This is a genomic window from Paenibacillus sp. 05T425 (assembly GCF_056396205.1).
Map to the genome: position 1 here is coordinate 634,385 of NZ_JBFTLA010000001.1, position 230,686 is coordinate 865,070.

Annotated in this window: 179 protein-coding genes, 1 tRNA gene, 1 pseudogene and 1 riboswitch (2 of these 182 cut by a window edge); of the genes and pseudogenes, 37 read left to right on the forward strand and 144 right to left on the reverse strand. The window is 49.6% G+C overall.

All coding sequences use genetic code 11. From position 1 onward, the window contains the following. The 7 genes from AC1DF0_RS02685 to AC1DF0_RS02715 form a co-directional block, all read right to left on the reverse strand. Positions 1-2,429: the 5' portion of an alpha-L-rhamnosidase-related protein gene (locus AC1DF0_RS02685; protein WP_477572991.1), read on the reverse strand. It extends 22 nt beyond the left edge of the window; the window shows 2,429 of its 2,451 coding nt (coding positions 1-2,429); its start codon is at positions 2,427-2,429; the stop codon falls past the left edge of the window. 17 nt (positions 2,430-2,446) lie between these two features. Beyond that, positions 2,447-4,048: a response regulator gene (locus tag AC1DF0_RS02690; protein WP_477572992.1), complete on the reverse strand. Its 1,602-nt coding sequence runs from the start codon at positions 4,046-4,048 to the stop codon at positions 2,447-2,449. 1 nt (position 4,049) lies between these two features. Beyond that, positions 4,050-5,879: a cache domain-containing sensor histidine kinase gene (locus tag AC1DF0_RS02695; RefSeq protein ID WP_477572993.1), complete on the reverse strand. Its 1,830-nt coding sequence runs from the start codon at positions 5,877-5,879 to the stop codon at positions 4,050-4,052. Positions 5,880-5,941: 62 nt separating this feature from the next. Next, on the reverse strand, positions 5,942-7,672 hold the full coding sequence (locus AC1DF0_RS02700; protein ID WP_477572994.1) for an extracellular solute-binding protein: 1,731 nt from the start codon (positions 7,670-7,672) through the stop codon (positions 5,942-5,944). Positions 7,673-7,761: 89 nt separating this feature from the next. Beyond that, positions 7,762-8,649, reverse strand: a complete 888-nt coding sequence (locus AC1DF0_RS02705) for a carbohydrate ABC transporter permease (protein ID WP_442049543.1) — start codon at positions 8,647-8,649, stop codon at positions 7,762-7,764. A 34-nt stretch (positions 8,650-8,683) separates the two neighbouring features. Beyond that, a complete protein-coding gene (locus AC1DF0_RS02710; protein ID WP_442049544.1) occupies positions 8,684-9,658 on the reverse strand; it encodes an ABC transporter permease in 975 nt (324 codons plus the stop codon). 140 nt (positions 9,659-9,798) lie between these two features. Further along, complete coding sequence (locus AC1DF0_RS02715; RefSeq protein ID WP_477572995.1) at positions 9,799-11,844, reverse strand: beta-galactosidase; 2,046 nt, start codon at positions 11,842-11,844, stop codon at positions 9,799-9,801. Between the two features lie 81 nt (positions 11,845-11,925). On the opposite strand from AC1DF0_RS02715, the gene AC1DF0_RS02720 reads away from it, so the two are divergent. Both AC1DF0_RS02720 and AC1DF0_RS02725 read left to right on the forward strand, forming a co-directional pair. Further along, the gene (locus tag AC1DF0_RS02720) at positions 11,926-12,048 is read left to right on the forward strand and encodes a hypothetical protein (RefSeq protein WP_442049546.1); all 123 of its coding nucleotides are present in this window, start codon (positions 11,926-11,928) and stop codon (positions 12,046-12,048) included. A 109-nt stretch (positions 12,049-12,157) separates the two neighbouring features. Continuing rightward, complete coding sequence (locus AC1DF0_RS02725) at positions 12,158-13,042, forward strand: pentapeptide repeat-containing protein (RefSeq protein WP_477572996.1); 885 nt, start codon at positions 12,158-12,160, stop codon at positions 13,040-13,042. Here the strand turns inward: AC1DF0_RS02725 and AC1DF0_RS02730 are convergent. Continuing rightward, complete coding sequence (locus AC1DF0_RS02730) at positions 13,034-13,384, reverse strand: MmcQ/YjbR family DNA-binding protein (RefSeq protein WP_442049548.1); 351 nt, start codon at positions 13,382-13,384, stop codon at positions 13,034-13,036. The genes AC1DF0_RS02725 and AC1DF0_RS02730 overlap by 9 nt on opposite strands. Before the next feature lie 85 nt (positions 13,385-13,469). Beyond that, positions 13,470-14,504 (reverse strand): alpha/beta fold hydrolase, encoded by a 1,035-nt coding sequence (locus AC1DF0_RS02735; protein WP_477572997.1) that lies wholly within the window; start codon positions 14,502-14,504, stop codon positions 13,470-13,472. Positions 14,505-14,679: 175 nt separating this feature from the next. Between AC1DF0_RS02735 and AC1DF0_RS02740 the strand changes: the two genes are divergently transcribed. Then, a complete protein-coding gene (locus AC1DF0_RS02740) occupies positions 14,680-15,759 on the forward strand; it encodes an AI-2E family transporter (RefSeq protein ID WP_477572998.1) in 1,080 nt (359 codons plus the stop codon). A 27-nt stretch (positions 15,760-15,786) separates the two neighbouring features. Here AC1DF0_RS02740 and AC1DF0_RS02745 read toward each other — a convergent pair whose 3' ends face one another. The 14 genes from AC1DF0_RS02745 to AC1DF0_RS02810 all read right to left on the reverse strand — a co-directional run bounded on the left by AC1DF0_RS02745 (position 15,787) and on the right by AC1DF0_RS02810 (position 30,478). After that, entirely contained in the window at positions 15,787-18,180 is a 2,394-nt protein-coding gene (locus AC1DF0_RS02745; protein WP_477572999.1) for a transglutaminase domain-containing protein, read from the reverse strand. Between the two features lie 230 nt (positions 18,181-18,410). Then, positions 18,411-19,367 carry a tRNA glutamyl-Q(34) synthetase GluQRS gene (gene gluQRS, locus AC1DF0_RS02750; RefSeq protein ID WP_477573000.1) on the reverse strand — a complete coding sequence of 319 codons (957 nt, stop codon included), beginning with the start codon at positions 19,365-19,367 and terminating at the stop codon, positions 18,411-18,413. Positions 19,368-19,445: 78 nt separating this feature from the next. Then, positions 19,446-19,522, reverse strand: a tRNA-Asp gene (locus AC1DF0_RS02755). A gap of 349 nt (positions 19,523-19,871) precedes the next feature. Continuing rightward, entirely contained in the window at positions 19,872-20,561 is a 690-nt protein-coding gene (locus AC1DF0_RS02760; protein WP_477573001.1) for an LrgB family protein, read from the reverse strand. Further along, entirely contained in the window at positions 20,536-20,931 is a 396-nt protein-coding gene (locus tag AC1DF0_RS02765) for a CidA/LrgA family protein (protein WP_477573002.1), read from the reverse strand. Before AC1DF0_RS02765 ends, AC1DF0_RS02760 begins: the two co-directional genes overlap by 26 nt. After that, positions 20,918-21,397, reverse strand: coding sequence for a NanQ anomerase/TabA/YiaL family protein (locus AC1DF0_RS02770; RefSeq protein WP_477573003.1), 480 nt, complete (start codon positions 21,395-21,397; stop codon positions 20,918-20,920). The genes AC1DF0_RS02765 and AC1DF0_RS02770 overlap by 14 nt, the downstream gene beginning before the upstream one ends. Positions 21,398-21,600: 203 nt before the next feature. Then, entirely contained in the window at positions 21,601-22,455 is an 855-nt protein-coding gene (locus AC1DF0_RS02775; RefSeq protein ID WP_477573004.1) for a MurR/RpiR family transcriptional regulator, read from the reverse strand. A 17-nt stretch (positions 22,456-22,472) separates the two neighbouring features. Then, positions 22,473-23,357 carry an ROK family protein gene (locus tag AC1DF0_RS02780; protein ID WP_477573005.1) on the reverse strand — a complete coding sequence of 295 codons (885 nt, stop codon included), beginning with the start codon at positions 23,355-23,357 and terminating at the stop codon, positions 22,473-22,475. 6 nt (positions 23,358-23,363) lie between these two features. Beyond that, positions 23,364-24,059, reverse strand: a complete 696-nt coding sequence (locus AC1DF0_RS02785) for an N-acetylmannosamine-6-phosphate 2-epimerase (RefSeq protein WP_477573006.1) — start codon at positions 24,057-24,059, stop codon at positions 23,364-23,366. Between the two features lie 24 nt (positions 24,060-24,083). Beyond that, positions 24,084-24,929: a carbohydrate ABC transporter permease gene (locus AC1DF0_RS02790; RefSeq protein ID WP_442049558.1), complete on the reverse strand. Its 846-nt coding sequence runs from the start codon at positions 24,927-24,929 to the stop codon at positions 24,084-24,086. A 17-nt stretch (positions 24,930-24,946) separates the two neighbouring features. Next, complete coding sequence (locus AC1DF0_RS02795) at positions 24,947-25,801, reverse strand: carbohydrate ABC transporter permease (RefSeq protein WP_477573007.1); 855 nt, start codon at positions 25,799-25,801, stop codon at positions 24,947-24,949. A 127-nt stretch (positions 25,802-25,928) separates the two neighbouring features. Further along, the gene (locus AC1DF0_RS02800) at positions 25,929-27,341 is read right to left on the reverse strand and encodes an ABC transporter substrate-binding protein (RefSeq protein ID WP_477573008.1); all 1,413 of its coding nucleotides are present in this window, start codon (positions 27,339-27,341) and stop codon (positions 25,929-25,931) included. A gap of 48 nt (positions 27,342-27,389) precedes the next feature. After that, positions 27,390-28,301 (reverse strand): dihydrodipicolinate synthase family protein, encoded by a 912-nt coding sequence (locus AC1DF0_RS02805; protein ID WP_442049561.1) that lies wholly within the window; start codon positions 28,299-28,301, stop codon positions 27,390-27,392. Positions 28,302-28,639: 338 nt separating this feature from the next. Then, positions 28,640-30,478, reverse strand: coding sequence for a cache domain-containing sensor histidine kinase (locus tag AC1DF0_RS02810; RefSeq protein WP_442049562.1), 1,839 nt, complete (start codon positions 30,476-30,478; stop codon positions 28,640-28,642). Between the two features lie 223 nt (positions 30,479-30,701). Between AC1DF0_RS02810 and AC1DF0_RS02815 the strand changes: the two genes are divergently transcribed. From AC1DF0_RS02815 to AC1DF0_RS02825, 3 genes are all read left to right on the forward strand, one after another. Then, on the forward strand, positions 30,702-32,099 hold the full coding sequence (locus AC1DF0_RS02815) for an ABC transporter substrate-binding protein (RefSeq protein WP_477573009.1): 1,398 nt from the start codon (positions 30,702-30,704) through the stop codon (positions 32,097-32,099). A gap of 77 nt (positions 32,100-32,176) precedes the next feature. Further along, the gene (locus AC1DF0_RS02820; RefSeq protein ID WP_442049564.1) at positions 32,177-33,073 is read left to right on the forward strand and encodes a carbohydrate ABC transporter permease; all 897 of its coding nucleotides are present in this window, start codon (positions 32,177-32,179) and stop codon (positions 33,071-33,073) included. Between the two features lie 14 nt (positions 33,074-33,087). Continuing rightward, positions 33,088-33,975: a carbohydrate ABC transporter permease gene (locus AC1DF0_RS02825; protein WP_442049565.1), complete on the forward strand. Its 888-nt coding sequence runs from the start codon at positions 33,088-33,090 to the stop codon at positions 33,973-33,975. A 90-nt stretch (positions 33,976-34,065) separates the two neighbouring features. Here AC1DF0_RS02825 and AC1DF0_RS02830 read toward each other — a convergent pair whose 3' ends face one another. Then, complete coding sequence (locus AC1DF0_RS02830) at positions 34,066-35,715, reverse strand: response regulator transcription factor (RefSeq protein ID WP_477573010.1); 1,650 nt, start codon at positions 35,713-35,715, stop codon at positions 34,066-34,068. A gap of 250 nt (positions 35,716-35,965) precedes the next feature. Here AC1DF0_RS02830 and AC1DF0_RS02835 point away from each other — a divergent pair, with 250 nt between their 5' ends. Then, positions 35,966-36,961: an ABC transporter substrate-binding protein gene (locus AC1DF0_RS02835; protein ID WP_477573011.1), complete on the forward strand. Its 996-nt coding sequence runs from the start codon at positions 35,966-35,968 to the stop codon at positions 36,959-36,961. Between the two features lie 437 nt (positions 36,962-37,398). Here the strand turns inward: AC1DF0_RS02835 and AC1DF0_RS02840 are convergent, their stop codons facing one another. Both AC1DF0_RS02840 and AC1DF0_RS02845 read right to left on the reverse strand, forming a co-directional pair. Next, complete coding sequence (locus AC1DF0_RS02840; protein ID WP_442049569.1) at positions 37,399-38,421, reverse strand: Gfo/Idh/MocA family protein; 1,023 nt, start codon at positions 38,419-38,421, stop codon at positions 37,399-37,401. Beyond that, positions 38,421-39,269, reverse strand: a complete 849-nt coding sequence (locus AC1DF0_RS02845) for a sugar phosphate isomerase/epimerase family protein (protein WP_442049570.1) — start codon at positions 39,267-39,269, stop codon at positions 38,421-38,423. Before AC1DF0_RS02845 ends, AC1DF0_RS02840 begins: the two co-directional genes overlap by 1 nt. A 157-nt stretch (positions 39,270-39,426) precedes the next feature. On the opposite strand from AC1DF0_RS02845, the gene AC1DF0_RS02850 reads away from it, so the two are divergent. After that, a complete protein-coding gene (locus AC1DF0_RS02850; protein WP_442049571.1) occupies positions 39,427-40,365 on the forward strand; it encodes an AraC family transcriptional regulator in 939 nt (312 codons plus the stop codon). A gap of 50 nt (positions 40,366-40,415) precedes the next feature. Here the strand turns inward: AC1DF0_RS02850 and AC1DF0_RS02855 are convergent, their stop codons facing one another. The 6 genes from AC1DF0_RS02855 to AC1DF0_RS02880 form a co-directional block, all read right to left on the reverse strand. After that, positions 40,416-41,453, reverse strand: a complete 1,038-nt coding sequence (locus AC1DF0_RS02855; RefSeq protein ID WP_442049572.1) for a LacI family DNA-binding transcriptional regulator — start codon at positions 41,451-41,453, stop codon at positions 40,416-40,418. Positions 41,454-41,657: 204 nt separating this feature from the next. Then, positions 41,658-43,034, reverse strand: coding sequence for an ABC transporter substrate-binding protein (locus tag AC1DF0_RS02860; RefSeq protein WP_477573012.1), 1,377 nt, complete (start codon positions 43,032-43,034; stop codon positions 41,658-41,660). Between the two features lie 64 nt (positions 43,035-43,098). Beyond that, on the reverse strand, positions 43,099-43,938 hold the full coding sequence (locus AC1DF0_RS02865) for a carbohydrate ABC transporter permease (RefSeq protein WP_442049574.1): 840 nt from the start codon (positions 43,936-43,938) through the stop codon (positions 43,099-43,101). A gap of 13 nt (positions 43,939-43,951) precedes the next feature. Continuing rightward, positions 43,952-44,845, reverse strand: a complete 894-nt coding sequence (locus AC1DF0_RS02870; RefSeq protein WP_442049575.1) for a carbohydrate ABC transporter permease — start codon at positions 44,843-44,845, stop codon at positions 43,952-43,954. A 12-nt stretch (positions 44,846-44,857) separates the two neighbouring features. Further along, positions 44,858-45,958: a Gfo/Idh/MocA family protein gene (locus tag AC1DF0_RS02875; protein WP_442049576.1), complete on the reverse strand. Its 1,101-nt coding sequence runs from the start codon at positions 45,956-45,958 to the stop codon at positions 44,858-44,860. Between the two features lie 382 nt (positions 45,959-46,340). Continuing rightward, a complete protein-coding gene (locus AC1DF0_RS02880; protein WP_477573013.1) occupies positions 46,341-50,930 on the reverse strand; it encodes an S-layer homology domain-containing protein in 4,590 nt (1,529 codons plus the stop codon). A 387-nt stretch (positions 50,931-51,317) separates the two neighbouring features. Here AC1DF0_RS02880 and AC1DF0_RS02885 point away from each other — a divergent pair, with 387 nt between their 5' ends. Beyond that, complete coding sequence (locus AC1DF0_RS02885) at positions 51,318-51,587, forward strand: hypothetical protein (RefSeq protein ID WP_442049578.1); 270 nt, start codon at positions 51,318-51,320, stop codon at positions 51,585-51,587. On the opposite strand, the gene AC1DF0_RS02890 is transcribed toward AC1DF0_RS02885, so the two are convergent. The 4 genes from AC1DF0_RS02890 to AC1DF0_RS02905 form a co-directional block, all read right to left on the reverse strand. Next, positions 51,588-52,238 carry an SGNH/GDSL hydrolase family protein gene (locus tag AC1DF0_RS02890; RefSeq protein ID WP_442049579.1) on the reverse strand — a complete coding sequence of 217 codons (651 nt, stop codon included), beginning with the start codon at positions 52,236-52,238 and terminating at the stop codon, positions 51,588-51,590. A 137-nt stretch (positions 52,239-52,375) separates the two neighbouring features. Next, positions 52,376-53,188, reverse strand: a complete 813-nt coding sequence (locus tag AC1DF0_RS02895; protein ID WP_477573014.1) for an alpha/beta fold hydrolase — start codon at positions 53,186-53,188, stop codon at positions 52,376-52,378. A 159-nt stretch (positions 53,189-53,347) separates the two neighbouring features. Continuing rightward, positions 53,348-53,689, reverse strand: coding sequence for a zinc ribbon domain-containing protein YjdM (locus AC1DF0_RS02900; protein WP_477573015.1), 342 nt, complete (start codon positions 53,687-53,689; stop codon positions 53,348-53,350). A gap of 89 nt (positions 53,690-53,778) precedes the next feature. After that, a complete protein-coding gene (locus tag AC1DF0_RS02905) occupies positions 53,779-54,990 on the reverse strand; it encodes a glycoside hydrolase family 99 protein (RefSeq protein WP_477573016.1) in 1,212 nt (403 codons plus the stop codon). Between the two features lie 207 nt (positions 54,991-55,197). On the opposite strand from AC1DF0_RS02905, the gene AC1DF0_RS02910 reads away from it, so the two are divergent. Continuing rightward, a complete protein-coding gene (locus tag AC1DF0_RS02910; RefSeq protein WP_477573017.1) occupies positions 55,198-56,445 on the forward strand; it encodes a copper amine oxidase N-terminal domain-containing protein in 1,248 nt (415 codons plus the stop codon). Between the two features lie 54 nt (positions 56,446-56,499). Here the strand turns inward: AC1DF0_RS02910 and AC1DF0_RS02915 are convergent, their stop codons facing one another. Further along, entirely contained in the window at positions 56,500-57,150 is a 651-nt protein-coding gene (locus tag AC1DF0_RS02915; RefSeq protein WP_442049584.1) for a M48 family metallopeptidase, read from the reverse strand. Positions 57,151-57,268: 118 nt separating this feature from the next. Between AC1DF0_RS02915 and AC1DF0_RS02920 the strand changes: the two genes are divergently transcribed. Next, positions 57,269-58,420, forward strand: coding sequence for a hypothetical protein (locus AC1DF0_RS02920; protein WP_442049585.1), 1,152 nt, complete (start codon positions 57,269-57,271; stop codon positions 58,418-58,420). A 17-nt stretch (positions 58,421-58,437) separates the two neighbouring features. On the opposite strand, the gene AC1DF0_RS02925 is transcribed toward AC1DF0_RS02920, so the two are convergent. Together AC1DF0_RS02925 and AC1DF0_RS02930 are read right to left on the reverse strand one after the other, a co-directional pair. Beyond that, the gene (locus tag AC1DF0_RS02925; protein WP_442049586.1) at positions 58,438-59,280 is read right to left on the reverse strand and encodes an HAD family hydrolase; all 843 of its coding nucleotides are present in this window, start codon (positions 59,278-59,280) and stop codon (positions 58,438-58,440) included. Then, on the reverse strand, positions 59,270-60,046 hold the full coding sequence (locus tag AC1DF0_RS02930; protein WP_477573018.1) for a DeoR/GlpR family DNA-binding transcription regulator: 777 nt from the start codon (positions 60,044-60,046) through the stop codon (positions 59,270-59,272). Before AC1DF0_RS02930 ends, AC1DF0_RS02925 begins: the two co-directional genes overlap by 11 nt. 252 nt (positions 60,047-60,298) lie before the next feature. Here AC1DF0_RS02930 and AC1DF0_RS02935 point away from each other — a divergent pair. Beyond that, positions 60,299-60,403: pseudogene (locus tag AC1DF0_RS02935) on the forward strand (AraC family transcriptional regulator); the annotation flags it as partial. 60 nt (positions 60,404-60,463) lie between these two features. Here the strand turns inward: AC1DF0_RS02935 and AC1DF0_RS02940 are convergent. The 10 genes from AC1DF0_RS02940 to AC1DF0_RS02985 all read right to left on the reverse strand — a co-directional run bounded on the left by AC1DF0_RS02940 (position 60,464) and on the right by AC1DF0_RS02985 (position 70,760). Next, a complete protein-coding gene (locus AC1DF0_RS02940; RefSeq protein WP_442049610.1) occupies positions 60,464-61,921 on the reverse strand; it encodes a DHA2 family efflux MFS transporter permease subunit in 1,458 nt (485 codons plus the stop codon). Between the two features lie 141 nt (positions 61,922-62,062). After that, positions 62,063-63,469, reverse strand: coding sequence for a glucuronate isomerase (uxaC, locus tag AC1DF0_RS02945; protein ID WP_442049588.1), 1,407 nt, complete (start codon positions 63,467-63,469; stop codon positions 62,063-62,065). A 52-nt stretch (positions 63,470-63,521) separates the two neighbouring features. Beyond that, complete coding sequence (locus AC1DF0_RS02950) at positions 63,522-64,169, reverse strand: urease accessory protein UreH (RefSeq protein ID WP_442049589.1); 648 nt, start codon at positions 64,167-64,169, stop codon at positions 63,522-63,524. Positions 64,170-64,206: 37 nt separating this feature from the next. Next, positions 64,207-64,674, reverse strand: coding sequence for a nickel pincer cofactor biosynthesis protein LarC2 (larC2, locus tag AC1DF0_RS02955; RefSeq protein ID WP_442049590.1), 468 nt, complete (start codon positions 64,672-64,674; stop codon positions 64,207-64,209). Between the two features lie 22 nt (positions 64,675-64,696). Next, on the reverse strand, positions 64,697-65,581 hold the full coding sequence (gene larC, locus AC1DF0_RS02960; protein WP_442049591.1) for a nickel pincer cofactor biosynthesis protein LarC: 885 nt from the start codon (positions 65,579-65,581) through the stop codon (positions 64,697-64,699). After that, positions 65,578-66,336: a nickel pincer cofactor biosynthesis protein LarB gene (gene larB / locus AC1DF0_RS02965; RefSeq protein WP_442049592.1), complete on the reverse strand. Its 759-nt coding sequence runs from the start codon at positions 66,334-66,336 to the stop codon at positions 65,578-65,580. Before larB ends, larC begins: the two co-directional genes overlap by 4 nt. Positions 66,337-66,365: 29 nt before the next feature. After that, positions 66,366-67,835: a gluconokinase gene (locus tag AC1DF0_RS02970; RefSeq protein WP_477573019.1), complete on the reverse strand. Its 1,470-nt coding sequence runs from the start codon at positions 67,833-67,835 to the stop codon at positions 66,366-66,368. 45 nt (positions 67,836-67,880) lie between these two features. After that, positions 67,881-68,684, reverse strand: a complete 804-nt coding sequence (gene larE, locus AC1DF0_RS02975) for an ATP-dependent sacrificial sulfur transferase LarE (RefSeq protein ID WP_442049594.1) — start codon at positions 68,682-68,684, stop codon at positions 67,881-67,883. A 15-nt stretch (positions 68,685-68,699) separates the two neighbouring features. Then, complete coding sequence (locus tag AC1DF0_RS02980) at positions 68,700-69,470, reverse strand: SDR family oxidoreductase (protein ID WP_442049595.1); 771 nt, start codon at positions 69,468-69,470, stop codon at positions 68,700-68,702. 21 nt (positions 69,471-69,491) lie between these two features. Next, on the reverse strand, positions 69,492-70,760 hold the full coding sequence (locus tag AC1DF0_RS02985; protein ID WP_475823970.1) for a nickel pincer cofactor-dependent isomerase, group 22: 1,269 nt from the start codon (positions 70,758-70,760) through the stop codon (positions 69,492-69,494). A gap of 240 nt (positions 70,761-71,000) precedes the next feature. Here AC1DF0_RS02985 and AC1DF0_RS02990 point away from each other — a divergent pair, with 240 nt between their 5' ends. Then, positions 71,001-72,161, forward strand: coding sequence for an ROK family protein (locus AC1DF0_RS02990; RefSeq protein ID WP_442049611.1), 1,161 nt, complete (start codon positions 71,001-71,003; stop codon positions 72,159-72,161). Positions 72,162-72,248: 87 nt separating this feature from the next. Here AC1DF0_RS02990 and AC1DF0_RS02995 read toward each other — a convergent pair whose 3' ends face one another. From AC1DF0_RS02995 to AC1DF0_RS03050, 12 genes are all read right to left on the reverse strand, one after another. Next, the gene (locus AC1DF0_RS02995) at positions 72,249-74,558 is read right to left on the reverse strand and encodes a glycoside hydrolase family 2 protein (protein ID WP_477573020.1); all 2,310 of its coding nucleotides are present in this window, start codon (positions 74,556-74,558) and stop codon (positions 72,249-72,251) included. A gap of 115 nt (positions 74,559-74,673) precedes the next feature. Beyond that, positions 74,674-75,432, reverse strand: coding sequence for an SDR family oxidoreductase (locus AC1DF0_RS03000; RefSeq protein WP_442049598.1), 759 nt, complete (start codon positions 75,430-75,432; stop codon positions 74,674-74,676). Positions 75,433-75,483: 51 nt separating this feature from the next. Further along, the gene (locus AC1DF0_RS03005) at positions 75,484-75,699 is read right to left on the reverse strand and encodes a hypothetical protein (RefSeq protein ID WP_442049599.1); all 216 of its coding nucleotides are present in this window, start codon (positions 75,697-75,699) and stop codon (positions 75,484-75,486) included. A gap of 127 nt (positions 75,700-75,826) precedes the next feature. Beyond that, positions 75,827-77,422 (reverse strand): GH35 family beta-galactosidase, encoded by a 1,596-nt coding sequence (locus AC1DF0_RS03010; protein ID WP_477573021.1) that lies wholly within the window; start codon positions 77,420-77,422, stop codon positions 75,827-75,829. 204 nt (positions 77,423-77,626) lie between these two features. Then, a complete protein-coding gene (locus AC1DF0_RS03015; protein ID WP_442049601.1) occupies positions 77,627-79,222 on the reverse strand; it encodes a response regulator transcription factor in 1,596 nt (531 codons plus the stop codon). After that, complete coding sequence (locus AC1DF0_RS03020; protein ID WP_442049602.1) at positions 79,219-80,973, reverse strand: sensor histidine kinase; 1,755 nt, start codon at positions 80,971-80,973, stop codon at positions 79,219-79,221. Before AC1DF0_RS03020 ends, AC1DF0_RS03015 begins: the two co-directional genes overlap by 4 nt. 101 nt (positions 80,974-81,074) lie before the next feature. Next, positions 81,075-81,959, reverse strand: a complete 885-nt coding sequence (locus AC1DF0_RS03025) for a carbohydrate ABC transporter permease (RefSeq protein ID WP_442049603.1) — start codon at positions 81,957-81,959, stop codon at positions 81,075-81,077. Between the two features lie 12 nt (positions 81,960-81,971). Continuing rightward, positions 81,972-82,889: an ABC transporter permease gene (locus tag AC1DF0_RS03030; RefSeq protein ID WP_442049604.1), complete on the reverse strand. Its 918-nt coding sequence runs from the start codon at positions 82,887-82,889 to the stop codon at positions 81,972-81,974. Positions 82,890-83,107: 218 nt separating this feature from the next. Further along, positions 83,108-84,379, reverse strand: coding sequence for a glycoside hydrolase family 1 protein (locus AC1DF0_RS03035; RefSeq protein ID WP_442049605.1), 1,272 nt, complete (start codon positions 84,377-84,379; stop codon positions 83,108-83,110). Between the two features lie 183 nt (positions 84,380-84,562). Continuing rightward, complete coding sequence (locus tag AC1DF0_RS03040; RefSeq protein WP_477573022.1) at positions 84,563-86,137, reverse strand: glycoside hydrolase family 43 protein; 1,575 nt, start codon at positions 86,135-86,137, stop codon at positions 84,563-84,565. 107 nt (positions 86,138-86,244) lie between these two features. Beyond that, entirely contained in the window at positions 86,245-87,789 is a 1,545-nt protein-coding gene (locus AC1DF0_RS03045) for an ABC transporter substrate-binding protein (RefSeq protein WP_477573023.1), read from the reverse strand. A 128-nt stretch (positions 87,790-87,917) separates the two neighbouring features. Beyond that, on the reverse strand, positions 87,918-90,719 hold the full coding sequence (locus AC1DF0_RS03050; RefSeq protein WP_477573024.1) for a family 78 glycoside hydrolase catalytic domain: 2,802 nt from the start codon (positions 90,717-90,719) through the stop codon (positions 87,918-87,920). A gap of 235 nt (positions 90,720-90,954) precedes the next feature. Between AC1DF0_RS03050 and AC1DF0_RS03055 the strand changes: the two genes are divergently transcribed. After that, complete coding sequence (locus AC1DF0_RS03055) at positions 90,955-91,764, forward strand: SDR family NAD(P)-dependent oxidoreductase (protein WP_477573025.1); 810 nt, start codon at positions 90,955-90,957, stop codon at positions 91,762-91,764. Positions 91,765-91,827: 63 nt separating this feature from the next. On the opposite strand, the gene AC1DF0_RS03060 is transcribed toward AC1DF0_RS03055, so the two are convergent. The 8 genes from AC1DF0_RS03060 to AC1DF0_RS03095 all read right to left on the reverse strand — a co-directional run bounded on the left by AC1DF0_RS03060 (position 91,828) and on the right by AC1DF0_RS03095 (position 101,645). Further along, a complete protein-coding gene (locus tag AC1DF0_RS03060; protein WP_477573026.1) occupies positions 91,828-94,068 on the reverse strand; it encodes a glycoside hydrolase family 2 protein in 2,241 nt (746 codons plus the stop codon). Further along, complete coding sequence (locus AC1DF0_RS03065; RefSeq protein WP_477573027.1) at positions 94,068-95,864, reverse strand: family 43 glycosylhydrolase; 1,797 nt, start codon at positions 95,862-95,864, stop codon at positions 94,068-94,070. Before AC1DF0_RS03065 ends, AC1DF0_RS03060 begins: the two co-directional genes overlap by 1 nt. 16 nt (positions 95,865-95,880) lie before the next feature. Next, positions 95,881-96,330 (reverse strand): MarR family winged helix-turn-helix transcriptional regulator, encoded by a 450-nt coding sequence (locus AC1DF0_RS03070; RefSeq protein WP_477573028.1) that lies wholly within the window; start codon positions 96,328-96,330, stop codon positions 95,881-95,883. 220 nt (positions 96,331-96,550) lie between these two features. Further along, on the reverse strand, positions 96,551-96,865 hold the full coding sequence (locus tag AC1DF0_RS03075; RefSeq protein ID WP_475823989.1) for an SMR family transporter: 315 nt from the start codon (positions 96,863-96,865) through the stop codon (positions 96,551-96,553). Then, complete coding sequence (locus AC1DF0_RS03080; RefSeq protein ID WP_442052710.1) at positions 96,862-97,203, reverse strand: DMT family transporter; 342 nt, start codon at positions 97,201-97,203, stop codon at positions 96,862-96,864. The genes AC1DF0_RS03075 and AC1DF0_RS03080 overlap by 4 nt, the downstream gene beginning before the upstream one ends. Before the next feature lie 89 nt (positions 97,204-97,292). Then, a riboswitch (guanidine-I (ykkC/yxkD leader) is annotated at positions 97,293-97,399 on the reverse strand. A 61-nt stretch (positions 97,400-97,460) separates the two neighbouring features. Beyond that, positions 97,461-99,197 carry an ABC transporter ATP-binding protein gene (locus AC1DF0_RS03085; RefSeq protein ID WP_442052709.1) on the reverse strand — a complete coding sequence of 579 codons (1,737 nt, stop codon included), beginning with the start codon at positions 99,195-99,197 and terminating at the stop codon, positions 97,461-97,463. A 46-nt stretch (positions 99,198-99,243) separates the two neighbouring features. Next, entirely contained in the window at positions 99,244-101,007 is a 1,764-nt protein-coding gene (locus tag AC1DF0_RS03090) for an ABC transporter ATP-binding protein (RefSeq protein ID WP_442052701.1), read from the reverse strand. A 203-nt stretch (positions 101,008-101,210) separates the two neighbouring features. After that, a complete protein-coding gene (locus AC1DF0_RS03095; RefSeq protein ID WP_442052700.1) occupies positions 101,211-101,645 on the reverse strand; it encodes a MarR family winged helix-turn-helix transcriptional regulator in 435 nt (144 codons plus the stop codon). Positions 101,646-101,844: 199 nt separating this feature from the next. Here AC1DF0_RS03095 and AC1DF0_RS03100 point away from each other — a divergent pair, with 199 nt between their 5' ends. Beyond that, positions 101,845-102,462, forward strand: coding sequence for a TetR/AcrR family transcriptional regulator (locus AC1DF0_RS03100; protein ID WP_442052699.1), 618 nt, complete (start codon positions 101,845-101,847; stop codon positions 102,460-102,462). 46 nt (positions 102,463-102,508) lie between these two features. Continuing rightward, entirely contained in the window at positions 102,509-104,866 is a 2,358-nt protein-coding gene (locus AC1DF0_RS03105) for an MMPL family transporter (protein WP_477573029.1), read from the forward strand. A 308-nt stretch (positions 104,867-105,174) separates the two neighbouring features. On the opposite strand, the gene AC1DF0_RS03110 is transcribed toward AC1DF0_RS03105, so the two are convergent. The 6 genes from AC1DF0_RS03110 to AC1DF0_RS03135 all read right to left on the reverse strand — a co-directional run bounded on the left by AC1DF0_RS03110 (position 105,175) and on the right by AC1DF0_RS03135 (position 112,820). Further along, the gene (locus AC1DF0_RS03110) at positions 105,175-106,815 is read right to left on the reverse strand and encodes a cellulase family glycosylhydrolase (protein WP_477573030.1); all 1,641 of its coding nucleotides are present in this window, start codon (positions 106,813-106,815) and stop codon (positions 105,175-105,177) included. Between the two features lie 26 nt (positions 106,816-106,841). Continuing rightward, positions 106,842-107,681, reverse strand: a complete 840-nt coding sequence (locus tag AC1DF0_RS03115; protein ID WP_477573031.1) for a carbohydrate ABC transporter permease — start codon at positions 107,679-107,681, stop codon at positions 106,842-106,844. Further along, positions 107,678-108,565 (reverse strand): carbohydrate ABC transporter permease, encoded by an 888-nt coding sequence (locus AC1DF0_RS03120; protein ID WP_442052695.1) that lies wholly within the window; start codon positions 108,563-108,565, stop codon positions 107,678-107,680. Before AC1DF0_RS03120 ends, AC1DF0_RS03115 begins: the two co-directional genes overlap by 4 nt. Before the next feature lie 28 nt (positions 108,566-108,593). Then, positions 108,594-109,883 carry an ABC transporter substrate-binding protein gene (locus AC1DF0_RS03125; RefSeq protein ID WP_477573032.1) on the reverse strand — a complete coding sequence of 430 codons (1,290 nt, stop codon included), beginning with the start codon at positions 109,881-109,883 and terminating at the stop codon, positions 108,594-108,596. Between the two features lie 101 nt (positions 109,884-109,984). Continuing rightward, positions 109,985-111,046 (reverse strand): response regulator transcription factor, encoded by a 1,062-nt coding sequence (locus AC1DF0_RS03130; RefSeq protein WP_477573033.1) that lies wholly within the window; start codon positions 111,044-111,046, stop codon positions 109,985-109,987. Further along, entirely contained in the window at positions 111,021-112,820 is a 1,800-nt protein-coding gene (locus AC1DF0_RS03135; RefSeq protein WP_477573034.1) for a sensor histidine kinase, read from the reverse strand. The genes AC1DF0_RS03130 and AC1DF0_RS03135 overlap by 26 nt, the downstream gene beginning before the upstream one ends. 106 nt (positions 112,821-112,926) lie before the next feature. Between AC1DF0_RS03135 and AC1DF0_RS03140 the strand changes: the two genes are divergently transcribed. Together AC1DF0_RS03140 and AC1DF0_RS03145 are read left to right on the forward strand one after the other, a co-directional pair. Continuing rightward, complete coding sequence (locus AC1DF0_RS03140) at positions 112,927-113,640, forward strand: VOC family protein (RefSeq protein WP_477573035.1); 714 nt, start codon at positions 112,927-112,929, stop codon at positions 113,638-113,640. A gap of 61 nt (positions 113,641-113,701) precedes the next feature. Continuing rightward, a complete protein-coding gene (locus AC1DF0_RS03145; protein WP_477573036.1) occupies positions 113,702-114,100 on the forward strand; it encodes a VOC family protein in 399 nt (132 codons plus the stop codon). A gap of 73 nt (positions 114,101-114,173) precedes the next feature. Here the strand turns inward: AC1DF0_RS03145 and AC1DF0_RS03150 are convergent, their stop codons facing one another. Further along, a complete protein-coding gene (locus tag AC1DF0_RS03150; protein ID WP_477573037.1) occupies positions 114,174-116,198 on the reverse strand; it encodes a hypothetical protein in 2,025 nt (674 codons plus the stop codon). Positions 116,199-116,215: 17 nt separating this feature from the next. Beyond that, positions 116,216-117,631: an MFS transporter gene (locus AC1DF0_RS03155; RefSeq protein WP_477573038.1), complete on the reverse strand. Its 1,416-nt coding sequence runs from the start codon at positions 117,629-117,631 to the stop codon at positions 116,216-116,218. 216 nt (positions 117,632-117,847) lie between these two features. Between AC1DF0_RS03155 and AC1DF0_RS03160 the strand changes: the two genes are divergently transcribed. After that, positions 117,848-118,990 (forward strand): helix-turn-helix domain-containing protein, encoded by a 1,143-nt coding sequence (locus AC1DF0_RS03160; RefSeq protein ID WP_477573039.1) that lies wholly within the window; start codon positions 117,848-117,850, stop codon positions 118,988-118,990. A 70-nt stretch (positions 118,991-119,060) separates the two neighbouring features. Here the strand turns inward: AC1DF0_RS03160 and AC1DF0_RS03165 are convergent, their stop codons facing one another. From AC1DF0_RS03165 to AC1DF0_RS03210, 10 genes are all read right to left on the reverse strand, one after another. After that, entirely contained in the window at positions 119,061-119,306 is a 246-nt protein-coding gene (locus AC1DF0_RS03165) for a DinB family protein (RefSeq protein WP_442050662.1), read from the reverse strand. Positions 119,307-119,342: 36 nt separating this feature from the next. Further along, on the reverse strand, positions 119,343-120,176 hold the full coding sequence (locus tag AC1DF0_RS03170; protein ID WP_442050663.1) for a sugar phosphate isomerase/epimerase family protein: 834 nt from the start codon (positions 120,174-120,176) through the stop codon (positions 119,343-119,345). Positions 120,177-120,193: 17 nt separating this feature from the next. Next, positions 120,194-121,030, reverse strand: a complete 837-nt coding sequence (locus AC1DF0_RS03175) for a sugar phosphate isomerase/epimerase family protein (protein ID WP_477573040.1) — start codon at positions 121,028-121,030, stop codon at positions 120,194-120,196. Positions 121,031-121,046: 16 nt separating this feature from the next. Next, positions 121,047-122,054 carry a zinc-dependent alcohol dehydrogenase gene (locus tag AC1DF0_RS03180; protein ID WP_477573041.1) on the reverse strand — a complete coding sequence of 336 codons (1,008 nt, stop codon included), beginning with the start codon at positions 122,052-122,054 and terminating at the stop codon, positions 121,047-121,049. Between the two features lie 183 nt (positions 122,055-122,237). Next, positions 122,238-123,131 carry an AraC family transcriptional regulator gene (locus AC1DF0_RS03185; protein WP_477573042.1) on the reverse strand — a complete coding sequence of 298 codons (894 nt, stop codon included), beginning with the start codon at positions 123,129-123,131 and terminating at the stop codon, positions 122,238-122,240. A 184-nt stretch (positions 123,132-123,315) separates the two neighbouring features. Then, positions 123,316-125,400 (reverse strand): glycosyl hydrolase 115 family protein, encoded by a 2,085-nt coding sequence (locus AC1DF0_RS03190; RefSeq protein WP_477573043.1) that lies wholly within the window; start codon positions 125,398-125,400, stop codon positions 123,316-123,318. Between the two features lie 27 nt (positions 125,401-125,427). Next, positions 125,428-127,656 (reverse strand): helix-turn-helix domain-containing protein, encoded by a 2,229-nt coding sequence (locus AC1DF0_RS03195; protein WP_477573044.1) that lies wholly within the window; start codon positions 127,654-127,656, stop codon positions 125,428-125,430. 74 nt (positions 127,657-127,730) lie between these two features. Further along, a complete protein-coding gene (locus tag AC1DF0_RS03200; protein WP_477573045.1) occupies positions 127,731-129,344 on the reverse strand; it encodes an extracellular solute-binding protein in 1,614 nt (537 codons plus the stop codon). A 91-nt stretch (positions 129,345-129,435) separates the two neighbouring features. Continuing rightward, positions 129,436-130,329: a carbohydrate ABC transporter permease gene (locus AC1DF0_RS03205; protein ID WP_477573046.1), complete on the reverse strand. Its 894-nt coding sequence runs from the start codon at positions 130,327-130,329 to the stop codon at positions 129,436-129,438. Positions 130,330-130,339: 10 nt separating this feature from the next. Beyond that, the gene (locus AC1DF0_RS03210) at positions 130,340-131,296 is read right to left on the reverse strand and encodes an ABC transporter permease (RefSeq protein WP_442050671.1); all 957 of its coding nucleotides are present in this window, start codon (positions 131,294-131,296) and stop codon (positions 130,340-130,342) included. Between the two features lie 345 nt (positions 131,297-131,641). On the opposite strand from AC1DF0_RS03210, the gene AC1DF0_RS03215 reads away from it, so the two are divergent. Continuing rightward, positions 131,642-131,860 (forward strand): hypothetical protein, encoded by a 219-nt coding sequence (locus AC1DF0_RS03215; protein ID WP_477573047.1) that lies wholly within the window; start codon positions 131,642-131,644, stop codon positions 131,858-131,860. Positions 131,861-131,916: 56 nt separating this feature from the next. Here AC1DF0_RS03215 and AC1DF0_RS03220 read toward each other — a convergent pair whose 3' ends face one another. The 14 genes from AC1DF0_RS03220 to AC1DF0_RS03285 all read right to left on the reverse strand — a co-directional run bounded on the left by AC1DF0_RS03220 (position 131,917) and on the right by AC1DF0_RS03285 (position 157,340). Beyond that, the gene (locus AC1DF0_RS03220; RefSeq protein ID WP_477573048.1) at positions 131,917-135,813 is read right to left on the reverse strand and encodes a discoidin domain-containing protein; all 3,897 of its coding nucleotides are present in this window, start codon (positions 135,811-135,813) and stop codon (positions 131,917-131,919) included. 186 nt (positions 135,814-135,999) lie between these two features. Then, the gene (locus AC1DF0_RS03225) at positions 136,000-138,693 is read right to left on the reverse strand and encodes a glycoside hydrolase (RefSeq protein WP_477573049.1); all 2,694 of its coding nucleotides are present in this window, start codon (positions 138,691-138,693) and stop codon (positions 136,000-136,002) included. Between the two features lie 9 nt (positions 138,694-138,702). Then, a complete protein-coding gene (locus tag AC1DF0_RS03230) occupies positions 138,703-139,719 on the reverse strand; it encodes a carbohydrate ABC transporter permease (protein WP_442050675.1) in 1,017 nt (338 codons plus the stop codon). A gap of 59 nt (positions 139,720-139,778) precedes the next feature. Next, complete coding sequence (locus tag AC1DF0_RS03235) at positions 139,779-140,678, reverse strand: carbohydrate ABC transporter permease (RefSeq protein WP_337104411.1); 900 nt, start codon at positions 140,676-140,678, stop codon at positions 139,779-139,781. Next, entirely contained in the window at positions 140,675-143,266 is a 2,592-nt protein-coding gene (locus AC1DF0_RS03240) for a DUF5696 domain-containing protein (RefSeq protein WP_477573050.1), read from the reverse strand. The genes AC1DF0_RS03235 and AC1DF0_RS03240 overlap by 4 nt, the downstream gene beginning before the upstream one ends. Positions 143,267-143,285: 19 nt before the next feature. After that, positions 143,286-143,909: a YIP1 family protein gene (locus AC1DF0_RS03245; RefSeq protein WP_442050677.1), complete on the reverse strand. Its 624-nt coding sequence runs from the start codon at positions 143,907-143,909 to the stop codon at positions 143,286-143,288. Continuing rightward, positions 143,887-145,335: a gluconolactonase gene (locus tag AC1DF0_RS03250; RefSeq protein ID WP_442050678.1), complete on the reverse strand. Its 1,449-nt coding sequence runs from the start codon at positions 145,333-145,335 to the stop codon at positions 143,887-143,889. The genes AC1DF0_RS03245 and AC1DF0_RS03250 overlap by 23 nt, the downstream gene beginning before the upstream one ends. A 20-nt stretch (positions 145,336-145,355) precedes the next feature. Then, on the reverse strand, positions 145,356-146,219 hold the full coding sequence (locus AC1DF0_RS03255; RefSeq protein ID WP_337104415.1) for a carbohydrate ABC transporter permease: 864 nt from the start codon (positions 146,217-146,219) through the stop codon (positions 145,356-145,358). A gap of 5 nt (positions 146,220-146,224) precedes the next feature. After that, a complete protein-coding gene (locus AC1DF0_RS03260; protein ID WP_337104418.1) occupies positions 146,225-147,157 on the reverse strand; it encodes a carbohydrate ABC transporter permease in 933 nt (310 codons plus the stop codon). A 45-nt stretch (positions 147,158-147,202) separates the two neighbouring features. Further along, complete coding sequence (locus AC1DF0_RS03265) at positions 147,203-150,109, reverse strand: extracellular solute-binding protein (protein WP_477573128.1); 2,907 nt, start codon at positions 150,107-150,109, stop codon at positions 147,203-147,205. A 135-nt stretch (positions 150,110-150,244) separates the two neighbouring features. After that, positions 150,245-151,645, reverse strand: coding sequence for an ABC transporter substrate-binding protein (locus AC1DF0_RS03270; protein WP_442050679.1), 1,401 nt, complete (start codon positions 151,643-151,645; stop codon positions 150,245-150,247). Positions 151,646-152,455: 810 nt separating this feature from the next. Continuing rightward, positions 152,456-153,484 (reverse strand): LacI family DNA-binding transcriptional regulator, encoded by a 1,029-nt coding sequence (locus AC1DF0_RS03275; RefSeq protein ID WP_442050680.1) that lies wholly within the window; start codon positions 153,482-153,484, stop codon positions 152,456-152,458. A 152-nt stretch (positions 153,485-153,636) separates the two neighbouring features. Continuing rightward, the gene (locus tag AC1DF0_RS03280; protein WP_477573051.1) at positions 153,637-156,396 is read right to left on the reverse strand and encodes a beta-galactosidase; all 2,760 of its coding nucleotides are present in this window, start codon (positions 156,394-156,396) and stop codon (positions 153,637-153,639) included. 338 nt (positions 156,397-156,734) lie between these two features. Continuing rightward, entirely contained in the window at positions 156,735-157,340 is a 606-nt protein-coding gene (locus tag AC1DF0_RS03285; protein ID WP_477573052.1) for an LOG family protein, read from the reverse strand. Between the two features lie 278 nt (positions 157,341-157,618). Here AC1DF0_RS03285 and AC1DF0_RS03290 point away from each other — a divergent pair, with 278 nt between their 5' ends. Next, on the forward strand, positions 157,619-161,125 hold the full coding sequence (locus AC1DF0_RS03290) for an RCC1 domain-containing protein (RefSeq protein WP_477573053.1): 3,507 nt from the start codon (positions 157,619-157,621) through the stop codon (positions 161,123-161,125). Between the two features lie 124 nt (positions 161,126-161,249). On the opposite strand, the gene AC1DF0_RS03295 is transcribed toward AC1DF0_RS03290, so the two are convergent. The 4 genes from AC1DF0_RS03295 to AC1DF0_RS03310 form a co-directional block, all read right to left on the reverse strand. Further along, the gene (locus AC1DF0_RS03295; protein ID WP_477573129.1) at positions 161,250-162,446 is read right to left on the reverse strand and encodes a multidrug effflux MFS transporter; all 1,197 of its coding nucleotides are present in this window, start codon (positions 162,444-162,446) and stop codon (positions 161,250-161,252) included. A gap of 543 nt (positions 162,447-162,989) precedes the next feature. Beyond that, positions 162,990-164,399 (reverse strand): ABC transporter substrate-binding protein, encoded by a 1,410-nt coding sequence (locus AC1DF0_RS03300; protein WP_477573054.1) that lies wholly within the window; start codon positions 164,397-164,399, stop codon positions 162,990-162,992. A gap of 78 nt (positions 164,400-164,477) precedes the next feature. After that, positions 164,478-165,305: a carbohydrate ABC transporter permease gene (locus tag AC1DF0_RS03305; protein WP_477573055.1), complete on the reverse strand. Its 828-nt coding sequence runs from the start codon at positions 165,303-165,305 to the stop codon at positions 164,478-164,480. Further along, entirely contained in the window at positions 165,302-166,255 is a 954-nt protein-coding gene (locus AC1DF0_RS03310) for a carbohydrate ABC transporter permease (protein ID WP_477573056.1), read from the reverse strand. The genes AC1DF0_RS03305 and AC1DF0_RS03310 overlap by 4 nt, the downstream gene beginning before the upstream one ends. 273 nt (positions 166,256-166,528) lie before the next feature. Here AC1DF0_RS03310 and AC1DF0_RS03315 point away from each other — a divergent pair, with 273 nt between their 5' ends. Together AC1DF0_RS03315 and AC1DF0_RS03320 are read left to right on the forward strand one after the other, a co-directional pair. Continuing rightward, on the forward strand, positions 166,529-167,008 hold the full coding sequence (locus AC1DF0_RS03315; protein WP_477573057.1) for an RNA polymerase sigma factor: 480 nt from the start codon (positions 166,529-166,531) through the stop codon (positions 167,006-167,008). A gap of 2 nt (positions 167,009-167,010) precedes the next feature. Then, positions 167,011-167,592: a hypothetical protein gene (locus AC1DF0_RS03320; protein WP_442050688.1), complete on the forward strand. Its 582-nt coding sequence runs from the start codon at positions 167,011-167,013 to the stop codon at positions 167,590-167,592. A gap of 88 nt (positions 167,593-167,680) precedes the next feature. On the opposite strand, the gene AC1DF0_RS03325 is transcribed toward AC1DF0_RS03320, so the two are convergent. Together AC1DF0_RS03325 and AC1DF0_RS03330 are read right to left on the reverse strand one after the other, a co-directional pair. Next, positions 167,681-169,063 carry a hypothetical protein gene (locus AC1DF0_RS03325; protein ID WP_477573058.1) on the reverse strand — a complete coding sequence of 461 codons (1,383 nt, stop codon included), beginning with the start codon at positions 169,061-169,063 and terminating at the stop codon, positions 167,681-167,683. Between the two features lie 150 nt (positions 169,064-169,213). Further along, positions 169,214-169,648 carry an SRPBCC family protein gene (locus AC1DF0_RS03330; protein WP_477573059.1) on the reverse strand — a complete coding sequence of 145 codons (435 nt, stop codon included), beginning with the start codon at positions 169,646-169,648 and terminating at the stop codon, positions 169,214-169,216. Between the two features lie 255 nt (positions 169,649-169,903). On the opposite strand from AC1DF0_RS03330, the gene AC1DF0_RS03335 reads away from it, so the two are divergent. Continuing rightward, positions 169,904-172,120: a carbohydrate-binding domain-containing protein gene (locus tag AC1DF0_RS03335; protein ID WP_477573060.1), complete on the forward strand. Its 2,217-nt coding sequence runs from the start codon at positions 169,904-169,906 to the stop codon at positions 172,118-172,120. A gap of 404 nt (positions 172,121-172,524) precedes the next feature. Continuing rightward, on the forward strand, positions 172,525-173,451 hold the full coding sequence (gene trhO / locus AC1DF0_RS03340) for an oxygen-dependent tRNA uridine(34) hydroxylase TrhO (RefSeq protein WP_442050692.1): 927 nt from the start codon (positions 172,525-172,527) through the stop codon (positions 173,449-173,451). A 110-nt stretch (positions 173,452-173,561) separates the two neighbouring features. On the opposite strand, the gene AC1DF0_RS03345 is transcribed toward trhO, so the two are convergent. Continuing rightward, the gene (locus AC1DF0_RS03345) at positions 173,562-174,014 is read right to left on the reverse strand and encodes a hypothetical protein (protein WP_442050693.1); all 453 of its coding nucleotides are present in this window, start codon (positions 174,012-174,014) and stop codon (positions 173,562-173,564) included. Between the two features lie 265 nt (positions 174,015-174,279). Here AC1DF0_RS03345 and AC1DF0_RS03350 point away from each other — a divergent pair, with 265 nt between their 5' ends. The 5 genes from AC1DF0_RS03350 (at position 174,280) to AC1DF0_RS03370 (ending at position 181,092) form a co-directional block, all read left to right on the forward strand. Continuing rightward, positions 174,280-175,236 carry an ABC transporter permease gene (locus tag AC1DF0_RS03350; RefSeq protein ID WP_442050694.1) on the forward strand — a complete coding sequence of 319 codons (957 nt, stop codon included), beginning with the start codon at positions 174,280-174,282 and terminating at the stop codon, positions 175,234-175,236. A gap of 52 nt (positions 175,237-175,288) precedes the next feature. After that, positions 175,289-176,218 (forward strand): carbohydrate ABC transporter permease, encoded by a 930-nt coding sequence (locus AC1DF0_RS03355; protein ID WP_442050695.1) that lies wholly within the window; start codon positions 175,289-175,291, stop codon positions 176,216-176,218. 95 nt (positions 176,219-176,313) lie between these two features. After that, positions 176,314-177,828 carry an ABC transporter substrate-binding protein gene (locus tag AC1DF0_RS03360; protein WP_477573061.1) on the forward strand — a complete coding sequence of 505 codons (1,515 nt, stop codon included), beginning with the start codon at positions 176,314-176,316 and terminating at the stop codon, positions 177,826-177,828. 273 nt (positions 177,829-178,101) lie between these two features. After that, positions 178,102-178,458, forward strand: a complete 357-nt coding sequence (locus AC1DF0_RS03365) for a helix-turn-helix domain-containing protein (protein WP_442050697.1) — start codon at positions 178,102-178,104, stop codon at positions 178,456-178,458. A 294-nt stretch (positions 178,459-178,752) separates the two neighbouring features. Then, complete coding sequence (locus AC1DF0_RS03370; protein ID WP_477573062.1) at positions 178,753-181,092, forward strand: golvesin C-terminal-like domain-containing protein; 2,340 nt, start codon at positions 178,753-178,755, stop codon at positions 181,090-181,092. A gap of 78 nt (positions 181,093-181,170) precedes the next feature. Here AC1DF0_RS03370 and AC1DF0_RS03375 read toward each other — a convergent pair whose 3' ends face one another. The 6 genes from AC1DF0_RS03375 to AC1DF0_RS03400 all read right to left on the reverse strand — a co-directional run bounded on the left by AC1DF0_RS03375 (position 181,171) and on the right by AC1DF0_RS03400 (position 190,321). After that, the gene (locus tag AC1DF0_RS03375) at positions 181,171-183,249 is read right to left on the reverse strand and encodes a hypothetical protein (protein WP_477573063.1); all 2,079 of its coding nucleotides are present in this window, start codon (positions 183,247-183,249) and stop codon (positions 181,171-181,173) included. Between the two features lie 13 nt (positions 183,250-183,262). After that, positions 183,263-184,138 carry a carbohydrate ABC transporter permease gene (locus tag AC1DF0_RS03380; protein ID WP_477573064.1) on the reverse strand — a complete coding sequence of 292 codons (876 nt, stop codon included), beginning with the start codon at positions 184,136-184,138 and terminating at the stop codon, positions 183,263-183,265. Then, on the reverse strand, positions 184,135-185,061 hold the full coding sequence (locus tag AC1DF0_RS03385; protein ID WP_477573130.1) for an ABC transporter permease: 927 nt from the start codon (positions 185,059-185,061) through the stop codon (positions 184,135-184,137). Before AC1DF0_RS03385 ends, AC1DF0_RS03380 begins: the two co-directional genes overlap by 4 nt. A gap of 222 nt (positions 185,062-185,283) precedes the next feature. Next, entirely contained in the window at positions 185,284-186,804 is a 1,521-nt protein-coding gene (locus AC1DF0_RS03390) for an ABC transporter substrate-binding protein (protein WP_477573065.1), read from the reverse strand. 188 nt (positions 186,805-186,992) lie between these two features. Continuing rightward, positions 186,993-189,269, reverse strand: coding sequence for an AraC family transcriptional regulator (locus tag AC1DF0_RS03395; RefSeq protein ID WP_477573066.1), 2,277 nt, complete (start codon positions 189,267-189,269; stop codon positions 186,993-186,995). A gap of 431 nt (positions 189,270-189,700) precedes the next feature. Then, positions 189,701-190,321: an NAD(P)-dependent oxidoreductase gene (locus tag AC1DF0_RS03400; protein ID WP_477573067.1), complete on the reverse strand. Its 621-nt coding sequence runs from the start codon at positions 190,319-190,321 to the stop codon at positions 189,701-189,703. Between the two features lie 128 nt (positions 190,322-190,449). Between AC1DF0_RS03400 and AC1DF0_RS03405 the strand changes: the two genes are divergently transcribed. Beyond that, entirely contained in the window at positions 190,450-191,181 is a 732-nt protein-coding gene (locus tag AC1DF0_RS03405) for a barstar family protein (RefSeq protein ID WP_477573068.1), read from the forward strand. A 107-nt stretch (positions 191,182-191,288) separates the two neighbouring features. Continuing rightward, positions 191,289-191,546 carry a DUF1871 family protein gene (locus tag AC1DF0_RS03410; RefSeq protein ID WP_477573069.1) on the forward strand — a complete coding sequence of 86 codons (258 nt, stop codon included), beginning with the start codon at positions 191,289-191,291 and terminating at the stop codon, positions 191,544-191,546. A 419-nt stretch (positions 191,547-191,965) separates the two neighbouring features. On the opposite strand, the gene AC1DF0_RS03415 is transcribed toward AC1DF0_RS03410, so the two are convergent. After that, complete coding sequence (locus AC1DF0_RS03415) at positions 191,966-192,520, reverse strand: hypothetical protein (RefSeq protein WP_477573070.1); 555 nt, start codon at positions 192,518-192,520, stop codon at positions 191,966-191,968. 366 nt (positions 192,521-192,886) lie between these two features. On the opposite strand from AC1DF0_RS03415, the gene AC1DF0_RS03420 reads away from it, so the two are divergent. After that, entirely contained in the window at positions 192,887-194,080 is a 1,194-nt protein-coding gene (locus AC1DF0_RS03420; protein WP_477573071.1) for a winged helix-turn-helix domain-containing protein, read from the forward strand. Between the two features lie 141 nt (positions 194,081-194,221). Beyond that, the gene (locus tag AC1DF0_RS03425) at positions 194,222-194,572 is read left to right on the forward strand and encodes an MmcQ/YjbR family DNA-binding protein (RefSeq protein ID WP_477573072.1); all 351 of its coding nucleotides are present in this window, start codon (positions 194,222-194,224) and stop codon (positions 194,570-194,572) included. A 139-nt stretch (positions 194,573-194,711) separates the two neighbouring features. On the opposite strand, the gene AC1DF0_RS03430 is transcribed toward AC1DF0_RS03425, so the two are convergent. From AC1DF0_RS03430 to AC1DF0_RS03550, 25 genes are all read right to left on the reverse strand, one after another. Then, a complete protein-coding gene (locus tag AC1DF0_RS03430; RefSeq protein WP_442052558.1) occupies positions 194,712-194,849 on the reverse strand; it encodes a paeninodin family lasso peptide in 138 nt (45 codons plus the stop codon). A 121-nt stretch (positions 194,850-194,970) separates the two neighbouring features. Next, the gene (locus tag AC1DF0_RS03435) at positions 194,971-195,108 is read right to left on the reverse strand and encodes a paeninodin family lasso peptide (RefSeq protein WP_475824064.1); all 138 of its coding nucleotides are present in this window, start codon (positions 195,106-195,108) and stop codon (positions 194,971-194,973) included. A 33-nt stretch (positions 195,109-195,141) separates the two neighbouring features. Further along, a complete protein-coding gene (locus tag AC1DF0_RS03440; protein WP_477573073.1) occupies positions 195,142-197,064 on the reverse strand; it encodes an asparagine synthase-related protein in 1,923 nt (640 codons plus the stop codon). Between the two features lie 168 nt (positions 197,065-197,232). Continuing rightward, positions 197,233-197,379, reverse strand: a complete 147-nt coding sequence (locus tag AC1DF0_RS03445) for a paeninodin family lasso peptide (protein ID WP_477573074.1) — start codon at positions 197,377-197,379, stop codon at positions 197,233-197,235. A 27-nt stretch (positions 197,380-197,406) separates the two neighbouring features. After that, entirely contained in the window at positions 197,407-199,338 is a 1,932-nt protein-coding gene (locus tag AC1DF0_RS03450; RefSeq protein ID WP_477573075.1) for an asparagine synthase-related protein, read from the reverse strand. Between the two features lie 52 nt (positions 199,339-199,390). Further along, positions 199,391-201,196 (reverse strand): ABC transporter ATP-binding protein, encoded by a 1,806-nt coding sequence (locus AC1DF0_RS03455; protein WP_477573076.1) that lies wholly within the window; start codon positions 201,194-201,196, stop codon positions 199,391-199,393. A gap of 21 nt (positions 201,197-201,217) precedes the next feature. Then, positions 201,218-201,640 (reverse strand): lasso peptide biosynthesis B2 protein, encoded by a 423-nt coding sequence (locus AC1DF0_RS03460; RefSeq protein ID WP_477573131.1) that lies wholly within the window; start codon positions 201,638-201,640, stop codon positions 201,218-201,220. 68 nt (positions 201,641-201,708) lie between these two features. Next, positions 201,709-202,002 carry a lasso peptide biosynthesis PqqD family chaperone gene (locus tag AC1DF0_RS03465; RefSeq protein ID WP_442052552.1) on the reverse strand — a complete coding sequence of 98 codons (294 nt, stop codon included), beginning with the start codon at positions 202,000-202,002 and terminating at the stop codon, positions 201,709-201,711. Continuing rightward, complete coding sequence (locus AC1DF0_RS03470; protein ID WP_477573133.1) at positions 201,999-202,940, reverse strand: aldolase; 942 nt, start codon at positions 202,938-202,940, stop codon at positions 201,999-202,001. Before AC1DF0_RS03470 ends, AC1DF0_RS03465 begins: the two co-directional genes overlap by 4 nt. A 75-nt stretch (positions 202,941-203,015) precedes the next feature. Next, positions 203,016-204,182 (reverse strand): nucleotidyltransferase domain-containing protein, encoded by a 1,167-nt coding sequence (locus AC1DF0_RS03475; protein WP_442052551.1) that lies wholly within the window; start codon positions 204,180-204,182, stop codon positions 203,016-203,018. Between the two features lie 24 nt (positions 204,183-204,206). After that, complete coding sequence (locus AC1DF0_RS03480) at positions 204,207-205,547, reverse strand: UDP-glucose dehydrogenase family protein (RefSeq protein WP_477573077.1); 1,341 nt, start codon at positions 205,545-205,547, stop codon at positions 204,207-204,209. 31 nt (positions 205,548-205,578) lie between these two features. Beyond that, a complete protein-coding gene (locus AC1DF0_RS03485; protein ID WP_442052549.1) occupies positions 205,579-206,949 on the reverse strand; it encodes a sugar phosphate nucleotidyltransferase in 1,371 nt (456 codons plus the stop codon). Positions 206,950-206,973: 24 nt separating this feature from the next. Then, positions 206,974-207,957, reverse strand: coding sequence for a polysaccharide pyruvyl transferase family protein (locus AC1DF0_RS03490; protein ID WP_477573078.1), 984 nt, complete (start codon positions 207,955-207,957; stop codon positions 206,974-206,976). A gap of 30 nt (positions 207,958-207,987) precedes the next feature. After that, on the reverse strand, positions 207,988-210,702 hold the full coding sequence (locus AC1DF0_RS03495) for a chitobiase/beta-hexosaminidase C-terminal domain-containing protein (protein ID WP_477573079.1): 2,715 nt from the start codon (positions 210,700-210,702) through the stop codon (positions 207,988-207,990). Between the two features lie 263 nt (positions 210,703-210,965). Then, positions 210,966-211,853 carry a glycosyltransferase gene (locus tag AC1DF0_RS03500; RefSeq protein ID WP_477573080.1) on the reverse strand — a complete coding sequence of 296 codons (888 nt, stop codon included), beginning with the start codon at positions 211,851-211,853 and terminating at the stop codon, positions 210,966-210,968. Then, positions 211,850-212,896, reverse strand: a complete 1,047-nt coding sequence (locus AC1DF0_RS03505) for a glycosyltransferase family 4 protein (protein ID WP_477573081.1) — start codon at positions 212,894-212,896, stop codon at positions 211,850-211,852. The genes AC1DF0_RS03500 and AC1DF0_RS03505 overlap by 4 nt, the downstream gene beginning before the upstream one ends. Continuing rightward, a complete protein-coding gene (locus tag AC1DF0_RS03510; RefSeq protein WP_442052544.1) occupies positions 212,889-214,262 on the reverse strand; it encodes a lipopolysaccharide biosynthesis protein in 1,374 nt (457 codons plus the stop codon). The genes AC1DF0_RS03505 and AC1DF0_RS03510 overlap by 8 nt, the downstream gene beginning before the upstream one ends. Then, on the reverse strand, positions 214,240-215,460 hold the full coding sequence (locus tag AC1DF0_RS03515; RefSeq protein WP_477573082.1) for a glycosyltransferase family 4 protein: 1,221 nt from the start codon (positions 215,458-215,460) through the stop codon (positions 214,240-214,242). Before AC1DF0_RS03515 ends, AC1DF0_RS03510 begins: the two co-directional genes overlap by 23 nt. Next, positions 215,457-216,761, reverse strand: a complete 1,305-nt coding sequence (locus AC1DF0_RS03520; protein WP_477573083.1) for an O-antigen ligase family protein — start codon at positions 216,759-216,761, stop codon at positions 215,457-215,459. Before AC1DF0_RS03520 ends, AC1DF0_RS03515 begins: the two co-directional genes overlap by 4 nt. A 68-nt stretch (positions 216,762-216,829) precedes the next feature. Next, positions 216,830-218,086, reverse strand: coding sequence for a glycosyltransferase family 4 protein (locus AC1DF0_RS03525; protein ID WP_477573084.1), 1,257 nt, complete (start codon positions 218,084-218,086; stop codon positions 216,830-216,832). Positions 218,087-218,098: 12 nt separating this feature from the next. Further along, a complete protein-coding gene (locus tag AC1DF0_RS03530; protein WP_477573085.1) occupies positions 218,099-218,764 on the reverse strand; it encodes a sugar transferase in 666 nt (221 codons plus the stop codon). Then, positions 218,764-219,666, reverse strand: a complete 903-nt coding sequence (gene galU, locus AC1DF0_RS03535) for a UTP--glucose-1-phosphate uridylyltransferase GalU (protein WP_442052539.1) — start codon at positions 219,664-219,666, stop codon at positions 218,764-218,766. The genes AC1DF0_RS03530 and galU overlap by 1 nt, the downstream gene beginning before the upstream one ends. 265 nt (positions 219,667-219,931) lie before the next feature. Beyond that, positions 219,932-220,612: a CpsD/CapB family tyrosine-protein kinase gene (locus tag AC1DF0_RS03540; protein WP_477573086.1), complete on the reverse strand. Its 681-nt coding sequence runs from the start codon at positions 220,610-220,612 to the stop codon at positions 219,932-219,934. Next, positions 220,593-221,348 carry a YveK family protein gene (locus tag AC1DF0_RS03545; protein ID WP_477573087.1) on the reverse strand — a complete coding sequence of 252 codons (756 nt, stop codon included), beginning with the start codon at positions 221,346-221,348 and terminating at the stop codon, positions 220,593-220,595. The genes AC1DF0_RS03540 and AC1DF0_RS03545 overlap by 20 nt, the downstream gene beginning before the upstream one ends. Positions 221,349-221,501: 153 nt before the next feature. Next, positions 221,502-221,786, reverse strand: coding sequence for a hypothetical protein (locus AC1DF0_RS03550; protein ID WP_442051308.1), 285 nt, complete (start codon positions 221,784-221,786; stop codon positions 221,502-221,504). Positions 221,787-222,573: 787 nt separating this feature from the next. Between AC1DF0_RS03550 and AC1DF0_RS03555 the strand changes: the two genes are divergently transcribed. From AC1DF0_RS03555 to AC1DF0_RS03565, 3 genes are read left to right on the forward strand one after another with little or no spacing between them, the layout of a single operon-like run. Next, on the forward strand, positions 222,574-224,343 hold the full coding sequence (locus tag AC1DF0_RS03555) for a sensor histidine kinase (RefSeq protein WP_477573088.1): 1,770 nt from the start codon (positions 222,574-222,576) through the stop codon (positions 224,341-224,343). After that, on the forward strand, positions 224,318-225,079 hold the full coding sequence (locus AC1DF0_RS03560) for a response regulator transcription factor (RefSeq protein WP_477573089.1): 762 nt from the start codon (positions 224,318-224,320) through the stop codon (positions 225,077-225,079). Before AC1DF0_RS03555 ends, AC1DF0_RS03560 begins: the two co-directional genes overlap by 26 nt. A gap of 29 nt (positions 225,080-225,108) precedes the next feature. Beyond that, positions 225,109-226,644, forward strand: a complete 1,536-nt coding sequence (locus AC1DF0_RS03565) for an ABC transporter substrate-binding protein (protein ID WP_477573090.1) — start codon at positions 225,109-225,111, stop codon at positions 226,642-226,644. Positions 226,645-226,699: 55 nt separating this feature from the next. Here the strand turns inward: AC1DF0_RS03565 and AC1DF0_RS03570 are convergent, their stop codons facing one another. The 4 genes from AC1DF0_RS03570 to AC1DF0_RS03585 all read right to left on the reverse strand — a co-directional run. Then, positions 226,700-228,334, reverse strand: a complete 1,635-nt coding sequence (locus AC1DF0_RS03570; protein WP_477573091.1) for a response regulator transcription factor — start codon at positions 228,332-228,334, stop codon at positions 226,700-226,702. Between the two features lie 7 nt (positions 228,335-228,341). After that, positions 228,342-230,087 carry a histidine kinase gene (locus AC1DF0_RS03575; RefSeq protein WP_477573092.1) on the reverse strand — a complete coding sequence of 582 codons (1,746 nt, stop codon included), beginning with the start codon at positions 230,085-230,087 and terminating at the stop codon, positions 228,342-228,344. Between the two features lie 106 nt (positions 230,088-230,193). Then, positions 230,194-230,349 carry a DUF6903 family protein gene (locus AC1DF0_RS03580; protein WP_442051314.1) on the reverse strand — a complete coding sequence of 52 codons (156 nt, stop codon included), beginning with the start codon at positions 230,347-230,349 and terminating at the stop codon, positions 230,194-230,196. A 9-nt stretch (positions 230,350-230,358) separates the two neighbouring features. Continuing rightward, a protein-coding gene (locus tag AC1DF0_RS03585; RefSeq protein WP_477573093.1) for a carbohydrate ABC transporter permease crosses the window boundary here: on the reverse strand, positions 230,359-230,686 show its final stretch. It continues 542 nt past the right edge of the window; 328 of the gene's 870 nt are visible here — the last part of the coding sequence; the start codon falls outside the window, past its right edge — the gene reads right to left on this strand; the stop codon is at positions 230,359-230,361.

Here is a 230,686-nt window from a genome sequence, read left to right on the forward strand (position 1 = left end):
ATATTATCGTTGTCTGTATAATTGGCTGTCATTATTATGCATTCACATTCAATTGGGCCTTCCTCCGTAAATAGGAGCTTCTCGCCGCTTGGCAATTCAACATGAACCGGCGTATCCCCCGCACGGTTAATCGTTAGACGGAAGCGGCCAGCTTCGATGGCCCACTTCACGGCCACTTCTCCCTTCGGCGTCATACAGCTGCCGGAAGCCCACCGCAGCGTACCCGTATGCGGTGCGATGCTGATTGCTGCATACCCCGGCAATAACGGCTTAACGCCAAGCACGGAGACAGGCAGATCGTAAAGCGGCAGCGCTCCCCAAGCGTGGCAATCGCTGCGCACAGAGACCGGATCTTCGACCCAGGACGTCAGGTTAAGATCAGCTTGCTCGCGCCATGCATCCCATAGCCGGAAGGTATGATCGTATAACCCCGTCCGCTCAAGCGCGCGGAACAAATAATAAGACATCGCGAGCGTAACTTTCGGCAAGCAATCGTCGCGCAGCATCCGCTGCATCAACCCTTGAGCCTCTCCGTCTGAAGCCGTTCCCGTCAGCACCGCCCATATTTGCGCATGCTGGCTATAGTCCTCAGAGGATGGGCTATCGCGATACAATTCGCGCTCCGGCGACCAGCAATGCGCTCTTACCGCCATACGAATGCGATCCGCGCGCTCGCGATATTCGCTTGCCGTGTCTCTTCTGCCCGTCACTTCATTCAGCTCCGCAGCTTTCTCAAGCGCGTCCGCGTACATCAGGTTATACACCGTCAGCGGGCCGGACTTGCCCGAAGGAGGAGCTCCGGCATTATCCCGCCACGCTTCCGTCCAATCTACGAACGACCAATACGCCTCGGGCATGATGCCCACAAGTCCGGTCGAATCAAGACGGTTCTCGAACCAGCCAAGTACGGCATCGATTGTCGAGCGGTATTGGCGAACGAGTGCATAGTCTGCAAAATGGGCGTAATGATCATGGACCATCATGACCCAGAACAGCGCGAAGCCCGGTATAATCTGCCGCGAAACTGACGGATAACGGCTCTGAAGCATGCCGCTTGGCGTAATGGAGCTATGGAAATCGTAGATCGCTTTTCTCGCCAGCCTGTCATCGCCGCTAACCTGATACGTGAACAACGCTTGCAGGCGCGTATCCATCTCATATTGCATCTGCTCGTAAAAAGGAGTGTCCTCGTACGACTCATGCATGCAGTTACGCAGCGTGTTCAGACTGATGTTCCATAACGGCTTTAACGTTGCATCGGATGCGTCAAAATGTCCGATTTGCTCCATCGGATATCCCGTTCGGCGTATGGAGATTCGCTCCAGCACAAGCGCTTCGTCCGAAGCTTTCACCTGAAGTCTGATGTAGCGGAAAGCACGTCTATGAAAAGGCTCGTAAATCTCGGCACCATCCCGATTCCCATAGCCTGCAGCTGTATATTCATCTGTAAAGCCGTACAGCGCCTTGCCATCCGGCTCATCGCGCACGCCTTTATTTCGTTGTCCATTCGGCTCCGGCGGATACTCGTAGCACTCGGAATACAACAGCGTAACCCGTGCACCTCTCCCGCCCGACAGCGCTAAGCGCGGATAACCGGCCATTAACTCCGGGGCTTCCAGTTCAAGCCATAGCTCCTCTCCCGCAGCCACCGTTAAGCTTCCGAGATCGCTCCCGCTCAGCGTGGTGCGAGACCATATACGACCCGATCCTTCTCCCTGAACGATAGCCGTGAAATCGCACTCCGCCTCCCGCATGAGCGGAATCGGCCTAGGCGTCAGCTGCCACTTGCTTAAGCTGCCGTACATCTTATCATGCGTAGGTGCAATGACGGCTGCCTGCTTCCAGCCTGCATCATCATACGGAGCAGATTCCCAGCCGAAGGGCCACTTTGCACCGTCAACCTGTTCGCCCCCGCCGATAAACAAAGTGTACGTTTCCGGCTGAAGCTGAAGGGCCTCATACGGCAAAGGAAGCGCTTTCCAATTATCGCTCGAATCCAGCGATTCCAAGCGCTCGCCGTCGACATCCTCCAAGCTGCCCTCCAGAAGAAAACTGCCGGTCCCGGAACGCCACGCCGATGCCGGTCCCCATTCTGCCCCGTTATCTCTAGCCGATGCCGGATAGCGCATAACCCGCGCGGCTAGCACGTTAAAACCTGCGTTTAAGCGGTCTGTCAGATCGAGCGTCTCGTAATAATACGTATTGGCATCGCCTTTGCATGGACCTTGCGCAACCGATTCGCCATTCAAGTACAATCGATAACGGCTGTCCGCCGATACGCGAACAATAAGCCGGTAGCCCTCTCCTTGCTCGGGAACCTCGAAGCTCCTCCGGAACAACACCGTTTCAGGACGATCCCCGCCGGCTATTGCCGAATGATCATGCTCAGCCCATATCCAGTTGGCCGTCCATGCTCTGTTCTCTTCCATCTCCTGCTCCTCCTTCGTCAGCGCGCAGAGCGGTATTCGCTCGTACTAACACCTGTATAAGCTTTGAACCGTTTATAGAACCAATCGAGCTCGTTATAACCGACCGTCTCCGCGATCTCGTATACTTTCAAGTCGCTCTGTAGAAGCAACTCCTTCGCTTTTTCCATCCGTATTTGCAGCAAATAATCGTTGAAGGACATAGCCGTCGTCGCTTTGAACAACTTGCCGAGATAGTTCGGGTTCATGTAAATTTGCTGCGCTACGCTCTTCAAGCTCACGTTGCCGCCATACTGCTCTTGGATGAGACGCTTCACTTCGTCCACGATTTTGTTCGGACGCAGCTCCTTGCCTCTCATGAGCAACGCGCATACATCTATGCATTTGCGTTCGGTAATCGCTAGAAGCTCCGCCGTCGTCTTGCACTGCATGACCGATTCATAGTCGCCTAACGCATGATCGAATAAACCTTCATGGCTTGCTCCCGACTCGCGCACGATTCGGTAGAGCTGCACGAACAGCTCCACAACGGACAGCTTAGCTTGATTTGCCGGCACGCCGCCCCCTTGGAAGCTTTGCCAGAGCGCCGCAAGCGCGTCATGTGCCGCCGCGCTGTCGCCGCCGCGAATGGATTCTAACAGCTCGGCGGATAACATCTGAACCTGCTCGCGATTCATATCGTTGCCTAGAAGCGAGTTGTCCCGACCTTCCAATATCGTACCGGCTCCCGTCAGAAACTTGCGGTCCAGCGCCAGCTCAGCTGCCGCAAACGAAGCCGGCGCATCTTGGTAGCCGTCGACGATCGTGCCGATGCCGATCGTAACGGTTTCTTTCGCATACTGGCTCACCGAACGGGAAAGCCTCTCCGCAAGCTCGCGCACGGTTGAAGGCGTCACCTCCCCGGGCTCACCTGCGCAGAGGATGCCGTATCGCTCCTCCGACTCCTCGAACAGAAATCCGAGCCCGCCCGTCACCTCTTCGCTAATATTGCGTACCGCGTAACGCTTCAGCTCGACGTCCCTCTCCGACAATATGCTCTCTGCGTCACTAGTGAAACTCGCTTTGCCATAGACGAAGTCCAGCTCAACAATTAGACAGCAGTACCGCTCCGGCAAGCGTCCCATCTCCAGCAGCGACAGCTGCTCCTCATATTCCTTGCCGTTCATGCCGCCATGCGTCAGCTTCCGCAGAAACTGATCGCGGATGGCCGACATGCCAAGCCGATGCTGGCGCTCGGATAATCGCGCCTCGGCAATGCTCGCAGCCGTTCGCTTGAGCAGCTCAATCAGATCCTCCTCATCGACCGGCTTAAGCAAATATTCCTTAACGCCAAGCTTCATCGCTTCGCGCGCATATTCGAAGTCGTCATAGCCGCTTAATACGACGACGTCCGTATCGGCGGCAAAGCTTTTCATTCGGGCGATAAGCTCAAGTCCATTCATGATCGGCATGCGAATATCGGTCAGCATGAGCGAGAACGTATGCTCCTTAAGCAGCGACAGTGCTTGCTGTCCGTTCTCGGCCTCCGCTCGGATGACGAAGCCGTATTGCTCCCAATCAATCAAGTAGCGAAGCGATTGTCTTGCCACGGGTTCGTCGTCTACGATCAATACGTCATACATCCTATTCACCCTCCTGCGCTTCAAGCGGAATCGTCATCGTTACTTCCGTGCCTTGGCCATATACGCTTGCAACCTGCAGACCGAAGCCTTCGCCGTACATTTGTCTCAATCGTAGGTGTACATTGCGCATCCCGATATGCTCGTCGCTCGCAAGCCCGTCTTCCTCTTGCAGCCAGCCATGAATTTCCTTCAGCCGCTCTTCCGGTATGCCAAGTCCGTCATCGCTTACGACGATATACAGCTTGCTATCCTGGGCGCTCGTCTTAATGCGGATATTGGACTGGATTGGACTTAGCTCAATGCCATGCGTAACCGCATTTTCGACGATCGGCTGGATACAAAGCTTCGGAACTTGAACATCCTTAGTCGAAGCATCCGTTTCGATCGCATACAAAAACTTGTCTCCGAACCGATACTGTTGAATTTGCAAATAAATATCGATAAAGCCGAGCTCGTCCTCCAAAGGTATCGTCTGCCCGCTTCGCTTCAGCATCATGCGGAACGACTTGGCCAGCAGGCCGACGATCTTCGCATTTTCCCTGTCTCCGGCTATTAGCAGCTTCCCGCGTATCATGTTCAGCACATTGAACAGGAAATGAGGGTTGATCTGCGTCTGCAACGCATACAATTCAACCTCCTTCGTGCGAAGCGCGTTCTCTCTCCGGTTCAGCTCCGATTGATACACCTCGCCGATCAAGTCGCGAAGCCTTCGTACCATCAGATTGAACATTTCGCCAAGCTGGGCGACTTCATCGCGGCCTCGAACGTCCACGAAGCTCTCGAAATTGTCTTTATGCAGCCGCTTCATCCGGATCGACAGCTCGGTGAGCCGCGAAGTCAACTGAACGGACAGCAGCGAGATAAGCAATATAGACAACAGGAACGCGATGATAAAAAGCAGAATGGCTAGCGACCGCAGCTGGTCGATCCTCGGCATGATTTCCGTAATCGGGACGTACGTAATGACCTTCATCCCTTTGACCGAATTGCGGGTGGTGAGGGTCATGAAGAGTAGCTGATACGTCTCATCGCCTTCCTTATAATTAAAGCTGCCTGCATCCTCTTGCATGATGCGGCTCTTCTGCGGAATATCGGGTTCGGATGCAGGCTCTCCATCTTTGCTGGCCGTATCGACAAGCACCGAGCCGTCCGGGTACAGAAACAAGAAACGTTTGCTCTTGCTTTCCTCGCTTACAAGATCGAGCAGTACCTTTAGTTTGATTTCTACGGATACGACCCTCTCCGATTCCGGTTTGAAGTTATTCATCCGTTTGCGGAAGCTGAACAACGGTTCTTTGTCCACCGGATTCGGGTACGGCTCCGTCCATATACCGCCGATCCGGCTATCCAGCGTCCTCTGATACCAATCGCTGGTCCTAATATCCTCGTCGATCAAATAGATGTTCGAGAAGATGAACGACGGGTTATTCGTATATTGGTAGAGATGATAAATATCCTTCGTCGTCTGAACCGCCGAAACGAACGGTTGATAGTAATTGAAATATTCGGTGTAGGCGTCGCGAAGATCGGGATATTCCTGTTCCACCGCTTCATCGAGCGCCGTATTCAGAAACAGCGTGTTGGCGATTTCCTCGTAGGAGAGCAGTTTATTATCGAGATTGCTGCCGACCTGGGAGAGTGATAATCGGTTGTTCTCCACGATCGATTCATACGCCATATCGGTGCTTTTTTTCATGAGTACATAAGTAAGGGAGCCAAGCAGAAACAGCACAATGAACAGGTTCGCTGCGATCAGCTTCGTACGTATTTTCATCGTTGCTCCATCCTCTCCCCGCTGCGGCTGCTTAGTCCCTAACTCATTAGGGCGCAAACGCGCATACTCCTTGTGCCGCATCGTACGCGGGCAAGGAGTATGCGCTTAGATTCATTTAACTATTGCCCTAACGACTTGTTGTATTTATCAAGGAATGCTTTCCATAGCTCGGTGTAGGCGGCGTTCGCTTTATCTACGCCAGCTTTGCCCATTTGCTCGACGAAGCTGTTCCATGCCGAATCGAACTCGCCGTCGTTTTTCGCCATGATGATGCTCGGAATGTTTTTACGCCATGTGTCGTCCATCTTCTGCTCTTCGACCTTCGTCGATTCCGGCGGAGACAGCTGCCATAGGAAGCCCGGCACGTATTCAACCGGCGGAAGGAAGTCGGCCCATACTTGCTTCTTGTAAGCAGCCAGCACTTCTTTGGTCATGTCGTCGTAACCAAGCTCCACGACGTCCTTGGTCATCGGGGTTGCATAGTCGCCGTCGGCAAGCTTCGCGCCGTGGCCGATGCCGAACCAGTAGAAGTCCCCTGTGCCTACGCTCTTGAAGCCGCGGTTGTAGTCCACGTCCGGATCAACCGTACGCTGCTTCACTAGCTCTTGATTGATAACGCGTTTGCCGTTCTCAACCGTGAAGTCCTCGCCCTCGATACCCCATTGCGTGAGCACTTGCGCCTCATCGGAGAACAGATAGTCGATGAATTGGATAATACGCTCGGGGTTCTTCGCTTTGCTGGAGATCGTCCATTGGAAGTTGCCGCCGCTTGTAGGCGTAATCGCGTTGGAATGATCCACCGTATTGGCGTCAAAATACATCGGAAGGTAAGCGTACGCCTTCTCCGGCTTGCCTGCTGCGCGCAGCGATTGCTCGGCTTCGCCCATCATCCAGCCCGGTGCGTAAGCAGCGAGCACGCGGCCTTGAGCCGCCTTCGCTTGGAAACCTTTTTCGTCAAGCGAGAATGCTTCTTTGTCGAGCAGTCCTTCGTTGTACAGCTTGTTCAGGAATTTATAATATTCTCTCGTATCTTGCGATACTGGATTGTAGCTCACGTTGCCGCTATCGTCGATCGTATAGTTGCCGTGGTCCGGCAAGCCTTTCGCCCAAATAACCGGGTTGTTGAACGCAATCTTCATCGTCCAGCCGTTCATATAAGCGCCGAAGCCGATCGTGTCTTTGCCGTCGATTTGCGGATGCTTGTCTTTGTAGGCTTTGATGACTTCATACAGCTGGTCGAACGTTTTCACTTCCGGATATCCCGCTTCCTTCAGCACGTCGTATTGCACGATGAAGGAACCTTTTGTATCCGCTTGAGCTTCCTTCGCTTTCTTAACGGAGTAGAGCGAATAAATGTCACCGTTTTCATCTTTCAACAGATTCAAATAGTCGCCGAACTTCTCCTTGATGTTCGGGCCGTATTGGTCGATCAGATCATTAAGCGGAATGATAGCGCCTGCTTCCTTGTAGCGAAGCGTGTACTTCGCGTCCAATACGACGATATCCGGATAATCGTTGCTCGCAAGCCATAGATCCCAACGCTGGAACTGGTCTCCGACCGTCAGGTCGTATTTCAGCGAAACGCCTGTTTTTTCCGTAATTTTGGCATTGATCGGCGTTTCCCATTTCAGCTTGTCATCGGCTGTATTAATGGAATACGTAACGGGCGATAAATCCGGTGCCGGCGCATCCGTTTCCTTGCCCGCGTCGTTCGTTGCTGCTGGCTTGTTGTCTGGAGCAGGCTCGTTTTCCCCTTTGTTATTGTTGCCGCTGCACGCTGCAAGCATGGAAGCAAGCATGACAAGCGATAACATGACCACCCATAAGCTGCGTGTCCTTTTCGTTTTCAAATCCGACATCCCCCTGTCACTGATTAGTTTGATTATATCAACGGAATTAATATTCCGCTCGATATCGATATCACTTTTTTCGCAATCAGCTATTCTTTCATGGAAGCGACCATAATGCCTTTGACAAAATATTTCTGAACGAACGGGTAGACGCATAGGATCGGCACGGTAACGATCATCGTCATAGCGGCCCTCGTCGCATCGGGATCCATTCCTTTGCTGCCCATGCTTAGGGCGTTATTGCCGTTAAGCACTTGGCCTTCCGTCGTCTGCAAAATCTTCATCAGCTCGAATTGCAACAAATCCAGACTCTCCGTGCTGCTTGTGTAGAGATAGTTGTCGAACCACGAATTCCAGTGCATAACCGCGATGAATAACGACACGGTAGCGATAACCGGCATGCTGACCGGAATTACGATTCGGAACAACGTTTGGAAGTCGGTTGCGCCGTCGATCTTGGCCGATTCGATAATGCCATCCGGCAACGATTCAAAATAACTGCGGATGATGATGACGTTATATGCGCTTATAAGCATCGGGAAAATATAAACGCCAAAGTTGTTCATCAAGCCGATATCGCGAATGAGCAAGTAGTAAGGAAGCAGACCAGCGTTGACGAACATAGTGAAAACGAGAATGATGTTCAGCAGCTTGCGGAATACGAAATCTTTGCGGCTGAGCGTGAAGGCGATCATCGCCGTTCCGATAACGCCGAAAAACGTGCCGATGAGCGTTCTCGCTACGGAAATTCCCGCCGCTTGCAGCAGACCATCGCTTTGGAAAATCGCCCCGTAATTGTAGAGCGTGAACTCCCGCGGGAATAAGTAAATGCCGCCTCGAAGCGAATCCAATCCGTCGTTCAGCGAGATCGCAAGCAGATTGACGAACGGATACAGCGTTAGCAGACCGAACAGCAGCAGCACGACATAATTGAACGCATTCCATAGGCCGTCTCTCCAAGTCTCGTGCTTTGCCATTGTGAATCACCTCTATTCTTGAATCGGCCTCAAGTTAGAACAATCGGCTTTGATTCCATTTTTTGGATAAATACGTAACGCCGAGTATGAGCAATACGCTGACGACGGTCTTGAACATGTTGATCGCCATACCGTACGAATAATCGCTTAATTGCGTGGAATACCTCAGTGCGTATAGATCGAGCACGTCCGAATAATCGTAGACGACTGGATTGCCAAGCACGAATTGCGATTCATATCCGCTGTTGATGAGCCAGCCGACATTCATCGTCAGCAGCAGAATAGCGGTAGGCATGAGACCTGGAATCGAGATATACCACATTTTGTGCAATCGGCTTGCACCGTCCACGTCCGCTGCCTCGTAATGCTCCGGGTTGAGTCCGACTAGAACGGCCAAGTAGATGATCGTATTCCAGCCAAGCTCCTTCCACAAATTCGAGATCGTATGGATGATCCAGAAGTTTTCGCCTTTAGCCATGAAGTAGATCGGCTCTTTAATGATGCCAAGCCCCATAAGCAGTTCGTTCAGCATTCCCCCGTCCGGAGAGAGAAACATCATTACGATATTGGCAATGACGACCCAAGACACGAAATGCGGAATGTACGTGATCGTCTGAATGAGCTTTTTGAACTTGGTGCTGCGCACTTCGTTCAGCATTAAGGCAAGCACGACGGCGCCTACGAAGCTTGTAACGAGGTTCAGTACACTCATTACCAGCGTGTTCCTTAGCACCCGATAAAATTGCTCGTCCCGGAACAGCTCGGCGAATTTGTCGAAACCTATGAAGGAGCTCCCCATGATGCCCTTTGCAATTTTGTAATCTTGAAATGCCATAACCCATCCCCAGAGCGGGCCGTAGGAGAAAATAGCGGCGAGTACGACGAACGGCAATGCCATAACGATCAGTTGGCGCTGCCTGACGACCTTCTGAAGGAAGTTCCGTCCTTTGCTGCGATTGGCGGTCGCCGTTGCCGCTTTATTCTCTGTTTGGCTGGTCATACTTCTCATGATGCGATTCTCCTTTCTATCCTATCTGTGACGACGCCCGTGCTTCCGCAGGACTTTTTCTTCATTATGCTGCCGCCATGAAGGACCAACAACCAGTGTAATCCGCTATGATCGCCCCATAAACGGTAGATTCCAAACTCTTATTCGGCAGGTTGAATCTGCACCAAAACCAGCACATCTTCGGGCTGCAGCTGCATACTGCCGGGGGCAATCGGACGCTCGCAAGCAAGCTCGCAGAAAGATTGCTCCAGCACGATTTGCTGCGGAAGCCCGCTATGATTCATAACGAAGAGGACATCGCCTTCGTCCGTCCGGCGCCGAGCAACCTCAACGCCAGGCGGCGCGGTAATACCGCCAATCGGCACTACGCCGGCATCTTCCGCCGCTTGATTCATAAGCGCGTGCAGCGTATCGTTGTCAGGATCCGTACCGATGTAATAGGCGTGACCGTTCCCGTAACGATTGCGCACGGCAGCCTGCTTGCCCGCCACATAGTCGTCGGCATAGCGGATTAACGACTCGGAAGACTCCGACTCCAGTTCGATGACATCGAACCAGGTGCTTCCTTGGCCTTGGCCTGATGGGATGGCATTGTCGCTTCGCTCCAGAGCTCGCCGCTCGTTAGGCCGAAGCGTGCCATAATCCGTAACGAGGATACCAGCAAGCTCTCTGTACACACCCGGCAAAGGCTTATCGTCCATTCGGTTGTTCCACAGCTTCGAGCCGGCGCGATAATCGAGCACAGCCGTCCCCCCGCCGCGAACATATGCGTATAGCTTCGTTACAATATCGGGCCTAGCCATCATATAATGCGGCAGCACGATAAGCTTATAACGACTGAAATCCGTGTCGTCCGATACGATGTCTACCGGGATATGGCTGTCGTAGAAATAGCGGTAATAGGAATACAGATGGTTCATATAGCTGTAGCCCGGCAGGAGCGGCTGAATTTCCGTCGCCCATTCATTATCGAAGGAACGGATAATGGCTGCCTCCGCGCCCGAGCCGCTTCCGAGCAGCCTAGGCATAATCCGTTGCAGCTCTGCCCCTGTCTGCTTAACCTCCTCGTAGCGTCTGCCGGTCAAGCCGTCATGCTGAAGGATGCCATGCCAGAACTGCTCCGCCCCGAACAGACAGGTGCGCCAGCGGAAATAAACGATCGCATCTGCGCCGTGGGCGACAGACTGGTACGTCCATCTGCGTAGCTCGCCCGGCTTCGGCGTCTGGAACAGGATGTCACCGCCAGGAGGACCGGCTTGGTGTTCCATGACCCAGAACGGCTCGTTCTTAAGTCCGCGGGTCATATCATGCTGGGCTGCCGCCTTGCTCGGGTCCGTCGCCTCGCTGAAATGCAAATTCGGGTAGTTGTCCCATGAAACGAAATCCAACTCTTCGGACAGCTTGTACCCGTCAATCTCGTTGAACGAGCCCATCATGTTATGGGTTATTGGTTGATTAGGCGCCAGCCGCTTCAAAATATCGAGCTGCAGTTTCTGGAACTTCACGACCGAATCAGAGGCGAAGCGGCGATAATCGAGCACGAGTCCCGGATTATGCAGATGGAAAGGCGCATAACCCGGCAGCGTCACTTCATGCCATTCGTTGTACGTCTGACTCCAGAACACCGTCCCCCAGTTTTCGTTCATCGCGTCGATATCGCCTTCATATTTCCGCTCCAGCCAGCGATGGAACGCCGTCTTGCAATTGCCGCAATAGCAGCGAGCCGTTTCGTTGCAGCCAAATTCATTATCGATCTGCCAGCCGATGACGTTCGGATGGTTCGCATAACGCTCGGCCATCCGCCTCGTTATATCCTGGGCATAGCAATGATAGGTTTCGTTGTTGAAGCAGTAATGTCTGCGGTTGCCGAAACCTCTGACATCGCCTTTATAATCCTGCATATAAATGTCGGGATGCTTATCCATCAGCCACTTGGGCGGCGTGGCGGTAGGCGTACCGAGAATAACGCTAATGCCTCCGGATTCAAGTACGGCGATGCTCCGATCGAGCCACTCGAAGTCATACATGCCTTCTCTCCGCTCAAACTTAGACCAAGCGAATTCACCGATTCGCACGACATTAAGTCCCGCTTCGCGCATCAGCCGCGCGTCGAGCGGCCATCGCTCCTCGGGCCAATGCTCCGGGTAGTAACAGGCTCCAAACCTCACTTCAGTCACTTCCTTCACGTAGTGGTTGCTTCTATTATCCCGCCTGAGCGAGACACGAGACACCCGTCAACGAAGCTGGGATTACAGGAGAAAACAGATATGATTGCTTTGCGCGCAACGACAAATAACCCCATTCTGGAAGAATGGGGTTATTTGTTTCTCATCGCTTTCGTCGGGCGTGTTGACTATACTTTCTGCAACGGGAGTCTTCTAATGCGCTAATACGAGCCTATTAGTTGCAGATTGTGCAATGAAGGGCAACAAAGCGCATAAAGCCCGCAAATCTGTTAAAATAGTAAAACGATGACACTTTAGCGGAGGGAGTTTCTCCATGTTGCTCAATGACCATAACGAGGACCAGCATCACTTGATGGCCCATTCCATAGTTTTGAAAGCCGATTGCGAGAGCTGCTTCGGTCTATGCTGCGTATCGCTTCCGTTCTCGGCTTCGATCGATTTCGGGATGGACAAGAGCGCCGGACAGGCTTGTCCGAGCCTGCGCGAAGACTTTCGTTGCGGCGTTCACAGGACGCTCAGGCAGACAGGATTCAGAGGATGTACGGTATACGACTGCTTCGGTGCCGGCCAAAAGGTGTCCCAAATCACTTACGGCGGAGTCAGTTGGCGCAATGCGCCGGCTACGGCGAAGCAAATGTACGATGTGTTCCCGGTCATGTGGCAGCTTCACGAGCTCCTCTGGTACTTGGCGGAGGCACTGCGCCTGCAGAGCAACGACAGTGTCCTCCAGCGCTCGCTCCTTTCCGCGTTCGAAGAAACGGAACGGCTTACGTATATGGCGCCAAACGATGTGTTAGCGATCGATATCCCGAAGCATCGGGCAGACGTGAACGTACTGCTGCTCCAAGTCAGCGAGCAAGTACGGGCGCATGCGCTGCGCAAGTGCAAGACGCCGCCCAAGCATCCTAAGAAAGCGGGACGCGGCGCCGACCTCATGGGAGCGAAGCTCAGAGGCGCGGATCTAAGAGCCGCCAACCTGCGGGGTGCTTACCTCATTGCGGCTGACCTTCGGGACGCGGATCTGAGAGCGGCCGACCTCATCGGCGCCGACCTCCGCGATACCGATATTCGCGGCACAGACTTGTCCCAGACCCTTTTCCTAACGCAGGCCCAGATGAATGCAGCGAGGGGCGACGCCTATACGAAAATCCCTGCGACGCTTGCAACTCATAGCCACTGGCTTGCCGCTTCAGAATGAGAGGCCTAGCTCGTTATACGCCTTAATCGCCCTCTTCGGAGCGATGCTGCTCCATGCCTTGACGAGCAGCCCTTTCACCTCGCGCGGATCCGCATTTGTCATATGAATGTGCATATAGTTCATGTTCGAGAACGATTCAGGTATGGAATAGGCTGCGGAATCCATGTCTGTGTAGATGATGCGATCCTCTCCCGTTGTTTTCACCGTTAGCGTTACGCCGTCTTCCTGAACGACCGCAAAAATTTTGCTGCCGATCCGGTAAGACGGCTTTCCCCAATGCTCCATCTCGTGCGCCTCGGGTAAAGCTAGCGCAAAGCTTTGAACCTCTTGTTTGGTTATCACGGCAGCACCCACCTCCATCTTAATGAACGCCTCTAGCTCCAGTATAAACGAATCGGAAAGACCATATAACGCTACTTTTCATAGCTTAGACGAGAGCGTTAAGAAGGCGAACAACAGCGTCGATTACCGACTGCGGTTTATGAATCTGTATCGCATGCCAGCTATCTTCCACAATCGTATGCTGTGTTTCTTTCGACAATTGAAGCAGTACTTTCTGCCCCTCCAGCCATTCCTCAGTCTGATTGGCAGCCGTCAGCACGGCTATCGGCATATCTGCTCGCAAAGGCCGTGACCGGACAAGCTGAGCAGCGCTTTCCTCCGCATGAAGATATTCCAGGTAAGCTGCCCGATACGCCGAACTTCGATAGCCCATTGCCGTCACATGCTTCTGAACACAGACAGGCAGCCGCTTCGTGCCGACATGCTGCCTCACCATTCTCGGCACGCCTATAGTCGATAACAAATAACCAAGCTTATATTTCAATCGATGTTTATTGCGTTTCGTTTTTCTGATGCTATGCAGATTCTCTTCCAAAAAACGCCCCTCGTGCGTCGCATCGACCAGCACGATTCCGGCAACCTCGTCCGGATATTCAGCCGCGAACATACGCATGATCATCCCCCCGTACGAATGCCCTACGAGCAAATAGGGAGGGGTCAGCTTCAGCTCACTCAGCAGTCCACGCAAATCCTCTACATAATGCTTGCAAGTCGGCCTCTCCAGTGTACCTGTACTCCAGCCGAAGCCGGCACGGTCATACGACAATACCTTGGTGTAGGTAGACAGCTTAGGCTGAACGAGCGACCAATCCAAGGCGCAGCCGCCCATGCCCGCTTCCAACACCACCGTAGGGCAAGCTGGATTGCTCTTTCCGCTTACGATCGCATGCAAGCTGCGAGGACCGACTCGAACAAGCTCACCCTGCGGCTTATGCTTATCTCCCTCATATTGCGACAAAGCCGCCTGCATGAACGTAAGCGGGAAACCGATAACCGATATGGCCGCACGCAGCATTTGATTGCCGATAGGTATCCCCATTCGTCCTATCACCTCGATCCGATTGGTTTGTAGTCCCATCATAACGGCGCGGAGCTGGTCAAAAAAGAGAAATTGCTTCACGGTAAATTTCCTGTTTTGTGAGCGGATAACTCACAAAGCGGCAACCGGGTTCATCGCACCCGATCCGCTTATATGGGCGCTTGTAAGCCATGCGGCTCGGTTGCAAGCATAGGCCTGCACGTTTCAAATGTTTCGTAATCGGGTACGGTTACTTTAAAAAGCCGGAGGGGATTGCATGACCAAGCTGAACGATTTCAACCGATATTGCATTTCCATCATTCTCTTTCTGGTCATTGTTTATTTGGGTGCCAAGGTCAACTTCATATTCAAGCCAATCGTATCGTTGATTACCGTCATTACGATCCCGCTTATGCTGTCCGTTTTCTTTTATTATTTGCTACGGCCGCTCGTTAACCAAATGGAACGCTACAAAATAAAACGCCCGCTGGCGATCTTGCTTATCTATGCGGCAATCGCGCTTATGTTCGTTGTATTCGGCATTCTCGTGTGGCCTCCGCTGCGAACCCAATTAACGATGCTCGTCGACAATGCGCCGAGTCTGTTCGATACGCTTAACGAGCAAGCCAAGGAGCTGGAAAGAAACGAGCTGTGGTCCCGATTCATCCCTGATGATCGGAGCCCGCTCAGCGCATTCACGCAATATTTGAACAAAGGTTATACGTTCGTGAGCAATTACATAACCGGCATGTTTGCCCTGTTTTCGAATATAGCGATTATTCTCATCATCTTCCCGATCATTCTGTTCTATATGCTGAAAGAAGGGGACCGTTTCGGCCGAGCCGTCATCACCGGCTTTCCGATTCGGTTCCGCAAGGATGCCGCTGAGGTCGTATCCAATATTGACGAAGCGCTGAGCAGCTTTATCGTCGGGAAGGTGATCATTAATCTCTCGCTTGGCGTGCTCATGTATATCGGATTTCTGATCATTGATTTGCCCTATGCGCTTTTGCTGACGGTCGTAGCGGTCATTTTGAATTTCATTCCGTTTATCGGTTCGTTCCTATCCTCGATCCCGATCGTCATCATCGCCTTTATCGAATCGCCGACAACCGCAATCTGGTCGGTCGTCATCATTACCGCGGCGCAACAAATTCAGGATAATCTGATTGCGCCCTACGTGTACGGCAGGCAGCTCGACATTCATCCGCTGACGACGATCATCCTCGTCCTTATCGGCGGCGATTTGGCCGGCATCATCGGCATTCTGATCATTATCCCGGTTTATATGATCATTAAGATTATCACGACCAAAGCGTATCAGCTGTTTTTCCGAAAAAAATGGGAGGAGGCGTAAGCCCACTCCCATCCTTCCTATCTATTGTTACTCTGCGCTGTCAGCGAATACGACCATATAGTTGCCCATTGCGGCGAATTGGGCCGTTTCCAGCTTGTCCGGCGCGCTCTCTTGCAGCGCCGATCCGATCGCCGAGTAGAAGGCGTCTTCATCGTAGTCGCCCGTATAACGAATGACAACGATCGAATCGCCTGCCGCCAGCTTGCCAACTAGAATCTTTTTGTAATCATCCAGCGTGCTTGCTTCCAGCTTGTTCACTACGTAATAATCGTTGGAATTGTCTTTGCCGTAGAACTGCTCGATTTCCGTGTTCACCCAGTATTCGTCGGAAACAATCGAGTTAACGGCAACGGCCGAATCGTCGTTGGAGTTGTACAGCAAGCGGAAGCCTAGGCTGCTGTCGCTATCGTTATTCGTAACGTCGACATGCAGCCACTCGTCGCCGATCTTCACCTTGTTCCATGCATGGGGAACGCCGTTCGCATCTCCGGTTACGACAATCGACTCCAAGCCTGCGAGGTCGCTCAGAAGCTTGTACGAATAAGCATAGCTCATACATACGCCAACCTTTTTGACCATAATGCCATAGGTCGTGAACGAATCGTCGAATTGCTCGTCCAGGTCGCCCTGAAAGTCGTTCGCCTCGGCTGCTTTCAGCGCCGCGTCGTCGTATTTGGTGTTGTCCGCCAAGTAATGGTAGATCGCTTCGCGTTTCTCCTCGTCGGACATGCCCTCCTTAATGATGTCGGCTACGATCTTCGAAGCTTCGTTTACGATCTCTTCCTGCTGTTTCTTGATTTCCTCCGGGTTGTCATTGTATCGAACGCCAAGCGTTAATTTCTTGTAGTCATACCCCCAAGCATCGATGCCGATAATGAGCGGGTTCTGGTACATCACCTCGAGAAGCGTGTCCGTAATCGTCTCGAAATTCTGCGCCTCCGGGAACGCTCTTAGCGAGATCGCTTCGTTGCCTGCCAGCAAGTTGATGGCAAGATACGTCTCGAATGCCGTATCCGCGTTGATCGGAACGTCTTCCGGTACGGCGGGCAGCTCGTCGTTATTCGCTTCTTCGACGATCTTCTCCGTATTGCTCTTCTGGTCCTCGACAAGCGAGTCGGATGTTTCCGATGGCGCCTGCGAGCCCGTATCGATTATCGTCGGCACGTCCGGCGCCGGTACGTAGTCCGTCTCGTTCTCTGGATCCATCCGGGCAGAGGTCGTGTTCTCCTGATCGGCGCCGCCAAGCGCAGCAAGCTCATCCTTCGTAATATTAGAAATCGTGGCGTCACCTTTAAGGGCCGTTCCTTGAATGTTGTACGGAATGACGGCATCGTCGAACATGTCCGGCACGATGCCGTCGGTATGGTAAATAACGTTGTAATCCTTCTCCGATCCGTCGATCATCTTCACTTTCGTCTTCTTCGGCAGTTGGTCGACGTTGTCCACGAGCTTGAAGGAATCGTCAACAAGCTGGCTCGGAAGCTGTCCGCCGAGCTTCGCGCTGGATACGTAGTTGCTTGCCAGCGATTCCTTGCCGTCCTTCACCGCCGTGATGAAGTAGTCGCCGCTAACGAGCACGTTCTGCTCGTATATGATTTGTTTGTCGCCAAAATATCCGAGCCCGTTGTCGCCATCGTTCGTCCAATCCATAAAGGACGTATCCTTCACCGTCGCCTGTATGAACGGATACAAGGAATCATATCCCGTTTCGGCAGCGCTGATCGGCGTATTGGTGAAATTCTCGAGATCATCCGGCTTCTCGATCTGATAGATGTTGTAGCTGTCGGCGCCTTCCACGGCATTCCATACGAGCTTTAGACGTCCGTCCGACAAAATCTCATGATGCAGCGTGGGCGTTGCGACCTCCGTCTTGATCGTGAACGGAATAATGATCGGCGTCTCCAGCTCGGTTGGCTCGGTCGCATCCATATCATAGTTGATCTTGATATAGTAGATCGGCGCGCTGCCCCAATCCAGACCTTTCGGATTCGAATCCAATGCTAGAACGCCGTTGATCGGCTCTACTCGGGCGACCGTCTTGCCGTCCTCCGTTTCTTCCAGCGCTACCAATGCGCTGATCTTGCTTGCATCGAGCGCCTTAATATCGGTATGGACCGATATGATCTTTTGGTCCTCGTCCACATAGCCGGTTGGCGTAAGCGAAGACAGATTCGTCTGGAACCGAAACGTAAATATCTCGTCCTGCTTTACATTGTACAATGGCATAATTGCTTTATCCTGCGAGGAACCGAACTTCTGCTTCAATTCCTTTACCGTACCGCCCTGGAACGGCGTGTCGTCCTTCTGCTGTTCAACCTTCGCCGTATCTCCTTCGTTGTTGGCATCCTCTGCGCCGTTGCCTCCGAAACAGCCGGTCAGCACAAGCAGGCAAGCCAGAACTAATAAGGCAAGCTTCTTCATCCCAAATGCACCTCTGCTTTGCAAATTTTCATTCCCTTACCTTCCAAATGATTCCTTTGTAAACTCTAGCATAATTTACCTAGTATTTGAACGGGAAAAGACAAAAAACGCGATAATTCGCTAGATTTCTAGAGACCATTGGCGCAAGCGGAGCCTTGTTTTCTAGTAAAAAAGCCATAGGGAGCAAAGAAGAAATTCCATTCTTCTCTATTCCCTATGGCTTTATTTCATTAACCCAGCAGACTTGCTAACCTGTCATCCGTTACCGTTATTCCTGTCCGCGGGACATGCGAGAGCTGGAAATGCGGGATCAGCTCGCTGGCACGAACGGGTTCGGGATTGTCGATGAGGCCGCTGACCGAAGCCAGCCAGCCGACGACTTTCTCCGGCTCCGTGCCGGACTCGCGCAGCGCGGCGAGCGAGATGCTTCCGTGGCGCTTGGCGAGCCGCTTGCCGTCCGTGCCGAACAGCAGCGGCACGTGGGCGAAGCGCGGAGGCTGCAGACCGAGCGCCTCGTAGAGCTGAAGCTGCCGCGGCGTCGAATCGAGCAGATCCGCGCCGCGGAGCACGTCGGTGATGCCCATCTCGGCATCGTCGACGACGACCGCGAGCTGATAGCTGAACAGGCCGTCGGCCCGCTTCACGATGAAGTCGCCGCCCGCTCTAGGCGGGAAGTGCTGCGGCCCGGCGACGCCGTCTTCGAAGCCGACCGGTTGCTCGTCAACGGCGAAGCGCAGCGAAGGCTGCTTGAGCAGCCCGCGCTCGGCCCGCTGCGCCGGTGAAAGGCAGCGGCATGTGCCGGGATAGGCCGGCCCCTCGCTGCCAAGACCGTGCGGCGCGCTGGCAACCGCGGCCAGCTCGGCACGGCTGCAGAAGCAGGGATATAACCTCCCTGCTTCCTCCAGCTTGGCGAGCGCCGCCTCGTACATGGCGAGGCGCTCGCTCTGCGTATAAGGACGGTGCGGCCCGCCGACATCGGGCCCCTCGTCCCAGTCCAGGCCGAGCCAGCGCAGGTCCTTCAGCGCAAGCTCGGCCAGTTCTGCCCGCGAACGGGACGTATCGACGTCCTCCATTCGCATAACGAATGTGCCGCCTGCGCTCCGAACCTGCAGCCAGGAGAGCAAAGCGGTTCTTGCATTTCCGATATGCATCAGCCCCGATGGGGTCGGGGCGAATCGTCCTCTCATGGCGGCCTTAAGCCTCCTTGCCTATGTATGCAAAAATGAGCAGGAGGCAAGCTCCTGCTCAAACATGTGTAATATAAATGGCGGAGCTGACGGGATTCGAACCCGCGGTCTCCTGCGTGACAGGCAGGCATGTTAGGCCTCTACACCACAGCTCCGCGTAACAAGACAAGTAGTATCTTATCATGGTGGCGGTCGGTAATGCAACCTTTTTTTTCGCGGCTAATTATTAACCCCTATCAACAGTTAGCCCGTTTGAGCTTTTCGATTACAATAGCGAACCGTAAACATCTTATTTGCTCATTTTGCTCTGATCGGCATCCTTAACGAACCTAGAAACTCTTATTCGCCTCTGTTCCTTGCGTACGAGTGCCATCTCGGTGAAATAGCCACTCCTAGATTCGTTACCAACCAAATATCCTCTGGAAATCAACAATAAGCGTTTCTGAATTCCATACATCCTCCAATTTAACCGCCACAATCCCCTATACAGAAGAGAGGCTGTCATTAAACAATCCAGTATATCGGAATCATGAGCACGGAGGTAATGATCCCGGCCGCTGCCATGGAAAATCCGCTGACGCTGCCCAACGACTCGGATTCCGCGATCATTCGCGCGGTGCCAATGCCGTGCGCGCTAGCGCCCACCGCTGTGCCGAGCGGTATATCGCCGCGAATGCCGCATAACCGCAGCACGGCCGGACCTGTCACGCTTCCGACGAGGCCGGTCAGCACGGAGAAGGACGCGCTAAGCTCAGGAATGCCACCTGCCCTTCTTGCGATTTCCATCGCGATCGGGGCCGATACCGACTTCGACAGCATCGACCGGATCAATTCCTCGGGGCTTCCCGTAAGCGACAATAGAAGCGCAGTGAAGGACACCGATAGGAGCGAGCCTGCCGTGATGCCGGCGAGCACGGGGAGCAGCGCTTCCTTGATTCGGCGAGCATTCTTATAGAGCGGAACGGCCAAAGCTACCGTAGCCGGTCCAAGACAAAGACTTAACCAGTCGCCTCCTGATTGGTAGAAGGCAAGCGGAATATGGCCCATTGTGAGCAGGGCTATCAACACCGCCGAGGCAGCTACGAGCGGGTGCATCCAGCGCCATCTTCTTCGGCAAGCCAGTGCCGCCAAATAAACAAGGAGCGTGCCGCCTAAGCCGAACATCGGATCATTGAGCCAATGTGCGGGATTCATCAGTTGATCGCTCCTTTCGCGCGCTATATTTGGTTACAAGGCCGGTAACGAGCATCACAAGCCAAGTCCCCGCAACGATGCTCGTCAAGATAGGCAGCCATTGCGGAGCCATAAGCTTCGCGAACGCAAGCGTGCCAACAATCGACGGGATAAAAAACAAACCCATATGCTTCAGCGCAATCCGGCCGCAATCCTCGATCCAGGACAGCTTGATGACCTTCGCGAACAAAGCGGCTACTAATAATAGAAGACCAATTATGTTAGCTGGCAGCGGTATGTTGAGCCATTGTTTGATCCACATCCCCACCGAATAAAACAAAGTAAAGATGACCGCGCCGATCATGAGCTTCATGCAGCTACGCAAGCTCAAGGAGCAGATCCTTATGAATCTTCACTACGGCTTTCTTTATCGGCGAGCCGTCGCCCATTCCAGGACGATGGATATCGTCTGGGAAAAACACGGCGAACATGCCCGGCTGCATGGCGAGGACGACCTCATCCGGTTGAGGAGCATATAACGTATAATCGGACTTCTCGTCATACGCCTGCGTGGGCAGCACCCCTTCGCGCAGCGGCGACCAGCCGATCTGCTCCGATCCTTCTATTAAATAATGAATATCGATGAATTGCTCATGCTTCTCGGCAACCTGCTCCTCACGAGTTTTCGACTCGAATGCCATGAAGTTGACGTAGAATAGGTCTTCCTTGAACGAGACACGGCCTTCAAGCGGCTCGCCGCTTTCCACCGTTTGCTTAAGCAGCTCCAGCGCCTCCGCAATAACGGCATAACCTCCCGCGACATGCTCCTTATTCGAAGCTAATGATCCCATAATCATTGGGTTTCCTCCTCGCTAATGTACCTAACCTAATACTCGCTATATTGGATTTTTGCACTAACTTTGCTCGTTTTCGGTCAGTGATAGGGCTATACTGGATTTTTGCACTAACTTCGTGTTTAAATGTAAATTTATAGGATGTTTTTGCGAAAGATAATGCAGATATCCAATATAGCTTTTGTAGAAGAATGAATCGCAAAAATTTATAATAGCTTAACCGCGACCGCGGCTGACGTATTTTCCCTGCTCACGATGGAATCCTGATACGTGCGTTTGAAGTATTCGATGTACAGAACATCAAGTAAATAAAGCTGAGACAGCTTCGCTGACAATGAACCGCCCTGAAGCGGACCTTCGTTGGCCCCGCAGAGCAGCGTGATATCCGAATAAGCGGTAAGCGGCGACTTAACGAACCGGGTAATGACGATTATCGCCGCTCCCCGCTCCGTCGCCTTGCGTGCGACTTCGATCGAATCCTTCGTTGAACCGGAATAAGAGATAATAACCGCCACGTCCTTATCCGTCATAAGCGAGGCCGACATGACCTGCTGATGGGAATCGAAGGCGCATACCGTCTTGTTCGTAATGCGCATGAACTTGTTGTTCGCTTCTAACGCAGTCATTAAGGATGATCCTACGCCGAAAAAATGAATCCGTTCAGCCTCTATCAACAGCTCGATCGCTTTGCCTATTTCCGAGAACTCGATTCGCTTGTACGTTTCATTCAGCGCGTTCATATTGCTGGCAAGCGCCTTGGAGGCCACCTCCTCCAGCGAATCGTGCATCAGCACTTGATCCGAGAGCTGCGGGATTTCGTTATCGACCGATGTGCTATGCGCAAGGTCGATCTTGAATTCCTGATAGCCCTTGAAGCTGATCGACTTGCAGAAGCGAAAAATGCTCGATTCGCCGACGCCGCATGCGTCCGCCAGATCGGTTATCGACATGTAGACGACTTCCTTGGCATGCTCAAGAATGTAGTCGGCGACTTTTTTCTCCGTATTCGTGAAGCGGTTATAGCTCGATTGAATCGTCGAAAAGATACTGATCGCGCGCAATTTGCTCCCTCCTAACACTAACTTACATACAAAGATGCGGCTCCCAGAACGCCGGCTTTATTGCCAAGCTGCGCGGGCAGGATGCGGACGCCTCTAAAGCTCGACATCACGAGTTCCTTCGTTCTGGCCTCCACCTGCCGTACTAGCTCGAGCTGCTCCATAACGCCGCCGCCAACGACAATCGCAGCGGGATTGAATACGTGGATTAAGGACGCAAGGCCGATGCTGACTTCGTCGATCCAACCGCTCAGCAGCTGCGCCAGCCTGTCATCGCCATTATTGACTTTGCTGAAAATCGTTCTGCCGTCCACGCAATCGAGATCGACCTGCTGTGCCAGATTGACGAGCGCCGTCGTCGAGGCGAATCGCTCGTAATAGGGCATCATACCCGCAGAGCTGGCAGGTGCATCCGAAAGCGGATGCGTGAACATATGCCCGAATTCCGCTGCTACGCCATCCGCGCCTTTGTATAGCCGCCCCCCGATCACGATCGCGCCGCCGATGCCGGTGCCGAAAGTAAGGCAAAGAAAATGCGGGTAAGACTTGCCTGCACCGAAGCAGGCTTCTCCGAGCGCCGCCGCATTGACATCGTTCTCCACCTTGACCGGAACGCCGAACCGTTCGCCGACGATTTTCGCAACCTGCATGCCTGTATAATGAGGAATGTTGGCGTTCGCGTAAACGATATAACCTTCCTCGGCGTTCACTTGCCCTGCCGTGCTGATCGCGATACGGTCATAACCCTCATATGCCGCCATATGCTCCATCAATCGCTGAACGACATGCGGACCGCCTTTGCCGCTCTCGGTCGCATATTCGTTGAACCTCTCGATATGCCCCGTCTCGTCGCAAAGGCATAGCTTCGTATTCGTTCCGCCAATATCCGCAGCTAAAATCTTCATCGTCTTCTACTCCATCGCTTTCATAAAGCGTTTCGTAATATCCATCGGCCTCGTAATCGCGGAGCCTACGACCGCCGAGTATACGCCGATATCAACCATCCGGTGCAATTCCTCCGGCGTAGAGATGCCTCCTTCGGCAATAACCGGAACGGACAACGCTTTAACCAGCTTCTCGGCTAATTCAAAGTCGGGAAGCGACTTTCCTTGCGTCGCTGCCGTATAGCCGCTTAGCGTCGTGCCGACGCAGTCGAAGCCAAGCTCCGCCGCCTTCAAGCCTTCCTCGAACGTGGAGCAGTCGGCCATAAACAGCTGATTCGGATATTTCGCCCGGATTTGCGGGAACAGCTCCTCGATCGTCGAGCCGTCCGGTCTTACGCGATCCGTCGCGTCCATCGCAATAATGTCGACGCCTTCCTCGCACAGCGCATCAACCTCGGCCATTGTAGGCGTAATAAATACCGGCGAGCCTTCATACACCTGCTTGATAATGCCGATGATCGGCAGACCGACGCGCGTCTTGATTTCCTTAATATCTTCCACGCTGTTCGACCGGATGCCTGACGCCCCGCCAAGAAATGCCGCGTACGCCATTTTGCCCATAATGAAAGGACTGTGAAGCGGTTCCTCCGGCAGCGCCTGGCAGGACACGACCAGCTTGCCTTGAATTTGTTCCAATAGAGGGTTCTTAGTCATAAGTTGCATCTCCATCTATATTCGATTTAAGTGCTATTCTTTCACTGCGCCTGCCGTAGCTCCGGACGTAAAGTACCGCTGGAACAACACGAAGATAAGCAGCATCGGAATGGCAGCCACGGAAGCGCCGGCCATCTTGTATGCGAAGTTAGGATTCAAATCCTGCATCAGCGTCGCCGTGCCGACCATGAGCGTCTTCATGTTCTTCTCTTGGCCGATGACGAGCTGCCACAGGTAGTCGTTCCAAATTTGTACGAAATTCAGTATAAACAGAGCGCCGATGCCCGGTTTGACGATAGGCAGCATAATTTGCATGAACACCCGCCACTCGCCGGCCCCGTCGATCTTGGCTGCTTCCCGCAGCGCGTCGGGCGTGCTGTCGAAAAATCCTTTGAGCAGGAAGACGCCGAAGGCGCCGGCCACGTTCGGCCAGATCATGCCGTTAAAGCTGTTGACCATGCCGAAATCCTGAATGATTCGGAACAGCGGGACGATCATAATTTCCTTCGGAATCATTAAGCTGGAAATGAAAATAATAAAGATAGTCGTCCGGCCTTTAAAATTGATTTTCGAAAAGGCGTAAGCGGCCATCGACCCGACGGCAATGACGAGCAGCGTCGTAGCGCCCGCCGTGAAAATACTGTTGAACGTCCATCTTAACGCCGGCTGATTCTGAAAAATATCGGTGTAATTGGCAAATGTAACGGAAGTCGGCCACCAATCCGGCGGCATCTTCACGACGTCCGAGCTGTTCTTGAGCGAGCTTGTAATGAGCCAATATAAAGGGAATAAGCTGACAATGGCAAAGACGGTGACGACTATATTCGATACCAAGTCGAACATTTCTATTTTCTTCGTTTTTTTCGTTTGCGTCATCATGTATCGACTCCTCGCTTCTACTTCTGCTTCATCATGGCTCTAAGCTGCGGAACGGACAGCAGCAGGGTGATGGCGAACATAATAACGCCGACCGCGGAAGCTATGCCAAGCTGGTTGTACTTGAAGGCGTTGTTGTATAGGTAATACATCAGGGTGACCGAAGCGTTGTTCGGACCGCCGCCCGTTAAGAGCTGGATGACGACGAAAATTTTCAGCACCGCAATGATGTTAACGATCGTGATATAGATTGTCGTCGGCTGAACCGACGGAATCAATATTTTCATAATGACCTGCCAGCGGCTCGCTCCGTCTACCTCGGCGGCTTCGAAGAGATCCTTCGACACGCCGATCATCGAGGCGATATACAGAATGATCGCTTGGCCGACGTTGCCCGCGAACGTAACGAAGATGATGACGGGCAGCACCGTCTGCGGATTGCCGAGCAGATTAATATTGCCCATGCCCGCCTCGCGCGTCAAATACGAGATGAGCCCGTTGGCCGGGTTCAGCAAGAAGCTCCAGACCATACTCATGACAACCATGGAGACCATGACCGGTATATAATAACTTCCCCGTATGAAGGAAACGTACTTAGCGTTTTTATCGAAAATGGCGGATGCGACGAACAAGGCGAAACCTACCGTCAGCAAGACGATGAAGAAGACGAACACGACCGTATTGATTAACGCTTTGAAGAAGACGGGATCGCTGAACAACGTCGCGTAGTTGTCAAATCCAACGAACGTTTCATTGTTGTAATTAATTTTGTACAAGCTAAGCCTGATGCCTTCCAATATCGGGTACACAAGAAACACAAGGAAAATCAACATTTGCGGCAAAATAAACAAATAACCGGTAAGGTTCTCTTTCACAAAACTATTCCGAATGCGCATGGTGGTTACCTTTCTGATCGGCGGCCCTTCCTTGCTTGCAACGCAGGGCCGCTGATCATTTATTGTTTATTTGTCTATCGATGATCGATGATGGATTACAGGTAGATTACTGGTAAATGACTGAATTTTCTTTATTCGACTGAATCACTTTATTGCCGTTCGCCACGTAATCATTGATCGCTTGCTCCGGCGTCTTCGCTCCCATAAGCAGCGCCTGCAGCTCCGGATAAAGCGCTTCGCGCAGCTGACTGTACCCCGGAACGTTGCCGCTGAAGCTGAATACGTATTTCGAGTTCGCGTCATAAGCGGCGAAGAACGGGTTCTCGTTGCTCAGCTCTTCTACAACCGACGAGCGCACTGGAATGCCGTTTTTCGACGACTTCACGAGCTCAGCGTCGCTGGAGAAAAACTTCACGAAATCTTTCGCTACTTCCGTTTTCTTAGCGTCGTCCGATTGGAATACGCTTGCGCCTACCACGTAAGTGAACGTGAGCGGATCTCCGCCCTCAGAAGGGATGTTCGCCAGTCTTATATCGAACTTAGGCGATGTGCCGTTTGCCATATTGGTTTTGATGCCGTTAAACAAGATCGGGTTCGTGAAGCTGATCGCGAGCTGCTGATTTTGGAACATCGCGTTCGCATCGTTGGACGATACCGACTCCGCGCCGGGATTCGTATAACCTGCTTCGTATATTTTTTTCAGCCATGCAGCCGCTTTGTAACCCTTGTCGTCATTCAAGATAATGTTGCTGTCCTGATCGAAGAACGAGCTTCCGAACATTCTAAGGTAAGAAAGATTCCATGTGTCGCCTTGGTTATTCATTGCAAAAAGCGCCATCGGGTAAGCGTTGGAGTATTGATCCTTCGGCAGCTTCGTTTTCAGCGCCTCAAGAATTTGCTCGTATTCGGCCAGTGTCCACGTCTTGATTTCGTTTTCTCCGCCGAGGAGCGATTCCAGGCCTGCCGCCTTGAACATGTCCGCGTTGTACACGAGCGTTCCCGGGTTGTTCTGGAACGGGTAGAAGTAAATATCGTCGCCGTACGTTACCGAGTCCCAGTAGCCTTGCGAAATGTCGCTTTTGGCAGCGTCGTCGACGATGTCCGTCAGCGGCACTAGCGCTCCGCGGTGAACGTAGTCGCCCATGGCGAACGAGCTTTCGAAGAAGACGTTCGGCGCGGTTCCGCCGTTCAGGTTAACGTTAAGCAGTTGGTCGCGCTGATCGCCGGCGATAACCTCAACCTTAACGGTCGCGTTGTATTTGTCATATTGCTTCGTGAATTTCTCTGCCGCGTATTTCATGAAGCTATCGTAATCGGCACCGTCCTCGGATGCGTCAAGCACGCCTTTCCATTGCGGGGTGAGCCAGACCGATATTTCGACCTTCTCTTTGCCGCCGCTGCCTCCCGTGCCGCCGTTCGATCCGGCATTGTTACCGTTATTGCCCGAGCATCCTGCAACGATCAATGCCATTGTCGTAAGTGCCGCAAAACATGTTGTAAGGAAACGTTTACTCTTCATCCGAATATATCTCTCCCTTAATCTGATTGATTGTTTGCGTTGCCTTGCTTAGTTGACGTGGGTTGCAATTGCCTTATCGATATCCGCTACGATGGCTTGAACGCGCTCGCCATCATTGCCGCTTAAGCCGAGCATCGGCGCTCTGACGCCGCCGATATTAACGCCTCTAGCCCGCAGCACTTCCTTGATGGCGGCATACATCGAACCGTTCAAGGAGCATAATGCGATGATGATATCGTTGATCGCGCTTTGAAGGCTTGTCGCTTCCGCGAACTTGCCTGCCTTCAGCAGTGCGTCCGCTTGCAGGAAAAGCTCCGGCATTGCGGCGTACGTGCCGCCGATTCCTCCGTCCGCTCCCATCATCCGGCCTGCGACGAATTGCTCGTCAGGACCGTTGAATACGATGATGCCTTCGCCGCCTGTTTTTTTGAACCGTTCGATATCAAGCGCCGGCATGGAGGAGTTTTTCACCCCGATGACCTTCTCGTTCTGAAGCAGCTTTTGGAATACAGCCGGTGTCAGCGTGTAACCCGTCGTCTGCGGAATGTTATAAATGATAAACGGAAGCGATGTCGCGTTCATGATGTCGTTCCAATAGTTGATGACAGCGCTGTCAGGCAGTTTGAAGTAGATCGGCGGAATCGCGGAAAGCGCATCATACCCAAGCTCTGCGGCATGCTTAGCGAGCGCGATACTGTCTCTGGTCGAAGGAGCTCCCACATGCGCGATAAGCGTCATTTTGCCTCTAAGGTGATTCGCGACGTAAGTCAGTACAGCTTTTCTCTCCTCGAGGTCCTGGTAAATACATTCTCCCGAGCTTCCCCCGACGTAGACGCCCTGCACTTTCTTGCTAAGCAGGTAGGACGCGAGTTGCTCCGTCCGATCCTTCGATACGCTGCCGTCATCGTCATAGCAGGCGTAGAAAGCGGGAATGATGCCGTGAAATTTTTGCTGGCTCACTGTAATTCCTCCTATTGTTCATAGAGTGAAGATAAGCGGCATCCGCTTGGCGCAAGGAGTGTAAATTATTTTCTTTAAGATTTTGCCCTTGAAAATAATTTCCTCCAAAACGCTGCGCGGCCCGCCCGACCTATCTCCTTCAAGCTGACAGGACCCCCATGTAAGTCCCTTGCTAACGTTGTAACACAAAAAAATCGCGCTGCGTCGCGATTCGGCGATGAGGTAAAAACAGAGCCCGACTTTGTCAAAAACGAGGGATACGGTTGGAAATGATTGCCGACGAATTGTTTATTGGCGCATAACAAAAAAAGCCTCGCCGACGCCGGCGAGGCTTTCCCTTATTGCTGTATCGCCTTCGATGCAGGCAAACGAAGGATAACCTTCGTCCCTTCTCCAAGCTTGCTGTCGATCGAGAGGCCGTATGAATCGCCGTAATAATAGCGGATGCGATCATTCACATTTTGCACCCCTATGTGCTCGCTGTCCAGTGTATCCGTCGCGGCTTCACGCAGACGCTGGCGCAGTGCCGCGAATTGCTGCTCCTCCATGCCCGCCCCATTGTCCTTGATCTCGATGCACAGCGCCTGATCGGCGACATATGCGGCAATTTCCAGCTTTCCTTGTCCGCTCATACGTTCCAAGCCGTGTACAATCGCATTCTCCACGATGGGCTGCAGCGTGAAGTGAAGCACCGGCAGCGCCTCCGTCCCGGGCTCGATCGTCTCCGAATAGGTGAATCGGTCGCCGAAGCGCATTTGCTGCACTTTGACATACAAGCGAGTATGCTCCAATTCCTCGCGCAGCGTCACGATATCTTTGCCGGTCTGGATATGGATGCGGAACAGTCTGCCCAGGAGACCAATCATTTCGCCAATATCGCGCTGACCGGCGAGTATCGCTTTCATCTGAATCGATTCGAGCGTGTTGGCGAGAAAATGGGGATTGATTTGGCTCTTGAGCGCGCCGTATTGCGCTACCTTCTGCTGGGCCATCGTCATGGAGGAGCGCTCGATATGATCCTGCAAATCCTCCACCATTTTGCGAATGCCCTTGTACAGCACGCCGAATTCGTCCTGCCGATCCGTACTCAGATCGACATCGAATTTGCCGAGGCCGACCGCTCTGACTTGCTTGCTTAACGAAATAATGGGCTTGGTAACGCGTGCGGACAACAGGAATAAGAACAGCAGCGCCGTGGCGAGCGAGCTGAACGCTACGCCGAGCAATATTTTACGAAACAACGTCGCATCCTTGGTCATATCCTGCTCGTCAATGTATTGAACGACCTTCCAGCCCGAGTAGGAAGAGGTCACGAAGTTCAAGTAAGAGGGCGTTCTGTCTATCGTTGCATAGAAATTGCCCGTATCGTTCTGAAGCGCGTTGTTCACGACGGCTGCTCCGAGATCGGTAAGCTCCTGCGTTCCGTCATCGCTCGAGGAATAAACCATCTGACCTTTATTGTCAACAATATGAAATTTCCGATTCGTATTTTCGGATAAGCTTAATATTTCGCGCAGCGAGTCGAGCCGGATGTCGACGAGAATGACCGCGAGGTTCTCCCTCGTTCCCGTCTTGTTGATGACCCGGGCAATCGAGATGACAGATTCCTGCGAATCGATGCGCTGGAACGGGGCATGCGTGCCGAACAGCACTGCCTTGCCTTTGGACTCAAGCGTTTGCTTATACCATTCCTGCTCATAGAAATGCTCGGCATTATAGTCGGTTTGATTGAAGTCGGCGGAATAAAACACGCGGTTGCCCGCAAAAACCTGCACACTATCGACGTTCTTGATCGTCAGCTCGATCCGGCTAATGAACTGCTCTACTACGCTGCCGTACTTAATGCTGATATCGCTTGGATCGGGGTCTTGGTTTTCGGACCAGTGGGTTAGCGAGCTTTGGAGCTGGCTGTCGAGCTGAGCGGTGAGCGTGCCCGTCTCGATGCTTTGCAAATATTGATCGATGTTAAAGGACAAATTGTTAAGAATAAGATTGGCGCTGTTCTGATATTCGTTCTTAACCGTCTGCAGCGAGAAAAAATAGAGGATGCCCGACATCACCGTAAGCGGAAGCGTAATGATGCAGATCATCAAGACGAATATTTGATGGTTCACATGCTTCATCTGGAACAAGCGGGATAATCGTTTGAAGCCGCCCATAATGACCACAACCCTCATGTTTATGAATTCCTTAACGCCCATTGTACAGTTCAAACGCCCGCAATGCTAATATAGATTACAACCGTTCATGTAGTAAGAGAAACTGCTATAGATGGTAAAAAACGAGACGTCCAATGTCAAAATCGAGGGATTTTGAGTCTTTTTCATATCGACTATGCTTAATGGCAAGGAATGAATCCGCTTCACTTGTTCATTCTAAATAATGGCAGGGGGAATTTGAATGGCAGCACCAACAAAGAAGGCAACACTTTTGATCACCATCATGCTCGTGATGCTTTTGGCAGCCTGCAGTTCCAACAACAATGGATCCGACACCAAGACAACGGCAGAACCGAATGCAACCAGTACCGCAGCGCCTAGCAGCGCCGAACCGCCAGCCGCTGAGCCGGTAGAGATTACGTGGTGGAACTTTCCCAACTTCCAAGCGCTCGACGGTGAGGTTGGCAAATACGAGAAACAAATCATCGCGGCTTTCAACGAGAAGCACCCCGAAATCAAAGTAAATCTCGAGATGATTACGTTTGACGGCGGACCTGAGAAGCTGAATGTCGCGATCGCGTCCAACTCCGCGCCGGATGTCATTTACGACGCCCCGGGCCGTGTAATCGACTGGGGCAAAAAAGGACTGCTCGCGCCGCTCGACGACATGATTACAGACGAAGTGCGCGGCGATATATCCGAAGCATTCTGGAAACAATCCATGGTCGGCGACAAAACGGTTATGTACCCGATTAATACCGCTCCATTCTCGATGGCCGTGAACAAGACGGTATTCGAGAAAATCGGCGCTCTCGATCTGCTCCCGCTGGACAGACCTGACCGCGTCTGGAGCTTCGACGAATACAAAGCGGCGCTTCAAGCCGTTAAGGAGAAAGCGCCTGACATCATCCCGTCCGTCTTCTTCGCGAAGTCTCAAGCCGGCGACCAAGGCACTAGGGCATATATCGCTAACCTTGGTTTATCCAGCTTCCTCAATGATGACAATAGCGCTGTCGCGATCAATACCGATGCTGCCGGTGCTGCGCTCGATTGGATCGCCCAGGCTCAGAAGGACAAGCTGATCATTTCCGGCTCGGCTGCGCTTGCGGCATCGGACGTCAATGATTTGTTCCTGCAAGGTAAGGTAGCGTTCTCGATTAACTATTCGGCTGTATTGAAAGCGCAGAATGCAACGCTTAAGAAAGCCGAGTTCGAAGAAGTGCTGCTGCCGTTCCCTACGCTCGATGGTTCCGCACCTAAGCTTGAGCCTTACCTCGGCGGCATGGCGATCTTCAACAACGATAATGAAGCGAAAATTCAAGCTGCGAAAACGTTAATCGACTTCATCGCGAACGATGAAGTGTACGGCAAGAAGAACCTGATCCAAACCGGCGGCTTGTCCGTCCGCAATTCGATCACGGGTCTGTACGACGATCCTGAATACGCCTATGCGGAGGTTGCCCGCAAATTCATCACCGCTCCGCCGACGATCGCGGACGGCTACGCCGAGATTCGCACGCACTGGTTCCCTGCGCTGCAAAGCGTTCTATTAGGACAAGCGACAGGCAAAGAAGCGCTTGACGACTTCGCTTCCAAAGCGAATGAAGCGATCACCAAAGCCAAGTCCGAATTGAAGTAAATAACGATGCGTTCCCGGGAGCAGCGCACGCCATGTGCGCTGCTCCCTTTCTATCACGAGGTAAGGAGAGATCACACATGTTCGCAGCGGTCCTGAAATCCAAACGTCTCGTATGGCGCGAATGGCTAGTCAGCTATTTGTTCCTGCTTCCGGCAATGGCCTTCTTCCTTCTATTCGTCGCTTACCCGATGCTGAAGGGCATCTATATCAGCATGTTCGACTACACGCTGAACCGGTTCGAGTTCATCGGGTTTGGCAATTATACAGAATTATTCCAAGATAAGACGTTCCTGAAAGCGATGAAAAACACGATTCTCATCGTATTGATCACCGTTCCTGTCGTCATCGCATTCTCGATCTTCGTGGCCAATACGATCTATACCAAAAGCGAATTCACGCGCTCGATCTTCCGCGGCGTCTTCTACTTGCCGGCCGTCTCCTCGGTCGTCAGCATCACCGTCGTATGGGCGTCCATCTACGATCCGAACTACGGCATCCTGAATTTCATTACAAGCCTGTTCGGCGCGGAGCCCATTGCCTGGTTAGGCGATCTAAGAACGGCGTTGTACGCAATTATCGCCGTATTAGTCACGACATCGGTCGGCCAGCCGATCATTCTGTACGTTGCCGCGCTTGGCAACATCCCGACTTCGTATATCGAAGCCGCTCAGATCGACCGGGCAACTCCGGGACAGATTTTCCGCAAAATCGTATGGCCGATGCTTATGCCGACCAACCTGTACATTATCGTCATTACGACGATCAATACGTTCCAAACGTTCGCCATCGTTCAGTTGCTTACCGCTGGCGGCCCGCTTTATGCCACATCGACCGTTATGTACGGCGTATACGAGAAGGCGTTCATGCTCGGTTCGTTCGGCATCGCTTCGGCGATGGGGATGATCTTGGCTGTCGTCATCGGCATCATCTCGATCCTGCAATTCAAATTTCTAGGCAGCGATGTCGAGTACTAGGAGGCCAGACGCAAATGAAAACTTACGAACACATGCCTTATAGCCCAAGCATCGGCAACGCAAGCAAAAAACCGAAGTGGCTCGCCAAGCTGACGCCGGGCTATCTGTTATCGCATATCCTCCTGATCGTTCTGTCGCTATTCTTTATTTTCCCGTTTTACTGGATCGTAACCGGCGCGTTCAAGGTGCAGAATGTGGCGGTAGCCATACCGCCCGAATGGTTTCCGCTTGAGCCGACCTTGGACAATTTCGTAAGCTTGTTCAAAAATCCTGTGTGGCGCTGGACGTTCAACAGCTTCTTCATCGCGGCGGCGGAAATGGTAGGCATATGTATCGTTGCCTCTATGGCCGGTTATGTGCTGGCGAAGAAACGTTTTCCCGGACGGGCGATCATCTTCACCTTATTCGTCGCCGCTATGGCGCTTCCGAAGCAGGTCATTCTCGTTCCGCTCTTTACGATGATTGCCGATTTCGGCTGGATCGATCATTACAAATCGCTTATCCTGCCGGCGATCGGCTGGCCCTTCGGCATCTTCCTGGTTAAGCAGTTCGCGCAGACGCTGCCCGGCGAGCTGCTGGAGGCGGCGAAGATGGACGGCTGCTCCGAGCTGCGGCTCTATTACAGCATCGTTCTTCCGCTGCTGAAGCCGGCTTTAGGCGCACTCGCGATCTTCACGTTCATCAATGCTTGGAATGACTACTTCAGCCAGCTCATTATGATTCGTTCCACGCCTATGATGACGCTGCCGCTTGGCGTTGCTACACTCAAAGGTGAATATACGACGCCGTACGGCGTATTAATGGCGGGAGCGGCATTCGCTTCCATTCCGATGATCGCGATTTTCCTTCTGTTCCAGAAGGCGTTCACGCAAGGCATTACGATGGGTGCCGTGAAGGGATAAGGAGCAGGTTCCGGGATAAGGGAGGCATAGCGGACAATAAGGGCAGCTCCAATGGGTCAAATCGACCTTGGGGCTGCCCCTTCTTATTCACTAGTAAAGTATGCCAAGCTGCTTGCGGTAATCGGTCGGCGTCATGCCGGCGACGAAACGGAACATTTTCACAAAATGTTTATAGCTCCTGTAGCCGCACATCGTGCATACCTCGGTAACGAGACGGTTAGGATCCTCCAGCAGCTTCTTCGCATGGGCGATCCGTATCTCGGTCACGAAACTAAGATAGTTCTGATTCAGCTTCGACTTGAATAAGCGGCTCAAGTACGAAGGGTTATAGAAGAAATGATCAGCTACCATTTGGAGCGTAATATCTTGATCAAGATTATTCTCGATAAAGCTCCTAATCTGGTTGAAGATCAGGTTCTCTTGCTGTACGGGATGGTTCATCTTGCTGTACAGATCATTCAGATGAATGACCCACGCCGCCAAGTAGCCGAATAGTGCGTCCAACGTTCGAAAATCGTCGACGAAAGTCAATTCCAGCAGCTTGTCGCTGGATACACCCTCCATCGGAAAACCTTGCTTATGCGCGAATCGCAGCGTAACGCTAATAATCTCCTGCAAGAATGCGAGCCATTGATCGCCGCTCACATAAGGCAACGCCTCGGCGGACTGGGCGCAAAGCCGATCCATGAACGCCTTGACGGCAGCGCCGTCACCCTGCTCCAAGCAGGCCAGAAGCGCATTCCGATCGTCCGGCCTCAATTGAATGACCTTGTCGGCTGCTCCCGCTTGTGTTGGAGCCTCGATAGATCGCTCCGTTCGGATGAGCCATCGCTCGGATTCCGCGAATCTGCCCAGCAGCGCTTTGGCTGCAGCATGGAGATTGTCGGCTAGCTTCGATACGTCGGAGGAAGCATGTCCCATAGCCATGTACAAAGCTGCAGTCGCATCGGCATTCACTCGTTCCAGCGAGATTACGATTTGCTCCCTTAGCCGCTCAAGCCCTTCCTCTTTGTCCTCGAACTGTTCCATGACGAGAAGCATATACAGTCTGCCCCTGCTCGTGTAAACCATCAGCCGCTGCATCCGTCCGGTCGCTGCAGCCGCTTCAGCGACAAGACGCTCGGCCGAGACCCGCCATTTGCGTCCCTGCGCGATATTATTGCGAGAGAAGCAGGTTGCGGCAATCGGTACGCAAAGCGACAGCGGTTGCCGCTGCATAACATCATTCTCTAGAAGGCGCGCTCCAACCTCATCGGGATCTACTCCCTCCAGGATTTGCTTGACGATTTCGCTTTCCTTCCACTTCGTATGTTCTTCATAAGCTGCCTGCCATGCTTGCTTCTCCTGCTGTTCTTCACGGCTTTGCTGCAGGAGATGAATGCATTCCGTCAGCGCTTTCATGCTTGGCTCGTATTCGAGCGGCTTCAGCAAATATTGCTTGACCACTCCGAGACGTATCGCGTCTTGCGCATATTGAAACTCACTGTACCCCGTTAAAATGATAAAAACCGCATTAGGAAGCAGCGGCTTGAGCTGTTCAATCATTTCTAGACCGTTCATCTCCGGCATGCGTATATCCGTAATGATGAGGTCCGGCCATTCTTTCAGCGCCGTTGCGATCCCTTCCTTGCCGTTCTCGGCTTCCACGATCGTGCCGATGCCTAATTCATTCCAAGGAAAATACGCCTTCAATCCCGCGCGAATAAGAGGTTCGTCCTCGACAATCATCACTTTCAGCATGACAGTCCCCCAAGCATCCATTTACGAATCTTTAAAAATAATTATAACGGAAACGGCAAGCCCTCACAGCCGAATAATTAAGGAAAACAAATAAGTAGTCAGAATCGGACCCTTATTGTCAATTATAGGACATACGATAACCGGCAAAATCATCGATTGAAATTATTTTAACAAAGTAATTGCCAATTTATAAAACTCATGTTATAGTGATAACGATTATCAATATCAACTAAATAGGGGTGGAATTACTTTGTTTAAAAACAGAACCTTTTACGCTTTACTTGTACTCACTTTGGCTGTCACTTTCGTACTCGCAGCTTGCGGGAACAACAACAATTCCGGCAACGCTTCGCCAGCGCCTACGACTGCGCCAACAGCAGCTCCTGCTGACGATAGCGCAACAGGCGAAGCGGAGATGGTCACGTTCACAGCTGGCAACGGCGACGTAGAAGTTCCAAAAAATCCACAGCGGATCGTCGATCTGACTGCCTTCTATACAGGCTACTTCGTAGCGCTGGATGCCCCGCTCGTCGGAGCGCTTGATGGCGCATTGCAAAACCCTTATCTGAACGGAAAGGTAGACGGTGTCGAGAATCTTGGCAGCGAGCCTACCCCTGAGAAAATCTTGGCGCTTAATCCTGACCTCATCATTGCGTATGTAGGTACGGAAGGTCTTGAAAGCCTAGCGGAGATTGCTCCAGTCGTTGCCGTACAATACGGCAAGCTGAACTATAAGGATCAAATGGTCGATTTCGGCAAGCTGACGAACAAAGAAGCCGAAGCGAAAGCATGGGTTGAGAAGTGGGAGACTAAAATCAACGAGCTGAAGCCGCAGGTGCAAGAAGCTGTTGGCGACAAGACCGTATCGATCCTAAACCCTTATTCGAAAGGTCTGTATGTATTCGGACATAACTACGGCCGCGGCGGAGAAATTATTTACGGCGAATTCGGCCTGAAAGCTCCGGCAACTGCTCAGAAAGAAGCGATCGACAGCGGCACAGGCTGGGCGTCCATCTCGCTGGAGGTTCTCCCTACTTATGCGGGCGACATCATCTTCACTTGCCCTTGGTCCGGCGATACAAGCGATCCGAAAGTTGTTTATGACAACGCGCTCTGGTCCAGCCTACCTGCCGTTAAAGCAGGCAACGTGTTCCAACTGAATCCTGCAGCAGATACGTACAATGATCCAGTGTCGCTTGAAGCGCAGCTGGACTTTATCACAACAAGCTTGCTGTCCGTGAAATAGTAACCAGTAAAAGGACCTGGGCCTTCACTTTATAGTGGAGGCCCAGGTCCTTTCGTTTGTAAATCCGGAAAAGAAGACTCTCTTAGAGGTGTACTAGCCTTTAGATTGGATTTTGTACAATCAAAAGGCATAGTACCAAGAAGATATCAGAGTTTGATTGGATTTTGTGCAGTCAAATGGACGCGAGAGGGTTACTAGGGGCTAGAAATACCGATTTTGACTGTATGTTTTCCACTCAAGCGTCACTTAACATGCGATTTGGCCCAATTAGACTGGATGAAATCCAGTCACCAGTGACACGTATAAATCCAGAGGATCATCCAACGATTATCGTTCCAAAGCTATCGCTCCGATGGTAATCGGGATGCTGGGAGTTGACTCACTTCCAGCTCAAGTAATGCGGTGCCGGCGTCACCGTCGCAGCATGAGGCTCGTAATTAAGGAACATCGACCCAAGCGCCGCGGTTATCCGCCGATTCCAGCTCCGCCGTTACGATCTCGATGCTGCCCTTCGTGCTGTCAGGAGTCGCCGTATCGATTGGCAGCTCGCCCGCAAGCGACTCTACGAAATATTTGAGTTGATAGTAATAGCCTTGGTCGGCAGAAAGCTCGGGGCTGAAGCCGGCGCTATCATTCGGATTCACCTTGACGCCGGCACCGTCGAACTGGATGTTGCCGCGCTCGAAGTTTACTTTGAAGCCCATCTCGAATCCGAAGTCGCCATTCAGCGTCCAATCGACGTGCGCGGAAATAATTTTGTTGTCGTCGTAGCGATAAGTGGTGTTTACGATATCATACCCGCTGCCCGGTATGACATTGCGGCCGTAGCAGGATACCGCCTCCGGCTTGCCGAACAGCCAGTTGATCGTATCCGTATCATGCACATGCATATCAAGGAGCGCGCCGCCGCCCTTCTCCTTCTGCAGCACCCATGGTCCCCATGAAGGCGTACCGCCGCCGCGATAGAAGTAGCCGCTCGTTACGCTGCCGAACTTGCCGCTCTCCACAAGCTCCTTTAAATATACGTAAGCCGGCCAGAATCGCAGACATTGTCCGATCATAAGCTGCTTGCCGTTTCTTGCGGCAGCCTCGATCATCGCGTCGCATTCCTCGGCATTCATCGCCATCGGCTTCTCGCACAACACATGTACGCCGCTGTCCAAACATTGTATCGTCACGTCGCGGTGCAGGAACGTCGGCAGCGTAATGTCGACGAAGTCAAGCTGCTCGGCGTCCAGCATCTGCTGCACCGACGTATACTTGCTGAAGCGGCCGTAATCGATCTCGTTCTCCGAGGACGTGTCGATATTGCCGCCCCCTCCGCCGCCGTTCAGCTTCGCTTCATCTACGTCGCACAAGGCGACGACGCGAATCGGCGCGCCTTCCCGCTCCAGACGAAGATAGTTCTCCAAGTGCGTTTTACCCATAAATCCAAGTCCGATCAATCCGATATTCAGCATTAGCGTACCGTCCTTCCCAAGATCGCGTCCATCGCGGCCGACGTATTATAGATGATTTGTTTCGTATGATGCGTATATGGAGGAATCATCTCGGCAATCACGTAGTCGTCATAGCCGATCGACTCAAGCGCCGCGACAACGACAGGGTAATCCACGTCGCCAGCCAGCAAATCGACGAATCCATGAAGTCCGCCCGCTTGTCTGCGGTAATCCTTGAAGTGAACCTTCTTGATCCGCTTGTTCAGAATCGAGATCCAATGCTCCGGATAGCCGGAGTAAACCACGTTGCCTACGTCAAAGTAAGAGCCAACGAACGGCGAGCCGATGGTATCGATAAAGCCGCGCATCTCAAGCGGCGACAGCAGAAACTTGTTCCATACGTTCTCGATGCCGATCGATACGTTCACCGCTTCGGCCGTCTTCGCAAGCTTCGTGAAGCCTTCCAGCGCATTGTCATAAGCGCGGTCGTACGGCACGACTTCCGCATTCGGTATGAAATCGACGCCAACCGCGCCGGGAACGATCAGAATCGTATCGACGCCCAGAACCGCGGCGAATTCCAGCTGCTTCTTCGCGATATCGATCGCTTTGCCCCGAATTTCGGGACGCTCGCTCGTCGGCGGATAATCCCAGTAAAGGCCGCTGGCCAAGCTGGACAGCGCAATGCCCGTATCGTCGGCGAAGCGGCGAATGGCGCGCACCTCAGCTTCCGTGCTCTCCAGACTAAGCGCACCCGTCTCGTTCAACGACAGCTCGATGCCGTCGAAGCCCGCATCCTTCGCAAGCACAATGCTCTCCTCGATGCTCATGCCTGACGGGAAAGACCAAATATTTATTCCTTTTTTCATCGCGCGAACAACCTCCCTAGCTCTTCTTAATGCTAATTATAAGAAGTCCGCCGGCGTTCGCCTTTAGCAAATAAGCCGTTCGTTTTGCACAAGCCGAATCGGATATATGTTAAAATGCAAATAACAGTAATCACTACGGATCGGAGTGAGACGGCAGATGGAATTCGCCAGGCATACATTGAAGGAAATGATCGCGGTTCGCAAGCTGATCTCGTTTCACTATTTTGAATTCGCTAAAGGATACGTGTTCGAAGGGGAGCAGCATGACTTCTGGGAGTTTCTCTATGTGGACAAAGGTTCGGTCGAGGTAAAAGCAGACGATCGCACGCATCAGTTGGAGCAGGGCATGATTATTTTCCATAAGCCGGAAGAGTTTCATACCGTTCAAGTCAGCCAGCAGCATAAGCCGCCTAATCTGTTCGTTCTGTCCTTCGAATGCACCTCGCCCCACATGGTTAGATTCGAGAACCAGCTAATTAGGCTGGGCACGAAGGAACGCAACCTGCTGTCCCTGCTGCTGCAGGAGGGCTTTCACTCGTTCGAGCCGCCCTATGACAGCTCGCATACCCATGAGCTCATCAGCAATCCGGAGGCGCCGTTCGCCAGCGAACAAGTCATGCGAAACTATTTGGAAATGCTGCTGATTCAGCTCATTCGCCAGCAGGACGAGGGAGATCTCCGCGACGCCTCCTCCGCAGCTCGCAAGCCGGCCTCGTTCCAAACCGAGAATACGGAGGAGCAGATGGCCGAGCGAATGATCGCCTTCATGCGCGAGCACCTGCAGGAGCCTCTGAAGCTGGAGCAGCTGTGCAAGGAAATGCATCTCGGCAAGAGCAGGCTGAAGGAGATTTTCCATTCCCGGACCGGCACGGGGCCGATCGAATATTTCAAGCAGCTGAAGATTGAAGAGGCTAAGTCGCTCATTCGCGAGCAGCATTACAATTACACGGAGATCGCCGCCATACTAGGCTACAGCAGCATCCATTATTTCTCCCGCGACTTCAAGAAGTCGACCGGCATGTCGCCCTCGGATTATGCGCGAACGGCCAAAGCCCGCGTAAGGCTGGACACCTCATCGGCACCAAAACGCAAATAACCCTGCCCGGACGCTTAGTCTTGGAGCAGGGTTATTTTGTTAATCGCGGCCTAATGACCCGACGGCTTCCATTCCGAAGAACGGCGATGGATCATTCGGTACGGAATGGTCATCCTTATCGGGAGTGAATATTGATTGTCTAAGTAATCGAGCAGCAGCTTAACGGCGTACATGCCCATCTCGACCTTAGGCACATGAATCGTCGTGAGCGGAGGCGAAGTAAACTCGGATATCTCAATATTGTCGATGCCGATGACCGCAATATCTTCCGGAACGCGCAGCCCTCTCTCGGTTGCCGCACGCATTGCCGCGATTGCCATCATATCGCTTGCCGCGAATATCGCCGTCGGCGAATAACCATCCTTCTCGAAGGCTAGTTTCGTCATCTCGTAGCTGAGGGACACGTCCCATTTGACATCGATCATCCAGTTGTCATCTACGGGCAGACCCGCTTCGTTCATCGCGCTCTTGAAGCCGACGAAACGTTTCTCCAAACGGAAGTCGTCGTTCAGCTCCGGTCCGCCAATATAACCGATTTGCTTATGGCCTTGTTTAATGAGATGCTGCACGGCTTCCTTCGCGGCCAACTCGCGATCATAGCAGACGACCGGCAGCGTCTTGTCCGACAAATCGACGCCAACGACAGCTCTAACATGCTTCTTAATCCACTCGTAGGCATCCTGGTCAATCCGCTCCACGATAATCATGCCGTCGATGCGGTGCTCCTTCACTAACGATTGCAGCTGTTGGATGTCCGATTGGTTCTCGATGCTGTAGATGAATTCCAGCCTTATGCCCGCTTCGGTAAGAGCCCTCTCCACGCCTTCCAAAATGACCGAGAAATACGGATTATTGTATTTATTCTGAGGTATGGCAACGACGCAGCCGATATGAACCATGTTGTTCTTCGAATCATTTCTATTGCTCTTCTCCGAACGATTCGCCTTGTAACCGATTTTCTCGGCGACTTCCCATATCCGCTTCCGCGTTTCTTCGCTGACGGAACGGGTCGAATCGTTCTTCATCACTCTCGATACCGTTGAGATGGAGACACCCACCTGCTCGGCTATGTCCTTTAGCTTCGCCATCTTACTTTCCTCTCTATCCTGCATCGATTTCGATAAAAGCCTCTATAATTGCGGCAACAAAAAAATAAGTTGCGGCAAATCTATTTTATAACCCAGCCAGTCAATAGTCAAGGTGAAACGGCTGAACAAGCTTTTCGCATGAAGCCAAAAAAAGAGAAAGAAGCGTAAAACACGCTTCTTTCTCTTTCATCATCACTTGCGTTATTATTTCATTTTCGATTCCAAATCTTTGATCGCCGCATCGACGTCCCCATCGCCTGCCAACGGATTTTTGAGCGATTGCTCGCCATATGTCCAGACAAGATCGGTCTTCTTAGCCGTGAATGGGGAGATAATGCCGAATTGCTGCGCGTCGAGGAATATTTTGTTTGCTTCCCCAACCGTTGTGATGTAAGCTTCGGCAGCCGCTTTGTTGGCCGGAATCGAGTAGCCTTGCTTCGCCAGCTCCGATTGTCCTTCCGGACCTGCCAGCCATGCGAGCAGCTTATAAGCCGCATCCTCATGCTTCGTATTGCTTGAGATCGCCATGCCGGCCGGTTGAACGACCGTCTTGTTCTCCTTGAACTTCGGCAGGTACGTAATGCCGTAATCGATGCCCGCTTCCTTGAAGTTCGTCGTATTCCAGTTGCCGCCTGGGTTCATGGCAACCTTGCCGGTCGTAATCGACAGGTTCACTTGGCCGCCAAGACCTTCGATTTGGGCCGGTGTCGTATTGATCTTCTTCTTCGTCGCATCGATGAAGAAGTCAATAACTTCACGTGCTTCCGGCGTATTCAGCGCCAGAGCACCGTCATCCGTAACCAGCTTCGCTCCGTTAGACCACAGTTGCGGCTCGAGGAACCAGTCCATCGTCGAGCCCGGCGATACGGACATGCCCCATTGCGCGATATTGTTGCCGTCGAAGCCTTCTTCACCCGGGTTTTTGCCGTTTTTGTCAAGCGTAAGCTTCGTGGCGATGTCGATGATTTCATCCCATGTCGGCTCAAGCGACGGAACTGGCGCTCCCTTCGGATTTTTCGCGGCATCCGCGAAGATCGCTTTGTTGTAGTACCATACGATGACGTTCGCATCGATCGGAAGGGAAACCTGCTTGTCATTGTATTTATGCAATCCGAGTAAGCTCTGGTCGATGTTGCTCAGCTCGAAGCTGTTTTCAGCAAGCAGTCCGTCCAATTCTTTAAAAATGCCGAGCTCGGCATATTTCTCAATAAACGCAAAGCTTGTTTTGAAAACGTCCGGCAGCGTGCCGCCGGCCGCATTGGCCGTTAAGCCGTCCCAGTAGCTTCCCCAGTCCTTGCCTTCAAGCCTCACCGTAATGTTCTTATTGGCTTCCATGAACTTATCCAGCAATTCTTGCGTCCGCTGCAGCTCTTCCGCCGTCCCCCACTGCGAGTAGGTGATGGTGACGGGCTCTGCGGGTTTCTCGGTTTGCTCGGCGTTTTTGCCATCGTTCTGCCCATTCGCCGGCCCATTCGTCGGCTCGTTCGAGCCGCCATTGTTGTTGCCACACCCGGAAATAACCAAAGTCATCGATAAGACCAACGTAAATAGACTCAACAACCACTTACCGTTCGTTTTCATATCCAGTTCCCCTTTAGATTAATGTGAAAACAGCAGCATCTTGCGAACCTCAAGCTTAAGCGGCCTAGCCCTTCGAACCCGTGAGCACCACCCCCTCGACGATATATCTTTGCGCGAACAGAAAGAGGAGACCGATCGGCACGATGCTGATGAACGCCCCTGCCGCCAGAGCCGGAAAATCTTGGCTCGTCTGGCCGATCAGCAGTTGCAAGCCGACGCTTAGCGTGAACATTTCGTTGTTCTTGATGTAGAGGAACGGCCCCAGGAAATCGAGCCAAGAGTTAACGAAAGCAAAGATGATCGTCGTCATAACAATTGGTTTGGACAGCGGCATAATGACCTTGGCGTAAACCGTCCAGCGGCTGCCGCCATCCAGGTATGTAGCCTCGTCCAGCTCCTGAGGTATCGTCATGAAAAACTGCCGGAACAAGAAGATATAATAGGCCCCGCCCAGCCAAGCCGGTACGATTAACGGCAGCCATGTATCGATCCAATGCAGTTTCGTGAACAGCACATAGGACGGAATCATCATAATGGACGGCGGAATCATGAGCGTCATTAAGACGACTGGGAACAGCCGGTCCTTGTATCTCGTCGAGAACCGCGAGAACCCGTATGCAACGATCGAGCTCGATAAGACAGCGCCGATCACGACCAGAATGGAGATGGAAAAGGAGTTCTGAATCCACTTCCACATCAGCGGCTGCACGTCGAACAATCGGTTAAACGCTTCAAAGTTGACCGATTCCGGCAGCAAGGACGGCGGCGCCTTGTAGGTTTCTGCCTTGGTCTTCATCATTGTTGATAGCATCCATGCGAGAGGCCCTACGAATAGCACCAAGGTAATCGTCAGCAGCACATATTTGCCGGTTTGGTTAAGTATGCGATTTCTTTGTCCGCTCATTACGGTATACCTCCTATTTCTCGCCTTCGTAGTATACGAATCGATTGGATAGCTTCATTAGCACGAATGTGACCAGCGAGATGAGCGCGAACAAGAAGATGGATTGCGCCATGGCCATGCTGAACTTCAGGTCGGTGAATGCCGACTTATAAATGTTGTAAACGAAGGTGTATGCGGCATAGTTCGGTCCGCCCTTGGACAGCAGCAGCGCTTCCGTGAACATCTGAAAGTTGTACATCGTCTGGATAATGACCACGAACAGAATCGAAGGGCTTATTAATGGAAGCGTAATGCGGAAGAACGTCTGCAGCCGGTTCGCTCCGTCGATGCGCGTCGCCTCGTAAATATGCCTCGGCACGTTCTTAAGCGCGGCTAGAAAGATGAGTACGCCACTGCCCGAGATCCATACTTGAAGCATAATAATAACCGGCTTAATCGTGCTCTCCCCACCAAGCCAATCGATCTTGTCGATGCCGAGCAAAGACAATCCCGCATTCAAAAAGCCGAATTCCGAGTTGAATACGAGCCGCCATATGATGACCGTGGCCACAATCGGAACGAGCGTCGGCAAGTAATAAAACGTACGGAATAGCGCGATGCCTCTCACATTCAAATTCAATAGCAGCGCGATCAGCAGCATGCCGGCCGTTACGACGGGAACGCCAATAATGACGAAATACGCGGTGTTCAGCAGGCTTTTGCCGAAAATCGGATCTTGAAGCATCGTCACGAAATTCGACAACCCGACGAAGTTGTAATTCGCCGCACCGGGAAGTCTGGCATCCGTGAACGCATAGAAGACGGAAGTGCCGAACGGAAGAAGGAAAAAGAGCGTGAACCCAATAATCCAAGGGGATATAAATAAGAAGAAAGCGGATGTATCATATCTTCTCAGCCTGTGTTTCATCAAGGCACCACCTTACCTCGTTAATTCATTCAAATAGACGTAACGTTCTTCCACGATCGACTTCTCAGCAGCAAGTGCTATAAGAAGCGCGTCACGCCCTACATAAGCAGAAGCAAAAGGCTTGCCGCCCCCAAGTACGCTCTTCACGAACTCGATGCGCTGCCTCTGGCCGCCGGTATGGCCGCCCATGATCGAATCCGAGGTGACGTCGATATCTAGATGGTCGCGGGTATAATCCTGACCGCCTACGATGTCGATCGTCTTGTCGTTTTTGGCTACCATTTGACCGCCGTTCTGGCCGATCAAACCGATCTCCAACCCGTCGCCCATCAGGTTTCTTGGCTTCAGATACATACATAATCCCAAATTGGCCTTGCTGCCGTTCTCGTATTCAATCGTTACCCAAGCATGGTCGACGATCGATACGTCCTCAATCGGTTTCGCCGGATAATGGCTGTAGGAGTTCGTGATCATATTCGGCTCTCCTTGCTTCATCACATGCTGGCCGCCTGTCGCGAATACCCGTACCGGCTTAGAGCCGATCATCCAGTTAAAAATATCGAAATGATGGCAATCCTTCTCGACGAGAGCCCCGCCTGACTTATTCTTATCGTAGAACCATTCCGTTGGCGGGAACGGATCGCGGAATTCCTTGCACCACATCAGCTTCACATCGCCTAATCTGCCATCCTGCAATTCCTTGGCCATTCGACGGTAAACGTTCGAGTAACGGTAGACGAGGCCGATCTGCAAAATCCGGTCATGACGTTCCGCTGCCGCAATGATCGCATCGCAATCCTCAAGCGAGTGCGCAACCGGCTTCTCGAGAAACACATGCTTGCCAGCTTCGAGAAAAGCAACCGCCACCTCGCGGTGCAGGTAATTCGGTACACTGATGACAACAGCGTCTACATCATCTTTGGACAGCAGCTCCTTATAGTCGCCGAGAATGATGGGCTTCCCATTCTTCAACTCGACTAGCGTGCGCTCGACGTTCGCTTCATTCATATCGCAAATGTACTTCACCTCGCATTCCGGCAGCAGATCGAATCCGATGCAATGATGCGAACCCATATCTCCTACACCGATGAAAGCCATTCTAAGTTTGCTCATGTCCACACTCTCCACTATGAATTTGCGCCAATTCCACTTTGCATTTGACAAGTATTAGCGGCAACCGTTATTGCATGCTCTGATAATAACGTATCCTTTATAACAAGTCAACAATTTTTGCGTTGAATTTATGCTATATTTGCGCCAAATTTTTTTCCGAGAATTAACTGAGTAATAACGCGCATTTTTTGTTAAATTACATACTAAATTAAAAGTCATGTAAGTGTTTGCATTTACGTCATTTTGTCTAATGTAACCATAATTTGCGCCAAATTTTAGACAAGTACGACAAAAAGATTTGTTTTTTGCGCACGAGGTTGATATGTAGCGGCAATAAAGAAAAAAGCTGCCCTCCAATTACCGGGCAGCCTTACTCTATCGTCTATTTCTGAAGAAACATGAATAAATGCAATGCCGCTTGCGCAGCCTCTGCTCTCGTAACGCCGCCTTGGGGATGGAAGAACCCCGCATCGTCTCCGATCAGCAAGGAAAGCTCCCTTGCCTGGCGTACCGCATCGGCAGCCCAGATGCTGATGCTGCCTTCGTCCTCATAAGGGAGCTTCCGCTCGCCCGACACGGGAAGCGTTAATTTGCCGCCTGCGGCCCGTTCCGCAGCTTTCACAAGCAGTACGGCCAGCTCTTCCCTCGACAAAGCTGCGCCAGGCCTGAATGCGGCGCCGTTGTCGCCGCTTACCAATCCTGCCGACCGAACGGCGGCAACCTTATCTGCATACCAAGCATGAGGAGGGATATCGGTAAACGCCTTCGGCGCATCTGTATCGTCCATTGCTGGTTTCAGCTCCAGCAGCCGGGCCAGCAGCACCGCGAATTCCGCGCGCGTAATGGCGCGGCCGGGCTCGAATACGCCTTCCTTCACGCCGTTCAATACTTGCTTCGCGCTTAACGCCGCGATAGAAGAAGAAGCCCAATGACCAGCCGCTACATCGCGATAAGATTTCTCATAGGACAACCATTGGTAAACTCCCGGCTCGCTTATACGTGCCGATAGAATCCCGTCCGTTAGTACCGCAAATACGGCTTCAAGAGACCTGTCGCTGTCCTTCTCCCGGAAGCGATATAGATTAATGAGATCTCTATCCCAGTCACCTGTCGGCTGAACGGATATAACAACGGGTTCATCGTAAGTGAACAATGGCTTTACCTCATTGCCCGTCTTGACCGCAATCGAGAAAACGAATGCTTCTGCCGGAGCGCGCAGACGAGCTCCGCTGCGTGCGGCATAGGCTGCCAATTCGTCTACGGCTCCGTCCTTCTTCGCGATGCCGATGACGAGCTGCGCCGCTTTCGCCCCGGAAGCGGCAAGCCCTCTTGCTTGCGCAAGCAGCTCGCCTGGAATTTCGAAGCGCATAGCCCCCCGCGTTACCGCAATGGCCGGATTATCCTTCATCGACGGAGCGCCAAGCGGCAGCTCAATGCTGGTCTTGTTCTCCGGCATCGTTATATTTAGCTTACTATCCGTCAATACCGGTTCGTTAATATGCTGCACAAGGTCATCGTTTGTCTCGACCGCCCCTGTCCCTTCGCCGCTTCCGCCGCCGTTAGAGGACGATACGATTTGCAGGCTGCCCACCTCGTAACGTCCGTCTGGGCGCTCGCCTTCAATGGCCAGCTTCATTCCCGGCTCGTTCGTAGCCGGATCGATCACCGCAAGCAGAAGCTTGTAACGCCCCGCAGCAAGCGTGGCCGGCAGATCTAGGCTGTCGCTTAATAGATGCCTGCCTGGCAGCAATGCAAGCAGATCCGCAGCTTGCAACTGCTTGAATACGACGTCTCCGTTCCCATCTGCCAAGCTGTATTCCAGCTTCCAGTCTTGATAGAACGGGGCTACGCCCTTATTGTTCACCACCGTTTGAATCGACAGCGACTTGCCGCGCTTCGCCGAAGGTTGATGCTTCACCGCTTCAATAACGTAGCGGTAGCCCATCATCTTATGCATCGTTTCGATGTTGGACTGAATATCCGTTCCATAAGCCGTGCGAGCCGGCGAAGAAGGACCAAGCCATGACGTATGGCTCTCGCGCATCTGGCGGAGCGTCTCCATCATTGCGTCATCGGTCATCCAACTCTCCGGATTGCCATTGGCGAATTCACCGCCGGAATAGGCGTATTTCCAGAAGTCCGGCATAGCCGATTCAGCCAGCTTGTCGCCAGCTTCCGCGGGATCGTCGACGAATTCGCCAATACCCGTCCAGCCGCCTCGCGTCCATCCCACCCATTCATCCGTGCTCGACTTAATGCCGAATACGTCGTTGAATAGACCTAGCCGCTGCTCGCTGGCAATTGGAAAAGGCTTTCTCATTCCGATCTGCTTATTCGCGAAAGCCTCGCTGTAATGCGCTACGTATTGATCCGACACAGCCAGTTTTGGAAAAACGCCGGAGCCAATCGGCCACGTATGCCACTCGCCCCAGTGCCCCAAGCTTCCAAGTTGCACGAACGCGATCCGTTCGTCGTTGTCGTAGCGCTCGGCGACGGCGGCAATGAGCCGTTCATGCTCGGCGAGCAGCAGCGGGCTGTTGTAATTCGGACTGAAGCCGGAGCCGATCTCTGCCGTATCGTACCAAGTCCCTGCATTGCCTTCGGCCTCTAACGAATCATAGAGCCAATCAGGGATATCCATATGCGCGGGGTCTGACGTCGGGGTATCCAACACGATCCGCAGATTGATCCGCTTGCCCTGCGATGACCAATAATCGAACTGATATTTCTGCTCGATCGCTTCCCAATCGAATTGACCTTTGACCGGCTCCAGCTCGCTCCACGTAATGCCCGCGTAGACGAGGCTATGCTGTTGCTCGTAAGGCGTCCCGTATGGCCGATTGGCATCCTTCGCCCAGGCGACCCAACCCATATACGGATTATTAAGCAGCTCGAAGCTCTGGCGCGGGTAATATACATCGGATGACACCTCATGCGTCTGCACGATGCTGTCGACGGTAAGCGGCGGCGACCCGGCCGCAGGCAGCTGCAGCATCCCGCGATTCATGTAACCAATCTCAATCGGTGCAGGACCTGCTGGCAGACCGATCTGATCCAGGTACACATTCATCTCGATCCAATTATCGTCTACTGCGATATGGACCGGCCCCCGCTCCTCCCATTGACCGTTTTGCTCAGAGTAAGCAAAGAGAGAGCCTTTCTCGATTTTGTAATCGAAGCCTCCTTCCGCCCAGTAGGCAGACGGTTCCCCCGTCGCATCGTCATTGTCGCTATCGATATAGTAAGCGTTTCTCAGGTCCAGCCGGTCGCCGATGACCCTCACGTACAGCTTCCGCTCGTCCATCACGGCACGAAGCTCGTAAGGGGAAGCGCTGGAGGCGGCACCTGTCTCTACCTCGTTCCAATCATCATCATTTCCGTCCGCAACGATGGAAACGGCATTCTCCCTTAAGGAGATCATAGCCGGATCGCCGCTTGCGTCTGGCGCTACGTAAGAATTGCTTAGGAATCCCGCATGTATGGACTGCTCCGTACCAAGGCCAAGCTCGGACAAAGGAAGCGACCATTCGATCGTCTTGGCGTCGCCAGTGCCCGTGCTTTGATAAGGGAAGGCTGCCGCCGTCTGCGTCCAGCCTCCGCTGCCGTTCGATTCATATAACAAAGCGGTTTGTACGAGGAACTCCGCGCCGAGCTTACCTGCCCATGCCCATGAGGACGTGCCGGTCGACGGATTCTTATCAGTATCGATAAAAAAGTGCTCCCATATGTTCGGAAATTCGCTGTTTTCGATTCGACCGGTTATTAACGCATACAATTGCTCGTCGCGGGCAAATGCCTTCACCGTAGTGAGGCCGTCCGCCGTCACGGCAAGCGGAGCTACCCGCTCCCAGTCCGCCCCGTCTCCATCCACGGCAATACGCGGCTTGGAAACAAGACTGATTTCCATCGGATCGCCTGCGGCGTCAGGCATCGCGTAACTATTGCTCAAGAAAGCGATACGTACCGATTTGGCAGCGCCAACATTCAGTTCAGCAATCGGCAAGCTCCACTCGATCGTCTTGGCGTCTCCCGTGCCGGATCGTTCATAGAGCAGTCCTGTAGCAGCCTGCGTCCAGCTTCCGCTTGCGCCAGCCTGGTACAGCAAGCCCGATTGCACGAGGAGCTCCGAACCAAGCTTGTCGGCCCACGCCCACATCGTATTCCCCGTCCCCGGATTGCGGTCGGTATCGATAAGCAGATGCTCCCATAGATCGGGAAATTCGCCGTTATCGATCTTGCCTTCAATCAGTACGTTCAAGCTGTCCGCCGATGCCGAATACTTCACCGTCGTCTTGCCGTCGGCGCTCTGCAGTAGAACAGGAACGTCGACCCATTCCGAGCCGTCCCCGTCGATAGCCAGATCCGCCGGCTCGGCAGGCGCTTCCGATTGAGCCCCTCCCTGCGAAGGAGGCTGAACCGTCATCATCAGCTCGCCAAGTTCAGGCAGCATCGAGCCGTTCGAGGCTAAGCCGAGTTTCATCTTGGAAGTCACACCGCCCCCGTCCGAGAGGAGCGCACCGTCGATTTCATATTCCGCAACCGACTCCGACTCGCTGAGCATAATGTCCCCCAGGGCTGCCCAACTGCCATTGTCGTATTTAAACAAGACGCGATCGATGACTTTGTAATCAATCCCCGCAGAATCCTTCCAGCCCGGAACGCTTTCCCCCGTAGACGCCTCATTGTCCGCGTTGATGTACAGCGTCTTGGATGCCTCCATATCCTCGCCCTTCGCCATTACATAAAGCTTCCCGTCCCGGTTCACGGCTTTGATCAGCTCCAGTCGGTTGCTCACCGCAGCCTGATTTACCGCCGAGCCTTCCCAATCTTCAAAATTGCCGTACCTTTCGAACGAATCCTCCGCATGTACGGTCGAGTCGGCCTTGCCGCTTAAGGGCAGCGGACCTAACGTCCCCAGCATCGATACCAATAAAACAATCGCCGCACTCTTTTTCCCCGAAAACAATCCCATCGTTTCCTTCATCCTCTCATCATGACATGCGATGCAGATTTTCGAACAGACGACAAAAAAGTCATACCGTAATCAATGCTGAATCACCCACTTGAAACCTCTCCTTCACGGATTTTGTCTTTTGCGGCAATCTCATGATGTTTTGGATGCGTTTGCTTACCCAATTTTACGAATATTTAACCCAAATATCAATATATTTACGGCAAAAATTTTACTTTTATTTTATTTATTTGCGCCAAATATACCAAGATGCTTAAGTCGATATATAGGCAAAATAAAAAACCTTGATCGCTCAAGGTTCTGCTGCCTGACTATAGAGGGCATACACATGCAAATTCGTTTCAGCATAACTTATATAGTTCCAACCATGCAAAGGAGGACCATTCATTGAACAAAAGCAAGGGTAATCCCGATCGCAACGGTCAAAATTCAAAAAAAACGGAAATTAGCGCCGCTCAGCTCACCTTAATTGCTGGAGCAGTCGTTACATTTGGTGATGTTTTGGCTACAATCGCAGGGGTGCTTGCTTTGGAAGAAGAACTTCAAGATGATGCTGAACAAACCGAGTATCTAAAAATGCAGGATGAAAAAATCGAAAGCATGCAAAAACAAATAGACGAGCTCACGCTGCAAATCAAAAACTTAACCAGAAGATGACTATAATAAACGATTGAACTCCACCGCGCCCAGCCATTCCGTCGCGATCAGCTCATGTCCGGCCGCTGTAGGATGTACGCCGTCATGAAGCCAATAGCTTGCATCCGCCATTGCAGCCGCATTGTCGAACGGCGCTTGCAATGGAACGAATACCGTACTGTACGAATTGGCTAGTTCGCGAACAACCCCTCCGTAATAATCAAGAAGTTTACGTCCTTCCTCCCACTTGTCCGCCATCAGCCCCGTCTGCAGCATAAACGGCTCACAGAGAACAAGCTTGGAATCCGGCATGATTTCCCTTGTCTCGTCAAGAAGATGCCGATATACTCTCTCAAATCGATCCGATGCTCCCGATGGTTGGCCGCTCATGATACGCCATGCGTCATTGACCCCAACCAGTATGCTAATAATGTCAGGCTTCAAGCTTATCGCATCCTCGTTCCAACGCGCATAAAGATCGGAGACGCGATTCCCTCCTACGCCACGGTTAATAACACGGCAGTTCGCTTCCGGAAACCGGTAGCCAAGCCTGCCTGCGATCAAATTCGCATATCCGTGCCCCAGATACGGATACGACTCCTCCGCTTTGTTCCGGTTCGCATCCGTTATGGAGTCGCCTTGAAACAATATGGTTAATCCTCTCTTCTCCAAGATTCTTAGCTCCTCTCGGTTCAACTTCAATTGACCCTGAATGCTTCCATATTATTTCAGCCCGCGTCATCCGTCTATGATCTATTATGAGCCAGATGTGATGCAAATGAGGGAATGCAAGCAACTCGATTCTGCGGCTAATTCTTATTCGCGAAAAAGGCTATAAGCTCCTTCGAAATCCGTTTTGCATCAAGCTTCTTCGTATGGCCAAGCCCTTTCTGACTGAGCAGCCGCGCATTAGGGAGCACTTGAACCAAAGCTTGCGCACCGTGGCGCAGCGAGATCGGACTCTCGGTCCCTTCGAGCACCAACGTCGGCATCGCGACCCCGCTCCATTGTTTGGCAGGAAGCGGATTTCCCTCGTTGTAGCCATCCAGCAACGCGGCATCATATGGCAGCGTGTGAGCAACGGCCATGAGCCTCGACCATACACCCGGAATGATACGCATCATACCGACAACAAATGAAGGAGCACCCATGCCCTTAGTCATAAAATAGTTAATCGCATCAGCCCGGCGATCAGCGGCAATGAGCTCCTTAACCTGCTTCGCAAAATCTTTTGGCGGCACGTAGCCTGCCGTATCAACGACAAAAGGCGGCTCATGCAGCACTAGCTTCTTCATGCTCACCCCGCTCGCCGCCGCCTGCAACGCAAGAACTGCCCCGGACGATAAGCCATATACATAGGCAGAACCTCCCGCTTCATCAATCAAAGTCTGTAGATCCTCAATCTCGCGCTCAATCGCATACGGCTGCGTGTCCCCGCTATCCCCGCGTCCCCGGCGATCGTAATTGTATACCGTGAACTGTTCAGACAGCAGATTCGCCAACTGCAGCTGCCCAGGAAATTTTCGATAACTGAACGCTCCTGCTACTAAAATAAGTGCTGGACCATGCCCCACCTTGTCATAAGCAATCCTCGTACCGTCTTTTGAAATGATCGTGTTCATATGGAATCCCCTCTCCAGCTTTCAAGCTTCTATTAAGTCGACGAACGAATAACGGTATAATCGACACATCTTGAAAAGTTTTTTATAAAAAAACTCCGACAAGCGGTATGCATGTCGGAGTTCTTGCTGTTGATAGGTGGCTCGTTTTGAGCTGCCAGCCTATATCTTTTTGACAAATTCGGATTTTAACTTCATTTCGCCAAACCCGTCAATTTTGCAATCGATATTATGATCGCCGTCGACCAAACGAATGCTCTTCACTTTCGTACCGATCTTCAACACGGATGAGCTGCCTTTAACCTTAAGGTCCTTAATAACGGATACGGAGTCGCCATCGTTCAGCACATTGCCGTTCGCATCCTTCACAATCTTCGTATCTTCGCTCGTATCTTCCGCCGATTCTAACGTCCACTCATGTGCGCATTCCGGGCAAACGAGAAGATTCCCGTCCTCGTATGTATATTCCGAATGGCATTCCGGGCAATTGGGCAAATCATTCATAACATCCGTTCCTCCATCACTGCAGTTGATTCAATGCTTCTATACTGCCATAGTGTTCACTTATTGGCAAGCTGGATGGAAGCCAGGCACTAGCTCATATGAGGTGTCGGATGCTGCTCGGTTACCGGGAGTTCCCCGCGGAGCATTCGATTAATATCCCCCGTCAGACGCAAGTAGAAATCCGACGACACTTCGACCCCATCCGCGTTAAGCGTCAAGAAATAAGGGCTGTCCGGCGCAAACGTTGCGTTCACTGCCGCCTTCGCAATCGCCGTCGCTTCGTCATATTCATCGAACATCGCTACATAGGCTGTCGAAATGCCGAGACTTGCAACGTTATAAGCCTGTCTCCACATGAAGTCGCCATGCAGTCTCGGAATTTGATTCGGCGGACCTGCATGCAGATTCACCCAACAGAAGCCAGGCCACAGCACGGGCTGGTAATCGATGCCGTTCCCGCTCGTAAAGCTGACATCCTGCTCGATCGGGTCCGTCTTGAATTGATCGGCTCCTTCGAGTCCGTTGAACCGTCCGACAAGCCAAGGCGATATCATATGGAATCGGCGGTATGCATCGAGAAAATCAGGTTTTGAATCAACGGTGCTCGTTCGCCAATACGTCGGTACACCGCCAATGACGTACATATTGCGCTCCTTGAACCATTCGATCAGATCAGCAGACTCCTCTACCGTTCCCGGCCGATCCGTGAAGCCCATTCCCCATATGCATACGACCAGCTTGCCATCCTGCTTCGCATAAGAGGGAGAGTCTGTCAATCGCAGGCTGCCGACGATATTCGTAGTCCAATCACGCTTGATCGCATCCGTCCAGGACTCGGCGTTCAAGCCCGAAGTGTCATACATGACGTAGAACTTCCGGCCATGCTTCTCCGCCGCTCCCTTCACCTTCGTCGCTACACCGTCTCTGTTCGCCCGCCATATATTCTGCTCATCGCTTGTGCTAGCTCCAAATCGCTGCAACGCAGCAACGTCGATACCGTATTCACGCATCCATTCGAAATGCTTATCGACGGTCTGATCGTCAAAGGATGAGAATAGCCTAGCCGGTTCCCCGTTGCCGAGGCACGGCAAATCGGTCTCGTACAGGTGCTCGTATTCGCTTACATCGGGGAACAGATCAAAGGTAAGGTTGCCAGTGGAATTCGGCGTCTCGCCTCTCCTTGACCAATGCACCCAACCATCGAAGGGCGACGGATCGCCCTTCGCGCTGAACCATCCTTGGTACCCTGTCGTCAGCTTGCCGACGACATCCCCTGCAACACGTGCTTCATTAGGAATCAAATGACTTGCACCTCCTGAATATGGCTTGCTTGTCTACTGACATAACCATATTCTTATATGCGCGCCGCCACGTATATGAGGGGATGTAGGCTTTTGCAGTCCAATAAATGCCTATTAAAGATTTTAAGTAGAATGTTACTTAATCCTGTATACTGGAGATATATGCTTTATAATTGCATCTATAAATTAATGATTAAGGAGTGCACGATGACCACGATGATGCTCAGAAAGCTTTTTTTCTCTATGCTTGCGCTTTGTTTGATTGCAGCGACAGCACCTGTTATGGTTGCCGCAAACGAAAGGCCGATTCAATTGATTGTCAATAATGAGGGAAAGGGCGAGTTGGACGCACTTATTCAAAAAGGCGTTATGTACGTTGCGCTCCGCCCCTATCTAAATGCGCTTGGCTATACGGTTCAATATAATGCTGCGGATAAGGAAGTCTCAAGCGACATTGACGGTACAGATCTCGTGTATTGGTTCGGGGAAGAGTTAATCGGGTTTAATGACCAAATGTATGTTTTGGATGCAGCAGCGCCTATTATAAAAGGTCATATTTACCTCCCTATCCGCTTATTAAGCGAGTTCACAACGCACACCGTAGAGTACGACAAACACCAGAGAAGCATTCGAATGTTGAAGTACGGTCACGGTCAAGAGCCGGCAATTCGTGCGCTCATTACGAAGTATTACGAGACGAATAGTCCAAAATTATTAACAGATGACAACTACCAGTTGCATTATTATAATCTGGATTTTGATTACGAAGCTGACGCTTACAAATCTATTAGCGAGATACCGGTCAGACACTTCAACGTTGTCATTGATGATATTGAATATACTTCGAATACGGAAGCAACACTCAAGGTAACCATTATTCTTAATAACCAAGTGCTAGATCGTAAAAACGAATATGTGTTTGACATAAGAAATGAAAATGGACAGTGGAAAATTTCGCGAATTGACTGGGTCTCTCTTCATTTCATTTTACCGAATGATATCGATGAAACTGCGGCGGCAATTCTAGAAAATCATAATCAAGATCAAGCAGCAGTATTGCAGGATCTACGAACTTACTACAAAGCCTATAACGAAGAAAACCTTGAACTTGCCTTGCGATATACATCACCTTCTTTCATGGAACGCTGGCAAGCTCTTTTAATTGACCATAGTACTTGGAAACAGAGTTTAGAGGCGCATTTTGCATACGCCGATGAAAGAGAAATGTTATCCGAAGAACGAGTCGTATTTCTGGGTGAGAGGGAAGCCGTCGTACAAGGTACGCTTGAATGGAGCCAAAGCGTGGGCGGGAACCCGGAAGGGTCTGACTTCTTTGAAGTTCTCATTTATATGGAATATGCCAACGGCCACTGGAATTTCAAAGAAAGCTTGGATATTGATAATGATTTTGATGAGAGTTATACCTCTACAGAGAGCGCAGCAATCGAACTGTAACTTAAACCCATCAAAGGCAGCCTTGGCTGCCTTTTTGCATGCTACCGACAACGGTCACAGCGTCATCGCTTGCCCATGCCGCTCTAGATATTGCTCCTTCTCCTTATAATCAGGCATTATGCTTCCTACTCGTCTCCAGAACGAGCGATCATGGTTCATATGCAGCAGATGGCATAGCTCATGGATGACGACATAATCGATGACCTCCATCGGCGCCATCGCCAATCGGTAATTGAAGGTCAAGTTCCGGTCAGAGCTGCAGCTTCCCCACTTGGTCGCCGATTCTACAATATCGAAAGCCTTCGGTTTTACTTTTAGCTGGGGCTGATAGATCTTGATGCGTTCGCCGATCACCTTCTTGATGCTTAGCATATAGAACTTCTTAAGCTTGATCTTCCGCTCTTCCTCGCTCAGCCCGTCTGTCTGTATTAGCTCATGGAGTTCGTAATAGCGGCCCAGGTGCAAAAACTTGCCCTCCTCATAATCTCTCGTCAGAGGCGTATTTCGCGCCGCTTCTATCGCATCCAGCTTATCCAGAATCGCTCGTCCATGACGTTTCACTGCCTGCATTAATTGTTCATCGCTTGTACCATTAGGGGCTTTAACCGTTATGTGCCCTAATGAATCCATTTGAATCGAGAACTTCGCTTTCGCTCCATATTGCACGTTAAAGGATATCGTTTGATTGTCGAATTGGATTTTCATGAACAACATCGTACCATGAAAAACACCGAAAGGTAAGGACCGGAGACGGTTGCCCATTAGCATCATCTCAAGGTAAACTATTGTCAATATATGCCGTCAAAACGGAGGATTCGATAACTTGAAGCATACCGAGATCCAGCGCCCGAAGAGCGGGCAAACATCTACAACGAAAAGGAACGGGGCCTCCCCCTTGCAGTTAAAGCCTTCCATGCTGGCACTCCAGCAGCAGATCGGCAATCAAGCTGTCTTGCAATTGATGGGGCCCAAGAAGCGCGCGCTCCAAGAAGACGTATATGAGGACGAAGAGGAAGAGGAAGAAGTCGCGGTCGATAAGCAGATCAAAAAACAGAAAAGCAATGCCGGTACGCCGATCCCAAAAGAGCAGCCTAAGCCGTCATCCGTTGATGTTGAAGAGGAGTCCGAGGAGTCTGATGAAGAAGAAGAAGAGGCGTCAGAATGGGAAGTGAAGCGCCCTAGCTTTACGACCGCCTCCAAGCGTGCCGCCTTCGCTTCGACGAATCGCGATCCGGGTTATCCGGTCAAGATCGGTGATTACCGCAAGCCGGGACTAGCGGAAATGAACGGAGCCATGCCGCACAGGATGTCTTATAACGATATTCGCAACAACGCCCTTAAACTGAGGGATGGTAAAGAAACAGCCACGGATTTCAACAGATGGACCGACCGTTTCATTACGGCCGGCAAGGAGAAAATCGACAAGCGCAAGCAAGAGCAAGTCGGCAAAGAGTCCGACAAAGAGTTAAAGCAACTGATCACCGACATGGAAAAGTCCCAAAAGTTGTTTATTATCACAAGGGACAAGCTTGCCTCGAACCCGAATGACAACGCTGTGTTCGAAGCTTTCATCAAGCAGGCCAACAGCTTCCACGCCAACGTACCGGATGTGGGCCCGCACTTCGGCGTCAACAATCCGGTGCAGGAAAACGCGCATATGCACGTGGAGACCGTCGAAGAACCGCAGACCGCGACAATGGACACGGGCGAAGAAGAGTCGGAAGAAATGACGGACACGACGCCTAAGCCTCCGAAGCTGACCCGCAGGCTCTCGATTATGAGCCGTCAAGTTCGCCGCATGTCGATCGGTCGGATCAGTGCTTTTCCATACGATGCGAAGGGTAATCTGATTACAACCGACGGATCAACCGTTAGCATGGACGATCTGCCTAAAGAGGACCGCGAAGCGATCGGGCAACATCCGAAGAAGACGGTGAAGGGCTATGATCCTAACTTCAAATTCGGGAATCAATAGTTGATGCCTGAGTTTGTCTACGCATTTGGAGGCAATACCATTTCGGTATTTCCTTCAAATGCACGATTATAGGTTTTGATCTGATCTATAGCATCTGCCACGCTATCTACGATATGGCTTGCTTGGTTCCTTATATCAACGTGGCTGCCGCTCATCGCGTAACTATGCTCCGTTAAGGCAAACATGGATAAATCGTTAAAAGAATCCCCAATGCAAGCAACTTCGTTTGGCTGCAATCCCAGCTTGCTGATCAGAACCGATAAGCCGATCCCTTTCGATACGTTTAGAGGCATGACATCCAGACAATCCTTGTCGGAAATGAACGTTTCTATTTTACCTGCGAACTGATCGTTCAATTCCGCCTTCAATCGGTATAATTCATCAATCTCGCCAAAGTAGGCGATCTTGCTGCATCTTAATTTGTCCTCTTTCAAATCTGCCTCCAAATCACCATGCTCGGTACCAGCGGTAAATATACGCGCTTCGTAAGGAAGCACGGCGTCCGTACGCTTCTTCATATAGTAGCTATCATCACTGCAGCTAACGAAATTCACAAATTGTTTATAGCCGCTTGTGGCTTGAAGAAGCCTGGAGGATACTTCTGGCTCAAAAACCGAGGATGCCATCAGCTCGGCGTCATGCGAATGCACCGTTGCGCCGTTCTGTCCTACCGCGTGATACCTATGGTTGAAATCATTCATCACGATCTTGATTTCGGAGTACATCCTTCCGGACGCAATGCACAATTGGAAACCTTCGTCGACTGCGGTTCTGACGGCTTCTCTGTCTCTGTTATTCATCTGACGCGCATGGTCTAACAACGTACCATCCAAATCACTAACAATCAGCTTAATCATCATTATCTACCTCCGAAACGACTAATAGTTCAACCTGGTGCTCAACAAGCTTTTCCATCATTTCGCTACTCGGCTTCTGGTCGGTAATCAGCAAATCAATCGATTCCAAGTCGGCAATTTTGAAAAACATTTGATCTCCGAACTTCGTATGATCGGCCAGTACAATGACTTGTCTTGCCCGTTTGATCATCTCCCGCTTCACAACGCCATCTTCCTCATGCGGATAAGACAAGCCATTAGCCGTAATTCCGCATGCGCCAAGAAATAATTTGTCGACCTGATAATCGGATAACTTATCAAGCGTGGATTGCCCGAATAAAAAACGATGCTGAGCATTTAGCTCCCCGCCTAGTAAATTGGTTCTTACCGCTTTTTTTCTAGACAGCACATCTGCGATATCGATCGAATTGGTCACGACAACGATATTTTCGGCAGATAAATGTTCCGCAGCGAATTGGACCGTGGTTGATGCATCCATCATCATGTAATCTCCGTCTTTCACAAGCGAAGCTGCAAAACGTCCAATTTCGCGTTTCACGTCCGATTCCCTCATCAAACGTTCTTTATATTCGTATACTTCCTTCGTTTTTTTGGGCAATACGGCCCCGCCGTGCGTACGGATGATGAGACCAAGCTCTTCCATCTTCAATAAATCCCGACGGGCGGTGTCGCGGGACACGTCGAATTTTTGGCATATTTCCTTAATATCAATGCGTTGATGTTGTTTCAAATGATCCATAATGGCGTTTATCCGCTCTTCTTGAAACATGCTGATTCCCTCCTTATTCATAATGCCATAAGCGGTTGTAAGTCATTATACATCATTCACTTAAAACATCGCAATTTTTTATCGTCTTTTGTGCATCAAAATTCAATTTCGAAGACGAATCAATAAAAAAGACAGCACCGAATTCTCGCTAACGAGTTCAGCACTGCCTAATATCTTCCTTAATGTAATTCCGACGGCTAGAGACTTTGCCACACAAATCCATGGCGGTAGAAGATGTACATCTGCAATAATTCAGCAGTAGCTGCATGCGGTTTTGTTGATTTGACCCATTTAAATAAACACTTTAAAAGCATTTATGGAACGACAGCATTCGAATACATGTCACTTATAACTTGAGGAATAGTAAAAAAGAAAAGCTCCGGCAAGCTTGAATGAGGCTTGCCGGAGCTTTTTGGCTTATTTTTCTTTAACAACGGTCGGAGACTTCTCCGTATTCTCTTCCTTCGGCGCGTATGTACGCTTGATGAAGAAGCTAATCACGAGTGCCAGAATGGCTAAGCATAAACCAATGAAGAAGGCGTCGTGCAAACCCGCCACCATCGATTGAAGTCCTTCGAGCGGCGAGGTTGGGTCCGAAGATGTTTTCATGTAATCTTTGGCTCCCGACGACATGATGCTGATGAACAAGGCTACGCCGATCGCGCCTGCCACCTGCTGCAGCGTATTCAGAATGGCGGTGCCATGCGGGTAAAGATGACGCGGCAGCTGATTCAAGCCGGTCGTCTGCGCCGGCATCATAACCAAAGACATGCCGAGCATCATGATGATGTGAATAAATACGATGCGGCCTTGCGTCCAATCGGATTGAATACCCATAAACATCCAAAGCGCGACGCACATAAGCGCAATACCGGGAATGACGAGCACTCTTGGACCGAATTTATCGAACAAAATACCAGATACCGGCGCCATAATCCCGTTGATGATACCTCCGGGCATTAATGCCAATCCCGATGCGAATGCGGTTAATAGCAGCACCTGCTGCATAAAGAGCGGCAGCATGATCATCGTCGAGAAGAGCGACATCATCATGACCAGCATCAATACAGTAACGAGTGAGAACATCGGATACTTGAAAGCCCGAAGATCCATGATCGGTTCCTTCGAAACGAGCTGTCTCCATACGAAGCAGATAAGGCTGATACCACCGGCAACCAAGCTCCACACCACAACCGGATCCGACCACGAACCACGTTCGCCTGCACTGCTGAATCCGTATACAATGCCTCCGAAGCCGATACACGATAGAAGAATGGATAAAATATCAATCCGCGGTTTCGTAAGGGTCGATACGTTTTTCATAAAAGCCCAGCCAAACGCTACCGAGAACACGGCGAGCGGAATGACCATGTAAAACAGCCAGCGCCATGATAGATGCTCAACGATTAATCCCGACAAGGTCGGGCCGATTACAGGGGCCGTCATGATGACGAGACCGATCATGCCCATTGCGCCGCCGCGTTTCTCCGGCGGGAAGATGATCAAAATGACGTTCATCATTACCGGCATCATCAATCCGGTGCCTAACGCCTGAACGACGCGTCCGACGAGCAGTACATCAAATATCGGAGCAACCGCACTGATGACTGTACCAATCAAAAATAGCACCATTGCCCCAATGAACATTTGTCTGGTCGTAAACCACTGCTGCAATAGAGCCGTTACCGGCACGAGCATGCCGACGACGAGCATATAGGCGGTTGCCAGCCATTGCACGGTCGAATCCGCAATATTGAATTCTTCCATCAGATCGGGAAATGCGATATTGAGCAGCGTCTCGTTCAAGATCGCGACGAAAGCCCCAATAATTAGCGCTGCGACGATCGGCCCTCGCTTGATGTTGCTGACATCGATCTCCGCAGCATTTTTCTCTTCACTACCGAAATTCAATCCAAACTCCCCCTTCAACTTTATCTGTCTTATTATATATCAAAGCTAGTCCAATTTTCACCATTCAGAATAACCCCGTTTCAAAAAAATAGCACCTATAATGTCCTATTCGAAACAGAAATACGCTTGAGCATTATGATAACAAATATCTTGCACGATCATCCCTAGCTGCTCTATATCATTGGGATACTCGCCTTTTTTGACCCATTCTCCGAGCAAGTTACACAGAATGCGCCTAAAATATTCATGACGGGTAAAAGACAGGAAGCTGCGCGAATCAGTCAGCATGCCAATGAAACGGCCGAGAAGCCCTAGTTCGGCTAGCGATTTCAGCTGAGCGATCATCCCCTCCTTCGTATCATTAAACCACCAGCCCGACCCAAACTGTATTTTTCCGGCAATGCCGCCACCCTGAAAATTGCCGATCATAGACCCGAGTACGTGATTTTGTGCCGGATTAAGCGAATACAGGATGGTCTTCGGAAGACCTCCTTCGCGTTCGATTGCATCCAGCAAACAGGACAACGGCTTGGCTATGGCACTGTCGTTAACCGAATCATAACCGGCATCAGGGCCCATCCGCTTAAATGCAGGCGTATTATTATTTCGAAGTACATTCATATGGTATTGCATCGACCAACCGCGTGCAGCGTACAAATTTCCCAAATAGACGAGAATAGCAGTTTTATAGAGCTTCTCTTCGTTTGGATCTATCTTTCCCCCTGCAAGCGACTTAGCAAAGATCGCCGCCGCGTCATCCTTGGTTCCGCCGACGAAGTGAACATCGTTTAATCCATGATCTGAGACTCGGCAACCGGCAGAATGAAAGAAGTCCACTCTGTTTTCAAGCGCCAAGAGTAGACCTTCATAGTCGAAGATGGCAATGCCTGAAGATCGTTCCAGCTTTCTGATCCATTCCAAAAAATGATCGCCGTTAATGTCAAGCCCCTTATCCGGACGAAAGGTTGGCAATACCTTCACATCAAAAGCAGGATCCTGCTTTAATTGGATATGATATTCCAGTGAATCCGTCGGATCGTCCGTCGTGCAGATGACTTGCACATTTGATTTTCGGATGAAATCTCTTGCACCAAGACTCTCCTCGGTGAGCAGCGCATTAGCTTTCTCCCAGATCATCGGAGCCGTATTGGCATTTAGTGTTTCTTTGATACCGAAATATCGATTCAGTTCTAGGTGAGTCCAATGGTACATGGGATTGCCGATCATCAATGGAACGGTTTCCGCAAAGGCAAGAAATTTGTCATAATCGGCAGCGTCCCCGGTTATCAGTCGTTCATCGATTCCGTTAGCCCTCATCAATCTCCATTTGTAATGATCCCCGGCTAACCAAACTTCCGTCATATTGCGATACTTCTTATTGTCATAAATCTCTTTTGGACTCAGATGGCAGTGATAATCAATTATTGGCATTTGTTTGGCGTATTCATGATACAAAGCAGCTGCTATTGGGGTGTCCAATAAAAAATCCTCATCCATAAATACTTTATCCATAGTCATCCTGCTCCTTTATTTTTCTGGTTCGCGATACTTTCCTAGAGCTCCATCAACCTAGCCAAACCTCAAATAGGCCTTCCGTTACCCCTAGATTGTACATATAGTAAAGTCCGAACAGGAAGCTCACCGTTCCGGCTATTCGGGCTAACGAGGTATTCCACGTTTTATTACGATTGCTGTATACGAACGGAATGCCCAATATAGTCGTAAAGACGAGCATTCCTGCGATTGTTCCTATTCCGAATACGAGTATATACAAGGCGCATTCCCATACGGACGATACCGTTGATAGGGTTAGGATCACCATCGCCGCGCTGCCAGCGAGGCCATGTATGAAACCGATGATCGTCACCTTCCATAATGAACCCTTTGCTTCGTTAGTAGATTTCGAGACTAAGCCCTTCTTTAGAATCAGGCTTTTCACACCTAAGTAAACGAGCATAATGCCTACCAAAAATTCTAGCGACATCGCCCATTTCTCCGACAAGTCCCCTTTCAGCAGGACGAGAACCATGCCGACGACGAACAATGTCGCAGTATGGCCGATTCCCCAAAAAACGCCCGTTAACGTCGAGCGCCAGAGCTTCTTGCTTTTTCCTACCATTGTGGATACTGCAATAATATGGTCGGGTTCAATGGAATGCTTGATTCCCAAAATAAAACCAACCATTAATGCGGAAAACAAACTCATAATCAAAATTCTGTACCTCCTAGAGGCGATGATCCTCTACAAATTAAACTTCTGCCTTGCGAACGGCATCATACACGCTCTTCAGCGGTATGCCATGCGTACTCGCGATATGCTTGCATTCCTCATATTCCGGGGCCCACTGGACGACGTCCCCGCCATAAATGCCTTTCTTGACCGTAACCGGCCCCCATTCCGTCTGAACACTGACAAATTCCCGCTCCAAACGATGAACGGACAACGGGTAATAACGAATGCCTAGAGTCGTTGTCTCGCGGAACAATATGTTTTTCATTTCGTCAATTTTGTGATCGGAACATAACAGTTGAAGCAGCGTGCCCGGCCTGTTCTTCTTCATGTAGATCGGCGTGTAGTAGACATCGTTAGCCCCTTGCTCAAAAAGCAAATCCATGACATAACCAAGCCACTCTCCAGGCATGTCGTCCAAGTTGACTTCCATCTTCACCATCTCGTTATCCGTATGCTCGTTCGGCGGCGGCAATTGCTTTCCCATCAGGCGTGCTCCTCTACTTCAATTATTCGCCAATCATGACACGAAGCACGTTGGGCTGTTCTTGGAACGTCTTTGTACCTGCCCCGTAGCCGACGAACTCTACATTGAGCGAGGGCATTGGACCGAAACTTTCCCCAAGAACCGCAACAATCGCCGCGCCCGTCGGCGTCGTTAGCTCAGCTCTAATGTGCGACTGCTCAATCGGTATCCCTTTGAGCATCTCGAGCGTCGCTGGAGCAGGAACGGGATAGATACCGTGATCGATGCGAATTTTGCCAATGCCGACTGGAACGGCGGAGCAGACGACCTTCGAAATGTGCAACTGATGAATCAAAATGGCCGCCCCAACGATATCCACGATCGAATCAACCGCCCCGACCTCGTGGAAGTGAACTCGATCTAGCGGAATGCCATGAATTTTACCTTCGGCTTCCCCGATTTTCCGGAAAATTGCTAAAGCGGTTTGCTTGACCTTATCGTCCAAAGCCGAGTTCTCGATTAAGCGAACGATATCCTTATACGCCCGGTGCTCATGGTGATGATGGCCCTGATTCGATTGATGATCATGAGTGTGAAGATGTTCGTGGTCGTGGTCGTGATTGTGATCGTGGTCATGATCGTGATCATGATGATGAGTATGATCGTGACTATGTGAATGCTCATGTTCATGTGTCTGCTCATGTAAATGTGCGTCCTTATTTGCTTGTTGAAGAAGCAGCACATCGAATTTTACAGCCGTAATGCCGTTTTTGACGACCGTTTTCCGCTTAAGCTCGTACTCGTTGTTGATTTGAAGCTTCTTCAGCTCCTCCTGAAGCAAGTCGAGGTCGCCTCCAGCGTCAAGCAGCGCGCCGATGAACATATCTCCGCTAATGCCGGAGAAGCAGTCGATATATAAAGTTTTCACTCCTTGCCCTCCCCTTTGTGAATAAGTTGATGGATAAGCGCGGCGTTGTAGCCGCCTCCAAACCCGTTATCAATATTGACGACGCTGATGCCCGAAGCGCAAGAATTGAGCATCGTCAGCAAAGCCGACAGACCGCCAAAGCTAGCTCCGTAGCCGACGCTTGTCGGGACGGCTATGACCGGATGAGACACCAAGCCTCCTACTACGCTGGCAAGCGCGCCTTCCATGCCCGCTACGACGACGGAAACCGTCGCTTGCTGAATTTCCTCTGCATGATGCAGAAGACGATGAATGCCTGCAACGCCGACGTCGTAAATACGGTGAACGTTGCTGCCAAGCACCTCGGCCGTAACCGCCGCCTCCTCCGCGACGCTTATATCGGATGTCCCTGCCGCGATAACCGCAATATATCCTTCACGCTTGCTGACTGATTGATCGGAGCTCCTCCAATAGAGAAGCTGGGATATCCTGTCATACACATAATCTGGACAAACCCTTTGAATCGCACCGGCTTTCTCCTCCGTAATCCGTGTAATAAGCACCTCGTTGTTTTGCGATTGCAGCGAGGTTGCGATGCCGATAATCTGTTCCGCGGTTTTGTTCTCGCCGTACACGATTTCGGGGAAACCCTGCCGTTTTTTCCTGTGATGGTCGACCTTCGCGAAGCCGAGATTCTCGAACGGAGTCAATCGCTTCGACGCCTCCTCGACGCTCATGCTTCCGTCCTGCACCTGTTTTAAAATGTTTTCCAGCACGCTGTTCACCTCTTCGCGTTATGAGTGGCTTAGAATAAAGGCGCAATGCGGGCTGCCAATTCCTCGTATCGCCAGTAAATCTCTTTGTACTTCCAGCTGTTCTCACGAAAAGGAAGAACGGCCTCTCCCATCGGAATATTGTTTTTAATATCCTCGAACCGTTCTTCTTCCCCCATCGCAACCAATGCCGTCCAAGCTGCTCCCCATGCTGCGCTGTCATGGTTCTCCGACACGTAGATCGCGGCGTTAAATACGTCTGCCATCATCTGAAGCCAAATCGGTGAACGGGCCAAGCCGCCGCTCACGTATATTTGCTTCGGAGGTCCTGCCAGCTTCTCCAGCGCCCGACCGATTTGATAGAGATTGAACGTAATGCCTTCCAGAACGGCTCTTACATAATGCGCTTTCGCATGCGTCATCGTCATGCCGAAGAAATTGCCTCTCGCTCTTTGATTCCAAAGCGGAGCCCGTTCGCCGTTAATGTAGGGCAGGAATAACAGACCTTCGGCCCCCGGAGGAGATTGGTCCGCCTCGGCAAGGAAACTTTCGTAGCTGCTAGAGTCGTCCAGCAACTGCTTCAACCACTGCAGAGCGATGCCACCGTTATTCGTTGGTCCGCCAATAATATAAGAATCGTTCGTGAACGAATAACAAAACGTCTCCCCGCTTTGACTGACTTTCGCTTCACGAGCGAATTGCCGGATCGCTCCGCTCGTTCCGACCGTTACAGCCACCTCGCCTGGCAAGAGCGCACCGGTTCCCAGATTGGATAGCTGGCCGTCGGCAGCTCCGATTACGAAGCATACCGATGGCGATAGCCCCATTTGTTCAGCGATATCTGCCTTAAGATCTCCCAATAAAGTCGTTGGAGGTACGATCTCCGACAACTGATCTGCGGAAATTCCCGCGAGCTCCAGCAGTTCCTCATCCCAATCCAAGGCGGATGGATTGAACAGGCCGGTAGCCGACGCCATCGAATAATCGATTATTCGTTTGCCGAACCAGCAATGAATGACATATTCCTTAATTGACATAAAGTACGAAGCCTGAAGGTACGCTTCGTCATGCTCCTCTTTCATCCATAGCAGCTTCATGAATGGCGTCATCGGATGGATTGGCGTGCCTGTCTTCGCATACAGACGGCTCCGTTTCTCATCCGTCATCCGATCGGCTTGCTCCGTTCCTCGGCCGTCCGCCCAAATGTATGCGGGGGATAATGGCAGTCCTTGCTCGTTCACAGGCACTAGCGAGTGCATGGCGGCGGAGAAGCCGATCGCTATAAGCTGTTCTCTGTCTATCGCCGCCTTGCTGACCGCTTCCCTTACGGCTTGAACCGCCAACCGTTCAATCTTGGCGGCATCCTGCTGTGCCCATCCCTGCTGTGGATATTGTGTAACAATCATCCGTTCCCCATGGGAGACTAGATTTCCGATTCGATCGAAAAGGCATGCCTTCACGCTCGTCGTTCCGATATCGAGTCCCATAACATAAGTAGACATGCGATTACCTTCCTTTTTGACAAAATCATCGAGTATGGATTCGGCTTACAGGTTAAGCGACTTGTTCATGCTGCCGCTCCGGTAGCCAAGCAGATCCAAAGTGACGAACTTATAGCCATATGCCTGCAAACGCTCGACGATTGCCTCGTGGTTGGACAGAACCACCGCCATATCCCCGGGTTCTACTTCAATTCGGGCAATTTCTTGATGCGTTCTCACACGAACTTGACGTATCCGAAGCGATTTCAAATAAGCCTCGGCCCGCTCCACCTTTTGCAGCTTTTCATTCGTAATAGTCTCGCCGTAAGCGATTCGAGACGACAGGCAGGCGAAAGAAGGCTTATCCCACGTCGGCAGCCCGAACGCGCTGGACAGCTCCCGAATCTCCTGCTTGTACAAGCCGGCTTCCAGCAGCGGTCCTCGAATGCCCCTTTCTTTGGCGGCCTGCATGCCCGGGCGGTGCTCATTCATATCGTCGGCGATGACTCCGTAAACGATATTGGCGAAGCCCCTCTCTTCGAGCAAAGGAAGCAAGTGGTCGAACAGGCTGCTTTTGCAGAAGTAGCAACGGTTTTTATTGTTCTCCGCGTACCCTGGAATTGCCAGCTCAGAGGTTGAAATGATCTCGTGACGCACCCCAACTAAATCCGCCAGCTGCTCTGCTTCTTTCAGCTCGCTTGTCGGATAGGTCTCGGAATCGGCCGTTACAGCCAGAACGTGCTGCGCGCCTAACGTTTCCACGGCAGCCTTCAGCAGGAACGTGCTGTCAACGCCACCCGAGAAAGCAACGACGACGGACCCCATCTCGCGCAGGATCTCTTGCAGGGCAGCATATTTATCCTTAATCACTTTATAGTCTCCTCTCTAAATCGTCATGCTGCCGAAGCCGCCGTCAACGCGCACGAGCGTTCCGGTGACAAAACCCGATGCTTTGTCCGACGCGAGCCAAACCGCCGCACCTTGCAGCTCCTCCGGCGTACCGAACCGGTTCATCGGCGTATGCTTCATAATGGAGGCGACGCGTTCCTCGCTTAATATTTTCCGATTCTGTTCCGCTGGGAAAAATCCAGGTATAATGGCGTTCACCCTAACCCCTTGCTCCGCAAACTCGCGAGCGAGAAATTGCGTTACGCTGTTCAAGCCCGCTTTGGACACGGAATACGTGAAAACTTTGGATAATGGCGTTGTCGACGAAACCGACGAGATGTTAATAATGCTGCCTCTCCGTCCTTGCTCAATCATGCGTTTGGCGAAAATTTGGCAGGTAAGGACGATGCCCTTCAGATTTACGTCCATAATGTCGTCCCACTCCTCCATTTCCAGTTCAAAGAACGGCGTAGGACTGTTCTTGCCTGGCGCGTTAACCAGAATATCGCAGCCTCCGGTCCATGCATCAATCTCCGAGGACAATTCGCGGAGCGATTCTTTGGAACCGACATCGGCTTGAAAAGCTTTTGCGCTACCTCCGGCGACGACTATTTCTTCAGCCACCGATTTCGCTTTGTCATAGTTCCGTCCAACGATTGCGACATGCGCCCCGTGAGCGGCCAAGCCTGCCGCCATAGAAGAACCAAGCACGCCGTTGCCTCCCACTACAACCGCCGTCTTTCCCGTCAAATCAAACAAATTAACCATTACCTATCTCCCCCGCTACCGTTAAAATAAGTTGCCTTCGTTATCGAAAGGCAGTTCGTATAAATCCTGGACGATTTCCATCTTGGGATGACGCCGCACGTCGTCCAGCAGCGCTTCGGATACTTCGATAACGCCAAGCTCCAACGTGTTTTTGATCCGTACCATTCTTACTTGTTCAAAATGTAAAATATTGCAGGTCTTGATGGACGCCTGAATCGTCTCTCTGTCATTCGGCAAAGTCGTTGCAATCTTCGTCGGCGCGACCACTGTGGACGTCAAGCCGTTCGCATACGTTTTCTCGCGGTCCATTTTGTCTACCAGCCGTTGCGTCGTGAAATCGGCCGTTCCAACGCCGTTGGCGTTGCCTTCGCTCTGATGGGTCACATCCAGTACCGCCATTTTGTTCACGTCAGGTCCGCCATGCGCGTACGGCGTCGGATAACGTCCTGTAATGTTCGGATCCATGCCGTCTCCGCTAATGTTTTTTCCGATCTGATCGATAATGAGAACATCAAGCTGGTCAAAATAAAGCTTAGGCAGCAGCGCCTTGGCCTGAACGAGCAGCGCAGGCTCGTTTTCCACAATTTCCTCAGGGGTCATCGTTTCGATAAGAGCCACTTTATCGAACGCATTTTCGACCGAGGCGACGCCAAACAAGAACGGTTTGTGCTCCATAATCATCTTGGCCATTGCCGGTACGTTCTCGGCCATATATTTAAAGCCGAGCTGGTGGCAAGCTTCCGCTCCTTTTTGCTTGCCAAGCCCTATGCTTATCATCTTCATCATGCCGCTCTCCACCTCGCCTCGGAACGCCGTATGAGGCTTGATTCGATTAATGACAACCATTCCGTCTGCGGCAGCGGCGAACTGATCGACATATACGGGTAATCCGTTAGGCAGCTCGCCAATCTTGACGACCTCCATCGATGACCGGATCTCGCAGCCTACCGTCTCCTTTGTAATACCAAGATGCGCCAGCACCTCGCGCTGTCCCTCCGCCGTCGCGCCGCCATGACTGCCCATGCTAGGTACGATGAACGGCTTCGCGCCGGCGTCTTGCAGAAACTTCACGGTAACGGCCGTTATCTCCGCGAGTCTGTCGAGTCCTCTGCTTCCGACTGCAATCGCGATTTCCATGCCAGGCTTTACTTTTCCGGCAATAGCCTCGCGCTGCAGCTTTGGCAGCAACTCATTGGCCAAATCATCGATACGGGTCTCGTCGAAATTCACTTTAACCTTCGCCATTTTCGGTATCGGAATATCTTTCACAAGCTCCTGAAGAATCCCCATTATGATCTCGCTCCTTTTCTAGTCCGCTCAACTTACGTTTGATCTTATCGTTATTGACGTCTGATCATTATGCGTTCATAATTAATTCGTTTACTAAACTAATTAATTATAGTAATAATGTATCAACCCTCAAAATCATTGTCAATTCTATCTTTTACCTTTAGTCGTAGGTTTTTCATGCTCCATGTTATACTATATGATAGCTTATCTATTCGTTCGGATTTGGAGGATTATGTATTGATGGTTACTGGTGATGCATCCTATATCAAAAAAATGAACCGATCCTTGATTATGAAACATATTTTGCAAGAAGGAATGATCTCCCGAGCTGAACTATCCAAGGCAACCGCCTTAACACGAGCAACCATTTCGGCCCAGGTCTCCGATCTGCTGGATGAAGAGCTGCTCATAGAGAAGAACATGGAATACAACCTCGTCGGACGCAAGCCCATCATGCTCTCTATCCATGCGGAGGCGGGTTATGCGCTTGGTATCGATTTGGAGTTTGGACGGGTCACGTTCGCAGTTGCCAATCTGCAAGGCTCGATCGTAGCAACGGATACGATTCCGCTTGAATCGACATTGTATGAGGACATTTTAAACCTGCTCCTTACGTCGATTCGATCCTACCAGGAACGGTATGCATCCTGCAGGTATGGTATTGTCGGAATCGTTATCGGCGTTCACGGTCTCGTATCGACTGAAGAAGTCATTCACTACATTCCTTCGTTCGATTGGCATGACGTAGCGTTAAAAAACGATCTCGAGAAGACGCTTGGGGTCGTGGTGCACTTGGAGAACAACGCCAATCTGAGCGCGTTCGCGGAGCGTACTTTTTTCCATCACGAAACGGATAATTTACTATGCGTTACCTTATACTCAGGCATTGGCTTAGGAATGATGATTAACCATGCTTTCTTCCGCGGGCAAGACGGTTTTGCCGGCGAGATCGGCCATATGATTATCGTTCCGGACGGTCACCCATGCAGTTGCGGCAATAAAGGCTGCTGGGAGAAATACGCTTCCGAAGCAAGTGTCTTTGGGCAATTAAGAGCGGATAAGCACGGCGCAGCTGTTACATATGAACAAATAGATCGTTGGCTAAAGGAAGGCGATACCGAAGTCCATGAAGCCATGAAGACGTATATTTACTATCTGTCCATCGGGTTAAATAACATTATCAACATCTACAATCCCGAGATCATCGTGCTGGATAGCGAGTTATTGCGCCTTTACCCGAATTCTTTGGGGGAGATCCGTCAACATATGCATTCCCGAATCAGTCATTACCGCGAAATGGAACTATCCGCAACCGGAAAGCAGTCTTGCGTACTTGGTGCATGCGCCCTTGCGATCCAGAAATTTCTCCAAGTCCCCACTTTGAATTTACGCCAAGGTTAGATCATTTGGATTGAAAAGAACAAAGGCCTTGGCCTTAGCCAAGACCTTTGTTCTCCCGATTAAAGCGCTTCAGCCTTCGATTCAGAACTACACTTTTTTTATAATGGTGAGTTCTTTATTAATGGCGAATAAGAGCTTGTCGGGGAAATTTTCCGGCGCCATGCCTGCCAGCATGTCAATCGTAAAGCCTTGCATCATGGGGTATTGCGGCACGTCCCTGAAACCTTCTCCAATATACTTATTCAGGACGATTTCCGCATCTTTATTCGCGAACAACTCTTTAAAGGTGCAACGAGTGGAATACACATCGTCTGTAATCTGTAACTCCGCTAATTCTTCCTTGCTCGTTTCGGGGAGCTCGAACCAGTTTTTGGCTTCTTTCCCTTGGTCCGAAACCTGCGGCGCCTCATAACTTGCATTTGATTCTTCCACCCTGCTAAACCGAGCAATATCTTGATAGGTTACAAGATTTTCACTTGCCACTGTACGGATTTCATTCACGCCCTCTGCCAGTACGACATTCTCGAAGACAAAGACCTTCTCTTCACTCGATATAGATTGCAGCTCTTCGCCATTCAAATAAAGCGTAACCTTATTGCAATTTGAATAGACCTTAACCTGTATGCTGTCCTCCGCCCGATCCACAAAGCGCTTGCTCGTAATATGGACGAATTTGTCGTCGGACCAATGAGCTTTGTACATATAGAAAGCATCCTTCTTAATCTTTCTATCGTAGGTGACCAGCCCTTTGTTATTCCGCCCTTTGACTCCGCCCTCGTCCCTTATATTGGCTCCAAAATCAAACATATTCCATACATACGTTGCCCAAAGGAACGGTTTTTTCTCTAAAATTTTCCAAGCAACCTCATGATACAGCGCGTGGTATTCTTCCGTGTAGTCCTTCACCTTGGGCTCAGCGCTGTGGTATTGCACGATCCCTTCTACGCCATATTCGGAAATACATAGCGGTCTGTCGGGATTGATCTCATGGAACTTGTCTATCCACGGATCAAAATCTTCTGTCTTGCCGTGATACCAGCCGTAATACTTATTGTAGCCGACAACGTCCGTCATGCGGTTGAATTCGTCTCTCTCGTCAACGAATAAAACGTTGGCCATCGTCGTCAGTCGAGTAGGGTCTTCTTTTTTGGTCAATTCGTTTAACTCTTTAACGAGCCTCCTAACCTCCGGACGCTCTCCGCCGATTTGGATTTCATTTTGCAGCCCCCAGAATATGATCGAAGGGTGATTGAAATTTTGTTTGATCAGTTCCAGCATCTGCTGCTTGGCATTAATCCCTTCCACTTCGTTCTGAGACATAATCGAAATGAAAGGTATTTCCGCCCATACGACCATGCCTTCCTTGTCGCACAAATCGTAAAAGGTTTGGCTGTGCTGGTAGTGGGCGAGCCGAAGCGAAGTCGCGCCGATTTCTTTAATCAACTCCATGTCTTCGACCTGCTCTTGTTCCGTTATAGCCCAGCCCATATCTTTTCTGTCCTGGTGTCTCGATACGCCATGCAAAGGCAAATGCTCGCCGTTCAAGAAGAAACCTTTCTCCGAGTCGACATGAAAGTACCTAACGCCGAACGGAATCGCGATTTCATCCACCGTATCGTTAAAGCTAGTCATTGAAACCGTTGCCTGATACATATAGGGATTTTTTCTTCCGTGCCAGAGAATCGGATTGTCGATGACGCAAGCCAGCGTTTCCGTTCTTGCCTCGCCTGCGGCCAAGACGACTTCCTTGGCAGCATAAGTTACGCTGCCTCCATCTGCATCCGCAATATTTGCCCAAAGTCTAACCTTTTTCTCTTCGTCGCTGTCATTTACCAATCTGGAATCGATTTTGAGATGGGCCTTTTCCTTCGACACCTGTTCCTGCACGATATAAACGCCGCTCGAACCGTAATCCATCGTGTCGAAATGAACCGGATTCGTTACAATGATGTTCACGTCGCGGTAAATGCCGCCGTAGAAAGTAAAGTCTGCCTTCTGAGGATATACGTCGTCTACGACCGTATTATCGACCTTAACGGCGATCACGTTCTTCGTTCCGAAAGTAACGCCCTCTGTAATGTCGAACCTGAAGGTGGAGTAACCGCCTTTGTGCTGACCCGCATGCCGTCCGTTCACATAGACATCGGTTATGCTATTAGAACCGTTAAATTCGATAAATACTTTCCTTCCCTCATCGGAAGAATCAAGGACGAGCTCCTTTCTGTACCAGCACGCGCCTTGGTAATATTCATATCCGTTCGCCCCGTCGACCGCATTCCAGGTGTGCGGGAGACGCACCACGCTCCAATGGTCGTCTTGGTAAGATACGGCTTCAGCCAGCTCTTCATTATTGCGTATAAAACGCCATCCATCATTGATCGGACTGATCTTTCTCATTCTATTCGCTCCTTCAGAGACTTTGTCTCTACTTTCTTATATTTGAAAAAAATCCCCTTACGATACAGGAGCGGATTCCGCGCCTGCCTTCGTTAAGGGGAACGATGTTCCTCGTTTAATAGGCCGTCCAGCCCGCATCCGCGGTAACTGTCGTGCCGTTGACAAAGCTGGAATCGTCGGAAGCCAGGAACAGTGCAACCTTCGCAATATCTTCCGGTTGACCTAAGCCTGGGTTGATGCCCATGCCGATCTGCGCGCGCTCCGCGCCGAACAGATTCGGTGCCGTTAAGGACATTGCGATATTCGTAGCGACCGCTCCTGGCGCGATCGCATTGCAGCGAATTCCGTGCGTCGCATACTGGAAACCGACGTTCTTCGTAAATCCGACGACGGCATGCTTCGAAGCGGTATAGGCAGCGCCAGCCCGGGAACCGAACAAGCCGCCGGCCGAAGCGATATTCACGATGACGCCTTTCTTCTGGCCGATGAAAATAGGAAGAACTTTCCGCGTCGTCCGCATCGGACCAGTCGTGTTCACGGCGAACACCTTGTCCCATAGCTCGTCCGTCAAGTCCCCCGCAGGAACGAAATTGTCCATGATGCCGGCATTGTTGACAAGAATGTCCACCGTTCCGTACGTTTGAACCGTGGTGTCGATCAAGCGCTGAACGTCTTCTTCGACGGCGACATTGGTTGCCGCCGCGATAGCCGTTCCGCCTTTCGCTTCGATTCCCTCGACCACTTTGCCGGCATTATCGACGTTCACATCGGAAACGACCACTTTCGCGCCTTCTTCGGCGAAGAGCTCCGCGATTGCTTTGCCCATCCCCGATGCCGCTCCCGTGACGATCGCTACTTTACCCTTAAGTTTCATCTATTCAACCTCCTTAGTTCCGACACATCGAAATACCCGATTATTTATCATTTATTGTTCAATAGCAGCCAAATCGGCAACGATGAGTGCCAGTGTTTCCGCAGACACGCCTGCTTGCGGGAATGCTGCCAATTGGCTTAGCGAGAACCCTCCAGCCATTCCGGTCATCGGATTAGTCGAAAATCCAGGGAGATGCTTGTCCACCACGGCTTTCGCCGCATCATTCGCCAACAAATCTCCTACTTTGGAATTTTGATCGAATTTCATTGTCGTATTCACCTCCTTAAGTCATGCGATAGTTTGCTTGCTAACTATAATGATATCCCTTTGATCCAAGCCGGACTAACGGTTAGACGACATCTCGAATGACACTTTCACGACTTCTGCGCCTTCTTTATTGGTAGCCGAACAATTTGATTTTCAGCAACGTAGGCTTCTCATACCGCATGATCGCAACCTCGTCCCCATTCAGCCTCCGAGTCATTTGCCAATTCCCTTGTTCAAAACGACCTTCCTCCAGCGATAAAATATCTACGTTAGGCTTTGCCGGATTTGCGGAGAACGGGAAGACGGCACAGCCGTTGGCAATGATATAAAACTCGTCCGCGGCCCTCTTCAGCACAAGGCACACTCCGTCTTTCCGAGTCAAAAGGGGCATATTCATCAGTACTTTGAAGCCAAACTCCCCGAACATCAACATGTCCCGTTCCGGACGCTCGACGATCGCGGCCTGCAAATCCGATGTTCCGTATTTTTCCGTCAATAACGGCATCATGCTGTTAATCGTTTTGTTATACCATGAGTATTCCTCTACGTTTTGCGGTGTTTTCAACATAGGGTCGGAAACATCCACCCCGAACAGATAGCTGTCGATGGCCGTGAACGGTTCTCCCATATCTTCAAAACCGAACGGTGCAAATCCGAGCGCATGATAATGCCCAACCACATAAACGAGCCTCGGGCCTGCGTAGCTATGGGTCGCCGTCTCTGGAATAAAGAGAGGATTATTCATCTTGACGTACTCGTCGCACACGTCGCAGAAATTTTGAACATAAATATCCGGTGCGATCACATCCACATGAGGCGCGCAGTATTTCCACACTTCCATCACGCGAGATACCGGACCGCCGCTCGGAAACTTCCCGGCCTTCTGACCTTTGTCCAACCAGCAGTTGGCCATCATAGGCAGGGAATAAATCTCCTTGCCTGCGGCGGCTACTTTATCGATATAACTTGCAACGTGATACGCGCTGAATAGTTCCTCCGCCACATCTCCGAACACTGCCTGCCAGTTGCCGCTCTTCGCGCCACTCTCGACGGCCTGGCGCACATCCGAGGCCATGGTCCCGATTTGCGTATTCATATAATCGACGAACAGCTGCGGGACATCCGCTTCAAACAAGGCGTCGGCCGCATCGGAGTGTTCTCTCGCCGCCCCTTGCAGCCCCGGTTCGTTCTCTACCTGAATCATAATAACCGTCTGCTCTTTTTCGTCCACTTGTTTGATATGCAACATCAATTCCCGAAACGCTTTGGCATCAGCCGCATTCGTTGCTTCGCAAAGATAGGACAATGTCGTATAGGACATCCCATGGAAATCCTTTAAATTGGTCTTCTTCTTGCCTTTCTCGACTTCTGCTCTTTGGAAGCGTTCCATATCCGTCTTGACCCATGAAGGAGCATAATAGCACTGCGCGTTTTTCCAGGCGCCAAACCACAAGAAGCCAATTCTCATCCCATGCCTTCTCGCCTGGCCGATCAGCTCGTCCACCAGTCTGAAATCGAATACGCCTTCTTCGGGTTCAACCATTTCCCAGGTCACGGGCAACAATAAACTGTTCAGGCCGAGCTTGACAGCTTTTTCCCAGATGGGTTCCATATATTCAGCCGATGACGAGCTTGAATTATGGACTTCTCCCGCCAACATAATAAACGGTCTTCCTTGATCGACTAGCAGATGTTCTTTTCTTTGCATCACTTGATTCAACATGTAAATTCCCCTCTTCATGTAGATTAATGGTATTTACGACTCCGCCATCCCGCGAAGAATCGCCACTTTGTTTCATCATATCTTCTCGCTCTTGGGAGGACTAACGGTTAGACGACATGCTGAATAACACTTTCACGACCAATCGTAAACGGCTGACGCCTAAGAAAAAGAAGCTGCCGCATTAAGCGACAGCCTCTTCCTTGGTTAACCGGGCTGATTACGAAATTCCGTCGGCCCTGTTCCTACATATTTTTTGAATATTTTTGCAAAGTGGGAGAAGTTCGTATATCCGACCGAAGAAGCGATGGCGCTGACGGACACGCTCGTTTGGAGCAGCAGTTCCTTCGCTTTATTTATCCTTTCCAATAGGACGTAATCCGAAATGGAGTATCCCGTTTCCTTCTTGAAAATTCTGGATAAATAATCAGGATTCAAATACACCTGCTCAGCGATCGTCTCTCGCGACAAATCTTGATCCATGTTGAGCGCAATGTACCGTTTAACGGTTAGAACGACCGTATCGTTTTCCTTGACCGCATCCGCTTGATACATGGCTTTGTTGACGGCATGATGAACCCAGGCAATCATATCGGTAACGGAACGCCCAGCCAGCTCCGATAAGCGTCTTGACAGTTCATCCCCGAATAACTGGTGAGCCTGTATGCCATTCGTGTTCAGAAACGTATACAGAACCTGGATAAAATTTTGATTAAATTGATGCAGCGTTTCCGCATTGATCTCATGGTTGCTCACGAGTTTGTCGATGTATTTCTCTACTTCGTGTTTGACGGCTTCCTTCGTACCTGACTTCAATAAAGAAGACACAGCGCCGAGTTCAGGCAGCTCAGCCGGGTAATCCGCTTGCACAGCACGGTCGAGAGGCAGTACTCGATTGAAGTATGCAACGTTGTTCCGATCACGCTCCCGCAGCGCCGCGACCATTCCGGCCATCTCATGCGCTTCCGCGGAACGTCCCAAATAACAGGATTGGTTGCAATAGAAATAGCGATGACAAGACTCCACATAAAGACCCGCGGCTTCCCTTATTCTTTCCTCGTTCCAGGGGATGTCCCTTTCCGACATCAGGATCACGAGCAGCAACCCTCTGTCGAGCTGAAAACAGATTCCGTTATCGTGGCTTCCGATAATCATCTCTTCCGCGGCATTTTTAAGCGCGTATTCCAAAATTTTCTCGTCTCTGCGCTTCATTTCTTTGTTCCAGCGCTGGATGGAAATCAAGATCGGAAAGAACACCGAATCCTCCGTAATAGGGATATGATGCTGCTCGACCTGCTCCCGGATCGCAGCTTGATGGCTGGGGATTGAATGATGGATCAGATCCAACCAGAAGCGTTCGATGATGAACGATTGATGCTTCTGCCACAATTGATGGAATTTGACGTTACGGGTGTTTTCGCTGTTCTTGTCGATTACGGCCTGAGCCTTTCGAATCGCGATCTCCAGCTCCTCCGCCAGCACCGGCTTAAGCAAATAGTCTAGACTGCCAAGCGTTAGCGCTTCTCTCGCGTATTTGAAGTCGGCATGGCTCGTTAGAAATATCGTGACCGTGTGCGGATAATGCTCCCTTACCCAGGTCAGCAATTCCAGACCGTTCCCTTGCGGCATCTCGATATCGCATAACAGAATATCGATTCTTGCGCTTTCAAACCATTCTTTCGCTTGCCTAATATTATTGGCGGTATATAGCTCCGAGATTCCGAGTTTTGGCAAATCGAGATCCGCCTTAACGCCCTCAATGGCATGAATTTCGTCGTCGACGATGAGCAAGTGATCATTCATTGCTTTACCTCCATCAGGGGATTAATCGGGATAATAATGAATACAGTCGCGCCGCCGCTTTCCGAATCGTTAGCGAAACGAATGGATACCGAATCTCCATACAATAAATTCAGACGTCGATGAACGTTCCATATTCCGGTATGCTCTCCTCGTTCGTTTTCGACGCTTCTGCCCGCCTGCAGTTCGCGAAGCACCTCTTTGCCGAATCCGCTGCCCGTGTCTTTAATGCTGATTCGCACCCAGGTTTCGCTGTCTTCGTCCAGAAAGTCGATCCTTACGGAAATATGGACGAGCCTGTCCATCGTAACCGCGTGTTTAATCGAATTCTCGACGAACGACTGAATGACGAGTGGAGGAATCGGCGTATCCGTCAAGTAGTCGGGAGCTTCAATGGACCACTTCAGTTTCTCCGGAAAACGCAACGCTTGAATTCCCAAGTAGTTGCGGGTGTGCTCCAGCTCATCCTTCAAAGGGACGAATGTCGTATTGCTTCTGAACATGTAACGGAAATAGTGAACTAATGACCGCGTCAATTTCATCGTCAATTCATAATTTTTGACCTTAGCCAAATTGTAAACGATATTAAGCGAATTTAGGAAAAAGTGAGGGTTAACCTGCAACTGCAGCCGCTGCAGCTCTTCCTTCTGCTTGTTTAGCTGTTCTTCATAAACGTTGACGCGAAGCGTTTCGATTTCCGTCATCATGGAGTTGAACGATTCTCCGAGTATTCTGAACTCCTCCGAACCGCCCTTTTGCATGTCGACCCTAACGCTCCAATCCCCGCTTCGGACCTTCTTCATCGAGATAAGGACCCTGTATAACGGCACGAGTATGGCCTGTCTGATGGAATATAGTCCCATCGGAATAAAAAGCAGGGAAGATGCGGTAATGAACCATATGATTCCTTGCAAATACGGCAGTCTATCCAAGATGTGGTGATCCGGTATGACGGCAACCAGCTTGAAGTTGCCTCTGACGGAAGCCGAATCGACGATCAAATATTTCCGGTCGGAACCGGTCAAATAATAGTCGCCTTCGCTTTGGTGCAACCGGATTTCGTTCTCGTCGACAAGCTCCGTGTCCGTAATCGGTTCTCCTTCGTCATTCGCAAGCAATACGCTCCCCCCTTCTCCGATCTGAAGAGATTGGAGGGGCGCCAGCACTTGGTCGGTTCTCACCAAGCCGCCCAAATACACGCTGCCGGATCGGACGATATCGATGAAATAATCGTTTTGCCCAATCCGGGCGTAATGCCATCTTTGCGTTGAATTACCCGGAATGCTGCCGGATCGGATCAGATCGGAGACATACTCTTGAATGTGATCCTTTTCCTCAAACGTTAAATTTTGCGTCTTATTCACATCCATAAGCTCCTGCCTTTTATCCGCATAAACGAAAAAAGAACTTAAGGAATCGTATAAAGGAATATCCTTGCTCAATTTATTAAACAAATACACCTTCGAACTGTAATAATCCGCATCCGATTCGGCCTGATCAAGAGAAACCAAATCAATGCCCGATAACATGGAGTTCAAATAGGCATCCACATCGTATAATCCGGAATCGATCTGATTCATGTATAGAGTCAGCATGTTTTTATACGAATCCGCGACCTGCTCCCTAACGACATCAATCGCATAAAAGTTGTTATATATCAGCATGCCAAGCAGCGGTCCCGTCATGATCAGCACGCTTAAGATCAACTTGAAATTCAGGGAACCCCGTTGCCGCAACAATCCGTTTATCTTCATGCTCCTAGCTCCTTAATCAGTTTCCTCCATCTTATACGAAATGAAAGTCCAAGCGCCACAACCTCGTGCAAGGCTGCGGCGTTTGGACCTCTTTTGCGATCTTACCCTTTTACGGCACCGATCATAATTCCTTTAATGAAGTACTTCTGGAAGAACGGGTAGGCGACCAGTATCGGCAACACGCCGATTACCGCAATGGCCATCTTAACCGAATCGGTCGGCATCTGCTGCATGGCCTCGCCCGCGTTAGCGCTCAAATTGGTCGTAATAAACTGAATATCTTGCATAATTCGGTTAAGCAGATTTTGTACGCTGAACAGCTCAGGGTTGGTGATGTAAATCATCCCGTTCTGCCAGTCGTTCCAGTACATAATGCAGGTAAACAAGCCGATTGTCGCGATGACGGGCGTCGACAGCGGAAGTATAACGGACCAAAGCGTCCGGTACTCATTAGCTCCGTCCAGCTGTGCCGATTCGATTAACGCCGGCGGCACCGTCGTCTGAAAGAACGTTCGCATCATCATGATATAAAAACCGTTCGTGAGCAGCCCAGGTACGATAAGCGCCCAAATCGAGTTTTTCAAATCGAGCAATTGGGCGTACACCAGGTACGAGGGCACGAGCCCCCCATGGAACAGCATCGTAAAGAAAATAATGAACATGAGCAGATTTCGGTGCGGCGTTTCTCTTCTGGATAGCGGATAAGCCAGCAATATCGTAATGGCCAACCCGACTACGGTACCAAAGACCGTAACGAATACCGTAATGCCGTAAGCTCTCGCGATGTCTGAGCCTCTGTCCAGCAAGTATTCGTAAGCCGACGTACTGAACACTTGAGGAATGAAGGAATAACCGTGAGCGGTAATCGCATTCTGATCCGTCAAGGATGCCGAAATGAGCAGCAGGAACGGAATGAGACAAACCGCAGCGAATAGAAACATCGAAATATGGCTAAACCAGGTTATAAATCTGTCTTCGTTTTTCATGTCAGGACCTCCTTAGAACAAAGCATTATCTTTATTTGAACGCCTTACGACAAGATTCGCCACGATGACGAGGATAAAGCCGACGATCGATTGATAGACGCCCGCCGCCGTGGACATTCCGATGTCGCCTGAGCCCATCAGTCCTCTGAAGACGTAAGTGTCGATCGTGGAAGTCGTTTCGAACAATGCCCCGGAGTTCATCGGCACCTGATAGAACAATCCGAAGTCGGAGTAGAAAATCCGTCCGATGTTTAGCAGCGTCAGCATGGTGATGACCGGTACAATAATCGGCAGCGTAATGTGACGAATTTGCTGCCAACGGGTAGCGCCATCAAGTCTGGCCGCCTCGTAATATTCTTCGTCAATGCCAAGAAGCGCTGCGAAGTATACGATACTGGAATACCCAATGGCCTTCCAGAAATGGACCAAGGTCAGAATCCAAGGCCAATACTTATTTTCCGTATACCACGAAATCCCTTCCTCGATGCCGAGCCATGGCAGTACCGTTCGGTTAAGGAACCCCGTATCCGGGCTTAAGAAAGCGAATCCGAGATAACCGACGATAACCATGGATATCAGATGCGGCAGCGTGATGATGCTCTGGTACGTCTTTACCAGCACCTTGCTCTTGATTTCGTTCAGCAGAATCGCAGTGGCCAGCGAAAGCACCGTTCCTAGAATAATGAACACAAGGTTATAGAGAATCGTATTGCGCGTGATGATGTACGCATCAGTAGTCTTGAACAGGTACTCGAAGTTGGCGAGTCCAACCCAATCGCTCTGCAAAATGCCTTTGGCAAAGTTCACGTCCTTAAATGCGATGACGATCCCGAGCATTGGGAGATAGTTGTTGATCAGAATGTAAAGAAGACCTGGAATCATCATAATCAGAAGCGGCGCATATTTCCGATATTGGGTTTTCCTTTTCATTGGTTTCTTTACGGCTTTTTGGGCATTTACCGCGGAGGCTTGTGCCATTGTCGTTCCCCTTCCTGTTCATGTGTTTTCTATTTCTGACTATCCTTATCATACGGGATGACCGCACGGCCAACTAACGGAATGACGACTTTTTCGATAACGGTTTGACGACTTTTCCCCCCGCTTAATTTTGAAGCCGGATCCTCTCCAGGATCCGGCTTCTAATGCTCTTATATTGAATTATTCCTAGCGATGCTTCCTAGATGATACGCACTCGGTTTGGGCTTTCGTTCTTGCGTTGACCGGTCCACTTCGATCAATCCGAACGTCTTCGAGAAGCCGAGCTGCCATTCGAAATTATCGAGCAGAGACCAATGCATATAACCAATGACCGGGATTCCTTCCGAAATACAAGCTTGTACGCCTTTCAATGCGTAATCGATAAATGCAATACGGCGCTCGTCGTTGTCCGTCGCGATTCCGTTTTCCGTAATCATAATCGGCTGCTTCAAATGCTTGGAGACGAAACGAACGGCTCCCCCAAGCGCTTCCGGATAATACTCGTTCCCCATCTGGGTCTTTTCAACGTCCTCGGGAACCGGCAGAAGACCATCCGGCCCGTATACCATACGGGTATAATTTTGCAAACCAAAGAAATCGTCATCTGCCAGATACGGAAGAAACTGCAGGAATTCTTCGTGATAGGCTTCAGCCGCCTGCTCTTCCCCGCCCGGGACCGATTGAATGTCGTACAGCGACAAAGACAATCCGATCCGGGTATTCGGGCTCACCTGACGAATCGCGCTTCTCGCCTCCGTGTGCGACTTGAAGATGATCTCCAGTCCTTTCTCCGTACGAGGACCGAGGAAAGAGTGCACCTCTTGCGGATGTACGCCGAATGCTTGCCCTAAAGCCATGAAATATTTTTGCATCTGGCTCATATTGTCCGTATTGATGCCAACCTGGGCTTGGCCTCCCCCGGATTGATGCCGCTTTATGATTTTCGCAATTCCGATAGAAATGTTCGCTTCATTGATCGTGCAAACGTATGGAATCCATTCGCCTAATTCTTTCATGACATGGGCACAATAACGAGCAAAACGGGCAGGCGTCTCAGACGACTCCCAACCGCCAGCGCGAATGAGCCATTGCGGCGTCGTGAAATGATGCAGCGTGACTATCGGCGTTACATTCGAGCTTTTGCATGCCAACAATACGTCCCGATAATGTTCAATGGCTGCCGGATCGAAACGCCCCTCTTGCGGTTCAATCCTCGCCCATTCGATGGAGAACCTGTACGAATTCAATCCGAACGAGGAGAGCAGCGCAATGTCCTCCTTGAACAGCCGATAGTGGTCTACGGCGCTGCCTGAACGCTCCTTAAAAATCGATCCCTCCAAATTTTCCATAAGCCAAAAATCGGAGTGGGTATTGTTTCCTTCTACCTGATGAGCGGCCGTCGAGGCCCCCCAATAGAAACCATCGGGAAAACGACTTGTCATATTGAATTTCTCCTCTCAAGTGTTGTCTATACTCTCTCATTCATCATATTCAATTCCCGTAGGGCCAACTAACGTTATTGCGACTAATCCGCTAACGGTTTCACGACTTCCCAAGCCGAAGTCGTCAATCCGGCAAACCAAAAAAATTCCCGTTCATGAAAGAACGGGAATCAATGTTATTCGCTAAGCTAATGACATGATCGTGAAAAAATCCATCGGTTTATCTTCCAAAGGGGCATAGTTGAAATAGTCGAAATGAGCCGGTTCATGCGAGTTTCTCCCATTCCCGGTCGCATACATCGCAAAGAACACGCCGGTAAAGCCGCCCGCGACTTCCTTGGAGAGGAAAGCTGTCTCTCCCTTGCCAATCATGACGGGTTCCTTGCCGGGAGCAGCATACGTGAACGTGTATATTACTTCGTTCGCTTGTACACCGAGAATAACCGTCGGTTCGTCGTAATCCACTTCCGCTTCGAGAAGCGACATGCTTCCGACACGGCGCCTAAGGACAAGCTTAGGCTTGCCGTCCTTCATCGTCTTGGCAACCTCGTAATGGAATTTCTCGTTCATGAATACGGTAAGTCCGGCCTCTTCGCCTTCTTCCGCCGGCCCAAATTCGATCAGCGTCTTGACCTCGCAATTGAGATGCTGCTGTCTGCGGCCGACGAACGCCGGTGATTCTTTGTCGTTCAAGGTGCAAGGCTGCCCCCTGAGCGTCAACCATCCCGGCCGGTCTATCAGAGACCACGATTCCGGGACGGGGTTCCGGTAGAAATTCCAAGTCGGCCGCAGCTTGTCCGAATCAAAATCATCCCGGTCTACCCACTCGGCAGAATCTCCTAGCGGCAAGCTTCCGGCATCGTGCTCAAGCTCAGCTCTGCCATCATTGCCGACAACCGGCCAACCTTCTTCGCACCAAGTGACGGGCGCCAAATTCGTCTCTCGTCCCAGGATATGACGTTTCGCGTTAGCGACCGGCCGGATGCCCAGAAACACGCACCACCAGCTGCCGTCTGCTGCTTGAACGAGATCGGCATGCCCCGTCCCCTGAATCGGCTTCGGCGTGCTTCGATTGGAGAGGATCGGATTCGCCGGATTGCTCTCGAACGGACCATACGGGCTGCGGCTCCGCGCGATCGTTTCCATATGTCCGTATTCCGTTCCGCCCTCGGCCACCATGAGATAATACCACCCGTTAATCCGATACAAATGTGGACCTTCGGGGTGGCTTCCGCCCGTACCTTCCCATATCAGCCGCCGCTCGCTTAATAATGTCCCGCTTGCGATATCGATCTCCGCTTGGTAAATACCTGCGCTTTCCCCATAAAAGTTGGCCGTACCCGTCAAATACACGTTGCCATCTTCATCGAATAACAAGGACGGATCTACGCCGCCCCATCCTTCAAGATAGATCGGCTCGGACCAAGGCCCTTCCGGACTTTCCGCCCACACATAGAAGCTTTTATGGATGGAAATGTTCGTTGTAATGACGTAGAAGCGCCCGTCGTGATAACGAATCGTTGGCGCATAAATCCCTTGGGAATATCCCTGCGGGAGCATACCCTTGAGCGGAAGTTGACTCTCTCTTGACAACACATGCCCCAACTGACGCCAGTTTACCAAGTCCTTGCTATGAAAGATCGGAATGCCCGGAAAATAATCGAAGGAGCTCGTGACCAGATAGTAATCTTCTCCGACCCTGCAAACGCTGGGATCGGGATGAAAGCCCGGGATAACCGGATTTTTAAATGATGCCATAGCTTATTCCCCTTTTTATTTAAAATATAGAGGGCCTAATGAATGACGCTTGGAGCGTCCCCATTAAGCCCTGCGGTGACTTAGAGGTAGAACTTTTCTAACTTACATTATTTATTGGTTGCCGCCCATTCGTCCAACTGCTTTTGCTTTTCCGCGATGACTTTGTCAATCCCTGCCGACTTAAGCTTCTCTTTGTACTCTTGAAGTTTGTCTGCCGGATCGAACGTTCCCGACTCCAGGGCCTTTCTATATTGTTCAACGACATTTTGGAGTGCTGTAATTTCGTTCTTTACTGGCTCCGAATTAAATGCGAAGCCAAGCGCTTTCGATTTGATAGCGTTTTTATTCGCTTCTGCTGTTAATTCCCATACATTCGGCAAATCAGTCGTCCGAATATAGCCGATGGATTGGTTAGGAACCATCCAGGTTTGAAGGGAATATCCTACCGTCGTCGCTTCTACGCCTTCCGGATAATCAATCGTGGATTCGTTTACCTTCACATAGTGTTTGCCTTCAATGCCCCATAAGAACAAATTGGTAAGATCCTTATCCGTATACATGAGGTCCAAGAACATCATCGTTCTTTCAGGATTTTTGGAATTGTTGGAGATTGACCACAATCCCGCCGTTGCATCGGTTGTTGTCGCATAGGTGTTCGACGAAATCGGTACAGCGATGAGTTCTTTGCCTGCTGCCGCGCTTTGTACTTCCGCTCCGCCGACCTTAAGCCCATCGAAGTAAGAAAAGGCTTTGCCCGCCTTAACCATTTCCGTACCGTTGATTTGGCTTGTAGCCGCGTCTTTGTTGATATAGCCCGCTTTAAACCAGCTATGCATCTTGTTCAAATAGTCTTCGTACTCTTTGGACTCAAATATGTTTTCAATCTTAAGCCCGTTGTCGAATCCAGGCAGAACTCCAAATCGATTACCCAGTCTGTCATATTCGCCATACTTATCCGAAGGAACGGATAACCCTACCGCAAACGGTACAATGCCGGGCTCGTTTTCCTTAATCGTCTTAAATACCTGATCCAGATCATCGAGTCCTTTGATGGAGGTTACATCGATCTTATGTTTTTCCACCAGCGCTTTGTCCATGAGGATCGAATTTGTTCCGGTTGTATAGTCCTTGTATACAGGTACGCCGTACGTTTCTCCTTTAAGCTTAGCGCTTGCCAAATATTCGGGCCCAATCGCTTGTTTGATGCCCGCGCCGTATTGATCCAAGAGACTGTCCAGCGAAATAATTTTCCCTGCTGCCATAGCGGCGCTGTAGCCTTGGCCAAATTCGAACAACAAGTCCAGCTTCTCGCCGCTGGATGACATCAAATTCATTTGCTGTGTCCATGTGCCAATGCTGATCGGCAAAATCTTTACGGTTGCGTTAATTTTCTCTTTCGTGATCTTGCTCATTTCTTCTTGAACCAACCCAATATCAGCCGGAGTTGCTCCAATGATTGGCAACGCAAGCGTGATTTCGAAAGGATCTTTTATTGCTTCGTTCGAACTGCCGCCGGACTCCTGGCCCGTATTCGACGGATTGTTTGTTGCAGCGTTTTTTTCGTTGTTGTTAGACGACGAGCATGCGCTGAACAACCCCATCAACATGACCGCTGCAAGTGTCAAAACAATAAATCTCAAATTCTTTCTCATTGCAATCCCCCTCATTTATCGTTAGCTTACACCTACATCGTATCGCTATGCCCCTATTGCCGACTAACACTTTGACGACTTTTCTGATAACGCTTTCGCGACTTGTTCAGGTCACAAGATGTGTTCATTCATGAATTTTGCGCAGAAATGGTAAAGCGATACTCGCCGCTTCCCGCCGTAAAGAGGATTCGTCCATCTTCAAAACGCGCATCCTGGAAATTCTCGAATCCATTCTTCAGGTCGTCTTCATTGCCCGGAAGCATAATCGTCGCTGTCGTATTGGCCGGCACTTCGAATCGATAGGCGATCTCTTGTCCCGTCTTTTCCCAGCTCGACCCAATAGTCCCGTAGAGAGATTCGAACGTAGCGGAAGCTTGCGTAAGCGTTCCCCCATGCAATGGTTTCAAAATAAAGTGCTTATAGCCCGGCACGTCCCAAACCGGACGGATTCCGGCTATGCCCGCGAAGAGGAAATCGCATACGGCTCCGTACGAATAATGGTTAAGCGATCCCGAGAACTCGCCGTCCTCTTTCATTCCTCTCCAGCTTTCCCAGATCGTCGTCGCTCCCTTGCTGACGGCATACAGCCATGACGGGCACGCTTGTTGCTCCAGCAACTTGAAAGCAATATCCGCATATCCGTAATCCGCCAGCACTTGAAGAATGAACGGCGTCGACAGGAAACCCGTATTCAGATGAAAGTCTTGCTGCCTGACCAATTGCGCCAAGCTGTCTGCAACGGCTTGCTTTTTATTATCATCCGCTAAATCAAATGCAAGCGTTCGGACATTCGGCGCTTGCCTACCTTCAAGAATTTGACCGTCTTCTTTAATAAAATACTGATTGTACACACGCTTGATTTTTCCATAGAGCTCCCGATACTTCCTTTCCTTCTCGGCTTTTCCAAGCACCTGCGCCATTTCGGCGAGCAGCCTGGTGGAATAGGCAAAATAAGCCGTCGAAACGTCAGGGAAACAGCCGCCGGTTTTCGTCAAAACTGCAGCCAGATCCGTAAATTCCGTATCGGTTTCCAGCCACTCTCCCCAATGGAACTTCGTATCCCACACATAATTCGCGTCAAGCTCCCCGTTGGTATAATTTTGATAAACGGGGGTATCTTTAAATCGTTGATTCGATTCTTTCGCGCTTGCGGCCATATAATCCACCCACGCCTTCGCGGATTCGAACTGTTTCTCCAAAATCGACTTGTCGCCATAGCATAGGTACATGGTCCACGGGATAATAACGGCCGCATCTCCCCAGCCCGAGGAACCGTCGAGCATGCTGGCCACTCCTGGCTTGCGAAACGCCATCATCGGATTGGAGCTCGTCTTGGAAAGCCGCTCATACTCAGCTAAGTTGTGGTATCCGATTACAGTGGGTACCGTGCTTGGCACCGATCCGCCTTGGAACTGCTCGACGGCCAGATCGGCCATCCACTTCTCGAAGAAAGGATACACATTCATGAAATCGGACGACGTTCTGGCATAGACCTGCGCATCCCCTGTCCAACCCGCCCTCTCCCGTGTCGGGCAATCGGTTGGAACCTCCATGAAATTGCCCTTCTGGCTCCATATCGAGTTGGATACGAGTTGATTGATCGACGGATTCGAGCAGGTAAACCCGCCCGTCTCTTCCATATCGGAATAGACCGCTACCGCCGTAAAGTTATGCGGATCAATTGTACCCGGGTAATTTTTCAGCAGAACATAACGGAAGCCGAAGATGGCAAACCGCGGGTGGTAGCTTTCCACACCGTTGCCCGCTAGAATGTAACGAACTTCTTGGAAATCGTCCAATTCTCCATGTCCCGCAAGATTTTGCAACGTGAAGTTTCCGTTCTTATCCAACGCTTCACCATGAATGAGGACGACCTCCGTCCCCGCGTCTCCCTGAACCTTCATATCGACCCAGCCGGCGATATTTTGCCCGAAGTCCAATACCGTTTCTCCGTTCGGCGTATGCAGCACTTTAGGCGTGAAACGTTCTTTCGTTCTTACGGGTACGCTGTTCGTTCCGATTAAGTTGTCGTATCCGTCCTCCGTAGCGACGACTTGCTCCCATGCGGAATCGTCATACCCGCTATTACTCCATCCTTCGATATTCATCGTAGCGTCGTAGACCTCTCCCGCCTTCATGTCCGTCTTACGCAAAGGTCCGCGGGACGTCGTCTTGAAGGAATCGTCGCTGGCGATGATGTCGCGACTGCCGTCCTCGTAGGTCAACACCAGTTGTCCCAAAAAGGCTACTTTATAGCCGAAGTTGTTTTTCAAGCTTGCCCCGCCGGTGGTGCCTCTCCACCAGCCGTCCCCGAGAATAACCCCGAGCGCATTCGCACCTTCGCTCAGAAGGCTAGTCACATCATAGGTTTGGACCTGGTGCCTCTTGTGGTAGGAGGTGAATCCCGGCGTGAACAAGTGGTCCGTACCTTCGATCCCGTTCAAAAAGAAGCTGTACAATCCCCTCGCCGTCAAATAGGCTCTTGCCGAGACGAGGCCCTTCTTCACGTCGAATTCTTTCCGAATATACGGAGCCGGCTTATAGGCGTCGACATCTACCTCTTTCTCCGGTTCGATCCAACGTCCCTTCCAATCCGAAGAGTGTAACAATCCGGTTTCGAAATAAGCAGGCTCGCTGAACGGCGATTCCTCTCCATGATTGTTCCATACTTTGACCCGCCAATAGATGCGCTGCATCGATTTCAATTCGGTACCGGAGTACAAGACATGCTGCGATTGGCTCGTCTCCATCCTCCCGCTGTCCCATGTTAAGTTAACGAAACCCAAGGTTTCGGATGCCTGCAATTGATATGCGCATTGTAGCACATTTTCCCCGTCGCTTCGAAGCTTCCAACCCAGACGAGGCTTGTCCGAATCCAGCCCCAATGGATTTTCCAGATATTCCGTTCGCAAAGACACTGCTTCCAGCATAATTGTAACCTCCTGTACTATTTCCGTTGTAGTTCTTTCCCTCTTCACGATACCATTCCGGATTATATGCGGACTAACACTTAGCCGACTTTTTGGATGTCGTTATGACGACCATATAGGTTTAATAAAAAGTCGTAAAAATTCCATCCGTAAAGTCGTAAAAGCGTTAGAGAAACAAGCCGGATTGTTTTAAGGTGTAGGTGACAGGTAAACGTTCAACATAGGAGGAGAATAGATGACGGATTTTTCCAGTGTAAAAGGGAAGGTTGCTATTGTCACAGGCGCTGCGGACGGTCTTGGCAAGGCGATTGCGCAATGTTATGCCGAGAACGGCATGAAGGCCGTCGTATCCGATATCAATGCCGACAAGGGATCGAAGGTCGCCGAGGAGATTCGTGCAGCGGGCGGAGAGGCAGCCTTCTTCAAATCGGATGTAAGCAAAGAGGATGAAGTACAAGGACTCGTCGATTTCGCTGTCGCGACGTACGGCCGATTAGACGGTCTCGTGAATAATGCCGGAATAGCAGCCGAGAGCAGGCCCACGCATGAATTCTCGGTGGCTGAGTTCGATCGATTAATGGCCATCGACTTGCGCGGCGTCTTCCTTGGCATGAAGTTCGCCGTCGAAGCGATTCTGAAGTCCAAGTCGACCGGAGGATTCATTATTAACGTTGCTTCCCAAGCAGGGATATTGGGCAACAGCTCCATGGCTACTTATGCTTCGGCGAAGCATGGCGTAGTCGGTCTGACGAAGAGCGCCGCCCTCGATTACGCGCCTTACAACATCTCCATCAATGCGATTTGTCCGGGAACGTTCCGAACCTCCATCTGGGGACAAGCACCCGAGGAAGTCGTTTCCCAATACGCGAAAATCCTGTCGCCAAGCGGCAAGCTTGGCGACCCGAAAGAAATCGGTCATTTGGCTTTGTTCTTAGCCTCTGATTTGGCGCGTTACATCAGCGGCTCGGCTATTGTGATCGATGCCGGCTCGCATGCGGGCAAGGTGACTCCCGTTCAATGGGCGCATCCGGAAATTTTGGAATAACCGGAATGAACACAGCGAAGGGGTTCTCGGCTATTTCCGGGAACCCCTTCTCATTGTTATTATCTATTTCTTTATTCGGTTTAAAGCCGTATTAAGCTCGAGCATCTTCTCTTTGGGAATCCTGCCTGCAAAAACCCTTCTAACCGTTAATCGGTTGACCATCTCTTGCATTTTGGCATCCATCTGAGGCGCCGAAGAAGGCTGGCTATTGTCAGAGCTGTTACCCGCTTGAGCTCCTGCCATTAGGTTACGTATTTCCTGTAAGATTAACGCTGCCTCAGGATGACTCGCGACATCTCCTACCTTATCATGGATGGAGAAATATCCATCCGGTGCAGTAAGCTCAAACCAGTTGATGATATCTCCATCTTCCTTCAGCTGCTTCATGCGGTAATCTTCATTAAATACATCAACTTTACGGATCAGGCTTTCATCCTCGCATTGTCCTGCCTTTGCAATCAGCCTTGTTTCTCCAGAGATCGGTACGTCGAAATAGAAGAAATGCACATCGCTGATTTGTTTTCCAACACTTTTCCCATCGGCGAACAATTCAACTTCCGGCTGGTTGGAATATACCGTAACCTTGGTAACCTCCTCGACCCTGTCCACATATCTCTTTCCGCAGATATGAACAAACGGTTCATCGGTCAGCCAAGCTTTGTAGGCATAGAAAGCATCTTTTTTATACTTTCTGTCAAAGGAAACGAGTCCTTTATGGTTGATTCCGTCCTTGCCGCCTTCCGCTCTTGCATCCGAGCCAAAATCAAACATATTCCAAACATGGGTTGCCCATATATAAGGCCGTACAAATAATTGCTTGATTAACTCCTCATGATAATAAGCCTGGTAATCTTCTGTATAATCTCCCTTTCCAGGTGTTGAAGTATGCCAGTTGCACGCCGCCTCGCAACCGTATTCACTTAATCCGATTGGTTTATTAGGAAACTTCTCATGGAACTCATCCATAAAAAGACCATTCTCGTGCGTTTCCCCAACATACCAGCCTAAATATAAATTATAGGAAACAACATCCGTTATATGCACGTACTCTTTATCCATTGGACAGTCTTTGATAACCGCTAAGGTCGTAAGTCTTGTTGGATCCATTTCATGAACCATATCGTTTAAGATGCGGTGGTTCTCCACCATATCCTCATCGTCCGCTCCAAGAATGGTAATTTCATTCGACAACCCCCAAACCGCAATCGAAGGATGGTTGTAATTCTGAATGACCAGTTCCTTCATCTGCGAAATGGTATTTTCTTTTCCTCCCACCATGTGGCATGCAATATAAGGTATTTCCGCCCATACGATCATTCCCCGTTCATCGCACAGGTCCAAGAAATACTGGTCATGCTGATAATGGGCTAGCCTTATCGTTGTAGCACCCATTTCGCAAATGAAGTCCATGTCTTCGTTATGGTGTTCCGGCAATAATGCATTTCCTATTTCCGGACGGTCTTGGTGACGATTTACACCGCGCAACGGGTAGCTTTCTCCATTCAGGAAAAATCCTTTTTCCGGGTCTACCTTGAAGGAACGGCATCCGAATCTGACATTTCGTCTGTCCAATTCCTCTCCATTTTCAACTAATCTAACTTCCAATGAATAGAGGAAAGGGTCCTTCCGTCCATTCCAAAGACGCGCCTGACTTATCGTAAATGTTACTCTTGTCGTATGCGCATCCGTTATTTGTTCGGCAACTACCTGATCTGCTGCTTTTACGGTATAAATGATCTGCTGCGAAGGCAATGCGCCCGTAACATATACTTGTACATCAACTTCAGCATCGCTGCCATTTACGACGGGAGTAACATCCACACCGGGACCGCCATAATAATCCAGGTCAAAATGAGATTCCGGAACCGTTATAACTGACACGTTTCTGTAGAGGCCGCCATAAAAAGTGAAATCCGCTTCTTGTGGATAAACGCTTGCATTAGAGGCATTATTAACGGCAACCACAATAAGGTTTTCGTCTGCCAGCAAGCCTGTAATATTCACTCTCCATGTTGAATATCCGCCATCATGGCGCCCTGCATGGCGCCCATTCACATAAACATCCGCAGACGAATTAGCAGCTTGAAATTCAAGGTATACAAGCTGGCCGGCAGACAGATCGTCCTTGCTAAGCTTTTTGGCATAATAACAAGTTCCCCGGTAATAATCGTTTCCGCCGTCCTGCCCGTCTTTTCCATTCCACGTATGGGGAAGGTTCACCGCTTCCCAGTCAACCGGAAGGTCCTGAGGAATATCCAAAGCCGTTTTTGAAAAATGCCATGCTTCATTCCATAGTTTAATCATTATACGATCTCAACTCCCTCGCATACTTCGCCCTCTGTGATCCCAACTTCATTGAAGCTATCCACTCTTACATAAACCGGTTCGCCTTTGATTAACGCCTTAATAGTAAGCTGATTGACGCCGAAAACCATATGGCTGTGATACAGCTTATCCGGCGAATATCCCCAGAGCACGTTGTAACCGACGGCATCGGCAAGCTCGTTCCACGTTACGGAAAGGTCCAACTCGCCTAACCGTACTGTTTGGACGGCAATTGCTTGTTTCGGCTGCTCCCCATGTCCGATCCCGAACACTCGAAGACCGGAAATGCATGCGGCCTGGTTAAAAGGGAGCTCCTTGACGGTACATCTGATATACCGAACCTTTGCTCCGCCTTCTATTACAACAAGATCATGCGGTAAATCGGAGTCCGCTTCCGATTTGTCTTCCAATACGAAATAGTCGGTTCCGTCAACCGAGCCCTCCAGGAGCCATCTGGTGACATGCTTCCGCACGTCGAGGTATCTTCTTATTTCTCCGACTTGCTGTAAAGCTGCTCCCTCGGGAAGCGGAAGGTTCAACTGATCGTCCGCGAAATTAATTTGTACAGCATGCACGTCGCAAGCCTGCTTCAGATCAACCTCAAGCCATTCTCCAGGCTCATTGGTTGCTGCTTTCCACCAGCTTTGAACATTCTCATCTGTAGCCTTCGAAGCCTCTTTTCCATCTTTGCAGGAAGATGCTTTGGCCGGCTTGCCGTAGGAGAGAAGCAGCCACTCCGGATTGCTCCATGGGTCTAAGGCAGCTTGGTCGATCCGTATCGGCCAATCGCCATAGCGTTGATTGCAGAATAATTCCCCGTCTTGATCGAAACCCGCCGGCCATAGCCCAATCCGTCTTTCAAAAATATGGTTGACGCTCACTCTCATCGTCGAGGCATGCCACCAATTTCCGTGCTGATCTTCCATGGTCGATCCATGTCCCGCTCCTGGCAGAAACCCTCCTGGCTTATACGAGTACGGATTATTTTTCGCTAGCGTAAATGGTCCGAGCGGGCTGTCCGAAATGTAGACCCCGTCCGCATACACGTTGTATTGCGTCCCGGGCGCGGAATACTGGAGATAGTATTTGCCGTTATGCTTGTCCATCCACGCTCCCTCGATATACGGATCTTCATTCCCGAGGGACTTTCGGATGATTTGCAAAAACTCCTCTGTAGCGTCGGGATTCCTTTTCACGTAGTTTTTAACCATCCCCTCGACCTCTTCTGCCGGTCTAGGCAAGTGATTTTCGCCATTTCTTTCATAGCCGATAACCGCGATATTGCTGTGCACAAGGGCGATCGGTTCCCCGATAGGCTTCATATTGTCCGGATTTAGTTCAACGCCGTAAAGCGGTGTAACACTTGAGCATCCCCAGTAGAAATATATCCTGCCGTCGTCATCCAAGAACAGATTCGGGTCCCAGAAGGGAAACGTCCCTTCGACTTCTTCAAACGCGCCGTTAATCAGATCTTTCGTTCTGTAGAAGGAACAGTTTTTGGCTTTGCTCGATGCGGAGAAATAAACATATTCTCCGATGACCCGAACATCCGGGGCATAATCGTAAACCGGCACATCCTTCAGCTGGTGGAAGGTCCAATCGGTCAAATTGTCGCTGACAAGAAACCCCGCCGTCATCGAAGGAAACAAATAATATTGGCCCTTGAACAAAATCATGGAAGGATCGGCCGCTTCCCTATAAGTGACGTTAAGTCCTCTTGAATCGGTGAATTGATATTTGTATTCCATATTGATCGGGTTGCACATATACGTCATTGTTATTCGCTCCTCTTCATTTCACTTTTTTTGAACTGAATATTCTGTCATCGAAATAATCGATCGATTTCTGTAGCAGATTGGACAACATGCGGCTTTCTTCGGCACCCAGATGCTCCGCCAAACCTTCGTAAAGCTCGCGGGAATATCGGAGAACATAGGCGGCTTTCTGTTTTCCCTTCTCGGTTAACGAAACTCTAACAACCCTACGATCTGCCGAATCTTTAACGCGCACAATGAGATCCCTTTCGACCATATCGTTCAAGAGCTGGGATACGAATGGAGAAGTTACTCCCAAATACTCGCTGAGCTCCATTACGCTCATAGGGTCATGTTCTCTTTCCATGAGGATGGACATCATACGGGCTTCATTTACTTTTTGGTTAGCAGCGTCTATGCGGGCTTCGATATTTTTGCGGTACAGATGCCCGAATACCTTCATGAGCTCCAACGATTCGTGATCCATTCGACTCTCCTTTCGCGTGTATATCTGAATAGATAAGTTACTTATTTATTTGATCTGATTTGATTGTAAAAGTTAACGCATTCCCTCACTAACACTTTTAAGACTTATTGGCTATCGCTATCACGACTTTCTGGACCGTAAGGACAAGCATAAACGTGAATCCAATAAAAAAAGACACCGCTCGGGTGTCTTATAAAACAACTCTTTGAAACGATCCTATTTACGCCACCAGCTTCAAGCCGATCGCCGAGCCCAACACCACGCCTATGCATAGTAACCTCAAGAAACTGCGAGGCTCTTTGTAGATAAGCATACCGAGTATCGCACCGCCAGAAGCGCCGATCCCGGTCCATACCGCGTAAGCCGTACCCATCGGCAACGTCTTCATCGCTAGCGACAGCAATAGGAAGCTAAGGCCAAAGCTTACTATCAGCAAAAGCAATGGTTTCCAGTTACGGGCTTGATTGAACGTATTAATAAGGACGACGCCAAACATTTCGAATATGCCTGCCATAATCAAAAACAGCCAATTCATACGCCCTTCGCCTCCTTCTTCTTGTCTTTACTAAGGAGCTTCAAGCCTATCACGCCTAGAAGCAGCAGAGCGATCAATACCATTTTCATCGCTTGGACCTCAGCATCGAACAATAGAATCTCGGCTATGACCGTCCCGGCAGTCCCCAAACCAACGAATACGGCATATACGGTGCCTACCGGCAACGTACGAGTAGCCTTGATCATCAAATAAAAACTAACAAAAATAGCGATTGCCGTTCCTACCCATTCCAGCCCGCTGTCCGCATGCTTTAAACCAATAACCCAACCTACCTCGAATACCGCTGCAATTACGACCGATAACCACGTTTTGTTCATCATTCATTCCTCCTTGATATTGCCGTTAGTATGGCGTATTAAATGAAAAAAAAATAAAAGCCCGAGAAATAAACCGCATAACGCGGTTTATCTCCCAGGCTTTTATCCTTCCGTGTCGCAGCCGATCGGCTGCGGGCTCTCTCTCGGACCGGACCGGCATTGCATCGCATGCCGCGGAACCCTAGAGAACCTCACTATATTCATTTCATCAAAATATACGTTGTATGCGAGCGGTTGTCAAGCCGATACGTCGCTTATTACACTGCTGCTTCATCATGCTCGAACTGGCTGTTGTACAAATCGGCATAGAAGCCGTTCGCCGCTAGCAGTTCCAGATGGTTGCCGCTCTCGATAATATCGCCGTCCTTCATGACGAGAATGATGTCGGCGTTCTTGATCGTAGACAGTCGGTGCGCGATAACGAACGACGTGCGTCCCGCCATCAGCCGGTCCATCGCCTCCTGAATGAGCAACTCCGTTCTCGTATCGACGGAGCTCGTCGCCTCGTCGAGGATGAGCAGCGGCGCATTCGCGATCAAAGCTCTTGCGATAGTAATGAGCTGCTTCTGTCCTGCGGAAAGGTTCACTTGCTCGTTCAATACGGTGTCGTAGCCGTGCGTCAATGTTCGGATGAAATGGTCAATGCCAACCGCTTTGCACACGTCCTTCACCATGGCATCGGTAACGCCTTGCTTATTGAAGACGATATTTTCTTTGATCGTTCCTTCGAATAGCCACGTATCCTGCAGCACCATACAGAACTGCTCATGCACGTTTTCCCGAGGAATCTCGTGGATCGGAACGCCGTCGATTGCAATTTCCCCGCCGTTCAACTCGTAGAATCGCATCAGCAGATTGACGATCGTCGTCTTGCCCGCACCCGTCGGGCCTACGATGGCGATCTTCTGGCCAGGCAAAGCGCGTGCCGAGAAATCATGGATAATCAGCTTATCGGGATTATAACCGAACGTAACATGACGGAACTCGACTTGGCCCTTAACGTCCTTAAGCACCTTCGATTTACCGCTCTCGTCCTCGAGCTCTTTCTCCTCCAGGAATTCGAATACGCGCGCGGATGCGGCAGCCGTCGATTGCAGCGTAGTTGCGGCCTGCGCGATTTGCCCGAGGGGCTGCGAGAACAACCTTACATAGAGCATGAAAGCGACGATGACACCAAACGAAATGTGATTGTTCATCGCTAATGCGCCGCCAACAATACAGACCGCTACATAACTGAAGTTGCCGACGAACATCATAAGCGGCATCGTCAAGCCGGATAGGAATTGCGACTTCCATGAGCTTTCATATAGTTTATCGTTAATTTCGTTAAACGTTTCCTTCGCTTTCCGCTCGCCATTATAGACCTTAACGACATCATAGCCCGAGAAGATTTCCTCGACGTGGCCGTTCATCGCGCCCAAGTTCGCTTGTTGGTGGACGAAATGTGTTTGCGATTTTTTGATCATCACAGTCATGAAAGCAAATCCTAGGAAGGTCGACACGATCGCCGTGAGCGCCATCCATACATTCGTAACGAACATCATAATCAAGGAGCCGACCAGCATCGTAACGGATGTTACGAGCATCCCGATACTCTGATTCATCGTTTGACCAATCGTATCGATGTCATTCGTCACGCGGCTCAGCACGTCGCCGTTGCTGTTGGAGTCGAAATATTTCAGCGGCAGCTTGTTGATCTTCTGCGAGATGCGCGTTCGCAACCCTCGCGATACCTTCTGCGTGACTGTAGCCATGATAAAGCCTTGGAAGTACGAGAAGACGACGCTTAATCCGTACAGGACGGAGAGCAGAATGCCGATCCTGGCGATCGCGTCCATATCAAGCTCACCCATTAAGCCCGCGGTGATGTGATCAGTCATCGCTTCCAGCTGACTTGGTCCGATAATCGTAAATATCGTGCCCACGACGGATAACAGTAAGGCAGCGATAATAAGAGGAAGATACGGCCGGCAATAAGCAACCAGCTTGCCCATTGTGCCTTTGAAATCGATATTTGGTTTTGTTGCAGGTTGTTGTGGTTTAGCCAATTTCGAGCTCCTCCTTCGACAACTGAGAGTTAGCGATCTGACGATAGACCTCGCAGGTCTGCAGCAGTTCTTGATGCGTGCCTCTTCCTACGATTCTGCCTTCGTCGAGAACGAGGATCAGATCGGCATCCTTGATCGTTCCGATTCGCTGTCCCACAATCAGGTTGGTAGCTTCTGCTGTTTCTTGCATCAGCATGGAGCGCAGCTGGCGGTCTGTCTTGTAATCAAGCGCGGAGAAGGAATCGTCGAAAATATAAATGTCCGGCCTGCGGAAAACCGCTCTAGCAATAGATAGCCGCTGCTTCTGGCCGCCCGACAAGTTCGTTCCGCCTTGCGAGACGCTGCCCTCGTAGCCGCCTTCAAGCTTCTCGACGAACTCTGTGCCCTTAGCGATCGCTACCGCTTTTTTCACATCGTCCGCTGAACCTGCCGCTTTCCCGTTATCGCCATATGCGACGTTGGATGTCACGGTTCCGGTGAACAATACTGCTTTCTGAGGGACATAACCCAGCTTGTTGTGCAAATCACGAAGCGAGTAATCCTTGACGTTCACGCCCCCTACGAGCACCTCTCCGTCCGTCACGTCATAAAATCTCGGGATCAGGTTCATGAGCGTACTCTTTCCGCTGCCCGTCGAGCCGATGAACGCAACCGTCTCGCCTTTTCGCGCAACGAAGCTGATGTCTTGAAGCACGTATTCATCCGAATCGGCATACTTGAAGCTGACATTTCGGAATTCAATCTCACCGGTCTTAGTTTGGTTAGATGATTTCGAGCTGCCGTCCTTGATGCTTGGTTCCGTATTCAACACTTCCATTACACGCTTGGCCGATACCGATGCCCGCGGCAGCATGAAGAATACCATCGACAGCATCATGAAGGCCATAACGATCTGCATGGCATAGGAAGAGAAGATGACCATGTCGCTGAACAAGCCGAGCCTATGCGCCGCATCCGCCCCATCGATCAGATAAGCGCCGATCCAGTAGATCGCGAGGCTTAATCCGCTCATGATCAGACTCATGACCGGCATCATTAACGCCATTAATCGGCTTGTGTACAGATTGGCGTCGGTCAAATCCTTGTTCGCGTGTTCGAACTTTACTTCTTGGCTCGGAGCCGCATTATAGGCGCGTATCACTCGCAGACCGGTCAAGCTTTCTCTCGTTACCCGGTTCAATTGATCGGTTAATCCTTGAATCGCTCTGAACTTCGGCATGGCGAACAAGATGACGATCGCGATCATGAGCAGAAGCAGCGCAACCGAAACGCCCGAAGAGAGCGTCCATTGCCAGCTCTTGTGGGAAATCTTCACAACCGCCCAGACGGCTAGAATTGGCGCTTTGATCATAACCTGCAGACCCATCGCCACGATCGTCTGCACTTGCGTAATATCGTTCGTCGATCTAGTAATAAGGCTCGCAGTCGAGAATTTATTCATCTCGGCCATCGAGAACGATTCGACCTTATCGAAGAGCAGGCCTCTTAGTCGCTTAGCAAGCGATGCGGCGCTCTGCGCCACGAGATAGACGACGATGAAAGAAGCGATTAAGCTTCCGATCGCGCACATCATCATATAGGCGCCCGGCTCCCAGACCTGACTCAAGGAGTTGCCTTCGGTCTGCACCAGCTTCGTAATTTCGGCCAAATAATCGGGAAGCTTCAGGTCGAGCCATACCTGGAGCACAATAAAAGCGGTACTGATGATAATAAACCACACATTTTTCGGATTAAAATACTTTAAGATCTTAAGCATCTACCGAACGCGCCCTCTCTCTACTGTAATTGTTAGCTATGCAAGCGTAAACGGCTGACGCCATCCTTTGGCGGCAACAGCAAACGTTTCGCGGTGAAATATAAGCACAGTATAAATAGTAATTTATACTTTCTTATATTTGAACAATAAGCTTTATTACTATATTACTTTAATTTAAGCCTTTCCAACAACTAGGGCGGTTGCTACTCTAGATTGCTTTTGATTTTATCAATCACATTAAAGAACGTATCCAGCTCATCCCGCGACAAACCCTTCTTTAACTCACGCTCTAATTCGACGTACTTGCCAAAAATGGCTTCGCAGTACTCAATAGCCATCGGCGTAAGAATGATTTGCTTTAACCTGCCGTCGTAGGCAACGGATTGTCTGACGATAAGATTATTCTTCTCCATTAGCTGTAAAATCTTGCTCGCGGTCGAGCGTCTAACTTGGAAGTGGTTCTCGAAGTCGCGCTGGAAAATCTCCTTGTGCCGGTTATCGACGAAAAACTTCAGCGCCCATCCGTGCATGCCGGTCAATTGATCGCCGTACTTATAGTGAATGAACCCGTCAACCTGCCGTTTCAACAAATTCCTCACCGTTCTAAGCTCAAGCGCAACCGATCTGTCATTATCCATTCTGCACCCCCTTATCCTTTCATTCTTTCCTAGATTATACCTCAAAACTTGTTAGCCGACTAACATAATTACGACTTTTTGATTAGCATTTTGACGACTTTGGCTATCGCCACAAAATCGTAACACTTTGCACATTGTGCATGTTTGCCCATTGGGCAATAATATAGATATGAAATGAGGTGAGCGCTTAGGCGAATGTATGATGAACAAACAAAGCTTGCGCGATATGAAAAGAGAAGCTACCGCCAATTCGCTAGCCGATGCTGCGTTCGCACTTGCGCTTGAGAAAGGGTTGGACGGATTCGTCGTCGAGGATATTGTGCAGCGGGCCGGATACTCTAGAAGAACGTTCGCGAATTATTATTCCTGCAAAGAAGAAGCCGTTGCTTCCGCGGCAGTCATCTTCCATGGCGCCGATGAGGTCGAAGATTGGATCGGACGCTTAGACGAGGCCATGACGCCGCTGGATATCCTGTACAATTTGATGAAGCTGCAGCTTACAACCGAGCATCTATCGAAATTGCAACAGCTTATTTCGCTTTCTAAGCATAACCCGACACTTGAGCCGTACATTCTCAGCGCGCTTCGCAGTCTGCAAGCAACGGCACAGGAAACGATAAGCGAGTTGTCTCGCGGACGTTATCCCGAAGGGTACACGCATCTTCTCGTCGGCGCCGTATACGGAGCCGTGTTGCCGCTGCTTGATGGGAGCATGAGCGTGCTGCTTCCTGGTGAATCAGCAGAGGAAACCCCTCATGCGGTAACTTTCGATCACTATCTGGATACGATGTTCGATTACTTACGCAAAGGATTTTAATTCATTACATCCTATATTTCCGCAAACAAAGGAGAAAAGCTAACGCATGTCAACTTTCCTGTACCGGATGGGCAAAGCTGCCTATTCCAAACCATGGTATTTCATTGTCAGCTGGATTGCGATCCTCGGAATTGTGCTCGCTATACTTGGAGTGAACGGTATTCATGTCACTTCCGATATGAAAATCGAGGGCACGGAATCACAGAAGGTGTTAGACCAGCTGTCGGCTGAGCTACCGGAAGCTTCTGGCGGTCAAGCCAGCATCGTATTTACGGCGCCTAATGGCGAACGTCTGGACACGGCTGAGCGTTTGAGTTCAATAAGCGAAGCCGTTAATAAAGTGTACACTCTTGAATATGTCATTAATCCGATTGAACTGGCCGCTCAAGCTGGAGCATCGATGACCGATGCCGCTGCTCAAGGCGGTCAGGCTGAGCAAGCCGATGCAGCAGCTTCCCAGCAAGCCGCTTCCGGCGAATTGCCGCCATACGGACCTATGATGATAGACGGTGTTCCCGTGCCCGGCGTCATGATCGCATCGGATGGCAGCGTTGCTTTATTCCAATTCCAATTCACCGTCCAACAAATGTCTTTGCCCGAAGAAGTACCTGATTTGGTCATCGATGCCGTATCGCCTGTCGAGCAAGCCGGTGTTACTGTACTCCCGAGTGACTCGCTCTCCACCAAGCCTGCAATCGGCTCGACGGAAGCAATCGGCATCGCCGTCGCGGCTGTCGTCCTCTTCATGACGCTTGGTTCGGTCGTTGCCGCAGGTTTGCCGCTTCTGACCGCTCTTATGGGCGTAGGCATAAGCGTAGGCGGGGCTTTCGCCTTCTCGAACGTGTTCCACATGACCGATCTAACGCCTGTTCTTGCCTTGATGGTTGGACTCGCGGTCGGTATCGACTACTCGCTGTTCATCGTGAACCGTCAGCGCCGCATGATCCTCGAGCAAGGACTTAGCGCCCGGGAAGCCGCGAGCAGAGCGGTCGGCACTGCTGGCAGCGCCGTATTTTTCGCAGGCTTGACCGTTATTATCGCCTTGTGCGGCATGCTTGTGATCGGTATTGGTTTCTTATCCGCAATGGCGCTTGTTGCCGCTGTAGCCGTTCTTGCCAATGTATTGGTTGCGCTGACCCTGCTGCCGGCATTGCTCGGTCTAGTCGGTGAACGCATTTGCTCGGCCAAAGCACGCGCGAAAGTCAGCACTCAAGCAAATACGAATCCAAATGGATTTGCGCACCGCTGGGTAACGGCAGTCGTAAAAGGTCGCTGGGCTATCGTCGTTGCCGTTATCGTCATTCTCGGCGCTGCTGCGATTCCGGTCGCGAAGATGGAGATGGGTATTCCTTCCGGCGCTACGGCGAACCTAGACACGACGGCAAGACAAAGCTACGACGCGATTTCGAACGGTTTCGGCGAGGGCTTCAACGGTCCGCTGCTCCTGGTCGCCGAGCCGCAAGGATCATCAACTGCGATAACGATGGAAACGCTGGGCGGACTCGTTCAAGAGCTTCAGCAGCATGACAACGTTTCGGTCGTAACGCCTATGGGCGTCAACAAGAACGGCGACATGGCTATCATTAGCCTCATTCCGAAGACTGGGCCAACGGACAAAGAGACGAAAGATTTGGTCCAAGAGCTTCGCGACATCGATTCCAGCATGGCTCAGTCGCATGACGTTAAGATTGGCGTTACCGGCTTCACCGCAATCAACATCGATATGTCGTCAAAGCTGGCTGAGGTATTCCCGCTTTACGTCGGCATTATCGTCATTCTTTCGATTATTATTTTGCTGCTCGTCTTCCGTTCGATCATCGTGCCGGTCAAAGCTACTGTTGGCTTCCTGCTCAGCGTACTCGCCACTTTCGGGATTACGACTGCCGTGTTCCAATGGGGCTGGGTGCATGACCTGTTCGGCTTCGATACGGGCGGACCGCTGCTCAGCTTTATGCCGATTATGGTTACCGGCATTCTGTACGGACTTGCGATGGATTATCAAGTGTTCCTCGTCAGCTCCATGCGCGAATCTTACGTTCATGGGCATCATGGCAAGGAGAGCGTCATTCACGGCTATGACCAAGCAGCCCGCGTCGTCGTAGCTGCAGCCGTCATCATGGTTTCCGTCTTCGCCGGTTTTATCTTCGCTCATGATATTATGATCAAGCAGATCGGCTTCGCGCTCGCGATCGGCATCCTGATCGACGCTTTCTTCGTCCGTATGGCGCTTGTTCCGGCCGTCATGGCGATCTTCGGCGATAAAGCCTGGTGGCTGCCGAAGTGGCTCGACAAGTCGCTTCCGAACCTCGATGTGGAAGGCGATAAGCTGCTTGCTCAACTGAAGGAGCAGGAAAGCCCCGCTGGCAAAAAGAAAACGAAGGCAATCCCTCGTCAGGCTCACTAAACAACTACTAAACAATAAACGCCGGAGAATTCCCTGCTCAGCAGAGGATTCTCCGGCGTCCTTTCGTTTCATCCGACTTCGTAAAAATAACAGGATTTCCTCCCGTTGATTATGAACTCAATGCTTCAATTTTGAGCAATAGATGGAATTTCTCCCGTAAATTTCAGCCTATTCTTTGAGCATGAGGACGGGAAGCGATATTAACGGGAGAATTTCCAGTTATTCACCTATCGGCCCCATTTAACAATAGATTAACAGGAGTTATTCCAGTTATTTGGCGTTTATCGCGTTCAGCTTGATATGTTTTTCTACACTGAGGATACCTTCAACCACTGGATCTGTACAGGTCCGCGACCGGCATGGATCTTCAGACTATGAAGGCCGGGCTCTACCGCTGCCTCGCTGCTAACCGTCGCTGTCCTCCATTCCGAAGCCTCGCCGCTTATGCGACCGATCACTGCTTGATCCAACATGACGTATAACTCAGCAGATTCATCCTTCAACTGCACCCTTAGCTCAGCATTCAAACCGGCAGCTTGCCCAGCTGTCGTGATCTCATACGTCGCCCAATCGCCAGCTGCCAGCTCGATGCACAGCCATTCGTCCGACTGCCACTCCTGCCCTTGCCCATGCTGGAAGTTAGCCTCGACGCGCTCGCTGTCGACGAATCGGAACGTCATACCGTCATTCGAACGGAAGCCGGCAATGCCTTCAGTTCCCTCAGCTCGCCCACTGGAAGCACGTCCGTAACTCACACCTTCACCCTTATACCCGTAGAAAATCGCAGGAATACGCACCGGCACCCGGCGGAACAGCGAATGAACGACATCGGCGTGATACGTGCAGTTCTGGATTAACAGGTTATGCAAATATTCATTAAGAATCGCCCGCGCCTCCGCTGCCCCCGGCTTGCTTCCGCCTTCCAGATAAGCCACCAGCTTGTGCCAGCCTTCCGGCAAGTTCACCGAGCAAGGCGAATTTGTCGTATCTAGCTTCTTCCACGTCCAGAAGTTCCACGAAATGTCGTGATCCTCGAACAACCGGAACGCTCCCGTGTACCAGTCCTTATTGTTCTCTCCGCCTTCGCCCATGAACAGCGGAGCGTTCAGCTCGTCCCTTTTGTCCAGGTAGATCTGAATGCTCTCCGTATCGGGGTTGTTCCAATACTTATGGAATTGCAGCAGCACATTATTGTCCGGCAGTGTCGTGAAGATCGACCAGTCCGTCGCCCAATGCACGCCCTCCAATATAATGAGGTGTTTGCTGTCAACTTCTCTAATGGCATTAATGATATCGACATAAAGCGGCATCACTTGGTCGTTATATTGCGCGAACCAATTCGGAAGCGGTTCATTAAGCAGATCATAACCAGCCACGATCCACTCATCCTTATAGCGCTCGGCCAGCATACGCCATAGCTCTACCGTTTGCTGCTTGTTCCGTTCATCCGTGAACAGCTCGGGAAGATCGTTCTCCGAGTCGTCGATGTTCGTTCCCGTCTGCCCGCCCGGCGCGCCGTGCAGATCAAGAATCGCGTAGATTCGATACGTCCTGCACCAGTCAATAATACGATCCAGCATCGCCAGATGTTCGTCATGCCAGACCTGCCCAGCCTCGCTTTCCCGCATGAGAAAACGCGCATTAATCGGAATACGAAGCGAATTGAAGCCCTCCTCGGCCATCCGCCGAATATCCGCTTCCGCAACATAGTTTTCATAGTACGTTTGCCAAAAACGTCCTGCCTCTTCCTCGCCGATTAAACCGACGATCATCTGCTCAATACGACGCGGCCGATCGCCCTTTCCCGGGAACCTCCACATATAGCCCTCGGGAAGCAGCCAGCTTCCGAGCCCGACGCCGCGAAGCAGCACTTCCTCGCCTACGCCGTTTCTCAGTTTCTTTCCGTCCGCATACAGGAATCCGTTAACTTCCCTTTGATCAAAATTCACCGCTTACGCTCCTCTCCTCTTAACTTTTAACCCTTAACCGCCCCGTCGCCTACGCCGTTAAGAATATATTTTTGCAGCAATAGATAGACGACGATGACTGGCAGCATTGTGAGTACGAGCGCCGGCAAGATAGCCGCCCAGTCGTTGTTCCCGTACTGCCCGAATAACATATTGATCGATAACAGCAGCGTATATTGATCCGAATCGGACAACATAAGAAGCGGAAGCAGGAAGTCGTTCCACATCCATAGCAGATTCAGAATCGCCGCCGTCATCGTTATTGGCATTAACAATGGCAAGATGACCGTAACATACAATCGCAGTTCCCCGCAGCCGTCGATAACCGCCGCTTCGTCGATATCCCGAGGGATCGATTTCACAAATCCATGATACAAGAAGATGGCCATCGATACGCCGAGCCCGACATAGATCATGCTTAAGCCGACCAATGTGCCTTGCACCTGGAGCGCCATCGATACGCGATTCAAGGAGATCATAATTGAATGGAACGGAATCAGCATCGACAGGACGAACAAATTGAACAAAAACGTGCTCAGCTTGCCCGGCGTTCGCGACAGCTTATACCCGGCCATCGAGGAGAATACGATAATGCCTACCAAACCCGCAACGGATATGAGCGCGGTATTGCCCAAGCTGCGCATATAATTCGTTTTCTTGAACGCATCCTTATAGTTGCCGAACTCGAATTGCGCGGGAATGGACAGGATGTTGTTCATCATATCCCCTTCCGTCTTCAAGGAATTAAGGATGCCCATATAGATCGGAAACAACGTCACGCATGCCCCTAGCACAAGCACAACCCACACGATTATGGAGAACACCAAACGTCTCGAACCGTTCCTCATGCCTCCACCTCTTTCCGCTTCATGATTCTTAGCTGTACCAGCGTAATGATGAGGACTACAAGGAACAGTATCATTGCTTTCGCGCTTGCGTAGCCGTACCGGCCGCTCATTTTGAACGCTTCCTCGAAAATATTAAGCGCAATGACCTGCGTCGATCGTCCAGGTCCGCCCCCGGTGAGCGCGAATACCGCGTCGAACGCCTTAAACGAATTGTTTAACGTGACAAATATACCGATCGTCACCGCCGGATAAATCATCGGCAGCGTAATATTGCGGAAGATTTGCCAGCCGTTCGCCCCGTCAATGGCGGCCGCTTCCTTCAGCGATTGGGCGACGCCCTGCAGGGATGCGATATAGATAACCATGAGGTAACCGACGCCTCCCCATAACGAGACGATAACGATCGCATAGAAGGAATAGGTCGGATCGCCGATCCACGAACGATCGAGGAACAGCATTCCGGCATGCTCCGCGATATAAGGCAAAGCTTTGGTGAAAATAAACAACCACATGAACCCGCCGATAATCATGCTAATCATGTTCGGCATGAAGAAAATCGTCCGGAACCAGCCTTTGCTGCGCCCGCGCGATTCAATCAATACCGCAAGGAACACAGCCAATACATTTTGCAGCACAACCATCGCTATGACATATTTCAAAGTAAACCAAACCGAATCAACAAAAAAGGAATCCTGCGTCAGCGCCTCGACATAATTGGAGAACCCCACCCAGTTATAGGTGGGATTCAGTCCGTTCCAATCCGTAAAGCTGTACCATGCCCCGCCGATCGCGGGAACGAGCATGAATACGGCGTAAAACAATAAAGCAGGAAGTACGAAGGCCAGCAGGATGAGTGTCTTCTTACGATGTTTGGTCCTATGCAATTTTCTCACTCTCCCAACCGTTCATCCGTTACTGGCCTGCTTTCAGCGCATTCGCCCAAGTCTTATCGAGCGACTTGATCATATCCTCTTTGCTTACCGACTTCGCGTAATAGCTTTGAAGCAGCTTCGCCGTTTCGTCGGTTACGCCGTTCGGCAGCGACAGGTCTAGATAAGCTTTGCCTTGCGATACATACGAGCTCGCTTCCGTCACCCATGGGTACGTGTCGTATTTATGCTGCTCGGCAACCGGATTGAACTTCAGTTCCTCGAACAGTGCGGAGGAATCGTTGTCGTCGAGAATATAATTGACGAGGTCGAGCGCAACTTCCTTGTTCTTGCTTGTCGGAGAGACGGCAAGAGAAGTCGAAGTCGCCAGGTTGATCATCGTGCCTTTCGGATCATTGCTGACAGGAAGCGGCGCTACGCCGAATTCCATGTCCGGATTCGCTTTCAGAATCGACTCGGCCTGCCATGGACCTTGCACCCACATCGCTGCCTTGCCGCCCGCGAAGTCGGTTGAGCCAGCGGCGCTTCCTACTTCGAACGGCTTATCCGTTCCGTTCGCCATGATGAGGTCGATAATGTTGAACACATCTTGCACATCCCCATACGAAGCTTCGCCTTTGTTCATTTTTTCGACCCAATCAGGATGCTCTGACGATACGATGCCTCCAAGGGACAAAGCCATCATCAGCTGCGGAATCCACGACTCTTGGAACGATAGTTCGAACGGTTTAATGTTAGCCGCGTTAAGCTTCTCGATGGCGGCTTTCATCTCGTCGAGCGTCTGCGGAGGCGTAATGCCTAAGTCGCTGAATATCGTCTTATTGTAGAGATATCCCCACGATAAGCTCTCCATCGGCAAAGCGACTACTTTCCCGTCATGCGTAACGGTCTGCTTAACGCTGTCGTACAGCTTAGATACAAAAGGCTGATCCGACATGTCGCTTAAGTAGCCCGCTTTGTAATACCTTGGCACATCGGCGATCGCATGGAGCGTGAATACGTCCGGTGCATCGTTGGATGCCATGCGCGTCTCCAAAATTTGCTTCGCTTGATCCGGATTCGGCATCTCGAGCTTGATTGTGACATCGATGTTTTTGTCCGCAAGCTCCTTCGCCTTGAATTGGTCGAAGTAGCTGTCGAACTGTTCCTTAAAGCGAGGGAAGTTCATGAATACCTTCAGTTCGACCTTCTTGGGCGAATCGCTCGTTCCTTCGCCGGAATTGCCTCCGGAGTTCGCCGAGTTAGAGCCGCAGGCCGATGCAAGCGTTGCGACAAGCATAAGTGAAAGTACGATATAAAGCGCTTTCTTCATTTCTATTACCCCTTTCGTTTGAGTGCACTCTCAGTGTAGAGGAAATAGGAATTCAAGTCTTTCCAGCGTATTAACATGGCGAATTGTACAATATTGATGTGCTACTTCTCTTCGCCCCGCAGCTCGCCCGGCGTTATTCCGAAATGATTTTTGAACACCCGGTAGAAATAGGCGAGGTCCTTGTAGCCGCACAGCTCCGCCGCGTCCTTGATCGTTGCCTGCTGATCTTTGATTAGCCCTTTGGCCTTCTCCATGCGCAGGCGTATCATTCTTTCCGTTATCGTTTCGCCGGCAGCCGCCTTGAACGCTCTACTTAAATGCTCCTTCGTCACGAGAAAATGCGCGGCCAGCTTCTCCAGCGACAACGTCTCTAGGAAGTGGTTAGCCAAGTAAGCTTCTACCTCGCCGATATCGAGCTTAATCCGGTTTTTCTGATATTCCATGATCGCCCCAATGACCTGACCATATACGTCGCCGAGACCGTTAACGAGTTCCTCTCTTGTTGACCAAGCGGTTGCAGCAGGAAGCTCCACACCGGCAATTTCGTTCGTACTGTTCGCCGTCTCTTCGGCCATCAGCAATAAATCGCGAGATACCCGTTCTGCCATAGCCCCGAACTGCTGCTCCGGAACGGCGCTCTCGAGCTCGCGTCCCATTTTGTCCAATTCCTCTAGCAGCGCCTTCTTGTTCAAGCTGACCAAGTGGTCGTAAATCCGTTGCCGGTACGCCATGTAATGCGTGAGCAGCTTCTCGTCCATGAATAGAACCGGCGAGGCTGCCGCGCGCCTTCGCTGCCATTCCTCTACGCAAAGCGATAATGCGGCATTCAACTCCTCGGCGCGGATCGGCTTCAGCATATATTCGATAACCTTAGAGCGGATTGCTTGCTTCAAATAAACAAAATCGTCGTATCCGCTCATGACGATAATCGACGCTTCCGGGAAGCCGCTTCTCATTGCATCCAGCAGTTCAACCCCCTCGAGCCCCGGCATTCGCATATCGGTAATGACGACTTCCGGGTTGAACGATTGCATCATCTCCAGCGCTTCGATGCCGTCCTCCGCTTCCGCTATCACTTCCATATCGTAACGATCCCAAGCACCAAGCGACTTAATGACCGCTCTGGACCAAGGCTCATCATCCACGATCAACACTTTCAGCATTCCCACCAAGCTCCTCTCCCGTATTGACATAGGGCCAACTGATGACGATCATCGTTCCCTCGCCGGCTTTGCTGAACACGCGCATACGATGTTTATCGCCGAATTGAAGCACCATTCTCGCATTCACATTATGGAGGCCGACGCCTTTTCTTCTCCCCGTCCCTGCAGACTGCTGTTGTCCTGCATTCAAAGTAATGCGCCCTTTGAGCCGATCTCTGATTTCCTCCAGCCGCTCCGGCACAATGCCGATCCCTTGATCCACGACGATGAAGACGCATCGATTCCGAATCCGCTTCATGCGAATAAAGAGATGCCAGCTACCTCTCTTCGGCTGCAAGCCGTACTCGAAAGCATTCTCTACGATAGGCTGCAGCGTGAACCGCGGCAGCTGGCTGGCAAGCACCTGCTCGTCCACGTCCATCCCCACTTGGCAGCGACCGTAGAACCTATTTTCCTGGATAAAAATATAGTTGCGCATATGTCGAAGCTCTTCGTCCAGCTTCACAAGCTCCCCGTCGGTGCTAATGGAATAACGCAGCAAATCGCCGACGACAAGCGTAATTTCGTGAATCTTAACCGCATTAACGGATAACGCCATGCCCCCGATCAATTGGAGTGTATTATGCAAAAAGTGAGGATTGATCTGAGCTTGCAGTGCCAGCAGCTGCGCCTTCTTCACTTCGATCTCCTGCTGATACTCCACCTCGATCAGCTCTTTGATTCTTCCCATCATCGCGTTATAGCCCCGCTCCAACAGCCCGATTTCATCCTGGCTCTGAATGGAATGCTGCTCGAAATTGCTGACATGAGCATGGCGCATAGACTTGGCGAGTCCGATGATTGGACGTGTAATTCGGAGCGAGAACAATACGGACAGCAACAGAGACAATAGAACGAAAAATCCTCCGATCAGAGCGCCTGCGACAATCGTAGGCCTTGCGCTTTCCGATACGGTCGAGAACGGAATCGCTTTGACGATCGTGAGCTGACCGCCGGCAATTATTTTGATAAAGAAGAAGTACCCGCCCTCTACGATATACGGCTCATCGTTGCCGCTCAGCATCTGGTCAGTCAGAAGCGCGCGAATGTCGTCCGTCTGCTCCGATACCGTTGAGCCGGAGAGCGTCTCTCCTTCGTCATTGAGCAGAAATACGGTGCTCTCCGCCTCCGACTGCAGGATATGGCTGACCTGCTGCCATACGTCGCGGTTAATTCGAACGCCGATGCCGCCTAGAAGCATTCGGTCCTCGAACCGGTTAATGCTATGATAAGCATAGATGCCTTCATTCGTTTGCTTGAAGTAGATGTTGATCGGCTCGCGCAGCAGCCGCTTCCAAGCCGTATCGTCGATGGTCAACGGATAGACGGTACCATTATTGGCAAAATCGACGGTAATCGCTTTTTGGCTTTCATGCATGTAAAGCGTTAGTTCATCGATTTTGCGGGAATTGGTGTAGAACTGCGACGATAGCGCCTCGCGAATATGATTCAGCGACCGATACTGCACGCTGACATCGGGGTTGTCCGTGTCGTCCAAACCGGACACCAGCTCTTGATTGATCTGCAGCGAATAAAACAGAATATCGATCTGCTCAATAAGTTCGTTCAAATATTGCTCGGACCATTCGATCCGCGAAAGATTGGCGTTAATGATCTCTTCCTCGACCGAGTTTCGCGTGTTAACGGTTGCAATAAGCGTCACGATTAATACCGGAAGCGTAGCGAGTAGAATCATTAACAACATTAAGCGCATTCGGATGCTTTTTCGTTTCATGCCATCCCCTCTTTCTTAGTGCCTGCATTTCTCCAAACCTTATCATTTGCATGAATGTTGTACGCTAAGGTTGTAAGCTAAATCCCCCGGCAGGAGTTGAACGCTAATGGATAAAATCATTCCTATTTTACCGTGTCCGTCCATAAAGGAACAGGTCGCCTTTTACGAAAACCTCGGATTCACCATTGTTCAGTTGTACACTCGCCCGAATCCTTATGCCGTTGTGCAATATGGATCCATTGAAATTCACTTTTATGGCAGCAAACGAACGTTGCCGGCCGAAAATCCAAGTATGTGCTATATGAGTGTGGATGATGTAAATGCGGTACACGAAGCGTTCTCTACCGGATTGAAACAAGCGCTTGGTAAAATCCCTCGTACGGGTGTCCCACGTATATCGAAATTGAAAGATTTGAAGGAAGACAGACGATTTATGGTGACGGATATGGGCGGCAATACGCTCTTTATCGGAACGCCGAATGCAGAAGTCAATGCCCCCACCTTCTTAAGAACCATAGAGAGTGCGGAAAATGCGGAACATTTTGCGATTCTGTACGATCTGATGTACTCCAAGGAGGATACCGGGGCCGCGCACAATATGCTGGTAAAGTTTTTCCCGGCGGATCTGGTTTCCACGGGACTTGAAGGGCTCGATCTCGCGAAGCTGCTGCTCGTTGCACTGGATATCGGGATTCATCGCAATGCCTCCGTTGATCCGGCGATCGATGGCAGGCTGTTGGAACTGCTCGATAGCAGCGACCGGCAGCATCCGGACTGGACGAAAATTTCCGAGAAGTATAACGATATTGTAGAAGGTTAAACCTTTGAGGTAGGGAATTAGATGATAAGGAGCTTCGAGAGTCCTTAGAAAGGATGATTAAATGATGGGAAGCTTGAAGCCGTATATCATTTCGGAGGATGCGAGAAGCCAAGCGGCATTCTACGCGCAGTCGCTTGGAGGAGAGATCGTGTCCGTCGCCACGCACGGAGATCTAATGGGCGCAGAACATGAGCTGAAGGATAAAGTGATGCACCTATGCGTCATGGTTGCAGGCGGACATGCCATCTTCATGGCCGATGCTATTGAATCGTTTACTCGGGGAACAGGTCTCTCGCTCGAGCTCGAGTTCGACTCCGAACAGGACGCGGGCGACGCTTTCGGCAAGCTTGCAGTCGGCGGCCACGTCAAACATCCAATTGAGCGTCAACCCTTCGGTATCTATTATGGAGAACTCACGGACAAATACGGCGTTTCGTGGATGATTACGGCTGCGTTGTAGTTGTGTGAAATCAGACAAAAACGGGGAGCTGCTTCGGGAGCAGCTCCCCTGTTCATGTTGTTCAAATCCGAATTTATTTCACGACGACTCGAACTCGAGCTAGATTCAACACTTGCGTATACAAGTCACCGCTATTGCCTTCCCTGTCTGACGCAGCGCGCAATACCGGGAAATAGGTTCCAGGTTTGTTGAAGGCGTAGGCTGCCTCTACCACCGCTTGTGATTCTTCTTCATTAACGCGGCTAATCTGCGCATGGATCGGAAAGGTGGCTTCCCCTTCAAAATCCCATTCCGCATAGACGACTTTACCCGTATTCGGCGGAACCTCGATCTCTGCCTTGAAGTTGACCGTTTCTCCCACCGAAACCTCCGCCCGCTCGCCATCATTGGCTTTGAGAGAAATGACCGGTTGAATGCCTCTGCGCTCTGCGGCTGTGGACGGAACGATAACCTGTCCTTCTTCAACATGGTAGTTCGTGCTGGCAGGAGGGGTAACACCTCTTTCTACCCATGCGCTCAAATCGAGAAGCGCCTGATGCAGAGCTGGGATGTACGTGACAATATGGAGTCCGTCTAAAACATGGTTCGAGCTCGTATCGGCATGCAAAGCGTGGTCAACAAACCAAAGTCTAAAATGATCATCCAGCTTTTCCCCTAGTGATTCTGTAACCTTCGTTCTATACCAGTCGGCTTGCCAAGGGAACGCACTCTCGTCCATTAACGTTTGCACGACAATCATTTTTCCTTCGAAACGGCCGCTTTGAACAGAACCTGCCCCGCCGAAGGCAACAGCCGGCCCGACATGGAATGGACGCTGCGGATACAACGGCTCGCCGTTGTCGTCCCGATACTGATCCCACACCGAATAATCGCTGGTCGGAACCTGGTGACGGTGGTACGTTTGAAGAGCGATATAATCCGAGTTATCGAGCACGATCTCGTCGCCTGGCTTCACTAGCTCCAAGGTTTGAACGGATGTGAAAAATCCGAATGCCGCTCCAACCGTGACGATGTTTCCGTTGATTCCGCCAAGAGGAATTTTCAGACCGGCAGCCTCGCCGCTCGTAATGCGGATATAAGCTCCATCCAAATAGACATCCCCCGCTGGCACATCTGCCAGCTTAAAGGAAGGTATGGACTCCTGACCTTCCGTAAGCATTTTCCACGCGTCGTCGACGCCCATCTTCACAGCGGCGTCGGAATCCGTAACCTCTGTCTGCCGCGGTCGAATGACCTCCGACACAACTGTCTTATGTTGAAGACGCGCTCTGGAAGCTGAACTTTCGGGATCATAGCCAAGGTATCCGGGAACGGTCCAGAAGTCCTCAAAGTATGACGGGTCCATCTTCATAACGGCGGGAGACAGTACCGTGAGCGCTCCATCGCCAATTTCTTTGTAGGCAAACCACGCCTTGGGAGGGAAACCCATTCTCGTCACTTCTTCAAGTGCTTGTCTCTCTTCCTCATTTAATCCGGCATACATATCCCCGCTGCCGCCAGGCTCAAGCGCATCAATAATCGCTGGGAACTTATCCCGCAGAATTCGCATCGCGTGTACGCGTACCGTGAACACATTCGGAATCGCCATTGGTGTTCCAATGACGAACGGCACTGCGCCGTCCCAAACGCCTGTCGTATTTTCTATGAAGCTCATCGTTTTGAACCCGCCGCCGCTGCCGCCGTAAATATAACCGTAAGGGCGGTGAGTGCCGAACAACTCAGCCGCCTTGACCCGGGAATATAGCGCGACTGCGGCGCTTGCGCGATAAACAAGGCTAAAGTCATCGGACGCTCCGCCCATATTGGTTTCTACCAAATAGGCGCCGCGGGAAATGGCAAAACCAATTTTATTGTCCACGCCGTCAATATGGCTTTGGGCTGCGTTCTCACTGCCCTGAACCGGGTAGACGGGTTGAAAGAAACGTTTCTCATAACTTTCCGTAGGCGGGAAGTAGAACGAAAACCTTGTATCATTCCCCTCGAATCCGCCATGAATGTAACGATGGCGCACAGGCTCATCCCGCCATTCATCGATATCCACATAGGGATGTTGGAACTGCGGGTCTTGCAACCCGTTGTAAAGCGATTGATTAGTCATCTTATTTTCCTCCTGATTCATCGTGTGACGCCATTGGCATCTTTCCTTCTTTTTGCAAGGTCTCTCGTTATTTGAGCCTGCTTCTCCTCGGTTAGATCGAACCATAACATGCTTAATTGAAGGATAAGGAACAGAGCAGGCAGTACGCCTACTAATATCCTGAGCCCAAACAGTGTTGAACTGCTTTGTTCCGCTCCCGGCACATAACCGATAACCATTAGTGCACCGGCTGCTATTGCACCTGATAAAGCAGTTGCAAAGGTTTGTATAAATCCATTGAAAGAGCTCATAAATGCATTAATATTCAGCCCGCTTTTCCATTCCGTATAATCAATTGCAGCTGGCATCATGGCGCCTTGGGCGGGACTGCCGCATGCACTAATTAAACCGGTAATAACGGATGCAACAATATGAATAATAAGCCCGGTATTATTAGCTGGAATGAATAACATAACGGGACATGCTGCTACATTTACGATAACGCCAGCCAATACTGTATTTCTCAAACCAAAACGCCGTATTACCCGCTGGCTGAAGGCTACCCCAATAAGGGTTGGAATGAGAATAATAATCCCCATGATCGCCATTAAGCCTTCGTTGTGGAAAAAGTATTTGTAAAAATGGATTTGAACGCCTGACCGAATACCGGACGATATCGCGTTTGCGAACAGAAACACATATAAGATGACCGCGTATTTGTTCGTAAAAGTAGCCGTAAGCATCTTTTTGAATGAGGGAGACTTTTCCTCGCGATTAGCTGCTACTACATATCTTTCTTTAATTTTCATGGATTGATAGATGGCTATTAAAACGGTAAAGACAGCTGCCGCCGCCATTAATAGGGAGAAACCTCTAGCATCGTCGCCTCCGCCGAATGCTTTGTACAAAGGCACGGTACCTACTTGAACAATCAAAGCCCCAATCAAAATAAACAGGAAGCTAAGTTGACCGATCGTTATTCGTTCATCAATTCTTTTGGTAACGGTTGGTACAGCCGCATTGCCCGGGATTGTAATAATAGAGGCAAAAACACTATAGACCGTATAGGTGATAGCAGCATAGACGACCTTACCTGTGTCGCTTAAGTCAGGAATGCTGAAGGTTAACCAACCGCAAATACCAAAGGGGACGCCTAAGATCATAAACCACGGCGTGTACTTCCCCCATGGTGTCTTTACTTTATCCATGAAGGCGCCAAATAGAGGAGCAACTAAAGCATCCACAATACGAACAACGAGAAATAACGCGGCAATAAAGGCCGGATTAATTTTCATAAAATCCGTATAGAAAAATAACAAATACATTTGAATGATTTGATAATGAAACGTATTAGGCGCGTTCCCGATGACGAGAGCGATCTTTTCCCCTCGTTTCAACTTTGAATGTTCGCCTTCCCCAATGGCTTCATGGGGCACCGCCTCTTCAGCTGCCATAATCTTAGCCTCCGCTCTATCGTCTTGAAAGCACTTACAAATGCATTATGACATACATCAGCGTCGGAAGATGGTATGATATGTAGAAAAACGGTATGAAATCGAGGCCTTGCTATGTTCATAACTGGTGATTTTCCCGATATAAGCTATTTGGGTAAACTGATTCATGAAAGTTTGCAGCTGCCGGTTTTCTGTAAATCGAATGATGACTCACAGGTGGAATACATCTGGAGCTCCAGCCTGCCAACGCATCCCTTCTTTTCCGATCCACATGAAATGTTCCGTTCAGTAGTTAGACAAGCAAGGAACCTGATTGGTCCAGTTATTCACGAAACGAATTACATGGAGCAGTTTGTCGTTGTGCCCGTAAGACGGAACAATCACTCCCAGACCATTATCGTTATCGGTCCCACCACCCGGCAAGAACCGAACGGCGAGATCTTTAACCAACTGTTGAACGATTATGGAATTCCGATTCAGGAGCGTTCGAAATGGATGGAATATTGGCACAACCTGCCGATCATGAACCGTCTGCGATTATTGCATATATGCGTGTCGGCGAATTGGATGATTAATCAAGAGGCGCTGGACATTACGGATGTGCTTCAGTCCAGTTTTCCATATGGATCGGATCAATTGAAGGAGAGTGAACTTGCGCTTGCCGATCACCGAGAATTTTCCGTCTTTCAGGTCGGAAGCTCAAGTTCGCATCAGATGCTTGCCCTCATTCGAAGCGGCAATAAAATCGAACTGATGAAGATGTTGGCCAAGGCTACCAACAGCAGCAGCCAAAACGGGATGCTCTCTAAACGAAGTTACCTTCGAAATGTGAAAAACTTTTCCATATGCGGTTTAGCCTTAAGCAGCAATGCTGCCGTGGAGGGAGGGCTCAATGAGGAATTAGCCAGCAAGCTGTTCGAATTGCACATGCAGCACGTCGAAGAATTGAACGAACTGGCATTGGTAGAGGCTGCCGTTATCGGAGCTATTGTAGATTTTGCTGACCGCGTAGACCAGAATCGCAAAAACAGCTGTTCCAAACCAGTCCAAGACAGCAAAGAATATATTTACCTTCATCTATTCGAAGAAATTACGCTACAGCAGCTTTCGGATGTGTCCGGACTCAACCCTAACTATTTGTCCCAGCTATTCAAGAAAGAAACCGGTTTACCTTTGATGAACTATATCCAAAGGGAGCGAGTGGAAGAGGCCAAGAAGCTGCTCGACCATTCCAAAGACATGATATCCACCATTGGCGCAAGGCTCACCTTCTATGATCAGACCCATTTCATTAAGATCTTTAAGAAACATGCGGGAGTAACGCCTAAGCAATATCGGAACCGAAACCGTTCGAGGTAATTGAACAGCAAATGATAAAGAGGGAGCCTCAAAAGCCATCGGCTCTTGGGACCCCCTCATGATGTCGTCCTTATTTCAATTGCATTTCTCTCGTTGGCCCGAGCACACCCGGTACCGCGAGGCCCGCTTGACGAAGCAACACGGTCATTTGGCCGCGGTGATGCGTTTCATGGTCAAGGAGCTTACGCAGGAACTTGCCGCGCGGCGTCATTCGTCCGAAGCCGTTGATTTCTTCCGCCATTTGCTCGTCGGACAGAGCCTTCGCTTCACGATTATAAGCTTCAATAACCGCTTCGTATTTCTCTACAGAGGACAATTACAAATTAGGTCGGCCTACCCTTCTCGCGCTCGTTTACAGCTTCTCTTCCAGATACTGACGACAAATTTCTAAGCTTTGCCTTGGTGTATGGCGAGATTGGTCAACCTCAACGGTTACCCAGCCCTCATAATGAATGTCATTAAGCGCCTTGAACACGCTATCGAAATCAACAGAACCTAAACCAAGCTCACAGAAGAAGGGCTGCTGATTGCTCTCTGCATCTATTCCTTCCGTATTCTGAGTTTGAATCGTCAAATCCTTTAGATGCAGATAAGCTACTCTATCTTGATAACGGCGAATGACCGCTGCAGGATCCATTCCCGCTCCAAGCAGCTGCGCGGTATCGGGAGCAAAAAACACTTCAGGCACGAATAGCTCCATTAACGCATCTATATCTTTCTCATACTGAATTTCGGTCCATAAATGTGGATGAAGAGCAGATTTGATACCCAGCTGATACGTTGCCTTAGCCGTTTCGTTAATCGTATCGGCCATGATCTTAAGCTCCTCTGTAGTAGAAGGAAGCTCTCCCGTTCCCCCCGGTCCCAGTACTAATATATCCGCGTTGCATTTGGCAATGAGCTTTGCCAATCGAACATTATCGTCAATAAGCTCTTGTCGAACACTTACATTGCCAAAGCGTTTGTCCGTGCCAAATGAAGCCCCACCATACAAACCTGTTAACACAAGATTATGCTGATCTAATAGCTCGTGATAAGCTTCAATATTATCCTCATAGCGATATACAAACGACGCCCACGGTTCAATCGCCCGATAGCCAAGCTCTGAAATATCTTTCATCGCTTGAAGATGATTTTCTCCCCATGTAATGGCGTGCACGGCTATCTTTCCTTTAAAATCAGACATATACCAATCTCCTTGTCCTAAATTACGCTTACCTCACCAAACACCTTATCAAATCCCGCCTGAGATCTAGCAAGCAAAACATCTGAGCTTTGATCTACGGATGGAGATATGACCTCCTGCGCAATGATTCCCCGGTAACCAATGCTTTGCAGGCTAGAGATGAACCCTCTCAGATCAATTACTCCTTCTCCCGGATATACACGATCGTTGTCGATTACCTGTTCGATAGGCAAGTCCTTCGCATCATTAATATGGACATGAACAATTTGTTGCGGCTTTAGTTTCAATAGATCACCGGTTGATAGGCCATTCGTATGCCAATGGTAGGAATCGAGCAGCAACCCCACATTTTGAGACCCAATCGCCTGGGTCCAGCTAAGCGTATCCTTCATGCTCCAAATCGTCGGATTCGTCCATTGGGTGCGCAAGTGATGACTGCCTACAAACTCTAATCCTAATGAAATTCCGTAAGCCCCTAAAATATCTGCTACGATTCGCAGTCTCCTGGTTGCCGCAATCATAAAGGATGCCGCCGGCTCATTGGTTGCAGGCAAAATGTAGGTGCAGCAGGTAAAACAGCGCAATGAAGCCGCTGCCGCCGCCGCTTCCACTAATGAAGGCAGTCCTTCTACAAATTGCTCCTCGGATGAACGCCAATCCACATGGAGATCAAAGGACCCAATGACTACTCCATTGCTCTCTAGTAATTGAACGGCCCCTTCTAGACCATACACTTTAATCAAATCTACAGGGTTAAGGTCTACAGACTGAAAGCCATACTTTGCAGCCTTACGAATGTAATCCTCATCCGATCCAATCAATCCAACACCCGCGCGGGTTAAGCCTCTAAGCATATCTGCTTCTCCCTCCTTATGACCAGTCAAATAATACGCCATTATACTGATCTTTATTATTTCTCAATCCCTCATAAGCATCTGGCGCTTGATCCGGCTTAATAACATGACTAATTAGTGGTTCAATTTTCAATCGATTCTGCTTCATAAGATCAAAGACAATATGCGAATTTCTTACTAGGGAATGCTTAACAAACGGATTCGGTCCCGTCGGGTAACGCCACTCATGAGCGCCCTTGAACGTAATACAGCCAAGGTTGTACAAGTGGCAATGGTTCAGCACATGCGTGACATCTGCGTTGTACTCTCCTCGCGGACTGCCTAAAAATACGATTTCCCCTAAGGAGCCGATATAACTCAAGCTATCTACAGCAACCTTTGGTACGCCGGTTGCCTCAATATGCGTGGACACGCCTTTACCGCCGGTAATCTCCATAATTCGATCTCTAGCATTTTCTTCTGACCCGTTTAGCGGATAATCTAATCCACATGCACGAGCTGTATTTAGTCGTTCCTTAGCAAGATCAACACCGATAACCGTCGCCCCTTGCAAGCGAGCCAGCTGTGCCGCCAGATTACCGACAAGGCCCAATCCGGATACGCTTATATAATCGCCCAGCTCAATATTGGAAACCCGCACGGAGGTCATAGCTACCGTTGCCATACGGGTAAAAGGAACCCATCTTAGATCGAGACCCTCAGGCACTTTTATAAACACATCTTTCGTGCCTACATATTGGTATTCCTGATGGCTTCCATAATGGAACACGGTATCACCCTTGCGGAAATCGGTTACATCCTCCCCTACCTCCACGATACGGCTGACGCTGGCGTAACCGGGACATACAGGATGCGGTGCCCAGCTCTCCTTGCCAGACAACATCGCAAGCTCTGTGCCGGGGCTAATTAACGAATAAATTAATTGAACAAGAGCTTCGCCTTTTCCTGGTTTTCTTGCTTCGAATGGTTCCTCTATCGTGTCTACTTGCCAAGGACTTACGAACATAATTTTTCTATTATTCATTCACGTTCACTCCTCATCGTTATTTCCCTATTAATGTAAACCCTTGCAAGCAGAATGTCTTTGCCTGCAAAAATGATTTTTTGTCTGTGACTACGAATCCGAGATTCGCTTCCAAATACAAAAAAGGTGCCTGCACCCCCTTAAACGAAGGAAGATACAGACACCTTTTGTTGCAATGCAAGCTTAATGCGCGGTCTTCATGTTTGTTGACTGTGATGCGGCATACTTGCTTGGCGTGATTCCAACATGCTCCTTGAAGGAGCGGCTAAATAAGTGAACGCTAGAGAAGCCGACCTCTTCCGCAATCTCTGTAATCGACTTATTACCCGATAAAATATGGAGCTTTGCCTGTTCGATCCTGACATGCTTCAAATAATTATATACGGTTATGCCAAGCTGGTTTTTAAACAAATACGACAAGTGATTAGGCGTTACGCCTGCATAGTTGCTCACATCCTCATTATTTAGCTGAGGATCATGATAACGTTGATTCATACACACGATGGCTTTCTCAATCGCCGGCCAGCCTTTGGTCATTTTCCCTTTACTTTGATTATGTTCAGACTGGTTTTTGAAAAATAAATGCAACAGCTCCAGACAAAGCGATTTAACTAGCAGTATATTTTCTTGGACGGGGCTAGTTATTTCCTGTTGCAATTGTAAAAATCGCTTCTTGCATTCCATTCGATCCGCTAGCTTCAAATGAGCTACAGGATGTATATCAGCCAAGCTCATTTCTTTAGACAAAATATCATCCCTTCGAAAATGAGCTGCGCTTGTGCTCTTCAATTGACTCCTGTTTTCGTCATAGAACAAATCAAAATGAAAAATATATTGAATAAGGGGAAGGTCTGATGTAGATCGGATAAGATGAGACATCATCGGATGCATGACGATCACATCTCCTTCACCTACTTCATATTTAACGCCACTAAGAATGAATTCCGCTTCTCCTTGCTCGATATAAGTATAGACATGATCATGATCCATCCACTCTCCCGTTAAAGAGTGCGACTTCATCATTCTTCCTGTTCGAACAAAGGGGGAAATGTTATTCAACCATAAATGATGATTCAATTGTAATCCTCCTGGCAAAATGCAGTATACGTTAAGCTTCTGTAATAAGCATAGCACCATGCGGGGAATAAAAGTAAAGCAATAAATAAAGAGAGGCCCGTTATAGGAGGCCCCTGAAAAAGTCCTAAATATGAAAGAGGCACAATCTCCTCACGCTTTTACGGCAAACAGTTACAAACGTTGATTACGCGAAATATGACTTTAGCCGTTGTGCCAGCTCGTCGTCGGACAATGGATTGCGATGCGTATTTTCCAAGTAAATGTATTTCTCCGTTTCCGGCATCAAATATTCCTTGTACCAGAGGAAGAAATCCGGGCTGTCGCCGTGCATGCGGATGAAGCGCCGCAGCGTATCTACATTTTGCACCGTGCTCTGAATGTTTGTCAGCCAGTCCGCCTCGTAGAAGCGCCCCCACTTTCCATGCTCGGAATCTCGCAATGCATCGAGCCCTTCCGCATAACGCCACATCGATTCCGAGGCGTAGACGAACGCTTGCGGATAACGTTGCTCGCTGAATGCTCTGTAGGATCGGCATAACCAATAGAAGCCTTCGCAGCCTGACAAATGCAGCGCTCCATGAAACCGAAGCTGGTCGCGCGCCCTGCGCTGATCGGCTGGCTCCAGCTGTGCCAGAACCTCATCGCAGCGCTTAAGCCACGCTCCCCACGTCTTCATCCCGAGCTCCAGCTTCTCTTCGAAGCGCTTCACCTGCTCCGCAAAAGGAACGTCGCCAACGGCCCAGAACTGTCTCGAATCCGATTGCTTCTCTCTTCCTTGCAGCCAGTGACCGATGATTTGCCTAGCCGGATGATGATAATATTCGTCCCCAGCCAAGTCGTCCCCATGCGGACCATATGGAATAGCCGCTTCCGCATAGCGCAGGTACAGCTCCGCCAGTTCTTCGTGATGTCCGGCATAGTAGCGGCTCACGAATTGGTTCAAATGCTGCTGGGAATCGATCGTTCCTGTACTCCACAGCTCTCTTATCATATCCAACGAGTAGACATGAGGCCGAATGTTGCCGCAGTTGAGCAGCAAATATTCGTCCGCCCCTGCTGCGAAAGCCGTCTCGATCTCCCCCTTGAGAAAGCTAGCCGAGCCCGGATACATCGTCAAATGATTGGAAGCTTGCAAATCGTGGAACGTCACGTGATAATACAGACCGTGCTTGCCCCCGTCATCTTCCGCAGGGAGCGCGTCGACGCGATGGTTCTGATTGTTATGCCTCCGGGACACCATCTTGCCGTAACCATTGTCGGCCCATATTTTAATGACATCATCGGGAAGCTGCACGTACCCGCCCTTGTACAGCTCGGCTATCTCCCCGTACAAGGCAACGCAACAGGGCGGATTCTGGATTGCTTCTCTAATCATGTCATACTGCTTACGAATCACTTTGCTGATCATGGCGCCGCGTTTCTCCGAAGTATCGAAGGAGGGGTCGTTCATCCAGAAAGGTGCGTCGCCTTGGCCCCGGAACGACAACACCCATAAAACCTTCCTATCCTTTTGCTCATCGATGGCTTCCTGCCATAAGCGTTCGAACAGCTCCGGCGCCTGCTGGTAACTTGCCGTTCTTCCGGGGAATGCGCGCAAGAACATCTCGGCGCCCAGCGGCTCGGCATGATGATGCGTGACCCATAGACCCATCTCGGCGGCAAGCTTGTAATGGATGCCGTCCCGCGGCAAGTCCGTACCCGGAATGACCATATTGCCTCCGCAGCGGAGCAGCGCTTCGAAGACGGGCTCCCATACTTCGCTCGAAGGCGGATACGCGTCTTTCCAACCAATCAAGCACACTTCGTCGTTCACGAACCAGCCGCGGTAACGAACCTTTGGCTCAGGAGCGTCATAATCGCTGCACGGAATAGTGATTTCATCCTTCTGATTGATAGGTTGATCAATCCAATACCAGAATGGCTCAATGCCGAGATAGATTCGGCTAAACTCCAAAATGCCGTATACGATTCCAAGCTCGTCATAGCCAATAATGCTTATACTTGTTTTGCCGTTATCCTCGTGAACTCGGAAACAGAATGCTTCGGCACGCTGCGCGCAGCGGTCCCGTTCCTCTGCATATCTAATCGTAAGGGACGCTGTATCGTTGCTATTGTCCGCCTCTACAATCTCGGGTTTCTCCCCCAATACCGCTTCGAAGTCTCTTGCCAGCATCCGGAGCGCATGCCGGACCGGCGCAGTCAGCAAGGAAATAGCCTGAATGCGCACCTTCCCCTTTAACGTTATCTGGCCAACTGCATGTTGCTTCACTTCTCCAACACCCTTTCGTCCATCGCCCTAGTTTAGTTCCGTGCCCTTCATTTGCGAATCCCGATATTGTCCCGGAGACAAACCGACCACTTTCTTGAACACTCTTATGAATGACGTTGGATTGGCATACCCCAACATGTCCGAGATGTCCTGCACCGTAACGTCCGAGTCCCTCAGCAGCCGCTTGGCGTAATCGATCCGAAGTCCGATGAGAAAATCGCTGAAGTTCTGGCCAATGCTTTCTTTGAACAGCTGGCTCAAATATTTGGAGCTGATCTGGAACCTGTCGCTTAGAAGCGTAAGCGAAAGGTTCGGGTCCATGAAATGCTCCGCGACGTAATCGCGAATTTCTCTCATGAGCACATTGTGGCGCCTGCTCTGCGAAAGCTCCTCCATATGCTGCGAGAGCCCGGTTAGCGAAGCAACAAAGCCGTCTTCAAGCTGCTTAAGCGTATCGCACTGCGCCATATCAGCGAGCATTGCCGGCTTCGTTTCTTGCAGCCATAGCTTAACCACTTCGGGAAGCGCGCCTTCCAGTTCGTATTCCAGATGAAAAACAAGATAGTCCAGCAGACGATCGACGTCATCCTTGCGCAGTCGATGGACCGCCATTTCGCCGAACAGTCTCTTCAGCTCGTTATGCCATTCTTCCTCCGACATGCGAAGCTGTCGAACGATAGTACGGATCATTTCCAAGTAGGCAAACCATTCGCTGTCCGACTTGCCCTTAACTTCGACCGAATCGATAATTTGATTCACGCCGAAGGACACTTTGCGGCTCACAGCCGCCGTTGCGTCGTCGAACGAGCCGCCTATGCCTGATTCGTCCTCCACAGGCGATCCGACTCCGATCGTGACCGTGAAGTCAAGATGGCTCTCCACCCACGTACGGATCTGCTCGGATAGCTGCAGCATTTTGTGTTCCAACGCTCCGCTTTCGTTCGATATTAGCAAAACGACAAGCTGGTTTTTCGCGATCCACTCCGCCACGATGCGAAGGCCGTTCTGCTCGGCGATCTCGACCGCAACGCTGCTGACGATAAACTTGAACAACGATTGATCGTTCGGACTGTATTTCATGGCGAATTGTCCGTAATGATCGAGTTCCACGAGCGATACGATGAATTTGCCCGCACCGAGTCCGTAGAACTCCCACTCCTGTGCCCATTCCTCGCGTTCGCCTTCATATTCCCCTTTGAGCAAAAGCTGCAGAAACTGCTGTCTTCGAATAACCAGGTGCTCCTGCTGTTGTTCTTGAAAGACCATATTGTTCGTAATTAAACGCTCGATCGCCTGATCGATAAAGGAAAATTCATTTTCTCTCTCTTTGAGATCGCCTGCCTTAACGGATGACGAGAAACGCTCGATTCGATGCATGATCGATTCGATCGGCTTATAATTCCTGCGCGTCACATAGAGGGTCGACCCAATCGCGAACACGATGGCGCTAAGACCAAGAAGGATCCATACTGTACTGCCGTGAAATAAAAAATCGAATAGCTGTCCGCCTTTAATACCGATACGGTACGTCCAGCCCGTATAATCAGAGACGATGTCCGCGCTAAGCCGGTTATGCGACGGCGCCTGCCGCTCGCCTTCGAAGAAAGACTGCCCCCCGGCGTCGAACAACTCCGCTTCCGTAATAGCAGGGTCGATCATCTGTCCAATGAACGATTCAAGCGAAGAAATTTTGACATTAACGATCACATAACCGAGGCTTCCGGAATCGCGCGGAATTTTGAAGCCCAAGGAGCTGACGCGAACCTCATTGTGCCCTTCGCTCTCCTTCACCCTAGGCGAGGACCATACACCTGTATAAGGCTGCTCCAGCACGCTGCGGAAATATGCTTGGTCGGGAAATTGCGCCAGCGGGCGAATCGTGCTCTGGTCGAGCACCTTGCCATCCTTCGCGCGGTACAAATAGACGGAGTCGATCAGCCCGTAGCGAACCATGAGATTGCTCAGCAAGTTGGAAGCGTCGAAGTCCGTCGCCCGGTCCGAAGGACCGTCGAGAAAACGCTGCATATCTCCGCCGTCCTCGATCATCTTCTGCGCGTCGAAGGAAATGCCTTTGAGCGAGCTGTCCACCATATTGGCGACGTAGTCGGCGGTCAGATCATTCGCCTGAATCGCATTGCGAACATGCAGCTGGTTAATAACGGAGAAAAAAACAAAGATAAGCATGCTGATCGTGACGAGCAGAATGGGGAGGTATGAGAGCAGCATCCTTTTAATGTAGTTGTTGTTGACTTTCATAAAGCCCCATCCTTCTCTCGTTGCAAATATGGACAAACCCCATGATATGGATGGGGTTTGTCCGCCTTTCGCGTTTAGTTGTTCATTTCCTTATAAGCCGTTCTTCGTTCATCGATAACCTCTTGGCCGCCCAGCTTCAGAAACTCCTCGACGTTGGACTCGAACACCTTGTCGAATTGATCCGGTTTAGCCAAAATGCTCTTCACCAGCGTCTCTTCTCCCTTATCCTTCAGCGTCTTGGCGTATTTGATCTCGGATTCGATCGGGCGATCGAAGCGCGGCAGCGTATAGCCGTCTTTGAGCGCGTTGATGATCGTTTGCTTAGCCAGCTCGGTATAATCCGGGAAGGATAGCGAGACGACTTCGATATTTTTTTCCTGTGAACCGAAATCTTTGCCGTTAATGACGATCGCCAAATCGCTGTTATTGTAGAACGTTTGCTTCGCTTCGTCCGTCGTAATGGCTTTCGGAATATCGTTCTCTAGCGTATAATGCTGTCCTTCGAACCCGTTCGTGAGCGCGAACAATACGTCCGGCTGCGACATCCAGTCCAAATATTTGATCGCTTCCGCCGCATGCTTGCTCGTCTTCGGAATCATGATATGAATACCCGTCGGGTCGTAGATCGCTTTCGGCGACTTGCCCGCTTCATTCGTGAACGGATCGATTGCGATATATTCCGCACCTGGTACGTTCTTCTTAAGCGTATCGAATACGTTGCCGCTCTGCATTAAGGTCGGATGGGCGGCCAGCGCGGTGAAGGCGCCGACATAGCCGTTCGACACGTCGCTTTCGAATTGCTTGCCGTCCTTGTCGAGCGCGAAGTCCGGATTGATAAGGCCCTCTGTATACATTTTGTTCATGAACTGCACGCCCTCTTTGTAGCCGGGCTTCGTCAGTTCGGGGATGTAGTTCGCCGAAGACAACGCGTAGAAGTCTTCTTCCGTCATATCCTTTACGAACGAGCTGATCAGAACGCCTGGGCTCGTTATGGTCGTACCGTTCATCGCACTGAAGGAATAAGGAATGGTTCTGCCGCCTGTTTGGCCTGGGTCCTTTTCCTTAAACGCTTTCATGGTTTCGTAGAATTGCTCGGTCGTCGTTGGAACCGGCAGTCCCAGCTTGTCGAGCCAGTCTTTGCGAATGTAGGATGACTGCGTGAACTGCAGCGTTCGCTTAGCTGGAATCGTATATTGCTTGCCTTCGAATATGCCGTAGCTTAATACCTCGTCGCCGAGAAACTTCTTCAGGTTCGGGGCGTTGTCTGCGATGAGCCCGTCAAGCTCTGTCAACCCGCCGTCTTTCACATAATTGTAAATCGTATTCATGTCGTAAGTAAACACAAGATCGGGAGCGTCGCCGGTCGACATGAGCACGTTCAGCTTATCTACCTCTTGGTTCCGCGGCACCGGCACGAACTCCAGCTTAATATTGTTCGGATCGCCGAAGTTTTTCTGAATCCATTGCGTCCAGAAGTTATCGGTTACAGGTCCCGCTCCAGCCGGTGCGTTGCCGCGGTCGAACACTTCCACCTTCAGGGTAACGGGCTCTTTGCTTCCACTGCTTCCTTCGTTACCTGTCTGTTTGGAATTGTCTTCATTAGCAGGCTTCGAGCAGGCGGACAACATACTTGCAAGCAGCATTACGACGGTCAATATGAGTAACCATTTCCTTTGCTTCGCCTTCATGTTCTAGCTCCCCTTTACGTATCGTTTCGACTTTCCTCTATGTTATACAACTCTGCCTAAGCAGAAGGATAACCGATCGTTATAGAATCAACTAGCCTTTAACCGCACCGATCATGACGCCGGATACAAAATACCGCTGCAGCCACGGATAAACGATTAGAATCGGCGTCGTAGCGAACATGATGCTGGCCGCCTTGATGCCCTCCGGAACGACATCGAGCTGAGCCGCCCCCTCCTGAGCCGTCAAGTCCGTTACCATGCTGTTCATGACGATCTGGTACAGCTTCAGCTGGATCGGATACAATTCCGAGTCCGTAATGTAGAAGAGCGCATCCATATATCCGTTCCACCGGGAAACCGCATAGAACAAGCTGAGCGTTGCAATAACCGGCAGCGACAGCGGCAGAATGATGCGAATTAACGTTCCAATATGAGAGCAGCCGTCAAGCTGCGCCGACTCCTCCAGACTGGCCGGAATCGATAAGAAGAACGTCCGCAGAATGATTAGGTTAAAAGCGCTGATCATGCCCGGAACGATGAGCGAGAGCAGGCTGTCCAATAACCCAAGCTCCTTGACGAGCAAATAATCGGGAATCAATCCGCCGCTGAAAAACATCGTGAACACGATAAGCAGCATGAAGAACGCTTTTCCTCTCAGTCGATCCTTCGTCAGCGGATACGCCGCGCTTATGCTCATCAACATACTGATGATTGTATACGTTACCGTCAGGACGATCGTAAGCCCCATCGACCATAACATTCTCGTATCGGTGAACACAATCTCATAGGCATGGAAGTCCCAGCCTCGAGGGAAAATCGTCACTTGACCCGATAACACGAAAGGTTTGGAGCTTAACGATATCGCGATAATATGCAGGAACGGCAAGAGGCATACGATTAAGGCCGCGCTGACGACCAACATAATGACGACATCCGAGAGCCTCAGCTTGGATACTTTCTGTTTTTGTTGAATGACACTTTTCATACCGCACCTCCTACCATAGACCTTGTTCTCCGGACCGCTTCGCAATCGTATTCGCCCCGACGACGAACACCAGTCCGACCAATGCCTGGAACAAGCCCATTGCCGTAGCTAGCGAAAACTGCGCCGATTGCAAACCTACCTTGTACACGAACGTACTTATTACTTCCGCATAGTCCATCACGAGCGGATTGCTCATGACGAACGGACGCTCGAAACCTATTGTCATAATATGGCCAAGCTGCATAATGAGCATAACGACAATCGTTGAACGGATGCCCGGCAGCGTAATATGCCATATTTTTTTCAATCTGCCTGCCCCGTCTACCTCTGCCGCTTCATACAAGTCCTTATTAATGCCCGTTAACGCAGCTAAATAAATAATCGTTCCCCAACCGGCGCTTTGCCATATGCCCGTTCCGAGGTATACGAGCAGCCAATTGTTTTTATCGGTCAAAAAAGGAATCGGATCAAACCCAATCGCGGCGAGAAGATTGTTGACGAGGCCGCCGTTTGTCGCGAACATTTGGTACACGAGACCGCCGATAATGATCCACGAAATAAAATGAGGCAGATACAGGATCGTTTGAGCCGCTTTTTTGAACCAGACGACCCTTAGCTCATGCAATAGAATAGCGAGCAGGATCGGTGCCGGAAATGAAAACAATAAATCAAGCAAGTTAAGCAGCAGCGTATTTCGGACAACCTGATAGAACTGGCTCATTCCGAACAACTGCTGGAAATTCTCGAATCCGACCCAAGCGCTTCCCGTTACGCCTTTAAAAATGCTGTAATCCTGAAAAGCGATCGCTGCCCCGTACATCGGAACGTACTTAAATAAAACAAAATACGCGATGGGGAGAATGAGTAATAAATATAGTTGGTAATCCTTCCAGGCTCCTGTTACTATCCGACGACGCTTGCCTGCATGTATTAATGGTGTGCTGCTTTGCGTAGAACTTCGATTCATATGCATTCCTTCTCCCTGTGACTAGCTTCGGTTGTTGCATCCGCCCTTCGCAAGCTTGCCCTGCCCGGGTCGACTAACCACACTATACGGTGATCGCATCGGTAGGCACAATAGACACATTTCCGACTGTTATCCGAATTCCGAAACCGTTGCTGCTACTGGGTTTATCTGAATTCGGTGCATCGGCGGAATAGAGTTGATCGCATGGCAAAAAAAGGGGGCGCCGATAAGGCACCCCCCTCAAATGAGAAATTTCTCACCGGGTATTTCGTTTCAACTTTCGGCTAGGCGTTTAACAACTCATTAAGCAATACCACTACTACCAGCCGAGAGGGGATTAAAACGATGTCAAACGAAAGCAAATTAAACAAATTATCCAAATTCATGCTCGTATCTGCCCTGAGCGTTATGCTCGTATTTTCAACAGCGGCTTGCAACAATAATGCTGATGGAACGAACAATAACAATAATAACGGAACCATTACCGATGCGCCTGCCGGCGATGAGCCTATCATGACTGATGATCCAATGGATGCGGAAGACGATTCAACGACGACCCCTTAGACTTCGAATAGGATTCCTCCAAGTAGCTTGGAGGGATTTTTTTTGCCCGTTTATGCTTACTGAAACGTCAAATTGAAGCCGTTCTGGATAAAGTTCAGATTGGGATGCGCGATGTTGCTCGTCGTCAAGTTGTTAAACGTGGCTGAACCGTTGCCCGTGTACGTATAGATGGCAGCGCCAGGGTGCGGTGACGAGAAGCGCGACGTCGTGACGCCGTCCAGTCCCGTTCCGTTAATGTTAATGTTGTTGAATACGATGTTCTGAAAACCTCCTCCATACCCGAACTGGATTGCGCTGCGCTGGGTGTTCAAAATATCGATGTTCGTGAAAGTGACGTTCTTGATCGAGCTGTTGGATGCTTCCAGGTCAATTGCCCCGCGTTCGCCATTATACAGGTCTTGGCTGGTGCCGCTGTTAATGATCGTCGTGTCCGAGAACAGGATGCCCGTATTATTTTGGAAGTCGTAGCCTGGGAATACGGTATTCATCCGTATGCCGGAACCGCCGACGGTATCGATGATCATGTTGTGGGTCGCCTTGTGGCCGCTGCCGCCGAAGAACGCGATGGCCGCCGCGCGCCAGTTGTTCTCGATCGTGTTGTAGGAGAAGGTGTTGTTAACGCCTGCAGGAGCGCCGTTGACGTTACTCGTCCATACGGCCAGTGCATCGTCTCCGTTATTACGCAAGCTGCTGTTGCGAACGGTCGAATTGCTCGTTCCTTGGGCAAAGTTCACGCCGTCGGCGAGGTTATTCCGAATTCTGCTGTTCTCGATGAGCAGTCCGCTTGCGATTATGGCTGGCGTATGCGCGTAATCCCCTACCCAGAATCCGCATTCGAAGTGCTCCACCCATACGTTGTGCACTTTGGAGTTCGTTCCGAAATTATCCATGAACGCTTTATATACCGCTTGCTGCCCGTACCGCGAGCGAAGCTTCGAATTCATATAGATGTTGCTGAAATCCAGCTTGCCCTGTACGCGGAACGAAATGCCTCCCGACGAGGAATTTGGATTCGTAAATTGGATGTTCGTATGCCAGATGCCTGCGCCCACTATCGTAATGTCGTTGATCATATTGCTGGCGGAACCGATTTCCCACATGTTGCCCAGATGGAACGTGCCTTCCGGAATGTATAGCGTTTTGCCGGAATTGACAGCATCCGTAACCGCAGCTTTGAATGCTGTCAGATCGTCCAGTCCGTCGTTCGCCACGGCTCCGTGATCCGTTACGGAAACGGCGCCAGCAGGACGGGCAATGGCAGTCGGCACGGGTTCGATCTCCAGGAAGTCGACGCCGTATTCCAGGCTGTCGGCATTGCTCTTCTGAATGCGAATTTTGTCGCCTGGCACGAGCGGCGTATCTAGCTTCCAATGTACTTCGTCGAAGCGGAATAGCGGACGTCCCCCGCCCGGCGCGTCGGCTGGGTGATCGCTGGAGAAATACTGCCAATTATAATAAGAAGTGAGCGGAACGGTTTTGGCTTTGACTCCGTTCACGTACACATCGAGCGATCCGTTCAATCCCATGCCGTCTGACGAGTCCGGCATCGTGAACCGCATGGTGACGCCTGCTCCTCCTTCGCCTTGTCTAACCGTCCACTCCGCATACGAGCCGTTAGAAGGAAGGGAAACGTATTTTTGTCCGGAAGCTTCCGACGCTGTCAGAGCTTGGTCGAACGTCGGTGCGGACTGCAGTGCTGCTCCGCCGCCGCGGGATGCATCGTCGGTGTCATACCGAGTATACGGCATGCTTGCTCCGCGCGCGGAATAAACCGACAGGCTAGACGAGCTGTTGTTATTGGCTTGCTTCACCGGCAATTCGTTGGCGTCGGCTGCAATCGTCAACGCAGCCGTATAGGCGCCGCTTGTTGCCGTCCATGAACCCGTGAGATTCACGTTTACGGATGCGCCAGCTGCCAGAGTACCGTTGTATGTTCCGCTGAACGTTTGCAGCGTAAAGCCCGCTGCATTTTTCAAGGAAAGCGTTATGGCATGCGCGCCTCCTGCGGAAGCGATGCTGCCTAGGTTTTTCAAGTTGACCGAGAACGCGATCGAGTTGCCTACGACCGGCGTGTTAGGTGTCCAAGACACCGTTCCTACGAGGTCGGAGCTCGCTACCGGCGCGACGACGAGAGCGGTCGGATTGTTATAGCTATTGTTCGATTCGTTCTGCTCGATGACCGCGTTGTTCTCGTCCACTTTGGCGCTCAAAGGGTAATTTGCGGCTGTTTTGGCACCTGCGTTGAAGGTTACCGTCGCCGAAGAACCCGCTGTCAGCGCACCTACCGGAGCCGTACCCGCCAGCTCGTTGCCGAGGTAGAAGTTAACCGTCGTCGCGGCAGAGCCGGTGTTGCCGGTGTTCTTGACCGTGGCGCTCAGCGTGATGGCATTCGTCTCGATCGGCGAGGACGGCGTCCAAGTCATCCCCGTTACGAGTAGATCGGGATTCGGACCAGGCGCTCCGAATACTTGAAACTCCGCGATTTGGCCAGCAGACGCGCCCGTGTTGCCCGTAATCGACAGCTGGATCCGCTTCACGGTTGCCGTTACCGGGATCGTGACCGTATTGCCGGTTGCCGGATTAAACGTGTACGTCTGGGACGAAACAAGATTGCTGAAGGCAGTCGTGCTCTGGTCGTGGCCTAGTACCTGAATGGTCTGAGTGCGCGTTGCCCATACCGAGGCCGGGTTCAGCTTCAGTACGATCGATGTCAGATTGTGGTTCGTGCCAAGATCGAGCGTCAACGTGCTCGGATTGCCGCCGCCCTCCCAATAGGTGTCGGTGCTGTTATCGTTGGCGTTGGCCGCCACGTAGGTAAATACGCTGGAAGAGGCATTGATCGGCTTACCTATGGCGATGTTACTGCTTGGAGACGTTGTTGGTGTCGGTGTCGGTGTTGGTGTTGGTGTCGGTGTTGGTGTCGGTGTCGGTGTCGGTGTCGGTGTCGGTGTCGGTGTCGGTGTTGGCGTTGGTGTCGGTGTTGGTGTTGGTGTTGAGGAAGTTGTTGCCGTTACTGTAATTTGATCCAGATTCACATTGCCGGAATCGCCCGCGTCGTATATGTACGCGATCGTATTGTTTCCAGCATTCAGCGTTAGCGTTTCTTCTTTATTGCTCCAAGTATCCCAGTTCGCAAGATTCGGCAACGAGGTTTGGCGAATTTTCGTCCCGTTGACGTAGATGCTGACCGTCTTCGAGCTGCCGGAAGCGTTAGCATACTTCAGCGTTACGTTGTGACTGCCCGCTGACCCGGCTGCTACCGTAAAAGTCGTCGCTGCTCCTTGCGTCCAGTAACCGTCAACAAAACCCGTTCCGGAGTAGCCGACATGATCCGTATTCGCTTTGGCTCCTCCTGTCAAGGAGGCTGACTCCGCTTGATACGCGCCGCTTGTCGGCGTCGGCGTCGGCGACACGGTCGGAGTAGGCGTCGGCGTAATGCCCGAGCCGTAAATTTCGAGTTCCGATAGCTGCGCGGCCGGCCAGCCCGTATTTGCCGTTACGACGAGCCTGACATAACGGGTGATCGTCGCGGAGAAGTTGACCGTAACTGAATTGCTTGCCACCGATGGGTTAAACGTATAGCTCGCCGATCCTACGATGTTCGAGAACGATGAACCGTTCGTGCTTCCATCGACGGACAGCGTCTGCGAACGTGTTTCCCATGTCGCGGGAATCTTCAGCACGATCTGGTCTATGCTTGTACTCGCCCCCAAATCGACTTGAATCCATTGCGGGAACGCCTGGTTTGAGCTTTCCCAATACGTGCCTTGATTGCCGTCCTTCACATGCTCCGGTGCATACGTTTGCGATTGGCCGCTTGCCGTCACGCTCTTGCCCAGCGTCAGGTTCGGCCCTCCCGCAGCTGTCACCGGGGCAATCGGTCCAAGCGTGAGGGAAAAGCTGGATAAGAACAAAGCGACGACCAGTGACCATACGACATACTTGTTGCGCATCAATATCCTCCTTTAATTTCGGTTATGGAAACCATAAAGCTTCCATACCCCCTCATTATAGGGATAGCGCTTTCAAGCCAATAGATGTATTTCTACGCTAACTGTATGCGATTCCATGAATCCCCACATAAAAGCAAAAAGCAGCCGCCTTACCGAACATCGGCAAGACGGCTGCTCTAGAAGCTATTAACCAAAATATTTGGCATGAATCGCATCGTATTCGGATTTCGTTATCGGGATAACCGTACCGTGACGCGGGCTGCTAGGCAGATCGTAATCGGTAGAAACCATCCATTCGCCGGAGTCGAGATCGGTCGTTTCGAGCGGCACGTATCCTCGGGAGCCAAACTCGTCGACGAACAAATACCATTTGTCCTCCGTATTCGATTTGAACACGGTTGGGCCCTCGACGCCTTTCAAGCTGCCGACGCCTTCTTTGATTGTTCGAGGCTTGCTATCGAATACAGAGCCTTCCAGCACATCCTGAAACACCATTTTACCGAAAAGAGATAACGGCCCGCTGTCTCTTTCGTCCTTCGTAAACCGATAAATCTTGCCATTATGGGCGATCATCGTCGTGTCGATAATGGAATAACCGAAATCCATGTACACCTTCGGTTCCGAAAACTCGCGGAAATCGCGGGTCGTGCTGTACATCATCTTCTGATACGCGTCGCCGGTATGGCTTTCATTCGCGAACAGCTTGGAAGCCCAGAATACGACATACTCGCCGCTTGCTTCATCGTAAAACGCTTCGGGAGCCCATGTGTTGCCGGCCTCTGGCGGCGACACCTCAGCCATTCTCGGCTCGGACCAATGGATCAAATCATCCGATTCCCATACGATAAGCGATCGACTGCCCGCTCTTTGCGCCCGATCCCAGTTCCAGTCGCCGTTGATCTTCAGATCGGTCGCTATCATATAGAACTTATTGCCCTCGGGCGAACGGATGAGAAAGGGATCTCGAACCCCTTTCTCCCCCATCGTTGACGTAAGCACAGGCTTGCCGCCATTCAATTCTTTCCAGTGCAGCGGATCATTCCCTTCGCTAAGCGCGAAGTACACTTGCTCGCCATCCGGTGACCCTTCTCCCGTAAAGTAAGAAAAGAGGTAGCCCGCATACTCTTCCTTGTTAGTACCGCCCGATGCATTCATTTCCGTAGTCACTCCGCTTTCCTTGTCTTCGTCTGCACCAACCGAACCGTCTGTCGGTGCTCCCCCCGTCAAAGTGACGATCGATTTCGCAGGTATGATCGCCTCGAAGGTTTGATCGTCACGTACCGCGACATCCTCGCCTCTTGCAAGATCGCTGCCGGCCGATGTGATATACGACTCCAGCGCCTTAAGGGAAACAAATTGATCTAACCCTTTAATCGAGAGCTGGACGCGCTTATCTTCATTACTGTTGTTGACGAATACAGCGGTAACCGTCTGTTCGCCTTCATGAACATAAGCCGAGCCGAGCAGCTCGCTCTCCGCCCCTTCGTCCAGCCCCGTAAGCGCAATGCGCTCCGCGCCGGGACGAATGAATTTGCTGTAATTGCCGAGCGCCCACAATAGCTTCGAGGTCAGAATGTTCTGCTCGTCACCTTCATTATTGAAGTCGGTATAGATCAAGCCGTCCTTGTAATCAACCTTGGATACCGCCGTCCACCACTGCCATGCGGCCGCATTCGCTTTCGTCAAATCGAAATGAATGACTCTCGCAACATACAAGGCAGGATCGATGCCGAGATCGCGGCCGGGACCGTAATCGCCTAGAATGCAATATTCCGTCATCCAGTATTTAGCCAACGGATCGTATTTCTTCAAGTTCTCGTCGAGCAACTCTCTGAGCCTGCTAAGCCGGTCGTCTCCCGGCTTGTAGTAATCCGACCAATAGGAATGCGAGGCGATCTTGTTGCCTACCGCTTCCTTCAATTCCGGATCTCCGAGCAATTCCTTGATATACTCCTTATATTCGCCTGTTCCAAGGTTGTTAGCCCCGCTCGAATATTGCCCGCCGCCAGCGAACATTTGGTAATACTCGTCGTCCAATAGCGATGTCACTTCCACGCCGTCCGGCGCGCTGATCTGCGCTTCAACACCGCTTTCCTTCAGTTGCTTGTGCAATTCAAGTATGACGCGTTTCAGGTCCTCGTTGTTATAACGGTTCCCTTCCTGTTGCGCACGGTTCCAATCCCAGGTCGGCTCGTTAATGGGACTAATATATTGGAACTCTAGCCCTTCCTGCTTGAAATGCTCCAATACATCAACGAGGTACGTCGCGAATTCATCCTCATAGTCGTCTTTCAAATTGGTCGAGCCGACATCCGGATCCGGCTGAGCGTGACCGTTCTTCGTCATCCAAACCGGCGGACTGTTCGCGAATGCGATTAACGTATTGACGCCGCGATCCTTGGCTGCCTGCAGAAACCATTGCTGGCCCGCTTGCTTGCTCCAATCGTAATCGCCGGTCTCCGATGACTTGAACGCTTCCGAACGCCTCCATGGATCGGGAATAATCGATTGATCCGTTTCACTCGAGCCCGCCCCGATGTTGAAGCGCCATGCCGACAGCCCGATTCCTTTCTCCCGCGAAAACAACAGGTCTGCCACTTGGTTTTTATTTTCTTCGGTCCAGTGCTTGCCTAGAGGCTCCATCGACCACGCATCGGATGCGCCGAAGTTATCGATCGTTTGGTAACGGACCGAGCCGTCGATGATTGCGCTAACGTCTGGAGTAGGAGCCGGCTGCACCTCAGGCGTCTCCGTCTCTTTTACCTCGCTAGAGTTGTTGGTGCTGTCAGAATTGCCCTCCCCTCCTGATGTTAGTCCGAAATATAAGCCAAGAACCGAGGTAAAGGCAACCAGTGTGATGACTATCAATTTTCTCTTCATCCGCCTCTCCTAACCTACTAAACCTGAGCGTTCTACGCTCTCTACAAAGTGCCTTTGGACGAACACATATAAGATAATAAGCGGTAGTATGGCCATCAAGACGCTCGTGTTCATCATCATGGACATGAAGAACGGATCCTGCACGTAGGAAGCCGTTGCCGCTTGCTCGCCTCCGCTAAGGAAAGTCGCAATGGCATAACCGGAGGACGACATCATCGAGGACATGACCTTCGGCTCATTCAAATACATGTTCGTGAAGAAGGAGTCATTCCATTGCCATACGAAGGAGAACAGCATAACCGTTATCATCGAAGGTATGGCATTAGGCAGAATAACTCTGCTGAAGGTCGAGAAGTAGCCTGCACCGTCCACATAAGCTGCTTCTTCAATTTCTCTCGGAATGCCTCTGAAAAACTGGCGGAAAATATAAACGTACAAGCCTGTCTTCACGCCCATGCCGAGTACGGCAGAAATAATAAACGGCCAGTACGTATTAATTAGATTGGCTGGCTTGCCCTTTATCAGCTCGATCAATCCGAATAGATCAAAGTTTTTGAAGTTCAAGTAGAGCGGAATCATAATCGTATGCGATGGCACTAGTATCGTAAAAATAACGGCCCCAAACAATAAGCCGCTGCCCCTGAACTTGATTCGCGCGAAGCCATAGCCGGCCAGTACGCAGGTTATCGTCTGCAGAATCATAACTCCAGCAGAGAGCATGAACGTATTGGTCAAAACCTTCGGATAGTTCATCGCCGTGAACACGAGCTTGAAGTTATCGAGCGTAAACGCTTTGGGCACCCAAATGACGGTAGAATCGTATAGATCGTCCATGCTCTTGAATGCAATCGACAGCTTGAGCAGAATCGGATACACGATGACGAACGCTATGCCGAATATCAGCACGAATCGAATGATAACCCATAACCATTTCTTGGCGAATTCCACCCAATAGGCAGCCGTTGCCATCCGTTGCAGCCGCTCTTCTCTCGCCTGCCGCCCATGTACTGCGGTTTCCGTCTTCATGGAATGCCTCCTTAAGTGTTTGCGGAGCAAACACAGCTTCGTAAGCAGTAGCTAAACAACTAATCTTGATAAAAGACTTTGCGCGATACGATCGACGTCGTGATCCACAGCACAAGCGCAATAACGGCAAAATACATCCAAGCCATCGCGGCGCTGAGGCCGAAATCGAAGCTTTTGAATGCCGTATCTACGACTAAACGGCTCGTTTCATCGCTAATGAAGCTGTCGATGATCGTATAGACCAGATTGGTTAATATTAGCGGGCTGATCATTGGAAAAGTAATTTTCCAGAACGCCTCGTAGCCGGTCGAGCCTTCGATCTTGGCAGCCTCATACAAGGAGGGAGAAATCGACTGGAGCCCTGCCAGGAATATTAATATTTGCACGCCTGACTGACTGACAATCTCGTAGATTCGGCTGACAGCACCGGTTAGATATTCAACAAACCTGATATCGATCCCCGATTGGACGAGCATGACCGTGAGCTGCAAATTATCCATAACAGACAAATCTCCGCCTGTCGTGTCATTCGCGCTTTTGACGACGGACTGCATCAAATCCCCGTTCTCGATGCTGGCGATAATACCCGATGCCAGAATAACCGGGAGGAAGAAGATCGCCCGCGCTAACACCCGTCCTCTAAACTTTTGATTAAGAAGAACCGCAAAAAACAAACTAAAAATAATAATAAGCGGTGTATTAACGCCAATATTGATGACCGATTCCGTCAATATCCGGACATACGATTCATGCGATAGCAATGCTTCGCGGTAGTTATCAAAGCCGATAAAATCCAGGCTGAAGCCCTCATCCGTAACCTGCAGATTGCTTAAGCTGTACCGAAGCGAGGACAGCAGCGGAATCATGAACAGGAACAAGAAGCCTACAAACCAAGGAAGGATGAAGTACAATCCGTAATATCTGTTTTTCTGTTCCAGCGACAGCTTCTTTAGCTTCATTGCCCTGTTTCACCTCCAACTAGGTAGTCCTTTGCCCCCACTGTAATTCCGTCTACATTCGAGTCGGTATCGTTATAGTTGACGATAACCGTTTTGCCTTTCTCGAACGTCGTTTGATAGACACCCTTCGCCAGCATCCGATGATCAATAATCGTTTGGGACTGCACATCCTGGAGAACCTCGTTCAGTTCGCGATATTTTTGTGCCGCATCTTCGATCCATAGCCGGTAATCCGCGGAGTACAAATCAGCGAATTCCGTCATCTTAATCGCCGATGAATCGGCATTAAACCACGTATAGTTCAAAGCGGAGCCCGTTTCGAGCGCCTTCAGGAAGTTGTGCGTCGAATCCTGCTCGTCTGCCATGTTCCAGGCTTCTCCGGCGTAATTAACGTAACCATGGAACACCATCTGGAAGAAAGGAACCGTTTCATCGGTAATAATGAATTGGCTGCTTGTCATCGGCGCACCCACGATATGCCGCGCATAGATAGCCGCATAGGCATTACCGCCTTCCACCAATAATTCCTCGACGGAGCCGCTTATTTGCTTCAACTGTTCATTCACAATCCCTTTCGCTTCTTCGCGATCGATGACATTGGAGCGATTGTAATCGGAATTCAACTTGTTCCCCATATCGCGCAGCGACAATCCGGTGAGCTTAAGCTTCTCGTAATCGTCCATGAATCCGTCTACCATATTCGGCAGCACCTTCGGACTGATTACATAACCAGGGTCCAGATAGTCGTTCTCGCCGAAGTTGGCCGGATAATACGGATAAACCTTCGCCAGCTTACCCGTAATAAAGCGGGAAGCTTGCTTCGACTTCTTGAAATCGTCCGCGTTCCGAGTCGCTTCAAGGAAGGTTGCGTCAGGGAACAGCGAGATATGATTCTCATCGGTATAAGCCTTCAGCTCCTTCAACCCTTTGCTGCCGCCAAGCTTCTTGTCGACGCTAATGGATTTCGGGAGGTCATGGTTGATGCCGCCGTTGAACCAGCCAGTATAACGCAGCTTAATATTGCCGATTCCCTTATCCAGCATCTCAGTCAATACGGATTCAGCCTGATTGAAGGTCGTCAGCGGTTCATAGGCACTATAAGGAATGCCTAGGAAAAACTTCTTTTTCGGTATGCCGCCGATAAACTCGGCATAGAACGGAACGCCTTCTTCATCGCTCAGCTTGGTTAGACCCGCCTGCTTGATTAAGTAATCGCGGTAATGCTTAGCCATGCCGGAGTAGCTGGCGTCTTCGGCGCCGAGAAATCCGTAGCGAACGGTCATGTCGCCCTCGAAAGGCTCCGCTTGGAACTTCTTCACCGTACTGGAGCGCCATCCGTTCGTCAGCGTAACCTCCGCAATATTGCGGAGCGTAAAGCTCGGGGATACCGTGTTGTAGACGTTCAGCCTGCCGCTTACGTCGGCCTCGACGGCGCCGACCGCATCGCCCTCTTCAATGATGCCGACAAAAGCCCGGTCCTCGTATTTCATCCCGAATACAGGCAATCGCGCAGCTTCATCGTTTTGGATTTTGATCGGCTGGTAAATCGTCGCATCTGTCCCGTATAGATCTACACGGTATGGAGCTGCATACGTTTTTTCATTATTGAAGTAGATGAGCGAACCCGAACCGTCCGGAACGAGCGTGTAACCAACATCCTTAACCCCGCTCGCGCCAAAGAACGGCAGCAGCGACAGTCTTTCAATCTTCATCGATTCCGGATACTCGACACCCTCCGCATCGACCGTCACCTTCAGCTGATCTCCGTCAAGCCGATATTGGAGTGGGAGCTTCACATTAAGGTCGCCTGCAGCCGCTTCGCCAGAAGCAGCGTTATCGATCGCGATCTGCTCCGCGTCGTATCCGATTTTGGCGAATACATCCGTTACTTTCTTGAGCCCGACTCCCTTAAGGGAGGAGTCCCTTCTTTCGTAACGTTTCTCGTCTTCGTTATGCTTGAACCGCTTCTCAACTTCCCGTTTATCTCCGTCATCCTCGATCTTATCCAGGATGAGCGTCTGGAATCTATCTTCGCTAATATACTTAGGAATCGCGTCGATATCGCTTTTCACTTCCCCTAGCGTGTAAGAGATGTTCAAGCCGCCCTCTACCTTCTCGATAACGAATTGGCCGTTCTGTACGCTATGCGTGTAATTGTCATACTTCAACGAATTACCCGCATTGTCCAAATAAGAGATCTCGACCTGTACGTTCAGCTTCTCTTTGTTATAGCCGGTAGCTATGGAGTCGTCTGCGCGATCTTGCGGATTGGAATACCAGATCGCCCCGCTGCGCTTATCCTGTACCGCTATTTCCGTCGTTGCGTTATTGACGTATAAGATCAAAAATTCATTTTCGGCCGCCTGCTCCATACCCTCGGCTATACTCGCCGTCTTGCTCGGATCGACGCTCGCAGCCGTAACCTCGGCCTCAGGCTTGTCGCCAGACGCGGACTCGGATACGGTAGATGCCCCTGCCTCTGAATCCGACGCCTCTTCGGATGCAGGTTCTGCGAAGTTGGTGCCTTGGGATATAAGCAAGCAGCCGATTATGACTGCCGACATGATGCTCGCAAGCCTCCGTTTCACCGCTAGGCCCCCTTTCTCCTCATGCTCGCAATGAAAGTTCCTGATAGATCGTGTACACAAACCCAACAATCTGTTGAATGAGACTGAAGAATAGCAGCCCCAAGAAGATGATGACTCCCATGACAACGATCGTTAAAAGCATGGTCGTAATCGTCTTCATAACCGTATACTGATGAACCGTCATCGTTCCGATAAACATCAGCCAAACAAACCATATCGTAGCCACGGATTCCAATAAATAATAGAAGGAAGCCTCGCGCAGCGTAATGACGTTGCTGAGCAATAAATTGGGCAGGTAGAGCAGAATCAAAGGGAGCATCGCATACCCTGTGGCGATAACGATTTCTTTGAACTTCCCTTCCCCGTCCATTAACGTCGTTAACGACCAGTTCGCGATACACCAGAGTAGAAACGGGAACACAATGTATTTCAGCTCGTTAATGCTGTTCAGATCAAGCGGATAATTAAAGTTGACGACGTAGCCGGAATACTGGCGTTTCAATATCATCATCACCGTCACGCCGAGCAAGATGGCAAGCGCGACTCTAAGCTTCCCTCTGTTCTCGTACTTCAGATCCCAGAAACCGTCAAAGGGATGAAAAGCAACATGCAGCGAATATTTAATGTCCTTGAGAAACTGCATTCTGTTTCATGCCCCCTCTTCTTGACCTCAGGCCTCGACGAATGGCCACCACGACCACTATGAACGCGATTAGAATCGTCATGTAGGTTCCGAAGTTCTCGCGCATATATTCCCTGCGGTACTTCGTTAACGCTTTGGAATAATATTCTCTGTCGTTGCCTAACTTCAGATAAGTCATCGCTTGCTTGTATTCGCCCCGGCGCAGCATCGACTTGCCGATTCCGACATAGGCCATTTCGTAATTCGCATCCAGCCTAAGCACCTGTTCCCATATCTTAGCGGCATCGTCGTGCTTGCCTGCACTGTATAATCCGTTCGCTTCATTGACCAAGCTTCCGAATTTGGTCGCCGTAAACTCGGTAATCATGCCCAGATCGCGATCTAGAGCAAAGATCCGATTGCCAAAGCTTTCAATCGCGATCGGGGTTTTGAACGTACCGCGCTGATTGCCGACCTGACCGACTACATACAGCAAGCTTCCGTCTTCGTTATACGTGAAGATTCGTCCCCGAGTCGAATCAAGCGTCCGATACACCCCATTGCCGCTGACATCGATATCGATGAAAGCCGATGGATTTCTCGTTAAGTCGCCGACCGGTCCCCAATCCCCGTTAATACGCAGCACATCGATGCCGGACGGATTCAGCCTTTTGACAGGGACCGCGGTTTGCTTGTCAGCCGTCGTTGTAAATATAAATCCGTCCCCATCCACGTCCACATTGTTGAATTCAATCGGAACGAAACGGATCATTTTTTCCCGTTGCTCTTTGGTCGATACCGTCTTCCAGAATAAATCAACCGGATCGAATTGCACGGGGTTCGTGCCTATAAATCCGGTAAAGTCGCCTTCGCTGTCGAATTCGATAATGCCGTCGAAGACGCCTCTAGCGACAACGTAGATACGGCCGGCTTTATCGACGATGACCTTGCGCGGAATGTATTCGAACTTGTCGCTAAGCACCTCGGACTTCGGAGCCCCGATTTCTCTGATGAGCGCTCCGCTTTCGTCGAGTACAACAACGCGCCTGTTCTCGGTATCTGCTACGTAAATATGACCTGCCTCGGTAACGAAGATACCCTCCGGTTTATTGAAGGTATCCTGCTTGCCGTTATTGTCGAAGCCTTGATATTGGCGGATCGCCTTCCACTCGCTGTTAAGCACCACAACTCGCCCGTTGCCGGAATCCAAAATATATAGATTGCCGTCAGCAGCCGCGAACATGTCGGTCGGCGTCGCGAGCGGTCCAATGCCCATTTCCTGTCCCGTTATCGTCCTAGAAGGAAGATAAGCGATTGGCGATTTAACGGCGTCTCCCCAGTACGAATATACATATCCCTCATACGGCGATGCGTGAGCCGACTTCGGACTTAGCAAGGCAACGATCATCACAGCCGCCAGGATCAGAATCGATCGCTTTATTATCAAACCTATACGCCTCCATCGCTTTAGTCCTTCATGCCGGACGTTGCCATCGTTTGAATTACATTGCTCTGAGACAATACAAACGTTACGATTGGCACCGTCATCATAATAACTGCTACTGCGGCACCTACCCCTGCGCGGGCAATACCGCCCTGAACGATCTGCCCCATGGCGTAATGCATCGTCTTAAGCTGCTCGCTGTAAATAAAGCTGCCTCCATCCGTTCCCCACAGCATCTGCATCATGAGGATAAGCAGCGTCAGCCAGGCTGGCTTAACGAGCGGCATGACGACTTGCCAGAAAATACGGTATTCGCTTGCTCCGTCGATCTTCGCGGCTTCCAGCAGCGCGTCCGGTATTTGCTCCATGAATTGCTTCATTAAATACAGGCCGAGCGGATAAGCAAATGCCGGAATGATGATGGCCTGATACGAATCGATCCATCCGAGGACCGACATGATCATATAGTTTGGAATGGCCGTTACATGCGGCGAGAACATGAGCGAAAGAACAATGACGGTGAACAATATTTTGTGGCCGCGAAATTTGTGCTTGGCCAGCGGGTATGCCGCCGCCGAAGCGAGAAAAATATGGCCCGCGGTGCCTGCCGCCGTAATAAAGAACGTATTGAAGATATATCTAGAGAACGGAACCCAAGAGCTCTTCATAACTTGGAACAAATCCGTAAAGTTATCGAACGTCGCATTCCTCACGAACAGCGTAGGCGGGAATACGAACAGCTCATCGAGCGGCTTGAGCGCATTGTTAATGACGTAAATCAACGGAACCGCCATAAAGGCGCCGAACGCGGCAAGCAGCAGGAACAGCAGGACATCCACCTGCCAGGAGCGGTTCACTTTTTTCTTGAGACCTATAGCTAGCTTCATCTCGCCTATTCCCCCACCCTCTTCAGCAACTTTTGAACGGCCAGATTGGAGCCCAGCATGAGAACGAACAGAACGGTTGCAATGGCTGAAGCATAACCCATCTCGAACCGAATCGTGCCGTAATCCACCAAGTGGGTAACGACCGTATGAGCGCCGTACTGCACGCTCGGGAAGCCCGCCAGTGCCATTGCGACATCCGCAACTGCAAGGGAGGATGTAATTTGGATGACGGCACCGAACATAAGCTGAGGCCGCATCGATGGAAGGGTAATAAACCAAAGCTCCTGCCAACGGTTTCTCACGCCGTCCACCGCTCCCGCCTCATACAGCGTACGGTCAACCGTCTGCAAGCCGGCAATGAACGCCAGGAAGCTGGTGCCCAGACTGAGCCATAATTGGACGACGATAATGATCGCGAGCATGTATTTCGGATTTTGCAGCCAAAGGATCGGCTCGTAGATGATTCCGAGCTTCATCAGCAATCCGTTCATAATGCCGTATGAATCGCCAGAAAAAATAATTTGCCAAATAAAGAAAACGTTGCCCGATATCGATGGCGCGAAGAACACGAGCGTCATGATGGCTCTTACCTTTGAATTAAGCTCATTAATGAGCCATGCAAAGACGAAGCAGGCAATATAGCTGACCGGGCCGGTAATAACGGCGAAGATCATCGTGTTTTTGAGCCCGATCAGGAACACATCATCGTTCCATAACAGCTTGGAATAGTTCTCCCAGCCGACCCATTGCGGAGCCTCCAGCATATTGAAATTCGTAAAGCTGAAGAAAATCGAAATGGCGACCGGGAGCACGGTAAACATTAGGAACAGCACAACATATGGAGCCAGCAGGACGTACAAGTGCTTATCCCGCTTCACGTCCTTCGTGAACAGCTCCCATTTCCCTTGCAAGCCGGCAGAGCTTCCCTTCGGCTGCATGATCGTCTCGGTTGCGATTTTTGTTTTTTGCAAAAAGAGTCCCTCCTAGTCCTTCACGTCCAACTTGAACTCGGCTCGTTTCTCCGCGATCTCATAGTCGATTTCCTGCACATAGTCGTATAACGCATCGGCCGTATTCGTACCGTTATTGATAACTTCACGAAGCGCGTTGTCGAGATGTCTTCCCGTGAAATATCCTCCCGGCACCTCAGGCACGCCTTGCACCCATTGCCATTGCTCTTCGAGATTGCGATAATCCCGCGCCGGCCATGGCAACTCCTTGAGCGCTTCCATATTGGCTGTCGGATAACGCGCCGCAGCGCCCATCAGCCCTTCCATCTCTCTTCCGAACCGTACTTGCGAGTCCTTGCTTACCCACCACTTCATGAACTCCCATGCCGCATCCTTATCCTTGGCCTGCTTCAACATGATGGCGGCTGTTCCGCCGCTGGCGACGTCCCGGCGAATCGTGCCGTCCGTCTGCTTCATGCCCGGAACCGGAATGAATTCCCATAAGCCTTTGATTTCCGGCGCGGATACGGTCAAGTAGTTGTAGAACGTATAGTCTTGAATACCGACCGGCATCTCGCCTGTTCGGAACCGCATTGGAAAATCGAAGATCAGCGGAAGCTTGTAGCTCGTATAGAAGTCGGTCCACTTCTTGAATGCGCTAAGCCCTACGTCTGTGGCCAAACCGCTCTTCGCTCCATCGTTCAAGTAGAACGCTCCATCCATTTGGTACAACAGCATCGCGAACGCACGGTTCGCCTCCAAGACGGGAACGCCCGTCGATTGGGCAATCGGAAGCGCGAAATCCATATGGTTCTTCTGCAGAACCGGGATCATCGCATATACCTCTTCCCACGTCTGCGGCGGCTCAATATTGAGCTCCTCCAATATATCCTTCCGGTAGAAGAGCATATTGAATATTTGCTGTTCAGGCAGCGCAAATACTTGGCTTCCGGACTTGTACGGAACGACCGCGCTGTCTCTGAACTGCTTCACGACCGTCTCATAGTCCGGGAACTTAGACAAATCCTCGGCTGCATTTCGCATACCGAAGTTCATCGGCACGTCATTGCCGACCTGCATCGCCACATCGGGGCCTTCCCCGGCGAGCGAAGCGCGAAGCAGCACATCCTGATTGACCAGCTTCAGATTAACGCCGATGCCCGTCTGCGGAGTGAACGTATCGTCGATCATCGCTTTCAGCACTTGCGCCTGATCGCGCCCTGTCCCGATCCATACGGTGATGGACTCCCCTTCTTCCGTCGTGTTGCCGATCGTATCGTAATTTTCGAAGAACGAATGGAAGAAGGACGATACCTCGTGAACCATCTTTCTGCCGAAGGAAGCACCTGCTTTAGGCAGCTTCTTATCAGGCGAAGCAAGAAGCAGGTAATCAATCTCGAGCGGCTGCTCTCTAACCTGTAGAATCCAGGCGCCGACGCTGCCAACATTGATCTTGAATTGACCTAACCGCTTCTGAACCGATTCCGGTTTCTTAGCCAAATCGGCCAGCTGATAAGCGGTTTTGTTCAAGACAGCGGTTTTGTCGCTTTTCTCACCCGTCAAGCGAACCAGTTCTTCCGAAACGGAATACAAGATGTCGCTTTGCTTCTTGAACACGTCTACCATGTCGGGAATTTGTTTATCTAATTGATAATCCCGATAAGGATCTGGAACGTTACCGGTAATCATCAAGATTTTTCGATACATAGCATTAATATCGAGCACGCTTGCTTCTACTTGGCGAATCAGCGGCGCGATTGACCCGAGGCTGACCTCAAGCTTCAGCTCGTGTTTGCCTTTCGTCATATAGAAAAGATAGGGCTCTTCCTCGTTGCCAAGTACATTCATCTGCCAATCCGAGTCGTAATAAAACGGAATTTGCGCCATTTCCTTAAACGGGATTTCCCCGTCAATCCAGAGCGAGCGTGTAGAATAAATGCCCCGAAGCAATTCTTGTCTGTTCTTGATCGCGATCCGGTACAATCCGTCCTCCGGCGCCTCGACTTCCCAAGCGATCCATTGGCCCGGTATCCGCCAGTTGTTGCCGCCGACCGTATTCATTCTGACCTTCGATACGTCATACGGCTCCGTTGATGGACTGGAGCGGTCGGTAATCGGATACAATGTCGGCGATGATTTGTAAGATGCGCTTTCGCCCTGAACCTTGATCAACTGCCCGCTTGTCTCTTTATAACCCATTGACTCATAACCGGCCTTCACTTCTTCATAAGTGGAAGGCGCATCGTAGTGAAACAGCTTAATGTAGTCGATGGCCATCGGCTCTCGCGAGGATACCAGCGTCAACTTGTGCTTACCAGCTGTAAAATAAAAAACGTACGGGTCTTCGAAATACCCATCTGTATCTCTGAACAGCGATTGCTGCCACTTAGGCGATTCGACTTGGCGAGGCCTCAGCTCGTTGCCCCTGTTATCTTGCGTGATTTCTTCGCTCTCGTTTTTCCATACACGATGGAAAGTCAGGTTTCTAGCACTTGCGAAAGGCAGCTTGCCGTCAATCAGCAGCTCTCTTTCAATGGTGGAGCTTTTGCCTTCGATTGGAAAATAGTTCATAGCGATATGATATAAGCCGGATGTCGGCACCTCGAGCTCCCACTCGATCGAGCCGCTCTCTCCTGTCTTAACGAAGTCGCCTGTTACTCCGCCCAGCTCGCCTACGATTTCGGGGGTCATATCGTGAGAGGCTGTATAATCCGCTCCTCGAATCACGATCTCCTCATCGGGCTGCTCTTCATCCTTGTATTGCTGCAAATAAACGTCGTAGCTGTTCTCAGATGCGTTCGTCAAGGAGTTCTGATCGCTCTTTGCATCGGCTTCTGTATTTGTCGCAGCCCCCGTACCGGCCGCATCGGACTGAGATATAGGGGGGATAACCAATATCGAGAGCAGCATAGCGATGATAATCAGCCAAGCGACGGTCATTCTGGAAAAGGCGAATTTCACCTCATTCCCTCCTTTTCGCAAACTAGCGGAATCTTGTTTTTGTGAGCACCGCCCGGCCTTCCAAGAGTCGGAAGACCGGGCAGTCTGCTTGTTGACCTATAAGTGTTGCTTTATTTACTCTTTCTTCTCTTCCACTTCGCCGCTCAATACTTTGTCTGCAGCCGCTTGCGCTGCCGCGATAACTTGAGCAACACCTGTGGACGGCGTAACCTCGCCTTTGACGAACTTGCCTGTCACAGAGTCGAGCTGTTCTTTCACGCCGAGACCGCCGAAGCGTCCGCCGAATACACGTTGTACCTTGCCAGCTTCGTTCATAGCGTTAGCGATGGACGTATCATCCGGAAGCACGTTCTCGAGCCACAGCTTGCGGTTGCCTTCCCAGTTGTCGAAGTCTTGCAATTCTTCCCAGATCTTCACAATAGCTTCTGCGTCCTTAACGCCTTTTGGAATCACATAAGCAGCCGTTTGTCCAAGTGGATCGGAGTAGCTTGTCGCGTTAGGTGCTTTAGGGAAGTAGACGTAGCCCCACTCATCTTTCATCTTGTCTGTCAGACGTCCTTCGATTTCCCACAATCCGCCCGGATACATGGCAATGTTGCCTTCCGCAAAATATTTGGCTGGATCTTCCCAGTCGTTGCCTTCGTTCTCTTTCACGACTTTGTGCGTGTTGTACAGCTCGTATTCAAAGTTAAGCGCTTCCATAGCTGCCGGAGAATCGAACGATACTTTCTTAGTAGCTTCCTCGTAGATCAAACCGCCGTTGCTTGCGATCAGTTGCTCCGAGAAAATGTAGTGTGCGCCGGCAAGACCGTATTGGTCCACTTTGCCGTCACCGTTATTGTCAACAGTCAGCTTCTTAGCAGCATCAAGCATCGTGTTCCAGTTCCAATTGTCCGCGTCCATCAATTGCTGTGGATCTTGCAAGCCCGCTTCTTTGAAAATCCGTTTATTGTAATACATACCGGAGTCGTTCGCGTTGTACCAGCCTTCAAGACCGAATACTTGCTCGCCGCCGAATTTCATTGATTCGATAACGTCCGGCGCGATGCGGGAGTTGTTGAGATAATCATTCAATGGCGTTAAGAAACCGCCGTTCGTAAGTCCCCAGATGAATCCGTCCGGCAAGCGGACGATTTCTGCGAAAGGATCGCCTGCCAATACAGAGGAGGACAGCTTCTCTGAAGTGGACCAGTATTCTGTATTCAGGTACTTGATTTTGACGTTGTATTTCTCTTCAACCTTTTTGATTCTTTCGCGAGCCAATTCGTCCGCTTCGGAGTCCCCTACAGGCGTTGCGTCCCACCAATGGGAAATGCGAATCTCTCTGCCTCCGAGGTCCGGAGCCGGCTCTTCAGGTACCTCAGTCGGAGCGACCGATGCAACAGGAGCTTCCGTCGCAGGCGCATCGGTAGCCGCCGGTGTATTCCCTCCGTTATTGCCGCTGCATCCGGACATAATCATCATTGCGGCGGTTACAGTCATCAACATCGGTTTCATCTTTTTGATTTGTTTCATTGTTTAACACATCCCCTTCATGAATGATTAATCAAATAAAAGCAAGATAGACAGATTAATTAATCAGAGAAATGATTCTACCCTCCTCAAATCAAAAATTATATATAGTGGCGGCTGCCATTATATAAGCGTTTCGAGCATTTTATTGCAGAAAACAAAACAATCTTGATGACTCGATTTTTTATGTAAGGGTTTTCATGAAACCCATTTCATTATAGCTCGCTTCCTTTTCTTGGTCAATACGAAAGTTTATATTTTCCATAGTTCCTGTTAAGGCGCCTTATTTGGCAGGAATGAACATTACGCTAAAACAGCTCCACCCACCATCGTTGATCTCACCAACCATAAGCTGCGTTTCCCATCCTATTTCCCTCAAGTAACCTAGGTTTGTGCGAATAGGATGAGCTTCCCATCCTATTTCCCTCAAGTAACCTAGGTTTGTGCGAATAGGATGAGCTTCCCATCCTATTCTGTCTTCAACCCAACCCGCTACCCTCATCGTCGTCGCTTTCACCAACCATAAGCTGCATTTCCCATCCTATTGCCCTCAAGTAACCCAGGTTTGTGCGAATAGGATGAGCTTCCCATCCTATTCTGTCTTCAACCCAACCCGCTACCCTCATCGTCGTCGCTTTCACCAACCATAAGCTGCGTTTCCCATCCTATTGCTCTCAAGTAACCCAAGGGTGTGCGTATAGGATGAGCTTCCCATCCTATTCTGTCTTCAACCCAGCCCGCTTCCCAGACCATCGTAGAAAAAAAGAGCGCAGCCCCGATTGCTTGGGCTGCGCTCTTGAAGGAATAATTGCGTTAAGGCATTAGGGCTCGCGTGCTTTGCCGCACGATGAGCTTAGGCTCTAGCGACGTATGCTTCTTCACTTTCTCTTTGTTCATCATCGCTTTCAGCACTTTGACAGACGTCATCCCAAGCTCGTGCGCCTGCTGGGAAACGGTGGTCAGCTCGGGAATGAAGTGATGCGCCAGCGGAATATCGTCGAATCCGACGATGGACATATCATCCGGAATCGTCAGTCCAGCCTCTGCCGCCGCCTTGATCGCTCCGATCGCCGTATAGTCGTTCACGCAGAACACGGCAGTCGGACGCTCCTTCATGGCCAACAGATTATGCATCTGGCGTTTGCCGGAATCGATGGAGAAGCTGTCCGGCAGCAGCCATTCTTCCCGAATGTCCAGATTCGCTTCTTTCATCGTCTTGCGGAATGCCCGCAGCTTATTAGAGGTCGTCGTCATATGACTTTCCCCGCCGATGAAGCCGATCTGCGTATGTCCTAGCTCGATAAGGTGTTGAACGGCAAGAACAGTTCCCGCAGCCTCATCCGTAGCAACCCGAGTCAAGTCGGTCCCCCGCAGACCGCCATTGACGAGTACGGTCGGAATAATGCTTGCGCACTGCACCAGCTCTTGGACAAGATGCTCTTCACAGTGCTTCAAGTTAATTCTTCCGCCCATAAATATAATGCCGTCCACACGTTTCTCCCGCATAATGCTCAGATATTCCGATTCTTTCACATAATCGCCGATCGTATTACTAAGCAGGAAGGTAAGGCCTGACCGCATCGCCTCCTCCTCCGCTCCGGCGAATACTTCCGGAAAGAAGGGATTAGTCAGATCGGGCACAATGACGCCGATAATGCCGGTTTCATTTTTGAGAAGCCCTCTGGCCATAGCGTTAGGCTGGAAGTTATATTTTTGGATAAGCTCTTCAATTTTGGCGCGTGTCGATCCTCTTACCGGAGCGGTATCGTTCAACACACGGGATACGGTCGAAATCGATACTTTTGCCTCCTTGGCAATATCATATATAGTGACCTGTCTCAAGCTTAACGCTTCCTTCCTACTTCATGTCACGGAATATTATAGCAAAATCAAACATGTAATGATATGCGTTACACCTATTGCAGCGAAAATAGAGCAGGCTCGTCTCGTCAACGAACATTCCTGCTCTAGCTATAGAGTCCTAATTGCGATGCCTACAGATTGCCCCAGCGTCTATAAGATTGCTCGTCATAGAAGAGCCTTACCGCAACCGGAGTTCTGCCCTCTTCGTCGAACAAAATCAGTTCATTGTCCTTCTCCTTAAGCCACGCCATCGGAATCTTGTAATCCTCCTGCGGCCCAATCTGCCAGTAGCGGCCTAGATTACGGCCGTTCAACTGCAAATACCCTTTGCTTAAGCCCGTCAATCTCAGCTTCAGCTTAGGATTAACGCCTTCCGGAATGGCTGGAAGGTCGAAATTGCTGCTATGCCATGAAGGCCCGCTATGAATAGAGGTGGCTGAGCCCTCCGCAAGCTTCGCTGCATCTTCTAGCGATACTGCCGACCAGCCTCTCAGCTCCCGTGAACGGTCATAGGTCAGCAGCTCCAGCCGATTCAACGGCGTACGGCCTACCGGCATTTCAATGGTGTTGCTGCCTTTGACGATATAGGAGGAAATGTCGACTGCATAATAGGCGAACCAATCCTTATAGTCGTCCATAGGCACTTCCCGGCCGTTAATCCGGAGTCCGCCGCTTAACGCTCCGACCAGTATAGCCCCATTATGATCATTAACTTCAAAAACTCGAGTGAGCGCAGAGGCGAACGGTTTTCCTTGCACCTCGTCTAGGTGGACAGACTCCATACCGCAATGCCAATCTCTGCGTAGGTCGATGACCGAGCCGTCCATATAGACTGGACCGAATATGCCTTTCTCCTCGCCCAAATTCGGCGAGAAATTAAGACTGCCCATATGCTGTACAAGCAGTTGCAGCTTATTGCGTCCTTTGTTCAGGCGTACGACCGCCGACGCCGCGCCTACTTGGCGGATCATCGCTTGCTCTTGTCCATTGACGAACAGACGCGCAGAATCTTGAATGGCTGACAACACCATTGTGCTTTCTTGATCCCGATCGCACTCCGCTTCACTCGTGTAAATAAGATACCCAAAGTCCTTATCTAGCTCTGCGAATCCGCGCGGAGTATCGGCAAGCTCGCCCGCTCCGAGCGCAAGCAGGTTCAAGTCTTTGCGAGTCCAATTCGATAAGCTCGGCAGAAGCCACGGCTCACTATCTTGAGCGGTGTTGCTTGATTGCACCCAGTCTCCAATAAGGAAGGGTTCGCTCTCAGGGCCGCCCCTTACTCCGCTCACGTTGCCATCAACGTCTATGTCCATGTCCTCCCAGCCGAATGCCCAGCATGCTTCTCCACCTTGCTGCCGAAGCTTCCATGCTCGGTCCGACATATAGCCGTTTAATGCAATCACTGCGATACGCTGCCCGCCAACCGTCAATGCAATACGCTGCGGCGTTTGGAAATGGAAGACGTCTAAATGCAGCGTCCGGCCATCCGGGCTCATTTCATGTCGGATTTGTGCTTCATTATCATACTGAATCACGTGATCGGCTTCGAACACGATATGCGTACGCTGGCCGTCTTCTCCAGCCACAATAATCGTTTGGACCTCGCCAATCCGGTCGTTCCCAATGACGAACCCTCCGCAAGTAAGTTTCAAACCAGGACTCACTTCATACCGGTCAAGAATCGGTACGATCTGACCCGGTTTAATCGAAACCTGAAGCGTTCGGCCGCATTCGAGCGTAATCGGGTACATTTCCTTCTCCTGCTTGGCGCTTTCGGCGAACCAAAGCTTTTGCCTGTTCCACTGTCTGCCTTGGAGTTTTATTCCGTCTGGGCAAGTGGCCTCGCATGATTCCATCGGCTCCGCTTCCAGCAAAAACGCGCTGAGCGCTTCCGTGAATAGGGAAACCTTTTTGGCCATTCTATATTTGGCTGTCACTCTCCCATATTCGGACAGTGGAGCATCGTAATCGTAAGAGGTAACCATGTAAATATCGCTGCTTCCTACCGTTCGGCCGCCGTAACCTCCAAAGTTAGTACCGCCAAAAAACATATAGTGGCTAATGCCGTCAAACCCGGCGCGAATCGCCTCCATCATCCTCTTCTCGTACAATTCAGGCGTCTTCTGCGTGGCAGAAGGCGCTCCCCAATGCTCGAACCACCCTGTCCAAAACTCGGTTACGAGCTTCGGAACGTCTGGCTGCTTAAGCATCAGCTTCTCATAATGTCCGTCTGCACCCGACCAGAAGTTCGCCCCTTCGATCGTTCCTTCTAAGCCGCCCTCGCAAGTTATTAACGGCATATCAATTCCACGCTCGAGCAAGCCGTCGCGCAGCTCCCTCATGTAAGCCGCACCTGCCGTGTCATCGGCCAAATAACCGTATTCGTTCTCGACCTGGACCATAATAACGGTACCGCCTTGCGACATTTGGCGAGAGCGGATAACCGGAACAATCTGGTCAAAGTAAAGATTAACGTAATGAAGGTAAACCTCATTGTTCGTTCGGAACTGTATATTAGATTTATGTTTCAACCAATACGGAAAACCGCCGAAATCCCATTCGGCGCATATGAACGGACCCGGCCGCGCGATGACCCATAGTCCCAGCTCCGCGCATAGATCAAGGAACGCCCCGCAATCGTTGTCGCCGCTGAAGTCCCAGTTGCCCTCCTCCGGCTCATGCACGTTCCATGCAAAGTAAGTATCGATACAATTCATGCCTGCTAGCTTCGCCTTGACAAGCACTTCCCGCCATTCCTGCCTAGGCATTCGAAAATAATGAATCGATGCGATGTTCAGAAACACTCTCTTCTCCCCGATGATAAAGCTCTTCGCATCATAGCGAAGCTGCGTTCCCTGTAATCCAGTGTTGTCTAAGCTATCCGTAATCATAAATTCACTTTCCTTCCTTTTTGAACGCCATGTCGCACTCTTAAAAACATCACAAGCGTAAACGGCTGTCGCCGTCCTTTAGCGGCAGAAGCTCGTTTCGTGGAGATATATAAGAACCTGATTAAGTGAAAACTTATAAATTCTTATATATTGAAAAGCGGTAAAAATCGTCTTTCATAGCGGCTGCTATCATTTATGAAATGGGTTTCATTAAAGGCATATAAATTATAAAACTACTCTGTAAGCGTTGTCAACAATTGGATTGTAACTATTTTCCTCAACTCATAACAAAAAAACAGTCCAAGGCTGATGCCCCGAACTGTTACTTTGATATAATGCTATACGGACTCTACTGCCGACTGCGCCGGGCTGATTTCGCTCCATTTGAACGATTGCTCCGATGGCTTGTAATTGGCGATACGCTCGAGCAGAACATCGGGGTCGCTCTCGACAATGAACAGATCAAGGTTCGATTCTCTCATGAATCCTTCCTTTACCGCATGCTTCAGAAGGTCAATCAACGGATTGTAGAATTCTCTTACATTCAGGAGGCCGATCGGTTTCTTGTGGATGCCAATCTGCGCCCAGCACGCCATCTCGAACAGTTCCTCGAATGTTCCAAGTCCGCCTGGCATGCTGATATACGCATCTCCCAGCTCGGACATCTTCGCCTTGCGTTCATGCATATTGGCAACCTCGTAAAACTCCGTCAGCTCGGTATGCATCACTTCACCGCTAAATAGCCCCCGCGGCATAACGCCGATTACCTTGCCTCCGGATTCCAATACCGAGCCCGCAATACGCCCCATTAGGCCTAGCTTGCCGCCGCCGTATACTAGCTCTATATTTTGGGCCGCCAAGGCTTTGCCTAAAGCGATTGCGGAATTTTCATAATCGACATGGTTTCCCGGATTGGATCCCGAATAGACGCAAATTCGTTTCATTTTGTTTGTTGCTCCTCTGCTTCTGCATTTTTGATTCCATTCAACAGATGGTGTTTAAGTCTCTTTATACTACTCTTCGCCTTAACTATTTTCCATATCAAAAAAATCCAAATAAATCATTTCGTTAGCGGCGAGGGCCCTCCAGATTTTCATTTGCGTTCGCCTTCCAACAAATTCGAGAAATATTGATAACTTTCGTTAATTTCTTCCGCCCTTATTTATTAGTAAAATGACAGGAAAGATCAAATGATCCGCAATCGTTTAGGAGGAAAATGACAATGAAAAGATTGGGTTATATGCTGCTCTGCGCGTTCATTCTGCTAAGCGCCATACATGTTCCGGCGCGACAAGTTGCAGAAGCAGCGGCAGCGACGGCCGTTCCCCAAATCTACGCGAACGAATACTCCAGCGTAGGTCTGGTCAGCGACGGAACAGTGTGGTCTTGGGGAAGGGGAGGCAGAGGGCAGTTGGGCAACGGACGATCGAACAATTCTTCGTCCCCGGTTAAAGCCTCGGGCCTGTCCGACGCGCGAACGATAGCCGCCACGTACGCCAGCTCGTTTGCCGTCAAGAGCAACGGCACGGTACGTGCTTGGGGCGCGAACGAGAAAGGCCAGTTGGGCGACGGCACCGTAAGCGATCGGCTCTCGCCGGTTGCGGTGTCGGGACTTGCCGGCATTGCTTCGGTATCCAGCGGCCCGGGCTTGCATACGCTCGCCGTAGGCAACGACGGAAAGCTATGGGCATGGGGAAACAACGAAGACGGACAGCTAGGCGACGGTACGACCGACCAGCGGCTTACCCCCGTAGAGGTTGCCGGACTTCCCCCTATCGTACAAGCAGCGGTTGGCGGCTTCTTCAGCATGGCACTGGACTCGGACGGACAAGTATGGTCATGGGGATGGAACAAGCAGGGCCAGCTTGGTGACGGCACTGCCGACCATAATAGACTTATCCCTATGCCAATAGCCGGCTTAAGCAACATCGTCGCCGTGTCGGCAGGTTACAACCACGCGCTCGCGCTTGACGAGAACGGGGACGTGTGGGCATGGGGCCAAAATACGAACGGCGCCGTAGGTGACGGAACCTATACGGAACGCCGGACGCCGGTGAAGGTCGTTTCTTTGGACAACGTCGCCTCCATTTCCGCAGGCTTTTTTCACAATCTGGTCATTAAAACTGACGGTACGGTCTGGGGTTGGGGGTACAATGCTCAATACCAACTGGGCAATGGATCAACCGAGAAAACGAACTCGCCGATTCAGGTCCCCGGAGCAAGCGATATGCGGATGGTTGCCGCCGGGCAATTTCACAGCCTAGCCATGGGCCTGGACGGAATGGGCTGGGCATGGGGCTATAATAGCGGCGGATTGTTGGGCGATCGGACGGGAACGGATCGCCCGCTGCCCGTACAGAACTCGGCGGTGATGGACGTAACGGCTCCGGCGGTTGTTGACGGCGCGCTCGCCGTATCGGACGCGGGGACGAGCGGCTTAACGGTGAGTTGGCAGAAAGCGGCCGATAATATGTCTCCGCAGGTCGGCTTGCTCTACCAAGTATTCTTCTCCGATGCCGGCAATATCGGAACCGTGAATCAGATGCTTATGAACGGCATGGAAGCCGGCCCAATGCTGGAGGACATCGATTCGATCGAGGTAACGGGCCTTGAACCCGATCAGACCTATTATTTTAACGTAATCGTGTTGGACAGAGCCGGGAATATAAGCGCTTATGCGATGCAGCAAGGAGATACGGCTCCTGAAACGGTACCGGATACGGAAGCGCCGGTCGTTCAGTCCCTTCTTCCGGCTAACGGCTCCTCCCTCTCGCATCCGGTTGCAGATCTGTCGCTGACGTTCGATGAGCCTGTTGCAGCGGTCGCCGACAAAGAAATCGTCGTTCATCGTGCAGATGACGATGCCGTTGCAGCGACTATCGACGTTGCAGACGCGACACAGGTAGCGATATCCGGCGCGATAGTGAGCGTCCGACTGGAGGACCCGCTTCCATCCGATGCGGCTTATTATGTCCTTATTGATGCGGGTGCTTTCGAGGACTTAGCGGGCAATGCATTTGCCGGCATTAGCGATCCTTCGACCTGGAGCTTCGCCGTAGAAGAAGACACGGGCATTCCGATTCCTAGCGATGATGCAACGTTGACGTCGTTAATCGTGAACGCGGGAGCGAAAGCGCTGCGTCTCTCCCCTGCTTTTGCTCCGGACGTTATCGAATATACGGGCAGCGTTGCGCATTCGGTTGCTTCCGTTACGATTACGGCAGCCGCAAGCGATAGCCATGCTACCGTGACCGCGAGCGTCTATGACAGCGCGGACCGGGTCGTATTCGGTCCACTTGCTTTAACAGATGGAGAAGCAAGCGATCCGCTGCCGCTCAGAACGGGAAAAAACAGGATCGAGCTGACCGTTACCGCCGAAGATCATTCGGTGGCCATCTACCAAATAACCGTGAGGAGAAGCTCTGCTCCAGCAACAACGCCATCTCCCGCTGAGGGCGAGAAGCCCGTTGTGGCGAACGTAACCTTCAATGGCCAAGAGATGAATGTCATGGCGTCCGGAACGCTGCAATCGGACGACGGACGCACAACCGCAAATGTAACGGTAGATACGGATAAGCTTGCAGCGCAATTGGCCTTGGAGGACGACAAACCGGTCATTCGACTGACGATAGAAACAGACGTTGATCAAACGTCCGTGTTGCTGGGCGGACAATCCGTGAACCTGCTTAGAAACAAGCAAGCCGTGCTTGAGATCGTAACCGCGAATGGCAGCTACAGGCTGCTTGCGGAACATCTGCCTCTGGATTGGTTATCCGACCAATTCGGAACGGATGTGCAGCTTCAGGATGTTTCATTCCAGTTGGTTATCGCGGCAAGCAACGACAATCGGAGGGCGCAGCTTCAAACCGCGTCGACGCTCAAAGGCTTTGCCATTCTGACATCGCCGGTCGATTTCCGCTTGTTGGTTTCTTACGGCGGCAAAACAATCGAAGCCGATCGTTTCGATGCCTATGCGGAAAGAGAGCTGCCAATGCCAGAAGGAGTAAGTCCGGACGGGACGGTAACTGCCGTCGTATTGGAGTCGAACGGAGACATCCGTCACGTGCCGACGCGGTTCATCGTTCGGGACGGCCGGTATGCGGCGATTGCCAGCAGCTTAACGAATAGCAGCTATGCCCTTATTCGGCATTCGAGATCATTCAGCGACGTTGTCTCCCACTGGGCCGAGTCTGCCATTAACGATATGGCCTCGCGACTGATCGTCAGCGGCGTGAATAACGACTCCTTCAACCCGAACGGGGCCGTAAGCCGGGCAGAATTCGCCGCTATAATGATACGTGCGCTAGGATTGCCTGCGAACGGAGCAGGCTCGTCGTTTACGGACGTCGCCTCCAGCGATTGGTTCGCAGGCACAGCCTCTATTGCGCAGCAATATGGAATTATAGAAGGTGAACCTGACGGCAATTTCCGCCCGAACGCCCCCATCACGCGGCAAGAAGCGGCAGTCATCGTGTCGAGGGCTTGGCAGCTTGCCCGTACCGGGAGGGAAACCGCTTGGAACGATGCGAATTCCGGCCCGCGTTCAGAGTCTTTCCGCGATGAAGAGCAGATCGCGAGCTGGGCCAAGAAATCGGTCGATTTGACCGTCCAATTAGGACTGTTCAAGGGAACTTATGGCTCATTCCTGCCAAGCAGCAATCTGACGAGAGCGGAAGCTGCAGCTGTCGTGCAACGACTGCTCCAGCAAAGCGGACTCATTGATGGTTGAGCAGACCATCCATTCACCTCCTCCCTCGACTACAAAAAAGACCTCAACTTCCACTTTACCGTGGAAGTTGAGGTCTTTTCGCATGCCAATCGGGCGATCCCAAGCTGTACAAACGCTTTTTCTTCTATTTCGCAAGTCCTCTTCTTATCAAGAAGAAGTAAGCCAGCATCGCCACGACACTCGTCAATAAAATGATGACGCCGAGCGGTACGGCCGTGTCTTCACCTGCTATGCCGACTAGCGGAGTAACGACCGCTCCGAGCAAGAATGGTATGACGCCAAGCAGAGCCGCAGCGCTGCCGGCCTTCTCGCCTTGACTTTCCATTGCAAGCGGGAATGCCGCCGTTGATGTAATGCCGATTGCAGCTACGAATACAAATAATGGAATTACCAAGGCAAAAAGCGGTCCGTGTACGAAGGCTACCACTAAGACAACGACGCTAGCCAAACCGGCCAGTATGAGTCCGAACAGCAGGAAAGTGTGTTCCGATACGCGATGCGACATTCGTCCGACCAGCTGGGAGCCGAGGATCAGACTAATACCGTTCGTTCCGAATAATAGAGCAAAGACGGTCGGCGAAACCCCGTAAATATTTTGATAAATAAATGGCGTCCCCGAAACATACGCGAAAACCCCCGCGATCATAATGCCCTGTGCCAGCATGTAGCCGACAAATTGGCGATCCCGCAAGAGCGATCCGTAGTTCTGCAATTGCTGCATGAAATTGCTCGGTGTCCGGCGATCAGGCGGCAAAGTCTCCCGCAGTCTCCATTTTGTCATCGTTAACAGGTAGATTCCGAGCAGCGTCAGCGCTATAAATACGCCTTTCCAATCCGTGAAAGAAAGAATCCCGCTGCCGGCAACCGGGGCCACGAGCGGACCCAAATTTCCGACAAGCAAGAGCAACGAGAAAAATTTAGTGAGCTCGTGACCATTAAACAGGTCGCGTGCGATCGCGCGGGAAATGACAATGCCCGCCGAAGCGGCAAAACCTTGTACGAAGCGGAATGCGATCAACAGTCCGATATTGGGCGAGAATGCGCAAGCCAACGAAGCGATCAGATACACGGCCATAGAGATAAGCAGAGGGTTGCGTCTGCCATGAACGTCGCTCAGCGAACCCATGACGAGCTGCCCGATACCAAGTCCGAGCAAACAAGCCGTCAAGCTTAGCTGCACCAGGGAAGCCGTCGTTTCGAATTGCTTCACGATTTCCGGGAATGCAGGTAAATACATATCGATCGTAAAAGGGCCGAGTGTCGAAAATAATCCAAGCAGCAAAGCTAGTCTGAACACGTTCTGTTTGTTGTTGCTGGTCATCATGATGTGAGTCTCCTATTGTGTAAGCGGCAAAACCTAGTCCTTGTGAGCTTTGCTTAACTTTACCTGATTAATCATTAATATAAATGTAATTAAGCATTTCTGTCTACCTTAGCTCGTTTATTTCCTTTTAACCATCATATAGAGCTGAACACTTCATACCACAACCATAACAAAAGTAACGGAATGCAGCAGACGATAAAAATGGATATTACAATGGCCTTGTTCTTGAGTTGTCTCCTCATCTATACCCTCCGTTCATCACTCTAGCTCCTAAATAAACGGATTGCAGGTCAGCTTTGTTGCTAATCTATGGATTTATTAGGTTTACTGCTCGCGAACCGCGTGAACCTGCACGATTAGCAAGTCCGATCCTTGCCTGTCTCGCGCAGCAGCGCATGTTCGATATGTCCATCGGATATAATCGGTTTGGCCTCCATCACCTCATTTTCCAACTATTAGGTTTACCTAGCCCCGCCCAAACGATTCACATCATTAAGCAGAACGCAGCCGATCACGTTAGATCGGCTGCCCTCTTCTGCATTATTGAACGGTTTTATTGTAAGTTGCAATCTTATCGGTAATCGCCTTGGAGGCGTCTTCCAACGCCTTCGTTGCGTCTTTGGCACCTGTGAATACCTCTTCCATCGCCCCTTCGACAATTTGACGAGCTTCTGGGAACACGCCCATAACCGCACCTTGCGTTGCCGTGGATAATTTTGTTCCATGCAACTGGTCGATTGCCGTTTGGAATTGCGGGTAGTTGACGAGGTTGTCCTTCACGATCTGCTCGTCATACGCTAATTTGTTGATCGGGAAATAGCCCGTATTAATATGCCACTGTGCCTGCGTCTTCGGCTCTGCCAAATACTTAATGAACTCCCAAGTAGCCTGTTGCTCGGCATCCGACTTATTGTTCAGAACCCATAGGCTCGCTCCTCCGACAATAACGCCGCCGTCCGTTGTTGCGCCAGCCGGCTTCGGCAGAGGTGCTGTTCCGACCTCGAATTTGCCCTTTGCGCCGTCTACGATGCCGCGCAGGCTTCCAGTAGAATCGAGCGTCATACCCACTTGCCCAGCTAGGAACGCTTTTTTCGTATCGTCTGTTTTACGTCCGAGGTTAAGCGCTGCTTTGCTATCCAGCAGCTCCTTCATCCAATTAATCGTTTGAATGCCGGCTTCGCTGTTCAACTGCGACTCCGTTGCAGGCGCGGTACGTCCATTGCCGTTGTTGACATACTCCGCGCCTTGGTTTGCAAACAGCTGTTCCATGAACCAGCCATAGATGGCGAAGGATGCGCCGGTCTGGCCGTCTTTCGTCAGAGCCTTAGCTGCAGCTGTGACTTCCTCGTACGTCTTAGGCGGATTTTCCGCATCAAGTCCTGCCGCCTTGAACATATCTTTGTTGTAGTATAGAACGGGATTAGACGTGTTGAACGGCATCGAGTACAGCTTGTCGTCAAATTTATAGTAGCCAAGAATGTTCTCTTCCAGGTTGGATATATCATAGCTTTCAGCATCGATGAAGTTTTGAACAGGCGTCACTGCCTTGGAGTCGATCATGAATTTAGAGCCAATCTCGTACACTTGGATCAGCGACGGCCCTGATTTGGCATCCATGGAAGCCTTCATCTTGTTCAAGCTCTCATCGTAAGTGCCTTGGAACACTTCCTCCACTTGGATGTCGGAATGAGAAGCATTGAAATCGCTCGCAAGATGCGTGACCACTTTACCGAGCTCGCCGCCCATGGAGTGCCACCAGATCACTTTAACCGGCTCTTTTGGAGCATCCGTCGATGCCTGTTCCGAAGCGTTTCCTTCGCTTGCTGCCGTATTGTTCGGCTGCTCATTACCCGTATTACCGTTCGTTACGCCGTCTCCGCAAGCCGTCATTAACACCATCATCGCTGTCGTAGCCATTAGCATGGCTATTTTGAACCGGTTTGTCTTCATCGTTTCTCTCCCTTAATCTCTTTTTTATTTGGAATGTCCTAAGACAATATCCACGTACCCACAACGATCGATTGCTGATTACCCTTTGATCGCACCGGCCGTCAAACCTCCGACCAGCTGTTTCAGTCCAAGTATAAGCAAAATAAGAGATGGCAGCAGGACAAGCGAGACCCCCGCCAATACGAGATTCCAAGATGTCATTTCCTCGAATTGAAGCATGCTGATGCCAATCTGAACGGTGCGCATTTTGTCGCTGCTCGTTACGAGGAGCGGCCACAGATACATATTCCATGCGTTCAGAAACGCATAAACGGCCAGTGAAGCGAGTGCAGGACGGGACAGCGGCAACACGATTCTTATAAAATGTCTAACATGGCCGCAGCCGTCGATCTTCGCCGCTTCGAACAACTCCCGCGGCAGCTGCATGAAAAATTGGCGCAGCAAAAATATTCCGAAAGCAGAAGCGATGAAGGGAACAGTCAATCCCTGGTAGCTGTCCAGCCACTCCCATGACTTGATCGTCAAGTAATTCGGGATAATCGTGACTTCCCAAGGAATCATCATCGTCGAGAGGAATATCGCAAACAAGAGCGCTTTGCCGCGAAAAGCGACGTATACGAATGCGTAAGCAGCCATGCTTGCCGTTAGGACTTGTCCGATCATAATGGACGCAGAGATCACAAAACTGTTCATAATAAAGGATTGAAGCGGCACCAGATCAAGCACCGTACGTAAGGTCCCGAGATGCAGGCTGGACGGAAACAACTTGTGCGGATACACCGATGATTCTTCCGGCGTCATCAGTGAAGCGAGAAAAGTATACGCCAGCGGGTATAACACTAGGGACGCCGCAAGGATAAGGACGAAATAGAGGAGCGACGAACGCAGCAATCGATTAGCTGTCATTGATAGTGCACCTTCTTCTCTACAAACCGGAATTGAATCCATGTAAGAATCAGAATCATGACGAACAATACGAGCGCCAGCGCACTCCCCGTCCCGAATTGATAATTAACGAATGCTTCCTTATAAATGGAATAAACGAATGCCTCTGTCGAGCCAGCCGGTCCGCCTTTGGTCAAAATATGAATTTGACCGAAAGATTGAAAGGCGTTCATGACAGACACGACGGTCAGAAAGAAAACGGTTGGCGACAGCAACGGCAGTAATATTAGAAAGAAAGTACGGAACGGGCCGGAACCGTCAATACGCGCGCTATCTCGAATGTCGTCGCTAATTCCTTGCAGGCCGCTTAGCAGCAGGATGTAATTAAATCCGGAATTCATCCAGACGGTCATGATCGAGATCGAGATCAGCGCCCAGGTCGGGTCGACCAGCCATCCAATCGGAGAAACACCCAGCTTCGAGAGAAAATAATTAAACATCCCCGTTGTCGGATGATAAAGCATCATCCAAATAACAGAAGATGTGCTTACGGACAGCGCAACCGGCAGGGAAAAAACAAATCGGAATACACTCATCCCTCTTAGCTTCGCATGCGTCAACGCTGCGAGCAGCAGCCCGGCAACGATGCCAGCCGGAACCGTCAGCAGCGTAAACTTCATGGTTACGCTAAGGCTATTCCAGAAAGCGGGCGAAGCAAACAATTGGTTGAAATTATCGAGGCCGACGAAAGCGGCTACCTGACCTCGCGGATCTGTCAGGTGAAAGCTTAGATAGATGGACTGCAGCAGCGGATAAAACAAAAAAACGGAAAACAAGACTAAGGAAGGGGCAAGAAATGCGTAACCTGCAGCATTTTCCTTCCAGATCGATAAACGTTTTGCTCCTTTGCGAACAACGGTTTTTTTGGTACGAATGCCGCTGTTGTAAACCTCTCGATGCGTCGTGCTCATTCCATCACCAACCCTCTTCATAACATAGTTGAACTATACGGGTACTTTGTTCGGTGAATGTAAGAGGGATGCTAAGATTTTGTTCCGCGGGGGAAGAGAATACACAAAAGAAAAATATATCTGTTTAAAACAATTACATGACCATTTCGGTTATTTTGGTGATACTGATAGGAACGGCGTTGCCCTTTTATAACCATTGTCCCAAACTTTTTTTGGGCAACGTGAAAAATAACGGCCTCCTCAATTGTATTACTAGTGAAAGGGGGACATCAGGTGCACGATTCATATGAGCTCAATGAATCCGTTCGCAAAGCCGTGGTCAACTATTCAGACAGCCTGGTCAAGATAGCGTTCGCCTATCTCAAAAACGTTGCCGATGCGGAGGAAGTCGCGCAGGAAGTATTCCTCGCCTATCTCCAAAAAACCCCCGTTTTTGACAGCGACGAGCATGAGAAAGCATGGTTAATTCGAACGACGATAAATAAATGCAAAAACCTGCTCAAGACGGGCTGGTTTAGAAGTCGGAACCCGATACCGGACAACTTATCTTACCTTCCTAAGGATGAATACATGGTTTTGCAGGCTGTTTTGTCATTGGATAAGAAATACCGCGTTCCGATCCATCTGCATTATTACGAGGGATACACATTGGAAGAAATAGCTGACCTTCTAAACGCCAAACCTGCAACGGTAGGGACTTGGCTTGCCCGCGGGCGCAATCAGCTTAAAGAAGTAATAGGCGGTGATTTGTGAAAATGAAGAAAATAGATTATAAATCGGCCATGTCCAAATTGAAAACAAGCGAAGACTTTGAGCATCGTACGCTTGAACGGCTAAGCAAGGAAAGCCGCAACATAATCGATATTGATAAGCGAAAAGGAGATAATCACATGAAAACAGCTAATCCGGCAGTAAAGAAAAACAAGGTATTCATCTGGGCAACGAGCGTTGCTGCATGCGCAGTCTTAACGTTGAGCATCTATGCGGTTAACCAAAATGGAAGCAGTACTGCCCCTGATCCTGCCACGAACAACCCAAATAATGGCGCCGTCGTCGAAAATAACGGTCCAGGGGCAGGCTCGTCGGCAAAACAAAGGGTCAACATTGACGGCGTTATTGAAGAGGTAAGCGCTGACGGTCAAAGCTTCCGAATCGGCGAGCTTTGGGTGACAGTAACCGAAGACACGACTTACGGCATATCGGACACGACGGCACCGGATGCTTCCGAGCAGCTGGTGAGCAAGGAATTTAAAGTCGGCAACACGGTATCCGGCTTCACTTCGGAAGACGTCGCGAGCGGCAAAGTAACGGCTAATGTGATTTACAACAATTTTTAAGCTTTAAACATCATATCAAAAAAGGCTCGCCTGCTCAGCATGAATCAGCTGAGCGGGAGAGCCTTTTTCATTTATCCGTATGAGCGACTTATGACGCTTCTCCGTGCAGGTAACGGAAGAACGGCTTATCTACCCAGAATTCGAACGGCGTGATGACCGCGGTAGGATCAATCGCTTTAAGTCCTGCCACAACCTTCGCGGAATCCTCATTCAGCGAGAACGGGTTAACCGTGTACGTGCTGTCCGGATCGGAAATCAGATTGTTCGTAATGACTTCGTAATTGGCAAGCTCCGTGTTCGAGTAGTACAACGGCTGCCACCACGAACCGTAGATCAATCCTTGCTGATCGGCAACGTTTTTCTTCGCGAACTTCTCGATAATGCCGTCGAATGCCGCTTTGTCGGCCGCCGTCGCGAATTCGAACGCAAGATCATATTCCTTCGCGAATGCGATATAGTTGCCGTTAGCGATTTGCACGACATTCGGACCCGGGTCGCCCCAGTCGGCCAAGAACAGAAACGCGGACGTTTTCGGCTCGAATTGCACCTTCGCGTCGATGCCTTCGCTGCGCAGCAAGCCGATCAGCTGCTGGGCATGCTTAAAGTCGGAATGACCGTAAATAAGCGACAAGGAGTCGATGAAGTTGGCGTCGTAACGGGTGTCCTTGATGTTGTAGCCCGTGAACAGCTCCTTCTCAAGCCCCGCGTTCACCAGCTTCTGCAGCTTCGGAGCGTCGATCAAATCCGATGTCTCGTAAGCCGTGGAAAGCTTTGCGTAAATATCGGAATCGCTCGTGTAGCCGATGTATTTCTTGTATAGACCTTTCGTGATCAGAACCTGGCCGAGCAGCGTTTGGATCAGCTCGTCGCTCGCAGGGGCGTTCGGTTTAAAGCCTTGGCCAAGCGAAGCCGGCAGCAAGCCCGTGTCGATTGCGGCAGCAACCTCCTGGGAGGCCTTAACGCCAAGCGTGCCCTTCTTGACTTGAACCTTGGCGAGCACGTTATCCGCCTTCGCAGCCGGGTAAGTGGAGGCAAGCTCCTTCAAGTCCGCCGCCCGCAGCGCGATCGCGACCGCCACGTAGTTCGTAAGCTGCTGATCGGCCTGAATGGACGGACCAGCCAAAATACCTTGCTCATAAAGAGCGGCAGCGGCTTTGAACACCGGCGCGTCCGCAGTCAAATCGGTAAAGGTTACATCCTTGCCGGAAGGCTTATACTCGAAAATGTCGGCGACAGCTTCGATGAGCTGTCCCTTCGTTACTTTACCGGAAAGCTGAACGTCGTATTTCTCCTGCAAAAACTGCTTGTATTGTGCTGCTCCGTCCTTTGCAGAGACTGAAGAAGGAGCTGTCGATACGGCTTGCACCGCTACCGGCGTTGCGGCAAATGCGGTTGCTTGCGTAAATAATAGAGATGATGAGAGCAAAAAGGCAGCAAGCATCTTGGTGCTGAATAGTGCTGTTCGTTTCATGGGCTTGACCTCCATTATAATAATTCCGATAAAAATAATCGGGTATGTAATTTCACCTAGTATAGCAACGCTTGGTTAATGATGTCAACGAAAAAATATAACAAGCGCATGCCAATGCCGGCATGCGCTCTTAAGGCTGCGAATATTCTGCTATTCTTCTTTCGCCGATTCGGCATATTTCTTGAAATTATCCAAAATCGCCTGCCATCCGGCTTGCTGCATCTCGACGGCGTTAGTCTCTTCGGCCTCGAACGATTCGACGATTTTGGTGTCGTCGCCTTGGGCAATAAAAGCGATGCTTACCTTCCTGCCGTCGCCCAATGTATAAGCGATGCTCTCGTTAAGGCTCACCTCGTCGTAAACGCCGCCGAAATCAAATCCGAAGCTTCCGTCCTTGGCTTCCATTCTCGAGACGAATGCACCGCCGACCCTAAGATCGTTCTCCGCGATCGGCGTGTGCCAGTCATCGGAAGCATTGTTCCATTGCTTGATATGCTTCGGTTCCGTCCAAAATTTCCATACGCTTGCTACGGGAGAATGAACGATCGCTTCCACCGTTATCGTTACCGGACTGCTTGTTCCCATTACTTAACCTCCTCATATGCTATGAATCTATTTTTCTCAAATAATACCATAATCATTCATCGCTAGTCGATATGTCTGAAGCGCTATCATATGACCTGATATATGGAACGACGAACAGGGAATGGATGAATCGACATCGCCGAAATAAATTTTCGTTCAAGCAGCTTTCAACAAGCTTTCAATTCGGTTTAAGGTACGCTTAAGGAAACATCTGTAATCTGGCAATGTCATAAACAACCGAAAGGAAGTGAAGTTATGTTATTGAAACGAACGACGATGTTGATGCTGGCAATCGTGCTGGCACTCACGACTATGATTCAAGCCGTATCCGCCCAATCTGCCGAGCAGACGGTCATCACGCTCTCCGATGCCGGAGTAACGGTAGACGGACAAGCTGCTTCCACCGATGCTTCAAGCGCAGTGTATACAGGCGCGGACATCGTTTATTACGAGTCCGGACGCGGCAGCAGCTATGGCGAAGGAACCGAATCCGATGCGCATAGCGCGGAGGAGGCTTCCGCGCATACGGTCGTTACCATCACGGAGCCGGGCACCTATCGCGTATCCGGCCAGCTCTCCAAGGGCCAGCTGGCGATCGACCTAGGCAAGGAAGCGGCAAGCGATCCCGACGCGCGTGTCACTCTGATTTTGGACGGAGCGGACATTACGAGCACTGTCGCGCCCGGGGTCATTTTCTATAACGTCTACGAGCCTTACAGCGACACCGAGGATACGAAAGGCGTTGTTGATCTTAGCAAGGCCGGCGCGCAGGTCATTATCGCCGACGGTACGGTGAACACGGTGAACGGATCGTATGTGGCGAAAATCTACAAAGAGGGCACAACGAGCAAGCTGCACAAATACGACGGGGCCTTCTACTCCAAAATGTCGATGAATATTTCCGGCGGAGCTGCCGGAACGGGAGAGCTGCGCATTACGGCAGCCAAAGAAGGATTGAATTCGGAACTGCACTTGGCTTTGAACAGCGGCAACGTGTATATCTCGGCCCAAGATGACGGGATCAATACGAATGAGGACGGCATCTCCGTCACGAGCATCAACGGCGGCTACCTTTACGTCAACGCCGGTCTTGGAGCCGAGGGCGACGGCATCGACTCCAACGGCTACTTGACGGTTAACGGCGGCACGATCGTGACGATGTCCAACGAACGAAGCCCCGACGGCGGCATTGACGCGGACAAAGCTATTCTGATCAACGGCGGCACGGTAACAGCCCTTGGTACCCGCAACGATGCCGTATCGCAAGATTCCAAGCAGACGTATATGGAGCTCGCCTTCGCTTCGACCCAAGCGGCAGGAAGCGTCGTTGCGCTAACCGATGCGGACGGCAACGAAATATTTAGCCATACGGCTGAGAAAGCGTTCCAAAGCATAACGTTCTCATCATCGCAATTGAAGCTCGATACCGAATATCATCTCTATGTGAACGGCGTCCAGCAGCAGTATACGGGCAATGCTTCCGGCATGATGGGCGGCGGCGGCAACCGCCCGCAAGACGGAGGACCCGGCGAAGGCAACCGTCCGGAGACCGGAGGCATGAACGGCCCTGCTCCGACAGGCAATCCGCCTACGGGCGACTTTACGCCGCCGGCCAATACGAACGGCACCGAGCCGGACGGCGCTGCGGCTAACGTTGCAGGGTCGACTGCCTTCATCGTTACCGAAGCCGTATCCAGCTTCTCGGGCATTTCCCAGGCTTCGGATGCCAGCGGCAAAACGCGCGTAAGCTTCACGGTCAATAACGGCGCGGGTATTCGGAACGCCGCGACCGGCCAACAAGCGGTACTGGAGCAAATCGCTGCAAGCGCGGATGTACCGGAGCAAGATATTCAAGTGACGGTGACCGACGTGCCGTCGGAAAACTATTCCGAAACAAAGCTGCTGTCGGAACTGAAAGGTTCGCTGTCAGACATCATGCCGGAGGCGGACGGTCAGTATCGCCTGACGGTAGCCGTCGTTTCCACTAATGAAACGTATACCGGCGTATCGCAATGGCTGTTCACGATCGGCGGACTGCCGTTTACGGATCTTAACCCGGCCGACCCGGCTTACCAAGCCGTGAAAGCCTTGTACGACAAAGGTCTGATGGTCGGAACGGGCAGCTCCAGCTTTTCGCCGACTGCTTCCGTAACCCGCGCAATGGCCATTACGACGCTTGGCCGGCTGTTACGCGTTGAAGCGGCCGAATCGTCCGCCTTCAACGATGTTGCAGCGGGCAGCTGGTATAGCGGTTATGTAGGATGGGCTGCCGAGAACGGCATCGTGGTCGGCAACGGAAAAGGGTTGTTCCTTCCCAACCAACCGTTGACGGCGGAGCAGATGGGACTTATCTTATCCCGCTACGCCGAGCTTGCGAACATCGAGCTTTCGATCGACGAGCTGCTTCCCGATCAAGAAGAACAAAGTCTAACTCGTGCTGAGCTGGCGATTGTCCTTAACGAGCTGCTGTAAGGACATCTCTAACTTTTTACGGAATCATACACTAATGCACAAAACCTAGCTTACTTTTGCCTGTATTCCGTACAGTCTAATCGGTCCCAAACGCCTGTGAAGTCACTTTTGAGTGGAAATTATACAGCCAAAAGAGGGATTTTATCCCTCATCGACCATTTTCCGTCCATATGACTGTACAAAATCCAACCAAACTCTGAAGTTCTCTCATTCCTTGCCTTTTGATTGTATGAAATCCATTCAAAAAGCGAAACAACTTGATCGAAACGGAATAAATAAAACGAAAGAGGAACATCCCATGATGTTCCTCTTTCGTTTGCCGCCCTCATTACTTTATGTTGCGGACAAATGGTGCTACAATATCTAGGTATGGCTATAATGACTTTCCGATCTACGGATTGAAAATGGATAAGGAGTTATTTACTGTGGAAAACCAATATCGAATTTTATTATATTACAAATACGTAGCGGTACCCGATTATGAGCTGGTCGCGCAGGAACACCTTGATTATTGCAAGGAGCTAGGCGTCAAAGGCCGCATTCTAATCGCTTCCGAAGGGATTAACGGCACTCTCTCCGGTACGGTCGAGCAAACCGATGCTTATATGGCTTATATGAACAACCACCCGCTTTTTGCAGGAATGGTTTTTAAAATAGACGAAACGAATGAACATGCTTTTAAAAAGCTGTTCGTTCGCCCGAAGAAAGAGCTCGTTACGCTGCGATACGAAACACCGCTTGATCCCAATGTGAATAGCGGGAAGCGCCTGTCGCCGCAGCAATTCTACGAGCAGCTTCAGCGCGAGGACGTCGTAATCATTGACGGAAGAAATGACTACGAATACGATCTAGGCCATTTCCGCAATGCGATTCGTCCCGATGTGAAGTCGTTCAAGGATTTTCCCGAATGGATTCGGAACAACTTGCAGGATGCCAAAGATAAGACGATCCTGACTTATTGTACGGGCGGCATTCGGTGCGAGAAGCTAACCGGCGTGCTCCAAAATGAAGGGTTTAGCGACGTGGCGCAATTGGATGGCGGAATCGTTACTTACGGGAAAGACGCTGAGGTTCAAGGACGTTTGTTCGATGGGATGATGTATGTCTTCGACGAACGACTCTCTGTTCGCATAAATCAGACAGATGAACATACCACGGTCGGTAAGTGCCATCACTGCGGAAGTCTGACGGATACGATGATTAACTGCAAGGACGACACCTGTCACGACCAGCATCTTGTCTGCGACGACTGCCTGGAGAGCCATGAACAATATTGCTCCGAGGAATGCAAAGTTAATGATACGGCCGACCATTCGGCGCATGTTCAATAGCTTACCCATTATCAAGCATTTACAGTTATATAGCATGCTTATGAAACACGGAAGAGGGTGTCCCGACGGGACACCCTCTTCCGTGTTTCCATCTTCAAACAAGCAGAGCGTCAGTGCCCCCGCAGATCAAGATCACTTAACGGATAGTCGCTGCTGCCCCAGGTATAAACGATGTAGTAGTCGGTTAGTATTTGATCCGCCTTTAATGCCTTGAAGGTCAAGTCGCCATGGTCAATAACATCAATTTGCCTGCTCGTTTGCTTTTCGACGATGTAAAACCCATCCTTTTCGCGATACTTTGAAAAATAATGATCCAACTCTTCCAAAGCAAGTTCCGATTTAATTAAAATAGCTCCAAAAAACTGCATGCCATTTCCGTTACCCACCAATTTTCCGGCTGACGATATAGAATCCACGAGTTCGGTTTTGTCGGGCAAGGATACTCTTGTTAGCTCTTTTTTTACGGAATATGCAACATAATTATTCATAAATGGAATGGAGACAACCCCTAAAAAAAGAGCAACCACTATGATCGTAAACATAATTTTGGTCAACTTCTTCAAGTTTGCACCTCTTTCAAAATCTCTGACTAACCATACAGATAAGCTGTCATTATAAACGTTAGATATTTATAAATGTTTCAATTTATTGGTGTTTCATCCATTGTCCGCACCGAGGATACAAACGATTTTTGTGAGCGATTTCTCCAATCTAACGTTTGTTGACTATAGTATCAAGTTTGTTGTCTAGAAGCATCGAATCCTCCCAGTATACAATGAACGCAACAAGTGAAATAAAAGCAAGAATTCACCGGAAGGAGCGACAGACATGAGCCTTGCAGTTGAACGACAAGATAAAAGAAAGCGCTTACGAATTCGTTGGCGCAAGCAGGATACAGAACTCAGCCTGCTGGCATTGCCCACGACGATTTGGTACATCCTGTTTTGTTTCTTGCCTATGTTCGGGATCATTATCGCCTTCAAAAACTTTAGAATTAGCGGCGGTTTCTTGAGCAATGTGTTTAACAGTCCTTGGATAGGCCTCAAAAACTTTGAATTCTTGTTCAGGTCGAACGACGCTTGGATCATTATTCGAAACACCATCGGATACAACATCATTTTTATCGTATTAGGCATTGTGCTGCCCGTTCTGTTCGCTATTATGATCGGACTGCTACACAGCCGCAAGGCAAGCAAAGTCTACCAGACGATGATGTTCCTGCCTTACTTCCTTTCTTGGGTTGTCGTATCCGCCGTGGGCTGGGCATTCCTAAGCTTCGATAAAGGCATTCTCAATCAAATGCTCGTCAACGCGGGCGGGGATCCCGTTAACTGGTATATGGAGCCGGCATACTGGCCCTACTTCCTGATTCTTTTGAACATTTGGAAAAGCTTGGGCTATGGCATGGTCATTTATCTAGCCACCATCACAAGCCTTGACAGCACTTATTATGAAGCAGCCGTTATTGATGGAGCTTCGATCTGGCAGCAGACGAGATACATTACCTTGCCCATGCTCAAGCTCGTTATCGTCATGCTGTTCATTTTGGCGGTTGGACGTATATTTTACACCGATTTCGGCCTGTTCTATCAGGTCACGCGAGATTCCAATTCGCTGTTCAACGTTTCTACCACAATCGATGTCATGGTCTATAAACAACTGAAATCCGCTACGCTCGGGATGGCTGCCTCGGCTGCATTCGTGCAATCCATTCTCGGTTGCGCAACGATTCTAGCCGCTAATTGGATTGTCCGCAAAATCGATCCTGATAGCGCGATGATGTAAGCCTGTGCTTACGAAGTGTGTTTGCTGCGCAAACACTGAAGGGGGTATCGCATTGTCAACGAGAACGAATTACGAAACAGGGCTTGAAAAATTCAACCGTACCAGCAAACCCGTCGACATCCTTTTCAATCTGACTTTTATCATCTTGGCGCTGCTCTGCGTCATACCCGTCATTGTTGTTCTATCGATATCCTTTTCCAGTGAGAACTCCATACGGGAGACCGGATACCATTTGCTGCCGGTTGCTTTGTCAGGGGAGGCTTACGCCTATGTCATCAAGCAGGGTGCGATGATTCTGCGGGCGCTCGGCGTATCCGCTCTTGTAACCGTAGCCGGTACTGTGATCGGCGTGTTGCTTACTACCTCCATGGGTTATGTGCTTTCCCGTCCAAATTACAAGCTGAATGGCTTTCTGACTTGGGTCGTATTTATCCCGATGATATTCAACGGCGGTCTCGTATCCAGCTACTTCATCAATACCAATTTATTAGGACTCAAGGATAGCATCTGGGCACTAATTCTGCCTCTCGCCGTCTCGTCGTTCAACGTAATCATTTGCAAAACCTTCTTTAAAAGCACGATTCCCGACGGGCTGATCGAATCGGCTGAAATCGATGGCGCGAGCCAGCAGCGAATCTTTTTCTCCATCATTCTGCCGATTTCCTTGCCGGTCATTGCAACCATTGGACTATTCCTCTGCTTCTCTTATTGGAATGACTGGTTCCAATCGATGCTGTATATCAACGACCAGAACCTCTATTCCCTGCAGGCTCTGCTGAATAGCTTGATGAGCAATGTGGATGCGCTTGCCAAAAATGCCGCAAGCATGGGCGTCAGCTATGCCGTGCTTGTCGCAACGATGCCGAAGGAATCTGCCCGCATGGCCGTTGCCATTATCATTGTTCTGCCCGTAGCCTTCGCCTACCCGTTCTTCCAGAAATATTTCATTTCCGGACTAACGATCGGCGCCGTCAAGGGATGACCGCATTCACTTCATTGATAGGCCTCGATAGAGGATTTATCATAGATCACCGTCCAACGGTTACGGTGACACAACTTCAATAAGGGGGAAATGAAATGAAGAAATCTTGGAAGCTCATCTCTGCGCTTTGTATTCTCACCCTGCTGGTGACTGCCTTGGCCGCTTGCTCCGGCTCCAACTCACCAGCCTCCACAAACGAACCGAATGCAGCTACGAACACCCCAAAAGATAGCGAAGCGCCAAAGGATTCCGAGGAACCAAGCAAAGATATCCCGACGTTGGTCTGGTGGCTCATCGGCGGCCAAGTACCTAATAATTTCGACAAAGCCATCGAAGCGATGAATGCATACACGGCCGAAAAGATCGGTGTGAAAATCGACATCAAGGTAGCCAGCTGGGGCGAGTGGGATACCAAAATCAATACGATCGTGAATACGGGCGAACCGTTCGATATTATGTTCACCAACAGCGGCAAATACAGCAAGCAGGTGGCTATGGGCGCTTTTGCCGATATTACGGAACTGGTTCAAAGCGAAACGCCTGACCTATACAAGCTGATTCCTGAGAAGGTCTGGGACGGCACGAAAATCGGCGGTAAATATTACTCCGTTCCAACTTATAAGGATTCATCGCTAACGCAATATTGGGTGTACGATGATAAATACGTTCAGAAGTACAATATCGATATCAACAATATCAAAACGCTGCAGGATCTGGACCAACCTCTGCGCGCGATAAAGTCTGGCGAAGGCAAGAGCTTCTACCCATTGCCTATGACGCAAGGCGAAGGCTTGAACGGCTTCTTCAACAATTATGACGACTTAACGCTTGGCTTCTCTCCGATCGGCGTAAGAACCGACGATGATTCGCGCACGGTTGTCTCCGTTCTCGAGCAGCCCGACATCATGGCCGATCTGAAGCTCCTGCATGAGTGGTATCAGGACGGCATCATTAACCCTGATGCTCCGACGAAAACAGAGAACGACAAAGGCAGACCATTCTTTGCCGCTCAAGCATTCCCAGGCGCAGAGATAAGCTGGCAGATCAATGATGCTATCGAAAAGTATGATATGGTTCAGCACTTCGGACCTATTTATACAACGAGCACGATCCAAGGCTCTCTGAACGCGATTTCCGCGAATTCGAAATATAAGAAAGAAGCATTGAAGTACCTCGAATTGGTCAACACAGACCCTAAGCTGCGCAATATGCTGGCATTCGGGGAGCTTGACGTAGACTACAAAAATGTCGATGGCGAAAAGGTAATCGAGCGCACTTCCGACACTTGGCCGCTGGCTGCTTACTCCCAAGGTACATTCTTTAATCTTGCCGTTACCAAAGGCGCTCCTGTCGATCAATGGGACCAAGTTAAAAAGCTGAACGATGCAGCGACATCTTCCAATGTGCTAGGGTTCGCGCTGGACATCGGCAATCTTCAGACCGAAGTGGCGAATGTCCAAGCGGTATGGGATAAATACAAATATGAACTCATTACGGGCGCATCCGATCCGGAGAAAATGATTCCGAAGATTACTGCGGAACTAAAATCCGCCGGCATGGACACGATTATGAAAACCGCTCAAGAACAAATTAACAGCTACTTCAAGTAAGCAAAATAAATACTCCATCTCTCTATCCGGCTAGCCTTAATCCGAACCTTTATTTGGAAGCACCTCCGCTTCCGAATAAAGGTTCTTCGCCATTGTGCAGCGGCAACCCGCAGCCATTATCCATTCGATCGAAACTCGGTCCAGTCGCCTGGGCGGTACCCGCTTCCATGCCGCCATTATTTTCAGCTGGTCGCCTTTACGGAATCTATGGAAAGACGGGGAAAAGATTGATATACTGTTTTTGCATGCGTAAGTAGATATGGGGGCATGAATATGTTTGCGAAGCGACTGAAGCAGATGCGGAAGAAGAGGAAATTGACCATGCAGGAAGTGGCCGATTTTGTTGGCGTTGCCAAAAGCACCTATGCCGGCTATGAGTCGGGATACCGCCAGCCGACGATAGAGTCCATACAAACAATATCCCGAAAATTGCGTACGTCAGCTGATTATTTATTAGGTCTTACCGATTACTCCGAGCTACCGGCGGATGTTAACCATAATGCAAAAGAATACTTAAACGTTGAGCAGCTTCATTGGGACGGCGTCCCTCTGGAGAAGGACGATCTCGATCTTATTCGCAATCTGCTCGACCGCGTGCTTCGTGACCGGGCTTTAACCAAAGAAGAATAACTCCTCCTCGTGATACTAACGCAGTAAGATATCAGGTCAGTTAATGGTTAATCACACCATTAACTGACCTGTTTTTATATGCTGGACAGCTATCCCCGCCGCTGTGCCCCAATAACCGCGAAAGATTGTGGTAACAAATTGCCGCGGTGTGCATATAATTGTCGAGATGTATCGAATTTGCAATTTTTTGTATCCGCTTTCATAACTTCTGCTTGGGGATTCACCTTTTCTTCAGCTAGTTCCGTAGATGTCATTCTATTGGATGGTCATGTGCAAATAAGGAGGAATAATGGCATGAACAAATGGTTGAAACTCGTCACCTTGGCCGTTATGCTGCTTACGTACGATTCCTTTTACAACTTTTGGACGGCTCGTGCCGAGTCGGGATTCTCAGACTATATTACGCGCAGCGGAGATACGTTGATGGAAGGGGCATCCACGTTTCGTTTTATCGGAACCAATCAGCCTTTACTGAATAGAGCATGGACGGATCCGTCTGAAATCGAGGATGCGGTTCGCGCGGCAAGCAGCTCAGGAATTAATGTCATCCGCTTGTATCCGTTTGAAGTGTCAATGAGCAGCGATCCCTCAGGAACTTATCGTCATGTGATGGGACCTAACGAATATAATGAAAGCGCATTCAAGTTACTGGATAAAATTGTGCAAATGGCAAACCATTACGATGTTCGGCTAATCGTGCCTTTCGTCGATAAGTATACCTACATCGGAGGGATTGCCGATTGGTCGGCTTTCCGCGGGAAAACGGCGAATGATTTTTGGAGCGATGCGACCATAAAGCAGGACTTCAAAAATTTCATTAAATTTGTCGTTCAACGGACCAATACGTATACGGGTGTTCCTTACAAAAACGATAAAGCCATTTTGGCCTGGCAGCTGGGGAACGAACTTCCCTCCACGGATAGCTGGGTAAGCGAGATGGCCGCGTATGTGAAGAGCCTCGATTCCAACCATCTTGTAGCCGATGGAGGATATGTCCGCGCACAGGGAATAAGGACCAATGCGCTGAATGACAGCCATATCGATATTATTGTTCCGCACATTTACAGCTATCACAATGTCGACTTGGCTACAAAGCTCAATGAGTGGAGAAATAGCACCAAAGGAAAAAAAGCGCTGATCATTGGCGAATTCGGTGACTATTCCCCAGCGGATACGGAACAGCTGCTCGACATCGTTCAGAACAATGGAACATCAGGCGCCATGGTCTGGGGCAGCATGCATCATCACAAGATGGGCGGATGGCATTGGCCTCCGGTCGGAGAATGGTCCTATTTGCGTTATCCCGGTTTCGCAACCGGCGATTGGGCGAACGAAACGGCCATCATCGATCTGCTGCGCAAGTATGCCTACTCGATGAAAGGCTTGGCCGTTCCTCATTGGCCGGCACCCGATGCGCCCGTGATGTTCCCTGTCGATTCCGTTCATGCCCTCTCCTGGATGGGTGTCTCCGGGGCAAGCACTTATGACGTTGAACGTTCGACAAGTCCCTCCGGCCCATGGATAGCTGTAGGCAGCGATGTGACGGATGATATTACCATACCGCGTCATCATACGTTTACCGTACCGATCTTTGGCGATGCATCTGCCCAGGAAGGCACAAGCTATTACTATAGGGTGAAAGCGAAAAATGTGCACGGCACCTATTCCCCGTACTCCAACATCATCGGTCCAATTAAGGCGAAAAGCGGGGTCATCGTCGACGCAGAAAGCAGCGGCTATGCCGAGACGGGAACCTGGGGGACTAGTTCGCTGGGCGGCAGTTACGGCGGCAGCTCGCGTTACAGCAGTACAATTGGAAGTACGGCTACGTGGAGACCGAACTTCACGACGCCGGGATACTACAATGTGTACGTCCGGTACCCTTACCATCAGGGTTCAACGAAGTATGCTCAATATTCAATCTTTCACAATGGCGTGACGAATACCGTAACCATCAATCAGACGACCATAGCGGGCGGTCAGTGGCGCCTGATTGATACGGTATATTTTGCTGGCGGACCGGAAGAATATGTGAAGCTCACGACCGCTCAAGGCGGTTCCAACAGAGCCGATGCGGTCATGTTTGAACCGCAGAGCTTTGGCGACAGCTTTCAGAACAATAGTTCCGGCAGCCCGGTCCCTCTGAGCGGCAGCTGGTCTTTAACCAATGATGTCAGTCACGACAGCATTCCCCTAGACAATAAAGTGTTGAAACAATTGGACACAGGCATTGCCGAAACCGCGATCCATTCGACCTACTCCAACGCCACCATAACCGTAGCCTTAAAAGCGTATGACAATCATATGGCCAACGCTTCTACCGGCTTGGTTGCCCGGGCAAATTCAGATTTCTCCTACATGTACACCCTGCGCATCAATTATGATCTGAATAAAGTCCAATTGTACAAGAAACTGGGCAATAGTTGGACCAAGATCGGGGAAGCGAGCATGACAGCCACTCCAGGCACTTGGTATCTGCTTAAGCTGGAGATGAACGGAAGCTCATTGAAAGCCTATGTGGACGGCGTGAAAAAAATCAGCGTTAGCGACTCCAGCTTGACCAGCGGGTACATCGGTTTGCGGACGTTCGATCAGACGGCTGTTTTCGACAGCATCGTTGTTTCGACGAACTGATCTTATTACGTATCGCCAGCAAAATAAGCTGCCGGCGACGGCAGCTTATTTTCATCCCCTCATTTCTATAAAGGTTCTTTAATTCGCATGGATTGTTTCCAGCCCTGCATTAACGGTCTTCATGATATTGACCATATCCGTGTAAGGCTGATCCTGCTGATTTACCAAGCCTATATTGAAATTCTCGCTGTCTTTACGCCCGGTAACCGCTTGATCATAGTACGCAAACCAGCCCGATCCGACAAATAGCGGATGTGCCGTTTGGCTTTCGATGAACGTTTTGAAGGCCGTGCCTCTATCCGCTATACTGGCTGTTCTTGTAGCCGCATTGATGGGCGATAACCCGCGCTCGCTAGTGCTAAACGTATATTCCAGATTCAACAGCGGTTTTCCGAAAGCTTCATATCTGGAAAGCCAGCCCGCATCATTCGTATAATTATCTACGGAAAAAGCATCCACAAACTCCATGGCTGCCGAATCCCAATCCAGACTGGTACGCCAAGTGGGAACGATAGATGAACCTAAGAACAAATGGTTCGTATCATATTTTTCGATAATATTCCGGATCGTCTGGAAGTACGTTCTGGATGCCAGCTTGATATAGTCCGATACATCCGCAGCCGGAACGCTGGCGATCGCGATCGTCGTATTCTTTAATGCTTCAAATGATTCGGCGCTCGTGCCAAGGATCTGGTTGACGGCGGCAATGTCATTGTTATATCTTGGCGCAAGAAAATCCACAAAGGCGCCCTTCGCCGCAGAGGTCGAACCATACGTCAAAATCTCTTTTACGATATCGGTCGACCATCCGGCCTCGTTATCGTAAGTGTAGCCGATCAGCCACCGGTCATTCCTCGCCTCTTGAAGCTGTGCGCTCAAGGCGCTGTCGATAATGGATTCCGCCTGCGGATCGAACACGTCGTAAGTCCATTGAATCCTTTTCAAATTTGACGGATCTTGCAGAACCTCTATATGGGGAAACGTGACATTATTAGGTCTGGTCCACTTGCTAAAGGCATTAAACCCCCAATTGATCAACCGCTTCTTGGTGATTTCCTCCCACTTCGACTCATAGTTTCTGCCGTATTTTTTCATGACGTTGGCGACGACGAAGCTGACTCTTTCGCCATTTGAGTCATTGGCGTAAGCGGGAGCATAGACGCTCGGATCGGGAAGCTCCTCGAACACCTTTCGGGGAGTGCCGTCCGTCTTCCTATTCGGTGTTCCGTATCCCCACTCCCATATGCTTGTCGCATCCACGCCCTTTAAAATGAATTTATAGCCGTCCGGCGTAATAAACCACCACTTATTATCGATTTGTTCCAGTCGGAAAAATCCGGTGCTTTTGTATATTCCCCCGCTTTTAATCCCGCCGTACTGATCATATTTCCTTCGGTCCAGCGAAACTTTCGCCAGCGCTTTCGCCTCATTCGCATATTCCTGCCGCAATTGCGCGTCAGTTGCAACCTTTCCCGTCCACGTTTCATAAATCCACTGTCCGTATTTATCCACCATCATAGCGTCTTTCTTAAGCTCAGCCTGCATCTGCTCTACGGTGAAAGCAGCAGCCGGATTCTGCCCTTCATCGCCTGTGCCTTTATAAATTTGCACTTCCGTAAGCGGGATATGCTGATAAGAGTGCGACCGCTTCATATCGATGACAATAAACCTGGCCGTCTTGTTTTCCATCTGGATGTTGACCGAATAGTTCAAGGCGGTTCCTGATTTTACATGCTTGCCGGCAATATAGTAAAAATCCGGTGTAGCCTCGGAGCGGTATTTGACCGTAAATTCCTTAAACCCCCAATAGATGTTAGGCGAATTCATTACGATGTTTATGCTGTCCAGCGGGTAGTCCTTCTGCAGGTCGAACACCGCCTGCACCGTCCCTTTGGCGGTCGCGCTTCCCATCCATCCGGCGTAGGTCTTCGTTAAGCCGTCAAGAAGCACGCCGCCCTCCGATGATACCAAGCCGGTTGCGCCATTGTCCGGAGAATTGCCTGCATTCGGGGCAGGGCTGTAGTAATAGTTTCCGGTCTTGAGCAGCGTAGCTTCCGCGAGCGCTCCTCCGGCAGGGATGAACGACGACAACAGCAGGATGACTAGAAACAGTCTAAAAGCATCACCTCGATACCCTCGATACCATTTGCTCTTCATTAACCTCCACCCCTTATCCCTTAATGGCTCCGATCGTCATCCCCTTGATAAAATAGCGCTGCAGAAACGGATATAGGAAAATGATCGGCCCAATCGTAATAACAACCGTCGAAAGCTGAACGCCTGTCGCCGAAACGGGAATATTGACATTCGCATTCAAGTAATCCAGATTCTCCGAATTGGAAACGATTCTTCGCAGCATCATCTGCAGCGGATGATTTTGCGGATCGTCGATAAACATCAGCGCGTTAAACCAGTCGTTCCAATAGGAAAGCGCATAGAAAAGGGCAATCGTCGCAATAACCGGCATGGAAACCGGCCAGATGATCCGGAAGAAGATATACAGCTCATGCGCGCCGTCCACGGTTGCCGCCTCATTCAATTCAAAGGGTAGCGTGCGGAAATACGATGTCATCAAGAAAGCGTTGAAGGCGGAGAACAAGAGCGGCAGCAGCAGCGCGAGCAGTGAATCCCGCAGGTTCAGCCAGTTGGAAATGAGCAAATAATAGCCGACCAGACCTGGTGGGAACAGCATCGTGAAATAAATGTAGAAGGAAAGGACATACCGGTATTTCACCTTCGGATGGGCTGCAACATAGGAGAACACGGAGGTCATAAGCACGGCTGCGATAGTGCCGGCAACCGTAACGAAAATGGAAACGAAACTGCTGTAGTACACCTGGCTGCCCTGGAATAAGAAGCGGTAGGAATCAAACGTAAATTCCGTAGGGAACATTTGAAACCCCTTGACAATCTGACTCTCCGCCGTGAACGATCCCATATACATAAGCCAGAAGGGAATAAAGCAAATCAGGGCGAAAGTGCCAATGCACAGATAAGCCGCTGCGGACACGGCGAGCTGCGAAGTATCCCGCTGTGTCATTCTCATACCATCACTCCCTTTCTAGAACAGCTTCGAATCGTTATCGACCCGGCGGACAACCAATTGAAGAACAAAATGGTGATCAGCCCCATAACCGACTGGAATAAGGCGACTGCCGCGGCATTGCTGTAGCTGTTCATATTCGTGGACCTCAAGGACCGGTACGTATACGTATCGATCACATCCGTAGAATCGAAGAGCAGCGAATTGTCTCCGATGATGCCGTAAATTAAGCCGAAATCGCCGTAAAAGATACGTCCCAGCGAGAGAAGCGTCAGCACGATAATGGTCGGCCTCAGGAGCGGTAACGTAATGTACCAAATCTGCTGCCACCGCTTGGCGCCGTCGATTTTAGCGCTTTCATAATATTCCTCGGAGAACCCGGTCAAAGTTGCAAGATAAATAATCGATCCCCACCCTGCACCCTTCCATACGAATATGATCGTGAGCAGCCAAGGCCAAACTTCCGGCGTTTGAAACCAGGAGATCATCTGAAACCCGAATTCCTTCAGCAAGCGATTAATCATGCCGTCCTGCCCGTTAAAGAAATTCATGACCATCAGATTAACGACGATAATGGAAATAAAATGCGGCAGAATGACAAGCGATTGCGTCACCTTTTTGATAAAGGAATGATGAATTTCATTCAGCAGCAGCGCAATGCATAAGGAGCATACAGTACCCGAAACAATGAACAGAAGATTCAAGTAAATCGTATTCAACGTTACGCCCAGCCAATCCGGACCGGTGAAAAAAAACGTCAGATTGTCGAGGCCCACCCATTCGCTTCCCCAGAGCCCCTTTGCCGGTACAAACTGCTTGAAGGCCAATATATGAGCGGACATCGGCAAATAAGAAAAAATAAAAACATACACAATGACGGGAAGCGACATCGCGTAAAGCCATTTGTTCTTCTTCAGCTCCTGCACAATTGCCAACTCAAGCTCTCCTTTCCATTCTTCTGTACTTGCAATATTACGCATGCGCGATGCCGTACGTATAGTCTTGTATTTATCAATAGGTATGAACGGCAACACCCTGTGAAGGTTCGATTTCTATCACTCGCGAAAAGTACGGAATTTACCGCTCAGCACGCAATATAGAAAAAAAGCCGGCTGCCTTGCTTCAAGGCCGCCGGCTTCTTGGATTACTTACTTGTTCTTGCCAGCCAGATATTCATCCAGCTGCTTCTGATAATCCGCTTGGACTTTCTTCACATTGTCATAGGCCTTTTCCTTAAACTTGGCCAGACCCTCGCTTGGTTCCACCAGCCCCATCACGATCGGATTATAAAACTCCACGCCCGCATTGCTGAGTTGTGCCACTTCATTGGCTACCGGGCTAGGATTGAAGGTGAAGCCCGTCAGAATATCCGTTGCGAAGTTACTGGGTTCCCTCTGCCACTTATTCAGCGCAATGACATCTTCAGGCAGGCTGGCATCGATTCGATCCAGCTTCGGATTCCAGCCCCATGCGAAAGGAACGCCCGCATAAGGGTTATCTTTGATCGGTTTATAAAGACCTTCGCCCGCATCTTCCCAGTTCTTTCCCTTTATACCGTAGGCAAGCAGATCGTAATTATCCTTCTGGTTCAGCCAATTAAGGAATTGAATCGCGCGTTCTTTGTTCTTACTGACCACCGGAACGGCAATAAAGTTGCCCGCTTTGTAGGTCGAGCTCAGCTTCATGCCGGAGTCGTATAAGGAGAAGGTTTCGGCAGAAGCTCCCGGAACCGATTGTTCAAGCGCCGTGCGGGTATTCAGATTGACGCCGAAATCGAAAAACGTGGAAACAGCCGCCTTTCCTTTGGCAAATTCCGCATTTTTGAGCGTAAGGGCGTCTTTGGCCAAAATTCCGTCCTGATACAGCTTGCGATATTGCTCGAAATTTTTCATAATCATCGGGTCCATGTTATCGATAATATTATAGACCTTTCCGTCGTTCCCCTTGGTGTACAGTCCGGGATAGTTCAATACGGCTGCAAGATTGGCCTCCGGATCAAGCATGTTTGCAAGCCTCAAGCCGATATGTTCCGTACCGTTAGGAATGAACGGAGTGATTTCCGGAACCTTCTCTTTCACCAAATACATAAATTCGATCAACTCGTCATAGCTTTTGATCGGTTCGACACTGAGCTGCTCCCGAATGTCCTTGCGAATGACGAACGTCCATGGGCGTATGAAATTCACTTCAAGCGGAACCGCATACAATTGGCCGTTTACCTTATTGGCTTCCATCAGCTCCGCAGAGCGATTGGCCTTGATATCGGGCCCGTATTTCTCGATCAATTCGTCCAGCGGTTCATAGAGGCCGGCGGCCATATTTTGCACCGGATTATTGTCCCAGATCAGATCGTAGTCTTCCGCGGAGGATAATGCAACTTGACGTTTCTGAAGAACGTCCGTCCATGGGATATACACGACGTTCAGCTTCACATTAAGCGTACCCGCCAGCCGGTTCTCCATCTCCGCCTTGACTTCATCCCAGTCCGCCGGCGGATCGCCGGGGAACATGATCTTCAAGGTAACCGGATTCAATTGGCCTTCCTCGGAAACCTGCGGCGATTCGCCTGTTTCCGAAGGGGCCGGCCCATTCGAACGGCAGCCGGCCAATATTACTGTCAGGATTAGCGATACGACCATTAACAAGAACCCGCTTCTTCTTAACTTCATGGCTTAACCCCTCCTGCTTGATGATCATCCGGGCGGCGGCCGCAACGATTTCCGTCTATCCGCGCATCCCGCTTCTGTCTGATCATACTCGGGTTGTTCTGCTTCCGTACAGTCCGGTATCTACCAATGGGTACGAAAGTCGGTAAAGGGCAAGTATCCATTTTCCAACAACTGTGAGGTACGGATTTCTACGCCTTGCCTTGCGTATTTTCAGTACGGTATTGGTTCGGCGTCATTCCGGTTGCCCGTTTGAACAGGGAATAGAAGGTGCTCTTAGTCTGAAAACCGGACTGTTCCGTTATGTCGGCTACCGTCCAATCGGTCGTTGTAAGCAGCTTGATCGCGTACTCGATCCGTTGGTTTGTAATATAGTCGGATAATGAGCACTCCAAACGCTCTTTGAAGATTTGCCGGGCATAGTTTACGGATATGGACACATGAGTGGCAATGTCGTCCACCGAAAGCATCGGATTGTGAAGATGGCTGCGCACATATTCGATCATTTCGGCGGCTACCTCGTCCTTTCGGCTCGAAGGATTTTTCTTGCGGTGCTGGTCCATGATCTGCTGCAGCTCCCCGTACAGCCACGAGTTCACTTCTCCAATGGTTGCGAATTGCTCCAGGAAAGTATGGATGCTCTTCATTCCTTGGAACGTCTTATAGTTTTTGAAGCTTTTCATAATCGAATAAATAATATGAGTCAGCTGCATCTTGCATTCCTCGTAGCTTAGCGCCTGCATTTGTAAGGTAAGTTCATCCAAGTAACTCTTTAATGCCTTATCGTTCTTAAGGTGAACGGAATAAATCACCTGCTTCAGCAAGTCTTCATCCAGCTTGCTGTCTTTGCCCAGCTGATACCGCTCCAGATCTTCGGAGGTGAATACCCGATCCTCGTTATAAATGAATCCGATCAAAGTGAGTTCGTACATCCGGGTATAAACGGTGTGCACATTGTCTTCCATATGAAGCGCGGAGCTGACAGCCGCATGCAATTCCAGCTTCAGCCACCGCCTGATCTGAGCTCTTACCTCCTCCATCGCTGCGATGACCGGCGCCGTATCTTCCCCCGAAGAGGGCGAAGAAATAAGCGCCACGAGGTGATCCGAGCTGAAATCGACCGTTTCAGCGGCAAACCCATGATTCGCAAGCACTTCGACCATAATATTGCCCAGTGCATAGCGGAGCAATTTTCGCGATGCGAAATCGTAACATTCCTTGAACCGACCATATGACTCCAGCCGTACGACCGCCATGCGGAAAGAGCCCGTCTGGAGGATTTTCGTTTCACTTCTAATAAACGCTTCGACGGGTCCGGAAGCTTTCGAATTGAGAATCCATTGACGCAAGAAATCCTCCTTCACCAAAGCTTTGCTGCTCTTGATCGACAAGTCCAATTGCTCGATCTGCTCGACCAGCAGATGGAAGCCGGAATGAATCCACTCAATCTCATTATTGGCATTGGCTGTCTGCGCCATCGGATGTTTCTTGCCGAGCTTGCTTTGCAATTGAAAGGCCAAATCGCTAATGGGCTTCAAGCTGCGGTAGGATTGCCAGAACAAGAACAACAGCAAAGCGATCAGCAGAATGATCGAGGATCCGATAATTTCCATCCGGATCTTGGTTATTTTCGCTTGCCACAGAGAGATCGGCGACAAATGATAAACCTTCCATCCTTCTATAGGAAGCTGGGCCGTCTGAATAGACCAGGTTTCATTGCCGGACTCCCATTTCCAGCCCTGTTCTGCCGCCTCCGGCGTATCCGTCCCCATGAGATCTTCCGTCAACGCGGCATTCGTATTGCCCAGAATGAACTCCTTATTTTTGCCTTCAATAAAAACTTTGTTCTGATCTTCCTCCGATATTTGCAGCATGTGCTCATTCAGCAGCGGCTTGCTGAACAGAATCGCCACGAATCCATAATAGTTCTGATTAGGCCCGGCTGCCGGCACGACAAGCGCTAGATGCGATTCGCCCTCCACCTCATGGTTGACAAACTGCAGATACGGCGTTTTCTGACTCTTAATGTAATTCAGCATCGCCTGATCATAGAAATCTTGTATTGTATAAATACTTGAGTCTGAAGTATAGATTTCGCCGAGATTGAGGTTAACTAAATAAATATCGTCTATGAAAGGCTCGCTGCTCCTAAACTCCCTTACGCTTTCGGCCGCTTTATTTAACGCCAGGGGGGAATAATCATTTTCATCCATGTTGACCCACATTGCGATATTTTCATCCGAATAAATTCTGAGTGTAAATTGACGCAGCTTCTGCAAAGTAAATTCCGAGGTTTTCACAACCTGGTGCATTTTCTCTTGGTTCGACTTATTGATTTCATCCATTGCGCTTTGAGCGAACTGCCGGCTCAGGAACATGGTGAACACCAGGGTCAGCAAGCTTACTGCTAGGCAAGAGTATAGAAAAATGCTGAAATATGTCTTCTTCGGCTTGATCCGGCTCCACATTGGCATCCCCCCTGCTATTCGCGTTAGAGCAGTACTCCCAACTTGTCCAGTATGAAATTTATTATAGAAGTCCGGATTTTATTACATGTAACCTAATTGGTGACCAATCAACGAACAAACTCTAGCGGACACAGATGACCTTTATTGGATAAAAATAGCCTCTTTTCATTTCTAACGGACAGAGATGACGCTAAGATCGCTAATTTATGCATATAAAGCCTCTCCTTTTAGAATAAGGGTCACTTTTGTCCGTAAAATGATCAAACAAGCAATTTTGGGACAGTTAGCGACGTTTAGGTCCGTTACACTTACATGCGTCATCGCTGTTTGTTAATTGGTCAGCCGTAGAAAAAAAAGGGTACGCAGAACTCAGAAATCGCCATAGAGGATCACAGCGTACGCTGTGATCCTCTATGGCGATTTCTGCGCGGTTAGTAGGCGATACCCACACGTGATTTTATAAAATCTCTACTTTTTATCTGGCTATATGTAAATTCTGCTGTATCCGACACAGATATTTCAACACCACCTTCCGGCAAAAAATGACGGTCTACACGATATTTACCTACACTTTCTCCATCCGGCAAATACGTAGGACAGACAATAGTCCATTGGAGTGTTGATTGTTTTAGCATATCGTAAACTTTATGATGTTCTTCTGCTGCACGGACTGACTTCCGCTTTGATTCACTTGACTGATAACGCAGTGAATCTGGGGTGGTTCTACTTTGCAGGATCCCAGCAGTTCCTATAGTTATAATTCGTTGTATACCTTCGTTTTGCATTGCTTCGATAATTAGAGGCATACTTTCTGATAGAGTAGTTGTCCCATCCGTATTTAGTGCGCTAATAACTACATCAATCCCATGTGTTGCACGTATGATATCATCTTTATTTAAGACATTACCTTGAATAATCGTTAGATTTCCATTATTTATTTGAATCTTCTCTGGAGTACGAACTAATACAGTAACATGATGGCTGTCATGAAGGGCATAAGTAACTATTTGACCTCCAACTCGTCCAGTTGCACCTAAAATTAAAATATTCATGAGAACCAACCTCCTCTTGTCAATACAAATAGTACTCTATACTTTAAAAGTTATTATCGTCTTTTTCAACTAACTGGCAGTTTAGCATGGTAAGATGGAATTTAAGCAGTTATTAGAGGTGGGATTGTTTGAGCTATAAATTTTCGGTTGTTAACGTTGAAGATGATTCAGTACTGGGTTTCTGTCATAAGGCAGAGATATTAACTTCAAATGAAGAAGGTTATTCAGTCTTGACGTTACATGGCTTTAAATTAACAAAGGACGTTAAGGAGACTTCTACATTGGCCATTTCAAACTTGTATCTCAAATTCCTATCTAAGGAAGGAAAGAGTTTAGGTGGATATTTTTTCGTTCCCAATAAGGATGTTAAGATAAAAACATTGGAGTTTTCCAAGCAAAGTCCAATTGAAATTATAGGTCATTTCCCTGAAAAACCGTTACCTTTCGCTTTTGATATTTGGGGGAAATTACGTGAGAATTCTAACGAACTTAGACAATGGACGGATTTCTCTTTAGAAGAAAAACGAGCATGGTTACAGGTTATACGATTAAGGCGTGTATCTAGTATTGATAGGAATGAACAAGTTATCATAATTGATGGAGAAATTATTCATGATATAGCATCTTTTTATATCGCAATAGGAGAAGCCATAAATGGCCCTTTCGGTTATTTCGGAGCTAGCCTGGATGGACTTGATGATTGTTTGTGTGGAGGGTTCGGATTGATTCCACCGTTCAAATTAGAGTGGAAAGCCTTTAATAAGTCCTTTCGTGAGGGATCAGTAAATCATGATGGATTTGTCCAACAGTTAATTGAAATACTGACAAATAGGAGCTGTGAAATACATTTATCAACTTAAACAAACAGGAGACGATAGTTGAATAATTGAATAGCAGAGTGATTACGTATTTTATTTGGTCGGCTAATACTTCGAATAGAATGAATTTGAAGAATAGGATGGATACAATGATAGATGATAATATTAAGACAGTTGTAACAGAAGCTATTAATTCGTGGAATCCTTACGGTTTGTTGCCGCATGCACCAGATGATGAGTTTGAAAGTGAGATTAAAAAAGTAATTGAAAGTATCGGAGATGCCACCTCTATTAATGAATTAGGTCATCGGATACAAGTGATTTTTGAGAAAAGTTTTGGTGAACCATTTAAAATAGAAAACTGTATAGAGGTTGCCAGGCAGATTTGGTCCAAAGCAAAAAGTTGATTATTAAATCAAAAAACTATTGCGCAGATGGTAGAGGTTTATAAATTTTTATAATGGTTAAACTATAAAAATAACTATCGATTGTGTTTAACTGATATTCATGACTAAACTGTGCAAGTCGGACCGTCTGAAGGTGCTGACAAAGAATATACATTAGATCAACGATAAACAAACCGCCAAGGCATTGTGCCATGGTGGTTTTTCTTATGCCCGTTTCCAACGATCAGGTGGGCAATAAAGAGACTTGCTTTTCGCGGAGTGTCAAACGACAACATCAAGTCGCTTAAACGCAGTTTTTTATTTATTGTATAGAACAAGAACTTCTATACAGCCCCGTGATCCTCAGAAATGCACTTTTAATTAAACTAACTGGCAGTTTAGCGTGACGGATTGAGAATGCTTCCATTTTGTTTTCAAGCTTAACTCTCAGTGTTCACAGAGATCGGAATTTTGATAGAACCTACTCCTATTGACTTCACACCATTTTTCGGATTCGTATCGGAACCTACGGTAACTAAAATGTTGAAGGTTTCCGATGGTAATATTGCTTTTCGATCAGAAACTAGATCAATTATTACCGTTCCAGTTCCTCCGCCTGCCGGTTTTTGCAGCTTTGTTACTCCGACTTCCACCATATTTCTCCATTCATTACCTAGGTTCATATCACTTTCAGAAGCATATGGTTCTAGTGATGTTTTTTGATTATAAGGATAACTACTTAATATATTAGAGATATACCATTTCTTCGGGATGTAAACCGTCATTCCGCCGAAATCTTCGGGATCAATCTCAAACGACGTAACTATTCGTATACGCTCAGCCATTCCTTTGTTGCCCCATACTATGATCGTTCCCTTTACCGATGTGTTTTGATTTGCAGTGTCGGACTTAACGCTAAATTCCTTGGTGACCACAACACCATCATTGACTGCAATGTTATCAGAATGCTTCTCTTGGAAAGGATAACGTTGCACAGACAACACAACTAAAACAGTAGTGAGAGCAACCAAGAAGTATTTAGCAAACGACTTCAGATCAATCCCTCCAATACAATTTCTGCCAAATTTATTATATCATGAATTACACTTATATTTGGACGTATTTGAATAATCCATTCAACTAACTGGGAACTTTAGCTCAATACACAACCTTGATGAAGCTGCCGCGGAAAACGGCAGCTTCATTGCGTTAACTGGAAGCATTTTTCAATAGCTTGTTTTTATGCTCGAAATAATGGTACATTTTATGGGAACATGTGTTTGTTTTTTGTATTTTCCAACGGATAAGGTGAAAAGGCGTGGTTGATATCATTTAAAAAGAGCAAAGGAGCCGATGTATATATGATCCAATTGACGAATCGCCAGGCACGGCAATTTCTGCTATTGAAGCATGGGTTGTTGGGCGAATATCATTTTACCGGAAAGCTGGGTGTATTGGATTTTGTGCGGCAGGTCGGCTGTATTCAATACGATCCCATAGATGTTTGCGGAAAAAACGCCGAACTGGTGTTGCAGTCGCGAATCAAAGGATTTACCAAGAACATGCTCGCCGAGTTGCTCTATGAAGATAGAATTCTTGTCGATTATCCCGATAAGAATTTGGCCATCATCCCTGTCGAGGACTGGCCGTATTTTGAGCGGTACAGGCAGGCCGCAAGACAACATGCCAAGCGCTATCCCGAAATGGAAGTGCTGTTAGAGCAAGTACGAGCTCACATCCAAAATCATGGTGTGCTAAGTTCGGATGATCTAAAATTGGATGGAAATTTCGCTTGGCAATCGGCCATCCACTGGAGCAGCGGAAACAATTCATCCCGGTCGGTGCTAGAGCAGATGTACTCGACAGGCGAGTTGATTATACATCACAAAAAAGGAATGCGTAAATATTATGATGTCGCCGTAAAGTACATTCAGCCAAATCTGCTGAATGCGCCGGAGCCACTGGAGAGCGAGCTTAAGCATCACAAGTGGCGGGTACTGCGTCGAATCGGCGCCGTTGGCCTTTTATGGAATCGCGCATCCGATGCTTGGCTGAACATTTGGGGATTGAAAGCGGAGCAGCGCAACGAGGTTTTCCGCCAACTGTTGCACGAATCTCGCATAGTTGCTGTTGCCGTGGAACAAATGAAGGATATACTTTATTGCCGCAGTGAGGACTTGCCGCTTATTGAAGCCGTTCTGCAAAATCCAGTGCTGAAATGGCGCTGCGAGCTGATTGCCCCACTAGATAATTTCATATGGGACAGAAAACTGATCAAGGAATTGTTTGGATTCGATTACACCTGGGAGATTTACACGCCTGCAATCAAACGGAAATTCGGCTATTATGTGTTGCCTCTATTATACGGAGAAAGTCTCATCGGACGAGCCGAGGTAATCGTGGAGCGAAAAGCCGGGACGCTCGTTGTTAAAAACATCTGGTACGAGAACGACATAAAGCCAACAAAGCAATTGCGAACAGCCTTGAACGATTGTTTTCAAAAATTTGCATTATTCAACGGATGCGAGACGATTTCGACAGAGTCTATGAACTGATATTTAGAGTTACCATTTTATTGTGCTAACGGGCATGATAGTTCCAAATTGGTTAACCTTGGACATCTTGCTTGTCTCGTAAATTAACATTAAATTGAATCTAATACAAAATGAATTCTACCAAAGACAGGAGAAGATCAGATGGAAATAGGAGAATTCGTAGAATACTGCTTGTCTTATCCAGGCTCGTATGAAGATCAACCTTTCGGAGAAGGCTGGACGGCCATTCGCCATAAAGAGAACAAGAAATTATTTGCCTTGATATTCAACCGAGATAAACATCTTTGCGTTAACCTTAAATGTGATCCTGAACGATCCCATTTTCTTCGACAGGCATTTAAGGAAGTTAAGCCGGGGTATCATATGAACAAAGAGCACTGGAATACAGTGATTCTGGACGAAGGACTGTCGGAAGATGATCTTCATGACATGGTAAGGCATAGTTTTGAACTCACAAGGCCTAAACGTAAAACCAAAGAATGTTTTCTTTAGTTTAAGTCTTGATAATTATCAGTCCGACACTTTATTTTCACCGAACATTGGTTGCTCAACACAAAAAGCGCCGTAAAGGCACAGCTAAAGCTGTGTCCTCTACGGCGTCTTCTAGTACTGCAATGGAATACGATAAATCCTAGGAATCATACACGTCAATGTCAACAAGCTTACCGTCAACGTAAGTAAAATCCATTTTCGATACACCGAAGCCTGCCATCGTTTCCGATACTTGCATCACTTCCAGGGATAGTGCTGTCCATTGTTTTTTCTCCATTACACTCCACCTCCTTTCATGTCCGTTTTCTGCCGTTTGAGAACCGATAAGCTATCTAGCAGCACATAAGTATATTTGAGTGAGGCTTTCAGTCTTCTCTGGCCATTAGTGCCGAAGAATACTAAGAATCATAAACATCGAGGTCTACGAGCTTGCCGTCAACGTAAGTATAGTCGATTTTCGATACGCCAAATCCTGCCATTGTTTCGGATACTCCCATCACTTCCAGCGAAAGAGCTGTCCATTGTTTTTTCTCCATACCATCACCTCCTTTCAAGTACCGTTCGAAATGCTAAATCAACCTTTTGAGAAAACGATAGGCAATCAAGCTGCGCATAAGCAGCTTTAAGTGAGGGTCATCAGCCTGCTCGGGCTTAATTCCCGAACTTACCTTGCTCATCGATTCCTTCACCTGCATCACATCCAAGTAGCGGGAAGCCCGCTCATCGCTGCACAGTGTACGAAGCTCTTCTTCTATCGACGGCCACCGGGGAATAATCCGATGCACCCAATCCATGCCTTGAACGCCTCGTGTCCGTTGATTCAATCGAACCTTGTCCGGTAGTATATTGTTGGTTGCTCTTCGGATAAGAGAACGTCCGAAGCCATCCTTCACATATTGCTCCACGGGGATGGACAGGCAAAATTTGATCAGTCGTATATCGCTGGTTGCATCCCGTTCCCATATTCCCAGCCGGTAGGATGATTTGGCCGAAATGGTGCCCTGCATGCTTAAAACCGCCTGATTGCTGAAATAATTCTCGCGTTCCCTCAGCATTTGATACGTTGACTCCCGCAAACCGACATCATACTGCGATAGCTTCTCATATACCCCGGAGCTCCTTGCAAAATCAGCTTGGATGATGGAAGGTACCCCCGGTTGAAACGGAGACCCTTTCTCCGGAAAAACCTGCTGTCTAATCGCGCGAACGATCCGTTTCCGGCCGATGCCCAATTGCTCGCCGTACATCGTAATCTCTCGGTATAATTGGAGCCATTGTAGCTTCTTCACCAGCAAGCTGTAATAACCAACAGCTGAGCCCCAGGATATCGAGTAATTTCCCCGGGCGCCTGTGAGCAAAACACCTACTCCTTGACGCGCCGCTTCCTCATGAATGCCTTTGACCCAGAATGCATTTTCGAAATTTTTGTATGGTCCTTCTAAACTGTCCATCCATTCATCCATCTCCGTAAAAGGACTCATCCCCGGGAAATCTAATAAGTTCGAATTCATATTTCCTACATGATCGACGATGGACTGAATATAAGGACTTTCATCCGCAAACATGCTTCTAGGCGTCCAATCTTTGAAATCCCGTTCGGGAATGTAGCTGTAGGCCTGTAAGCTCTTGCCTTCCTTAGCGAGCATCCTCGCAGCGAACCCTGACACTGAGCCGGAATCAAGTCCCCCGCTAAGGGTGACTCCCACCTGCTTGAAGGTACGCAGTCTGGAGCGAACCGATTCTTGGAAAATTTGCTGAAAGGCCTCCACATATTCGTCATCAGAGCCCAAGGTAAGGCTCTTATCAGGCATTAATGAGCCATACTTTGCAACCGTTAGCTTCCCCTCATGCAAAGTAAACGTGTGTGCCGGAGGCAACTGCAACACATCTGCATAATAGGTCGTATGGACATCGACAGCATCCAAGAGCGTCGGTATCGCCAAAAATTCGGCAAACCTCTCTTCGCATAGTCTCTTATCTATTCCCGTTAGGGAGAATAGCGGATGGATTACACTGCAGAACGAGAATTGATACGAACTGCGGTGATAATACAGGGTCCTGCTGGCCAGCTGATCTCTCGCCCCAAACAGCAGCTTTCTGCTTGCATCCCATATAACGAAAGCGAAGTCTCCAATTAGATAACGCGGCGTCTCCGGACCCCATTTGCGATAAGCCAGCAGGATGAGCTCACTGTCCGTTATCCCGCTTCTTCTATCTCGCTCAATCTCAAGCTGCTCGAACAATTGTCCGCGATTGTCAATGATTGCATCAGCGGTTATAACCAGTCCGGATTGCATATCCCGAAAAGGAAGCTTTTCATTAACCGATTCCGGTGTTATCCATTGGGACCGGCAGCCGAGAAGAGCCGACGTTTCCTCCCAGACTTCAAAGCCATCTCCGGGAAACTGCCGTACGGCCTCCATGAAATTTGCAGCCCCATCAGTTGGATGCAGAGGTCTATCGAATTGTATAACACCCGCTATAACGCTCATGCAATCACACCCTATCGATTTATGATTCATTACACCTATTTCTTCCTTACCCTCTTAACGATAAAGAAAGCTTCCGTGAACTTAAACCTTCTTTATCTTTAAGAAGGCCCCTTATACGTTATAAAAGTATAAGGGCCATGAAAATAATGGGACTAGCAGTAAGTCAACCTAGGAGTCCACCTCATGCGGGTGACCATTATTGTTGCCTTTGCCATTTCTGTCAGGATACACGCCATTTTTCCCACCCATGGTCGCGCTGACATCAAGGAGTTCCAACTTCAGCGGCTGCCATTCTTTCTTCACTTCCTTTGTCATTTGTTTCACCTCCTCTCATGCGTGGCGTTATGAAAATTGTTTTATAAAACGGTAAACAATTAAGCTCTGCATCAATAATCTTACATTCGGATCAAAAGCTAATTCAGGTTTGGGCGAGTTTCCGATTTTCGAAAGCGATTCTTTAATTTGTTTCACATTCAAAAAATACGAAGCCCGGGCATCCAGGCAAAGCTGATGAAGTTCTTCCGTAAAAGCACTCCACGATGGAATCATGCGATGGATCCAGTCCGCCCCCTGCACGCCCCGAACGCGAAGATTGAGCCTGACTTTATCGGGCAAATAATTTTCGGTCGATCTTCGAATTAAAGAACGGTCCATACCCTTTTGAACATATTGTTCTACAGGCACGGATAAACAAAATCGAACCACCCTGGGATCACAGGTCGGATCCCTTTCCCTGACGGCATAGCGTAACGATAATTTCGTTGATGACGTCCCCTGATGGTTTAAGAACGACGAATTTTCGAACTGATAGATTCTTGCCTCAAACTCGTTCATTGAAGAATCGGTTAATCCGACATTATGGTTTTTAAGTTTATCGAAGACTTTGGTTCGTTCCGCTAAATCCGGATTAATTAAAAGCGGGATATCCGGCGAGGGCTTCGAAAAAAAAGTTGGAGCCGGAAATGCCAGTTTGCCGATTATAGGCAGCAGCCTTGATCTCCCGATTCTCATATTTCTGCCATAGAGCTTCAGCTCATGGTAAAAACGCAGCAAACGCAGCTTTCTTAAAAGCTGAGCGTAGTAATCCAGCGCCGGGCCCCACGAGATGGAGTAATTCCCGCTCCCTCCATTCAACAATACTCCGACTCCGTCCTTCTCCGCTTGCTCGAGAATCCCTTTGATCCAGAATGAATTTTCAAAAAACTTATAAGGCGCCTCCATCAGCTCGAGCAGGTCATTCATTTCCTCAAAGGAGTTGCGACCCGGGAAGTCCAAATCGTTGTGCGCGATATTGCCTACATGCTGAACCGTAGCCCCGATATAAGGTCTCTCGTCGGCAAGCAAGCTTTTCGGTGTCCAATCCACAAAATCAGAGGGAGGGACATAACTGTAGGTTTGTAATGTTTTCCCTTCCTGCCGCAACGGGTTTGCGGCAAAGCTTACGACAGCCCCCGAATCCAACCCTCCGCTTAAGCTTGCGCCAACACTCCGGCATGTCCGGAGCTTCGATGTAACGGCTTCCTGAAAGACTTCACGAAATGCTTCTTCGTATTCGCCGTTTGTTTTTAGTTTAAGTTTCCCGCCAGGCGTTATGAATGTCCCGTATTGCTCCAATGCAAGGTTTCCGTCCGCCACCGTAATCGAATGGCCGGGAGGAATTTGATCGATATGATGATAGACCGTGGAGTGAACGTCGATCGTATCCAAAATGATAGGAATCATGAGAAACTCGGTCAGCCATGACTCATTCAGTGCCTTCTTGACTCCGGGAATAGTAAACAGCGGATTTATCACCGTGCAAAAAGCAAACCGTCCTGAATGATGATAATAATACAGCGTTCGATTTCCCGACAGATCACGTGCGCCAAAAAGATGGCGTTTGGGCTCATCCCATATGATGAATGCAAAGTCTCCTATCAGGTATCGCGGAGCTTCCCTCCCCCATTTCAGGTACGCCGCCAAAATAAGCTCGCTGTCCGTCATCTGTTTCCGCCGGAAATGCTCCACCTGCAACCGGTTAAATAATTCCTCCCTGTTGTCAATGATCGCGTCTGCGGTAATGGCGAGCTTATGTTGTTCGTCGTAATAGGGCAGCCGTTCTTTCGTCGATTCGGGTGTGATCCATTGCGCGTGACAACCTAAAAATACGAAACGGTCATGCCAAACCCGCACATCATGGGCAGGGTATTTTTGCAAGGCTTGCATCATATTTTCGATTGTTTCGACAGTTACAGGTTCTTCATTACAATTAAACACACCGGCTATCGCACTCATTATTACTCCAATCTTTTCTAGTTATATTTAATAGCGTCTGGGGGGGACCGAACTAACTGTTAACGCCGGTTTGATAGTTGAGCAGTTGTCTGAACTTTCCTTTGGCCTCTTGAGACAGCTGTTTATAGCCGCCTTGCTGAATAACCTCGCCCTGCTCTATGACAATAACCTGATCCGCATTGCGGATGGTCGACAATCGGTGGGCAATGACGATAATCGTCATGCTTCCCTTAAGGCGGTCAAGCGCCTCCTGAATCAGCCGTTCGTTCTCGCTGTCCAGCGCGCTTGTCGCTTCGTCCAGCACTAGAATGGAGGGACGCTTCAAGATGGCTCTTGCTAGTACAATCCGCTGCCGTTCTCCCCCGGACAACCGGATGCCCCTGTCACCGATGACCGTATCCAAACCTTGCGGCAGCATGCGTACAAATTCATCGGATACGGAAAATTTCAAAGCGTTCCACAGCTCGGTGTCGTCGGCATTAGGGTCAACCAGCTTCAAGTTATCTCGAATGCTTGCATTGAAGAGGAAAGGATCCTGTGCCACATAGCCGATTGCGCTCCGCAGCGAGAGAAGCTGCTTCTCGTCTCTCAGCGTAACGCCGTCAATCAGCACTTGCCCTCTCTCCGGCCCGATAAGCCCCATGAGCATATCAATCAGCGTGCTTTTCCCCGCACCGGACATACCAACGATAGCCGTCATGCGATTCGCAGGAATATAGACGTTGATATCACGCAGAGCGAACACCGGCTCTTTAGGGTCGTACCGGTAATTGACTTGTCTGCATTCGATTCCTTCCTGCAATTGAAATGGCTTTCCCCCGTCCGAAGAGCCCGACAAGATGAGCTCCTTCTCCTGCTCATATTCCTGCTGCAGCTTACGCATGGCTTTGAAAGCAGGCAGATTGGTCGCCAGCTGTTCGATATTCGACTGGATCCCGATAAACCTCGGCCACAGCCGCGAGAAGATGAGAACAACCAGAATCAATTGCTCAGCCGGCGTGTGGAAGACCTCTAAAGCTAAATAGACGAATCCGGCAATAAGCGTTATGGAAGAGATCCGGTAGATGAACTGGGACAAAGAATTGACTCGTACTAATTGGATAACGTTGCTCTCCAGCTCCTTGCTCATGTTGTTGAACCAACCGATATGGGAGCGTTCCAGCCTGTTGCTCTTAATATCCTTGATGCCGTTGAAATGATCGCTTATTCCTGCAAAATAGCTCTGAGACAGCTCTGATGTCTTATCGCCGATATGCCCCGCCTTCTTAATGAACTTCCGCGAGAATAGAGCGAGTATTCCGCCGCTTATAAGCACGACCGTCGTTAACAACGGGGACAGCCAGAAGGCCAGACCGATTTGAATAACCGTAAAAATAATGGCCGTGACCATCTGCAGGAAGAGGGAAGTGCCGTAGCTGACCCGTCCGAGCTCGTTCACCATGACGTGATGAAAATCCGACTTCCGCTTGCGGAGGAAGAACTCCCATTTCGCCCCAAGCAGCCCCTGATACGTTTCCGTCCGGAGCGAACGGACGAAGCCTTGCAGAATCCGTGAGTTCAACACCATCTGGCTTCGCTGAAGCAATGCTTGTCCCCCTACGATCATCACGTAGATCGCTAGTACGACCGGCAAGTTTAACTCAATCGACGATGACTCGATGAATGCGAATAAGGAAGAGACAAGCGGCACTTCATCCATATTCATTTGAAATACGCCTATAATGCTAAGCATAGGAACGATCATATAGATTCCGATGCCGTCCAGACAGCTGATAACGAATGTAGTGAACATGTTGAGGTACAGACGGAATCCTGAGACCTGGCGCATTTTTCGTATAAAATAGAATAAATCCTTCATTAGAAAAACCCCTAATGCGGATTATCGCTCAATTGGCGACAGAACCGCGGCTTCTGTGTGATTCCCGAACACGGCAACGACAGCATACCGTTCCAGTCTTTCATTGCCGGTTACATAATACGAACCGCTGCGCAGCCAAGCGTGAGCAATCATCTTCCCCGTCTCATCCCTGCCGCTGCCCAGATAGAGCGTACTTGCGATTCCTCTTCGCCGCAGCATCTTCATCGCCGCGACAGCCTTGACCATGCACTGACTTTCCCACCATGTGACGCGGCTCATCGCATGAACGGCCTTGGATACCTTGCGATGGATGAGATCCTGACCCATCGTGCTCGTATACGGTGTCTCCCTCATATGCTCGCCAAGAGAAGGAGCTACTTTGGCGAATGGCAGCAGCTTAAGCACCCTCGCCAAAGCTAAGTAAAAATAAGCCTCCGCATACATCCGCTTCAAGTCTGCGGGATAAGCTATAAATCTCTTACCTTTTCTTATCGCTTTCCTATACAAGTTCGTTATTCCTTTCTAACTTGTATGAGTCCTTCGGATTTAAGCTGCTGCAAGAAAGTACGAACTTGCTGTTCGCAATCTCCGGGCTCTATCTCATATTCGGTTACTAGCTGCTTAACCATATCTTTTATGGATACAGGGGATGCCATCAGCTCCCACACTCGGCCCCCGAGCTGGCCTAAGTTGTAGTATTTGCCGTTCTCGATGCTCAGCATGATCTTCTCCCCGTTCATTTCGCTTACCAGGTAACCATCCGACTGTACAACAATTTCGTTAGCGGTAATGATATCTACGCTCATGAAATAACAACCTCCCTTTTATTGGTCATACTTATAATTTGATCAACTAAGCCAAAGGCGGAGAAACCGTCTGCCGGGCGGCGGAGCTGGTACACAGGGAGCCCGGAACCCAGCCGGGCAATCGACTGAAATTGCCATTGCTGCAGGTTCAACAGATGGAGAAGGGAATTTCGATAGGTATGCACATTTAAGGCATGAAGCCCTTCTAATGTGTTATAGGCTTTAAGAGATGGTTCTGGATCGGAAGCTTTGATAAGCTCAATTACCCCGGCGAGAGGAAGAGGCTCTCTGCAAAATTGGGACCGTATAGGCACCGCGTATTTGTTAACCCTTTGGTAAATCGATGAATAGTTGTGAGAGAGCAATCCTAATTGTTCTATGCTTTCCTCCCAAAGCTTCTGCTGCGGATAGGATGGATAGACAGTAGCTGCTGCCGAATCATTGGACAAGGAGACCGCGATAACGTCATCCGTCATTAATGGATATCCTGCGCGTACAAACGCTGCGGCAAGAGTCGATTTGCCGGCACCCGATTCCCCGACAATGGCGTAAACCTTCCCGTCAATGACGACTGCACTCCCGTGCAGGGGGAGAATCCCTCTCTGCATGAGCAGTACGCCCATACAGGTTCCAAGCAGGAAAAGCCGAATCTTCGCCTCGTCCGCTCCCGGATACGGAGTTACCGTGATATGCGTACCGGATGTAATGCTGTAAATGGCTGTTTCGGGTACATGAAAGAGAAATCGACCGTTATCGAAGCGGTAGTTGGCCGTTGTAAATGGATCCTGGCAATCTTCCAGCGGTGGATTCAATTCAATTTTTACATCAAATTCCGAAATAATTCCATGTATTTCATATGCTTCAGGCAGAACAATTTCACTTCTCATGTTCAAACCAAATATTCGATATTCATTCAGAGTAAACACCCCGTTTAGCAAGTCGTATAAATCTTGTATTTATTTATACTATTCGTACTTAATATTCATTTTGTGTCTCTTTTTTCTAAATAAAAATTAATTATTTATGATATTTCTCCAAAACCATAGAAACGGCCGGAGCGGAACATATAGAAAATGAAATGGTTTATATAGCGGCAATAGAGACATATCTTCTACGTTAGGTTCCAGGTGATTCAGAAGATACTTCGCTTTCTGCCTGCCTGTAAGTAGGGATAGAGTGTACCTGAAATAATGCCAAACGACGCTTTTCTCCGGAACCGGATTTAATTTAACGATCTTTTTGATAAAAAACAAAGATGTTTTCGCTAGCCGAAGAGCCTTCTTATTATTCGTCACTTGATTCATAGATTGTGGAATCTTTGAATCAAGCAGATTAGAGGCTAATAGGAAAGCCTGCCCTGTGAAGGATTGCCCACCGTACTGTCTAAAATAATCATGCATTTTCCCGCTATCTATGTTAGGCATTAAACGATCGATATCCATTAACCAGCGCAATCGAAACCAGGCATGCCTGGCGCCGTGATCAGCAAGATAATAGAGCAGGTCTTCATTTCCTAAGCAATGAAATTCCCGATTCAATAAAAGAACTTTATTTCTGCGTCCCCACAGCCGATTGAATGAATGAGAATCACTGGAGTTAGGATTTAATCGCCAATGCATTTCAACTTGTACACCATTTTCTTTATGACGGAAGGAAAGATGATGCAACTTCTCTTTCCAATTATGATTTAATGAACGCTTATCCTCTAATTCATATCCAAGCCGTATCAAAACTTCCTCTGCTCTTTCCACATCTTCGACATCGAGCAGAATATCCAGATCCTTGGAGGTCCTATGCGACATATCACCGTAAAGCTGAATGGCCAAAGTAGGGCCCTTCAACAAAAGGGTGCGTATACTGTTGTCTGATAGTTTTCCGCAAATCATATTCATCTCTTTAGTCAGCTGCATCATCTTAAGGATATTGGAATTGTAATGATAGCGGAGCAGCTCCATAATTTCAGCAGGAATAAGAGATGAATGGATTTGACTTAGCTTCAAGTAAACGATCGGATAAACACGATGATGCAAGGTCAATTCCATGAATGAATCCCACTTCATATTTGAAGCGTATTCTCGTATCCTCTTCTCATCCAACTCTTGAACGTCGCGCAGAATGAATAACAGAAATGATAATTCATTCGAAATATCGCTTAAATCAATACTCGCTGCTTTTTTCATGAAAGAACCCCACTATCATTAGAATTACAATTGCATGACAGGAATTTGCTGTTTAACGCCTTTATTCAGGCTCGGGCGTCCGACGGAATAATAAACGAATGCGGTTCCGAGCAAATCTTCCTCATTAAACACATTGCGTCCGTCGATCAGAATGGCCTGATTCATGACGGATTGCAGCAGATTCAAATCCACTTCCGCGAACTCATCCCATTCCGTTAGCAAACAAAGCGCATCGGCGTCCTGAGCGGTTTCAAGTGCCTGATTGCACCATTTAACGCCTTCCTTGCCGTATACGGCCTTGAAGTTTCCCATAGCAATAGGATCGTAAGCTTTCACCTTCACGCCGTTCTCTACCAAATATTGAATGATTTCAAGGGCCGGTGAATCGCGGACGTCATCGGTATTCGGCTTAAAGGCTAATCCCCATATCGCGACCGTCTTACCTCGCAGCTGGCCATTAAAGATCGTCTCCAGCTTGCGGATCACATTAAACCGTTGATCTTGATTCACTTCCACAACCGACCGCAGCAGCTTGAACTCGTAATCGACGTTACCGGCAATTTGGATGAGAGCTCTCGTATCCTTCGGAAAACAGGAGCCTCCATAGCCGATTCCCGCTTTTAGGAACGACTGGCCGATCCGCTTATCGTAGCCCATCCCTTCCGCAACCTTCGTTACGTCTGCGCCTACCTTCTCGCAAATGTTCGCAATCTCGTTGATGAACGAAATTTTCGTAGCGAGAAAAGCATTGGACGCGTATTTAATCATTTCAGCGCTGCGGATATCCGTCACGATGATTTGCTCCGTCAGCGGCCGATGCAGCTGGACCATCGTATCGGCAGCACTTTGGTTATCTGCACCGATGACGATCCGGTCCGGATTCAGCGTATCCATGACGGCTGAACCTTCGCGCAGAAATTCCGGCAGTGAAATGCTGTCGAACGGCTCGGAGGTTTGGGTGCCGATCAGCTCGCGGATCCGTTCGTTCGTTCCAACCGGCACCGTGCTTTTTACAGCGATAATTTTGTAGCCGTTCATCGCTTCGGCGATATCAAGGGCGGCTTGATTGATATAGGCCATATTCGCCTCGCCGCTTGGCATCGGAGGCGTTCCGACAGCGAGAATAATAATGTCCGATTGACGCACTGCTTCGTTCAGATCAGTTGTGAAAGCGAGCTTTCCGGCGGAGCTGTTCTTGTCGGCCAATTCCTTCAGCCCCGGTTCATAGATGGGAATCTCGCCAGCCTGCAGCATCTCGATCTTCCCAAGATCCTTGTCGACGCAGATGACTTTATTCCCCAGTTCCGCATAGCAGACACCCGATACGAGCCCGACATAGCCGGTGCCAATGACCGTAATGTTCATTCTCTTCACTCCTTCTAATTAGATAGGTCACCTACACCGTGCATAATTGCATAATTTCATTCCAATCGAAGGCGAGCCGTACGATATCCTCTTCAATAAGCTCCGAACCGGTTTGCACCTCAATGATGTCCATTTCCGTCTCCGCCCGCAAACTATGCTTGCTCTGTTTCGATATAACGAGCACATCTCCGGCCTTTACCGGAAACCGCTTGTCGTTCAGTATCATCTCCCCGTTGCCGGAAACGACGGTCCATACCTCGTTTCTTAGCAGATGGTACTGGTAGCTTAAATTTTGGCCAGGCTCTATGCATATCCGTTTGGTCAGCACTTCATTCCCGTCGGGGTATTTCATGTAATCCAGCACTCTGTAACGGCCCCAACGCCTCTCCTCGTACATTGGACGCTGTTCAGAGTGTTTCATGACCTCTTTGATCATCGGGCTTGATGCCTTGTCCGAGATAAGAATGCCATCCGGACTCGCTGCGACGACGACGTTGGATAAATTAAGCAACGTAATCGGAATATCCAATTCGTTGATAATATGCGTATTGGATGAACCTTCGGTAATGATTCCTTTGCCGATCAGCGGGGTCGCAATTTCCTCGGTCAGCGTGTTCCATGTCCCAAGATCCTTCCACTCCCCATCGTAGGGAAGCGCGACGATAAGATTGGCTCTCTCCACCACCTCATAGTCGAAGCTGTTCTTCGGAAGCTTGTCGTACTGCTTCACCATCTCGTCGTATTGGATCGGAAGCCCGTGCGCAAGCAGGATATTAATGATGAAATCCAGCTTGAATGCGAACACGCCGCAGTTCCAGAGTGCTGCCTGCTCAATCATGGCCGCCGCCTCTTCTTCGCGGGGTTTCTCCCGGAAGCTCTGAACATTCATATATGGCGCGTCATGCGCAGTCCCGCTCTGCGGGACGATATACCCGTACTTTTCGGAAGGATAGGTTGGTTTTACCCCCATAAGGGCCAGATCCGCGCCCGACTCGTTCAACACCTGCTGCAGTTCTTTGGCCTTGTGGAAGAATGACTCCTCGACGTAAGGGTCGACCGGCATAACCACGACCGTTTCATTCAGGCTGACGCCTTCAACCGAATACAAATAGGTAGCCGCCAGCGCGATCGCAGGATACGTATCCCTTCTTTCCGGTTCGACGATCACTTCAATCTCGCTTCCCAGCTGGTTGTAGATCATTTCCACCTGAGGCTTGCTCGTTGCGATCAAAGCATGCTCGCGAAGCCCGGCACTGTCAATCTGACCCCAAACCCGCTGTACCATCGACTCAAACTGCCCTTCCGAATTTCTGAGCACCTTCAAGAACTGCTTGGACCTGGAATCGTTGGACAGCGGCCACAGGCGTTTGCCCGAGCCCCCCGAGAGTAGAACAATTTTCATGGTAACTCCTCCTATTTATAGTAGTTAACTGATTAGCGAAGCGTTCGAATTTGTTGTTTGCCCCTCATTCTTCACAATCAATTGGGCGGAACCTATGCCGCTTGTCCATGTATGATAATAGTTGGAGTTTTTGCCGTAAGAATTGTCCAGCAGCGTATTCGGCTTGTCCATCAGGCAGGACAAGATATGGCCGTGGAGCCTTGACGTCTGCACCGTCCGGTAACCGCTGAAGCGCTTGACTGCTTTATCCACCAGATAATCGGTGTACCTGCCCCAAATCGCCTGCATCGGCAGTGGTGTGCTGCCTCTCTTAATCATTTTGACAATGAGATTAATCGATTTCTGCTCCACCCTGTTGTACAGGGAGGCCCAATCCAATAAATCGCCGCGGCCCGCGGATTCGAGCTGCTCCTGCTCCGTCGTTTTCTCGATATCCGTGCGGAAGAAGCAGAGCAAATCTTTGTCAGGGCTGTCTTTATGTCGGATCGGCCATAATTGATGGGCCATGTCAGGCGATAAATAAACGTTGCATCTATGGAATTTCTCGGTTGCAGCGCTATGGGACAACGTGTCGCGGACATAGAGATGAATATCTTTATGTCCATTGAATATTTGCGCCGTCCGGTCGAATTCAGACTCTTTCTTATAAAATATCGTCTGCGGAAGCATCACGATCCGGTGGTGCGGATAGCTGGTAATAATTTTCTCGCGCAGCTTCTGATGCGCCGGATACAGGTCGCCGAAGTTCCCTCCTCCATGCAGCACGATAATATGATCTTTCGGAATGATGAGCGAATCGGGAAAATCAAGCACGCTGTAGCGTGCATGGACGCGAATATTATAGTCCTTGAAGAATGCCTCCGTGCCTTTCATAATGAGCAAGTCGCCGCCGTTGCTGTGAACAGGGATATCGATATAGTAAATGTTGGAGCCCGGCGGAATAACATCCGAAATTTGGCCCAGCTTTTTTTTCAGTACATCCATAGGGTGATTATTCTTGCTCTGCATGATAGCCCTCTCCTTTACCTTTTTTTTAACTCATTTACTGCTGAGATCGTAATAAAATTGGGACCGTTCCCCTAACATTACCTTGTAGATGTCGTAGTTGGTCGCCATGACCTCTTTCAAATATTCCTTGTAAGGACGGTCGGCGACATTCACGAGGCCCGAGTTATAGCGTTCTCCCCAAACGCCTTCCCAGTACCTGCCCAAAGCAGCTTGGTCCACATAATTGAACACATGAGCGCCCACAACGTTGTCTAGACCGGCCGCCGCCTCTACATAATTCCGGTAACGCGTTCCCCTCTGGGACTGATTCGTGGCCGAATTTTTCAGGAGCGGATCCAATCCTTGTTCCGTCGTACCGAAACCGAATTCGCTGATCAGAATCGGCTTGCCGCCTGATTTCGTGTACACTTCTTTCAAAAGACCGGGATCCAGGTTATAGCTGTAATAGTTGATACTGATGACATCCACGTATTTCCCTTCCACCTCTGCCATAACGCTCCGAAGCTTCTCATTCTGGAAAGGTGTCGTTAACCAACGGTCTCCGAGAAGAAGATGATTCGGATCATATTTGCGGTAGAGCCGCGATACCGTTCCGTAGAACGTATCCAGGTAATACCTGAAAAATTCGTCCGTATCGCGCCAGGCCGCCGATGTCTTGAGCGGCAGCTCCGCCTCCTTCAAATCTTCAAAGGATTTAAAGCTTGTCTGCCACTCGCTGTTGAATTTGTTTATGTCTTGATATTTATCCTTCAGCCTTTTAACCCAGTGTCCTTTGATCGCCGCTTTGCTTGCCTTCAGCTTCGGCACCCCAGAATAAAACTTGTGGAAATCGTATTCGTTGTCGATGAAATACCCGATTAGCATCGGATCGTCCTTGGTCGGCTTGACTGCGCTGGCAAACGCCTTATCGATCTTGGATTCCGCATCCGGCGCAAAAATATCGAATATCGAAATCCCGTCTATCTTGGCCCAGCTCATGCTGCTCAGAGGAAGCATCCGCACGTAAGGCAAGTTGTTCTCACTGCCGTATTTGTCGGGTGAAAAGCCTCCTACACTGTTAAATCCCCATTTTTTGATGCGCAAGACCGCTTCCGAATAGATCGCATGCTCGGTTGGAACTACCCCTGTTTTCCGGTATTTGTTCGCCAAGTAGAACGAAAAATTATCGGTCCCGTTATAAGCCGTTTTATATTCCTCTTGAATAGATGGAATCGACTCGAACAGCTCCTCCCGCCCCTTAACCATCGTAAAGGTTTCATTGGTTGTAAGTGCGTTCACGCCTAAGCTGAAGAAGAGATTGCCTTCCGGCGTTGTCATCACTTTGCGGCTTCCCATCTGCTGAATGGAAAAGAAGCCCTTGTTCTGCAAGCCGTATTTTGCCGCACTGCCTGCCAGACCACCGAAACGGTCCCGGCCTGAAGGAGGCGTTAAACCGGCGTAATAGGAGGCGTCGGCCTCGGCATCCGCTTCCAGTTGCTGATCGGTTATCACCTTCTCGGGAAACGTAGCCGATATCATTTGACCGAATCGGTCCACTTGAATATGATTGCTAGCGTTGAACGTATACTTACGGATTGGACTTGGATCCATGCCATCCTTGACCGCATAGGTTTCCAGCACGTTATAACCGGTGAGCTCGAGCGGTTCGGAATAGAGCTGGAAAGTGAGCCCTTTATTCAAACGATAATAAATCTTTGCCCCGCTCGAAGCCGTGGTCAGTACAGTATGCAGCGATTCGGTGCTTCTAGTTGACTGGACCTTCACGGAAGCGGTGCTTCGATTGAAAGTAACATTCGAAACTTGGGGCGACCATGCCGCCGTCGATCCGTACAGCTCGATCTTCAAATACCTCGTGCCCGCCGGCAGCGACGAAGCCTCGTAAGCGTACTTCTGCCAATTGGATACGGGATAGCCTACCACATAGGCCTCAGCAGAAATTTCCGTATAATCCTTTCCATTCGCCGAGCTATAGATCCGAAGTTTCTCCATGGCATGTCCAGTGAAAAAGTAGCTGTCAACCATAAAGGAAGAAATATCGAAATCCGTATGATAAGTGATGCTCCCAGGCTTCACCGTGGTACGTGCTATCCGATGCAAATCATTGCCGAAGTAATAAGGCGTATCTTTCGCAATATAAATACTCGATTTACTGTAAACCTGCTTGAAATTGTCGAGCGGATCAAGCATTCCGACTGCCGTATCCAACGAACTTTCAGGGATATAATGGTAATCAGAAACCCTGCTAGCCGCTTTTTTGCCCGAAGCCGACTTTTTCACGGCGGTAATCTTTAATTGGAGTTCGTTCACTACTATAATCGGTGAAGCATAAAGCTTGCGCGTAAGAGACGTTCTAGGGTCGCTGCCGTCCGTGGTGTAATAGACGGTGTCGCCGGCAGCTGCCCTTTCCAACATGACCATAGTGCCGTAAGGGACGGATCCCGAAGGCAGGTTGGCCGTTACGCCTAATGGACCATTCAGCACCGCTTTCCCGATTACCGGCGATTTAGCGATATCGCTGCCGGTGAATTCGATTTTCAAATATTTGGCGTCCTTGCGAAAGTTTCGCAATTCATACACGACCAAATTTACGTTATCCCCGTCATTGTAAATTTGCGGCGTCACTTTTTCATACTCACTGCCATCGTGGGAGACATAAAAATTCGGCTGATCGTACGGCCCGTTGTCATCGCGATAGTACGTGTATAAAGAAAAAGATTCTAGAGGACCGTTTGACCGGTAGGTCATGTATTCCTTAGACCTGAAACTTCGGATCACCCGGGTAGGATCATCGGCCCCGTCATATTGTTGCAGAGAAAGAGTCTCGGAACGTTTGTAAACGTGACTCCAATCCGCAAGATCATCAACTACGATTTCAGGAGAAGTAGCAAAACCATGTATGGGTATAAGGGTTATAAGTAAGGTGAAAACCAATAACAAATTAAGCAGAGTACGGTTACTTTTCTTGATGTTTGCTCCCCACTTCACCACTTCTCTCCTTTCTCTCTTAGTTAGTTATAAGTTCGCAATACACCGCTGATTAAACCATTATTGTAAATAATTTTGCTAATATTCCGAAAAATCCGATGCTTATCGAAGAAAAAAATAACCGCCAACAGCATAAATACCGGTACCTTCAGGACGGATTTGACGAAAATGCCCGTTTTCCGCTCCGAGCTGACCGCACGGCTTACTCCTTGCCAATAAATCCTCCGCAGCAGCCATTTCCGGCTAACTCTGCTGCGCGGAATTTTGTGCCGCACCCACGCATGAGGCGTATAATAGACGGTATATTTGCTGCGGATTCGATCAATGAGCTCAGCCTCCTCGCTTGAAAGCAGGTTGCTTCCCACTCTGCCCAGATCCTCTCGAAAGGGCTTAAGCGAATGGAACACGGACTTACGGAAAGCTACATTGGCTCCGAATGGGATGGCCGGCTTTTGCATTTCTACAATTTCTTGAGAATAATCCAAAATCGTATAGAGCGTCCGGTTTTCCGGCAAAAGCCAGGTTGGCTCCGCCACTTCCCATGCCGGTTCAATCCTGCCTCCAACGCAGCCGATCCGGGGATCGGTCTCAAATAAGGAGACTATGCCGCTGATCCATTCCTTGGAAGCCACAGCATCATCGTCTAAGAAGAGGACATACTCACCCTTCGATTCGCGAATCGCACGATTCCGGGCAACGGAGAGCCCCAGCCGTTCTTCATAAACATAAATAATCGGAATGTTTGTCATCTGATTGACTTCTTGAACAACCTGTTTGGTGTTGTCGGTGGATCGGTTGTCGACCACAATCACCTCAAAAGCATCCGTAAAATTTTGCTGTAAGAGACTTAGAAGCGCTTCTCTCACATCCTCAGCCCTGTTATGGGTGCATATCGCTATTGTCGCTTTCATGCTTTCACCTCGTACCGTTTCGTTCCGGTATACACTTTTATCATTTTTCCGGCTATCCCCTGCCAGTCCAGTTCTGCCAGTTTTTTCGAGATGTGCTTCCGGGCATCGTTCATATTCATATGGACTGCCATCGCCAGCGCCTTGCGTAACCCATCCGGGTCAGCAGGATCGTATAAGATTCCGCATCCGTCGGAAACATACTCGCTGAGTGAACCGAGCTTAGGCGCAACGACCGGCTTATAATGAGAGAGAGCGAGAATCGCGCTGCCGGAAGTCGTAATCTGGTTATAAGGCAGCACCATCACATCGCCAGCCCGTAAGTAGTCGACAAGTTCGTGATCATCCACGAAATGAGGATAAACCTTGATTCTGCCGTTATTAATCGGATCGATATAATCCAATTTGTAACCGGCATCCACTTTTCCCGCTATGAGCAGTCCGGCCGACTCCAGATTCAGCGATACAAAAGCTTCGACCAGCTTTTCGACTCCTTTATAAGAGTTGATTCTGCCGATAAATAAGAATAGGAACTGTTCCGGCGGAATGTTGAATCGCTTACGGATATCCGTCCCATTGCCGACATAGGCATCCACGTAATGGCCATGCGGCGTGACGATCAATTTCTCGGCTCTTACCCCGAAAGTTTCGATAACTTCTTGTTTTACCGTCTCACTCATGACGAATCCTTTGTTGCAGACGGATAAAATAAACTTCCGCATCATATAATCCCATTTACTTTTCCCCGTCGAATGCGGCCAAATATTGTGAACGGTCCAAAATAACCGTACACCCCGTACTTTCAAAAACAAAAGAAGTCCGGCAAACAACATTGACTTCATGACCGTAAGCGGGAAAGCGGACGACTGATACGAGTAACTGGGCCAATGCATATGGACAATGTCTCCCTTTGCAGGTTTAAGGGTGTTCTTCGTATCGTAATGCTCCACCCGCAATCCCTTATCCACGATGGACTTCGTCAGCAATTCGGAGTATTTGTTATATTCACTAACTTTGGGCCACATATAAACGGTTGGGTTACTCATCCATTCCACCTGCTCTTCCAGCTCTTTTAATTATCTTTTTTTCTCTCAGACGATCGATCAGAAAGCGGAAATCGTCCTTGTCAAAAAGCATACCGGCAAACCGCACCTTGAAAGCGACCCGCATCGCCGCTATCGTGACCAGCATTCTTACCATCGCTCCGATTAATAAAGATAAAGCTATTCCGTTCAGACCATACAAAGGGGTAAATACGAAGAATAGTCCGACCGTAATCGCGAGCGCTATAACTTGCCGGATTAGCACAAGACCGGGACGACCCAATGCGTTGAACGAAGCAGCCAGAATCCATGAGCCGCCGCCGAGAATGCATTCGAACGATAGAATATAGAAAGCGGTGCTGGCCTCCAGAAATTCCTTGCCGAATAACATACCCATCAGGAATCTGCCGATGAATATACTCGGTACGACCACAATCGTCATCAGGATAAGCGACAACCGGAAAGCCCGGCCGACCGTTGAAATAATCTTGTCCTTATCCAGCCCCGTCAACTTCGGAAAGATGACATTCGATATGGCCGTCTGAACCGTATTGAAGACTCGGGATAGCGCATAAACGACGCTATATAGACCGAAATCCCGCGGCGTGAGCAGCGATAATATAATGATTTTGTCAAACTGCGAATACAAGGTTCCCAGCAGCTCGACGCCAAATACTCTGCTTCCGTAACCGAACAACGACTTGGCCGCCACCCGGTCAACCATACGTTTGAACCAATCGATCTTCAGCTCGCCCCTCAATTGGAGCAAGGACCAAATGACGACGAGCAGCGTGGTGACCAAGTAGACGAACGAGGCAGCGTGGATATTCAGCACTCCGACCATAAAGAGGACGATGATACCCGCTAAATTAAATAGCGGAACAAACAACCGCACTCCGTTATAGACTTTGAAGTTGTCCGTGCTCTGCGCAAGTGCCGCAATCAGATTGACCGCAAGCAGCAGCGGCAGCGTCAGCACGGTGTACCATCTGGCGGTCTGAATGACGTCAGCCGAATAGTTGCCCAGCCAAACCGGCAGATAGATCCATGCAGCCACGCCCACAATGATGCTGACAGGGAGCTGGAAAAGAAATCCTGCCCTGATGTATTCCGCCCCTTTGCCGGTATGCCGCTTCATGTTGTAAATAAGGGACGTGGGAAGTCCGAATCCGACAATGCCTACGAGGAAGGTCGACCAGAACAGAATCGCCGATAATTCCCCTTTGCCTGCGACGCCGAACATTCTCGCTGTCACGATGGAGGTCAGCGTGGTTATGACCATCACCATAAAATTAGTTGCGCTGGTACGCAAAATCGTTTGAACCAGACCATTTCCATTTAATAGTTTACGGATTGCCAATTGTGCCATAGACTACCTTCCCGGTTACTTGATGCATGACGGATTGATATAATTCCGTATGCCGTTCAAGCAGTGATTGTTTGGTAAACCTGCGGCTATGATCCAGACATTGTCTTTGAATCGTTCTTTTTTGTTCAGCCGAGAGTGAATAATATTCCAATAACTTGTCTTGAATCGCTCCCGAACTGCCTGGCGCAAACAGATATTGCTTGCGATTCAGGACAACGTCAGGAATTCCGCCTACAGCTGAGGCGTATACGGGTGTGCCGACTTGATAGGATTCGATGATGACCCGCCCGAACGGCTCTTCCCAAATCGAAGGAACAACGGTAGCATCTACTTGGGCCATAAGTTCCCGCGCCTCATTCGGCTTCACTTTACCGGTGAACACGATGCGTCCGTCATTCCTGCATGCTTCCGAAAGCTCATCTTTTAGCTTTCCTTCTCCGCATACATATAGCCGCTCAATTACCTCTTCCGGTAAAGAGCGAACGGCATCGATGATTTCACGGACACCCTTCTCCGGTTCGATTCTGCCGAAATAGCCGATGCGCAGCGGTTTTCGCTCAAAATCCTTCTCTCCCGCAACGATGTCGCCATCCACAACGTTCGGAATGACCAGGTGTTCGGCATTCGGAAACAAACCCGCTTCCGTATGACGGTTTAAAATATGTGATGATATGCCAACGACCGCGGAAACCCGTTTGCTGAATCCTAGCGAAGTCAGCTTGTATAACCGCGACAACAGAGGATTGGATATCGGCGAGCTGACCGGCGAGATGAGCGAGTAATCTCTTAATGTATGAACGATCGGTACACCCGCTTTGAAGAAAGCGGTCCATATCCCGGCCCCGAAACCGGATAAATTCTGCGTATGGACCAAATCAGGATTTATTTCCTTCAATAGCTTCGCCACAGTCCCGATCTGCATCGGATTGTAAATATCGATAAGTCTGCGAGCCACCTTATTCAGCTTGCCGCGGTGTTCCGTATCGCCAATCCAATACATATTGTTGTAAGGCAGACGATGAACCGTAACTCCGTTAATCAACTCTGACGTTATACCGGCGTTTCTCTTTTGCCCGCCTGTCGTAATCACATGCACATCAGCAACGGATTCAAGCGTTTCGGCTAAAATTTGAGTCGATATTTCCGCACCGCCAATTATATGCGGGCTGTACAAACTATTTACAATAACGATTTTCATGCCTTTCGTCTCCATTCGCTATAGATAGGTCTAACGGGCAGTATGTTACCTTTAACCCGAACGGGCACTTGTACTGGCATACCGGTACGTATCGTTTCCGTTTCGAACCCTCCCCCGCGGATGAACCCGAACAACAACCAGAAATCCAGAAAAGCATATGAATCAAAATTCATGACGAGTGAGATGCATAACGCAAAAGCGAATTTCGAATACGAATTTGCCCCGCAGCTGCGAAAAATCGAAACCAGAAATCCTCCAAAAAGGATAACCCCGATGAGGCCTTCCTCAGCGAACACCTTCGACACCATATTTCTCGACGTAGCGTCATAGGGATTAATAAATACCAGATCGTGTACCTCGCTGAATTTCAATCCGCTACTGAAATACTGCTGTAGGAGGGAGGCAAATTCCGTATAATAAAAGCCGCCGCCTACTCCAAAAATCGGATATCTGGCAAATTCTAAAAAACCGATGGCCGGAAACACCAGCCTGACAAAAAATGAATTATCATTATTTATTAATTGATTGAAATTGAACTGAAACCGATCCGTAAAATAGCCGCTTATCTTGAACGTTTCGATCAGAAAAGGCACGCCTACAACAACGATTAAGGCGCAGACCGCCAGAACGACCAGCATCCGGCCTCTGTTCTTGTTCGTGACCAGTACATAAATGACCAGCGCGGTAAGCAGCACGGTGTAAGCGTAAGCCGAGAAAGAAAGCACCATAAGCAGCATAGTTGCGAAAAGCAGAAGCAGTTGCTTACGAAACCCCTGCTTATACAGGTAGAACATTATTAACCCGCCGCTCAGCATATGAATTGCCGCCCAAGAAGGCTCGCCCGACAGCATTTGAATTCTCCGGAGATACACTTTCTCCGCGAACAGTCCCGTAAAGGCTCCGGAAAATCCGCTGCGGACGAAAAAGGAGTCGAATAGCTGAACAAAACCGGCAAACAGCGGAGGAATGAAGGCTATCGCAATACTTTTTGCGATGCGCTTTATAATCTCCGGATCTTCTTTCGCTTGCTCAGTGACATAGACCGATACCCGAAACATAGATAGGCCGAACACAAGTGTAATAATATGCGACGCGCTGCTGCCGATATCACCGTTGATTAGTGCAACGATTAAGGAATGCCCGATGCTGTACATCACGAAGAGGAGAAAGAAAATATCTCCTTTCTTGAACCTGAAGTCAGTAAACAGGAGCAAGACGGATGCAAGAAACATCGGAAACATAGATATCGGCCGATAGACCGAGAAAGGGATATACGGCAAGCTGTCGTACGTCAATAGCATTAGGGATAACATAAATAGCGCAATTACAAGATTTCGAATAACCAACACCTGCTCTTTGCGCAATTGCCCTACGATAGAATCAATTCCAGATTTTTACGGGTCACGGAGCTGCTGAAATGATGGGTCACGTAACGGATCGAATTGCGCGATACTTTTTCGTTTATCTCATTGTTGTCCAATAACAGGAGTACATTTTGTACCATCGCCTCCTCCGTTTCGCAGACGAACAGGTCCTCATGATTGATTGCATTGATCCCTTCACTGCCGATCAGATTGGTTACGACCGGTACTCCCCAAGACATAGCCTCGACGATCTTCGTTTTAATTCCAGTGCCAAAAAGCAGCGGAGCGATCATTAAAGCGGCATCGCTTACGACCCGCTTAACGTTATCCACTTCGCCGGTTACGATAATGTCAGGATAGGTCTCCTGCAGCTTAAGCACTTCGGCAGTCGGGCTTTTGCCGATGATATAGAACTTTGCATTCGGTGCCTTCCGCTTGATGCCGGGCCATATCTTCTCGCAGAAATAAACGACCGCGGAGCTATTGTGAGGAATGTCCATTTTCCCTACAAAGACGATCTTGTTCCTGTCATACGACCTTGGATTTCCCGTCGTTTTCTTATCCGGGTCGAATCTCATCGGGATGCCGAAACAAGAGTCATGGCTCACCATTTGCCGGAAGCTCTCCGCTTCCTTGGGTGAAGTAAAGATAAGGTGTTCGAAATTTCGGGCTGCGCTTTTCTCGTACTTGTGCAGCAGCTTGCTTTCGAAAGCGACAAGCCATTTTTGAATGAACTTCAAATTTGCAAACCGCTTGATGCCGGATGGGAGCTTGTCCGAAAAACCGCCGAATACGGACGGAATGTACTGAAACCATTGCAACTGGCGTTCATAACGCAATGACAGCAGATCATCGTAGCTGAGCACCTTTTGCGAGGTTCCGTCCGAACGGTATTCCGCTACGCGCACCATATCGTAAAAGATGAATTCCGGCTGCTCTTCCTCGATCTTTTCTTTAATGAGCCTATGCGTTCTCCGGGAGTAATAAACGGATACTTGCAGCGGCCACCTTTGCATGAGCAAGGAATAGACCAGCACATTGAACAGCTTCTCTGCCATACCAGGCAATTCTAGACTCACCAGGCGAGAAATCGCATCCGGCCGATCCTTTAGGTACTTCTTGTCATCAATAAATGACAAGTTCACGATCTGACATTCAGGATAAATATCTTTGATTTGCTCAATGTATTGCTGAAGCAGGTTTTTTCTGCCGTCCGTATTCGGAAAAGGCAGCCTGTTCGTAATAAACATCATCTTTTTCATTCATTTTCCGCCTTAAAAAGCATCTTTTGCCCCAAGAAGCACTTTGAATGTCTTGAATATGATTTTCAAGTCAAACCCAATGCTTCGATCTTGGATGTACTTCAAGTCCAGCTCAACCATTTCTTTAAAACTTAATTCATTACGGCCGCTTACCTGCCAAAGTCCTGTACAACCAGGCTTAACGGTTAAACGAAGCTTGTCGTAATCCGTATACTCCTTGACTTCCCTTACGAGAGGAGGTCTTGGACCGACTAATGACATTTCTCCCCGGAGCACATTAATCAGCTGCGGGAGCTCATCAATGCTTGTTTTCCGTATGAACTTCCCGATCTTCGTAATTCGCGGATCGTTCTTCATCTTGAACATAGCGCCTTCAATTTCATTTTGAGCGAGCAGCTCTTTCAGCTTCTCTTCCGCATTGCTGACCATGGAGCGGAATTTATACATCCGGAACGGCTTCTCGTTCTTCCCGATCCTTGTTTGATAGAACAATACGGAGCCTTTCGAATCTTCCAATTTAATCAGAATGCCAATGACAACAAACAGCGGACTTAACAGAATTAATCCAGCCAGCGAGCCGATTATGTCTATGGCGCGTTTGATCACCGAATTCATGGTATTCCTAAATTCATTAGGAGTGTTTAATACCACTTCATCGCGATACTGCGGGGGCATCATTATTCACCCCCTATTCCTATTAATTGTTTCCCAAGCTCTCGCTCCAACAACTCCCCAAGCTCGCTTAAGAGCTGCTGCCGAAGTTCGTTATTCCGGAGCGCAAAATCGACCGATGTCATAATAAAACCGAGTCTTTCGCCCACATCATAGCGCTTGCCTTGGAAGTCGTATGCGTAAACGCCTTTATCCATATTCAGCTTTTGAATGGCATCGGTGAGCTGAATTTCTCCGCCTGCGCCAATTTCCTGCAGCCCTAAATAATCGAATATATCCGGGGTCAGAACATAACGGCCCATAATAGCCAGGTTGGATGGAGCTTGTCCTTTCGGCGGCTTCTCTACAAAACGGTTCACTTGATAAAGTCGGCCCATCGTCTCGCCTGGATCGACAATCCCGTATCGGTCTGTCTGATCCGCATGAACCGTTTGAACGCCGATGACCGAACGTCCGGTTTGCTCATACTGCTCGATCAGTTGCCTGGTGCAAGGAACGTCGGCCTCTACGATATCATCGCCAAGCAGAACGGCGAACGGTTCGTCTCCGATAAAATTGCGGGCGCACCAAACGGCGTGGCCAAGCCCTCTCGCTTCTTTTTGCCTTATATAGTGAAGATTCACATTGGAGGATTTTCTGACTTTTTCTAAAATGTCGAGTTTCCCTTTGCTCTCCAACGTATATTCCAGCTCAAACGCGATATCAAAGTGGTCTTCGATCGCACGTTTACCTTTACCGGTCACGACGATAATGTCTTCTACTCCTGATTCAATGGCTTCTTCTACGATGTACTGAATGGTGGGTTTATCAACGATTGGAAGCATTTCTTTCGGCATTGCTTTCGTCGCAGGCAAAAACCGGGTACCGAGCCCCGCAGCAGGAATAATGGCTTTTCTCACTTTTTTCAATTGACTTCACCCTATCCTATTTATATTTTTTGTTCGCATTGCAGCGAGACGCTAAAAATGCGAGCTATGCTTTCGTTATCGCTGAGAGCATAGCTCGAATTTTTAGATAGGGCATTTAACCCTTCCTCACGTCACGCCCTTGACGATAAACGTCTAAGGTCATTTGACCCACAGCATGACCGAGTGCCTCCGGTAATAGAGGTGCAGGAGACATTACCTTCCCATTTGGCCTATCAACTTGGTGTAATGACGCTAAGCGTCGCTGCTAGCTTCGTATGTAGTAGGAATAGGATTCCGATTGTTTTCGGTTAATGTTATTGAGAACAACGCCGATAAGATTGGCTTGCACATGCTCGAGAGAGGCCTTCGCTTTGAGCGCAACTTCTTTTTTCACTTTTCCCGAATCGATGACAAGAACAACGCCATCGCTTTGGGTCGCAACGATTTGTGTGTCCGTTACGGACATGATCGACGGTGTATCGATGATGATTACGTCATACGTTTGCCTCAATTTCCCAAGCAGCACCCCCATAGACTCCGACGACAGCACCTCTGATGGATTAGGAGGAGCCGGGCCTGCGGCAATGACCGACAGATTGTCCGTACTCGTTTGCTGGATGACATCCTTCGGCTCTAACCGTTGCAATAAGGCGGACGTCAAGCCTTTATGGTTGGATATTGCAAAAATGTGATGCTGCGTCGGCTTCCGCAAATCCGTATCGATCACCAGCACCCGTTTGTTTGCTTGAGCGAAAGAAACCGCCATATTGGCGCATGTTATGCTTTTCCCTTCGCCCGGCCTTGATGAGGTGACCATAATAATCTGAAGTTTATGGTCGATCGTCGAAAACTCGATGTTTGTCCGCAGCATCCGATACCTTTCGGAGATCGGCGACTTTGGATTTCTATCCGCGATAAGGTTCCATTTACGTATCAATCGAGACATTGCTTCCCCTCCCTGCTCTTGGTGTTAGATTGGCTTTGCTGCCCCGATCAATCGCATCGCTCTCTTTAAACTTTGGAATCGATGTCAGTACCGGAACCCCAAGCAGCATCTCGACGTCTTCTTCGTTCTTGATCGTTTCGTCCAAGTAATCCAGAAGGAAGGAAATGCCTACGCTCGCCATCAAAGCCAGAATGAACGCGACGGCAATATTCATAATCGGATTCGGGGCCACAGGGCCGCGCATCTCATTCGGATCCGCCTGATCCAAGACGAATACATTATCAACCTTCATCAGCTCAGGAACCGATTTTTGAAAAACGGTCGCAACGGCATTCGCCGTATTCGCCGCCTTCTCATAGGAGTCATCCCGGACGGTTATGGTCATGATCTGCGTTTCAATAGCGGAGCTGACACTTACCTTGCTTCTAAGCTCCGTGTATGTACGAGCAAGATCCGGGTGCTCTTCGATGACTTTTTTCATCATGCGAGGCGAAGTAACGATTACTTTATAGGTTTTGATGAGTCCGATCGTGGAGCTAATGGAGCCTACGTCTATGCTTGGAAGCAGCGTACTGCTGTCCTTGTAGTCGTTGACGATTAGTGTAGCGGAAGCTTCATACTGCGGTTCGATGAAGTTGAAGGAGTAAAAGCCGATGGTTATACAACTTACTGAAATAATTAAAGCAATCAATAGCAGTCTTCTTTTGATGATGTTCCAATATCGTTTTAATTCCAAATCTTTTCCTCCGTTACTTGTTCAGTCTATGGGCTTGCAAGTAATGATTCATAACGAGAATATAATGGATTGATTATTCAAAACGAGAACTTTTCGCCGTGAGGAATTGTTGATGCATCCCGCGTCATCAATTCTCGGTTCTTATATGGCCTTTTATCTCCCCATCTTCATAAAATCATCCACTGTACCGCCGTTTATGACATGCTGCATCATATCCTCTGAGCCTGCTTCAATTTCATTTTTCTTTAACAGAAGCGATACGAGCTCCGCCATGTCGATCAGCTCGTCCTTCGGATTATAGCCGGTTAATACAAGCAGTTCGGCCAATGATCCCCCATATCTCGTCATATTCTGATTGGCTATCGAAGGATCATCGGATAATCTTTTCAAAAACTGCTTTAGCCGTAACCGTTTTTGCTCCTGATTCAAATCGTCCATTTCAATGAAATCCTCCATTTCCAAGCTTACTCGTTCTTATTCGTAAGTTCAGATTGCTACAGATCGACATATTACACAACAATAATTAGGAGGTTCTAATATTAGTAATATCTAATTTTTGGTTTGTTTCGTAAAGTCTTTGAAACTAGTATGGCACAGATTATATAAATTCTTGAGGGAATAAAGACATGTTGTGCTTTAGACATTCCTTCTCATTTTGATATTAATTCTCATAAGGACTTACTCCTATTTTATCCAATTTTCCGATCTTATTCCTTTGCATTTCATTGAAAAAAAATAGAAAATTATCGAATGAAAGCGCTTTATGATTTTCATGGTCATTCCGATTAAAGACTCATTTCAGTATAGTTTTAAACTGACCGAATCCCTTGTGGAATAAAGATTGTAATCTACTTCCATTTGTATTCAACCGCCCTTTTTCCATGAAAAAAGGCCATGATTTCAACGCTGACCCAGGACTTACGTCCAGTGTCCTATAAAAACCTGACATGGAAATGCATTCGACAATATTTGCAAACGATATTTTTAGATTGTTATAAAAAATGAAAGCGATTTTTTGTCTAAAAAAAAGAATAAAAGGAGCTGTTTCACTCCAAATGAGTATGCTCGATCTCTTAAAACATCGATATTTGATAAAAGATGACATTTATTAAATCACATTTTCGATTGACTCTTATTTCTTGCTACCTATGAAGCTTTGCCTAATCATGATAAAGTAGTGTGGTAAATACCTGCTTATGATGAGCTGCTGCAATCGAGGTGTCCGATGAGCTCTTTTCTGCAAATTAAAATTTATCGTTATAAGTTTATTGCCTACGTCGTCTTCGTCGTGACCATCGGTCTCGCGCTTGGCACGCTGACCTGTGCCATGCTCCTGAACCAATGGATTGGCGATGCCCGTCTAGAGGCTGCTAATGCTTTCGCGGGCGTAGAGAACGAGCTTCAGTATGATGCCGACCGGATTGAGGCCTATATGCAGCGCATCTACTCCAATCATAGTTTGATGGATGATGCTCGCAGCTTTCTAAGCGGCAGTGCCGAAGGATACTTAACCGATAGTTTGCAAAACAGCCAATTCTCTAAGCCGCTCGTATCTTTTCCGGAGGATATTAAAACCTACCTGTACAGCTGGGCGCAAGGCGGAATAACGCAGGTTAGTCTGCATACCGGCCAATACGGCAATGTCGTACACTTTAACGATAACGGAATTGCAAGCTTCCTATTCGGTCTTCCTAATACAGACGAAGCATTCCACGATACGATTCTCAAGGGATTCGTATATCGCAAGAAACTATCAGATCTGGCAATGGGCTCGGGCTCTAAGGAATTAGGGGAGCTCCGCTTCTTGGTCAGCAGTGATCAAATCTTTGAATCTATCCAAAATTATCGCTTGGGCAAGGCCGCTGCAATCAGCGCTTCCGGCGAGATCTATCTAATCGGTAACGAACAGGATCAAGTCTTGAAGGAAATAGCCCTTCAAGCGGCGGCGAACGGGCGCAGTCACGGTTATATTTCGAATGGATTTTTTGAGCATAGCTTCTATATTACGTTTCCGTCCACGAAGTTCAATTTCAAATTCGTAAGCATCGTTGATTTATCCATGCTCATTCGACAGCATGCCAACATGCTGATCACCATCTTTCTGATCGTGTTAACGACTATGATTAGCGTTCTGCTGCTCATCGTGTACAACCTGCGGGATGATTCCCGCTTCCTTCACCGTATCATTCAATCGATTGGACGCGTGAAAACAGCCAACTTCACCCCTAATCGCCCTGCCCGTTATCGCCGTAATGAATACGGCATGATCGCTAGGGAATTAGACGATATGATTCAACAGCTGGATAAGCATATCCGCAATGAATATTTGCTAAAACTCAAACAACAAGAGACTGAAATGAAAGCGCTTCAAAATCAAATCAACCCTCATTTTCTCTATAATACGTTAGAGGTTATCCGCTCCACTGCCCTTGTTAATCAGGACCGGGACACCGCTGATGCCATTGCTACGCTGGGGGCGCTCTATCGCGAAATCGTCAAAAAAGAAAATATTATTACGATTGCAGGCGAGCTGGAATTGCTGCAGAAGTACTTGGAGATTATGGAATTCAAGTATCCGGAACGTTTCTTTTACCAACTTAATGTAGACCCGGCAATACTCTCGATCCCCACCGTGAAATTTTGGATGCAGCCTTTGGCGGAAAACTTCTTCATCCATGGCTTTAACCCCGGCAGCGAGTTTAACTTGTATGTCGTGAATGGCTGGGAAGCCGAACAGCATTATGTAATGGAATTCGTGGATAATGGGCGCGGTATCCATGCCGACCGTTTGCAAGCGGTACGAAGCACGCTGTCGAGCCATGACGATCCTTCTTCCGGAAGTATCGGTTTGCGCAACGTATACACAAGGCTTCACTTCTTTTACGGAAAAAGCTTTTCTATAGAAATTGAGAATAACGAGGAAGCTGGCGTTAAGATTTCTGTACGAATTTCAAAAGAGGTGATTGAACATGTACAAACTGTTGATTATCGATGACGAGCCTCAAATTTTGGAGGGAATGAAACGAATTCTGGACTGGAAGCAATACGGTTTCAGTCGGATCGATACGTGCGAATCTACGGACGCGGCCATGTCCATGGTTGTAGATCTGCAGCCTGATGTCGCCATATTTGATGTGTGCATTGGCAAAAATCTCGGCTATGAAGCGATCTACAGACTCAATGAGCTCCACATCCCTACCAAATATGTGATCATGAGCGGTTACAGTGAATTCAAGTATGCCCAAGAAGCCATTCGTTGCGGCGTCAAAGACTATTTGCTTAAGCCTGTTGACCGTACAAAGCTGCAGCAAGTGATCGAGAAAATCATAGTTGAAGATCTGGGTGGTACGATCGGCAATACAAGCTGCGAGAGTATGAACAAGGATCCTGTACTTGGCGTAAGCTATGACTGCTTATCCAAGCTGGCCAACCGCATTCTGCTCATAATCAAGACGGAGTATGCTCAGAATATTACCTTGAAATCAGTCGCAGAGCGCTTCCAGATGAACAGCACTTATCTTGGACAACTATTTCTCAAGGAATCCGGAATGAAATTTTCGGAATACCTCATGGCTTACCGCATGTTCCTGGCGCAAGAACGAATTCAAACGTCGGACGAGAAGATTTCTTCGATCGCGCTTTCCGTCGGCTATAACAATCTTAATTATTTCTATACCCATTTCCATACCTATTTCGGAAAATCCCCCTCCGATCTGAGGGGAAAAGGGTAGCAACGAGCTTTGCGGAAAGGAGGATATCGATGCTAAAGTCCCCTAGACTCGGATATTTCTTCATGGCAATCAGTATTATACTGCTGCTCACAGCGTATACGACCGGCTGCTCCCGGCAGCCTGGCAGAAATAACGACGATGTGTACGAAGGCGATACTGTCAATTTGATTTATTATACGATCGGAGAGCCAGACAAGGATCTGAAGCTCGTCAACGATAAAATCAATGAAATACTGGCTCGCAAAATCGGCGTGACGATCACCTATATCAAGATTGGCTGGCAGGAGTACGAGGATCGGCTGAACACGCTTATATCCGCCGGCACTCCCTTCGACATTGCTTTTGCCCCCAACTATGCAGCTACCACTACGCGCGGCGCTTGGCTGAGACTTGATGACTATCTGACTAGTCTCGGCAAGGATATGTACGATGCCATTGATCCAACCTTCTGGCAGGGGGTGCAAATGAATGACGGAGCCATCTATGGCGTACCGACCAATAAAGAACTGGCCGTGCGCGATCATTGGATGTACCCTGCTTCCATTGTCAGCAAGTACAATATCGACATTTCCAATTATAATACGCTGGAATCGCTAGAACCTTTGCTTCGGATGATACAGCAAAATGAGCCTGCCTATGTACCCATGGAGCTAGATCGAGATTCACACAATTTCTTCGCACTCTATGGCTACGAATATATCGTGAACCATAAGGTTCCCTTAATGGTGAAATCACTGGACCCTGACGCCAAGGTCGTGAATATTTTCGAAACCAAGGAAGCACGGCAAGTATTAGACACCCTGCGGCGTTATTATAAGGAAGGCTTCATTAACAAAGACGCGGCGCTCCGTGAGCCAGGCGGACTTAAACGCGGGGATAAAGTGTTCTGGAAGTCCTCCGGCGGCGGGCCGCTCTCGGAGACGGCTTGGAGTAAGGATCGCGGCTACAAGGTTGTATCGAATCCGGTAACCCCTAGCGTGGTGACTACGGAATCGGTCCGTGGCGGAATCATGGCTGTCAATGCCAACACCAAGCATCCCATTGAAAGCATGAAGTTTCTGAATCTGCTCAATACCGACCCGGAAATTCGAAACCTATTCAATTATGGTATCGAAGGGGTGCACTATACGCTGAATGACCAAGGACAAGCGACCCCCATTCCAGGCAAAGACAGCCACGGCAACCCGATTCCGGATGGGCCGGCGAGCTATGCAGGCGTCCAATATACACAGGGCAATTGGTTTATTCTGAGAACCATGGGCGGCGATACCCCTGAACCCCTCGATAAATGGGAGCTGTTCCGCGAATATAATGCGGAGTCGATCAAGTCCGCCGTTCTCGGCTTTACTCCCGATTTATCCAAGCTGACCGCTCAAATCGATAACATTGAGATGGTTTGGAGGAAATATTATGCAAGCCTCATGACCGGTACCGTCGATGTTGACTCGATCCTCCCCAAGTTTAACGAGGAGCTGGGGCAAGCAGGCATTGAGGAGGTAGTTAAGGAAGTTCAGAAGCAGCTGGATGCTTGGCGGAATGAGGCGGGTGCTGTAACGGGTCGTTAACATCAAATGGGCTGTCTGGGACAGCCCATTCATCCGATCGTTTTCACTTGATCTCTTACGACGATTGATATTTTTGTTTCTTTTGCTGGCTTGATTGCGTGACATGACTTTTATAATCGGTAGGCGAGACTCCGAACTGTTTTTTGAACATTCTACTAAAATAAAATTGGTCGCTAATTCCTACTAGCGCAGATATCTCCTTGATGTAAGTATGGCCTTTCATAATTAATTCTGCTGCTTTGTTCATCCGTACATTGTTTATATATTGAATGAGGCTCAATCCCATTTGATCCCTAAATACGCGGCATAAATAGTTTTCGCTGAAATTAACGTGGTCGGCAATCATTTCCAACGTGATCTTATCCCGATAATGTAACCCAATATAGGTTATGACATCGGCTATTTCTTTCCTGGTCACAGTCGAATCAAGAGAACTTGGAACATCCGTCCAGAAGCTCAAATCTTCTAAAGCTTCCATAGCAATAGCTAATAAGGCATCCGAACTTTTACAATCCCAAACCTTGTTTTTGTTCCCCTCATATTCCTCCGCATTCGTCACTGTTATTTTATTGTCGCATAACGGTATATAATCCAAGCATTTATTGATAAATGTTTGGAGCGCCAAAGGGTGAATCCTATTCTGATGGGCTTGTTCTGTAAAGGTTTCTAGCATCAACATAATTGAAGCGGTATCATCCTTATATAAATAGTGCAAAATGGATTTGGAGAAATCCACATAGTTAACAAAATCCATGTCATGTTTGAGGTTTATATCATGATGAAAAATAACGGAATGTGCCTCGTAAAAATTAATATGGATCGCATCTTTGCAAGCTTGATACATTTGTCTAGCCTCTAGGTAACCTGATATTTCCGACGAATATACAATAACAGGCTCCAGCGTCATGTACATTTGTATGAGTGTTTGTATGCGGTGCACAAAGGTCAACGGCTCAAATTGACATTGAAGCAGCCGTTCCTTAGCAATCAGAACAATAATTGCATTTGCCTCTACTTGAAAGACCTCTACATCCTGTTCGGATTCCATTAAATCAAGAATCATGTTCTCAATAAATGACATCGAAATATTAAATTTCTGCCCTTCTTTGGCTGTAGACCTATCTAAATGGATATAAAATTGGTAGCAAGTTGTGCTTGATAAATGTAATTGAACCGCGTTGTTTTGTAAAAGGGGCTCCATGTCATGATAACTGTTTGTAAAATACTCTTTTAACATCGTGTTTTTTACGCTTTTCAAATTGCTGCGCAACTCTTGCTCTCTCGTTACTTGCTCTTGCAAAGTAAGCTGTTGTTCTTGAAGGAGCTTTGCCGTCTTCTGAAGCTGCTCAATCAACGCTTCCGTCTTGATGCTGATTTTCAACATATAATCGACCGCGCCAAGAAGCAAGGCTTCGCGCACAAGCTCATATTCGCCGAAATTACTGGCTACAATGATTTTCCCCTTATAGCCGAGCTCATTCAGTTCTCTTATGAGCTGAAGCCCATTCATATTCGGCATTTTCAAATCCGTAATAATGATATCCGGATTTAGTTCTTTCACTAAAACCAATGCTTCATTTCCGTCTGAGGCTGTACCGCAGATAGGAAAACCAAGGCTATCCCAATCAATCATCGTACGCAGAGCAATTTTTACAATAGGCTCATCATCTACAAGCAATACATTGAACATATAAAAATTAACCCCCTTCGGACTTTTGAATAGGAATAATCATTCTGCAACAAGTACCCTCGCCTACCACGCTTGAAATAAATAAACCATATTGATCTCCGTAATGGAGTTTAATTCGTTCATTCACATTATTTACTCCAATGCCTGACAGCTTATCCGTATGATCCGAAGCACGGTTTAGATTCGTATCAAACCCTTTACCGTTATCCGTAATATCTATGTGAAGCTGATTATCGACCTGTTGAACTTTAATGCTGATATCGATGGATTTGCCATTTTCAGAAATTCCGTGAATAATGGCATTTTCAGCGACGGGCTGCAAGATTAATTTCGGAATAAGCAATGGGAGCAGCTCGTCATCGATCACATAGTTAACCTGGAACCTGTCCGCATAACGAATTTTTTGAATTTCAAAATAATGCGCTAAATTTTGAAGCTCCTGTTCAATGGTAACCTCTTCGTTATTATCTAAAATCGTACTGCGCAATAGCTCAGATAGCGAGCTTATTCCATTATTGAGTACGGGCACCTGATTAATAACCGCAAGCCAGCGAAGTGTATTTAAGGTGTTAAATAAAAAATGCGGATTAATTTGCGACTGAAGCATTTGGAGCTCCAGCTCCCGCTTTCGTTTGTCGTCCAGCTTTTGATTATCCATCAATCGCTCAATCTCGCTGACCATACTATTTATTTTACGGGAAAGCGCGCTCATCTCATCATCATTCTCGTCGTGAATACGATTGGATAAATCACCGTTCGAGATTTGATTACTGAAAGCAATAATGCCTTTTATAGGTTTAACGATGCTATTGTACATAAAATAAATAATGATAATGCAGGTGATTACAATCATGAATACAATAACAAACATACTAAGCGTAATCTGACTTATTTCTGAGTTTATATAGGAATAGGGCATCAAAGATATTAGATACCAGCCGATTTGCTCATTATAAATATACGATATTTGCTGGTCAGCATTATTTACGAGTCCAGAAAAGGAAGAACGATTGTTACTCTGTTGCTCCTTAATCATACTAAACAGCGTAGAGTCGGAGTATTGCTCCCCTAACTTCGTCTCTTTATCGCTTGATGAGAATACCGTCCCGTCTCGCCCCATAATAATGAGCTTCGATCCCGTCCCTAGATAAACGCTCGATAGTATATTTTTGGAGAATAAGTCTGTGCTGACGTACACGAAAGCATATCCGATCTGCTCTGAACTATCATGCTCTGCATGGATCTTTCTCCCTACAGCGATCGTGTCGTAAGATCGGGTCGTTCTTACATAAGTAAGTCCGTCATACGGCGCATTTTTATTGACATCGGATATTGCCTTTTCCAAATATTCATTGCTGATTGCTTCGTATCCAAGCTCGTAGAAGGGCTCGTGATTCGTATCATAAATGCTAACGGTTACAACATGTGACGGGAATATCGTCCGAAATATAGCATCCATAGCCGATTCTTTGGACGTTTCGGTAACCGCTGGTTGCGAACGATCGTTAGATAAGTGGGCTTGCACGAATTCATTCGTAGAAATCGATCCGTTAAGAAATTGATAATTTTGAAGCTCCGTAAGCATATTTTTATTAACCAAAGTTATCGCTTGAAAGGTAGATGCGCTAAGCTTATCGCTGATCGAATCCGAATATAGCTTATAGGCATAGTATCCGAGAAAAAGGATAGGAATAACCGATACGATTAAAAAGGTTCCAATTAATCGATGCTGAATCTTAAATTTCCGCAGCATAGCATTACCCCTTGATGATGATCTGTTTATAGTAACATAATGTGCACCTTAAAACATTTAAAAGAAGATGATCCTCATCTATTGGAGACATCATCTTCTTTGGATTTCATTTGAATTTTCTGTTGTACAGCCATAAGAAACTGATAAGCATAGCAAGTCCAAGCAGCATCGTTAAAAGTCCTGATGGACCAATCGATTGATGACCGAATACGGTAAGCAGCATGCCTATAATGAACAGGATTAAGTAGAGTAGTTTGTCCATACTAGTATATCATCCTTTCAAACCGCCCATAGTCATACCCTGGGTTAATTTCTTCTGTACCAAAATATATATAAGCAATGTTGGCAGCATAACTATAACGAGACCCGCATATAGTTGTCCATACTCAACAGCGGATTTTTGCGCAGCCAGCAAATTCATTAACCCAACCGGAAGCGTCTTATATTCCGGCTTCGTTAGCAAGGTCATCGAAATTATGTATTCGTTCCAGAACGATAGGAAGTTGAACAAAATAATCGTAATGATCGCAGGTCTTGCCATTGGCATAATAACTTGAACCATGGTTCTAAAGTATCCTGCTCCATCGACCGAAGCAGCC

Coding starts and splice junctions, on each gene's coding strand:
- AC1DF0_RS03000 (WP_442049598.1), bottom strand. CDS start 75,432: ATGAAACTTAAGGGTAAAGTAGCGATCGTCACGGGAGCGGCATCGGGG.
- AC1DF0_RS03280 (WP_477573051.1), bottom strand. CDS start 156,396: ATGATTACGGATAGCTTAGACAACACTGGATTACAGGGAACGCAGCTT.
- AC1DF0_RS03445 (WP_477573074.1), bottom strand. CDS start 197,379: ATGACAAAGGAAGTGAAGAAAGAATGGCAGCCGCTGAAGTTGGAACTC.
- AC1DF0_RS03080 (WP_442052710.1), bottom strand. CDS start 97,203: ATGAACAAAACGTGGTTATCGGTCGTAATTGCAGCGGTATTCGAGGTA.
- AC1DF0_RS03390 (WP_477573065.1), bottom strand. CDS start 186,804: ATGAAGTTAAGAAGAAGCGGGTTCTTGTTAATGGTCGTATCGCTAATC.
- AC1DF0_RS02800 (WP_477573008.1), bottom strand. CDS start 27,341: ATGAAGAGTAAACGTTTCCTTACAACATGTTTTGCGGCACTTACGACA.
- AC1DF0_RS03580 (WP_442051314.1), bottom strand. CDS start 230,349: ATGGACAAACTACTCTACTTAATCCTGTTCATTATAGGCATGCTGCTT.
- AC1DF0_RS02880 (WP_477573013.1), bottom strand. CDS start 50,930: ATGGGATTGTTTTCGGGGAAAAAGAGTGCGGCGATTGTTTTATTGGTA.
- AC1DF0_RS02850 (WP_442049571.1), top strand. CDS start 39,427: ATGGAATTCGCCAGGCATACATTGAAGGAAATGATCGCGGTTCGCAAG.
- AC1DF0_RS03475 (WP_442052551.1), bottom strand. CDS start 204,182: ATGAAAAAAGCAGCGAGTATTGATTTAAGCGATATTTCGAATGAATTA.
- AC1DF0_RS03515 (WP_477573082.1), bottom strand. CDS start 215,460: ATGAAAATCGTTATTGTAAATAGTTTGTACAGCCCGCATATAATTGGC.
- AC1DF0_RS03040 (WP_477573022.1), bottom strand. CDS start 86,137: ATGGCATCATTTAAAAATCCGGTTATCCCGGGCTTTCATCCCGATCCC.
- AC1DF0_RS03450 (WP_477573075.1), bottom strand. CDS start 199,338: ATGAGTGCGATAGCCGGTGTGTTTAATTGTAATGAAGAACCTGTAACT.
- AC1DF0_RS02705 (WP_442049543.1), bottom strand. CDS start 8,649: ATGGCAAAGCACGAGACTTGGAGAGACGGCCTATGGAATGCGTTCAAT.
- AC1DF0_RS02770 (WP_477573003.1), bottom strand. CDS start 21,397: ATGATTATGGGATCATTAGCTTCGAATAAGGAGCATGTCGCGGGAGGT.
- AC1DF0_RS02985 (WP_475823970.1), bottom strand. CDS start 70,760: ATGGGGATTCTTCAGGAGCTTGTGAAAGATATTCCGATACCGAAAATG.
- AC1DF0_RS03210 (WP_442050671.1), bottom strand. CDS start 131,296: ATGAATCGAAGTTCTACGCAAAGCAGCACACCATTAATACATGCAGGC.
- AC1DF0_RS03115 (WP_477573031.1), bottom strand. CDS start 107,681: ATGAGGAACGGTTCGAGACGTTTGGTGTTCTCCATAATCGTGTGGGTT.
- AC1DF0_RS03055 (WP_477573025.1), top strand. CDS start 90,955: ATGACGGATTTTTCCAGTGTAAAAGGGAAGGTTGCTATTGTCACAGGC.
- AC1DF0_RS03290 (WP_477573053.1), top strand. CDS start 157,619: ATGAAAAGATTGGGTTATATGCTGCTCTGCGCGTTCATTCTGCTAAGC.
- AC1DF0_RS03295 (WP_477573129.1), bottom strand. CDS start 162,446: ATGACCAGCAACAACAAACAGAACGTGTTCAGACTAGCTTTGCTGCTT.
- AC1DF0_RS03010 (WP_477573021.1), bottom strand. CDS start 77,422: ATGTTGAATCAAGTGATGCAAAGAAAAGAACATCTGCTAGTCGATCAA.
- AC1DF0_RS03105 (WP_477573029.1), top strand. CDS start 102,509: ATGTCAACTTTCCTGTACCGGATGGGCAAAGCTGCCTATTCCAAACCA.
- AC1DF0_RS03265 (WP_477573128.1), bottom strand. CDS start 150,109: ATGACCGTCGCTTGGCTGATTATCATCGCTATGCTGCTCTCGATATTG.
- AC1DF0_RS03400 (WP_477573067.1), bottom strand. CDS start 190,321: ATGAATATTTTAATTTTAGGTGCAACTGGACGAGTTGGAGGTCAAATA.
- AC1DF0_RS03130 (WP_477573033.1), bottom strand. CDS start 111,046: ATGCTGAAAGTGTTGATCGTGGATGATGAGCCTTGGTCCAGAGCGGTC.
- AC1DF0_RS03480 (WP_477573077.1), bottom strand. CDS start 205,547: ATGAACATTACGGTCATTGGCACCGGCTATGTCGGGCTCGTATCGGGT.
- AC1DF0_RS03060 (WP_477573026.1), bottom strand. CDS start 94,068: ATGATTAAACTATGGAATGAAGCATGGCATTTTTCAAAAACGGCTTTG.
- AC1DF0_RS03270 (WP_442050679.1), bottom strand. CDS start 151,645: ATGAAACAAATCAAAAAGATGAAACCGATGTTGATGACTGTAACCGCC.
- AC1DF0_RS02860 (WP_477573012.1), bottom strand. CDS start 43,034: ATGAAAACGAACGGTAAGTGGTTGTTGAGTCTATTTACGTTGGTCTTA.
- AC1DF0_RS03285 (WP_477573052.1), bottom strand. CDS start 157,340: ATGAAACGAATTTGCGTCTATTCGGGATCCAATCCGGGAAACCATGTC.
- AC1DF0_RS03020 (WP_442049602.1), bottom strand. CDS start 80,973: ATGAAGATAAACGGATTGTTGCGGCAACGGGGTTCCCTGAATTTCAAG.
- AC1DF0_RS02815 (WP_477573009.1), top strand. CDS start 30,702: ATGGCAGCACCAACAAAGAAGGCAACACTTTTGATCACCATCATGCTC.
- AC1DF0_RS03325 (WP_477573058.1), bottom strand. CDS start 169,063: ATGAAACGAACAGCACTATTCAGCACCAAGATGCTTGCTGCCTTTTTG.
- AC1DF0_RS03435 (WP_475824064.1), bottom strand. CDS start 195,108: ATGGAGAAAAAACAATGGACAGCTCTTTCGCTGGAAGTGATGGGAGTA.
- AC1DF0_RS03155 (WP_477573038.1), bottom strand. CDS start 117,631: ATGGCAGCTGAAGAGGCGGTGCCCCATGAAGCCATTGGGGAAGGCGAA.
- AC1DF0_RS03200 (WP_477573045.1), bottom strand. CDS start 129,344: ATGAAGGCGAAGCAAAGGAAATGGTTACTCATATTGACCGTCGTAATG.
- AC1DF0_RS02865 (WP_442049574.1), bottom strand. CDS start 43,938: ATGAGCGGACAAAGAAATCGCATACTTAACCAAACCGGCAAATATGTG.
- AC1DF0_RS03025 (WP_442049603.1), bottom strand. CDS start 81,959: ATGAAAAACGAAGACAGATTTATAACCTGGTTTAGCCATATTTCGATG.
- AC1DF0_RS02720 (WP_442049546.1), top strand. CDS start 11,926: ATGATTGCTTTGCGCGCAACGACAAATAACCCCATTCTGGAAGAATGG.
- gluQRS (WP_477573000.1), bottom strand. CDS start 19,367: ATGAGAGGACGATTCGCCCCGACCCCATCGGGGCTGATGCATATCGGA.
- AC1DF0_RS03530 (WP_477573085.1), bottom strand. CDS start 218,764: ATGATGCCCCCGCAGTATCGCGATGAAGTGGTATTAAACACTCCTAAT.
- larC2 (WP_442049590.1), bottom strand. CDS start 64,674: ATGGGAAAGCAATTGCCGCCGCCGAACGAGCATACGGATAACGAGATG.
- AC1DF0_RS03050 (WP_477573024.1), bottom strand. CDS start 90,719: ATGCTGGAAGCAGTGTCTTTGCGAACGGAATATCTGGAAAATCCATTG.
- AC1DF0_RS03255 (WP_337104415.1), bottom strand. CDS start 146,219: ATGAAGCTAGCTATAGGTCTCAAGAAAAAAGTGAACCGCTCCTGGCAG.
- AC1DF0_RS03245 (WP_442050677.1), bottom strand. CDS start 143,909: ATGCAGTTTCTCAAGGACATTAAATATTCGCTGCATGTTGCTTTTCAT.
- AC1DF0_RS03575 (WP_477573092.1), bottom strand. CDS start 230,087: ATGCTGCGGAAATTTAAGATTCAGCATCGATTAATTGGAACCTTTTTA.
- AC1DF0_RS02745 (WP_477572999.1), bottom strand. CDS start 18,180: ATGAAGAAGCTTGCCTTATTAGTTCTGGCTTGCCTGCTTGTGCTGACC.
- AC1DF0_RS03005 (WP_442049599.1), bottom strand. CDS start 75,699: ATGAAATTCGATCAAAATTCCAAAGTAGGAGATTTGTTGGCGAATGAT.
- AC1DF0_RS02930 (WP_477573018.1), bottom strand. CDS start 60,046: ATGTTTCAAGAAGAGCGGATAAACGCCATTATGGATCATTTGAAACAA.
- AC1DF0_RS03260 (WP_337104418.1), bottom strand. CDS start 147,157: ATGCAGCCGAAGGGAAGCTCTGCCGGCTTGCAAGGGAAATGGGAGCTG.
- AC1DF0_RS03085 (WP_442052709.1), bottom strand. CDS start 99,197: ATGGGCAAGCTGGTTGCTTATTGCCGGCCGTATCTTCCTCTTATTATC.
- AC1DF0_RS03550 (WP_442051308.1), bottom strand. CDS start 221,786: ATGGACGATTTGAATCAGGAGCAAAAACGGTTACGGCTAAAGCAGTTT.
- AC1DF0_RS02830 (WP_477573010.1), bottom strand. CDS start 35,715: ATGCTGAAAGTGATGATTGTCGAGGACGAACCTCTTATTCGCGCGGGA.
- AC1DF0_RS03195 (WP_477573044.1), bottom strand. CDS start 127,656: ATGAAAGTCAACAACAACTACATTAAAAGGATGCTGCTCTCATACCTC.
- AC1DF0_RS03360 (WP_477573061.1), top strand. CDS start 176,314: ATGAAGAAATCTTGGAAGCTCATCTCTGCGCTTTGTATTCTCACCCTG.
- AC1DF0_RS03440 (WP_477573073.1), bottom strand. CDS start 197,064: ATGAGCGTTATAGCGGGTGTTATACAATTCGATAGACCTCTGCATCCA.
- AC1DF0_RS03430 (WP_442052558.1), bottom strand. CDS start 194,849: ATGGAGAAAAAACAATGGACAGCACTATCCCTGGAAGTGATGCAAGTA.
- AC1DF0_RS03375 (WP_477573063.1), bottom strand. CDS start 183,249: ATGAAGAGCAAATGGTATCGAGGGTATCGAGGTGATGCTTTTAGACTG.
- AC1DF0_RS02740 (WP_477572998.1), top strand. CDS start 14,680: ATGACCAAGCTGAACGATTTCAACCGATATTGCATTTCCATCATTCTC.
- AC1DF0_RS03335 (WP_477573060.1), top strand. CDS start 169,904: ATGTTATTGAAACGAACGACGATGTTGATGCTGGCAATCGTGCTGGCA.
- AC1DF0_RS03175 (WP_477573040.1), bottom strand. CDS start 121,030: ATGCTTAGAGGCTTAACCCGCGCGGGTGTTGGATTGATTGGATCGGAT.
- AC1DF0_RS03205 (WP_477573046.1), bottom strand. CDS start 130,329: ATGAAAAGTGTCATTCAACAAAAACAGAAAGTATCCAAGCTGAGGCTC.
- AC1DF0_RS02725 (WP_477572996.1), top strand. CDS start 12,158: ATGTTGCTCAATGACCATAACGAGGACCAGCATCACTTGATGGCCCAT.
- AC1DF0_RS03090 (WP_442052701.1), bottom strand. CDS start 101,007: ATGCTTAAGATCTTAAAGTATTTTAATCCGAAAAATGTGTGGTTTATT.
- AC1DF0_RS03520 (WP_477573083.1), bottom strand. CDS start 216,761: ATGCTATTGACGTACGACAGCTTGCCGTATATCCCTTTCTCGGTCTAT.
- AC1DF0_RS03070 (WP_477573028.1), bottom strand. CDS start 96,330: ATGGATCACGAATCGTTGGAGCTCATGAAGGTATTCGGGCATCTGTAC.
- AC1DF0_RS02825 (WP_442049565.1), top strand. CDS start 33,088: ATGAAAACTTACGAACACATGCCTTATAGCCCAAGCATCGGCAACGCA.
- AC1DF0_RS03410 (WP_477573069.1), top strand. CDS start 191,289: ATGATAGATGATAATATTAAGACAGTTGTAACAGAAGCTATTAATTCG.
- AC1DF0_RS03125 (WP_477573032.1), bottom strand. CDS start 109,883: ATGAAGAAAGCGCTTTATATCGTACTTTCACTTATGCTTGTCGCAACG.
- AC1DF0_RS02845 (WP_442049570.1), bottom strand. CDS start 39,269: ATGAAAAAAGGAATAAATATTTGGTCTTTCCCGTCAGGCATGAGCATC.
- AC1DF0_RS03030 (WP_442049604.1), bottom strand. CDS start 82,889: ATGAAAAGGAAAACCCAATATCGGAAATATGCGCCGCTTCTGATTATG.
- AC1DF0_RS03100 (WP_442052699.1), top strand. CDS start 101,845: ATGATGAACAAACAAAGCTTGCGCGATATGAAAAGAGAAGCTACCGCC.
- AC1DF0_RS03015 (WP_442049601.1), bottom strand. CDS start 79,222: ATGAATGATCACTTGCTCATCGTCGACGACGAAATTCATGCCATTGAG.
- AC1DF0_RS03215 (WP_477573047.1), top strand. CDS start 131,642: ATGTCAAACGAAAGCAAATTAAACAAATTATCCAAATTCATGCTCGTA.
- AC1DF0_RS02785 (WP_477573006.1), bottom strand. CDS start 24,059: ATGCAACTTATGACTAAGAACCCTCTATTGGAACAAATTCAAGGCAAG.
- AC1DF0_RS03300 (WP_477573054.1), bottom strand. CDS start 164,399: ATGAAGACAAACCGGTTCAAAATAGCCATGCTAATGGCTACGACAGCG.
- AC1DF0_RS03330 (WP_477573059.1), bottom strand. CDS start 169,648: ATGGGAACAAGCAGTCCGGTAACGATAACGGTGGAAGCGATCGTTCAT.
- AC1DF0_RS02970 (WP_477573019.1), bottom strand. CDS start 67,835: ATGTCTACTTATGTTATGGGACTCGATATCGGAACGACGAGCGTGAAG.
- AC1DF0_RS03305 (WP_477573055.1), bottom strand. CDS start 165,305: ATGACAGCTAATCGATTGCTGCGTTCGTCGCTCCTCTATTTCGTCCTT.
- AC1DF0_RS03565 (WP_477573090.1), top strand. CDS start 225,109: ATGCTAAAGTCCCCTAGACTCGGATATTTCTTCATGGCAATCAGTATT.
- AC1DF0_RS02780 (WP_477573005.1), bottom strand. CDS start 23,357: ATGAAGATTTTAGCTGCGGATATTGGCGGAACGAATACGAAGCTATGC.
- AC1DF0_RS02790 (WP_442049558.1), bottom strand. CDS start 24,929: ATGATGACGCAAACGAAAAAAACGAAGAAAATAGAAATGTTCGACTTG.
- AC1DF0_RS03170 (WP_442050663.1), bottom strand. CDS start 120,176: ATGTCTGATTTTAAAGGAAAGATAGCCGTGCACGCCATTACATGGGGA.
- AC1DF0_RS02980 (WP_442049595.1), bottom strand. CDS start 69,470: ATGGTTAATTTGTTTGATTTGACGGGAAAGACGGCGGTTGTAGTGGGA.
- AC1DF0_RS03560 (WP_477573089.1), top strand. CDS start 224,318: ATGTACAAACTGTTGATTATCGATGACGAGCCTCAAATTTTGGAGGGA.
- AC1DF0_RS03365 (WP_442050697.1), top strand. CDS start 178,102: ATGTTTGCGAAGCGACTGAAGCAGATGCGGAAGAAGAGGAAATTGACC.
- AC1DF0_RS03310 (WP_477573056.1), bottom strand. CDS start 166,255: ATGAGCACGACGCATCGAGAGGTTTACAACAGCGGCATTCGTACCAAA.
- AC1DF0_RS02895 (WP_477573014.1), bottom strand. CDS start 53,188: ATGAACACGATCATTTCAAAAGACGGTACGAGGATTGCTTATGACAAG.
- AC1DF0_RS03555 (WP_477573088.1), top strand. CDS start 222,574: ATGAGCTCTTTTCTGCAAATTAAAATTTATCGTTATAAGTTTATTGCC.
- AC1DF0_RS02810 (WP_442049562.1), bottom strand. CDS start 30,478: ATGAGGGTTGTGGTCATTATGGGCGGCTTCAAACGATTATCCCGCTTG.
- AC1DF0_RS02900 (WP_477573015.1), bottom strand. CDS start 53,689: ATGAATGATTTGCCCAATTGCCCGGAATGCCATTCGGAATATACATAC.
- AC1DF0_RS03525 (WP_477573084.1), bottom strand. CDS start 218,086: ATGAAAAAGATGATGTTTATTACGAACAGGCTGCCTTTTCCGAATACG.
- AC1DF0_RS02855 (WP_442049572.1), bottom strand. CDS start 41,453: ATGGCGAAGCTAAAGGACATAGCCGAGCAGGTGGGTGTCTCCATCTCA.
- AC1DF0_RS03140 (WP_477573035.1), top strand. CDS start 112,927: ATGGATAAAATCATTCCTATTTTACCGTGTCCGTCCATAAAGGAACAG.
- trhO (WP_442050692.1), top strand. CDS start 172,525: ATGGATAAGGAGTTATTTACTGTGGAAAACCAATATCGAATTTTATTA.
- AC1DF0_RS02990 (WP_442049611.1), top strand. CDS start 71,001: ATGGTTACTGGTGATGCATCCTATATCAAAAAAATGAACCGATCCTTG.
- AC1DF0_RS03505 (WP_477573081.1), bottom strand. CDS start 212,896: ATGAGTAACCCAACCGTTTATATGTGGCCCAAAGTTAGTGAATATAAC.
- AC1DF0_RS03180 (WP_477573041.1), bottom strand. CDS start 122,054: ATGAATAATAGAAAAATTATGTTCGTAAGTCCTTGGCAAGTAGACACG.
- AC1DF0_RS03150 (WP_477573037.1), bottom strand. CDS start 116,198: ATGACTAATCAATCGCTTTACAACGGGTTGCAAGACCCGCAGTTCCAA.
- AC1DF0_RS03380 (WP_477573064.1), bottom strand. CDS start 184,138: ATGAGAATGACACAGCGGGATACTTCGCAGCTCGCCGTGTCCGCAGCG.
- AC1DF0_RS03420 (WP_477573071.1), top strand. CDS start 192,887: ATGATCCAATTGACGAATCGCCAGGCACGGCAATTTCTGCTATTGAAG.
- AC1DF0_RS03485 (WP_442052549.1), bottom strand. CDS start 206,949: ATGAAAATTGTTCTACTCTCGGGGGGCTCGGGCAAACGCCTGTGGCCG.
- AC1DF0_RS03035 (WP_442049605.1), bottom strand. CDS start 84,379: ATGACAAGTCGTTTTCCCGATGGTTTCTATTGGGGGGCCTCGACGGCC.
- AC1DF0_RS02910 (WP_477573017.1), top strand. CDS start 55,198: ATGACCACGATGATGCTCAGAAAGCTTTTTTTCTCTATGCTTGCGCTT.
- AC1DF0_RS02995 (WP_477573020.1), bottom strand. CDS start 74,558: ATGAGAAAGATCAGTCCGATCAATGATGGATGGCGTTTTATACGCAAT.
- AC1DF0_RS02915 (WP_442049584.1), bottom strand. CDS start 57,150: ATGAAAATCCAATTCGACAATCAAACGATATCCTTTAACGTGCAATAT.
- AC1DF0_RS03225 (WP_477573049.1), bottom strand. CDS start 138,693: ATGAAGAGAAAATTGATAGTCATCACACTGGTTGCCTTTACCTCGGTT.
- AC1DF0_RS03460 (WP_477573131.1), bottom strand. CDS start 201,640: ATGTATGCGGAGGCTTATTTTTACTTAGCTTTGGCGAGGGTGCTTAAG.
- AC1DF0_RS02840 (WP_442049569.1), bottom strand. CDS start 38,421: ATGCTGAATATCGGATTGATCGGACTTGGATTTATGGGTAAAACGCAC.
- AC1DF0_RS03235 (WP_337104411.1), bottom strand. CDS start 140,678: ATGAAGCTAAAGAAGCTGTCGCTGGAACAGAAAAACAGATATTACGGA.
- uxaC (WP_442049588.1), bottom strand. CDS start 63,469: ATGGATAAAGTATTTATGGATGAGGATTTTTTATTGGACACCCCAATA.
- AC1DF0_RS03540 (WP_477573086.1), bottom strand. CDS start 220,612: ATGTCTCGATTGATACGTAAATGGAACCTTATCGCGGATAGAAATCCA.
- AC1DF0_RS03065 (WP_477573027.1), bottom strand. CDS start 95,864: ATGACGTATATGTGCAACCCGATCAATATGGAATACAAATATCAATTC.
- AC1DF0_RS03490 (WP_477573078.1), bottom strand. CDS start 207,957: ATGCAGAGCAAGAATAATCACCCTATGGATGTACTGAAAAAAAAGCTG.
- AC1DF0_RS02925 (WP_442049586.1), bottom strand. CDS start 59,280: ATGATGATTAAGCTGATTGTTAGTGATTTGGATGGTACGTTGTTAGAC.
- AC1DF0_RS03135 (WP_477573034.1), bottom strand. CDS start 112,820: ATGAAACGAAAAAGCATCCGAATGCGCTTAATGTTGTTAATGATTCTA.
- AC1DF0_RS03230 (WP_442050675.1), bottom strand. CDS start 139,719: ATGAAGACGGAAACCGCAGTACATGGGCGGCAGGCGAGAGAAGAGCGG.
- AC1DF0_RS03145 (WP_477573036.1), top strand. CDS start 113,702: ATGATGGGAAGCTTGAAGCCGTATATCATTTCGGAGGATGCGAGAAGC.
- AC1DF0_RS03350 (WP_442050694.1), top strand. CDS start 174,280: ATGAGCCTTGCAGTTGAACGACAAGATAAAAGAAAGCGCTTACGAATT.
- AC1DF0_RS03455 (WP_477573076.1), bottom strand. CDS start 201,196: ATGAAGGATTTATTCTATTTTATACGAAAAATGCGCCAGGTCTCAGGA.
- AC1DF0_RS03075 (WP_475823989.1), bottom strand. CDS start 96,865: ATGAATTGGCTGTTTTTGATTATGGCAGGCATATTCGAAATGTTTGGC.
- AC1DF0_RS03370 (WP_477573062.1), top strand. CDS start 178,753: ATGAACAAATGGTTGAAACTCGTCACCTTGGCCGTTATGCTGCTTACG.
- AC1DF0_RS03220 (WP_477573048.1), bottom strand. CDS start 135,813: ATGCGCAACAAGTATGTCGTATGGTCACTGGTCGTCGCTTTGTTCTTA.
- AC1DF0_RS03510 (WP_442052544.1), bottom strand. CDS start 214,262: ATGGCACAATTGGCAATCCGTAAACTATTAAATGGAAATGGTCTGGTT.
- AC1DF0_RS02870 (WP_442049575.1), bottom strand. CDS start 44,845: ATGAAACACAGGCTGAGAAGATATGATACATCCGCTTTCTTCTTATTT.
- AC1DF0_RS02875 (WP_442049576.1), bottom strand. CDS start 45,958: ATGAGCAAACTTAGAATGGCTTTCATCGGTGTAGGAGATATGGGTTCG.
- AC1DF0_RS03500 (WP_477573080.1), bottom strand. CDS start 211,853: ATGAAAGCGACAATAGCGATATGCACCCATAACAGGGCTGAGGATGTG.
- AC1DF0_RS03045 (WP_477573023.1), bottom strand. CDS start 87,789: ATGAGAAAGAATTTGAGATTTATTGTTTTGACACTTGCAGCGGTCATG.
- AC1DF0_RS03425 (WP_477573072.1), top strand. CDS start 194,222: ATGGAAATAGGAGAATTCGTAGAATACTGCTTGTCTTATCCAGGCTCG.
- AC1DF0_RS02690 (WP_477572992.1), bottom strand. CDS start 4,048: ATGTATGACGTATTGATCGTAGACGACGAACCCGTGGCAAGACAATCG.
- AC1DF0_RS02710 (WP_442049544.1), bottom strand. CDS start 9,658: ATGAGAAGTATGACCAGCCAAACAGAGAATAAAGCGGCAACGGCGACC.
- AC1DF0_RS03320 (WP_442050688.1), top strand. CDS start 167,011: ATGAAGAAAATAGATTATAAATCGGCCATGTCCAAATTGAAAACAAGC.
- AC1DF0_RS03465 (WP_442052552.1), bottom strand. CDS start 202,002: ATGAGCGTAGATATCATTACCGCTAACGAAATTGTTGTACAGTCGGAT.
- AC1DF0_RS03095 (WP_442052700.1), bottom strand. CDS start 101,645: ATGGATAATGACAGATCGGTTGCGCTTGAGCTTAGAACGGTGAGGAAT.
- AC1DF0_RS03395 (WP_477573066.1), bottom strand. CDS start 189,269: ATGTGGAGCCGGATCAAGCCGAAGAAGACATATTTCAGCATTTTTCTA.
- AC1DF0_RS02760 (WP_477573001.1), bottom strand. CDS start 20,561: ATGAATCCCGCACATTGGCTCAATGATCCGATGTTCGGCTTAGGCGGC.
- AC1DF0_RS02820 (WP_442049564.1), top strand. CDS start 32,177: ATGTTCGCAGCGGTCCTGAAATCCAAACGTCTCGTATGGCGCGAATGG.
- AC1DF0_RS03570 (WP_477573091.1), bottom strand. CDS start 228,334: ATGTTCAATGTATTGCTTGTAGATGATGAGCCTATTGTAAAAATTGCT.
- AC1DF0_RS03495 (WP_477573079.1), bottom strand. CDS start 210,702: ATGACCTACCGGTCAAACGGTCCTCTAGAATCTTTTTCTTTATACACG.